The organism is Streptomyces sp. NPDC007905, from assembly GCF_042959345.1.
Lineage (GTDB): Bacteria > Actinomycetota > Actinomycetes > Streptomycetales > Streptomycetaceae > Streptomyces.
Window position 1 is genome coordinate 1 of record NZ_JBIBKS010000001.1, and the last position, 222,635, is coordinate 222,635.

General features: G+C 71.0%; 201 protein-coding genes, 30 pseudogenes and 2 riboswitches. Of the genes and pseudogenes, 113 read left to right on the plus strand and 118 right to left on the minus strand.

The annotated features are described in order from the left end of the window. Window positions 1-102: 102 nt before the first annotated feature. Together ACFZDC_RS00005 and ACFZDC_RS00010 are read left to right on the plus strand one after the other, a co-directional pair. Window positions 103-468, plus strand: a complete 366-nt coding sequence (locus tag ACFZDC_RS00005; protein WP_391319077.1) for a hypothetical protein — start codon at window positions 103-105, stop codon at window positions 466-468. A 27-nt stretch (window positions 469-495) separates the two neighbouring features. After that, window positions 496-951, plus strand: a complete 456-nt coding sequence (locus tag ACFZDC_RS00010) for a hypothetical protein (RefSeq protein WP_391319078.1) — start codon at window positions 496-498, stop codon at window positions 949-951. Between the two features lie 283 nt (window positions 952-1,234). Here the strand turns inward: ACFZDC_RS00010 and ACFZDC_RS00015 are convergent. Continuing rightward, a pseudogene (locus tag ACFZDC_RS00015) lies at window positions 1,235-1,732 on the minus strand (aminoglycoside phosphotransferase family protein); the annotation flags it as partial. A 526-nt stretch (window positions 1,733-2,258) separates the two neighbouring features. Then, window positions 2,259-2,612: pseudogene (locus tag ACFZDC_RS00020) on the minus strand (IS701 family transposase); the annotation flags it as partial. 56 nt (window positions 2,613-2,668) lie between these two features. Here ACFZDC_RS00020 and ACFZDC_RS00025 point away from each other — a divergent pair. Continuing rightward, window positions 2,669-3,349 (plus strand): DUF998 domain-containing protein, encoded by a 681-nt coding sequence (locus ACFZDC_RS00025; protein WP_391319079.1) that lies wholly within the window; start codon window positions 2,669-2,671, stop codon window positions 3,347-3,349. Between the two features lie 250 nt (window positions 3,350-3,599). Beyond that, complete coding sequence (locus ACFZDC_RS00030) at window positions 3,600-3,881, plus strand: nitrile hydratase subunit alpha (protein ID WP_391319080.1); 282 nt, start codon at window positions 3,600-3,602, stop codon at window positions 3,879-3,881. 425 nt (window positions 3,882-4,306) lie between these two features. Here the strand turns inward: ACFZDC_RS00030 and ACFZDC_RS00035 are convergent, their stop codons facing one another. Further along, the gene (locus tag ACFZDC_RS00035; RefSeq protein WP_391319081.1) at window positions 4,307-4,567 is read right to left on the minus strand and encodes a GlsB/YeaQ/YmgE family stress response membrane protein; all 261 of its coding nucleotides are present in this window, start codon (window positions 4,565-4,567) and stop codon (window positions 4,307-4,309) included. Between ACFZDC_RS00035 and ACFZDC_RS00040 the strand changes: the two genes are divergently transcribed. Beyond that, on the plus strand, window positions 4,548-5,030 hold the full coding sequence (locus tag ACFZDC_RS00040) for a DUF6192 family protein (protein ID WP_391319690.1): 483 nt from the start codon (window positions 4,548-4,550) through the stop codon (window positions 5,028-5,030). The genes ACFZDC_RS00035 and ACFZDC_RS00040 overlap by 20 nt on opposite strands. Here the strand turns inward: ACFZDC_RS00040 and ACFZDC_RS00045 are convergent. Beyond that, window positions 4,948-5,277, minus strand: a complete 330-nt coding sequence (locus ACFZDC_RS00045; RefSeq protein ID WP_391319082.1) for a hypothetical protein — start codon at window positions 5,275-5,277, stop codon at window positions 4,948-4,950. The genes ACFZDC_RS00040 and ACFZDC_RS00045 overlap by 83 nt on opposite strands. A gap of 342 nt (window positions 5,278-5,619) precedes the next feature. On the opposite strand from ACFZDC_RS00045, the gene ACFZDC_RS00050 reads away from it, so the two are divergent. Further along, window positions 5,620-6,078 carry a hypothetical protein gene (locus tag ACFZDC_RS00050; protein ID WP_391319083.1) on the plus strand — a complete coding sequence of 153 codons (459 nt, stop codon included), beginning with the start codon at window positions 5,620-5,622 and terminating at the stop codon, window positions 6,076-6,078. Between the two features lie 412 nt (window positions 6,079-6,490). Continuing rightward, entirely contained in the window at window positions 6,491-7,498 is a 1,008-nt protein-coding gene (locus ACFZDC_RS00055; protein ID WP_391319084.1) for a YhjD/YihY/BrkB family envelope integrity protein, read from the plus strand. A gap of 245 nt (window positions 7,499-7,743) precedes the next feature. On the opposite strand, the gene ACFZDC_RS00060 is transcribed toward ACFZDC_RS00055, so the two are convergent. From ACFZDC_RS00060 to ACFZDC_RS00070, 3 genes are read right to left on the minus strand one after another with little or no spacing between them, the layout of a single operon-like run. Further along, a complete protein-coding gene (locus ACFZDC_RS00060) occupies window positions 7,744-8,193 on the minus strand; it encodes a hypothetical protein (protein WP_391319085.1) in 450 nt (149 codons plus the stop codon). A gap of 6 nt (window positions 8,194-8,199) precedes the next feature. Then, entirely contained in the window at window positions 8,200-8,367 is a 168-nt protein-coding gene (locus ACFZDC_RS00065) for a hypothetical protein (protein WP_391319086.1), read from the minus strand. A 27-nt stretch (window positions 8,368-8,394) separates the two neighbouring features. After that, window positions 8,395-8,673 (minus strand): hypothetical protein, encoded by a 279-nt coding sequence (locus ACFZDC_RS00070; protein ID WP_391319087.1) that lies wholly within the window; start codon window positions 8,671-8,673, stop codon window positions 8,395-8,397. Window positions 8,674-9,012: 339 nt separating this feature from the next. Between ACFZDC_RS00070 and ACFZDC_RS00075 the strand changes: the two genes are divergently transcribed. Together ACFZDC_RS00075 and ACFZDC_RS00080 are read left to right on the plus strand one after the other, a co-directional pair. Beyond that, window positions 9,013-9,222 (plus strand): hypothetical protein, encoded by a 210-nt coding sequence (locus tag ACFZDC_RS00075; protein ID WP_391319088.1) that lies wholly within the window; start codon window positions 9,013-9,015, stop codon window positions 9,220-9,222. A 36-nt stretch (window positions 9,223-9,258) separates the two neighbouring features. Further along, window positions 9,259-9,933 carry an HAD family hydrolase gene (locus ACFZDC_RS00080; protein ID WP_391319089.1) on the plus strand — a complete coding sequence of 225 codons (675 nt, stop codon included), beginning with the start codon at window positions 9,259-9,261 and terminating at the stop codon, window positions 9,931-9,933. Between the two features lie 246 nt (window positions 9,934-10,179). Here ACFZDC_RS00080 and ACFZDC_RS00085 read toward each other — a convergent pair whose 3' ends face one another. Then, the gene (locus ACFZDC_RS00085) at window positions 10,180-10,374 is read right to left on the minus strand and encodes a hypothetical protein (RefSeq protein WP_391319090.1); all 195 of its coding nucleotides are present in this window, start codon (window positions 10,372-10,374) and stop codon (window positions 10,180-10,182) included. A gap of 270 nt (window positions 10,375-10,644) precedes the next feature. Next, window positions 10,645-11,661, minus strand: coding sequence for a zinc-binding dehydrogenase (locus ACFZDC_RS00090; protein WP_391319091.1), 1,017 nt, complete (start codon window positions 11,659-11,661; stop codon window positions 10,645-10,647). A 173-nt stretch (window positions 11,662-11,834) separates the two neighbouring features. Here ACFZDC_RS00090 and ACFZDC_RS00095 point away from each other — a divergent pair. Further along, window positions 11,835-12,717, plus strand: a pseudogene (locus ACFZDC_RS00095) (helix-turn-helix transcriptional regulator). 252 nt (window positions 12,718-12,969) lie between these two features. Here ACFZDC_RS00095 and ACFZDC_RS00100 read toward each other — a convergent pair. Together ACFZDC_RS00100 and ACFZDC_RS00105 are read right to left on the minus strand one after the other, a co-directional pair. After that, a complete protein-coding gene (locus ACFZDC_RS00100) occupies window positions 12,970-13,455 on the minus strand; it encodes a VOC family protein (protein ID WP_391319092.1) in 486 nt (161 codons plus the stop codon). Between the two features lie 294 nt (window positions 13,456-13,749). Next, window positions 13,750-14,601, minus strand: coding sequence for a LysR substrate-binding domain-containing protein (locus ACFZDC_RS00105; RefSeq protein ID WP_391319093.1), 852 nt, complete (start codon window positions 14,599-14,601; stop codon window positions 13,750-13,752). 80 nt (window positions 14,602-14,681) lie between these two features. Between ACFZDC_RS00105 and ACFZDC_RS00110 the strand changes: the two genes are divergently transcribed. The 4 genes from ACFZDC_RS00110 (at window position 14,682) to ACFZDC_RS00125 (ending at window position 18,274) form a co-directional block, all read left to right on the plus strand. Next, window positions 14,682-15,191, plus strand: a complete 510-nt coding sequence (locus ACFZDC_RS00110) for a cupin domain-containing protein (protein ID WP_391319094.1) — start codon at window positions 14,682-14,684, stop codon at window positions 15,189-15,191. A gap of 151 nt (window positions 15,192-15,342) precedes the next feature. Further along, window positions 15,343-15,705, plus strand: coding sequence for a DoxX family protein (locus ACFZDC_RS00115; protein WP_391319095.1), 363 nt, complete (start codon window positions 15,343-15,345; stop codon window positions 15,703-15,705). 323 nt (window positions 15,706-16,028) lie between these two features. Continuing rightward, window positions 16,029-17,480: an amidase gene (locus tag ACFZDC_RS00120; protein WP_391319096.1), complete on the plus strand. Its 1,452-nt coding sequence runs from the start codon at window positions 16,029-16,031 to the stop codon at window positions 17,478-17,480. Window positions 17,481-17,917: 437 nt separating this feature from the next. Then, window positions 17,918-18,274: a hypothetical protein gene (locus ACFZDC_RS00125; RefSeq protein ID WP_391319691.1), complete on the plus strand. Its 357-nt coding sequence runs from the start codon at window positions 17,918-17,920 to the stop codon at window positions 18,272-18,274. Between the two features lie 79 nt (window positions 18,275-18,353). On the opposite strand, the gene ACFZDC_RS00130 is transcribed toward ACFZDC_RS00125, so the two are convergent. From ACFZDC_RS00130 to ACFZDC_RS00145, 4 genes are all read right to left on the minus strand, one after another. After that, window positions 18,354-18,815 (minus strand): AAA family ATPase, encoded by a 462-nt coding sequence (locus ACFZDC_RS00130; protein WP_391319097.1) that lies wholly within the window; start codon window positions 18,813-18,815, stop codon window positions 18,354-18,356. Between the two features lie 381 nt (window positions 18,816-19,196). Next, the gene (locus ACFZDC_RS00135) at window positions 19,197-19,529 is read right to left on the minus strand and encodes a hypothetical protein (RefSeq protein ID WP_391319098.1); all 333 of its coding nucleotides are present in this window, start codon (window positions 19,527-19,529) and stop codon (window positions 19,197-19,199) included. A gap of 584 nt (window positions 19,530-20,113) precedes the next feature. Continuing rightward, complete coding sequence (locus ACFZDC_RS00140; RefSeq protein WP_391319099.1) at window positions 20,114-21,772, minus strand: penicillin-binding transpeptidase domain-containing protein; 1,659 nt, start codon at window positions 21,770-21,772, stop codon at window positions 20,114-20,116. Window positions 21,773-21,868: 96 nt separating this feature from the next. Continuing rightward, window positions 21,869-21,991 (minus strand): hypothetical protein, encoded by a 123-nt coding sequence (locus ACFZDC_RS00145; RefSeq protein ID WP_391319100.1) that lies wholly within the window; start codon window positions 21,989-21,991, stop codon window positions 21,869-21,871. A 256-nt stretch (window positions 21,992-22,247) separates the two neighbouring features. Between ACFZDC_RS00145 and ACFZDC_RS00150 the strand changes: the two genes are divergently transcribed. The 14 genes from ACFZDC_RS00150 (at window position 22,248) to ACFZDC_RS00215 (ending at window position 36,704) form a co-directional block, all read left to right on the plus strand. Beyond that, complete coding sequence (locus tag ACFZDC_RS00150; RefSeq protein WP_391319101.1) at window positions 22,248-22,862, plus strand: histidine phosphatase family protein; 615 nt, start codon at window positions 22,248-22,250, stop codon at window positions 22,860-22,862. A gap of 553 nt (window positions 22,863-23,415) precedes the next feature. Next, window positions 23,416-23,901, plus strand: a complete 486-nt coding sequence (locus ACFZDC_RS00155) for a hypothetical protein (protein ID WP_391319102.1) — start codon at window positions 23,416-23,418, stop codon at window positions 23,899-23,901. Window positions 23,902-24,189: 288 nt separating this feature from the next. Continuing rightward, complete coding sequence (locus ACFZDC_RS00160; RefSeq protein WP_391319103.1) at window positions 24,190-25,257, plus strand: glucose-1-phosphate thymidylyltransferase; 1,068 nt, start codon at window positions 24,190-24,192, stop codon at window positions 25,255-25,257. Beyond that, on the plus strand, window positions 25,254-26,243 hold the full coding sequence (gene rfbB / locus ACFZDC_RS00165; RefSeq protein ID WP_391319104.1) for a dTDP-glucose 4,6-dehydratase: 990 nt from the start codon (window positions 25,254-25,256) through the stop codon (window positions 26,241-26,243). Before ACFZDC_RS00160 ends, rfbB begins: the two co-directional genes overlap by 4 nt. A gap of 57 nt (window positions 26,244-26,300) precedes the next feature. Continuing rightward, complete coding sequence (gene rfbD, locus ACFZDC_RS00170; RefSeq protein WP_391319105.1) at window positions 26,301-27,194, plus strand: dTDP-4-dehydrorhamnose reductase; 894 nt, start codon at window positions 26,301-26,303, stop codon at window positions 27,192-27,194. Next, window positions 27,191-27,790 carry a DapH/DapD/GlmU-related protein gene (locus ACFZDC_RS00175; protein ID WP_391319106.1) on the plus strand — a complete coding sequence of 200 codons (600 nt, stop codon included), beginning with the start codon at window positions 27,191-27,193 and terminating at the stop codon, window positions 27,788-27,790. The genes rfbD and ACFZDC_RS00175 overlap by 4 nt, the downstream gene beginning before the upstream one ends. A gap of 259 nt (window positions 27,791-28,049) precedes the next feature. Then, window positions 28,050-29,222: a hypothetical protein gene (locus ACFZDC_RS00180; RefSeq protein ID WP_391319107.1), complete on the plus strand. Its 1,173-nt coding sequence runs from the start codon at window positions 28,050-28,052 to the stop codon at window positions 29,220-29,222. Continuing rightward, window positions 29,219-29,989, plus strand: coding sequence for a WecB/TagA/CpsF family glycosyltransferase (locus ACFZDC_RS00185; protein WP_391319108.1), 771 nt, complete (start codon window positions 29,219-29,221; stop codon window positions 29,987-29,989). The genes ACFZDC_RS00180 and ACFZDC_RS00185 overlap by 4 nt, the downstream gene beginning before the upstream one ends. Continuing rightward, window positions 29,989-31,248, plus strand: a complete 1,260-nt coding sequence (locus ACFZDC_RS00190; protein ID WP_391319109.1) for a nucleotide sugar dehydrogenase — start codon at window positions 29,989-29,991, stop codon at window positions 31,246-31,248. Before ACFZDC_RS00185 ends, ACFZDC_RS00190 begins: the two co-directional genes overlap by 1 nt. 3 nt (window positions 31,249-31,251) lie before the next feature. Further along, a complete protein-coding gene (gene wecB / locus ACFZDC_RS00195; protein WP_391319110.1) occupies window positions 31,252-32,367 on the plus strand; it encodes a non-hydrolyzing UDP-N-acetylglucosamine 2-epimerase in 1,116 nt (371 codons plus the stop codon). 270 nt (window positions 32,368-32,637) lie between these two features. Beyond that, complete coding sequence (locus ACFZDC_RS00200; protein ID WP_391319111.1) at window positions 32,638-33,483, plus strand: Wzz/FepE/Etk N-terminal domain-containing protein; 846 nt, start codon at window positions 32,638-32,640, stop codon at window positions 33,481-33,483. Then, window positions 33,446-34,948, plus strand: a complete 1,503-nt coding sequence (locus tag ACFZDC_RS00205) for an oligosaccharide flippase family protein (RefSeq protein ID WP_391319112.1) — start codon at window positions 33,446-33,448, stop codon at window positions 34,946-34,948. Before ACFZDC_RS00200 ends, ACFZDC_RS00205 begins: the two co-directional genes overlap by 38 nt. Beyond that, the gene (locus ACFZDC_RS00210; RefSeq protein ID WP_391319113.1) at window positions 34,945-35,901 is read left to right on the plus strand and encodes a hypothetical protein; all 957 of its coding nucleotides are present in this window, start codon (window positions 34,945-34,947) and stop codon (window positions 35,899-35,901) included. The genes ACFZDC_RS00205 and ACFZDC_RS00210 overlap by 4 nt, the downstream gene beginning before the upstream one ends. 11 nt (window positions 35,902-35,912) lie before the next feature. Continuing rightward, entirely contained in the window at window positions 35,913-36,704 is a 792-nt protein-coding gene (locus tag ACFZDC_RS00215; RefSeq protein ID WP_391319114.1) for a glycosyltransferase, read from the plus strand. 18 nt (window positions 36,705-36,722) lie between these two features. On the opposite strand, the gene ACFZDC_RS00220 is transcribed toward ACFZDC_RS00215, so the two are convergent. Together ACFZDC_RS00220 and ACFZDC_RS00225 are read right to left on the minus strand one after the other, a co-directional pair. Continuing rightward, a complete protein-coding gene (locus tag ACFZDC_RS00220; RefSeq protein ID WP_391319115.1) occupies window positions 36,723-37,634 on the minus strand; it encodes a glycosyltransferase in 912 nt (303 codons plus the stop codon). Beyond that, a complete protein-coding gene (locus tag ACFZDC_RS00225) occupies window positions 37,631-39,655 on the minus strand; it encodes an O-antigen ligase family protein (protein ID WP_391319116.1) in 2,025 nt (674 codons plus the stop codon). Before ACFZDC_RS00225 ends, ACFZDC_RS00220 begins: the two co-directional genes overlap by 4 nt. 71 nt (window positions 39,656-39,726) lie before the next feature. Here ACFZDC_RS00225 and ACFZDC_RS00230 point away from each other — a divergent pair, with 71 nt between their 5' ends. Next, window positions 39,727-40,383, plus strand: a complete 657-nt coding sequence (locus ACFZDC_RS00230) for a hypothetical protein (protein ID WP_391319117.1) — start codon at window positions 39,727-39,729, stop codon at window positions 40,381-40,383. A 14-nt stretch (window positions 40,384-40,397) separates the two neighbouring features. Here ACFZDC_RS00230 and ACFZDC_RS00235 read toward each other — a convergent pair whose 3' ends face one another. From ACFZDC_RS00235 to ACFZDC_RS00270, 8 genes are all read right to left on the minus strand, one after another. Next, window positions 40,398-41,444, minus strand: coding sequence for a glycosyltransferase (locus ACFZDC_RS00235; protein ID WP_391319118.1), 1,047 nt, complete (start codon window positions 41,442-41,444; stop codon window positions 40,398-40,400). A 74-nt stretch (window positions 41,445-41,518) separates the two neighbouring features. Then, window positions 41,519-45,124 (minus strand): DUF4082 domain-containing protein, encoded by a 3,606-nt coding sequence (locus tag ACFZDC_RS00240; protein WP_391319119.1) that lies wholly within the window; start codon window positions 45,122-45,124, stop codon window positions 41,519-41,521. Window positions 45,125-45,193: 69 nt separating this feature from the next. Then, window positions 45,194-46,312: a DegT/DnrJ/EryC1/StrS family aminotransferase gene (locus tag ACFZDC_RS00245; RefSeq protein WP_391319120.1), complete on the minus strand. Its 1,119-nt coding sequence runs from the start codon at window positions 46,310-46,312 to the stop codon at window positions 45,194-45,196. After that, window positions 46,309-46,998, minus strand: a complete 690-nt coding sequence (locus ACFZDC_RS00250) for a NeuD/PglB/VioB family sugar acetyltransferase (RefSeq protein ID WP_391319121.1) — start codon at window positions 46,996-46,998, stop codon at window positions 46,309-46,311. The genes ACFZDC_RS00245 and ACFZDC_RS00250 overlap by 4 nt, the downstream gene beginning before the upstream one ends. Continuing rightward, window positions 46,995-48,134 carry an aminotransferase class I/II-fold pyridoxal phosphate-dependent enzyme gene (locus ACFZDC_RS00255; protein WP_391319122.1) on the minus strand — a complete coding sequence of 380 codons (1,140 nt, stop codon included), beginning with the start codon at window positions 48,132-48,134 and terminating at the stop codon, window positions 46,995-46,997. The genes ACFZDC_RS00250 and ACFZDC_RS00255 overlap by 4 nt, the downstream gene beginning before the upstream one ends. Further along, the gene (locus tag ACFZDC_RS00260) at window positions 48,131-49,117 is read right to left on the minus strand and encodes an SDR family NAD(P)-dependent oxidoreductase (RefSeq protein WP_391319123.1); all 987 of its coding nucleotides are present in this window, start codon (window positions 49,115-49,117) and stop codon (window positions 48,131-48,133) included. The genes ACFZDC_RS00255 and ACFZDC_RS00260 overlap by 4 nt, the downstream gene beginning before the upstream one ends. Before the next feature lie 30 nt (window positions 49,118-49,147). Then, window positions 49,148-50,203: a Gfo/Idh/MocA family oxidoreductase gene (locus ACFZDC_RS00265; RefSeq protein ID WP_391319124.1), complete on the minus strand. Its 1,056-nt coding sequence runs from the start codon at window positions 50,201-50,203 to the stop codon at window positions 49,148-49,150. A gap of 23 nt (window positions 50,204-50,226) precedes the next feature. Beyond that, a complete protein-coding gene (locus tag ACFZDC_RS00270; RefSeq protein WP_391319125.1) occupies window positions 50,227-51,666 on the minus strand; it encodes an exopolysaccharide biosynthesis polyprenyl glycosylphosphotransferase in 1,440 nt (479 codons plus the stop codon). Window positions 51,667-51,950: 284 nt separating this feature from the next. Here ACFZDC_RS00270 and ACFZDC_RS00275 point away from each other — a divergent pair, with 284 nt between their 5' ends. The 4 genes from ACFZDC_RS00275 (at window position 51,951) to ACFZDC_RS00290 (ending at window position 56,068) form a co-directional block, all read left to right on the plus strand. Further along, entirely contained in the window at window positions 51,951-52,796 is an 846-nt protein-coding gene (locus tag ACFZDC_RS00275) for a glycosyltransferase (protein WP_391319126.1), read from the plus strand. Window positions 52,797-52,821: 25 nt separating this feature from the next. Next, window positions 52,822-54,093, plus strand: coding sequence for an MFS transporter (locus tag ACFZDC_RS00280; RefSeq protein WP_391319127.1), 1,272 nt, complete (start codon window positions 52,822-52,824; stop codon window positions 54,091-54,093). Beyond that, on the plus strand, window positions 54,090-55,139 hold the full coding sequence (locus tag ACFZDC_RS00285) for a TolB-like translocation protein (protein ID WP_391319128.1): 1,050 nt from the start codon (window positions 54,090-54,092) through the stop codon (window positions 55,137-55,139). Before ACFZDC_RS00280 ends, ACFZDC_RS00285 begins: the two co-directional genes overlap by 4 nt. 683 nt (window positions 55,140-55,822) lie before the next feature. Next, window positions 55,823-56,068 (plus strand): hypothetical protein, encoded by a 246-nt coding sequence (locus tag ACFZDC_RS00290; RefSeq protein ID WP_391319129.1) that lies wholly within the window; start codon window positions 55,823-55,825, stop codon window positions 56,066-56,068. A gap of 329 nt (window positions 56,069-56,397) precedes the next feature. On the opposite strand, the gene ACFZDC_RS00295 is transcribed toward ACFZDC_RS00290, so the two are convergent. Next, on the minus strand, window positions 56,398-56,913 hold the full coding sequence (locus tag ACFZDC_RS00295) for an SHOCT domain-containing protein (protein WP_391319130.1): 516 nt from the start codon (window positions 56,911-56,913) through the stop codon (window positions 56,398-56,400). 479 nt (window positions 56,914-57,392) lie between these two features. On the opposite strand from ACFZDC_RS00295, the gene ACFZDC_RS00300 reads away from it, so the two are divergent. The 8 genes from ACFZDC_RS00300 (at window position 57,393) to ACFZDC_RS00335 (ending at window position 68,033) form a co-directional block, all read left to right on the plus strand. Continuing rightward, entirely contained in the window at window positions 57,393-60,146 is a 2,754-nt protein-coding gene (locus ACFZDC_RS00300) for a phosphoenolpyruvate synthase (RefSeq protein WP_391319131.1), read from the plus strand. Further along, window positions 60,143-61,795: a hypothetical protein gene (locus ACFZDC_RS00305; protein WP_391319132.1), complete on the plus strand. Its 1,653-nt coding sequence runs from the start codon at window positions 60,143-60,145 to the stop codon at window positions 61,793-61,795. Before ACFZDC_RS00300 ends, ACFZDC_RS00305 begins: the two co-directional genes overlap by 4 nt. Before the next feature lie 59 nt (window positions 61,796-61,854). Continuing rightward, the gene (locus ACFZDC_RS00310) at window positions 61,855-62,973 is read left to right on the plus strand and encodes an SDR family oxidoreductase (protein WP_391319133.1); all 1,119 of its coding nucleotides are present in this window, start codon (window positions 61,855-61,857) and stop codon (window positions 62,971-62,973) included. Continuing rightward, window positions 62,970-63,914: a nucleoside-diphosphate kinase gene (locus ACFZDC_RS00315; RefSeq protein WP_391319134.1), complete on the plus strand. Its 945-nt coding sequence runs from the start codon at window positions 62,970-62,972 to the stop codon at window positions 63,912-63,914. Before ACFZDC_RS00310 ends, ACFZDC_RS00315 begins: the two co-directional genes overlap by 4 nt. Before the next feature lie 10 nt (window positions 63,915-63,924). Beyond that, window positions 63,925-64,905 (plus strand): ScbA/BarX family gamma-butyrolactone biosynthesis protein, encoded by a 981-nt coding sequence (locus ACFZDC_RS00320; RefSeq protein ID WP_391319135.1) that lies wholly within the window; start codon window positions 63,925-63,927, stop codon window positions 64,903-64,905. Window positions 64,906-64,951: 46 nt separating this feature from the next. After that, complete coding sequence (locus ACFZDC_RS00325) at window positions 64,952-65,851, plus strand: hypothetical protein (protein ID WP_391319136.1); 900 nt, start codon at window positions 64,952-64,954, stop codon at window positions 65,849-65,851. Then, complete coding sequence (locus ACFZDC_RS00330; RefSeq protein ID WP_391319137.1) at window positions 65,848-66,492, plus strand: nitroreductase family protein; 645 nt, start codon at window positions 65,848-65,850, stop codon at window positions 66,490-66,492. The genes ACFZDC_RS00325 and ACFZDC_RS00330 overlap by 4 nt, the downstream gene beginning before the upstream one ends. A gap of 812 nt (window positions 66,493-67,304) precedes the next feature. Further along, the gene (locus ACFZDC_RS00335) at window positions 67,305-68,033 is read left to right on the plus strand and encodes a dienelactone hydrolase family protein (RefSeq protein ID WP_391319138.1); all 729 of its coding nucleotides are present in this window, start codon (window positions 67,305-67,307) and stop codon (window positions 68,031-68,033) included. Window positions 68,034-68,326: 293 nt separating this feature from the next. Here ACFZDC_RS00335 and ACFZDC_RS00340 read toward each other — a convergent pair whose 3' ends face one another. Further along, complete coding sequence (locus ACFZDC_RS00340) at window positions 68,327-69,547, minus strand: hypothetical protein (protein WP_391319139.1); 1,221 nt, start codon at window positions 69,545-69,547, stop codon at window positions 68,327-68,329. A 555-nt stretch (window positions 69,548-70,102) separates the two neighbouring features. Between ACFZDC_RS00340 and ACFZDC_RS00345 the strand changes: the two genes are divergently transcribed. Further along, the gene (locus ACFZDC_RS00345) at window positions 70,103-70,444 is read left to right on the plus strand and encodes a Tn3 family transposase (protein WP_391319140.1); all 342 of its coding nucleotides are present in this window, start codon (window positions 70,103-70,105) and stop codon (window positions 70,442-70,444) included. 287 nt (window positions 70,445-70,731) lie between these two features. Here the strand turns inward: ACFZDC_RS00345 and ACFZDC_RS00350 are convergent, their stop codons facing one another. The 3 genes from ACFZDC_RS00350 to ACFZDC_RS00360 are packed head-to-tail and all read right to left on the minus strand — an operon-like array spanning window position 70,732 to window position 74,238. Next, on the minus strand, window positions 70,732-72,267 hold the full coding sequence (locus ACFZDC_RS00350) for an FAD-dependent oxidoreductase (RefSeq protein WP_391319141.1): 1,536 nt from the start codon (window positions 72,265-72,267) through the stop codon (window positions 70,732-70,734). Further along, window positions 72,264-72,995, minus strand: coding sequence for a class I SAM-dependent methyltransferase (locus ACFZDC_RS00355; RefSeq protein WP_391319142.1), 732 nt, complete (start codon window positions 72,993-72,995; stop codon window positions 72,264-72,266). The genes ACFZDC_RS00350 and ACFZDC_RS00355 overlap by 4 nt, the downstream gene beginning before the upstream one ends. Before the next feature lie 49 nt (window positions 72,996-73,044). Next, the gene (locus tag ACFZDC_RS00360; RefSeq protein ID WP_391319692.1) at window positions 73,045-74,238 is read right to left on the minus strand and encodes a lycopene cyclase family protein; all 1,194 of its coding nucleotides are present in this window, start codon (window positions 74,236-74,238) and stop codon (window positions 73,045-73,047) included. 376 nt (window positions 74,239-74,614) lie between these two features. On the opposite strand from ACFZDC_RS00360, the gene ACFZDC_RS00365 reads away from it, so the two are divergent. From ACFZDC_RS00365 to ACFZDC_RS00390, 6 genes are all read left to right on the plus strand, one after another. Beyond that, window positions 74,615-75,820: a polyprenyl synthetase family protein gene (locus tag ACFZDC_RS00365; protein ID WP_391319143.1), complete on the plus strand. Its 1,206-nt coding sequence runs from the start codon at window positions 74,615-74,617 to the stop codon at window positions 75,818-75,820. Continuing rightward, on the plus strand, window positions 75,817-77,358 hold the full coding sequence (gene crtI / locus ACFZDC_RS00370; RefSeq protein WP_391319144.1) for a phytoene desaturase family protein: 1,542 nt from the start codon (window positions 75,817-75,819) through the stop codon (window positions 77,356-77,358). The genes ACFZDC_RS00365 and crtI overlap by 4 nt, the downstream gene beginning before the upstream one ends. Further along, window positions 77,355-78,383, plus strand: coding sequence for a squalene/phytoene synthase family protein (locus tag ACFZDC_RS00375; RefSeq protein ID WP_391319145.1), 1,029 nt, complete (start codon window positions 77,355-77,357; stop codon window positions 78,381-78,383). The genes crtI and ACFZDC_RS00375 overlap by 4 nt, the downstream gene beginning before the upstream one ends. Continuing rightward, a complete protein-coding gene (locus tag ACFZDC_RS00380; protein ID WP_391319146.1) occupies window positions 78,380-79,396 on the plus strand; it encodes a DUF5914 domain-containing protein in 1,017 nt (338 codons plus the stop codon). The genes ACFZDC_RS00375 and ACFZDC_RS00380 overlap by 4 nt, the downstream gene beginning before the upstream one ends. Window positions 79,397-79,562: 166 nt before the next feature. Continuing rightward, entirely contained in the window at window positions 79,563-79,970 is a 408-nt protein-coding gene (locus tag ACFZDC_RS00385) for a YciI family protein (protein WP_391319147.1), read from the plus strand. A gap of 8 nt (window positions 79,971-79,978) precedes the next feature. Beyond that, complete coding sequence (locus ACFZDC_RS00390) at window positions 79,979-81,124, plus strand: DUF6596 domain-containing protein (protein ID WP_391319693.1); 1,146 nt, start codon at window positions 79,979-79,981, stop codon at window positions 81,122-81,124. Window positions 81,125-81,290: 166 nt separating this feature from the next. Here the strand turns inward: ACFZDC_RS00390 and ACFZDC_RS00395 are convergent, their stop codons facing one another. Further along, complete coding sequence (locus ACFZDC_RS00395) at window positions 81,291-82,136, minus strand: SigB/SigF/SigG family RNA polymerase sigma factor (protein WP_391319148.1); 846 nt, start codon at window positions 82,134-82,136, stop codon at window positions 81,291-81,293. A gap of 362 nt (window positions 82,137-82,498) precedes the next feature. Further along, on the minus strand, window positions 82,499-82,948 hold the full coding sequence (locus ACFZDC_RS00400; protein ID WP_391319149.1) for an ATP-binding protein: 450 nt from the start codon (window positions 82,946-82,948) through the stop codon (window positions 82,499-82,501). 283 nt (window positions 82,949-83,231) lie between these two features. On the opposite strand from ACFZDC_RS00400, the gene ACFZDC_RS00405 reads away from it, so the two are divergent. Further along, window positions 83,232-83,528 (plus strand): hypothetical protein, encoded by a 297-nt coding sequence (locus ACFZDC_RS00405; protein ID WP_391319150.1) that lies wholly within the window; start codon window positions 83,232-83,234, stop codon window positions 83,526-83,528. A 318-nt stretch (window positions 83,529-83,846) separates the two neighbouring features. Here the strand turns inward: ACFZDC_RS00405 and ACFZDC_RS00410 are convergent, their stop codons facing one another. From ACFZDC_RS00410 to ctaD, 5 genes are all read right to left on the minus strand, one after another. Continuing rightward, window positions 83,847-84,185, minus strand: coding sequence for an anti-sigma factor antagonist (locus tag ACFZDC_RS00410; RefSeq protein WP_391319151.1), 339 nt, complete (start codon window positions 84,183-84,185; stop codon window positions 83,847-83,849). Beyond that, window positions 84,182-85,471 (minus strand): SpoIIE family protein phosphatase, encoded by a 1,290-nt coding sequence (locus ACFZDC_RS00415; protein WP_391319152.1) that lies wholly within the window; start codon window positions 85,469-85,471, stop codon window positions 84,182-84,184. Before ACFZDC_RS00415 ends, ACFZDC_RS00410 begins: the two co-directional genes overlap by 4 nt. After that, window positions 85,471-86,274, minus strand: coding sequence for an alpha/beta fold hydrolase (locus ACFZDC_RS00420; RefSeq protein WP_391319153.1), 804 nt, complete (start codon window positions 86,272-86,274; stop codon window positions 85,471-85,473). Before ACFZDC_RS00420 ends, ACFZDC_RS00415 begins: the two co-directional genes overlap by 1 nt. 649 nt (window positions 86,275-86,923) lie before the next feature. Beyond that, window positions 86,924-87,271: a hypothetical protein gene (locus ACFZDC_RS00425; RefSeq protein ID WP_391319154.1), complete on the minus strand. Its 348-nt coding sequence runs from the start codon at window positions 87,269-87,271 to the stop codon at window positions 86,924-86,926. A gap of 32 nt (window positions 87,272-87,303) precedes the next feature. Continuing rightward, window positions 87,304-89,043, minus strand: a complete 1,740-nt coding sequence (ctaD, locus tag ACFZDC_RS00430) for a cytochrome c oxidase subunit I (protein WP_391319155.1) — start codon at window positions 89,041-89,043, stop codon at window positions 87,304-87,306. A gap of 687 nt (window positions 89,044-89,730) precedes the next feature. On the opposite strand from ctaD, the gene ACFZDC_RS00435 reads away from it, so the two are divergent. Continuing rightward, on the plus strand, window positions 89,731-90,015 hold the full coding sequence (locus ACFZDC_RS00435; protein ID WP_391319156.1) for a hypothetical protein: 285 nt from the start codon (window positions 89,731-89,733) through the stop codon (window positions 90,013-90,015). A gap of 222 nt (window positions 90,016-90,237) precedes the next feature. Then, window positions 90,238-90,375 (plus strand): annotated as a pseudogene (locus ACFZDC_RS00440) (IS256 family transposase); the annotation flags it as partial. Between the two features lie 48 nt (window positions 90,376-90,423). On the opposite strand, the gene ACFZDC_RS00445 reads toward ACFZDC_RS00440, so the two are convergent. Next, the gene (locus tag ACFZDC_RS00445; protein ID WP_391319157.1) at window positions 90,424-91,368 is read right to left on the minus strand and encodes a methylenetetrahydrofolate reductase; all 945 of its coding nucleotides are present in this window, start codon (window positions 91,366-91,368) and stop codon (window positions 90,424-90,426) included. 250 nt (window positions 91,369-91,618) lie between these two features. On the opposite strand from ACFZDC_RS00445, the pseudogene ACFZDC_RS00450 reads away from it, so the two are divergent. Then, window positions 91,619-91,942: pseudogene (locus tag ACFZDC_RS00450) on the plus strand (transposase); the annotation flags it as partial. A 17-nt stretch (window positions 91,943-91,959) separates the two neighbouring features. On the opposite strand, the gene ACFZDC_RS00455 reads toward ACFZDC_RS00450, so the two are convergent. The 3 genes from ACFZDC_RS00455 to ACFZDC_RS00465 form a co-directional block, all read right to left on the minus strand. Continuing rightward, the gene (locus ACFZDC_RS00455) at window positions 91,960-92,259 is read right to left on the minus strand and encodes a metalloregulator ArsR/SmtB family transcription factor (protein ID WP_391319158.1); all 300 of its coding nucleotides are present in this window, start codon (window positions 92,257-92,259) and stop codon (window positions 91,960-91,962) included. 16 nt (window positions 92,260-92,275) lie between these two features. Continuing rightward, on the minus strand, window positions 92,276-92,734 hold the full coding sequence (locus ACFZDC_RS00460) for an SRPBCC domain-containing protein (protein ID WP_391319159.1): 459 nt from the start codon (window positions 92,732-92,734) through the stop codon (window positions 92,276-92,278). A 119-nt stretch (window positions 92,735-92,853) separates the two neighbouring features. Next, the gene (locus ACFZDC_RS00465; RefSeq protein WP_391319160.1) at window positions 92,854-93,315 is read right to left on the minus strand and encodes a MarR family transcriptional regulator; all 462 of its coding nucleotides are present in this window, start codon (window positions 93,313-93,315) and stop codon (window positions 92,854-92,856) included. An 80-nt stretch (window positions 93,316-93,395) separates the two neighbouring features. Here ACFZDC_RS00465 and ACFZDC_RS00470 point away from each other — a divergent pair, with 80 nt between their 5' ends. Next, entirely contained in the window at window positions 93,396-94,262 is an 867-nt protein-coding gene (locus ACFZDC_RS00470) for an SDR family NAD(P)-dependent oxidoreductase (RefSeq protein ID WP_391319161.1), read from the plus strand. Window positions 94,263-94,531: 269 nt separating this feature from the next. Here ACFZDC_RS00470 and ACFZDC_RS00475 read toward each other — a convergent pair whose 3' ends face one another. The 7 genes and pseudogenes from ACFZDC_RS00475 to ACFZDC_RS00505 form a co-directional block, all read right to left on the minus strand. Beyond that, complete coding sequence (locus ACFZDC_RS00475) at window positions 94,532-94,897, minus strand: hypothetical protein (RefSeq protein WP_391319162.1); 366 nt, start codon at window positions 94,895-94,897, stop codon at window positions 94,532-94,534. A gap of 532 nt (window positions 94,898-95,429) precedes the next feature. Further along, entirely contained in the window at window positions 95,430-95,663 is a 234-nt protein-coding gene (locus ACFZDC_RS00480; protein WP_391319163.1) for an alpha/beta hydrolase, read from the minus strand. A gap of 138 nt (window positions 95,664-95,801) precedes the next feature. Beyond that, window positions 95,802-96,365 (minus strand): dihydrofolate reductase family protein, encoded by a 564-nt coding sequence (locus ACFZDC_RS00485; RefSeq protein WP_391319164.1) that lies wholly within the window; start codon window positions 96,363-96,365, stop codon window positions 95,802-95,804. Between the two features lie 957 nt (window positions 96,366-97,322). Further along, a pseudogene (locus tag ACFZDC_RS00490) lies at window positions 97,323-97,775 on the minus strand (DUF1062 domain-containing protein); the annotation flags it as partial. Between the two features lie 614 nt (window positions 97,776-98,389). Next, window positions 98,390-99,574, minus strand: a complete 1,185-nt coding sequence (locus ACFZDC_RS00495; protein WP_391319165.1) for a permease — start codon at window positions 99,572-99,574, stop codon at window positions 98,390-98,392. Between the two features lie 31 nt (window positions 99,575-99,605). Beyond that, window positions 99,606-100,667 (minus strand): hypothetical protein, encoded by a 1,062-nt coding sequence (locus ACFZDC_RS00500; protein WP_391319166.1) that lies wholly within the window; start codon window positions 100,665-100,667, stop codon window positions 99,606-99,608. Window positions 100,668-100,775: 108 nt separating this feature from the next. Then, window positions 100,776-101,225, minus strand: coding sequence for a hypothetical protein (locus tag ACFZDC_RS00505; RefSeq protein ID WP_391319167.1), 450 nt, complete (start codon window positions 101,223-101,225; stop codon window positions 100,776-100,778). Window positions 101,226-101,548: 323 nt separating this feature from the next. Here ACFZDC_RS00505 and ACFZDC_RS00510 point away from each other — a divergent pair. Then, a pseudogene (locus ACFZDC_RS00510) lies at window positions 101,549-101,635 on the plus strand (TetR family transcriptional regulator); the annotation flags it as partial. A gap of 310 nt (window positions 101,636-101,945) precedes the next feature. On the opposite strand, the gene ACFZDC_RS00515 reads toward ACFZDC_RS00510, so the two are convergent. Beyond that, window positions 101,946-102,719 (minus strand): CbtA family protein, encoded by a 774-nt coding sequence (locus ACFZDC_RS00515; protein ID WP_391319168.1) that lies wholly within the window; start codon window positions 102,717-102,719, stop codon window positions 101,946-101,948. A gap of 24 nt (window positions 102,720-102,743) precedes the next feature. Next, entirely contained in the window at window positions 102,744-102,965 is a 222-nt protein-coding gene (locus tag ACFZDC_RS00520; protein WP_391319169.1) for a CbtB-domain containing protein, read from the minus strand. A gap of 36 nt (window positions 102,966-103,001) precedes the next feature. Further along, window positions 103,002-103,158: riboswitch (cobalamin riboswitch) on the minus strand. Window positions 103,159-103,251: 93 nt separating this feature from the next. On the opposite strand from ACFZDC_RS00520, the gene ACFZDC_RS00525 reads away from it, so the two are divergent. Continuing rightward, window positions 103,252-103,845, plus strand: coding sequence for a histidine phosphatase family protein (locus tag ACFZDC_RS00525; protein ID WP_391319170.1), 594 nt, complete (start codon window positions 103,252-103,254; stop codon window positions 103,843-103,845). 13 nt (window positions 103,846-103,858) lie between these two features. Here the strand turns inward: ACFZDC_RS00525 and ACFZDC_RS00530 are convergent, their stop codons facing one another. Next, window positions 103,859-104,038 carry a hypothetical protein gene (locus ACFZDC_RS00530; RefSeq protein WP_391319171.1) on the minus strand — a complete coding sequence of 60 codons (180 nt, stop codon included), beginning with the start codon at window positions 104,036-104,038 and terminating at the stop codon, window positions 103,859-103,861. A 299-nt stretch (window positions 104,039-104,337) separates the two neighbouring features. On the opposite strand from ACFZDC_RS00530, the gene ACFZDC_RS00535 reads away from it, so the two are divergent. The 3 genes from ACFZDC_RS00535 to ACFZDC_RS00545 all read left to right on the plus strand — a co-directional run bounded on the left by ACFZDC_RS00535 (window position 104,338) and on the right by ACFZDC_RS00545 (window position 107,378). Next, entirely contained in the window at window positions 104,338-105,165 is an 828-nt protein-coding gene (locus tag ACFZDC_RS00535) for a ZIP family metal transporter (protein ID WP_391319172.1), read from the plus strand. A 627-nt stretch (window positions 105,166-105,792) separates the two neighbouring features. Next, window positions 105,793-106,362, plus strand: coding sequence for an MFS transporter (locus ACFZDC_RS00540; RefSeq protein WP_391319694.1), 570 nt, complete (start codon window positions 105,793-105,795; stop codon window positions 106,360-106,362). A 107-nt stretch (window positions 106,363-106,469) separates the two neighbouring features. After that, a complete protein-coding gene (locus ACFZDC_RS00545) occupies window positions 106,470-107,378 on the plus strand; it encodes an alpha/beta fold hydrolase (RefSeq protein WP_391319173.1) in 909 nt (302 codons plus the stop codon). A 363-nt stretch (window positions 107,379-107,741) separates the two neighbouring features. Here the strand turns inward: ACFZDC_RS00545 and ACFZDC_RS00550 are convergent, their stop codons facing one another. The 6 genes and pseudogenes from ACFZDC_RS00550 to ACFZDC_RS00575 form a co-directional block, all read right to left on the minus strand. Beyond that, window positions 107,742-109,577: a GMC family oxidoreductase N-terminal domain-containing protein gene (locus ACFZDC_RS00550; RefSeq protein WP_391319174.1), complete on the minus strand. Its 1,836-nt coding sequence runs from the start codon at window positions 109,575-109,577 to the stop codon at window positions 107,742-107,744. 78 nt (window positions 109,578-109,655) lie between these two features. After that, window positions 109,656-111,077, minus strand: coding sequence for a hypothetical protein (locus ACFZDC_RS00555; protein WP_391319175.1), 1,422 nt, complete (start codon window positions 111,075-111,077; stop codon window positions 109,656-109,658). Continuing rightward, window positions 111,074-111,760, minus strand: a complete 687-nt coding sequence (locus ACFZDC_RS00560; RefSeq protein WP_391319695.1) for an FCD domain-containing protein — start codon at window positions 111,758-111,760, stop codon at window positions 111,074-111,076. Before ACFZDC_RS00560 ends, ACFZDC_RS00555 begins: the two co-directional genes overlap by 4 nt. A gap of 135 nt (window positions 111,761-111,895) precedes the next feature. Next, window positions 111,896-112,522: pseudogene (locus ACFZDC_RS00565) on the minus strand (maleylpyruvate isomerase N-terminal domain-containing protein). 124 nt (window positions 112,523-112,646) lie between these two features. Further along, window positions 112,647-113,045 (minus strand): DUF6234 family protein, encoded by a 399-nt coding sequence (locus ACFZDC_RS00570; RefSeq protein ID WP_391319176.1) that lies wholly within the window; start codon window positions 113,043-113,045, stop codon window positions 112,647-112,649. Window positions 113,046-113,214: 169 nt separating this feature from the next. Next, window positions 113,215-113,759 (minus strand): annotated as a pseudogene (locus tag ACFZDC_RS00575) (NADPH-dependent F420 reductase). A 131-nt stretch (window positions 113,760-113,890) separates the two neighbouring features. Between ACFZDC_RS00575 and ACFZDC_RS00580 the strand changes: the two are divergent. The 4 genes and pseudogenes from ACFZDC_RS00580 to ACFZDC_RS00595 all read left to right on the plus strand — a co-directional run. Beyond that, a pseudogene (locus ACFZDC_RS00580) lies at window positions 113,891-114,109 on the plus strand (TetR/AcrR family transcriptional regulator); the annotation flags it as partial. Between the two features lie 152 nt (window positions 114,110-114,261). Next, window positions 114,262-114,795 (plus strand): putative immunity protein, encoded by a 534-nt coding sequence (locus ACFZDC_RS00585; RefSeq protein WP_391319177.1) that lies wholly within the window; start codon window positions 114,262-114,264, stop codon window positions 114,793-114,795. 203 nt (window positions 114,796-114,998) lie between these two features. Then, window positions 114,999-116,364 (plus strand): annotated as a pseudogene (locus tag ACFZDC_RS00590) (Tat pathway signal sequence domain protein); the annotation flags it as partial. 429 nt (window positions 116,365-116,793) lie between these two features. Next, complete coding sequence (locus tag ACFZDC_RS00595; protein ID WP_391319178.1) at window positions 116,794-118,227, plus strand: hypothetical protein; 1,434 nt, start codon at window positions 116,794-116,796, stop codon at window positions 118,225-118,227. A 13-nt stretch (window positions 118,228-118,240) separates the two neighbouring features. Here ACFZDC_RS00595 and ACFZDC_RS00600 read toward each other — a convergent pair whose 3' ends face one another. From ACFZDC_RS00600 to ACFZDC_RS00630, 7 genes and pseudogenes are all read right to left on the minus strand, one after another. Continuing rightward, window positions 118,241-118,459: a hypothetical protein gene (locus ACFZDC_RS00600; protein ID WP_391319179.1), complete on the minus strand. Its 219-nt coding sequence runs from the start codon at window positions 118,457-118,459 to the stop codon at window positions 118,241-118,243. 83 nt (window positions 118,460-118,542) lie between these two features. Then, on the minus strand, window positions 118,543-119,229 hold the full coding sequence (locus ACFZDC_RS00605) for an HAD family hydrolase (RefSeq protein WP_391319180.1): 687 nt from the start codon (window positions 119,227-119,229) through the stop codon (window positions 118,543-118,545). Window positions 119,230-119,342: 113 nt separating this feature from the next. After that, entirely contained in the window at window positions 119,343-119,543 is a 201-nt protein-coding gene (locus ACFZDC_RS00610; protein WP_391319181.1) for a hypothetical protein, read from the minus strand. Window positions 119,544-119,963: 420 nt separating this feature from the next. After that, window positions 119,964-120,523: pseudogene (locus ACFZDC_RS00615) on the minus strand (alpha/beta hydrolase); the annotation flags it as partial. A 14-nt stretch (window positions 120,524-120,537) separates the two neighbouring features. Next, a pseudogene (locus ACFZDC_RS00620) lies at window positions 120,538-120,720 on the minus strand (serine hydrolase); the annotation flags it as partial. Window positions 120,721-121,357: 637 nt separating this feature from the next. Beyond that, on the minus strand, window positions 121,358-123,004 hold the full coding sequence (locus ACFZDC_RS00625) for an amino acid permease (RefSeq protein ID WP_391319182.1): 1,647 nt from the start codon (window positions 123,002-123,004) through the stop codon (window positions 121,358-121,360). 138 nt (window positions 123,005-123,142) lie between these two features. After that, window positions 123,143-124,375: an FAD-dependent oxidoreductase gene (locus ACFZDC_RS00630; RefSeq protein ID WP_391319183.1), complete on the minus strand. Its 1,233-nt coding sequence runs from the start codon at window positions 124,373-124,375 to the stop codon at window positions 123,143-123,145. 346 nt (window positions 124,376-124,721) lie between these two features. Here ACFZDC_RS00630 and ACFZDC_RS00635 point away from each other — a divergent pair, with 346 nt between their 5' ends. Then, entirely contained in the window at window positions 124,722-125,846 is a 1,125-nt protein-coding gene (locus tag ACFZDC_RS00635) for a SpoIIE family protein phosphatase (RefSeq protein ID WP_391319184.1), read from the plus strand. Window positions 125,847-125,987: 141 nt separating this feature from the next. After that, window positions 125,988-126,055: riboswitch (guanidine-III (ykkC-III) riboswitch) on the plus strand. Window positions 126,056-126,067: 12 nt separating this feature from the next. Continuing rightward, on the plus strand, window positions 126,068-126,946 hold the full coding sequence (locus ACFZDC_RS00640; RefSeq protein WP_391319185.1) for an MBL fold metallo-hydrolase: 879 nt from the start codon (window positions 126,068-126,070) through the stop codon (window positions 126,944-126,946). A 29-nt stretch (window positions 126,947-126,975) separates the two neighbouring features. Here ACFZDC_RS00640 and ACFZDC_RS00645 read toward each other — a convergent pair whose 3' ends face one another. From ACFZDC_RS00645 to ACFZDC_RS00660, 4 genes are read right to left on the minus strand one after another with little or no spacing between them, the layout of a single operon-like run. Continuing rightward, window positions 126,976-128,118: an XdhC family protein gene (locus ACFZDC_RS00645; RefSeq protein ID WP_391319186.1), complete on the minus strand. Its 1,143-nt coding sequence runs from the start codon at window positions 128,116-128,118 to the stop codon at window positions 126,976-126,978. Continuing rightward, the gene (locus ACFZDC_RS00650) at window positions 128,111-130,243 is read right to left on the minus strand and encodes a molybdopterin cofactor-binding domain-containing protein (protein WP_391319187.1); all 2,133 of its coding nucleotides are present in this window, start codon (window positions 130,241-130,243) and stop codon (window positions 128,111-128,113) included. The genes ACFZDC_RS00645 and ACFZDC_RS00650 overlap by 8 nt, the downstream gene beginning before the upstream one ends. Then, complete coding sequence (locus ACFZDC_RS00655) at window positions 130,240-131,232, minus strand: FAD binding domain-containing protein (RefSeq protein ID WP_391319188.1); 993 nt, start codon at window positions 131,230-131,232, stop codon at window positions 130,240-130,242. Before ACFZDC_RS00655 ends, ACFZDC_RS00650 begins: the two co-directional genes overlap by 4 nt. After that, on the minus strand, window positions 131,229-131,825 hold the full coding sequence (locus tag ACFZDC_RS00660) for a 2Fe-2S iron-sulfur cluster-binding protein (protein ID WP_391319189.1): 597 nt from the start codon (window positions 131,823-131,825) through the stop codon (window positions 131,229-131,231). The genes ACFZDC_RS00655 and ACFZDC_RS00660 overlap by 4 nt, the downstream gene beginning before the upstream one ends. A gap of 281 nt (window positions 131,826-132,106) precedes the next feature. On the opposite strand from ACFZDC_RS00660, the gene ACFZDC_RS00665 reads away from it, so the two are divergent. Beyond that, entirely contained in the window at window positions 132,107-132,685 is a 579-nt protein-coding gene (locus ACFZDC_RS00665; protein ID WP_391319190.1) for a TetR family transcriptional regulator, read from the plus strand. Window positions 132,686-132,829: 144 nt separating this feature from the next. Here ACFZDC_RS00665 and ACFZDC_RS00670 read toward each other — a convergent pair whose 3' ends face one another. Continuing rightward, on the minus strand, window positions 132,830-133,387 hold the full coding sequence (locus ACFZDC_RS00670) for a DoxX family membrane protein (RefSeq protein WP_391319191.1): 558 nt from the start codon (window positions 133,385-133,387) through the stop codon (window positions 132,830-132,832). A 253-nt stretch (window positions 133,388-133,640) separates the two neighbouring features. On the opposite strand from ACFZDC_RS00670, the gene ACFZDC_RS00675 reads away from it, so the two are divergent. From ACFZDC_RS00675 to ACFZDC_RS00690, 4 genes and pseudogenes are all read left to right on the plus strand, one after another. Continuing rightward, window positions 133,641-136,868, plus strand: a complete 3,228-nt coding sequence (locus tag ACFZDC_RS00675) for a BTAD domain-containing putative transcriptional regulator (RefSeq protein ID WP_391319192.1) — start codon at window positions 133,641-133,643, stop codon at window positions 136,866-136,868. A 65-nt stretch (window positions 136,869-136,933) separates the two neighbouring features. Next, on the plus strand, window positions 136,934-138,346 hold the full coding sequence (locus ACFZDC_RS00680) for an FAD-binding protein (protein ID WP_391319193.1): 1,413 nt from the start codon (window positions 136,934-136,936) through the stop codon (window positions 138,344-138,346). An 85-nt stretch (window positions 138,347-138,431) separates the two neighbouring features. Continuing rightward, window positions 138,432-138,963, plus strand: a pseudogene (locus tag ACFZDC_RS00685) (CGNR zinc finger domain-containing protein). A gap of 45 nt (window positions 138,964-139,008) precedes the next feature. Then, window positions 139,009-139,254, plus strand: a complete 246-nt coding sequence (locus ACFZDC_RS00690) for a Smr/MutS family protein (protein WP_391319194.1) — start codon at window positions 139,009-139,011, stop codon at window positions 139,252-139,254. A gap of 3 nt (window positions 139,255-139,257) precedes the next feature. Here ACFZDC_RS00690 and ACFZDC_RS00695 read toward each other — a convergent pair whose 3' ends face one another. Further along, window positions 139,258-140,526, minus strand: coding sequence for an alpha/beta hydrolase family protein (locus tag ACFZDC_RS00695; RefSeq protein WP_391319195.1), 1,269 nt, complete (start codon window positions 140,524-140,526; stop codon window positions 139,258-139,260). A gap of 226 nt (window positions 140,527-140,752) precedes the next feature. Between ACFZDC_RS00695 and ACFZDC_RS00700 the strand changes: the two are divergent. Further along, a pseudogene (locus ACFZDC_RS00700) lies at window positions 140,753-140,846 on the plus strand. 57 nt (window positions 140,847-140,903) lie between these two features. Here the strand turns inward: ACFZDC_RS00700 and ACFZDC_RS00705 are convergent. Together ACFZDC_RS00705 and ACFZDC_RS00710 are read right to left on the minus strand one after the other, a co-directional pair. Further along, window positions 140,904-141,377 carry a DUF6174 domain-containing protein gene (locus ACFZDC_RS00705; RefSeq protein ID WP_391319196.1) on the minus strand — a complete coding sequence of 158 codons (474 nt, stop codon included), beginning with the start codon at window positions 141,375-141,377 and terminating at the stop codon, window positions 140,904-140,906. Window positions 141,378-141,457: 80 nt separating this feature from the next. Then, window positions 141,458-142,708 carry an MFS transporter gene (locus tag ACFZDC_RS00710; RefSeq protein ID WP_391319197.1) on the minus strand — a complete coding sequence of 417 codons (1,251 nt, stop codon included), beginning with the start codon at window positions 142,706-142,708 and terminating at the stop codon, window positions 141,458-141,460. Window positions 142,709-142,994: 286 nt separating this feature from the next. Here ACFZDC_RS00710 and ACFZDC_RS00715 point away from each other — a divergent pair, with 286 nt between their 5' ends. The 3 genes and pseudogenes from ACFZDC_RS00715 to ACFZDC_RS00725 form a co-directional block, all read left to right on the plus strand. Then, a complete protein-coding gene (locus ACFZDC_RS00715) occupies window positions 142,995-143,723 on the plus strand; it encodes a trypsin-like serine protease (RefSeq protein ID WP_391319198.1) in 729 nt (242 codons plus the stop codon). 146 nt (window positions 143,724-143,869) lie between these two features. Beyond that, on the plus strand, window positions 143,870-145,783 hold the full coding sequence (locus ACFZDC_RS00720) for a cellulase family glycosylhydrolase (protein WP_391319199.1): 1,914 nt from the start codon (window positions 143,870-143,872) through the stop codon (window positions 145,781-145,783). 70 nt (window positions 145,784-145,853) lie between these two features. Continuing rightward, window positions 145,854-146,212, plus strand: a pseudogene (locus tag ACFZDC_RS00725) (SAM-dependent methyltransferase); the annotation flags it as partial. Window positions 146,213-146,228: 16 nt separating this feature from the next. Here ACFZDC_RS00725 and ACFZDC_RS00730 read toward each other — a convergent pair. The 3 genes from ACFZDC_RS00730 to ACFZDC_RS00740 all read right to left on the minus strand — a co-directional run bounded on the left by ACFZDC_RS00730 (window position 146,229) and on the right by ACFZDC_RS00740 (window position 150,432). Next, on the minus strand, window positions 146,229-147,269 hold the full coding sequence (locus ACFZDC_RS00730) for a substrate-binding domain-containing protein (RefSeq protein WP_391319200.1): 1,041 nt from the start codon (window positions 147,267-147,269) through the stop codon (window positions 146,229-146,231). 283 nt (window positions 147,270-147,552) lie between these two features. After that, window positions 147,553-149,307 carry a discoidin domain-containing protein gene (locus ACFZDC_RS00735; protein ID WP_391319201.1) on the minus strand — a complete coding sequence of 585 codons (1,755 nt, stop codon included), beginning with the start codon at window positions 149,305-149,307 and terminating at the stop codon, window positions 147,553-147,555. A 51-nt stretch (window positions 149,308-149,358) separates the two neighbouring features. Continuing rightward, the gene (locus ACFZDC_RS00740) at window positions 149,359-150,432 is read right to left on the minus strand and encodes a DUF1996 domain-containing protein (protein WP_391319202.1); all 1,074 of its coding nucleotides are present in this window, start codon (window positions 150,430-150,432) and stop codon (window positions 149,359-149,361) included. A 297-nt stretch (window positions 150,433-150,729) separates the two neighbouring features. On the opposite strand from ACFZDC_RS00740, the gene ACFZDC_RS00745 reads away from it, so the two are divergent. Then, window positions 150,730-152,526, plus strand: a complete 1,797-nt coding sequence (locus ACFZDC_RS00745; protein ID WP_391319203.1) for a coagulation factor 5/8 type domain-containing protein — start codon at window positions 150,730-150,732, stop codon at window positions 152,524-152,526. Window positions 152,527-152,779: 253 nt separating this feature from the next. Here ACFZDC_RS00745 and ACFZDC_RS00750 read toward each other — a convergent pair. The 3 pseudogenes from ACFZDC_RS00750 to ACFZDC_RS00760 all read right to left on the minus strand — a co-directional run. After that, a pseudogene (locus ACFZDC_RS00750) lies at window positions 152,780-152,893 on the minus strand (XRE family transcriptional regulator); the annotation flags it as partial. Between the two features lie 13 nt (window positions 152,894-152,906). Continuing rightward, window positions 152,907-153,182: pseudogene (locus tag ACFZDC_RS00755) on the minus strand (transcriptional regulator); the annotation flags it as partial. An 11-nt stretch (window positions 153,183-153,193) separates the two neighbouring features. Further along, window positions 153,194-153,897 (minus strand): annotated as a pseudogene (locus ACFZDC_RS00760) (class I SAM-dependent methyltransferase); the annotation flags it as partial. A gap of 57 nt (window positions 153,898-153,954) precedes the next feature. On the opposite strand from ACFZDC_RS00760, the gene ACFZDC_RS00765 reads away from it, so the two are divergent. The 5 genes from ACFZDC_RS00765 to ACFZDC_RS00785 all read left to right on the plus strand — a co-directional run bounded on the left by ACFZDC_RS00765 (window position 153,955) and on the right by ACFZDC_RS00785 (window position 157,611). Next, window positions 153,955-154,446: a peptidylprolyl isomerase gene (locus ACFZDC_RS00765; protein ID WP_391319204.1), complete on the plus strand. Its 492-nt coding sequence runs from the start codon at window positions 153,955-153,957 to the stop codon at window positions 154,444-154,446. Between the two features lie 145 nt (window positions 154,447-154,591). Further along, window positions 154,592-155,353, plus strand: coding sequence for a DUF2071 domain-containing protein (locus tag ACFZDC_RS00770; RefSeq protein WP_391319205.1), 762 nt, complete (start codon window positions 154,592-154,594; stop codon window positions 155,351-155,353). Continuing rightward, window positions 155,350-156,000, plus strand: coding sequence for a hypothetical protein (locus ACFZDC_RS00775; protein ID WP_391319206.1), 651 nt, complete (start codon window positions 155,350-155,352; stop codon window positions 155,998-156,000). Before ACFZDC_RS00770 ends, ACFZDC_RS00775 begins: the two co-directional genes overlap by 4 nt. Window positions 156,001-156,090: 90 nt before the next feature. Continuing rightward, window positions 156,091-156,537, plus strand: coding sequence for a hypothetical protein (locus tag ACFZDC_RS00780; RefSeq protein WP_391319207.1), 447 nt, complete (start codon window positions 156,091-156,093; stop codon window positions 156,535-156,537). Window positions 156,538-156,810: 273 nt separating this feature from the next. Then, a complete protein-coding gene (locus ACFZDC_RS00785; RefSeq protein WP_391319208.1) occupies window positions 156,811-157,611 on the plus strand; it encodes a ribonuclease BN in 801 nt (266 codons plus the stop codon). A 73-nt stretch (window positions 157,612-157,684) separates the two neighbouring features. On the opposite strand, the gene ACFZDC_RS00790 is transcribed toward ACFZDC_RS00785, so the two are convergent. Together ACFZDC_RS00790 and ACFZDC_RS00795 are read right to left on the minus strand one after the other, a co-directional pair. Then, window positions 157,685-158,578, minus strand: a complete 894-nt coding sequence (locus ACFZDC_RS00790) for an NmrA family NAD(P)-binding protein (protein ID WP_391319209.1) — start codon at window positions 158,576-158,578, stop codon at window positions 157,685-157,687. A gap of 237 nt (window positions 158,579-158,815) precedes the next feature. Further along, window positions 158,816-159,396: pseudogene (locus ACFZDC_RS00795) on the minus strand (BTAD domain-containing putative transcriptional regulator). Window positions 159,397-159,758: 362 nt separating this feature from the next. Here ACFZDC_RS00795 and ACFZDC_RS00800 point away from each other — a divergent pair. Both ACFZDC_RS00800 and ACFZDC_RS00805 read left to right on the plus strand, forming a co-directional pair. Further along, window positions 159,759-160,337, plus strand: coding sequence for a hypothetical protein (locus tag ACFZDC_RS00800; RefSeq protein ID WP_391319210.1), 579 nt, complete (start codon window positions 159,759-159,761; stop codon window positions 160,335-160,337). A 100-nt stretch (window positions 160,338-160,437) separates the two neighbouring features. Next, window positions 160,438-161,280, plus strand: coding sequence for a maleylpyruvate isomerase family mycothiol-dependent enzyme (locus tag ACFZDC_RS00805; RefSeq protein ID WP_391319211.1), 843 nt, complete (start codon window positions 160,438-160,440; stop codon window positions 161,278-161,280). A 5-nt stretch (window positions 161,281-161,285) separates the two neighbouring features. Here the strand turns inward: ACFZDC_RS00805 and ACFZDC_RS00810 are convergent, their stop codons facing one another. The 8 genes from ACFZDC_RS00810 to ACFZDC_RS00845 all read right to left on the minus strand — a co-directional run bounded on the left by ACFZDC_RS00810 (window position 161,286) and on the right by ACFZDC_RS00845 (window position 167,195). Beyond that, on the minus strand, window positions 161,286-161,513 hold the full coding sequence (locus ACFZDC_RS00810) for a hypothetical protein (protein WP_391319212.1): 228 nt from the start codon (window positions 161,511-161,513) through the stop codon (window positions 161,286-161,288). Beyond that, entirely contained in the window at window positions 161,500-161,814 is a 315-nt protein-coding gene (locus tag ACFZDC_RS00815) for a DUF6400 family protein (protein WP_391319213.1), read from the minus strand. Before ACFZDC_RS00815 ends, ACFZDC_RS00810 begins: the two co-directional genes overlap by 14 nt. 187 nt (window positions 161,815-162,001) lie before the next feature. Further along, the gene (locus ACFZDC_RS00820) at window positions 162,002-162,634 is read right to left on the minus strand and encodes a hypothetical protein (protein ID WP_391319214.1); all 633 of its coding nucleotides are present in this window, start codon (window positions 162,632-162,634) and stop codon (window positions 162,002-162,004) included. A 62-nt stretch (window positions 162,635-162,696) separates the two neighbouring features. Next, on the minus strand, window positions 162,697-163,665 hold the full coding sequence (locus tag ACFZDC_RS00825) for a threo-3-hydroxy-L-aspartate ammonia-lyase (protein WP_391319215.1): 969 nt from the start codon (window positions 163,663-163,665) through the stop codon (window positions 162,697-162,699). Window positions 163,666-163,793: 128 nt separating this feature from the next. After that, window positions 163,794-164,963 (minus strand): alanine racemase, encoded by a 1,170-nt coding sequence (locus ACFZDC_RS00830; protein WP_391319216.1) that lies wholly within the window; start codon window positions 164,961-164,963, stop codon window positions 163,794-163,796. Beyond that, window positions 164,960-165,271: a hypothetical protein gene (locus ACFZDC_RS00835; RefSeq protein WP_391319217.1), complete on the minus strand. Its 312-nt coding sequence runs from the start codon at window positions 165,269-165,271 to the stop codon at window positions 164,960-164,962. Before ACFZDC_RS00835 ends, ACFZDC_RS00830 begins: the two co-directional genes overlap by 4 nt. A gap of 10 nt (window positions 165,272-165,281) precedes the next feature. Continuing rightward, complete coding sequence (locus ACFZDC_RS00840; protein ID WP_391319218.1) at window positions 165,282-165,932, minus strand: PAS domain-containing protein; 651 nt, start codon at window positions 165,930-165,932, stop codon at window positions 165,282-165,284. Window positions 165,933-166,559: 627 nt separating this feature from the next. Beyond that, the gene (locus ACFZDC_RS00845; RefSeq protein WP_391319219.1) at window positions 166,560-167,195 is read right to left on the minus strand and encodes a TetR family transcriptional regulator C-terminal domain-containing protein; all 636 of its coding nucleotides are present in this window, start codon (window positions 167,193-167,195) and stop codon (window positions 166,560-166,562) included. Window positions 167,196-167,285: 90 nt separating this feature from the next. Between ACFZDC_RS00845 and ACFZDC_RS00850 the strand changes: the two are divergent. The 3 genes and pseudogenes from ACFZDC_RS00850 to ACFZDC_RS00860 all read left to right on the plus strand — a co-directional run bounded on the left by ACFZDC_RS00850 (window position 167,286) and on the right by ACFZDC_RS00860 (window position 169,552). Further along, window positions 167,286-168,729: pseudogene (locus ACFZDC_RS00850) on the plus strand (amidase). Then, window positions 168,639-169,300: pseudogene (locus ACFZDC_RS00855) on the plus strand (recombinase family protein); the annotation flags it as partial. The pseudogenes ACFZDC_RS00850 and ACFZDC_RS00855, both read left to right, overlap by 91 nt. Window positions 169,301-169,360: 60 nt before the next feature. Beyond that, window positions 169,361-169,552 carry a helix-turn-helix domain-containing protein gene (locus ACFZDC_RS00860; RefSeq protein WP_391319696.1) on the plus strand — a complete coding sequence of 64 codons (192 nt, stop codon included), beginning with the start codon at window positions 169,361-169,363 and terminating at the stop codon, window positions 169,550-169,552. 445 nt (window positions 169,553-169,997) lie between these two features. Here the strand turns inward: ACFZDC_RS00860 and ACFZDC_RS00865 are convergent, their stop codons facing one another. Beyond that, the gene (locus ACFZDC_RS00865) at window positions 169,998-170,492 is read right to left on the minus strand and encodes a hotdog fold thioesterase (protein ID WP_391319220.1); all 495 of its coding nucleotides are present in this window, start codon (window positions 170,490-170,492) and stop codon (window positions 169,998-170,000) included. 98 nt (window positions 170,493-170,590) lie between these two features. Here ACFZDC_RS00865 and ACFZDC_RS00870 point away from each other — a divergent pair, with 98 nt between their 5' ends. Continuing rightward, window positions 170,591-171,058 (plus strand): winged helix-turn-helix transcriptional regulator, encoded by a 468-nt coding sequence (locus ACFZDC_RS00870; protein WP_391319221.1) that lies wholly within the window; start codon window positions 170,591-170,593, stop codon window positions 171,056-171,058. 86 nt (window positions 171,059-171,144) lie between these two features. Here ACFZDC_RS00870 and ACFZDC_RS00875 read toward each other — a convergent pair whose 3' ends face one another. Then, window positions 171,145-173,340: an MMPL family transporter gene (locus tag ACFZDC_RS00875; RefSeq protein ID WP_391319222.1), complete on the minus strand. Its 2,196-nt coding sequence runs from the start codon at window positions 173,338-173,340 to the stop codon at window positions 171,145-171,147. A 415-nt stretch (window positions 173,341-173,755) separates the two neighbouring features. Here ACFZDC_RS00875 and ACFZDC_RS00880 point away from each other — a divergent pair, with 415 nt between their 5' ends. Further along, on the plus strand, window positions 173,756-174,127 hold the full coding sequence (locus ACFZDC_RS00880; RefSeq protein WP_391319223.1) for a DUF6193 family natural product biosynthesis protein: 372 nt from the start codon (window positions 173,756-173,758) through the stop codon (window positions 174,125-174,127). Window position 174,128: 1 nt separating this feature from the next. On the opposite strand, the gene ACFZDC_RS00885 is transcribed toward ACFZDC_RS00880, so the two are convergent. Beyond that, on the minus strand, window positions 174,129-174,857 hold the full coding sequence (locus ACFZDC_RS00885; protein WP_391319224.1) for an NAD(P)H-binding protein: 729 nt from the start codon (window positions 174,855-174,857) through the stop codon (window positions 174,129-174,131). A gap of 120 nt (window positions 174,858-174,977) precedes the next feature. Between ACFZDC_RS00885 and ACFZDC_RS00890 the strand changes: the two genes are divergently transcribed. Next, window positions 174,978-175,793 carry a DUF427 domain-containing protein gene (locus tag ACFZDC_RS00890; protein WP_391319225.1) on the plus strand — a complete coding sequence of 272 codons (816 nt, stop codon included), beginning with the start codon at window positions 174,978-174,980 and terminating at the stop codon, window positions 175,791-175,793. A 149-nt stretch (window positions 175,794-175,942) separates the two neighbouring features. Next, a complete protein-coding gene (locus ACFZDC_RS00895) occupies window positions 175,943-176,887 on the plus strand; it encodes an MBL fold metallo-hydrolase (protein WP_391319226.1) in 945 nt (314 codons plus the stop codon). A gap of 99 nt (window positions 176,888-176,986) precedes the next feature. On the opposite strand, the gene ACFZDC_RS00900 is transcribed toward ACFZDC_RS00895, so the two are convergent. After that, entirely contained in the window at window positions 176,987-177,856 is an 870-nt protein-coding gene (locus tag ACFZDC_RS00900; RefSeq protein WP_391319227.1) for a universal stress protein, read from the minus strand. 28 nt (window positions 177,857-177,884) lie between these two features. Then, the gene (locus ACFZDC_RS00905) at window positions 177,885-178,754 is read right to left on the minus strand and encodes a universal stress protein (protein ID WP_391319228.1); all 870 of its coding nucleotides are present in this window, start codon (window positions 178,752-178,754) and stop codon (window positions 177,885-177,887) included. A 240-nt stretch (window positions 178,755-178,994) separates the two neighbouring features. Between ACFZDC_RS00905 and ACFZDC_RS00910 the strand changes: the two genes are divergently transcribed. Further along, entirely contained in the window at window positions 178,995-181,415 is a 2,421-nt protein-coding gene (locus ACFZDC_RS00910; RefSeq protein WP_391319229.1) for a SpoIIE family protein phosphatase, read from the plus strand. A 63-nt stretch (window positions 181,416-181,478) separates the two neighbouring features. Next, window positions 181,479-182,777 carry a SpoIIE family protein phosphatase gene (locus ACFZDC_RS00915; protein WP_391319230.1) on the plus strand — a complete coding sequence of 433 codons (1,299 nt, stop codon included), beginning with the start codon at window positions 181,479-181,481 and terminating at the stop codon, window positions 182,775-182,777. Window positions 182,778-182,876: 99 nt separating this feature from the next. Here ACFZDC_RS00915 and ACFZDC_RS00920 read toward each other — a convergent pair whose 3' ends face one another. The 3 genes and pseudogenes from ACFZDC_RS00920 to ACFZDC_RS00930 form a co-directional block, all read right to left on the minus strand. Next, a complete protein-coding gene (locus tag ACFZDC_RS00920; RefSeq protein ID WP_391319231.1) occupies window positions 182,877-183,611 on the minus strand; it encodes an NAD(P)H-dependent oxidoreductase in 735 nt (244 codons plus the stop codon). A 196-nt stretch (window positions 183,612-183,807) separates the two neighbouring features. Continuing rightward, a complete protein-coding gene (locus ACFZDC_RS00925; protein ID WP_391319232.1) occupies window positions 183,808-184,926 on the minus strand; it encodes a SpoIIE family protein phosphatase in 1,119 nt (372 codons plus the stop codon). A gap of 203 nt (window positions 184,927-185,129) precedes the next feature. Continuing rightward, window positions 185,130-185,249: pseudogene (locus ACFZDC_RS00930) on the minus strand (pirin family protein); the annotation flags it as partial. Window positions 185,250-185,263: 14 nt separating this feature from the next. Here ACFZDC_RS00930 and ACFZDC_RS00935 point away from each other — a divergent pair. Further along, a pseudogene (locus ACFZDC_RS00935) lies at window positions 185,264-185,533 on the plus strand (GNAT family N-acetyltransferase); the annotation flags it as partial. A gap of 27 nt (window positions 185,534-185,560) precedes the next feature. Here the strand turns inward: ACFZDC_RS00935 and ACFZDC_RS00940 are convergent. Beyond that, a complete protein-coding gene (locus ACFZDC_RS00940) occupies window positions 185,561-186,409 on the minus strand; it encodes an alpha/beta fold hydrolase (RefSeq protein ID WP_391319233.1) in 849 nt (282 codons plus the stop codon). Window positions 186,410-186,523: 114 nt separating this feature from the next. Here ACFZDC_RS00940 and ACFZDC_RS00945 point away from each other — a divergent pair, with 114 nt between their 5' ends. The 3 genes from ACFZDC_RS00945 (at window position 186,524) to ACFZDC_RS00955 (ending at window position 188,090) form a co-directional block, all read left to right on the plus strand. Then, window positions 186,524-187,123, plus strand: coding sequence for a TetR family transcriptional regulator (locus ACFZDC_RS00945; RefSeq protein ID WP_391319234.1), 600 nt, complete (start codon window positions 186,524-186,526; stop codon window positions 187,121-187,123). 240 nt (window positions 187,124-187,363) lie between these two features. Further along, window positions 187,364-187,591 carry a hypothetical protein gene (locus tag ACFZDC_RS00950; RefSeq protein ID WP_391319235.1) on the plus strand — a complete coding sequence of 76 codons (228 nt, stop codon included), beginning with the start codon at window positions 187,364-187,366 and terminating at the stop codon, window positions 187,589-187,591. 19 nt (window positions 187,592-187,610) lie between these two features. Next, a complete protein-coding gene (locus ACFZDC_RS00955) occupies window positions 187,611-188,090 on the plus strand; it encodes a hypothetical protein (protein ID WP_391319236.1) in 480 nt (159 codons plus the stop codon). A 505-nt stretch (window positions 188,091-188,595) separates the two neighbouring features. Here the strand turns inward: ACFZDC_RS00955 and ACFZDC_RS00960 are convergent. Then, the gene (locus ACFZDC_RS00960; protein ID WP_391319237.1) at window positions 188,596-189,048 is read right to left on the minus strand and encodes a TAXI family TRAP transporter solute-binding subunit; all 453 of its coding nucleotides are present in this window, start codon (window positions 189,046-189,048) and stop codon (window positions 188,596-188,598) included. Window positions 189,049-189,211: 163 nt separating this feature from the next. Here ACFZDC_RS00960 and ACFZDC_RS00965 point away from each other — a divergent pair, with 163 nt between their 5' ends. Continuing rightward, window positions 189,212-189,982 (plus strand): isoprenyl transferase, encoded by a 771-nt coding sequence (locus ACFZDC_RS00965; protein WP_391319697.1) that lies wholly within the window; start codon window positions 189,212-189,214, stop codon window positions 189,980-189,982. Here ACFZDC_RS00965 and ACFZDC_RS00970 read toward each other — a convergent pair. Then, window positions 189,970-190,593 (minus strand): DinB family protein, encoded by a 624-nt coding sequence (locus ACFZDC_RS00970; RefSeq protein ID WP_391319698.1) that lies wholly within the window; start codon window positions 190,591-190,593, stop codon window positions 189,970-189,972. The genes ACFZDC_RS00965 and ACFZDC_RS00970 overlap by 13 nt on opposite strands. Window positions 190,594-190,749: 156 nt before the next feature. Beyond that, a pseudogene (locus ACFZDC_RS00975) lies at window positions 190,750-191,226 on the minus strand (LysR family transcriptional regulator); the annotation flags it as partial. Window positions 191,227-191,286: 60 nt separating this feature from the next. Here ACFZDC_RS00975 and ACFZDC_RS00980 point away from each other — a divergent pair. Continuing rightward, window positions 191,287-191,676, plus strand: a complete 390-nt coding sequence (locus ACFZDC_RS00980; RefSeq protein WP_391319238.1) for a Rid family hydrolase — start codon at window positions 191,287-191,289, stop codon at window positions 191,674-191,676. Between the two features lie 147 nt (window positions 191,677-191,823). Here ACFZDC_RS00980 and ACFZDC_RS00985 read toward each other — a convergent pair whose 3' ends face one another. Next, entirely contained in the window at window positions 191,824-192,279 is a 456-nt protein-coding gene (locus ACFZDC_RS00985) for a hypothetical protein (RefSeq protein ID WP_391319239.1), read from the minus strand. A 437-nt stretch (window positions 192,280-192,716) separates the two neighbouring features. On the opposite strand from ACFZDC_RS00985, the gene ACFZDC_RS00990 reads away from it, so the two are divergent. From ACFZDC_RS00990 to ACFZDC_RS01000, 3 genes and pseudogenes are all read left to right on the plus strand, one after another. After that, window positions 192,717-193,478, plus strand: coding sequence for a polysaccharide deacetylase family protein (locus ACFZDC_RS00990; RefSeq protein ID WP_391319240.1), 762 nt, complete (start codon window positions 192,717-192,719; stop codon window positions 193,476-193,478). Window positions 193,479-193,851: 373 nt separating this feature from the next. Further along, a pseudogene (locus tag ACFZDC_RS00995) lies at window positions 193,852-193,946 on the plus strand. A gap of 244 nt (window positions 193,947-194,190) precedes the next feature. Further along, window positions 194,191-195,191 (plus strand): annotated as a pseudogene (locus ACFZDC_RS01000) (phosphotransferase). A gap of 191 nt (window positions 195,192-195,382) precedes the next feature. Here ACFZDC_RS01000 and ACFZDC_RS01005 read toward each other — a convergent pair. After that, on the minus strand, window positions 195,383-196,171 hold the full coding sequence (locus ACFZDC_RS01005) for a DNA-formamidopyrimidine glycosylase family protein (RefSeq protein WP_391319241.1): 789 nt from the start codon (window positions 196,169-196,171) through the stop codon (window positions 195,383-195,385). 369 nt (window positions 196,172-196,540) lie between these two features. Between ACFZDC_RS01005 and ACFZDC_RS01010 the strand changes: the two genes are divergently transcribed. Further along, window positions 196,541-198,088: a N,N-dimethylformamidase beta subunit family domain-containing protein gene (locus tag ACFZDC_RS01010; protein ID WP_391319242.1), complete on the plus strand. Its 1,548-nt coding sequence runs from the start codon at window positions 196,541-196,543 to the stop codon at window positions 198,086-198,088. Between the two features lie 2 nt (window positions 198,089-198,090). Here the strand turns inward: ACFZDC_RS01010 and ACFZDC_RS01015 are convergent, their stop codons facing one another. Together ACFZDC_RS01015 and ACFZDC_RS01020 are read right to left on the minus strand one after the other, a co-directional pair. Further along, complete coding sequence (locus ACFZDC_RS01015) at window positions 198,091-198,981, minus strand: SDR family oxidoreductase (RefSeq protein ID WP_391319243.1); 891 nt, start codon at window positions 198,979-198,981, stop codon at window positions 198,091-198,093. A 116-nt stretch (window positions 198,982-199,097) separates the two neighbouring features. Next, window positions 199,098-199,274, minus strand: a complete 177-nt coding sequence (locus ACFZDC_RS01020) for a hypothetical protein (RefSeq protein WP_391319244.1) — start codon at window positions 199,272-199,274, stop codon at window positions 199,098-199,100. Window positions 199,275-199,595: 321 nt separating this feature from the next. Here ACFZDC_RS01020 and ACFZDC_RS01025 point away from each other — a divergent pair. Together ACFZDC_RS01025 and ACFZDC_RS01030 are read left to right on the plus strand one after the other, a co-directional pair. Beyond that, window positions 199,596-199,691: pseudogene (locus tag ACFZDC_RS01025) on the plus strand. Between the two features lie 80 nt (window positions 199,692-199,771). Continuing rightward, on the plus strand, window positions 199,772-200,074 hold the full coding sequence (locus ACFZDC_RS01030; RefSeq protein ID WP_391319245.1) for a muconolactone Delta-isomerase family protein: 303 nt from the start codon (window positions 199,772-199,774) through the stop codon (window positions 200,072-200,074). Window positions 200,075-200,191: 117 nt separating this feature from the next. Here the strand turns inward: ACFZDC_RS01030 and ACFZDC_RS01035 are convergent, their stop codons facing one another. The 3 genes from ACFZDC_RS01035 to ACFZDC_RS01045 all read right to left on the minus strand — a co-directional run bounded on the left by ACFZDC_RS01035 (window position 200,192) and on the right by ACFZDC_RS01045 (window position 202,785). Beyond that, a complete protein-coding gene (locus ACFZDC_RS01035; protein ID WP_391319246.1) occupies window positions 200,192-201,082 on the minus strand; it encodes a universal stress protein in 891 nt (296 codons plus the stop codon). A gap of 81 nt (window positions 201,083-201,163) precedes the next feature. Next, window positions 201,164-201,856: a pyridoxamine 5'-phosphate oxidase family protein gene (locus tag ACFZDC_RS01040; protein WP_391319247.1), complete on the minus strand. Its 693-nt coding sequence runs from the start codon at window positions 201,854-201,856 to the stop codon at window positions 201,164-201,166. A 53-nt stretch (window positions 201,857-201,909) separates the two neighbouring features. Then, window positions 201,910-202,785 (minus strand): universal stress protein, encoded by an 876-nt coding sequence (locus ACFZDC_RS01045; protein WP_391319699.1) that lies wholly within the window; start codon window positions 202,783-202,785, stop codon window positions 201,910-201,912. A gap of 327 nt (window positions 202,786-203,112) precedes the next feature. On the opposite strand from ACFZDC_RS01045, the gene ACFZDC_RS01050 reads away from it, so the two are divergent. Together ACFZDC_RS01050 and ppk2 are read left to right on the plus strand one after the other, a co-directional pair. After that, window positions 203,113-204,105: an Acg family FMN-binding oxidoreductase gene (locus ACFZDC_RS01050; protein WP_391319248.1), complete on the plus strand. Its 993-nt coding sequence runs from the start codon at window positions 203,113-203,115 to the stop codon at window positions 204,103-204,105. Window positions 204,106-204,141: 36 nt separating this feature from the next. After that, complete coding sequence (gene ppk2 / locus ACFZDC_RS01055; RefSeq protein WP_391319249.1) at window positions 204,142-204,945, plus strand: polyphosphate kinase 2; 804 nt, start codon at window positions 204,142-204,144, stop codon at window positions 204,943-204,945. A gap of 43 nt (window positions 204,946-204,988) precedes the next feature. Here the strand turns inward: ppk2 and ACFZDC_RS01060 are convergent. Next, window positions 204,989-205,887 (minus strand): annotated as a pseudogene (locus ACFZDC_RS01060) (universal stress protein). On the opposite strand from ACFZDC_RS01060, the gene ACFZDC_RS01065 reads away from it, so the two are divergent. Continuing rightward, window positions 205,886-206,380: an ATP-binding protein gene (locus ACFZDC_RS01065; RefSeq protein ID WP_391319250.1), complete on the plus strand. Its 495-nt coding sequence runs from the start codon at window positions 205,886-205,888 to the stop codon at window positions 206,378-206,380. The pseudogene ACFZDC_RS01060 and the gene ACFZDC_RS01065 overlap by 2 nt on opposite strands. A gap of 227 nt (window positions 206,381-206,607) precedes the next feature. On the opposite strand, the gene ACFZDC_RS01070 is transcribed toward ACFZDC_RS01065, so the two are convergent. Next, on the minus strand, window positions 206,608-208,311 hold the full coding sequence (locus ACFZDC_RS01070) for a GAF domain-containing protein (protein WP_391319251.1): 1,704 nt from the start codon (window positions 208,309-208,311) through the stop codon (window positions 206,608-206,610). 179 nt (window positions 208,312-208,490) lie between these two features. Then, window positions 208,491-209,183, minus strand: coding sequence for a response regulator (locus ACFZDC_RS01075; RefSeq protein WP_391319252.1), 693 nt, complete (start codon window positions 209,181-209,183; stop codon window positions 208,491-208,493). Between the two features lie 326 nt (window positions 209,184-209,509). On the opposite strand from ACFZDC_RS01075, the pseudogene ACFZDC_RS01080 reads away from it, so the two are divergent. Next, a pseudogene (locus ACFZDC_RS01080) lies at window positions 209,510-209,603 on the plus strand. A 39-nt stretch (window positions 209,604-209,642) separates the two neighbouring features. Here ACFZDC_RS01080 and ACFZDC_RS01085 read toward each other — a convergent pair. Continuing rightward, on the minus strand, window positions 209,643-210,140 hold the full coding sequence (locus ACFZDC_RS01085; RefSeq protein WP_391319253.1) for a CBS domain-containing protein: 498 nt from the start codon (window positions 210,138-210,140) through the stop codon (window positions 209,643-209,645). A 15-nt stretch (window positions 210,141-210,155) separates the two neighbouring features. Beyond that, window positions 210,156-210,446, minus strand: coding sequence for an SHOCT domain-containing protein (locus tag ACFZDC_RS01090; RefSeq protein WP_391319700.1), 291 nt, complete (start codon window positions 210,444-210,446; stop codon window positions 210,156-210,158). 624 nt (window positions 210,447-211,070) lie between these two features. On the opposite strand from ACFZDC_RS01090, the gene ACFZDC_RS01095 reads away from it, so the two are divergent. Both ACFZDC_RS01095 and ACFZDC_RS01100 read left to right on the plus strand, forming a co-directional pair. Further along, window positions 211,071-211,529, plus strand: a complete 459-nt coding sequence (locus ACFZDC_RS01095) for a cyclic nucleotide-binding domain-containing protein (protein ID WP_391319254.1) — start codon at window positions 211,071-211,073, stop codon at window positions 211,527-211,529. 41 nt (window positions 211,530-211,570) lie between these two features. Continuing rightward, window positions 211,571-212,224, plus strand: coding sequence for a CBS domain-containing protein (locus ACFZDC_RS01100; RefSeq protein WP_391319701.1), 654 nt, complete (start codon window positions 211,571-211,573; stop codon window positions 212,222-212,224). 127 nt (window positions 212,225-212,351) lie between these two features. Here ACFZDC_RS01100 and ACFZDC_RS01105 read toward each other — a convergent pair whose 3' ends face one another. The 3 genes from ACFZDC_RS01105 to ACFZDC_RS01115 all read right to left on the minus strand — a co-directional run bounded on the left by ACFZDC_RS01105 (window position 212,352) and on the right by ACFZDC_RS01115 (window position 215,554). Further along, a complete protein-coding gene (locus ACFZDC_RS01105) occupies window positions 212,352-212,954 on the minus strand; it encodes a hypothetical protein (protein WP_391319255.1) in 603 nt (200 codons plus the stop codon). Window positions 212,955-212,989: 35 nt separating this feature from the next. Further along, a complete protein-coding gene (locus tag ACFZDC_RS01110) occupies window positions 212,990-213,691 on the minus strand; it encodes a CBS domain-containing protein (protein ID WP_391319702.1) in 702 nt (233 codons plus the stop codon). A 144-nt stretch (window positions 213,692-213,835) separates the two neighbouring features. Next, window positions 213,836-215,554, minus strand: coding sequence for a GAF domain-containing protein (locus ACFZDC_RS01115; protein ID WP_391319256.1), 1,719 nt, complete (start codon window positions 215,552-215,554; stop codon window positions 213,836-213,838). Window positions 215,555-215,937: 383 nt separating this feature from the next. Here ACFZDC_RS01115 and ACFZDC_RS01120 point away from each other — a divergent pair, with 383 nt between their 5' ends. Next, window positions 215,938-216,396: a pyridoxamine 5'-phosphate oxidase family protein gene (locus ACFZDC_RS01120; RefSeq protein WP_391319257.1), complete on the plus strand. Its 459-nt coding sequence runs from the start codon at window positions 215,938-215,940 to the stop codon at window positions 216,394-216,396. Window positions 216,397-216,441: 45 nt separating this feature from the next. On the opposite strand, the gene ACFZDC_RS01125 is transcribed toward ACFZDC_RS01120, so the two are convergent. Continuing rightward, window positions 216,442-217,116 carry a pyridoxamine 5'-phosphate oxidase family protein gene (locus tag ACFZDC_RS01125; RefSeq protein ID WP_391319258.1) on the minus strand — a complete coding sequence of 225 codons (675 nt, stop codon included), beginning with the start codon at window positions 217,114-217,116 and terminating at the stop codon, window positions 216,442-216,444. Between the two features lie 18 nt (window positions 217,117-217,134). Further along, a complete protein-coding gene (locus ACFZDC_RS01130; RefSeq protein WP_391319259.1) occupies window positions 217,135-218,205 on the minus strand; it encodes an alcohol dehydrogenase catalytic domain-containing protein in 1,071 nt (356 codons plus the stop codon). A 292-nt stretch (window positions 218,206-218,497) separates the two neighbouring features. On the opposite strand from ACFZDC_RS01130, the gene ACFZDC_RS01135 reads away from it, so the two are divergent. The 4 genes from ACFZDC_RS01135 (at window position 218,498) to ACFZDC_RS01150 (ending at window position 221,604) form a co-directional block, all read left to right on the plus strand. Beyond that, window positions 218,498-218,920, plus strand: a complete 423-nt coding sequence (locus ACFZDC_RS01135) for an anti-sigma factor antagonist (protein ID WP_391319260.1) — start codon at window positions 218,498-218,500, stop codon at window positions 218,918-218,920. A gap of 31 nt (window positions 218,921-218,951) precedes the next feature. After that, window positions 218,952-219,527, plus strand: coding sequence for a hypothetical protein (locus tag ACFZDC_RS01140; protein WP_391319261.1), 576 nt, complete (start codon window positions 218,952-218,954; stop codon window positions 219,525-219,527). A gap of 512 nt (window positions 219,528-220,039) precedes the next feature. Further along, entirely contained in the window at window positions 220,040-220,720 is a 681-nt protein-coding gene (locus ACFZDC_RS01145; protein ID WP_391319262.1) for a CBS domain-containing protein, read from the plus strand. 182 nt (window positions 220,721-220,902) lie between these two features. Next, window positions 220,903-221,604 (plus strand): response regulator, encoded by a 702-nt coding sequence (locus tag ACFZDC_RS01150; RefSeq protein ID WP_391319703.1) that lies wholly within the window; start codon window positions 220,903-220,905, stop codon window positions 221,602-221,604. 130 nt (window positions 221,605-221,734) lie between these two features. Here ACFZDC_RS01150 and ACFZDC_RS01155 read toward each other — a convergent pair whose 3' ends face one another. After that, the gene (locus ACFZDC_RS01155; protein ID WP_391319263.1) at window positions 221,735-222,178 is read right to left on the minus strand and encodes a universal stress protein; all 444 of its coding nucleotides are present in this window, start codon (window positions 222,176-222,178) and stop codon (window positions 221,735-221,737) included. Between the last annotated feature and the right edge of the window lie 457 nt (window positions 222,179-222,635).

Below are 222,635 nucleotides of genomic sequence, written 5' to 3' on the forward strand. Positions count from 1 at the left end.
GCCCGTCGAATACGAAGCCAACTACTACACCGAACTCACGAAACCCCAGGTCACAACCACAGTCTGAGATCTCTACCGAACCCGGGGCGGTTCAGATAGCGGATGGACTGGTTCTGGTGGGTTCTCATCGCCTTTTGGACGGGTGGCTTCGCGTGGGCAGCTGACACCGTGCGCACCGCACTGCGCAATCGGCATGAGCGCAAGGTGCAGTTGCTGGAGGCGGCGAGACAGGAACGTTTGGCCGTCGAAGCAGCGAACAGGTCTCCGGAGCCAGTGTGCGGATGCACGCACCATCTCGCCAAACACGACAAGCAGGGCCAGTGCCACGAGCGCGTCGAGGTGCCAGCGGCCTGGGATGAGAACAAGAAGCCGCTGCGTTACGAGGCTGGTCAGTGCAACTGCCAGCAGTATGTGGGACCGCAGCCTCTGTCACAGGTGTTTGCGGAGGACCTGACAGATCTCGCCTGACCAGGATGGCGAGGCCACTCTCCGTACATGACACTGGGGACAGTTGATCGCCAGTACGATGGGGGATTCCCGGCGGCTCTCTTCGTTCTCTATTACGTCCACGCCGAAGCGGTCCTGTCCGCCCTGCTGGAGGGCCGTCCCGCCGGACTGACCGTCGTCCAGCTCATGGCGGCGACCGAGCGCACCCGCGCGCAGGTCCCCACCGGCCTCGGTCATCTGCGCAAGGTCGCCGCCGCGAAGGGCCTGCCGCCGATCACCTGGGACAGGACCTGGGGATACCGGATGCTGGAGGACGCGCCGGGCGTCTGGATCGGCTACGAGCGGGCGTTCTTCGAGTCCACCCACCACCGGATCGTCAACTTCATCAAAGGCATCCTCCTGGCGCACCGGAAGAAGAGGCCCGACGACCCCTACATCCGCACGGTCAGGGCGCAGATGGGCGCGATCGAGTCGACCCTGCACCTCCTCGCCAACCTGGAGTGACCTGTCCGCAGGAAGGCGACGGGCCGCGATCGCCCCGCAGTTGGCTCCCCGCACAGGTCGCGGCCCGACACCCCGGTCATGTCCCTGGACCTGCCCCGCTACCGCTACCCGTCCGACACCAGTGACCTCGAATGGTTCCTCCTGGAACGGCTGTTGCCGGTTCCCGCCTGCCAGACCGCCAGGGGCGGGGCCATCGCGGGAGCCCGGGGCCGGCTGGAGGAGCAACTGCTGGCTCTGGCGTCGGCGGTGCGGCCACGCTGATCGACATCGAGGGCTCGATGTACTTCGACGTTCCCCCTCCGTCGACCACGGCCACCTTGCCGTACGTAGCGGCGCGATGACGCCGCATCGCATCCAGCGCCTCCCCGAGCCGCTCCATCACCGGGGCAGCCGCGCGTCGATCGCGTACGAGTAGTGCCTCCAGGCTCTCGCCCGGGCAGTCCTCGACGATCGCGAGGTCGGCCGGGCAAGCGGCGCGGTCGCGGTCGACGAAGAAGATCGCCGGGACGCGGACGCCGAGCGCGTCCAGCCGCGCGTGTGCTGCCTCGAACACGTCGAGCCCGAGACCGGGCGAGAATGGGTCGGTGATGTCGTCGTCGCCCGCGGCCGCCGGCCAGTAGTTCTCGGCGTCCCACAGGTAGGCGATCACTGTCGTCTCATCGTCCATCACCAGGCGGTACACGCCCTTTTTACTACCGCCCGCAACCCGCTCAACCGCCTGCAGCCGCCGCCCGCCACCCAGCGCAGCCCTCCCCGCACTCGCCAACTTCTCCCGCGTCATTGCCCCGGGCGCCATGTTCTGAACCGCCTCTCCGCCACGACAACCCGCGCACCCTACGGGACCATTGACGCGGAGGCGATTGCTTTATCCCCCCGTCCCAGGACGTCCCCCCGTCTCAGGACGCCCGACGAGTTTCGACGGACGGCACCCGCTGAAGCAGCCGAGTCGTGTCGGCGGCTCGCGGCGGGGCTGTCCCCAGGTTCCAAGATCGCTTGACCTTGCCCCAGAGGGAAGGACGACAGTGTCTCCATGGACCACATAGCGGGCGGTGTGTGCCGGCCAGGCAGGACGGAGAAGGGGACTTCGCGTGACCGCTACCTGCGTCATTCTCAATATCGGAGGCGTGCTGTAGATCACGCCGGCAACGAGATGGGAGCAACAGCGGGAAGAGCGGCTGGAACTGCCGCTGGGCACCGTGAATGAGCGGATGCACGACGTGTGGCGTGCCGGAAGCATCGGAAGCATCAGCGAACGAGACGTGCACGAGCAGGTGTCAGCACGCTTGGATCTCGACGCGCCCCAGGTAGAAGTGATCCAGGCCGAGGCCGTGCTTGAGTTCCCGGTAGTCGTGCTCGATCCGCCGGCGGATCTTGGCCAGACGGGCCAGTTCGGCCGGCGGGTGTGGGCGGGCAGGCTGGACAGCCAGCAGTCGGTGGGTGCTTCGGCGCCTTCGGGCCATTCGACCAGCAGCGTGACCTCGGGCAGGACACCGTCCCAGCAGCCGTCCTGCGCGGTGGCGGCGACCTGGGCCAGGCGGCGGGCCCGGACCCTGATGGGGATTCGTGAAAATGGCTCTGTCCGCTCTTTCGTGAAGCCCTGAGCCGTGGCTGGACGTGGGGTCTGCCCTACCTCGTGCCCGGGGGCTTGTCGGAGTGCCTGAGGCCAGCCGTGCATGATCCCCTGTTCACACGTGAACCGAGCAAGAGAGGTGGATAGTTGAAGACTCGGATCGGATACGCCGCGTGGGTCGCAGGTGTGGCGCAGTTCTTTGTGGCTCACGTGATCGTCGAGTCGGCCTGGGCCAGACCATACAGTTGGGCACGGAACAACATCAGCGACTTAGGTAACGCTCACTGCGCCATGCAGTCGGAACCCGAACCCCGTTATATCTGCTCCCCCGAACATGGCCTGATGAATGCCTCGTTCATCACTTTGGGAGTGCTCCTCGCCATCGGTGTTTTCTTCACCGGCGCTGCGTGGCGCAGAGGCGCGACCGCGCTCGTGGTCCGGGGGTTGCTGGTCTGCGCCGGCGTGGGATTCGTATTGGCCGGGCTGGCGCCTGCGGACGTCCACGAGAACCAGCATGTCCTGGGTGCGCTGCTCATCATGGTCATGGGCAACATCGGTCTTGGGCTGGCGGGCGTCGGCCTGGCGGACGATGTGCGGGGTCCGCTGCGCTGGGCGACCAGCCTGCTAGGAGTAACAGCGATCATGGCCTTCGGGCTCTTCCTCTTCCACCGCTATCTCGGACTCGGGATGGGCGGCATGGAGCGGGTGGCGGCATTTCCCCTCTTGGCATGGGCATTGGCAGCCGGAGTTCGTGGTCTGTTCCACAAGGCGGCTCGCACGCAGGATGCGCCGCCAAGAAGGCATGGCGCGCAGGCCGCTCGCAGCTGATGCTGCTTCCTACGGTCGGCTCGTTCGCGGTCTGGTGCGGTCATGGTTGAGTGAGGATTCTGGCGCGAAGGAGCGCGAAGGAGGCCCTGCCGTACATGGCACGCTTGAGCGTTTTCACGCGGTTCACGCGTCCTTCGACCACACCGGAGCTCCACCGGAGGGTGAGTCCGGCAGTGACCGCGTCGGGCGCCGATGTCGAAGCCTTCGCAGTCACCGTAGAGCTGTTCGAGAGCTACTTGGAGACAACCTCATGACGACGACCAGCGGAAGGGGCGACCGCCTTCCCGCATCCCTGCGCACCGAGGCACTCGAGCAGTTGCTCACCGAGCGGGGCCTGATCGACCCGAAGGCTATGGACGGGATCATCACCACCTACGAGACCAACGTGGGCCCGCTCAACGGCGCCAAGGTCGTCGCCAATGCGTGGACCGACCCGGGGTATCGACGGCGGCTGCTCGAGGCACGGGCGCCTACACCGGAATCGGCGGCTGCGTGCATACCGTCCCCGTCGGCACAACGGAGAGACACGTAACCTTCCACATCAACCGCTGACCCTGGAAAGAGCCAGGGCTTTATCAGCTCCCGCCCAGAAGCCGTTGAGTGAATCCGGCGGAATGCGCGGGCGGGGGCGAACTTTCAGCGCAGTTTCCGACGGCGTCATGAGCAGGTGGCGCCCAGGATCACAACAGAGCCGTTCTATGGCCGCCACGACACCGACCCCGGCGTCGTCCCAGGACCGTCCTTCATGACGGGACTCGTCTTCCGCCCCTGCCGCCAGTACGCGCGGCTCGAAGTGTCACGACCATCGTCCTCCACCCACCCGGACGTTGCCGAACTGGCCGCCGCATCGCCAACTGAACAGCGCGGGACGCGACCGACGCCGAGGCGCTGCGGTCTTGCGACACGTGATGTCCCCCGCCGGCCGGTCGCCGACGGGGGACATACGGGGCGAGGGAGTCAGGCGTGCCGTCGGGTCCACAGCGGGGTGACGAACGCGATGAGGAGGGCCGCGACTCCCACCTGGAAGATGTGGCGGATCCAGTCGATGCCGCTGGTGTCACTTACGCCAAAGGCGCTGGCGAGCGCATTGCCTGCGATCCCCCCGACGACACCAAGGATGACCGTCAGCCACAACGGGATGGGCTGGCGCCCGGGAATGACCAGCTTGGCCAGCAGACCGATGATGAGTCCCGCGATGATGGCCCACAAGAACGACACGACTTCTCCTCTCAGAGTGCACCAGCGTTTCGATACATCCCCACGTGCCCGGGAGCCGCCGCGCTACGCCTGCTCCGCGCAAGGCCGTTCGAGCAGCAACCGAACCTGCGCGACCGCTGCCGACGGGCAAGTCGCCAACCGATGTCCGCGGCCATGCCCAGGCGCCGGAACGTTGACGTCATGGGGCGTCGCCGACGGTCGGTGGCAGCGGCCCCACCGCCGCCAGTGCTCCCGCTGTACTTGCCGCGAGCGGCCGCTGCCGTCCCGCGAGCCGCAAAACAGGCCGTGGACGCACGGAGCTGACCGAACGGAAGGAGAACAGCGTCGCCAAACGTGGCTTCGTTCCCGAAGGTTTACCGTCCGCCGCATCCTGGCCTCGGTCATGGACGATGCCGAGCGGTGGGCTGCGATCGAGGACGCCCCCTGCGACCCGCGCACCGGTGCGGGGCGGTGGTGGCGATGATCGCGCCGTCGGGACGGTCCGGAGTGGGCTGGGCCGCGTACTGGCTGTGCGCCGTGGCCCAGGTCTCCTGGCGCGCGACGGCCAGGGCTGCAGCCAGATCCAGATCGAGGACGGCGATGGCTGGCATCGAGGCCGGATGCTGGGCGGTGTCGGGCCGGGCACGGTCGGCGTACACCCGGCTGGCGCGCACTCGGCCGGAGACGATGCCGCAGAAGATGCGGGCCGGGTCTGTGGCGAACAACCCCATAGGGTCAGCGTGCGGCATCGGCTCGTCCTCCGCCGTAAGGATCCTCTTCACATCCCCTTCGTCATGGCCGGGGCCACTCCGCGCGGCGGGGCTCCGCCCCGGGGGGTGCCGCGATCGCGTGGCCTGCCAGCGCGGTGCGCCGGCGACGGGCAACCTCCGCGAGATCATGAACGCGATCCTGTACGTGGACCGCACCGGGGTGCAGAGCCGTAGCAGGTCTCACAGGGCGGGAAGCCATGCGGCTGGTAACGCCACTGTTCCGTATCCGACTGATCTGTCCGACGCCCGCCGCGAGTGACCCGGGCACGCTTCGGACACAACCCCGGGGGAACTCGTCCTGGCATGATCCAGAGCATTGTGCGCGGTGGCGCGGCGGGCGCCGCCGGAACAACCGTCCTCAACGCTGTGACGTACGCCGACATGGCACTGCGGGGCAGACCATCCAGCGAGGTCCCCGCCCAGGTCGTTGACAAGATCACCCAGGACGTGGGGCGTCCGGTTCCCGGGTCGGGAGACACCCGCGACAACCGGCTCTCCGGCCTGGGCGCACTGTCCGGCATCGCCGTCGGCTGCGGTACCGGTGCGGCCGTCTCCCTGCTGCGCCGCGCCGGCGTCCGCATGCCCTGGTGGCTCGGCGGTGTGGTCACCGGCGCCCTGGCTATGGCGGCAACCGACTTGCCCATCGCGCGGCTGGGAGTGAGCGATCCGACGACCTGGTCGGTGAAGGACTGGGTGTCGGACGCGGTGCCACACCTGATGTACGGGCTGGTGACCTACGGGATCGTGGCGGCCTCCGACTGATCGGCGAGCCGGGCGCCAGCTGCGCGCGATAGCGCGCCGGTGAACCAGGCCGGCCGGGGAGGCACGCCTGGCCAAGACGGCCGGGACCGAGGATGCACGCCGCCCAAGACGGCCGGTGACGCCTTCGACCACGCACTCGCCTCGGACACCGCCCACCTGGCCGATCCTCGACGCCGTGAGACACGACGCCGCCTCCGTCGGCCTGACCGCGTATATGGCCGTCGCCGGCTGCCGCAGCCCGCAGGCCCCACGAGATCGGCGCCGCCATCGAACGAGACCTGCTCGAGCAGTTCGCCCGCGGGGCCGACCACGGTGACCACGGTGGTCGGTGTGGGATCGTTCGGCCGGGGGCACGCGGAAGCTATGGCGTCCGCCGAGGTGCGGACTCGCGCCCGGGGGTGTGGGAGGGCACATGGACGTGCTGGCCCGGCTGGACCGATATCAGCGGCGGCACCGGTGGGTGGGTATGCCGCTCGCGGTCGTGTACAAGTTCTTCGACGACCAGGCCACGTACCTCGCCGCACTGCTGGCGTACTACGGCTTCGTCTCCCTCTTCCCGCTGCTGCTGTTCCTGGTGGCGATCCTCAGTTCCGCCCTGCACGGCAACCCGCAGCTGCAGCACTCGGTGCTCCATTCGGCGCTGAGCGAGTTTCCGGTGATCGGTAACCAGCTCGGCGACAACATCCACTCGTTCCACGGCAGCGGTGCCGCCGTTGCCGTGGGTCTCGCGGGCAGTGTGTACGGCGCCCTCGGGGTCGCGCAGGCAGTCCAGCACGCTCTGAACAAGATTTTCGCAGTGCCGCGGCATGCCCGTCCCGACCCGCTGCGCTCGCGGGCCAAGGGTCTGTGCTTCCTGCTCCTTCTCGCGGCCGGTCTGTGTCTGACGACGGCACTGTCCACCGCCGAATCCGCTCTCACGATCTTCGGAACTCGCCTGGCCGTCGGCTTCCGTATCGTCAGCGGCGTCGCGGGAATCGTCCTCAATGCCGCTCTTCTCCTGCTGAGTTACCGACTCATGACCCCCCGCAGACTGCCGCTGCGCGTGACGTACGGGCCGGCCCTGGGGGCCGCATGCGCCTGGCAGGTACTGCAGTGGGGCGGCTCCTACTACATCGGGCACGTGCTGCGGGGTGCCACAGCCACCTACGGGATGTTCGGCATCGTGCTCGGTCTGCTCGCCTGGATCTACCTCGCCGCCATCGTGTACCTCGCGACGGCGGAGATCATCGCCGTGCGCCGGCTGCGGCTATGGCCTCGCAGCCTGCCGGCGCCCTTCACCGACCATGTCCACCTCGCCACGGGCGACCTGCGCGCCTACCGCTCCTACGCGGCTACAGAGTCTTTCAAGGGCTTCGAGAAGATCTCCGTCCGCTTCGGAGAGCCTCCGCCGCCGGCCGTGGGCGACAAGGGACCCCCCTGACCGGTCCGCCTCCCCTGACCCGCCTCCCTCGAAGACGCCCCCGCCCAGGGCGGTGATCGGGACGGCAGGTCCACGAGAACCTTGATGCCATCCCCGCCCGTGTGCAGGCCATCAGAGAACCAAATGCAGGCGCCTTTGCACCGCCCGCCCGGCGTGACGCCCCTTTCCGAGGGGACCTCCTTCGTCTGGCCGAGGGACTCGGGTCCGATCACCAGATGGTCCCGGCCCGGTGGCGATGATCACCTTCATGCCGTCTCCTCCTTCACGCCCGGATCGATGCCCCACCACGCCTGGCGCGTCTGTCCGGGCTCCAGGGTGAGCAGCCCGTCACCGGAGTTGAACGCGTCCGGCGCGCACGTCATCGGCTCCACACCGAGACCGGTACGCCGCCGGTCCGCTTCGGGGAGTGTGTCGCCGGTGAAAATCTCCATATAGGGGTAGACGTCATCGACCCACAACGTGACGGCCGGTCCCTCACCGTGAACGAACCGGACGCGCGCCCGGCCATCGGCGTCACGCCGCAGCCGCGTATAAGCCACATCAATGTGGCGGTCACCAAGCTGCTGCTGTTCCCGCAGGTCGTAGCGCGTGCCGTCGACCGGGCGCGGACCCGTGGGAATGCCGACGTCGTCCACCGGCAGGTACACGGCACCGGGGACCCGACGATGCGCCGCGTCGATCGTCGGCGTGCCCACTGTCAGCTAGGGGTGTGCACCGGTGGCGTACGGGCAATCCGTCACGCTCCGGTTGGTCACCGTCGTGCCCACGGTGAGACCGTCCGCGGCCAGGATGTACTCCAGACGGCAGTCCAGCACCCAGTCCCATCCCGGGCAGGCGCGGAGCACATATCCGAACGACGCGGAGTCCACCGTGCCCTCCAGGTATCTCCACGGCGCCTATCGGGTCAGGTCATGGATGGCACCCAGCTTCTCCGGTTCGCTGAGGTCGAGTTGGTAACCCTTGCCCGCCCAGGTGTAGCGGCCCCCGCGGATCCTGTTGGGCCAGGGGATCATGGTGTGGCCGCGAGCGCCCGTGCACATCTCGTCCGGTCCATACCCGTCGAGGATCCCGCGTCCGCCCACGGTGTACGACCGCAGGCCCGCGCCGACCTCCGTGATCTGGACCAACTGCTCGCCATGACGAATCTCGTACTGGTTGCCCGACGGAGCGGCCATCCTCGCTCTCCGTATCGCCTGGCTGTCGTCTGGTGCGCCGCCCGACCGTTCCGGCGAGGCGACGCCGGCCGCTGGCCCCGGGCCGATCCTGGCTGGCTTCGGTGCCCCCGCAGTGGGCGCCGGCAAACAGGGCTGCCTGCTTCTTCATTCTCCGCTGCCTCCGCGCGGCAAGCTCGCCGTGACGGCGGCCGGACCGGGCCGCCGACGCGGCGCTCCTTCCATTGGATCCCCTCGGAACGCCGGAAACCCGTTGCCGTGGTTCCCTGCAGTCATGGAACATCCAGCCGCCGGGGACACAAGCGTCCGGTCGGAGCCTCGCCGGGAGCCATCGGGACAGCCGTGGCCCAGCAGGGCCTGCGCAGCGTCCTCAGCTACTGCAACTCTCCGCAGATGAACGCACCGGAGGCGTACATCAGATTCACCCCGCGGGTATTCGGGAAGGACGGCGAGGTCATCGACAGCAGCACGGAGGCATTCCTCCGGAACTTCATGGAGGAGTATCGGGACCACATCGTCAGAGTCCTCACGGTGCTGCCGCCCCGAACCTGACCACCTTCATCACCTCAGCGCCACAGGAGAACGGACATGACAGGCCCCCTCGCTGTCCTCTTCGACATCGACGAGACCTTGGTGCACACCGGAGGCGCGGGAAGGCGCAGTTGGGCCCGGGCCTTCGACCAGTTGCACGGCATTCCCGCCGACATCGGCCAGCACACGTCGGCGGGCGAAACCGACCCGCAGGTCGGACAGGAGACATTCCGCGCGGTGCTGGGACGCGACCCCGGTCACGACGAAATGATGCAGCTCTACAGCGCCTATCTGTGGCACCTGTCCGAGGAAATCTGGTCATCCGAGACCTATCGCGTCCTGAATGGCGCCGAGGAGACGCTACGCCGGATCGGACGGACAGGCGCCATCCTGGGCGTGGTGTCGGGCGCCATGGAAGGCGCGGCAAGACTCAAAATGGAACCCGGCAAGCTGGGCCGCTACTTCGTCTTCGGCGCCTACGGATCGGACTCCCCCGACCGGGACGAAGTGACACGCCTGGCCGTCGCGAAGGCCGCACGACTTCATGGACGCGCCCTCACCAGAATCGAGGTGTATGTCGTCGGGGACACCCCACGCGACATCGAGGCCGCGCACGCGGCGGACGCCACCGCCATCGCAGTCGCCAGCGGCCATTACACCGCACAGCAACTGCGCGCCGCCAAGGCCGACCACGTGCTGGAGTCACTGACAGAGCCGTTCCCCGGCCTGTGACCCGGGACATCAGGCTCCCCCCGACCGTGCCTCTTGGTCAGCCCGCGCATCGTGCCATGTGGATCACGAACAGCGGATACCAGGGCCCTGAGTTGCTCATCCCGCGGCAGCACAAGGCGAGCTTCCGGCCCGAGACGAACAGCACAACCGGTGTGCGGCCCGAAGCCCGGACTCAGCCGTCTCAGCCGGACTCATCTGAGGCGATGCAGCAGGGGCTTGCCCCGATGGGCACGATCGCGGCCGGGATCACGGGAAGGGTCCGGGGGTTCGGTCGGGCAGGGGCCCGGTGTGGTGACGGAAGCCGTCACGCCTGACGTGGGCGTCGTACAAGCGCTCGGCCAGGACGTCGGGACTGCTGTGCTCGGCGTCGGGGCGGACGGCTCCGGGGATGATCAGCTGAGCGGCGCAGATGTTCTCCGGGACGAGCGAGTCGTGGAGCATACGGGCGTATGCGCTCTCGGCGGCGAAGCCCGGATACCGTCGTGGGCCGGCTCGGCCGTGAGGTCGTCCAGGTGCTCGGAACTGCAGAAGAGGGCCACGGCGTGGCCGGCGGCTCCGAGACGGCGGGCGGTGGCCGGCCCGAGGCCGGCGCCGGCGCCCACGAGGGCGAAGGTGGTCACGATCGGTCCTTGGGGGGCTCGGGGCGTCGTGCCCGGGCGGGGCCGCACACGGGTGGTGCGCGGCCCGGTGGTGCGCTTCGCGGTCAGGAGGTCAGGGATTCAGGAGGGCCTTGATGGCGCGGCGTTCGTCCATCGCCTTGTAGCCCTCGGCGACCTGCTCCAGGGGCAGGGTGAGGTCGAAGACCTTGCCGGGGTTGATCCGGCCGGTCAGGACGCGGTCGATCAGGTCGGGCAGGTAGGCGCGCACGGGCGCGGGGCCGCCGCGCAGGCCGACGTGGGAGAAGAACAGCTCCTGGCCGTCGATGGCCACGTCGTGCGGGACGCCGACGAAGCCGACGTTGCCGCCGGGCCGTGCCGAGCGCAGGGCCTGCTGCATGGCCTCAGGGGTGCCGACGCACTCCAGCACCGAGTCGGCGCCGATGCCGTGCGTCAGCTCCTTGACGCGGGCGATGCCCTCCTCGCCGCGTTCGGTGACGATGTCGGTGGCGCCGAATTCGGTGGCCAGCTTCTGGCGGGACGCGTGGCGACTCATCGCGATGATCCGCTCGGCGCCCAGTTCCTTCGCCGCGATGACACCGCACAGGCCGACCGCGCCGTCCCCCACCACGACGGCGGTCGAACCGGGCCTGACCTCAGCGGCGACGGCCGCGTACCAGCCGGTGCCCATCACGTCGGACACCGCGAGCAGGCTGGGCACGAGCTCGCCGGCCGGGTGCTCGTCCGTGGCGACGAGGGTGCCGTGAGCGTTGGGAATGCGGACGTAGTCGGCCTGGCAGGTGGTCATGAACTCCCGGTGCAGGCAGGAGGACTGGTAGCCGTTGAGGCAGTTCGGGCAGGTGTTGTCCGAGGTGGCGAAGGAGCCGACCACGAACTGGCCCGGCCGCACCGAGGTGACCTCGCTGCCGACCTCCTCCACGACGCCGACGTATTCGTGGCCGATCGGGTGGGGTTCGTCGACGGGCTCCAGGCCGCGGTAGGGCCACAGGTCCGAGCCGCACACACAGGTGGCGACCGTACGGATCACGGCATCGGTCGGCTGGAGGATCTGCGGGTCTTCGCGGTCCTCGAAGCGCACGTCGCCGGGGGCGTAGATGACTGCTCCGCGCATGGTGGTGCTTCCTTCAGTGCGAGGGTTCGGGTGCCGCAGCCGGATGGCGTGAAACGGCTGCTCGATATCGAGCGTCACACGGGAGGGAAGGCGCGGAAAGCGGAGAAAGGCATCCTGGGAGGGGAACATCCTGGGAGTGAACCCTCCCCCCTTCCCCGGGCGGGATCGGTGCCATGCCGGGAAGCATGACCAGCAGCGTCCCCCTCAATGAGCTGGGAGAATTCCTCAAGAAGCGCCGTGCCGAGCTGAGCCCGCGCACGGTCGGGCTGCCCGCGACCGGTCGTTCCCGCCGCGTCGCCGGGCTGCGCCGCGAGGAGGTCACCCAGCTCGCGTCGATCAGCACCGACTACTGCACCCGCCTCGAACAGGGCCGCATGCGGGCATCCGCGCCGGTGCTGGATGTCCTGGCGCGAGTACTCCATCTGGACGACGACGAGCGCGGCCACCTCTTCCAGCTTGCGGGCAAGCCGACCGCCCGCGCCCGGCGCCGCGGCCGGCAGAAGGTGCAGCCGCGGCTGCAGCGCGTGCTGGACGACCTGACCTCCGCCCCGGCCATCGTGCAGGGCCGGCGCGGGGACATTCTGGCCTGGAATTCGCTGGCCGCCACCCTGGTCATCGATTTCTCCCGTCTTCCGGAGAAGCACCGCAATTATCCCCGGATCCAGGTTCACCGAGCCCACGATGCGCACCCTGTACGCCGACTGTGAGGTCTCTGCGCGGATCTCCGTGGCGCAGCTGCGGATGGAAGCCGCCAAATACCCGGAAGATCCCCGTCTGTTGAGCTGGTCGGTGAACTGTCCCTGTGCGACGAGCAGTTCGCCCAGTGGTGGGGCGACCACCGCGTCGCCGGGCGCACGGTGGGCACGAAGACCCTCCACCACCCGGTCGTCGGCGAACTCGTGCTGGACTGGGACACCCTCACCCGCCAACACCGACCCCGACCAGCACCTCACCGTCTGGACCGCCGCCCCGGGCTCCCCCACCCACGAACGACTGCGCATCCTCGCCTCCTGGGCCGCTGACCAGGACCTTTCGGCCTCCCCTTCCGTCAGCTGACCGCCGGCGACCGTGGCCGCCCGGATCACCCCGCCCTGGAGGTGCAGTGCGACGGCTGCCGAGGTCAGGGCTGACTCCCAGGACTGCCGGTCACGCACCTTCAGATGGCCGAGCGTCCGCCCGCCTGAGTTCGGAGGGGGCAGCCCGTATGGACCACCAGCACCAAAAGGCAACGGAGCGTCAGCCACCGCGCCAAATCCCTGGCCCTACTGGGAGTGGCGCCGACCGGAGCATCACGCGCGCGGGGTCCGGTCACCCGGCAGCGGCGAGGCGGCGCCGCAGCTCCTCCTGCGAGATGTCTTCCACGTGGGTCAGAAATACCCACATGTGACCCGAAGGATCCTTGAGGATGACGGTGCGGTCACCGTGGAACATGTCCTTCGGCGGCTGGAGGATCTCAGCGCCGGCGGCTTCCGCGCGCTTCGCCAAGGTGTCGACGTCCGGCACGAAGACATGCAGTGTGACGGACGTACCACCGCCGAGCGAGGTCGGCGCGGCGAAGGAGCCGGCCTCCGCCTCGCCCACGCTGGCGTCGCCCAGCATCAGGGCCGACCGTCCGATGGTGATCTCGGCGTGCAGAATACCGCCGCCCGGAGCGTCGATCCTGAAGTCCTCACGGGCGCCGAACGCCCGCTGGTAGAAATCGATCGCGGCGGCGGCGTCGTCGACCATGATGTGCGGGATCACGGCATAGCGGTAGCGGTCGGGGATCTCGATGTGGGCTGTGGTCTCGGTCATGGCACATCTCCTTGAAAGCAAACCGCCGGCCGGTTCCCGCGGCTTTGAAGGGAACCTAGAAGCTCAAGTTTGGTTGAGGTCAAGCGTCGAGGTGGCCCTGCTGGTGCCGGCTGCCTGCAGGTCACCTGCAGCCGCTGCCCTGGCAATGGGACGGCACAACTCGCCCACTCGAGTGCTCATCCGCCAGCAGAAGCGCTGACTCACATCGGGCATGACGATCATGGTTTACGGCTGCAGTACGTGTGATGCGGTGTGGCGTTCAGGTGTCGTGTCAGCCATCCGCCGGTGAGGCGGTCAGTCGTGGTAGGCGGCGGTGGCGATCTGGACGAACGAGCGGAGCAAGGGATTCGTGTCGCCCTCGTTCCACGCCACCACCACACGACTCGGCGGCATGTCGATCAGCGGCACGACGGTGAGTCCCTCTGCCGGCTCGTGGTCGAGGAGAGTCATGCCGACGGTGCCGTTCCAGAGAACGGCTTGCTGACATTCCTGTACGGCGCGCACGACCGGACCCTCGCGGGGTTCCCCGCCGTTCCAGTACGCCTGCCAGCCGGGGTCGGTGCCTTCCGGGAACCGGAACCAGCGGCGGTCGGCCAGGTCGGCCAGCTTCAGATGCGTGCGGCGGGCCAGCGGATCGTCGGCGCGCAGCAGCGCTCCCACCGGGTCGGTGCGCAGCTCTTGCACGGTCAGGCCGGTCTCGTCGAACGGCCCGCGGGTCAGGGCGACGTCGACCAGTTGGGCGTGCAGCCCGCAGGTGGGATCGGTCAGGTCGGCATCACGGATGCGGACGTCGACGTCGGGATGCCGCCGACGGTAGGCACCGGCCAGTCGTCGTACGCCAGGGTCGGTGCTGTCCCCCAGAATGCCGACGGTGATGGTCGCGGCGCCGGCCACCGCGGCGACGCGTACGCGTACCCGGTCGGCGTGGTCAAGCAGGGAGCGAGCCTCATCCAGCAGTACCGCCCCCACCGGGGTGAGCGTGACACGGGCGGACGATCGGTCGAACAGCGTGGCGCCGACCTCGGTCTCCAGCTGTTTGATCGCCCGGCTCAGCGGCGGCTGACTCATGTGCAGCCGGGCGGCGGCCCGGCCGAAGTGGAGTTCCTCGGCGACAGCTACGAAATAGTGCAGCGTGCGTAGCTCCATGCTGCAACGATACCCGTACGGTATCGATCTCGCGGAACGGGTCTTGGACAGTCGCGGCAGCCCGCCGGTGGAATCGACGCATGCCCGACGAACCGCAGACCAGTGAACCGATTGCCGAGCCCGCCGTATCGGTGGTGGGTCCGGGCGACGGTGAGACGATCTTCCTGGGCACCACACGGATGCGCGTCCTCGAGGACGGCAGCAACACCGGACACCGCCTCGGGCTCGCCGAGTCCGTCCTCGCGCCGCACACGCCCGGACCGCCGCAGCACCGCCACGCCCGGCACGACGAGGGTTTCTACGTCATCTCCGGCACGGTGCGGTTCACCGTCGGGGACGACCACTGCGACGCGACGCCGGGCACGCTCGTGATGGTACCGCCCGGAGCCCCGCACACGTTCGCCAACATCACCGACCAACCGGCCGTCATGCTCAGCACGTTCACACCGGACCTGTACGTGCAGTACTTCCGGGACCTGCAGGACTTGATGGCCGGCGGCCAGGCACTGACCCCGCAGGCGAACATCCGGACGATGAGCCGTTACGCCACCGAGCCCGCCACCGACTTCGGCCGGAAGTCCGGAAAGTAGCGCCGCCTGCCCGGCTGCCCCTACCGGAGCCGCACGACCGAGGCGGCTCCTGCCTCTCAGCGTCCGGGGCCCTCACACGCTCGTGTACGCCTTTTGCTGATGCCGCTGGTGACGATGTGTCACCTATACCTTGCACCTGTGGACGGGAACCGTGAAGGTCGCATATTGGATCGTTGCCGGTGTGCTCGCTCTCTTCTATCTCTACGGGGGTGGGGTGAAGCTGGTCCGGAGTCGTGAGCAGCTCCGACCGATGATGGCCTGGGTGGACAGCTCCCCGATGCCGGCCGTCAGGGCCATCGGTGTGATCGAGGTGCTCGGCGCCATCGGGCTGATTCTCCCGCCGCTGACGGGCATCGCGCCCTGGCTGGCCCTGGCCGCGGCCATCGGGTTCGTGGTCCTGCAGGTCGGCGCGAGCAGGGTTCACCTGAGCTGCGGAGACCGCCGGATCGCCCTCAACATCACCCTCGTTCTCGCTGCGGCCCTCACCATCTGGCCGGCGACGACATGGCTGTGACGTCCGGGGAGTTCAGCGACGCCGTTGGGAACTCGCGGGCTCCGCTGTGGCCGTCGGAGCGCAGTGGCGTCGTGGGACCTGCCGATGGCGCCGGCGATCGTGTCCGGGCATACGTCGGTTCGCTGCCTCGCGAAGTACGCGCGGGTGTCCGATGAATATCTCCTGAACTCCCAGGTCGACACCGATCCCGCCACGCGTCGCCGGCGCCGGCGGTCGGACGATCGTCTGTGGCCGGAAAGGGACATGATGCGTATTGAGACATCAATTCCGTTGCGGGAAGCGGCATTTCATGACCTGCTCCAGGGGCCGGTACGGTCGCTTTCATGGAGTGGAATTTTCAGACGGCCGAAAAGCTCGCGGCTTCCTTGCGTGCCGGTGAAGTGACCTCGACGGAATTGACCGACGACGCGATCGCCCGTATCGAGCGGGACGACAAGGCCATCAACGCGGTCTGTGTGCCGGACTTCGACCGTGCACGGGCCGCCGCGCGCGCTGCCGACCAGGCGCGCGCCCGCGGTGAGGACCGGCCGCTGCTCGGCATTCCGGTGACGGTCAAAGAGTCCTACAACATCGCCGGGCTGCCCACGACCTGGGGCATGCCGCTGCACCGGAACTACATGCCGGCCGAGGACGCGGTGCAGGTGTCGCGGCTCAAGGCCGCAGGCGCGGTGGTGCTCGGTAAGACCAATGTGCCCTTGGGGCTGCAGGATGTGCAGAGCTTCAACGAGATCTACGGCACCACCCACAACCCGTGGGATCACGGTCGCACTCCGGGGGGATCCTCCGGCGGATCAGCGGCGGCCCTGGCGTCCGGATTCGGCGCGCTGTCCATCGGCTCCGACATCGCCGGTTCGTTGCGTACCCCCGCACATTTCTGCGGTGTCTACGTGCACAAGCCGACACTCGGGCTGGCGGCGACCCGCGGTATGGTCCCGCCGCACGCGCCGGCATTGCCGGCCGACCTTGACCTCGCCGTCGTCGGTCCGATGGCGCGCACTGCCCGCGACCTCACGCTGCTGCTCGACGTAATGGCCGGCCCGGATCCGCTGACGCTCGGTGTGGCGCACGACTTGACGCTGCCGCCCGCGCGCCACGAGCGGCTCTGCGACTTCCGGGTCCTGGTCCTCGACCAGCATCCGTTCATTCCGACCGGTTCCGCTGTGCGGGCGGGCGTGAACCGGGTGGCCGCCGCGCTTGCCGACGGCGGCGCCCGCGTCGAACGGCACAGTCCGCTGCTGCCCGATCCGGCCGAAGCCGCGATGCTCTACACGCGGTTGCTGTTTGCGAACTCCGCTGCACGTTTTCCCGTCGAAGCGTACGAGCAGCTGCGGACCCTCGCTGCGGGACTGAGCGCAGACGACCGGAGTCTCGATGCGGCGCGGCTGCGCGGCATGGTGGTCAGCCACCGGGACTGGATCGAGGCGAACAGCCGTCGCGACCTCCACCGGCACGGCTGGCGGCAGCTCTTCGCCGAGTTCGACGCCGTGGTGTGTCCCATCACGCCCACTCCCGCGTTCCCGCACGACCACAACCCCGATCTGAGGGCACGCCGGATCGACATCGACGGCGTCGAGTACCCGTACCTCGACCAGCTCGTCTGGGCCGGTGTGGCCACCATGCCCGGCCTACCCGCCACCGCCATACCAGCGGGCCGGTCCCCCGAGGGTCTGCCGGTGGGAGTGCAGCTCATCGGTCCGATGTTCGAGGACCGCACCCCGCTGCGGCTGGCCGAACTGCTCGAGCAGGAGATCGGCGGCTTCCAGGCACCGAAGTAGGGCGTACTGCCGGGTGTCCGTCGAGGACGAGGTGCGGATCACGACGAGCAGACCGCGGCGCTCGTGGTAGCGCGGGATCTGGACATTCATGTGCCACGGCACTGCGGACGAAGGCCGCCTCCGCGCAGCCGGGTACACACAGATCGGCCACGAACCGGTCATGACCGGACACCGGAGGACCGTCCTCGACCCGCACCGCGTCCCCCAAGGCGCCCGCCGGGCCCGTCATGGCCTCCAAGGTCACCGTCGCGCAGCCGGGAGCGCCGGGTACCTCCGTCGCCGCCGGGCATGCCGGGCTCGGCTGCTCCACCGACACCGATGGTTGCGGGCCGCGCGGCAACCGTGGCACACGGCATCGGCCGCGGGTCGCATCGCGCACCCGGGACGGGGTAGTCCCACCATGAACCAATTTGCCGCAGAAAGGATGGCCGGCCGTGATGATGTCCCACTCGCTCAACCAAGGTGTGCTCGTCATCACGGTGCACGACGATCCCGGCATCGGGGGGCGGGCCGCCCTGCTCGCCCACATCAGTGGTCTGGTCCGTGGGCACAAGCCGGCCTCCCTCGTCATCGTCCTCGACGAGCCCGCGGCAGGTGACGCGGCGGTGAGTGTGGTGCTGCGCACCCACCGTCTGTGCGGTCGGTTCGGCCTGGTGATGTCCGTGGCCACCCACAGCGCTCCGGTACGACGCCTGCTCGAGGCCGGCGCCGACACCGGTGGCATCCGCCTGGTCATCCACGCCCGAGCCGACACCGCGATCGCCACGGCCACCGCGCTCACGGCGGCGGCGTGACGTCTCGGGCCGTCGCTGTCACCGGCGCCGTACCTCCGCATGGCTCTGGGCCCCGGCCGCGACTGCTCCGTCTCCTACCTCACCCGCGCACCTCGAAGCCACCGCGGCCGTCGAACCACACCTCGCGTACCTGGTCGAATCCATCCGCGGGTGACGGCTTGCGCAGCCGCTTCAGCGTGGCCAGGACACCGACGTCCGGGACGCGCTCCCGGCCGTCGCGGGTGGCGTTGCGTCGCAGCGAGCCGGCCACGTCCGGAGGAAACCAGTAGGCAGTCACCGTTGCCCCGCGGGTGTGGGCCGTCTCCACCAGCGGGCCCCACTCCGCGGGCGACGGATTGGTGTTGTCCACCACCACCGGCCTCCCGGCCGCCAGGTGCTCCACCACCAGCCGCATCTGCCGCTGCTGCTTGTTCCTGGCACCGCGCGGAAACAGGTCCTTGCTGACCAGCGCGTACCGGTCGGACAGACACTGCGCGTAGAACGTGGACTTGCCCGAAGCCTGCAGCCCGACCAGCACGGCCACCTCTCCTCCCGTCGCCATGACCGCCACGATGACACGGGGCCCCCGCGGGAGGAAACTTCGTGGGGACCAGCTGCGCCGCGCGTCCGAGCCTGACGCATTTGCGCCTGCGCGGACCGGGAACTCGGTGCACAGGGCGCAAGCCTCTGTCGGCACCCCGCACACGTCCGCCCGGCCGGAGCTCCAAGACCCGGCGGACCCGCAGTACTGCGGACCGGAGCAGGCCCTGTGGTGGGCTGGTCTGTCGGCCGGACACTTACGCCCGATTTGAGCGAATTAAGCCGTTAATCCCTGCTGGTCGTGGACGACGGCGGGCCGATCACCGTCGGACCGTCGAGGCCATCGGGTGGAAGCACCGCACCCAGCTCGTGTGGCCCGCGCCACGCCACATGGGTGCCGGCGCTAGCAGGAGGGGTTCGAAGGCGCGAAATGGGCGAGCTGGTCCTTGACCCAGGGGTCGTACACCGCCAGCCGCCTGGCAGCGGCGGGTTCGAAGGCGGCCAGCTGATCCGCGATCCAGGGGTCAACGCGGTGGTGGGTGGTTCGCAGGGATTCATTGCAATGGCCGGTGCCGGCAGTAGTCACCCCGGTGCCGGCAGTAGCCACCAAGGCGTCGGGGTGCTGGGTCTTGTGGGCAGTGGCCGCCGCCGCGGAACCGCCAGTGGCCGTGACGACTCCCGCGAGAGCCGCAGCGGATACGCCCACGGCCGCCATGCGTCGCATGAGCTTCATCATGATCTCCCTCCTGTGCCGACCCTTCTGGTCCGACCGCATCGATTGTCCGGTCGGGCGTCTACCCCGCTCCCCTGACCTCACTCGCAGCCCGCGGTCGACCCGGCCACGCGGTTCCGCAGCTCACCGCGGTTCCGCATCGGGCGGTGGCCGGCCTCACTACGGAAAGAGCACTTGAGGATCGAGGCGGTCCCACGCCGGCACACCGTCCGGCAGGCAGGTTTCCACGTCCTGGAGACGGCGCGGAGCCTGCGGGCGGTCCGAAGCCGTACGGGGGGGCGCAGCCGGTCTCTCCCGTTCCTTGTCATGCGCGGGACTCTCCCTGTCCGTGGACCGGAGCGGCCACCCGTCTCCTGGTGTTCAGCGTCACCGAGGGCCGACCCATGTGAGCGCCGGGCAACGCAACCGAGTGCTTCCCGGCCCGCGGCTCCACGACCGGTGCTCCTGGGTGCAGCCGGATCCGCGGGGCGGCAGGAACCTGGGGCCCCGGCGAGGGCTTCTCAGCGGTGGCGCCGCGCGCGGCACAGGACGCGAACACTCCTGGCGCGTCGGGGTCCGGCCCTCGCAAGGGCGTACCTGTAGCTATGTCAGGTGCCGGTCAGCAGTTGTCGGACGACGTACCCGGCGGAGTCCACACCGGAGCTGCCGCCTTCCACCAGGGCCGCGACCGCTGTGCGGGAGTTGTACGCCGTCAGCCAGCCGTTGGTGTGGTCGCCTTCCTCCGCTGTGCCCGTTTTCGCGCCGACGCCCGGCAGCCCGCCGAGGCGCGGCGCTGCGGTGCCGCTGGTGGCCACGCTGCGCATCATCGACTGGAGGTAGCCCGCGGTGCGAGCGGAGATGGGGCGGGGCGCGGTCTGCTGATGCCGGCCCGGCAGGATGATGGGCTGCTTGAAGCCGACGCCTCGTACGGTGGCCGCCACGGATGCCATGAACAGCGGCGTGGCCGTGACCTTGCCCTGGCCGATGAACTGGGCTGCCTGGTCGCCGCCTTGGACGTCCGCGGGGATGCTCGGATCGGTCGTGGCCACCCCGCCGCCGATCGACCAGCTCCCCATGCCGAAGACGTTGACGGCCTCGTCGTGCAGGGCGGAAGCGTCTGCGTCGTGTACGAGGTAGTGGAAGCCGTCCTTGATGAACGAGGTGTTGCAGGAAACGGTGAACGCCTGGGCGAGGGTGGAGGCGGTGTTGCTCTTCACGCCCGGGTCGTTGTGGAACAGCTGACTGTTGGCCGTCAGTGAGTCTGTGCAGGGGGCCGTGCTGTTCGGGGTGAGGCCTGCCTGGTCGAACAGGGCCGCCAAAGTGATGATCTTCATGGTGGAGCCCGGTGACTTGATGCCGTTGATGGCGATGTCCCCGTCCGTTCCCGTGTGCGCGAGCGCGAGGATGTGACCGTTGCTCCAGTCGAGCGCCACCGTACCGGCCGGCTTCTCCTGAAGATGAGGGTCCTCGACGGCGCGCTCGGCGACAGCCTGAAGGTGGGCGTCAATGGTCGTCTCGATGACGGGAGTTCGCCCCTTGGAGAAGACCTTCAGCGTCTTGATCCCGGCACCGCCACCGTCGACCACCGCCACGCCCGTGCTCACGCCGCCGCCCGTGGGCCTGGCGTTCTGGCGGATGGTCGCCGCGACGTCCTGCAGTGAGGAGAACGTGGACAGGTCCGTCCTGCCATCACTCGCCACCACCTTCGCCGAGCCGGCGCCCACGGGGAGCTTGCCCGCGGTGAGCGACTGGCCCTCGCTGAGACCCGGATAGAGGACCGAGTTGTTCCAGTGCACCGCCGGCACGCCATTCGTGCTGCGCACCACGGCCACCGCGCTCGAGTACCTCCACGTGCCGCCCGCCACCTCGGCCCTCACGTCGAAAGTGACCTTGGTAGCGCCCGGCGTCACCGGTGACGGACCGGCCGGGAGAACATGGTCGAACGTCCAGTCCTTCAGGTGCAGGCCGGCCTTGTAGCCCTGCAACGCTGGGGCCGCCGTGTCAGGCGTGTCGGTGTCACTGGCCGCACCCTCGAAGTGCTGCTCGGACCAGTTGCCCAGGAACGCCCGGGTCAGCTTGACCGCCTCGGCGTTCGACGGTGGTGTGCTCGACAGTGTCGACGGATCGAAGCTGCCGGACGCGCCGGGCCGGCCGTCCTGCGATGCCCCGGCCGTCAACCCATGGACGACGTTGTACGTGCCGATTCCCCCGACGACAAGCAGTGCCGTACATGCCCCGGCTAAGCCGAGCTTCACAGGTCTGTTCATGGCGGGAATTCTGTCGGTTCAGAACAGGGGCGGCCTGAGTACGCGTACTCAGGCCACACCGATCAATCGCCCTGGCAGAACCGACGGCGTCGCTGATCAGGGAAAGTCCAGCGGCGAGTCCGGGCAGGGGCTGCCCTGCGGTGCGAATCGTGCGGTGGCGGGCGTCTTCGGCCGGGTGGCGCGGCCGCGCCACCCGGTCGGCAGGGTGGTTTCGGACACCTGACGGATGTTGCAGCGGGCGGCTTTCGCTGACCCTGAAGCACATGAGTCACGACGTGACGGCGGCAGGCTCCGCTGCTGGGGCCGGTCCCGAGCCATTGGTCGGCCGCCCGCTGGGCTGGGCGATCGAGGTGGCTCGGGGCCGCTCCGGGGCCTTGTGGGGCCTGCCGGCCAGGTTGCCGGCCCACCTGATCAGGTAACCGTCGCGGCGTCTCACGCGCCGGAGTCCCGCTGGGCCAAGGAGGAGGTCGATCTTATGCCGATCCGCCTGACGTTTGTGTGTGCGCCCGGCGGTGACGCCACCCTGGATCCACTCCTCGGTGACGCTCCTCTGAGTGAGCACAGCCTGCGAATGGCAGGCACGGCCCGGACAACGCTCCTTCTTTCCCATGAGCTGGCCGTACGGGCGCCGTCGAACCGCTGCCTGCAGACAGCTGACGCCCTCGGGCTCGTGGCGGTGTCCGAGCCGGCGCTGCGCGACCTCGACCTCGGCAGATGGCGGGGTCGTACCCTCGACGACGTCGCCGCGTCGGACCCCGACGGGTTCACGGCCTGGCTTACCGACCCGGATGCCGCACCCCACGGAGGCGAGTCCGTCCGCCTGCTCTGCCGCCGAACAGCCACCTGGCTGAGCAGCCTGACGCCGGACACGAGCCACACGGTGGCCATCACCGAGACAGCCGTGGTCCGGGCCGCGCTCATTTACGCCCTGGCCCTCCCGGCAAGAACCTTCTGGCATCTCGCTCTGCCATCCCTGTCCGCGGTCTCCCTCACCTGGCGAGATGGCTGCTGGGACGTCCAGCCACGCCTCACCAGGCCCGACCGGCCAGGATGCCGCAGCACGGACTGGCTCACCACCACACCGGCCTGAGCACCCCACCCGAACGCGAGCCGCCCGCCGCCACGGACAAGCAAGGAAACCGGTCGGCAGCCATCCGGCAGCCGGACATCCCACCATGCCGGCCGGGGCCCCGGCGCTGCCGCCGACCACCTGGCCGGCGGCAGCGCCCATGACGGTGACGGCCGGGACCCCTCCCACCAGCCGGGACCGAGGCCGATGCCGCCGCACCAGCACGTCGCCGGCCGCTGCGGGATCCGGCATCCAAACGTCACACACCGCCGTGCCGAAGCCGTGGCCGGCCGTACCGCGGTACCCGAACGGGCCCCCGCGGGAGACGGGAGACGAAGCCCCTGCTGACCCCTGGGCACCGCACTCGGGCGGGGCCCCGGCCATGTCGTAGGTGTCTGTTCGCGCCACCGTACGCGCTACCGCCTACGGCCCCTGGTCTTGTCCGCCTCAGGCGTCAGGGCGAGTGGGTCCTGCGGGTTCCGGCGTAGCCGGGCCACAGGGCTGCCGTACAGGGCGCACGCACGGGGTCCGCGGCAGGTCGGGAAGCGGCGAGCTGGGCGCGCAGAGGTGAACCGTGCCCGGGCCACGCCTCTGCGCGCTCTTCGCCTGGTTCGTCTCCGACGGGACGATTCCGAAGCCACCACGGCGGACGGCCGTGGCCTGCGCGTGCACGGAACCGGGCCGTCGGCCGTCGGCAGCGCCCGTCGTCCCCGCCGAGAACGACAAGAACTGTGAGCACGGCGACAACAAGGAGCGGAACATGGCTGTGGTGATGTCCATGACCTGGACCGGAGTGACCCCGGAGCAGTACGACACGGTGCGCGAAGCGGTGGGCTGGGAAGAGACCGCCCCGGCCGGCGCTCAGGTGCACGTGGCCTGGTTCGACGCGCAGGGGCTCCACGTGGTCGACGTCTGGGAGACGGAACAGTCCTTCCACAGCTCCTTCGCCGAGCGACTGGCGCCCGCGGTCGAGAAGGCGGGCATCAGCGGCACACCCGACAGCGGGTTCTCTCCGCTGCACCGGCGCTTCATCGCCCCCGGGACCAGCGGCGCCGCGTGACCCGGTGAGGCGGTCAGAGGCAACTTCGGGGCGGCGCCGCCGAGTTGTCTCTGGCCGTCGACGGCTCTGCCGCTCCCGCCCGGGGCGAGGATCTGCTGCGCGCACTCGGGACAGAGGGCCCGTGAGGTCCTGGACGTCCTCGAGTCCGGCGCGCGCCGGGGCGGTCAGACCGTGGTGCTGCAGGGCGTTGCGGTCGCGGGCCCGCCTGTCCCTCTGACACCGGCAGTCCGGTCATACAGTATGCGGAATCCCCCCGTCGGCAAGTCCGGCGTAAGTAGGGTGATGCGCATGAAGGCACTTTTGTTGTCTGGTGGCTCAGGTACCCGTTTGCGCCCCATAACGCATACATCGGCGAAGCAACTTGTACCGGTCGCGAACAAGCCGGTGCTCTTCTACGGCCTGGAGGCGATCGCCGAGGCAGACATCACCCAGGTCGGGATCATCGTCGGGGACACGGCCGAGGAGATCCGGGAGGCGGTCGGCGACGGTTCCGCGTTCGGCCTCGACGTCACCTACATCCCGCAGGAGGACCCGCTGGGGCTCGCCCATGCGGTGCTGATCGCCCGCGAGTTCCTGGGCGACGACGACTTCGTGATGTACCTCGGCGACAACTTCATCGTCGGTGGCATCGCGGATCTGGTGGACGCCTTCCGCGCCGAACGGCCCGAGGCACAGATCCTGTTGACCAAGGTGCCGGACCCCACCGCGTTCGGGGTGGCCGAGCTGGACGCGGCGGGCCAGGTCACCGGCCTGGAGGAGAAACCCAGGCATCCCAAGAGCGAACTGGCGCTGGTGGGCGTCTATCTGTTCACTCCGGCGATCCACGAGGCCGTGCGCTCCATCGAGCCGTCCTGGCGCGGCGAGTTGGAGATCACGCACGCCATCCAGTGGCTCATCGACGCCGGACGTGACGTGCGGTCCACGACGATCTCCGGGTATTGGAAGGACACCGGGAACGTCACCGACATGCTCGAGGTCAACCGCTCGGTGCTGGAGACCCTGGAGCGCCGGATCGACGGCACGGTCGACGACGGCAGCGAGATCATCGGCCGGGTGCGCATCGAGCCCGGGGCGAAGGTGACCGGCAGCCGGATCGTGGGCCCGGCGGTCGTCGGCGCGAACACCGTGATCACCGACTCGTACATCGGCCCCTTCACGTCGATCTCCGGGAACTGCCGGATCGAGGACAGCGAGATCGAGTACTCGATCGTGCTGCGCGATTCCTCGGTGAGCGGCGTCCGGCGCGTGGAGGCCTCACTCATCGGCCGCAACGTCGAGGTCACTCCGGCGCCCCGCAAGCCGGCCGCCCACCGTTTCGTCCTCGGCGACCACAGCAAGGTGCAGATCTCCTCATGACGACCAGAATTCTGGTGACCGGCGGTGCCGGTTTCATCGGCTCGCATTACGTCCGCACCCTCCTCGGTGCGGCCGGTCCGGATGACGTGGCGGTCACGGTGCTGGACAAGCTCACGTACGCGGGCAACCCGGCCAACCTCGACGAGGTGCGCGACCACCCCGGATTCGCCTTCGTCAAGGGCGACGTCTGTGACGCGGATCTGGTCGACGAGCTCCTCGCCTGCCACGACCAAGTCGTCCACTTCGCGGCCGAGTCGCATGTGGACCGCTCCATTCTGGGCGCTTCCGAGTTCATCCGGACCAACATCCTGGGGACCCAGACGCTGCTGGACGCGACGCTGCGCCACGGAGGCCCGAAGACCTTCGTGCACATCTCCACCGACGAGGTGTACGGCTCCATCGACTCCGGCTCCTGGCCGGAGACGGACCCGCTGCGCCCCAACTCCCCCTACGCAGCCTCCAAGGCGTCCAGCGACCTGATCGCCCTCGCCCACCACCGCACCCACGGCCTCGACGTCCGGGTGACCCGCTGCTCCAACAACTACGGGCACCACCACTTCCCCGAGAAGGTCATCCCGCTGTTCATCACGAACCTGCTGGACGGCAAGAAGGTCCCGCTGTACGGCGACGGCGGCAACGTCCGCGACTGGCTGCACATCGACGACCATGTCCGGGCCATCGAGCTGGTGCGTACCAAGGGGCGCGCAGGCGAGGTCTACAACGTCGGCGGCGGCACCGAGCTGTCCAACAAGGAGCTGACCGCTCTCCTGCTGGAGGCCTGCGGCGCGGACTGGGACACCGGCGTCGAGTACGTCGCCGACCGCAAGGGCCACGACCGCCGCTACTCGGTCGACTGCGCCAAGCTGCGAACGGAGCTGGGCTATGAGCCCCGCAAGGACTTCGCCACCGGCCTTGCGGAGACGGTCACGTGGTACCGCGACAACCGCGCCTGGTGGGAGCCCCTGAAGGAGCGCGCGGCGCTCTGACGCCGCGTGGGCGGAAAGCCCCGCCCACGGCCCCCTTGTGACGACGAACAGGTAACCATGACCACCACTTGGCTGATCACCGGCGCCACCGGGATGCTCGGGCAGGACGTTCAGGCGCGGCTCGGCCGGCACGGCGAGGAGGTCGTCGGCCTGGCCCGTGGCAGTCTCGACATCACCGATGCCGCCGCCGTGCACGACGCGGTCGATGCGCACCGGCCCCGGATCGTGGTCAACTGCGCCGCATGGACGGCCGTTGACGACGCCGAGACAGGCGAGGCGGACGCCCTGCGGGTCAACGGCGACGGGCCCCGGCACCTCGCCGAGGCGTGCGCGAGGACGGGCGCCAGGCTGATCCAGCTCTCGACGGACTACGTCTTCGCCGGTGACGGCACCAGCCCGTACCCCGAGGACGCCCCGACGGCACCGCGCGGCGCGTACGGACGTACCAAGCTGGCGGGGGAACAGGCGGTGTCGGCGGCTCTCCCGGAGGCGGGGTACGTCGTGCGTACGGCCTGGCTGTACGGGGTGGGGGGCCGGAATTTCGTCGACACGATGATCAGACTGGAGTCGGTCAAGGACACCGTCGACGTGGTCGACGACCAGCGCGGTCAGCCCACCTGGACGGTGGACCTCGCGGACCGGCTGGTGCGGCTCGGGCAGGCCGCCCTCGCCGGTGCCGCGCCTGCCGGGGTCTACCACGGCACCAGCGGCGGGGAGACGACCTGGTTCGGTCTGGCCCGGGAGATCTTCCGGTTGCTCGGCGCGGACCCCGGACGCGTCCGGCCGACCACCAGTACCGCCTTCGAGCGGCCCGCTCCGCGCCCCGCGTACAGCGTTCTGGGGCATGACCGTTGGCGCCAGGCGGGGATCGAACCGATTCGTCCCTGGCGCGAGGCGCTGGAAGCGGCGTTTCCGGCTCTGCTCGACGACAAGAGAGGTTCATCCCGGTGAGCTCGAGCATCCAGCCGACCGCCCAGGTCGACGAGACGGCCACGGTCGGTGACGGGACGACGGTCTGGGATCTCGCCCAGATACGGGAGGACGCCCGGCTGGGCAACGGGTGCATCGTGGGCCGGGGAGCGTATGTCGGCCCGGGGGTGCGGATCGGCGACCACGTGAAGCTGCAGAACTATGCGTTGGTCTACGAACCCGCGGTGCTCGGTGACGGGGTGTTCGTCGGCCCGGCGGCGGTGCTCACCAACGACTGCTTCCCCCGTTCGGTGGACCCGCAGGGCCGGCTGAAGCGCGGCGGCGACTGGGAGGCCGTGGCAGTGGTGGTGGACGAGGGAGCGTCGCTCGGGGCTCGTTCGGTGTGTGTGGCGCCGGTGCGCGTCGGCCGTTGGGCGCTGGTCGCGGCGGGTGCCGTCGTGACCCGGGACGTGCCGGACTTCGCCCTGGTGGCGGGCGTGCCGGCGCGCCGGATCGGCTGGGTCGGCCGGGCCGGCGTTCGCCTGGTCGAGCGGGCAGGTGGGACAGGCGGATGGGAGTGCCCGGAGACGGGAGCGCTGTACGACGAGGAGGACGGTGAACTCGTCGAGCGCGTATGACTCCCTGATTTCTCGCAAAACACCGATCCTCGAACATCCGCATGCATAACATGTGTGCGAACTGTGCGGACCCAGTGCAGTGAGCACACAAACCGGTTGTGCCCAGGGGGGGTTGCCGGGTGGGGACACCTGTGCCTGAAGCGGGAAGTGACCACCGCTCCGTCTGACGTCTGCCTTCCGCCGCCCGACCGTCCACGACGCGGCGATCACAAGCCTGTCCAAAAAAGAGGACCCACAGGGGGGTTGGTGTGTCCACACGATGACCATCACACGTCTGGCGACACTGGAACGTGCGGAACCGCCGCTGCTCGCGCTCGCCCAACGACTTCTCGCGGTGGCCGAGTTGGGGCTCGCGTCCATGCTGCTCCCCGGCGGTGAGGCCTTCGTCTTCACCATGGCCGGGCGGAAGGCCCCCGACGGTTCCTGGACCTTGGAGCGGCGCGGGACCAGCACCCGGTACGCGGCCATCACCGTGCTCGGGGCCCGGTTCCTGCCCGAGGACCGCCAGCGCGCGGTGCTCGCGGGGCGTACGGCGGAGGAGTTCGCGGGTCTGCTGGTCGAGTTACTACCCGCGGTGACCAACCTCGGTGACGCGGCGCTCATCGCCTGGGCCGCCGCCGAGACCGGTCACCCCAAACTGTCCGACGCCCTCGCGCGGGTCGAGGCGCTGGACGAGGAGGACCGGCCGCAGTACACCGTCGAGGCGGCGTGGGTGCTGTCCGCCCTCGCGGCGGCTCGACGCACGGTCGATGTGGAGAGACGGTTCACCGCAGCCCGCGACCGTCTGCTGCGGGCCCGGATCGGGGACAGCCCGCTGTTCCCGCACGCCACCGCGCCCGGCCTGGTGCCGTGGTACCGGGCGCACGTGAGCTGCTTCGCCGACCAGACGTACCCGCTCCAAGCCCTGGCCCGCGCCCACGCCAGCGGCGACGCGGGCGGCGATCCGCAGGCGCTGGCCGCGTCCGAGGCGTGCGCGGCGCGCATCTGCGAACTGCAGGGCGACGGTGGGCAGTGGTGGTGGCACTACGACGCGCGCACCGGCGGTGTCGTGGAGGGGTACCCGGTCTACAGCGTCCACCAGCACGCGATGGCGCCGACGGCCCTGTTCGATCTCGCCGACGCCGGCGGCACCGATTTCGGCGGGTCGATCCGCAAGGGCCTGCGCTGGATGACGGACGTGCCCGAACTGGCCGAGAGCCCTGAGAACCAGGAGCCGTTGATCCTCGACGAGCTCGGTGTCACCTGGCGCAAGGTCTACCGGGGCGATCCGAAGAAGGCCGTACGCGCCGCCCGAGGACTCGGCACCCGAGTAGCTCCGAACCTCCGGCTGAAGTCCCTGGACCGGGTGTACCGCCCCGTCTCCGTGGACCGCGAATGCCGGCCGTACGAATTCGGCTGGATGCTCTACGCCTGGCAGGGGGACCTCATATGAGTGGGCGTCAGAATCTGTTCGGGGTCGAGCTGGATCCGCTGACCATGGACGAGACCGTCCAGCGCTGCCTCGAAGCGGTCCGGGACGGCCGGCAGTTGGAGATCGGGGTGGTCAACGCCGCGAAGCTGGTGAACATGCGGCGGGATCACCGGCTCGCCCAGGCCGTGGCGGGCTGCGATCTCGTCCTCGCCGACGGACAGGCCGTGGTCTGGGCCGGCCGGATCCTGCGCGCCCCGCTGCCGGAACGGGTCGCCGGTATCGACCTGTTCCTGCGGCTGCTGGCCGAGGCGGAATCGGCGGGCATGACGGTGTACTTCCTCGGCGCCACACACGAGGTGCTCGAGGAGATGCTGCGCCGGGTGGCCGACCGCTTCCCCGGGCTGAAGGTGGCCGGCAGCCGCAACGGCTACTTCGACGACTCCGAGCAGGAGGCCATAGCGGACGCGATCGCCGGCAGCGGCGCCCAGATGCTGTTCCTTGGCATGACCTCGCCGAAGAAGGAGATCTTCACCGCCGCCCACGGCGCACGCACCGGCGCCCGCCTCGTACACGGAGTCGGCGGCTCCTTCGACATCCTGGCCGGGGTCACCAAGCGGGCACCCGAGTCCTGGCAGCGGTGGGGAGTCGAGTGGCTCTACCGCGCCCTGCAGGAGCCGCGCCGCCTGGGCCGGCGCTACCTCACCACCAATGCCGCCTTCCTTCTCATGACGGCCCGCGAGCTCATCCGGCTCACCCCGTCCCCCGTTCCCGCGAACAGGAGTCACTGATGCGCGTCGTCGTGGTCGGACAGGGATACGTCGGCCTGCCACTGGCCATCCGCGCCGCCGAGGTCGGGCACGAGGTGATCGGCTACGACGTCGACTCCCGGCGGATCAAGAGCCTTGCCGCCGGTGAGTCCTTCGTCGAGGACGTCTCCTCCGAGCGGATCCGCGCGGCACTGGACAGCGGTGCCTACCGCCCGAGCGAATCGGCCCGCGACTGCGGCGGCTTCGACGTCGCCGTCGTGACCGTCCCCACCCCGCTGCACGAGGGCACTCCCGATCTCCGTTACATCAAGGAGTCGGCGGTCACCCTCGCCCGCTACCTGCGCCCCGGAGCCACGGTCGTCCTGGAGTCGACGACCTATCCCGGCACCACCCAGGAGCTGTTCGCCCCCATCCTGGAGGACGGCTCGGGCCTGACCGCCGGCACCGACTTCCACCTCGGCTACAGCCCGGAGCGGATCGACCCCGGAAACGCCGTCTGGGGCTTCCAGGAGACCCCGAAAGTCGTCTCCGGCGTCAACGCACCCTCGCTCAAGGCCGTTCAGGACTTCTACGCGCGGCTCGTCGACACCACCGTGCCGGTGAGCTCGCCCAAGGAGGCCGAACTCGCCAAGCTGCTGGAGAACACCTTCCGGCATGTGAACATCGCGCTGGTCAACGAGATCGCGATGTTCGCCCACCACCTGGACATCGACGTCTGGCAGGCCATCGACGCCGCCTCCACCAAGCCCTTCGGCTTCATGAAGTTCACCCCCGGACCGGGCGTCGGCGGCCACTGCCTGCCGATCGACCCCTCGTACCTGTCCTGGCGGGTGCAGCGCGAACTCGGCCAGAGCTTCCGCTTCGTGGAACTCGCCAACGACATCAACAACCACATGCCCGAGTACGTGACGCGCCGCATCGGCGACCTGTTCAACGAAAGACGTCGTTCCGTGAACGGCTCGCGCATCCTGCTGCTCGGTCTGGCGTACAAGAAGAACACTGGCGACGCCCGTGAGTCGCCCGCCCTGCGCATCTCCCAACTGCTGCTCGACATGGGGGCCCAGGTCAGGGCGGCGGACCCGCACGTCGTCGAAAGCCTGCCGGTGGACACCCGGCTGGTGCGGGTCGAACCGGGGCCCCGGGAGCTGGCGGCCGCCGATGTGGTGGTCCTGCTCACCGATCACGACAGCTTCGACTACGAACTCATCGCCGAGCACGCCCCCTTCGTCCTCGACTGCCGTCGGCGCCTGTCGCCGGGACCCACGATCGAGGTGCTCTGAGCCATGCCGCGCATCCTCTGCGTCGCCGGGGCCCGCCCCAACTACATGAAGATCAAACCGGTGATGGACGCCCTGGAACGCCGGGGCGCCGAGGTGGTCCTCGTCCACACCGGCCAGCACTACGACCCGGCCATGAACGACGTGTTCTTCGCCGACCTCGGCATCCGTCCGCCCGACCGCTTCCTCGGGGTCGGCTCCGGCACCCACGCCGAGCAGACCGGACGCGTGATGACGGCGTTCGAGCCACTCCTCGACGAGGTGTCCCCGGACATCGTCGTCGTGGTCGGCGACATCAACTCCACGCTGGCCTGCGCCCTGGTCACCGCCAAGGCCGGACCGCTGCTGGCGCACGTCGAGGCCGGCCTGCGCAGCCGCGACTGGGGTATGCCGGAGGAGGTCAACCGCGTCGCCACCGACCGCGTCAGCGACTACCTGCTGGCCCCCTCCCCCGACGCCGTCGAGAACCTGCGCGCGGAAGGGTACCGGGCGGACCAGATCCACCTCGTGGGCAACGTCATGATCGACACGCTGCTGACCAACCTGGAACGGGCCAGGGCCTCGGACATCCTCGGCCGATACGGCCTGGCCGGAGGCGAGTACGGACTGGTCACCCTGCATCGCCCAGCCAACGTGGACAACCCCGAGGTCCTCGCCGGGCTCCTGAAGGCCCTGGGCGAGGTCGCCGGGCGCTGCCCGCTCCTGCTGCCCGTGCATCCGCGCGCGTCCGCACGGCTGGCCGACGTCGGCGTCCCCGGAGGCATCCGGCTCGTACCGCCCGCCGGTTACCTGGACTTCATCGCCCTGCAGGACTCCGCCCGCCTCGTGCTGACCGACTCGGGCGGCATTCAGGAGGAGACCACCGCGCTGGGCGTGCCGTGCGTGACCCTGCGGGACAACACCGAACGGCCCATCACCGTCGAGCAGGGCACCAATGTGCTGGCCGGCCGGGATCCGGCGCGGATCGTGTCCACCGTGCACCGGGTGCTGGACGCCCCGCCCGCGCCGCGCCGGCCCGAACTGTGGGACGGCCGTGCGAGCGACCGCATCGCCGACGTGCTGCTGGAGGGAGGCACCGCGAGCACTCGGCTGAGACCGACGGACCAAACGTTCCCCTTATGATCCGCTTGCAACATATGCTCGTCGAACGTCAGGTTGCTAGGCTCTGTCCGGCGGACAGGTCGGCTCCAGCCAACGGTGTCGTGTCAGTACAGGTGAGCGGGGCATGGTGCGTCCGGTTGCAAGGCGGGGGGCGCCGGCGCGATGGGTGTCTCCCCGCGCGAGCGCAGCCGAGCATGGGGGAGTCGGCAACCGACGACAACGCCGCCGACGGGCGTGCCCTGCCCCGCGATTCCGGCATGATCGGCCGGACAGGCCCTAGGGGGGACCACCATGGATCTCGCTGAGATCTTCCGCGTCATGCGCAGGCGCTGGTACGTCCTGCTGCCCGGGCTGCTGCTGACCGCCTGCCTGACGGTCGCCGTCGCCCTGGTGGTTCCGGTCACTTACCAGTCGCAGAGCACGGTGGTTCTCCTCAACTCCCAGAAGGCCACAGTGGCCTACGACGGCAACCCGTTCCTGAGCACCCAGACCTCGCTCACCGGCATGGCCGACAGCCTGGCCCGCAACCTCGACTCCGACGTCTCCGTCCGGGAGCTCAAGTCCCGGGGAGCCACCGGCACGTTCGAGGCCAAGCTCGCGGACAACGCCCAGGGGCCTCTGATGTGGCTCACCGTCACGGGCACCGACAAGGCCGCCGTCCTGGCGTCGGACCGCATGCTGACCGCGTACGCCAAGGAACGGCTGGAGCAGTTCCAGAAACAGCAGTCGGTCGCTCCGAAGGCCATGATCCGGATGACGACCATCGTCCCCCCGCAGAACCCGATGGCGCAGACCAAGACCCGCCTCGAGTACCTGGTCATGGCCGGGTGCCTGGGCCTGGTTCTGAGCCTGGTCGCCACCTTCTACGTGGAGGCGCGCCGACGATCGCGCACGGTGACGCAACCGGAAGAACCCGCGCAGCCGGTCACCTCCCCCGAGCCGGCGGCCGGGGAACCGGTCGCGGAACAGACCATGGCCCTGCGGCCGCCGCCCAGTTGGTCGCGGTCCGCCGAGGACAGGCCCGCCGCAGAGCCGAGGGCCGGGCGGCCCATCATGGCCGCGGCGCCCGCCGCCGAGCAGCTCGACGAGGAGTCGCCTCATGGACAGCGTTCGCACACCGGACAGCGACCCCTCTGAGACGAGCGACTCCCCCGCTCCTCCCGCTCCTGCCTCTCTCGCCGGGAAGGTCCGTTCCGCGGCTCGCTGGAGTCTGATCAACACCGTGGTCATGCGCCTCGGCAATTTCGCCACCGGCATCCTGCTGGCCCGCTTCGCCCTCGGACCGGCGCAGTGGGGCGTCTACGGCATCGCCCAGACCGTGCTCCTCGTCCTGCTCTCGGCGAACGAACTGGGCGTCGGCCTGGCCATCGTCCGCTGGGACGGGGACCCCCGCCGCTTCGCACCGACCGTCCTGACCCTGGGCACCGTCTCCAGCGGCCTGCTGTACGCCGCCATCTTCGTCTCGGCACCGACGGTGGCCGGGCTGCTCGACTCGCCCGGAGCCTCGGGCGTCCTGCGGGTGATGTGCCTGTGCCTGGTGATAGACGGGGTGGCCCAGGTGCCCGCCGGCTTCCTCACCCGGGAGTTCGCCCAGGGCAAGCGGATGGTCGTCGACGCGCTCAACTTCGTCCTCAGCACCTCCGTGACCCTGGTGCTGGCCTTCGCCGGGTGGGGCGCGATGAGCTTCGCCTGCGGCGCGGTCGCGGGGAACATCGCAGCCCTCATCGGCTGCGCCCTGGCCGCCCCCGGCACCCTACGGTTCGGCTGGGACCCTCAACAGGCCCGCGCGCTGCTGAAGTTCGGGCTCCCCCTGGCCGGCGCGAGCCTGCTCGCCCTTGCCGTCGTCAACGTGGACACCATGGTCGTCGGCTCCTCCCTCGGCCAAGCCGCCCTCGGTTTCTACGTCCTGGCGTTCAACATGTCCGGCTGGCCGGTGCGCATCATCTCCGAAGCCGCCCGGCGCGTGTCCTTCGCCGGCTTCTCCCGCCTCGCCGGCTCCCCGCAGGCCCTCGCTCAGGGCTTCGGCCGCGCCCTGGGGGTCCTGGTCACCGGCACCGTACCCCTGTGCGTCCTGCTCGGCGGCCTCGCCACCCCGGTCGTCCACCTCGTGTACGGGAGCACGTGGCTGCCCGCCGCCGCTGCACTGCCCTGGCTGATGGCGCTCGGCCTGGTCCGCATCGGCTGCGAACTCGCCTACGACTGCCTCGTCGCCGCCGGGCAGCGCCGCTCACTCGTCCTCGTCCAGGGCCTGTGGGTCGTCGCCCTCATCCCCGTCCTCGTCGTCGGCGCGCGCCTCGGCGGCATCGTCGGCGTCTCCCAGGGCCATGTCCTGGTCGCCGTCGGCCTCGTCGTCCCCGCCTTCCTCTACGCCCTCGGCCGGGCCGGGATCAGCCTCGGCCACATCGCCCGGGCCTGTGCCTGGCCCTTCTTCGGGGGAACCGTGATGACCCTGGTGGTCCTCGCCGCGAAGCGGCTCCTCGGCGACGGCACCGTCGCCCTGTTCGTCATCGGCACGGCCGCCCTGGCCTGCTATGCGGTGTGCGTGCTGCCCAGCCGCCGTTACCTGCTCGGCTCCCGGACACCGGCACCGGAGGCCGCATGACCAGGCTCCGCCGCCTGCTCGTCGGCCTCGCCCTCGTGCTGTCCGCCGGCTGTTCCGCAGGCGCCGACTCCTCCCCCGCCGCCCACGGTCCCGCCTCCCACGGTCCCGGCACCCACGACTCGGCGCACACCGCCACCGCTTCGCCCCAGGAAGCAGGTTTCCCCGACGCCCGCACCACCGGCCCCCGCATCCCCCTCACGCCACACTCCACGGGGAACATGAGTGTCAAGACCGACGGGACCGTCATCAAGGGCTGGGACATCACCGGCTCACTCGACATCTACGCGAACGACGTGACCATCATCGACACCAAGATCACCTCCACCAACTGGTGGGGTGTCAATCTGCGACCCGGTCACAGCGGACTCCGGATCCTCCACAGCGCCATCACCGCCGTCCCCGGCAAGGGCCCCGACAACGGCGGCGTGGACTACGCCGTCTCCAACATGGCCACCAGCTCCATCGAGGTCGGGTGGAGCGACATCTCCGTCTTCGGCAACGCCCTCTCCATGGGCCAGGGCCACCTCCACGACAACTACGTCCACGACCTCGTCCCCTTCCGCAACACAGGCGGCGAGTGGCAGCACACCGACGCGGTGATCAGCGGAGGCGGCAACAAGGGCCAGCTGATCATCCGTCACAACACCCTGCTCAACCCCGTCGCCGTCGACCGGGGAGCATCCGCCGCCATCGGCCTGTTCGCCGACACCGGCCACGTCTCCGACACCGTCATCGACGGCAACCTGCTGGCGGGCGGCGCGTACGCCCTCTACGGGGGCGGCGAGGGCGCGACCGGGATCACGGTCACGAACAACGTCTTCTCCACCCGCTACCACCGCAATTGCGGCGTCTACGGAGCCGTCACCGCCTGGAACGCGGGCGGCCCGGGCAACGTCTGGCGCGGCAACCGGTTCTCCCACGGCACTCTGATCGCCCCCGAGCCGGCCGGCTGAGGAAGAGGATCATGCGACGCATCACCCGCGCTCCCTGGGAACTCCTCAAGCGCACCTTCGGCTGGCTCGTCCTCTTCGAGCTCCGCAACAAGATCCTCCTTGGCCCCTCCGCGCTGCGGCTGCGCCGCCTCGAAACCGCCGAGACCCGCAGGCACGCGGCTGCCGCCGCCTCCATGCCCGCCGCCCTCGTCGCCACGGTGATCGCCACCCACCGCCGCCCCGACGAGCTACGGGCAGCCGTCCGCTCGGCCCTGGCCCAGACGGTTCGCGACCAGGTTGTCGTCGTCGTCGACGACGGCGCCGGCCTCCCCGACCTTCCAGCCGACCCACGGCTGTTCGCCGTTTCCCTGACGCGCAACACCGGCGTGGCCGGCGTCGTACGCAATGTGGGCATCCGCCTCACCCGCTCGCGGTACGTGGCCTTCCTGGACGACGACAACCTGTGGGAACCCGATCATCTGGAGCGGGCGCTGGCGGTCCTGGAGACCCCCGACGGGCCCGACGGCGTCTACACGGCGCTGCGGCGCGTCCTTCCGGACGGGACCGAACGGGACATCCTGTCCGTGCCGTTCGACCGCCGTCGGGCCGCTCGGGAGTCCTTCCTGGACACCAACGCGTTCGTCGCGCGGCGCGACGGGACCTTGCGCTTCAGTCGTCTGCGGCGGACGCCGGAGGTGCTTCCGCGTGAGGACTGGGAGCTCGTCCACCGGTACAGCCGCAGCCACAGCGTGCGCCACGTGCCGCACGCCACCGTGCGGTACCTGGTGAACCCCGGGAGCTTCTACACGACATGGTCGAGCTGAGGGTGCGCCGACCGGGCGTCATGGACCCGGCGTGGCCCGCAGCGCGCCCGGCCTGAGCAGGGCGGCCGCCGCCGCACGGCTGGCCCGCCTGCCGAGGGCGGCCCGCGACGCCTCGCGCAGGAACACGGCCGCTCTGAAGCACGCCGTTGCCAGGGCACCGTGCCGTCGCCCGTACAGGCGCACGCGGTTGAGCGTGAGCAGGGTCCACAGGCGGGGCGACACCCGGGAGTCGCCCCCGAGGTGGACGGCCTGTGCCGTCGGCTCCAGTTGGGTGAGGTAACCCAGGTCCCGCGCGCGCAGGCAGTACTCGGTCTCCTCGGAATAGAGGAAGAAGGACTCGTCCCACGGGCCGCACGCGGCCAGGCAGTTGGCCGACAGGGCCATGAGAGCGCCGGTCGCCCAGTCCGGGCGCGTGGGCCGCACGTAGGCCGCTGGGTCGGTGACCAGTTCGCTCAGGCGCGGGAAGCGTCCGGCCCGCCGGTTGCCGATGAGGGCCTCGCCCAGCGCTCGGGCCACCGTCGACTCGCGACGCAGCGAATACAGGGGCGCCTCGCGGCCTTCTTCGTACAGGAGCGGGACGGCGATCCCCACCTCGCCGTCCAGGCGGTCGACGAGACGTTTGGCGCACCCCTGCCGCATGCGGATGTCGGGGTTGCAGACCAGAACGGCGCCGTATCCTTCCTCCCACTCGCCGGCGGCATTCAGCGCGGCGTTGATGCCCGCCGCGTACCCGGCGTTGCGACCGGTCCGGACGAGCGTGGCGTCGGGAGCGAGCCTCTGGAGGACCTCCACGGTGCCGTCGGCCGAGTCGTTGTCGGCGACGACCAGCCGCCAGTCCAGGCCGGCCATGCCGTCCGGAAGCGCGGAGAGGAACCCGGGGAGCACCGAGGCGCTGTTCCAGGTGACGATGACGACGGCGACGGGGCTCAACGGGACTCCACGAGTTGGGGCGGCCGGGACTCGGCGGCCTGGCGGGGCGCCGGGGCGGCGGCAGCGGCCTCGCGCCGGATGAAGCCCAGATAGCTGCCCCCTGCCCCCAGGACCAGGAAGAACATGCCGGCGAACATGGGGAAGCTGAGCGAGTCGAAGGTGGCGCTGATGACCAGGGCGACCAGCGCCGAGGCGAAGAAAGCCTGGCCCAGTTCGCGGTCGGATTCGGTGCGGGCCAGGCGTCGGACGGCACCGCCGTGGTGGATGCCGGTGACGAACAGGACGAGCAGGGCGACCGCTCCCAGCGCGCCCATCTCGGCGAGGGTCAGCATGTACTGGTTGTCCGTGAAGAAGTACAGGTCGGGCGTGAAGGTGCCGAACCCCCGCCCGAACAGCGGGTGCTCCTTCAGATAGGGGACGATCGCGCTGTACTTGATCGTGCGGGCCTGCGTGCTGCTGTCGGAGTTGGACAGGAACGACGCGAACAACTCCGTGATGGTGCCGATCAGCCCGGGAATGATCACCTTGAACCCCGCCACCGACACCGCCATCAGGCCGATCGCGGTCCACCGCCGCTGCGGCTTCCAGCGGGGGACCATCACCAGGGCGACCAGCAGCATGCCGATGATCGAGGTTCTCGACACCGTCAGCGGCAGCGCACCGGCCATGATCAGGACCGGCCCCCAGCGGCGCAGTACGTGCAGGTGGCGGCGTACGGGATCGAATGCCTGCTGGATGGCGAAGGGCACCAGGATCGCCAGCATGCCGCCGAACTCCAGCGGCTGGGCGGTGGTGGACCGGGGACGGGTGAAGGAGCCCCGGTCCATGGCGGTGACCTGGGCGACGCTGGTCTGGAGGCCGGGGATGTGGAGGGAGTCGGCGATGTTGGTGGCCGCGAAGAAGTCGTAGTAGCCGAGCGCGGCGACGACGGTCCCCATCACCACCAACCGGCGCATCAGGACGTCCAGCCGGCCGCGCTCCTGCACTCCCGCCGAGGTCAGGACGACCAGCGACACCCACACCAGGAACCCGATGAGTCCGCGGTCGGCCCCGAGGACCTCCTGGTGCGAGCTCTCGCGCGTCGCGTCCGCGATGTACGCCATGAGGACGGCCAGCCCGAGCACGCACATCGCGACCCGTACGAGCCTCGTGCCCGGCGCCGGAAGGATGCGGCCGCCGAGCCAGGTCGCGAGGTACCACAACAGTCCGAGCAGGGCGAAGACGTTGGCCGGGGTGCCGACGCCGCCGAGCGCGGGCAGGGCCAGGTTGGACGGGATGAAGAAGGCGAGCACCAGGTAGACGGTGAGGATCGCCGTGGCGTCGACCCGTCGGCTCAGCGGGCCTGCTCGTACCCGCCGGGGAGCGCGGGCCTCCCGCGGTCGCGGCGCGGCGCTCCTGCCGGCGCGCCGCCGGCGGCGGACCACCGAGACGCCCTCCAGCAGAATCGAGAGCAGGAACGCGCTGACGACGCCCAGGATGACGACAGCCGCGATGTCCTGGTAGCGACTCTTCGACTTCGCCACCGGGGTCTGCGGCAGCACGACGGGCGCCGTCTGCACGAGGTAGGGGGGCGGGACCTTGGCGGCGGACTGCAGGGCGTTCAGTTGCTCACCGGCGAAGGTGGTCAGGGTGCTGGTCTCCTTGAGCACCTTCGCCCGGTCGGTTCCGGTGACGCTGAGCACGAGCAGCGGGCTGTCGCTCGCCGGCGCGAAGCCGGCCGTGTACGGATCCGTGACGCCCCGTCCGCGCAACTCCTTCGCGGCGTCGTTCGATTCGAGGGTTCTGATCAGCACGTCGGCCGTGACGATGAGGGAACCGCCCGCATTCGAGAGGGGGTTGCCGAACGTGGGGGCAAGCCGGGCCACGGCCGAGGAGTCCAGCAGCGCGACCGAGCTCTGCGACTGGTAGGAGACGGGGACGGTGACGTACAGATACGCGCCGCCTAGCAGGCTGAGCACGGTGAAGGGCACCATGAAGTACCAACGTCTGCGCAGAATGGCCCATATCTCGCCAAGGCTCACGAACCATCCCCCCATTCAGTGGCATCCCACCGCGCATCCTGCCAGTATCGGGGGCGACGGAAGGATCTCCTATGTCGCCCGGGAACGTCGCCGCCGCGCTGCTCCGCCGCTGGTACGTCCTGGTGGTCGCGCTGCTGCTGACGGCCGCCGGCGCGTACCACGTGATGCGCCCCGCCCCCGAGTACGTCGGCTCCGCGGTGGTCGTCCTCAAGCCGGCGGTGACGCAGAACCAGCCCAACCAGCTCACCAATCTGCAGCCGCCGCTCGCCGTGGTCTCCTACGCGGTCGTCCAGCAGTTGGAATCCGCCGCCGGGGCCAGGGAGTTGGAAGCGGCAGGCGTTCACGGGGCCTACCACCTCGTCCCCCGCAACAGCGGCACCAGCGCGACGCCCCGCTATCTGATCCCCTCCCTGCAGGTGCAGTCGCAGGCGTCCGGTGCCGATGCCGCCGTGACGGCGGTACGCCGCATCATCGACGTCTACGCCAAGCACGTCGACGCCTTGCAGACGGCCCAGGGAGTTCCCGCCGGCTCGCGGATCACCGCCTCCGTCGTGGTCTCGCCGAGCGCCGCCGAGGTGCAGGGCACCAAGAGCCGGGCCCTGGCGGGCACAGCCCTGCTGGGCTTGGCCGGCGGCATTCTCGGCGCGTTGTGGCTCGACCGGTACGCGATGAGCCGCCGGGAGGTGTCCCCGGGCCGCCTCGCCGGTCCGGTTCCCGTGGCCAACTGAGCAGAACCGGGCCATCAGATACCGCGGCGCTTCCACGCCTCCCACCACAGCCACTCGCGCCCGCGCTCGGCCACGGCCGACCACACCAGCGGCTGCAGATACGGCATCGCCTTCGGACCGATCCGCCGCCGCAACCGCAGCGCGCGGTACTCCGGCAGTGCCGCGTATCCCGGCAGGCACTCCTCGGCGAACGCCACACAGTCGTCGACCGGAACGACCTCCGTACGCCCCCGGTCGTAGGCCCGGTACGCCCGGCGCAGCGCGAACCGGGCGAGCCGGGTGTGGACCTCGTCGGCCAGGCGGTCGGCCTGGGGCAGCCGGTCGGCGCATTTGGCGAGCACCGAGTCGAAGGCCACGAGGCGCTGGCGCAGGTCGTCGAGCTGACCGCCGAAGTCGGTCGTGGACATGTTCTTGCCGTGGACCCGGTAGAAGGCCTGATCGGCACCTCGTATGTAGCCGACGTCGGCGTGAGCGGCGAGCCGCATCCACATCTCGATGTCGCCGGCGTGTGGAAGCGCCGGGTCGTAGCCGCCGACCGTCCGCTGGAGGCTGGTGCGCACGACGACTTCCGGCGAGGTGATGCAGCCGGTGCCCTCACGGAAGCGCCGCTCCAGCCACCACTGCCCGGGATAGACGACCGAGCCGGTGCTGCGGGTACGGGCCCGTGGCAGCGGGCCGCCGTGCTGGAAGCGCAGGGGGCGCCCGTAGGCGAACCCCACCTCGGGACGGGCGTCCAGGAGCGCGGCGGCCCGGACCAGCGCGCCCGGGACCAGCCGGTCGTCGGCGGAGAGAAGGGCGACGTAGTCGCCGTCGGCCCACTCCAGGAGGCCCTCGTTGTAGGTGGCGATGTGGCCCATGTTGGTGGTGTGGACCCGGACGTCGATCCGCGGGTCGGAGGCGGCCAGTTTGCGGGCGACCTCCGCAGAGTCGTCGGGCGAGGCATCGTCGATGATGAGTACCCGGACGTCCACGCCGTCCTGCTCGTCCAGGACGCTGCTGACGCAGTCGGCGAGGAAATGGCCGTACTTGTAGCAGGGGATCACAACACTGACGGTGCTCATCGAGGAGGAAGCCAATCCCCGGTGGTGGTCTCCGCCGGACTCGACGGAGACCACCACCGGCGTGTTCTGGTGGGTCAGTTCTTCTTCTCGCGGACGGTCTTGCCGGTCAGGGTCCAGCTGTGGGACTTCACCGTGTGGCGGTGCTTGTCCCGGGCCGTGACCGTGACCTTGAACCGTGTGCCGTCCGGCAACGGGGCGGACAGGTGGACGGACACCTTGTGGGATGCCCGGTTGTAGGAGGTGACGGCCGTGACGTGGAGCTTCCTGGCGGCGGCCGCCTTGGCGCCCGGCAGGATGGTCACGGTCGCCCTGACGGACGACAGCTTGGCCGTGCCGGGCAGGGTCAGGACGAGGGCACCGGCCGCGTCGGCGGTGTGCGTCACCGAGGGGGCCGTCACCTCCGAAGCGGTGGCCGTGGACAGGGAGGCGCCGGGATCGTCGGCGGTGAAGACGGGGCCGACCCAGTAGTTGGCGGATCCGTAGGAGCTGTTGGGGAAGGCCGCGTCGATGCCGTACCGGTAGAGCCCGTTGTGGTGCGCGGTGGTGTCGGCGGTGGCGGTCAGCGGGTAGGACTGGTGGGCCGCCGCGAAGTACCCCCCGTCGACGGCGTAGTTGCCATGCGGGGCGTGGTAGGAGACGACGTAGGCGGTGTCGGCGGTGATGGCCACCGCAGTGGCGAAGGTCAGCTGCTGCCAGCCGGAGGCCGTCTCGCCGGTGAAGGTGCCGGTGGCGAGCAGGGTGCCGTCGTCGGACCACAGGCTGCCGGTGTGGGTGCCGGTGTTGCCGGTGCCCTTGTAGAAGGTGACGCCGGTGATCCAGCCACTCGACGAGGACGTGAACCGGGTGCCCAGTTCGACGGAGTTGGCGTCGCCGGTCACATCGGTGGTGGCCGGCACGGTGGAGGAGTTCCACAGCGTGCAGGGGCAGGTGACCGGGGGCGGGCTGGAACTGGTGGTGAAGTTCCACGTCACCGGGTCCGCCATGGCGTTGCCCCACAGGTCGGAGGCCTGGACGGAAGCGGTGTACGTGGTGTGCAGCGCCAGCTCCGTCGACGGTGTGAAGGTCGCCTTGTTCGAGGCGGGGAGCGTCTTGGTTCCCGGCACGGTGTTGCCGTCCGGGTCCTTCACGGTGAACGTCAGGCTGTCGGCGTCGATGGCCGAGCTGAAGACGGCCGACACCGGTGCCGTGATGGACACGCCACTCGCCCCGGACGTCGGGGACGTCGAGGTGACGGTGGGCGGGGTGGTACTGGCCGTTGAGGTGTCCAGCACCACGTCGACCCAGTAGTTGCTGCCGGAGGACTGCGAGGACGGGAAGGCGCTCGTCGAGCCGTAGTGGTAGACGCCGTTGCCGCCGTCGGTGCCGGACTGGAGCGCCGTGAGCGGGGCCAGGCCCGCGGTGTTGCCGGAGAAGTAGCCACCGTCGTAGGAGTATCCGCCGTTGGGGGCGAAGTACGAGGCGACATACGTGGTGTTGGCCTTGACGGACACCGGGGTGGCGAAGTTGAGCTGCTGCCAGCCGGAGGCCGTCTCGCCCGTGAAGGTGCCGGTGGCCAGGCGGGTGCCGGAGGCGCTCCACAGGCTGCCGGTGTGGGTGCCGGTGTTGGCGGGTGACTTGTAGAAGCGGACGCCGGTGATCGAACCGGCCACCGTGGTGCGGAACTTGACGCCGAGCTCCAGCGAGCTGCCGTCGCCCGCGTTGACGGTGCCGGGAACGGCCGAGGCCGGCCAGATGGTGCACGGGCAGGCCTGGGGGCCGACGGTCACCGGGACGGTGGTGAGGGCGCCGATGTTGACGCTGTCGTCCACCGCGCGGACCTTGATGGACGCCGCTCCCGGGGTCGTCGGCGTCCAGCTGTAGCTCCAGGACGTCAGGCCGGTGGCGGCGTTCCAGGTCGTTCCGCCGTCCGTGGACACCTCCACCCGGGCCACCACACCGCCGCCGGAGTCGGCGGCGGTGCCCTTGATGGTGACCGGCTTCAGCGCCGGGACGGTGGCCCCGGAGGCCGGGCTCGTCACCGTGACGGCCGGGCCGGTGCTGTCGGTGGAGGCCGTGGCGGCGACGAGGTTGCTCTGCAGGGACTTCGGCTGGGCCCCCATGTCGGCGAGGACGTTCACGGTCGCCTGCTGCATGCGGGGGTCCTCGGTGACCACCGTGTCATCGGGGTTGTACGTCGGGATGTTGGTCAGGCCCCACGACCACTGCACGGTCCCCGACCCGAACACCAGGGCCCCGGAGTCCTGGTCGCGGAACTCGACGAGGTTGTGCGTCGCGGTGCCGCTGCCGTACGTGTTGCCCCAGTCCAGGCGGTACTTGCCGTCGTTGATGTCGACCGTCGTGGACGACAGGTCGATGGCCCCGGCGGGCCTGGTGCGGTTGTCGATGTCGCTGTCCCACTCGTAGCCGAGCGTGCCGGTCGGGAAGGTGGCGGTCTGGCTCGACGTGAGGTTCGCGATGGAGGTGTTGCGCCACAGCCGGTTCCTGCCGTACGAGCCGGGGACCGTGATCGCGTCGCTGCGGTAGCCGTTCACCTGGAACATGGAGCCGGTGAGGATGTTCGGCGGCTGGTAGGCCGTCCCGTAGTCGGTGCTGGTCGGGTCCATCCAGGTGCCGGTCCAGGTGCCGCTGGGGTCGGCGATCCCGTTGTTCTGCGCCATCTTGGTCATCTTGTAGCAGACCAGGGTCCGGTTCGCCGTGCTCGTGCCGTCGATGCTCGGGGCGAGCCGCGTCTTCCAGAAGACCTCGTTGCCGCTGAAGAAGGCCTCCCGGACGCCCGTCTTCCTGGCCGCCAGGACGTTGGAGTACTGGCTTTGCGTCCAGTACTCGTCATGGCCTGAGGACATGTACACCTTGTGGTTCTTCAGCAGGGTGCCGCCGTTGGCCGACACGTCCACGCCGGACAGATAGCTGACGTCGTAGCCGTTGCGCTCCAGCCAGGACAGCATCATGAACTCGGAGCCGTAGATGCCGTTGTCACCGCCGATGTCCAGCGGCCGGTTGTAGCTGACCTCGTAGGCGCGGCCGTCCGGCGCGGGCCCCGCGCCGCCGTAGAGATCCTGACCGCCGTAGTCGTTGTAGGCCTGCCAGGTCTGGTCGCTGGTCTGCACGACGACGTCGGAGGTGCTGGAGTCCTTGCGGACGACGAACGGGTACGGCATCAGGCCGTCGCCGTCCGTCTGCGTCAGGTTCGCGATGTACAGGCCGGACACGGCGTCGCTGGGCACCGTCCAGCTCGCGGTCACGGGCCAGTTCCCGCAGTCGACCAGGCCGGTACTGCTCTTGGTGGTGCAACTGGCGGGCCTGGTGGCGTAGTTGGCGGGATACGTCACCGCCGCCTGGGCCGCAGTCGTCATCTCGCGTGCACCGTCGCCGCCGTACCAGCCCAGGCGGTAGATCTCGATGTGGTACGAGACCTTCGACTGGACCTTGAACTGGACGGTGTCACCGGCCTGAACGCTCTCCTTGGTGGAGAAGCCCTTGATGTCGCCGTAGGCGTTGGGCGAGAACCAGTCGGACTTGGGGCTGCCCGGCTTGGAGTTCTCGCAGACGATGGGATTCGAGCCCGTTGCGCACGGATCGGAGGCCGCATGGGCGGCCACGGCCTGCGGGAGCACCGCCCATATCAACGCGGCGACCACGGCAAGGCGGCCGCCCCGGAGCCGTCTGCTCCATCTGTTCATGTGTACCTCTCAGCGGTGCTGTGCAGGACCGACGCGTGAGGTCGGCGTGGTGCGTGAAGCGGGGACCGGTCAGCCCCAAAGCGCGTCGGCGAGCGCGTCGACGACCCGTTGCTGCTGGTCAGGGGTGATCTGCGGGTAGAGCGGAAGCGACAGGATCCGGTCCGCCGCCTTCTCGGCGTTCGGGAAGTCGCCTCGGGTGTGGCCGAGGTGGCGGTATGCCGGCGTGAGGTGGACGGGGGCGGGATAGTGCACCCCTGCGCCGATGCCCTCCGCGTTGAGCTTGCCCACGATGTCGTCGCGGTCCGCCGCGGCGACCTGCACGACGTAGAGGTGCCATACGTGGACGTTGCCTGCCGCCGTCGTGGGGAGCGCGACCCGCCCGCCGTCCGCCAGGTCGGAGAGCAGGGCGTCGTAGCGGGCCGCGGCCGCCCGCCGGGCCGCGTTGCCGTCCGCCAGCCTGGCCAGCTTCGCGCGCAGCACGACGGCCTGCAGTCCGTCCAGACGACTGTTGAACCCGGGCACGTCATGGCGGTACTTGGCGACGCCACCGTGGTTCGCGATCGCGCGTACCAGGCCGGCCAGTTCCTCGTCGTCAGTCAGTACCGCGCCCGCGTCGCCGTAGGCGCCCAGGTTCTTGCCCGGGTAGAAGCTGGTGGCCGCGATCCCGCCACTGCCCGGCGACCGGCCGTCGCGGGTCGCGCCCTGGCACTGCGCGGCGTCCTCGACGACCCGTACGCGGCCGGGCAGCCGGCCGGCCAGCTCCGTCGCGTCGGCCATCTGCCCGTACAGGTGCACGGGTACCACCGCGCGGGTGGCGGGACCGACCGCGTCCAGCGCTGCCTGGGGGTCGAGCAACTGGCTGCCCGGCAGGCAGTCCGCGAGGACCGGGCGCGCGCCGGTCCTGGCCACCGCGCCCGCGGTGGCGATGAAGGTATTGGCGGGCACCACCACCTCGTCGCCCTGCCCGATCCCACTGGCGCGCAGGGCGAGTTCGACGGCGTCGGTGCCGTTGGCGACGCCCACGCAGTGCGCGACACCGCCGAAGTCCGCGTACTCGCGCTCGAAGAGGCGGACTTCCTCGCCTCCGATGAACGCGGTGCCGGCCAGGACCCGTTCGAATCCGGCCCGTACGTCGTCGGCGACCTCGGCGTGGGCCGCCTTGAGGTCCACCAGCGGAATCTGGTTCATGTGACCGGTCCCCCCATGGTTCGTGTCCCAAGTTCGTCAAGCGCCGGGGCAGCCGCCGCACGCAGCCGCCGGGCCGGGCTCCCCGCCCAGACCTCGCCCGGCGGCACATCGCCGAGCACGGTGCTCCCCATCCCGATCAGCGACCAGGCGCCGACCTCCGTGCCCTCCCTGACCAGGGCCCCGGAGCCCACATAGGCACCCCGCTCCAGCCGTACTCCCCCGCCCAGGCGGGCGCCGGAGGCGATCGTGGCGAAGTCCTCGACCACGTCGTCATGGGTGAGGACGGCCTGCGGCATCACCGCGACATGCGCGCCCACCCGCACGGCGGCGGTCAGGACGCAGTGCGCGAGCAGCACCGAGCCGGGGCCGACCTGCGAGGTCGCCGACACCGCCGCCGTCGGGTGGATCACGGTGGCGTAGCGGTCCGCGGGCAGGCCGAGCCTGCGGACCAGACGGGCGCGGGCGGCGTAGTCCCCGGGGTTGCCCACGCAGATCACCACCCGGGCCCCGGGCAGGCCGTGGACCAGGTCGCAGCCGCCGAGGACGGGAACGCCGTCCACCAGGGTGCCGTGCAGGGTGGTGTTGTCGTCGAGGTGCCCGAGCAGTTCGACGTCGCCCGCGTCCCGTACGGCCTGTGCGGTCTCCCGGGCGAAGCCGCCCGCGCCGATGAGCAGCAGCCCCCTCATCGCAGTGCCTGTTCACGCAGCGCCGCCACGACGCGGTCCTGCTGGGCCGCGGTCATCGTGTGGAACAGCGGCAGGATCAGCGAGTCGCGGCTGATCCGCTCGGTGACCGGCAGCGGCGCGCAGGGGTGTCCGGCGTAGGCGGGTTCGAGGTGCGTGGCCATGATCCCGCGCCGGGCGGAGATGCCGGCCTCGGCGAGCGCGGCGAGCAGGTCGTCCCGGCCGACGGGGAAGTCCTCGTCCAGAAGCACCCAGTAGGACTGGAAGTTGCTCTGCCCGTGCGCGGGGTCGCGTACGGGGGTGAGGCCGGGGACGTCGTGCAGCAGTGCGTCGTAGCGGGCCGCCAGCTCGCGGCGGCGGGCGATCATCGCGTCGAGTTTCCCGAGCTGGACCAGGCCGACCGCGGCCTGGATGTCGGTCATCCGGTAGTTGTAGCCGACCTCGAGGTAGCTCTCCAGGACCGGTGTGGTGCTCGCATGACGCTGTGCCGCGGAGGCGTTCATCCCGTGCTCGCGCAGCCGGCGCAGGCGTGCCGCCCACTCGGCGTCGTCAGTGGTGATCATGCCGCCCTCGCCCGTGGTGACGACCTTGCGCGGGTGGAAGGACCAGGCGGCGATCAGCGCGCCCTGCCCCACCGGCTTGCCGCCGGCGGTCGAGCCGATGGCGCAGGCCGCGTCCTCGACCAGGCGGAGGTCCCAGTCGGCGCAGGCGGCACGCAGGGTGTGCACATCGGCGGGCACGCCGCCCTGGTGGACGGCGAGGACGGCCTTGGTGCGGGGGGTGCGGACCGCGTCCACCGTGGCCGTGGTCAGGTTGCCGGTTGCGGCGTCGACATCGGCGAACACGGGCTCGGCCCCGACGTAGCGCACGGCGTTGGCGGTGGCGATGAACGACAGCGAGGGCACGACGACCTCGTCTCCGGGCCCGAGCCCGAGCGCGACGAGCGACAGGTGCAGGGCGGTGGTGCAGGAGCTGACCGCGATGCCGTGCTCGGCGCCCACCCGCTCGGCGAAGGCCCGCTCGAAAGCGGTGACCCGGGGCCCCTGGGCGACCCAGCCGGACAGCACCGCGTCGGAGGCGGCCTTGGCCTCCTCCTCGCCGAGCCACGGGATCATCACCGGGATGCGGTCCGTGCTCACTTCGACGCCTCCCCCGCGGCGGCCCGCTCGGCCCGCCACCACTCCACCAGGTCCCGCAGCCCCGTGCGCAGGTCGATCCGCGCGGTGAAGCCGAGCCGCTCGGTGGCCTGCGTGGTGTCCGCGAGCCGCCTGGTCACGCCGTTCACCGCGCGGGCGGGCCCGTGCACCGGCTCCAGGTCCGACGCGCCCATCGCCTCCAGCAGGCCCTGGGCGAGTTCCTTCAGCGAAGTCTCGGTACCGCTGGCGATGTTGAACACCTCGTCGGTGAGGTCCGACTCGGCGGCCAGCACGTTGGCCCTGGCGATGTCCCTGACGTCGACGAAGTCCATGGTCTGGGCGCCGTCGCCGAGGATCAGCGGCGGCTCGCCCGCCTCGATGCGCTCCATCCAGCGGATGAGCACCTCGGTGTAGAGGCCGTGGATGTCCATGCGGGGGCCGTAGACGTTGAAGTAGCGCAGCGCCACGTAGTCCAGTCCGTACATGGCGTGGAAGCTGCGCAGCATGCCCTCGTTGAAGGCCTTCGCCGCGCCGTAGAACGTGTCGTTGTTGTACGGGTGATGGCGCTCGGTGGTCGGGAAGGTCTCGGCCGTGCCGTAGACGGACGCCGAGGAGGAGGCGATCACCTTGGCCACCCCGGCCTCGGCGGCCGCCTCCAGGACGTTGAAGGTGCCGTCGACCAGGACCTCGTTGGCGAGCCTCGGCTCCTCCGCGCACTGGGTGATGCGTATCGCGGCGAGGTGGAACACCAGGTCGGCGCCCTCGGTGGCCTTCCGTACGGTGTCGGCGTCCCGGATGTCGCCCTCGACGACCTCCACCACGCCGCTGGGCAGGGCCTGGGCGAGGTTGGCCCGCCGCCCGCGCACGAAGTTGTCCAGCACCACGATCTCGCGGGCGCCGCCCTCGGCCAGGAGGTCGACAAGGTTGGAGCCGATGGTGCCCGCTCCCCCGGTGACCAGGATCTTCTTGCCGCGTACGCTGCTCAACTGCGCTTCCCTCTCAGTGGATCAAAACCGTCAGTGCCCGGCACGCAGGCCGACGACCGCGCCCCGGAATTCCAGACTCCGGGACGCCGCTTCGAGAATGTCCAGCACCCGCAGACCCGCCCGGCCGTCGGTCAGCGGCGCCCGGCGCTCCCTGATCGCGTCGGCGAACTCGTCGACCATGGCGCGCAGCGCTTCCCCCTCGCCGATGGCGGGCGCGACCATGTCTCCGGAGCGGTACGAGATGAGCGCGTCCCGGCGCTCGTCCGGGCCGATCTCCTGGGGCGCGGCCAGGTCGACGCCCCGGTCGTAGATCGCCACCCGCTGGAGGGGGTTGAGGTCGTCCCAGATCAGGGTGCGTTTGGCGCCGCCCACCATGGTGGTGCGTACCTTGGTCGGCGAGAGCCAGTTGACGTGGACGTGGGCGATGGCTCCCGTGTTGAGCTGGAGCGTCAGATAGGCCACACAGGCCTGGCCCGCGCCGATCGGGTCGGCCCCGTGGGCGGCGACGGCGACCGGCTCGACGTTGTCGGGGAGGATGAAGTCCAGGATCGACAGGTCGTGCGGGGCCAGGTCCCACATGACGTCGATGTCCTTCTGGACGAGCCCGAGGTTGATCCGGACCGAGTCGACGAAGTGGATCTCGCCGAGTTCACCCGAGCGCACCAGCTCCCGGATGCGGCCCACCGCGGGCGTGTAGCAGTAGGTGTGATCGCACATCAGGGTGAGCCCGCGCTCCTCCGCCTCGGTCACCAGGCGCAGTCCGTCGGCGTACGTCGCCGCCAGCGGCTTCTCCACGAGGACGTTCTTGCCGGCGCGCAGGGCGGCCAGGGCGATGTCGAGGTGGGTTCCGGCGGGCGTGGCGACGGCGACGGCGGCGACGGAGGGGTCGGCGAGTACGGCCGCGTAGTCCGAGGTGGCCTGGACCGTCGAGTAGCCGCCGAGGACCCGCTGGGCCCGGTCCACGTCGAGATCGCACAGCCAGCGCAGCCGGAACTGCTCGCCGGCCTGGAAGTTGCGTACGAGGTTGGGACCCCAGTAGCCGGCCCCGACGACCGCGACCCCCAACGGCTCCGTGGTGTGCGTCACTGCGTTCCTCTCCCCTTGGTCCATCAGTAGGCCCCCGTTCCTCGCACGACTGCCGACGCGGTGCGCAGCAGGATGGACAGGTCGAGGCTCGTCGACCAGTTGTCCACGTATCCGAGGTCGAGCCGGACCGCTTCGTCCCAGGGCAGGTCCGAGCGGCCGCTGACCTGCCACAGCCCGGTGAGGCCAGGCTTCACGAGCAACCGTCGCTTGATCTCCGGCGTGTACTCCTCGACCTCCTCGGGCAGCGGAGGGCGGGGGCCGACGAGCGACATGTGGCCGCTGATCACGTTGACCAGCTGCGGCAGTTCGTCCAGCGAGGAGCGGCGCAGCACCGAGCCGACCCGGGTGATCCGCGGGTCCTGCCTCACCTTGAACAGCAGACCGTCGCTGTTCTGGTTGAGGTGCGCCAGTTCCGCCCGGAGGTCCTCGGAGTCCTGCCGCATCGTGCGGAACTTCAGCATGGTGAAGTGGTCGCCGTACCGGCCCACCCGCCGCTGTCGGAAGAGCACCGGCCCGGGGCTGTCCAGCCGGACGATCAGGGCGACCAGCAGCATGGGCAGTACGAGGACCGTCAGGAGCGCTGCCGCGAGCGCCCGGTCCAGCAGTTCCTTGGGCAGCCGGGAGAGCCGGGAGAGGTTCGGCGCCTGTATCCGCAGCAGCGGCACCCCGTTGGTGGGCCGTACCGTCAGCCGGGAGGCGGACACGTCGGCGAGCATGGGGGCCAGCAGGAAGTCGGCGCCCTGTACGGCGGCCGACCAGGTCATCCGGCGCAGGACCAAGGCGTCGAACTCGGGTGCCGGCAGCGCCACCACGGTGCTGATGCCCAACGCCCGCACGACGTCGTTCATGTCGCCGACGCCGCCGAGGACGGGGAGCCCCAACTTGTGTATGTCAGCGGCTCTTTGCGGATCGCTCAGACACACTCCGGCGACCTGCAGTTCCTGGACGCCGCCGCGCCGCAGCACCGCGAGCAGCTCCACGATGCCGCGCGAGGGCCCGACCAGGAGCGTCGTGCTCCGGTCCCGGCCCCGGGCCCATCGTCTGTGCAGCCGGCGGCGCAGCGCGTAGCGGACCAGCAGGGTGATCGCGGCGGCCGCCACCGCGGCCATGGCCATGTCATGAAGGAGGCCCGAATCGTGGGTGAACAGCCAGTACGCGACCGCGGTCGGCACCGGCAGTGCGACGGCGCCGCGAAGCACCCGTCGGTACTCCTCGGTTCCTAAGCCCAGCGTGCTGCGGTCGTAGGAACGGTGGGCGAACATGGCCACGATCCACGTCGGGGGCAGCACCAGGGCCACCGCCCAGCGGCCGTACGCCGCGTGAATCAAGAAGGCCGCGACAGCGGCTGCGAAGCCGTCCGCGACCAGCAGGACGATTCGGTACTTCCGCTCCCACCGTCTTCGGTGAGCTCGTGGAGTTCTGCGCTCCACAACGACGTGCTCATGCGTGACCTCAATGGTCATGCTCCCCCCACCACATGCGCGGCTACCCCCGACCGAAGTGCCCCCAGACAGCGGCACCGGAAAGCGAGGGAGCGTCAGCGGTTCCCCAACCGCCTCATGCCCCCAGCATGCTGGTTACTGACCGTACAAATGCGTTCGTGAAGCCGTGCCGTGACATGCAGTCAAGGACGAGTTCCCCACCCAAACCGGTCCGGCGGCCCTCAATCTAGAGCACCGGACGCAGTCGCGGGAACAGTTGGACGAAACACGCATCGCATCAGTCATATTGGCTGCATACTGCCCACGTGACGAGCATTGTGATCCCGGCTCACAACGAGGCACGAGTCGTCGGCCGGCTCCTCGATGCGCTGCTGGCCGACCCCTGCGAGGACGAGACCGACATCGTGGTCGTGTGCAACGGCTGTACGGACGACACCGCGCACATCGCTGCCGCTCGCGCCCCGCGCGTCCGGGTGGTGGAGATCCCCGTCCCCTCCAAGCACGCCGCTCTGCGGGCGGGTGACGACCACGCGCGCGGCTTCCCCCGCCTCTATGTGGACGCCGACGTCGTCATCTCGGGCGCCGACGTACGGGCGCTGACCGAGCCCCTGGCCGACGAGGCCTCGGGCATCCTCGCCACCGGCCCCGAACGCCGGATCCCGCTGGCCGACTGCGCATGGCGGGTGCGCGCCTACTACCAGGTGTGGCAGCGGCTGCCTGCCGTACGCGAGGGGTTGTTCGGGCGAGGCGTCATCGCGGTCTCCAAGGCCGGGCACGCCCGGATCGCCGCGCTGCCGCCGCTGATGGCGGACGACCTGGCCGCGTCCCTGGCGTTCGCTCCTCGGGAGCGGCTCGTGGTCGGCACGGCGAATGTCGTGATCCATCCGCCGCGCACCTGGCGGGACTTGATCAAACGGCGGATCCGGGCCGCGGTGTCCACCGCCCAGGTCGAGCGGCAGCAGGGAGGGCAACAGGCTCCGCGTACGAGCAAGTCGGATCTGAAAACCCTGCTCCGCAGGGAGCCGAGGCTCTTCACGGGTGTCGTCGTCTTCGTCGCGGCGGCGGTCGCCGCCCGGCGGGGGGCCAGAAAGGCCATCCGGGCACAGGACTTCGGCACCTGGCTCCGTGACGAGAGCAGCCGGCAGAACTGATCGCACCGCACCTGGAGCCTTTGTCTTGTACCTCACCGACCGTTCCGCGCCTGCGAACGCGGAAACCGGCCAGGGCCGAAGGCGCGGCCCGGGGCCCAAGGCCGCCCCGGTCGTGCTCGTGCTGGGTGCGGTCAGCCTGATCACGGACATCTCCTCGGAGATGGTCACCGCCGTCCTGCCGCTCTATCTGGTCACCCAACTCGGTTTCGGTCCGCTGGGATTCGGCACCCTCGACGGCGTCTACAACGGCGCCGGCGCACTGGTCCAGCTCACCGGCGGCCACCTCGCCGACCGGGCGCGCAACCACAAACTGATGGCCGGGCTCGGCTACGGCCTGTCCGCACTGTGCAAGCCGCTGCTCCTGCTCGCGAGCAGCCTCGGCACGCTCGGCACGGTCCTCGCCCTGGAGCGCACCGGCAAGGGCCTGCGCACCGCCCCGCGCGACGCGATGATCTCCCTGGCCACGCCGCCCGAGAACCAGGGCAGGGCCTTCGGCGTACACCGGGCCATGGACACCACCGGCGCGATGCTCGGCCCGCTGGTGGCCTTCCTCATCCTGCGCGCGGCGGCCGACGGCTACGACGCCGTGTTCGGCGTGAGCGCGTGCGTGGCCTCGCTCGGCGTGCTCGTGCTGGTGTTGTTCGTACCCGGCAGGCGGCACGGCGCGCGGACGGACGAAGCCGGTGTGGCCGACGGCAGGCCGCCCGTCCGCATACGCGAAGCCCTGGCGCTGCTGCGCCTGCCGCGGCTGCGGGCCCTCGCCGGCTGTGCCGCGCTGCTCGGCCTGACCACCGTCAGCGACGCCTTCGTCTACCTGCTCCTGCAACGGCGCGCAGGCGTCGGCGAGCAGTGGTTCACGCTGCTGCCGCTGGGCACCGCCGCGGTGTTCCTGCTACTGGCCGTGCCCGTCGGCGCGCTGGCCGACCGGGTCGGTCGGCGCACCGTGTTCCTCGCCGGCCACGCAGGTCTGCTCACCGCCTACGCCCTCCTGCTGTGGGCACCGGCCACGCCCATCCTCCCCGGTCTCGTACTCGCCCTGCACGGCACGTTCTACGCGGCCACCGACGGCGTGCTCCCGGCCACCCTCGCCGGCATCGTGCCCGAGCCCCTGCGCGCAAGCGGCCTCGCCATCGTCGGCACCAGCCAGGCACTGGCGAGGTTCTGCTGCTCGCTGGCCTTCGGCGCCGCGTGGACGGTGTGGGGAGACGGCCCGGCGCTGGCCGGCGCGGCGGTGGGACTGCTGTGCTGCGCCGCCGTCGCCGGCGTGGTGCTGCGGCCGACCGGCGGGACCCTATGACCACCACGACCACAAGGATCCGGATGACACCGCTGCGCCGCCGCCTGCTCGTCCTCGTCACGGCGGTGCTGCTCCTCGGGGGCCTGGGCACCGGCATCGTCCTGCACGCCGCCGCCCGCGCCCACCGGGCGAACCAGCCGCAGTCGGGCGGCCCCGCCGTCAGCGCGGGCAAGTTGACGCTCGACCAGAAACACCGCCTGACCTTCCTCAACACGGCCGCCGGCCCGCACCGCACCTCGGTCGCCTCGGTCCCGTCCGCCGACCCCGGGGGCGGGCGGACCGCCTCGAGCCTGAAGTGCGCTCGCTTCTACGCGGCGGCCCGCACGGGCGTCTGCCTCCAGTCCGTCACCGGCGTCCTCAAGCAGAGCAACCGTGCCCTGCTCCTGGACGCCCGCCTGCGCACCCGGCGCGCCTTCCCGCTCGCGGGCGCCCCCAGCCGGGCCCGGGTCTCGCCCAGCGGCCGCTTCGTCGCCTGGACCGTCTTCGTCTCCGGCGAGTCCTACTCGTCCGCCTTCTTCTCCACCCGGACCTCGATCCTGGACACCCGCACCATGCGAATGACTCCCAGCCTGGAGACGTTCTCCGTCGTCAAGGACGGCAAGCCCTACCGCGCCTCGGACAGCAACTTCTGGGGCGTCACCTTCGCCTCCGACGACGACACGTTCTACGCCACCCTGAACACCGCCAACCGCACCTACCTCGTCAAGGGTTCCCTCTCCCGGCGCACGGTCACCACCGTGATCCAGAACGTGGAGTGTCCCTCGCTCTCCCCCGACGGGACCCGCGTCGCCTTCAAGAAGCGGGTCCTGTCCGGTGCCGCCCTGTGGCACGAGTACGTCCTCGACCTGAGCACGCTGCACGAGACGGCACTCGCCGAACACCGCAGCGTCGACGACCAGGCAACCTGGCTCGACAACCACACCGTCGCCTACGCCTTCCCCACCGATGGCAAGGTCGGCAGCAGCGACCTGTGGAGCGTGCCCGCGGACGGCACGGGAAGCCCTCGCCGACTGATCGCGGACGCGTCTTCCCCGGCGCCGCTGTAGCCGGGCATCGGCCCACCACTGGGCCCGCCGATCCTCGCCCCGCGCTTCCTCGCCGTCCGCGGCCCCCCGGCTCGCGGGCCATGGGCGGGCCGGCGCGGCGACTTCAAGTTGGCGGAGGCTCAATGTCTTGCCCTCCCCCCATCGACCAGCTGTCCTCCGGACTCGGCGCAGTAGTCGACATGACGGCATGCGGCGGTGGCCAGGGAGATGTCGGCCTGCCCACTGCCCGATTCGGGCGCCGGAGCTCAAGGCCCCGACTTCCGCCACAGCTCCGTCCAGTGGCGCCACGCCGCATTCCAGCAGCCTGCCCCTCTCGCGGTGGGGGTCCGTTCCCAGTGAGAACTCGGCCCATGCTCGCGGGCGTCAAGTGACCCGGAAGATCGGCGGAAGCCGTCCGTCCGTGAAACCGCGCGGGTAGCGTCGCCACCATGGAGGACTCTCAGGACACTCGCACCTCATCGACTACGCACGCCCGGTACGTCCGACGTGTCACGTCCGCCTCGCGGGAGCAGCGGTTCTGGTGGCGCTGAGCGTCGGTGTCGCCCTCGCAGCCGGCTCGGACGACGATTCGACTCCCATTCCCCCTGCGCCGTCCGCCTATTCGTCACCGGCCGCGGGCCCGACCGACGACACCGGCAGCGGCGACATCAGCGGCGGCGGTGACGGGGGGCACGAGCGCTGGTGTGGACGGCGGCGTCAGCGGCGGCGGTGACGCAGGCACGACCAGTGGCGGGGACGGTGGCACCGATCCGTCGCCGACCTCGACGTCCCCCACCGGCCCCTCACCGTCGCCCACCGGTGAGCCGGACCTGGCCGAACTCAACCGGCGCATCTCGAAGCTCGACAAGCAGGTCGACCAACTTCCGACCAAGAAGGAACTGGCCGACGCCCTGCGCGCCTTCGCCGACGAACTGGACAAATCGAAGTAGCTCCTGAGATCGACGGGCCGACCTCGGCCGAACCACGGAACCGGTCCGTCGCAGCAATCGAGTTCTTGACCGGCAGCTATCGAGTTCTTGACCGTCAGCTGGCGTGCGGTTGCACAGCTCCGACGGTGGGGCCCCGGGAGGTCATGGCTGAGCCTGCCCGGGGCCCGCAGCCGCGTCCGGCCAGGAGGCCCGTCGGCCGGGCAAGTCCCAGGCGCCTACGGCGGTGGCGAGGACAGTTCCTGTCATGGTGAGGGCCTGCCTGACGCATCAGAGGTACCGGCAGGCGCGTACCACCCAGAGGTGGGACAGCTGGTGCAACCCTGCGTGCGTCACATGCGGGCCAGAATCTCCGCCTTCTTGGCGGTGAACTCCTCCTCGGACAGGATGCCGGCCTCCCGCAGCTGCGCGAGCTGCTGAAGCTGCTCGACCGGCGTGGCGGTCCGAGGCGTCGGCGGCGCAGCCGGCGTGGGGTAGGGGGTGGCGACGGGAGCCGGGCCAGGGGCGGGGTACCTGCCGAGGATCAGATCGGTGAGCAGCGACTTGATGCCGGGAGCGGCGTCGTGCGGCACACGGAAGTTGATGGTGTTGCCCGAAGCCACGACCACCACCTTGGTGAACATCAGGCCGTCCCGCTTGGTCACCACACTCGAGACACTCTTCATGGGGATCATTTCGGTACCCGCGTCGCCGCCACGAACGCCGGTGGCCAGCAACGAGACGCCTCCGGTGAGGAAGCCCGCCGTGAGCTTCTTCCCGCTCAGGCCGCGGCTCCGGGCCCACTCGATGCGGTCGTGGTGGATGGCCACGTCGGCGTTCTTGCCCTCGATGTGACTCTTGAACGTCATCAGGGGTGCGCTGTGCATGAGTGTCCCGTTCGATGGTTGAGCGGTGAAGGAAATGTGTGCGGCCAGATCATAAGCACAGTTCAAAGGCTTGCACAGCGGCCCTTTGCCTTGTTCCATCGGCTCGCCCGCCCGGGCCCCGGTGCCGGACTCGTCGAGTCCGGGCTTCCTTCGGCGTCCACCAGCCGCGTCCGGCACCCCATGCCTCCCCCGGCTGTTTCGACCCGGCCCGCCGGGGTCGCCGGCCGCTGAGGCTCCAGCGGGGAGTGCACTACCGCCCCCACCCCTGTCATCACCTCCTGCCGCACGGCCCTGAGTGCCCCCCGATCGTCCCGAACGGCGGTGCATCGTCAGGAAATTGAAAACACTACGACGACCGAAAAATGCCCTCGGTGAACCCACCGGGTGTTTAGATCGGCCCCCCTGTGAAACATTCGGCGCCATCGAGTAACTGACTGAGTAACCCTTGAAAGGGAAACGAGTTGTCGCTCATCACGGGAGCCGGACATCGGTCGCTGCGCGTGCTCACATCCTCCAGTGCGGAATACCTGATCACCGAATGGGCCGGCGGAAAAGGGAAGAACCTCTACACCCTGACCACGTCCGGCTTTCGCGTACCGAGCTGGTCGGTTCTCGGCCTGGACGTCTTCGCGGAATTCTGCCGCGGCGGCGGACTGGACGAGCACCTGGCAGGCCTGCTGGCCGACGGCTGGGAATCGAGGACCCGGCAGGTCGCCGACAAGATCGCCCGCCTGATCGAAAGCGCGCCCCTTGACGAGCGCATCGCCGAGGCCATCGCCCTGGCCTACCGGCGGGCCGGCGGTGAGGCGGTGGCCGTCCGCTCGTCCGGCCCGGATGAGGACGGCGCGCGGCACTCCTTCGCGGGCCAGTTCGACAGCTTCCTCAACGTCCGCGGTCTCGACGAGGTCACGTCCCACGTTCGCCGCTGCTGGGCCTCCGGATTCTCCGAACGCTCCCTGCGCTACCGGGCACAGCGCCGGCTGCCGCCCGATGCCGGCGGCGTCGCCGTGATCGTGCAGCGCATGGTGGCCGCCGAGCGCAGCGGCGTGCTGTTCACCGCCGACCCGACGACCGGCCGCACCGACCGCCATGTGGTCAGCTCGGTCCACGGGTTGGGCGAAGGCCTGGTCTCGGGCGCGGTCGACGCCGACACCGTCGTCCTGGACGCCACCAGCGGCGAGCCGCTGACCACAGTGATCGGCGGCAAACAGGAGCGCTACGACGCCGGTTCCGGACCCGGCTGCCAGGTGTCACCCGTCGCCGACGAGGACCGCGCCGCGCTCTCCCTGACCACCGCCGACCTGGCCCGGCTGCACGAGGCCGGGGCCCGCATCACCGCGCACTACGGCACCCCGCAGGACATCGAGTGGGCCATCGCCGAGGGAAGCCTGTGGATCCTGCAGAGCCGCCCGGTCACCACCCTCGCCCCGGTGCCGAAGCCGGAGGGCGAGCTGCGGATCTGGGACAACTCCAACATCATCGAGAGCTTCGGCGGGGTCGTCTCCCCGCTCACCTACAGCTTCGCCGCCGATACCTACGCCAAGGTGTACGACAGTTACGCCCGGGCCCTGGGCGTCCGCGGTGAGCAACTGCGCGAAGTGCGGGAATGGACCCCGCACCTGCTCGGCTACGTCCACGGACGGGTCTACTACAACCTGTTGCACTGGTACCGCATGGTGCGCCTGGCGCCGCTGTACCCGCTCAACCGGCGCGTTCTCGAGAAATCCCTCGGCGTCGCGGAGAGCATTCCCGACGAACTCGCCGACACACTCCATCCGTTCACACCGCGATCGGGGCCGCGCGGCCGGTTCTCGCGCCTGGTCCGCACGGTGATCTTCGCCAGGAGATTCCTCACCATCGGGAAATCCGTGGAGACCTTTCACCGGGATTTCTATCGGGCTTACGCGGTCTTCAACCATGTCGATTACGACGCGCTGCCCGGTGACGAGACCTACCGCCGCTTTCGCCGACTGCAGCGGGAGATCATCGAGAAGTGGGGCCCGATGCAGGCCCTGGACGCGGCGATCCTGCTCTCCGTGGGACTGCTGGCCCTGCTCACCCGCAGATGGCTGCCGGCGGCCCCCGAGTCGTTCACCTGGGCCGCGGCTGCCCCCAGCGGCACCGTGGAGTCCGCGGAACCGGCCACGGCCCTGCGCGAGTTGGCAGCCGAGGCACGCGCCGACGCCGAGGTCTTTCAACTACTGGAAGACACCTCCGACGCCGAGGCCTACCAGGCGCTGCGCGACGCCGGTCACACCCGGTTCCTGGCCGCCGTCGACGCGTACATCACCGACTACGGCTACCGCAGCCCCGACGAACTCAAGCTGGAGGTCCCCAGCCTGCACGAGAACCCGGCAGGGCTGTTCACGCTGTTGCGTGACGCGCTGCCGGACACCGCAGGCGGTGGCGGCCCTGACCGCGGCGGCGAGGCCGACGCCTACCTCGACGCACACCTGCACGGCCCGCGCCGCCTGCTGTACGAGCGGGTGCGCGGCAAGGCCCGGGCGGCGCTCGCCGACCGGGAACGGCTGAGGTTCTGCCGCACCCGCGCCTTCGGGGCGGCCAAGCGCATGCTGCGTGCCCTGGGCCGCGACCTGGCGCACGCCGGTGCCATCGACGCCTGGGACGACGTGTTCATGCTGCGCCTGGAGGAGATCACGGGCGCGTACGAGGGCATGATCGCCCACAACGAACTGCGGGACCTGGTCGCGCTGCGGCGCAGACAACTGGCCGCCGACACCGCACTGCACGCCCCGCCCCGCTTCACCACCCGGGGCGCACCGTACTGGTCGGGCAACCTGGAGCGGGCAGGCTGGACCAACGGGCCCGCTGCCCGCACCGGTGCCCGCGAACTGCGCGGCACCCCTTGCTGCCCCGGCGTCGCCGAGGGGCCCGCCGTGGTCACCGACACCCCGGTCGACATCGACGGTGGCATCCTGCTCACCTACCGCACCGACCCCGGCTGGGTCGCCGCGCTGCCCTCGGCCGCGGCCCTCGTCATCGAACGCGGCAGTCCGCTCACCCATGTCGCCGTCGTGGCACGAGAGCTGGGCATTCCGACCGTGGTCCAGGTCAAGGACGCCACGACAGAGATACGCACCGGCACCCGGCTGCGCGTCGACGGCGCCGCCGGGACGGTCACCGTACTCGCCGACCCGCCCGGTGACGGTACGACCGCCGACGCGGGCAACGCCCGAACGGAGACACACCCGTGATCCTCAGCGAGGACCAACTGCAGGACCTGCTCGACAAGTCCCTCGCCGGGCTGCCCCACCCCACCGAGTGGGCCGTGGCTCTCGAAGGCTCCATCGCGGAGGGGTTCGGCAATGCCTCCTCCGACATCGACTTCCTGCTCGTCGGCCACTGCGAGGACGACCTTCCGACCATGCCGTCGCTGCTGTTCGTGGACGGCCGGCGGGTGGAGATCCGCACCCGGTCGGTGCGGCAGCTCGCCGACCAGTTCCGCGCGGTGGAGGAGGGTGCGAAACGGCCCGGCCGGCTCTCCGAGGATCTCCTCAACCGCTGCCAGCGGCTGCTGCACAGCCACCCGCTGCGCCGCCACGCTCTGGTCGAGGAGGTGAAGGCGATGATGCCCGTCGAGCGGTTCCGCCGGATCGCCGCCGACTGGTGGGCGCACCGGGCCCGCCAGTCCCTGCGGCACGCGATGGCGCTGATGTGCCTCGGCGCGGCCGACGAGGCGGTCGACTGGACCCGTGCCGGACTCGTCCAGACCGTCAAGTACTGGGCGGCAGGCCTGGGCGAGACCTACCTCGAGCCCAAGTGGCTGCCCATGCAGCTGGACCGGGCCGGCCGCCCGGACGTACGCGACCGCTACTGGGAGCTGGAGGCCGCCGCCCTGTCACCCGGTGGCGCCGAGACCGCCCGCAGCCACCTGATCGCATGCCTCGCCTTCGCCGGGGATCTCGGTCTCACCGGCGTCCCCTGGCGGCCGGAACGGCTCACCCTCGAACGCGCGGCCAAGGTGACCACCTGGCAGACCGGCGAGCGGGTCCACGTCATCCGCGGCCGGCGCGAGGTGTTCGCCCTGGGTGACGACGCCGGCGCCGTCTGGCGCTCCCTGGTTCTCGGTCGACCGGTGCTCCGCGTACTGGCCCAGGCCGAGGACACCGGCGTCACCGATCCCGGCCCGCTGCTGGCCACGTTCCTGCGCTACGGGCTGGTCCGCCTCGCCTGGAAGGGCGGCGGCACCGTCAGACCCTCGCTGCCGCTCGCCGCCCCGCCCGGGCCCGTCACCCCGCCCCCCTCCGCCGCGCGGCCGCTGCTGTCGGTGCGTGGTGCGGCCGTCAGCGGCCCCCGCGCCGTCGATCTGATGCCGCTGCCCGCCGACCGGTTCGCCGCCACCGCCATGGCCCTGGTGTGGTCCAACGTGGTCGTGGAGAACGCCCTCGAGGATCTGACCGGCGCTCTGCGGCGCGCTCAGTGGCGGGTGGCCGAGCTCACCGCGCGGCGCGCCGTGCACGCCGCGCTGCGCGGCCTGTTCAGTGCCTACGGGGTCAACCCACTGCCCGCCGACTCCGACCTCGTACGCCGCTTCGACCTGCTGCCGCCCGCGACCCAAACCATCGGGACACGCGCCGGGGAGCTACTGCGGCGCACCATCGACTCGGCGGACCACGGCGACGCCCTGCTTCCGCAGGTGCGTGCCTGCATCGCCGAGGTACGCGGCACCGTGGGCGCCGACTCCTTCCCGCTCTCCTTCGACTCCGCGGACTCCTGGCGGGCCACTCTGCAACTCGGCTACGACTGGCTGCGCATCGGCGCCCACCTCGACGCGGAACTGCCCATCGAGGAGGCCCGCGACCTGCTGGCCGGCCACGGCGCCCAGCCCCATCAGGCCCGGTGACGGCACCAGGACCCGTGAGAGCACCTCGCCCGACCTTCCGCCCAGAGGAGGATCCAGCGATGTCCGACCCGATAACCGTGCTGGTGACCGGTGCCAGCGGTTTGGTGGGCGCGGAGGTGACCGCCCGGCTCACCGCCGCCGGCCACACCGTGCTGACGCTGCTGCACCGCAACGCCGAACTCGTCCGCAACAACGGCAGAAGGGTCGACCCCGGTCCGGGCACGCTGACCCGGATCGCCGGCGACATCACCCGGCCCGGCCTCGGGCTGGCCGACGACGACCGGAGGCTCGCCGCCATCGCCGACCGGATCGTGCACTGTGCCGCCGCCACCGACTTCGGACTGCCGGACGAACGGTACGACCACATCAATGTCACCGGCACACGGCACGTGCTCGACTTCGCCCTCGCCGCCCGCATCCCGCTGGTGCACGTCAGCACCGCCTATGTGTGCGGGGAGCGCGACGGCACCGCCCGCGAGGACGAACTCGACGTCGGCCAACGTCCCGGCAACGGCTACGAGAAGAGCAAGCTCACCGCCGAGACCATGGTCCACACGGCCGCGGCCGACGGCCTGCCGGTGGCTGTCGTGCGCCCGAGCATCGTCACCGGCGCCGGCCGCACCGGCCGCATCCGCGACTTCAAGACCATCTACCCCGTGCTCCGCGTCCTGACCAGGGGCCTGGTACGCACCGTGCCCGGCCGCTACGACGCCGTCCTCGACCTGGTCCCGGTCGACCGCGTCGCCGACCTGGTGACCGAGGCCGCCACCCGTTTCCGGGACGTCGAGGGCCGCACCCTGCACGCCGTCGGCCACGAGCTGACCCTGCGCGACTTCTCCGACGTCCTCGCCGAGTACCCCTCCTTCGCGATACCGCGGTTCGTGCCGCAGGCGACGTTCTCCGCCTCGGCCCTGCCCGACCGCGAACGCCCCTACTACGACCGTGTCGTCTCCCTGTACGACACCTACTTCCGACGGCGCGTCCACTTCGACGACACGCAGGCGGCGGCCTTCAGCGGCCGTCCGGCGCGCACGAACGGACGGCCCTACCTGCGCCGCCTCCTCGGCCACTGCCTCACCACGGGCTATCTCGGGCCCACCCCCGGCCAGGAGCCGTCCGCCACAGCCCGACAGGAGCCGACCGCCACGGCCCGAGCCGACCGGAGCATCCACCGATGACCCCTGCGCACCTCGCCGAGCCCCCGCACGGCATACCCGTCTCCCCGCTGCTGACCTGCCAGCCCGCCAAACAACGGCTGTACGGCGCGGACACGTACTTTCAGGAGAGTCACGACCAGCTCGCCGCTCTCACCGACGACGTCACCGGCTTCGCGCACCGGCACGCCGCGCTGCTGCTGAAGCCGGACGCCGTGGTGGCCCGCCGGCTGGACACAGCCGTGGACTGGCTGAGCGCCAGGGGCTTCAGGATCGTCGGCGCGGCGGTCACCCGGCTGACCCGCACCATGGTCCGCTCCCTGTGGTACTTCCAGTGGAACCTCGCCACCCCCTACCGCAGGAGGCTCGCCGCCCTTTTCCTGGAGGACTCCGACGCCCTCGTGCTGCTCGTCCGCCCCGCCCACGACCTGGGCGTCCCGGCGTCGGTCGAACTCACCCGGCTCAAGGGGCCCACGGACCCCGACGCCCGGCAGCCCGGCCAACTGCGCCACGTCCTCGGACGCTACAGCTACCTGCTGAACCTGGTGCACACCCCTGACGAGCCCGCCGACGTGCTGCGAGAGCTGGCCGTGCACTTCGACGACGGCGCACGTGAAGGCCTCTTCCGCTCCGCGCTGGCCGGCGACGACCGCACCGCGGACGCCCTGGAGCTGACCGACCGGTTGTACACCGCCACCAAGCCCCGGGAACTCGCCTTCGAACCCGCCCTCGAACGGCTGCGTGACGCCATGTCCGGGCAGCCCGGCACCGAGCCGACGGCCACTCCGCGCCTGCTGCTGGAGAGCGCCTGGGAGCACGGGATCGAACTCGACCCCTGGGACACCGTCATTGTCGGCTCCAAGGTGCTCCCCATGCGGCACCCCGGCCGCACCCCCGTGCTCGACGGGGCCGACACCGGCACCTGGCGCCGTCACCTGAACTCCGTCCGTGCCACCCCGAGTTGAGGAGCCGCCCATGCAGTTCACCCGGACGCTCCCCAAGGAGCTGGTGCACCGCGCCGCGGTCGCCGAGGTCTTCCTGACCGACGCGGAGCCGCGCAGCGAGGACGAGATGCTCCTGGCCGCGCAGCTTCCCCGCCGCCACGCCTTCTACCACGACACCCTCGGCTCCCGCACCCGTCACGATCCGCTGCTGCTGCTGGAGGTGTGCAGGCAGGGCATCTTCGTGGTGGCACACCGCTACTTCGACGTCCCCCTGGGCCATAAATTCCTGCTGCGCACGGTCGAGTTCGAGGTGCCGGACCCGGCCGCCCTCGCCTGCGGCGACCACCCCACCGAGGCCGTCATCACCGCTCGTGTCGAGCACCGGTTCCGCACCCGGGCCGGACTGACGGGCCTGCGGCTGCACCTCACCGTGGTCATCGGTGCACACGAGGCCCTGCTGGCCCGCATCGACTACTCCTGGATGCCCCCGGAAGACTGGAAACGCATGCGGAAGGGCCGGCGTGGCGCGCTCGGACTGCCCGATGTTCCCCTCGCTCTGCCCGGACCACGCGTCGGCCCCGCCCTCGTCGGCCGCCGCGACCCCGGCAACACGGTCATCTCCCCGCCGTACACCGCCGGCGACGGCACCCGCAGGGCACGCCTGGTCGCCGAGACCACGCACCCCACGCTGTACGACCACTGGGTCGATCACGTGCCCGGCATGCTGGAACTGGAGGCCTTCCGCCAAATCGCCCTGGCCGCTGCCGTCGCCGCCGGCACCGTCCGCACGCGCGCGGCGGTTCCGGTCCACTTGGCCGCGCGGTTCAGTTGCTTCGCCGAGATGGACCTCCCGCTGGAGTGCCGGACGGCTCCGATCCTTCCCGGCGCCGACATCGAGTGCACCTTGCACCAGAACCGCGCCGTGGCCGCCGAGGCCCGGATCAGGCTCGCCGAGCCGGACGCGGCGGTGGCAGGGGTCCTCGCCTCCCCCGCGGCCCACGGAGCCGCATGAGCCCGCTCCCGGCCCGACACCTACCACACCAGGGAGAGCCTCCGTAGTGACCACCGTCGCCGCCGCTCATGTACCCGCCAGGATGGGCCGCTTCGTGCTGCGCATGTTCCGGCCGCACATCTACGTGACGTACGGACTGCTGTGGGTTCTCGCGCTGGAGAGCTCTGCGGTGGTCGCGACCGGCACGGCGTGGCGCCCGTCCGGCGCCACCTGGGTGCGGGTCGCGAGCGTGGTGCTCGCGCTGCTCTTCCTGCGGATGCTGGACGAGCAGAAGGACCTCGCGTACGACCGCGTGCACCACCCGGACCGGCCGCTTGTCACCGGTGCGATTACCGTGGCCGAACTGCGCGGTGCGATGGCGGTGATCACCGTGGTGGTGACGGCCCTGAACGCCGCCTGCTCGGCCACGGCCGCCCTGCTGCTCCTCGCGGCCCTCGGCTACGCGCTGTTCCTCGCCGCGCTGGAACGGCTGTCACCCGTGGTACGCGACCGGCCGCTGCTCAATCTGGCGGTCACCTACCCGGTGCAGCTCCTGCTCGGCGTCTACGTGTACGGGGCGCTCGTCGCCGCGGGGACCGTCACCGCCGACTGGCACGGCCCCGCACTGCTCGCCCTGTGCGCCTGCGTCTTCCTGCACTTCGAGTTCGCCCGCAAGACGGCCTGGGAGGCGCCGCCCGAGGCCTGCCTGTACTCGGTGGAACTCGGCCCGCGCCGCAGCGCAGCGGTCACCGCAGGGCTCGCGGCCGGTGCGGTCGGCTGTCAGGTGCTGCTGTTCGCGCCGGACGGCGCGCTCGGGCTGCTGCCCTGTCTGGCGGCGGCCCTGCCCGCCTGGGGCACCCGGCGGTTCCTGTCCGCCGGCCGCGGCGGCTGGCCGGTGCCGGCCGCCATGGGTTTCGTCGTGGCCACCTACGTCGGGCTGGCCGTCCGGGCGGTGCTGCTGTCATGACCGCCGAACTTCCGCTGTGCATCGAGGAGTTGCTGACCACCACGCGATGCGTGCGGCGCGGCCTGGACGTGGACCGGGCGGTGGACCCGGAGCTCGTCAAGGACTGTCTGCGCACCGCCCTGCAGGCACCCAACGGCAACAACCGGCAGAACTGGCGCTGGATCCTGCTCACCGAACCGCGGCTCCGCGCGGACGTCGCCGAGGTGTACCGGGCCGCGTTCTACGACCGCAACGCCGCCGCGCTGGAGCGGTTGGCGGAGCTGCCCGAGGCGGAGCGCTCCGTCCTCACCGCGGCCCGGGCGCTGGCGGACCGACTGCACCGGGTACCCATCCTGCTCATCCCGTGTCTCGAACTGGCCGAAGGGCGGCTGCCGGTGGGCAACCAGGCGGGGCTGTGGGCGTCTTTGCTGCCGGCCGCCTGGAGCTATGCGCTGGCCGCCCGCAGCCGTGGTCTTGTCACCGCCTGGACGGCCGTCCACCTGGACCGTGAGCACGAGGTCGCCGACCTGCTGGGCCTGCCGCCCACTGTCCGTCAGGGCGCACTCCTGCCGACGGCGTACCCACTGCGCCGCACGTTCCGGCCAGGGCCACGACTCCCCCTGGAGCAGGTCCTGCACCTCGACGGCTGGCAGGGCGGTTGACCGGCGTACCGTCGGGGCCCCGGGCGGCGTCGGGAGTTACGAAGTCACGCCGGGCAAGTGGATGCTCCCCCGCTTCCGGCCGGCGTCGTGGTCGGTGGGCTGCGCCGTCACCGCGGGGTGCCGCCTCGGCCACGGTGGATGCTCCGCCGACAGCCCTGGCCGCGGAGGGCACGAGCACCCGGCACAGACGGCTGCGGTAATGCACGCGGGCGCGGGCCGGCCCGCACTGCCGCACTGCGGGCCCGTACCGCTGCAGGCACCGTTCCGGATGGCGGCAAGGAGGCGGCCGCAGCGTGCGCTCATGTCCTGCGCGGACAGCTCGGGGTGAGAGATCCACCAACCGATCAGTGCACCGACCGCGCCCGTCCAGATGTGCTTGAGCGCGTCCGCGTCCAGGGCGTCGTCGTTGCCATGGACACGCAACAGGGCGGCAGTGCCGCGTCCAACACCACTCCAGAGTCCCTCCGACAGAAAAAGTTGTCAAGACAGGAATGATTGTCGACAGCCCCGGCCCATGCCCCTGACCATCTGTCCCGGTGTCGGATCGGGCCATGCGCCCCGCGCCGGCTTCTCGGCCCCCTACAGGACGGGCGCCTTCCGGCGGTTCGCGGAGACCAGAACCGTGTCAGGCAAGGTTGGTCGAGGCGAGGCGAGGCGCGAGTGATGATCATTGTGATAACTTCGGCGTCGCCGTGCACCGTTGCGCATTCGAGGAGGTGAGACCGATCAACACTGTGACACGTCGGGGCTCCCTCCTTCGCATGGTCTAGGGAGCGCCCGCACAAGGCATTCCCGAAAGGCTTGAAACGCTGATGCGCTTCACCTCCCAGACGTCCTCGGATGGCGTCATCGAACAGTTCTTCACCCTCGACGAGATCCCCGGCGTGCTCTGGACTCCGGAAGGCGCCTGCGGCACTCGCCCCCTGATTCTGCTGGGCCACGGCGGCAGGCAGCACAAGACGGCCCCCAATACCGCGTCCCGCGCGCGCCGGTACGCCGCCACGGGTTTCGCGGTCGTCGCGATCGACGCGCCCAACCACGGAGACCGGCCCCAGGACCAGGAGTTCGGTCGGATCGCGGCCCAGATGCGGGCCGGCATGGCCGCCGGTGAGGATCCGGGCGCGTTGGTCGCCGGCATGCACAGCCATCTGTCCGGTCAGGCGGTCGCGGACTGGCAGGCGGTCCTGAATGCGGTCCAGCGCCTCGACCAGGTCGGCGTCGGCCCGGTGGGCTACTGCGGCATGTCGATGGGCTGCGGCCTGGGCATCCCGCTCATCGCCGCCGAGCCCCGGATCCGCGCCGCGGTGCTGGGCCTGCTCGGCGTGCACGGGCTGGCCGAGGACGCCGCGCGGATCACCGTGCCGGTGCAGTTCCTGGTCCAGTGGGACGACCAGCTGGTTCCGCGGGAGCAGAGCCTGGCGTTGTTCGACGCCTTCGCCTCGGCCGAGAAGACGCTGCACGCCAACCCCGGGAAGCACGGGGATGTGCCGTCGTTCGAAGTGGACAGCTCGCTGCGGTTCTTCGCCCGCCATCTGAGCTGACACCCACCGCAGTGCTCGGCGCGCCGGCCGGGATTCGCTCCCGGCCGGTTCCGGCCCGCATCTGCGACCGAGCGGTCAAGATCCCGTTCAACCAGGGGTGCTGGTAACGGGTCTGTCAGGAGCCGCAAACCGCGGGCTGCCTGTACCGAACTCCGGCGGCCTCACCAGAACGGGTTCCGCTGGCCCCACCAAGTGTTCGACTGCGGGCCCGGTGAGTGGCCGGTGCACAAGCTCATACTCCTGGGATCGCGTGACCAGCTCTCTCGCCCTGGTGATGTGGCTGGAGCGACTGGTCAGTGCCGGGTCTTGATCTCGTCGAGCGTCTCTTCGACCGGGCCCGCCAGGACGTCGAGCAGACCGTAGCGGCTCCGTACCTCGCGGTTCGTCTGCTCGGGGAATGTACGGCCTTCCTCACCCACCGGCGCGATGACCGGCGCCACGTCTACGCCATGCGAGCCAAAGCGCCAATAGGTAGTGACGAGGCGCTCCCTTCTCGTATATTGATCGATCGCATTGTTTTCATGCATCTTGGCCGTTTGGATGATGGTGTCGTTCTCTTTCTCGCCTACCTTCACCCAATTGGGCAGAGTGGCACCCCTCCAGGAGTAACTAGGACCTCCAAATTTTTCCATAACGAGCCGGTCTTTACGTGCCAGACTCAGGGTGGCGTAGAACGTCAGCTTGTCGAAATTCGTGTCGCTGGGAAGCTGAACAACGGTCCGCGTGAGCGACTCGTCGTTCGCCTCGACCCAATTTCCGGGGGGCATCCACGGCTGCGCCGCCACCAGCTTGCCCGGCTGGTAGACCTCCCTGCGGGTGAGCGGGTGCTTCTCCCGGTATCTAGACCATTCCTCGGCGTCCTCTCGCCACTTCGAGCGGGCCAGGTCCTTGGGGCTCACCGTCACCTCCTCTCCCATGGCATGGAACTCGGCACCCAGCACGTAGAAGCCCATATCGCTGTGATTCACGAGCTTGATGTCGACCGGCACGGAAAACACCTTGCGGTCCGCACTGAGCACCGCCTTGCCTACGTTCAGCTGCACGAGAGGGGTGGCGTCTCGCCGGTACGGCTGGAAAAGGTATTGGTAGCTAAAATTGGCGACCGCTACGATCGTGGAGACAATGAGTGCCGCAGCCACCCGCTTCGGAGTGGGGACCTCATCCAGTCTTCGCCACACCAGGACGACAGCGAATAGCGAACCCGCGGTGAGCGCAACGGACAGTACTTTGTAGCCGACTTTCTCACCGTCATTCCATGTCTGTAACACGAGCAAGACGTTCGTCAACAACGCCACGCCGGTACTGATCAGCGCGATCACTCCAAAGTTGGAAATCGGCCCGCGGACCCAGCAGTCCACGACCGCGGCGACACCCACGACCATGATGAGAGCCGCCAGCATCAGGGCCGTTCCGGTGACGCACCCCGCGAAAGTCAGAGCCTCCCTGAAGTCCTTGAAGCCACACCAGCCCACGGGCAGCGCCGTCAGGAGCAGGACCAGCGCAACCCATGCCATTTCCGCCCGCGAGAATAAGCATCTCGTCAGGCCTCTTCGCACCATCACGTGCGAGCCGGAGCGGGCCCCTGGGTCGGGCCCTGAGGAAGTCGTCACATGATCACCTCCTGTCTACACACCGGAATCCGATCACCATGCTCCGACGTGATCCACGCGATCACGATCACTACACACATTCCGCCGGGATCACTACACACATTCCACCGGTCGGCCCACCCATCCTGCGCCAAAGCCGTAACAGCGATTGCGGCCCGGTGCGGGCGGCCTCCTGCTCTCGTGGCCGCAGCTCGAGGTTCGCCGGAGGGATGAGCGCCCGGGCGGGGTCCGGACCACCTTGTGTTGTCGCGGGACTGCACGACGACAGTGATGAACGCCAGGGCCCCGGCCCCCACTGCTGAGTGGGGGCCGGGGCCCTGGTGATTCGGTGGCCGGTCCGGCTGACGGGAACGGGATCAGCGGCCGGCGGCGGTGCGGGTGGTCGTACGACTGTCCTTCAGGAGGCGCGCGGCCAGGTCCCGCTTCACGCCGAGGGTCTCGGCAATCCACCGTTCGGTGATGCGCACACTGATCAGGGCGATGCCGGGCAATGTCAACCTGGAGTCGGTGCTGCGGGAGATCCGCAAGCTGACCGCAATCGGGGCGGTTGGCCTGTCGGCGGGCCGCGAGGAGGCCGAGATGGCGGCCCTGTGCCTGCGGATCTTGCAGGCTTCCCTGGTGTACGTCAAGAGGTTGATGCTTCAGGACGTTCTCGCCGAGCCCTCCTGGGCCGGTCTGCTCGGCCCTGCCGATCGCCGTGGCCTCACCCCGCTGTTCTGGTCCCGCGCGCGGCCTTACGGTGAGATCCGCATCGACCTCGGTTCCCGCCTCGTCATCGGCCCAGCGGCGGCGGGCCGATGACTACCCGTACCACCACCTGAACCCGCAGGTCAGCAGAGTCGGCAAGCGCCGGTTCGAGCGGGCGCGAGCTCCGTCTCCACCGTCTGTGCGGTGACGGCCGGCAGAGCACTTACCAGGGTTGGGTGGGTGGGTACTTCGTCCATCGTGCCGTCGGCTCGGACGATCAGCGGCGGCAGATGACCTGCGCTGGTCACCAGCACCTGCGCCCGGCCGCCACGGCGGCGGACGGAGGCCGGGACCAACGCCGGGAAACGGGTGTGATGGGAGGTGAGCAGGGCGCCGTTGAGTCAACTTGCTCGCCGGGCAAGGGCACGCAGCAGCGCGGCGCGTCCCTGGTCCGGTACCGTCCACAGCGTCTGCCCTCGAACCCCCCAGCGCCGCAACAAGGCGTTGGCCGCGAGGAATCCGCTTGTCGCCGCGCGTTCCATGAGTGCGACGGGCAGGTCGGTGCGGACCAGGTCACCGGCCAGCACGAGACCGGGCTCGGGGGTGTGCACGGTCGGTCGGTCGCGGTATCCGCCCGTCGGAAAGAGCGGGCAGTCCTGCCGCCATTCGTGGCGGACGTCGACGACGGCGGCCTCGCCCGTCTCCGGGTACACGCGGCGCAACTCTTCGATCAGTCGCTTCTGTTCCACGGTCCGGCAGGTGTCGGAGCGCACCGCATAGGCATGCAGTTCGACGACGGATCCGCCGGTGCGTGCCGCCCATCTGGCCGCCTCGTCCTCCCAGCGTTCCAGCACGCTGATGTTGTCCAGGCCGGCGTATCCGCTGGTGCCCAGGAATCCTGGACGGTGCCGGGCCACGGGCCGGTCCAGCCACAGGCGGGTCACCAGGAACTGCGGTGCGTTGCGCAGCCGTTGGATGCGTTCGCGCCACGGCGCGTCGCCCAGAGTGCCGGAGCGGGCGACGAGGGAGCGCAGGCCTGCGGTGTCCAGTGCGAGTACGACCGCATCGTGGCGCTGTTCCTCGCCCCCGGCGCTGAGCACGTAGTCGCCCTCCGCGGTGTGCGCGGCATGCTCGACGGTTGTGGAGGTCCGCACGTCCGCGCCGTGGCGCCGCAGGTAGGTGGCCAGCGGGTCCCACAGTGCGGCCGGGTAGGGCGCGCGTGGCACGTCGAACAGGAGACCTTCGGCGGACCCGAGGAAGTAGATGTGGAACATCAGTGCCATCTCGGCCGCCGACAGCTCCCGGGGGTCGGCGAAGAAGCTACGGGAGAAGACTTCGAAGGCCAGGTGGCGGGCCATTTCCGGGAAGCGCACTGCGTCGAGGAAGTCATGAGCGCTGATGTGGTCGAGACGCTCGTACACGTCGGGGACCCGTACGTCCAGCAGCGGAAGCGCAGCGACCGGGTTCATCGTCCGCAGGTCCCGAAGGCCGAAGGACGGGCTGAGGGCGACAAAGCCGAGCGCGCTCCACGGCGGCGTACGTGGGACGTGTCGGAAGCTGTCACGCAGCCCTGTGCTGTGCCACAGCGGATAGTCCGGCAGGCCGGTCAGGCGTTCCAGCCGGGGATCGGTGCGGCGCAGTAGGCCCCGGAGGTTGTAGTACTGGCGAAAGAAGGCGTGGAAGCCTCGGCTCATGGTCGCGGAGGAGCCGTCCTGCAGTTCGATCGGCCATCCGCCCGCACGCCCGCCCAGGTACGGTTCGTGTTCGTACAGCGTCACGCTCACTCCGCGTTCGGCCAGTGCCGTGGCGGCGGCCAGGCCGGCGATCCCACCTCCGACGACGGCGGTGGTGCGGCGAGCGCCATGGATCCGCGGGGCTCCTGGGGGTGCCGGGACGGTGCGTGCCCGGCGGTCCCGGCCGCGGCCGGCGCCGGTCATCGCTTGGCCTTCGTGGCGGTGGCACCGTGGCGGGCGACGAACGTGTGAGCGATGCCCGTTTGCCAGCCCGGCAGCGGCAGGGTCCTGACGTGGTCGAATCCCGCGCCGTGCAGGCGTTCGGCAAATCGGTCCGCTGTGTCGAAGTGAACGACGCTGCGCCAGAGGTGACGGTAGAGCTTGCCGTCACCGAGGACCGTGGCAGTGGGCTGAACGATCCCACGGCACACGAGGGTCCACACGGCGCGGTCCGTGCGACGGCCACTGAGGGTGTATTCGTGCACGCCGAGTCGTCCTTGCGGAGTCAGCAGGGTGCGCACCGTCTTGAGGACGGTGTCGGGATCGGACAGGTTGCGGAACAGATAGGCGGCGAAGACGGCGTCGTAGGGGCCCGTCACGCCTGCCGGGGTCAGGGCTTCGGCCGGGGCGTGCACGAAGGTCACACCGGCCGACCATGGCTTGGCGACGGCGCGTTCCAGCATGCCGGCCGAGGCGTCCACGGCCGTGATGTCCGCGGCCGGCAGCGCGGAGCGCAGCGCGGCGGTCGAGGCGCCTGTGCCGCAGCCGAGGTCCAGCACGCGCAGCCCTGCTCCCTGTCCGGGCAGACCCAGACGGCGTACGGAGCGGCGCAGATGCGCGTGGTATCCGGGGTTGGCGGCTACCAGCGTGTCGTAACGGCGAGCGGCGTGATCGAACGCGGCGGCGAGGGCTTCGTCGCGCAGAAGGTTCATGTGGTCTCCAAAAGCGGCGGGGCCAAGGGGAGGGCAGGACCCGTACGGCTCAGGGTCCGTCGAAAGGGCGCAGAGGCAGGCCGGGCAACTCCACCGCTGACCGCAGCATCGGCCGGACCGGTGTGCGACAGCCGATCGACAGGTCTTCGACCAGGCGCGTACGCCCGTCCAGGAAGCGCAGCAGGCGCTTCATCGGTACACGCTCGAACAGCCGTGAGAAGAGCTCGGGTCCGTCGACCCGGCCGCTGTCCAGGGCGCGGAGCAGCACGGCGTCCATGGCGCGTGAGCGAGCGGAGTGAGCGGGTGGCGGGAGTGGGTGACGGCCGCGGCGCAGGGCCGAGGCGACGTACCGCGTCTGGCGCTGCAGTCCGGCGAACGTGTAGCCGGTCGACGGCCGGGTCGCTCCGCCGGCGGCACCGATACGGAACACGCAATCGCCGACCTGTCTGGGCATGCGGCCGTCCGTCATCGGGATGACACCGGTCTCGGTGGCCACCACGTCGGTGTCGCCGAGCCGCAGGACGTCCTCGGCGTAGTGGCGTACGGCCGCCTCGTAGCCGCTGCGCGTCAGAGCGGTCGGGGAGAACTCCGTGTATTCCACCAGGGCCTCATGGTGGCTGGTGGGCAACACGTACCCGAAGGACAGGCCGTGGGCGGGCTGCGGGGTGCGGAAGTCCATCAGCTGCGCGGTGGTGCGGTCGAAAGCCGGTCGGGCCGTCCGGACGAACCAGCCGTGGAAGTGCTGCAGCAGAGTGGTACGGGCTGCCGGCAGGCTTTCCAGCGGGCGGGAGTCGAAGACCCAGCGGGCCCGCAGAACGTCCGTTTCGCCGTCGGCGGTCCGGAAGACGACCCTGGCTCCGCCCACGATCTCCTCGACCGTCTCGACGACCGCTTCCAGGCGTCGCACGTTGGGGCTGTGCTCCAGGTCCCGCGCGACGAGCTCCTCGAAATCGGCTGATCGGATCATCTTGTAGCGCAGGGGTGAGATGTCCGCCGTGACGGGCTGCCCGGACGGGGGATGCACGCGCAGGCATCGCCAGTCGGCTGCGACGGCGGCTTCGAAACGACTCCGCCCGCTTTCCCAGAAGCACCAGGTCCGGCGCGGCGGCCGCAGGGGCCCGGGCGGAGCGCCCACGAGGACCACCGACGGCGTGCACACCCCTGGCACGTGCCCCGACAGCCGGTGTGCCAGGGACAGCCCGGCCGCTCCCGCGCCGACGACCGCGACATCCGCCTCCTGCACCACGGCTCCTCCCTCTGGCGTCTTCGGGTCCGCACTGTGCCGATGTTCCCGCCTGCGAGCCCAATCGGATGCGGGCCACTCGAATGAGACAGGCGGCCGGAGCCGAATGCGGCGAACGAGGAGGGGAGGTCTAGCACTGTCCGTCGACCGCATTTCGGGTCCCTGCCCGCATCCGAGCACGGCTCCCGGGCGGAAGAGCACGTCAACGGAGCGATCTGCGATGACGACGAGAGGAACCGCGATGCGCCCCACACAGGGTCCAGATCATCATGCGGCCGCACCGCCGCCCGGCCCCCGACTGGTCGCCCTGCCACCATCGCCCGTTCGGGCGCGCCCCGACGGCGCACCTGCCGGTGCACCAAGTCACCGCAAGGAGGTGCGCCACTCTTCGTGGCCGGCCACGGCCCCGTGGCTCCGCGCCGTCGACCTCGATGTGAACGTGGCCGTCAGTCGCGTACTGGACGATGTGCTCGCCGACCGGCTCCACCGAGCCAGGGAGTTGGCGCCCGTCTTCGCCGACGACCTCGCACAGCGGGTCGCGCACTTCACCCAGAAGGGTGGCAAACGTCTCCGCTCCCAACTGGTCTGGCGCTCGCTGCGCGCCTGCGGGGGCCGCGACGATGAGTCGGCCACGGCGGCCCTGCGGGTGGGAGCCGCGCTCGAACTGCTGCAGACCTGTGCGCTCGTCCAGGACGATGTGATGGACGGCTCGCCACACCGCCGGGGCCGGCCCGCCCTGCACGCGGACATCCGTGTTCAGTACGCCCGCACCGCCCGGCCGGACCGCGTCGCACGGTTCGGAGATGCGGCGGCGGTGCTTGCCGGAGATCTGGCGCTCGCCTGGGCGGACGACCTCATGGGTGAGACCGCTCTCCCCGCCCGCACCGCGCATGGCGTACGGCGTCTGTGGAGCGATATGCGCACCGAGATGGTCGCGGGCCAGTACCTCGACATGCAGGCGCAGATCTCGGGGTCCGTGTCGCTGCCCCGGGCGCTGCGGTCCGCGTACCTCAAGAGCGCTCTGTACTCGGTGGAGCGGCCCCTCGCCCTGGGCGCGGCGCTGGCCGGGGCGGACGAGGCGACGGTGGGTGCACTGTGCTCGGCCGGCCGATGCATCGGCATGGCCTTCCAACTGCGTGACGACCTGAACGACCTGTTCGCCGATCCCGACCTGACCGGCAGGTCCGCGGGCGGCGACGTCCGCGAGGGGAAACCGACCTATGTGCTGGCTCTGGCCCGGGTCAGAGCCGAGGCGGCCGACGACCGTGCGGCCCTGACCGTGCTGGACAGGTCATTCGGCGATGGCGCCCTGACGCCGTCCGGTCTCGACGACGTAAGAGCGGTACTGGAACGCACGGGTGCGCGAGCCACGGTCCAGGCGAGGATCAGCCGGTTGGCGGCACAAGGACTCCGCCACTTCGACGGCGCCCCGCTCGACCGGGAAGGCGGAAGACACCTGCGTGAGCTGCTCGTCGTCGTGGGCGGGCAACAGGAGCCTCAGGGGGTTCCCTCGAAAGGATGCGAGCCGGAAGAGATGCCCGCGGCCTTGACCCGGTCCTCTGTTCAGGAGACGCGCGCATGACCCGAACCCTGCCCGGGCCCAGCGATCATGTCGTCGTCGTGGGGGCGGGACTGTCCGGTCTGTCGGCCGCCCTGCACCTCCAAGGCGCGGGCCGCCGCGTCACCGTCGTGGAACGCGATCCCCTGCCCGGTGGCCGCGCCGGACGCCTGAACCTCGCCGGCTACCACGTGGATACCGGCCCCACCGTGCTGACCATGCCCGACCTGGCGGACGAGGCGTTCGCGGCGGTCGGCGACAGTCTGTACGACCGCGTCGAGCTGATCCCCTTGCACCCCGCCTACCGAGCCCGCTTCGCGGACGGAAGCTCGCTCGACGTTCACACCGAGGCCGAGGTCATGGCCGCGGAGGTGGAGCGTTTCGCGGGCAAGGCCGAGGCCGTGGGTTACCGGCGGCTGCGGGCCTGGCTCGAGAAGCTTTACCGGGTACAGATGCGCAGGTTCATCGACGCCAACTTCGACTCCCCGCTCGGCCTGCTCGGCGCAGACCTGGCGCGTCTGGCGGCCCTGGGCGGGTTTCGTGGTCTGGATTCCCGGGTCGGCGGCTTCCTGCGGGACGAGCGGCTGCGGCGCGTCTTCACGTTTCAGTCCCTGTACGCGGGAGTGGCGCCGGCCCGGGCGCTGGCGGCGTACGCCGTCATCGCTTACATGGACACCGTCGCCGGCGTCTACTTCCCCCGGGGCGGCATGCACGCGCTGCCCCGGGCCATGGCGGACGCTGCCGCCGATGCGGGGGCCGACCTGCGGTTCGGCCAGCACGTGACACGCCTCGAACGATCCGGCGAGCGGATCACGGCCGTTGTCACCGATCAGGACCGGATCCCCTGCGACGCGGTCGTCCTCACCCCGGACCTGCCCGTCGCCTACAGTCTGCTGGGCCGCCGGCCGCGGCGCCCGCTGCGGCTGCGCCACTCCCCCTCCGCGGTCGTGCTGCACGCCGGCACCGACCGCACGTGGCCCCAACTGGCCCACCACACGATCTCGTTCGGGGCCGCTTGGCGCAGCACGTTCGGCGAACTGACCCGCACGGGTCGCCTGATGAGCGATCCTTCGCTGCTCATCACACGCCCCACCACCACTGACCCGGAACTCGCTCCGCCCGGCCGTCATCTGCACTACATCCTCGCGCCCTGCCCGAACACCGTTGTCGGGCCCGATGAGCGGGACTGGGCCGACCTCGCGCCGCGCTACCGGGCCCGGTTGTTGCGGGAGTTGGAGCGGCGCGGCCTTGACGGTATCGAGGCAGCCATCGAGGAGGAGCGCCTCGTCACGCCGGCCACCTGGCACTCCCAGGGGCACGCGGCCGGCACGCCGTTCTCCGCTGCCCACACCTTCACACAGACCGGCCCCTTCCGTCCGCGCAACCTGGTGCGCGGCACCGAGAACGCCGTCCTCGCCGGCTGCGGCACCACACCGGGCGTCGGCGTTCCGACCGTGCTGCTGTCGGGAAAGCTGGCCGCTGCTCGCATCACCGGGGCCCCCGGACCAAGCCGTGGGCGCACTCCCACGTCATCAGCCCGCATGAAGGAGAGCGCCGTATGACCGACCGCGAACTCGACGCGGCAGGCATCACCGACACGGCGCTGCGCGAGGCCTACCACCGCTGCCGGGCGCTCAACGCCCGGCACGGCAAGACCTACTTCTTGGCCACCCGCCTGCTGCCCGTCGAGCGCAGGTCCGCCGTACACGCCCTGTACGGCTTCGCACGCTGGGCGGACGACATCGTCGACTCGCTCGATCCGCACATCGGCACCGAGCAGCGGGGGGCAGCGCTTGCCGGGGTCCAGGAGAGTCTCGCCGACGGGCTGCGCAGCGGGCACAGCACCGAACCGGTTGTGCAAGCGCTCGCCGACACCGCACGCCGCTACGACATCCCCCACGAGCACTTCCGCGACTTCATGGCTGCCATGAACGCCGACCTGGTGGTCACGGACTACCCCACCTACTCCGACCTGTGCGACTACATGCACGGTTCCGCAGCTGTCATCGGGCTGCAGATGCTGCCGGTGCTCGGAACCGTGGTTCCCCGGGAGGAGGCGGCGCCCTACGCAGCCGCTCTGGGCGTGGCATTCCAGCTGAGCAACTTCCTGCGGGACGTGGGCGAGGACCTCGACCGCGGCCGCGTCTACCTGCCTGCCGACCTGCTCGACGCGCACGGTGTCGACCGCGCCCTGCTGCGCTGGAGTCGCGACACGGGCCGGCCCGAGGTCCGCATCACCGCCGCGTTGCGGGAGTTCGAGGCACTGACCAGAGGCGTCTACCGTGAGGCCGCTCCTGGTCTTGAGATGCTGGATCCGGTCTCCCGGCCTTGTATGCGCACCGCCTTCGTGCTGTACGGCGGCATCCTGGATGCCGTCGCCCGGATCGACTACGCCGTACTGCACCGCCGGGCCGTGGTTCCTCGGCGCCGCCGCGCCGCAGTGGCCGCGCGGGGGCTCGTACACGTGATCGCGGCGAGGTTGAGCGCCCGCGGTGACGCCTCGCGCCCGCTGGACGTGCAACCGGGTCCGCCCTCCACCGCCCCGGCGGCGACACCGCGCCGCAGTATCCACCAGGAGGCTCTGTGAGCCCTATCCGGCCGGAGAGGCGCAAACGTCTCCCGCTCTCCCTGCGCCGGCGTCCCGTGCGCTGGCAAGGACAGCGACCGACGTGGCGCGATGCCAAGCCCGCACTGATCGCCGGGGCTCTCAAGCAGGCCCAGGCTCGTCCGTCCGGCAACTGGTACGTCGTGGGGGCCTCGCGCAGTCTGCGCGGCGACCGCCCCCTGGCGCGAACGGTGGCAGGGCGGGAGGTGGTCGTCTGGCGAGCGTCCGACGGCCGCGCGGTGGCCGGCCCCGGCATCTGTCCGCATCTGGGTGCGCCGTTGCGGGACAGCCTCGTCGTCCGCGGGACGCTGGTGTGCCATTGGCACGGCTTGGCCCTGAACGGCACTTCCTCCGCCGGCTGGAACCCGCTGCCGGCGTACGACGACGGCGTGCTGGTCTGGGTACGGCTCGATGACACCGGCGGCGAGCCGCCGCTGGACGCGCCGGTCGTCCCCCGGCGCCCGGACCTCGCCCGCACCCTTTCGTCGGTCTACGTGGGTGAGGGGGTCTGTGAGCCGGAGGATGTGGTCGCCAACCGTCTGGATCCCTGGCACGGGGCGTGGTTCCACCCGTACTCGTTCGTCGACCTCACGGTGGTCGGCACACCGGAGAGCTCCGGGGGCGAGGCGGACGACAGCTTCGTGGTGGACGTCTCCTTCAAGGTGGCGGGCCGGCTGGTCGTTCCAGTGCGGGCCGTGTTCACCGCCCCCGAACCGCGCACGGTCGTCATGCACATCACCGGGGGCGAGGGCCAAGGCTCCGTCGTGGAGACCCATGCCACCCCGCTCGGTCCGGACGAGCGGGGCCGACCGCACACGGCGGTCATCGAAGCCGTGGTCGCCGCCTCCGATCGCCCGGGTTTCGCCGCGGCATGCCGGGTCGCCCCCGTCCTGCGCCCGCTCGTGCGGGCCGCCGCGGGGCGTCTGTGGCGCGACGATCTGGCGTATGCCGAACGCCGCTGGCTGCTTCGCTCGGCAGGACGCTTCCCGGGCTGACCGCCGGGCTGCACGAGGCGTGCACGCTCTCGTGTGGGCGCCTCCCCGGTCTCGTTCACCGGAGCCCAAAAAAAAACGGACGGCGATGTCGAGAACCGGTATCCGGCTCCGTCCCAGCGGTGAACGTGACCAGAATGGGCCGCCTAACAACTTACGGAGTAACCCGATGGCCAAGTACTTGCTGCTCAAGCACTACCGCGGCGCCCCGGCCCCGCTCAACAACGTGCCCATGGACCAGTGGACGCCTCAGGAGATCTCGGCGCACGTGCAGTACATGCAGGGCCTCGCGGCCCGGCTCGAGGGGACCGGAGAGTTCGTCGACGGTCTGGGGCTCGCCCCCGAGGGGACGTGGGTCCGGTACGACGGCGAGGGGCGCCCGCCGGTCACCGACGGCCCGTTCGCCGAGACCAAGGACCTCATCGCCGGCTGGATGGTGATCGACGTCGACAGCTACGAGCGCGCCGTCGAACTGGCCGGGGAGCTGTCGGCCGCCCCCGGGGCGGGCGGAAAGCCGATCCACGAGTGGATCGAGGTGCGCCAGTTCCTGGCCGCGCCACCCACCATCACGGAATGACCTCATCGATGAACGAGGCCCTGCTCCGGAGCCTCACGCCGAGCGTGCTCGGGATCCTCGTCCGCCGCGGAGCCGACTTCGCGGCGGCCGAGGACGCTGTGCAGGACGCGCTGGTCGAGGCGGTCCGCGTCTGGCCGGCCGACCCACCGCGGGATGCGAAGGGCTGGCTGGTCACCGTGGCCTGGCGCCGGTTCCTCGACGCGACCCGGGCGGACGCCGCCCGCCGCCGACGTGAGGACCGCATCGACGAGGAGCCGACGCCCGGCCCCGCACCCGCGGTGGACGACACGCTCCAGCTCTACTTCCTGTGCGCCCATCCGTCCCTGACGCCGTCGTCCGCGGTCGCGCTCACGCTGCGCGCCGTCGGCGGGCTGACCACCCGCCAGATCGCCCAGGCCTATCTGGTGCCCGAGGCGACCATGGCGCAGCGCATCAGCCGGGCCAAGCGCACCGTCTCCGGCGTGCGGTTCGACCAGCCCGGCGACGTCGCGACCGTGCTGCGCGTCCTCTACCTGGTCTTCAACGAGGGCTACTCCGGCGACGTCGACCTCGCCGCCGAGGCCATCCGGATCACCCGGCAGCTCGCGGCCGCCATCGACCACCCCGAGGTGGCGGGACTGCTCGCCCTCATGCTGCTCCACCACGCCCGGCGCGCCGCCCGGACCGCGCCCGACGGCAGCCTGGTGCCGCTCGCCGAGCAGGACCGCGGGCGGTGGGACACCGAGTCGATCACCGAGGGCGTCGAGATCCTCCAGGCCGCCCTCGCCCGCGACCGGCTGGGCGAATACCAGGCCCAGGCCGCCATCGCGGCACTCCACGCCGACGCGCCCACCGCCGAGGAGACCGACTGGGTGCAGATCGTCGAGTGGTACGACGAGCTCGCGCGCCTGACCCGCAGCCCGGTCGTCCGGCTCAACCGCGCGGTGGCCGTCGGCGAGGCCGACGGACCGCGCGCCGGCCTGGCGGCGCTCGCGGCGCTGGACGACTCACTGCCCCGCCACGCGGCGGTGGCCGCCTACCTCCACGAGCGCGACGGCGACCTGACGACGGCGGCACGGCTGTACGCCGAGGCAGCCCGAAAGGCACCCAACCTCGCCGAACGCGACCACCTGACACGCCAGGCCGCCCGGCTCAACGCCCGCCGGTGCCGCTGACGGGTCGCGCCGGTGGCAGGCTCCACGAGGGAGACGAAGCGGTACGGCGATCGACCCGGAAGTCGAAGCGGCATGCCGGCCGAACAGTCCGGTGAGGCCCTGCGCAACTCATGAAAGCGCTGAAGACCGCCACGCGGTGCGGCGGTCTTCCCAGGGCCGGAGCCATTCAGCGCATGGTGAGCATGCCTTCGCGCAGGCGGGCGAGGGTGCGCGACAGGAGCCGGGAGACGTGCATCTGCGACACGCCCAGGTGTTCGCCGATCTGGGCCTGGGTGAGTTCCTCCACGAACCGCATGTGGATGATCTGCCGGTCGCGCTCGTCGAGTTCGGCGATCAGCGGGGCCAGTGCGTGGAAGTCCTCCACCAGTTCCAGGGCCGCGTCCTCCCTGCCGATGAAGTCCTGCAGGACGCTTTCGCCATCCTCGCTGGAGCTGATCGCCGCGTCCAGGGAAGAGGAGTTGTAGCCGTTGGCGGCCAGGCGAGCCTCCCGCACCTCTTCCTCCGGCAGGCTCATCAGCTCCGACAGTTCCTTGACCGTCGGGGTGCGGCCCAGACGGCTGCGGAGCTCCTCCGTGGCGCGGGCCAGCTGGACGCGGGCCTCCTGCAGCCGGCGCGGGACGTGTACGGCCCAGGTGGTGTCGCGGAAGAAACGCTTGATCTCGCCGACGATGTAAGGGATGGCGAAGGAGGTGAACTCCGCTTCCCGGGAGAGATCGAACCGGTCGATCGCCTTGATCAGGCCGATCATGCCGACCTGGACGATGTCCTCCATCTCCTCGGGACCGCGGCTGCGGAACCGGCCGGCCGCGAAGCGGACGAGGGACATGTTCATCTCGATCAGCGTGTTGCGGGCGTAGCTGTACTCGAGCGTGCCTTCCTCCAGCACCGCCAGCTGGTCGAAGAACAGCCGGGACAGCTCACGCGCGTCCTTGGGTGCCACCTGAGAGGGATCGGCGACCTCCGGCAGCTCGTGCGTCTGAGTGCCCGCTACCGCCGTGTTCGTAAAACCCATGCTGTTCCCCTCCCGAAATCGAGCCAACCGCGCTGCCGGTCCTTGAGCGGCCGACGACGCTGCGCCTACCCCCTCATCCTGCACCCATGCCGGCCCTGTGCACGAATCGGGTCATGGTCCTTGCCGACGGTGGGTGGACTTGACGTGTCCGCTGGTCAAGGGACTGGCGGTGCTGCGAGAACGTCCGACGCCGATCGGTAGCGCGCGGATCGCCTGAACGACCGGCACACCACAGGTTCGCACCCCGCGGAGGGCGAGACCGCCCGCGCGGCTCCCGTGCGGCTCCCGGGCGGCTCCCGCACGGTCGGCGCCGAAGCCGCATACCGGAACGAGAGCGCACTCCCAGCCGATCGTTCGGTTGTTCAGACGTGTGCTCTGTGCAGCCTGAATTCGGCTATGACCTGTTTGCCCCTGCCGAGGGGAACAGCGTGGAACCGGTCGCACAGCCGGGCGACGAGATGCAGACCGTGTCCGCCGATGCGGTGCGCGGTGTGGGTGACAGGTTGGGGCAGGCGGGGCGAGCTGTCACGGACGGTGATGCGCAGGGAGTGGGCCCCAGGTGCCAGTTCCAGCAAGAGCCCTCCGGGGCCGGGTGCGTGGCGCAGTGCGTTGGTGACGAGTTCACTGACGACGATCTGAGCGTCCAGGCTGGCGGTATGACCAGGCTGGTGTCCTGCCCGGTCCAGCAGAGTGCGGACCGCGCGCCGGGCGTCGGCAAGGGATGTGCCTTCGGCACCCCAGACGGCGCAGTAGCGCTGGGACGCTGTCTGATGGTGCTCATCCGTCGCCTGCTTCCTAAGCGGGATGACCATGGTTTTTCCTGTGAAGTTGGTGGTGCCGATTGCTGATCGTTATGCTCGGGCTTCTTCCACCTACCCGCTGCCGCCGCATGTATGGGATGACGGTCCTCACCCCATTTCGGCTCAGCCGGGATTCATGATCGTTGGTAGGCGGCCTGGCGTTGCCGATGCCGGGCATGTTTACAGTGAGGGTGAGGTACCTGGACCCGCGGGCACAGGCGCGCGGTCACTCGTACGCGGACGTTTCGCTCGAGGCGTGGGACGTCGCGTGGAGTGCCGATGAGGAGGCCTGTCGGTGACCGAGCACGCTCAAACTCCCGTTCCGCCACCAGCCGCCGAAGGTTCCCGGCAAGCGATCCTGCAGGCCGGCAGCCTCGCCTGCCACAGCGTCCCCCTGCTCAGCCCGAAGGGCACCGTGGTCGGCATGATCTCCTCCCACCACGAACGGCCCCTGCTCGACCTCGCGCACGCCCAGCTGGCCGCACTGCACAACCTGGGCCATCAGGTAGGCCGGTGGCTGCTGTGTTACCGCAACACGGTCGTCCTCGACGCCCTCAACCACCTGCACACCACCGCCACCAGCCGCCACTGACGGCGACACTCGGCCGTCCGCCCGCAGCGCCCAGTCTGATGAAAGGCTGAACAGCACAGTGTCGGAAGGTTGGCAAGGGGCACTCAGCCGTTGAGGGCTCGCTTGGGAACGCAGGCGGGAGCCGCCGGCCCATCGGCAGGCGACTGTGTGTCCGCTCGACCCGAGCGGTCTGCCGGACGCACCCCTTACCCCCCTCTCGCCCATCCGTAGGACGCGCCCCTTGTCCCCCCTCTCTCGCCAGCCGCAGCGCCCGAGGCTCGGAATCCGACGCGTTGCTGTCGGCAGGCGTTGAACCGGGCAGGGGCCTGGCGCCATGGGTCAGGCTCGGACGGCGGTATCGCTGTCCGGGTAGAGGGGGAAGAGCTGGTCGAGGCCGACAATGCGCAGGATGCGCAGAGTGTTGGCGGGAACTGCTGCGAGGGCGACGTCCGCGTGCGCGACCTGGGCGTGGTTGCGGGCGGCGATCAGGGCGGTGATGCCGCTGGAGTCGCAGAATTCCATGCCCGCCAGGTCGAGGACGAGGCGCTGGCCTGGTTGGAGGGTGAGGGTGGTGAGCAGCTCACGCAGGTCGGTGGCGCTGACGTAGTCGAGTTGGCCGATGATCTCCAGAACGGGACCGGTCGCGGCGTCTCGGGTCGTGATCTTCAGCGGGCTCATCGTGTGTTCTTCGTCTGAGGGTCGGGGGCGGGAACGCCGAGGGCGAGCAGGGCGGTGTCGTCGTCGAGGCCGTCACCGAAGCCGTCCAGCAGGCTGGTCAGGGCTTGGATGACGGCATGTGCGGGCTTGCCGGCGTGGTCGGCGGCGAAGGCGAGCAAGGCCTCGTCCCCGTACAGGGTGGTGCGGTCTGTGCCCGTGCGGGCTTCTGTGAGGCCGTCGGTATAGAGCAGGAGGGTGTCGCCGGGCGCGAGCACAGTGGTGGCGGCGGCGAACGGCGCGCTGGGCAGGATGCCGACGAGGAGGCCGCCGGGGGTGGGCAGGAAGTCGGCCCTGCCGTCGGCACGCAGGATCAGCACCGGCGGATGGCCGCCCGAGGCGAGGTGGACGGCGACCTGGCCCGTCGTGGGGTCGGGTTCGAGTGTGCCGAATATGGCGGTGCAGTAGCGGGGGTCGCCGCTGCCGGCGTAACGCTCGTGGAGCACCTGGTTGAGAGTCGACAGGGCGGAGACGGGGTCGGACCCGTGCAGAGCGGCGGCGCGCAGGGTGTAGCGGGTCAGTGAGGTGACCGCCGCCGCCTGGGGGCCCTTGCCGCACACGTCGCCGAGGAAGAAGGCGAAGCGTTTGCCGTCGACGGGGAAGACGTCGTAGAAGTCGCCGCCGAGCCGGTCGGGCGAGGCGGTGTGGTAGTAGGCGGCCGTCTCCACCCCGGGTACCGAGGGCAGGGTGTCAGGTAGCAGTGACTGCTGGAGAACGGCGAGGGCGTCCTGCAGCCGGGCGCGGTCGGCCTCCGCCTGTCTGCGCGCTTCTTCGGCCGCCTTCCGGCCGCGCAGGAGCTCCTCCTCGTAGGCGCGGCGGTCCCGGGCGTCGAAGACGGTGGTGCGAATCATCAGCGGCTCGCCGGTACTGCCGTGCTTGACCACGGAGGAGACCAGCACCGGTATCCGGGCACCGTCGGCCTGTTTGATCTCCAGGGCTATCCCGCTGATTTTGCCCTGCAGCCGCAGCAGCGGCGCGAAGTGCGTCTCGTGGTACAGCTTGCCGCCCACGGTCAGCAGGTCGGTGAACCGCATCCGGCCCACCACAGCTTCCCGCTCCAGGTGGAGCCAGTCCAGCAGGGTGGTGTTGATCTTTGCGACGGTGCCGTCCATCAGCGTGGACAGATATCCGCACGGCGCGTTCTCGTACAGCTCCTCGGCACTGTCCTCCAGCAGAGCGGCGAACGCCGCATCCGATGCCTTCTCGTCGCCTGCGTCCTGGGGGTCGGGCTGCTGGCCGGCGCGGCTCATCACCGCAGGCCTGCCAGGAAGCCGAGGAGTGCTTCGTTGGTCGCTTCGGGTGCGGACAGGTGCGGGCAGTGCCCGGTCGCGTCGAGGGTGACCAGCTTCGAGCCGGGGATGGCCTGATGGACGAAGGCGCCGACCTCCCGGGGGGCGATGACGTCCTGGGCGCATTCGAGCACCAGCGTCGGCACCCCCACCGTTTTCAGGTCGTCCCTCGAGTCCGAAAGGAAGGTGGTCCGGGCGAAGACCCGCGCCATGTCCGGGTCGGTGGCGCAGAAACTGTTCTTCAGCTCCTCACCGAGCTCCGGCCGCTCCGCGCTCCCCATGATCACCGGCGCCATGGCCGCCGACCAGCCCAGATAGTTCGACTCCAGCGACGCCAGCAGCTCGTCGATGTCCTGCGCGCTGAATCCGCCCCGGTAGCCGTCGGCGTCGATGTACCGCGGAGACGGAGCGACCATCACCAGCGCCCCGATACGCTCCGCGGTCATGTCGGCGGCCAGCACCCCGATCATGGCGCTGACCGAGTGCCCCACGAACACCGCATCGCGCAGGTCGAGCGCCTCACACACTTCCACCGCGTCGCGGGCATAACCCTCCAGAGAGGCATAACGCTCCTCCGAGAACGCGGACGGATCCGAGCGGCCCGAACCCACGTAGTCGAACAGCACCACCCTGTAGTCCTCGACCAGCGCAGGCACCGTCAGCCGCCACATGTTCTGATCGCAGCCGAACCCATGAGCCAGCACCACCGTCCGCCCCTTCGGGTTACCGGTGACAGTGACGTTGTTCCTGCGACCAATATCCATACCGCCAGTCTCTCAAGCCCTGCCGACCATTCCCGCGCCACCCCGGTTCACCACACACAAACCCCACATCCACTGCTCGGCACCCGCTGCGGCACCGTTCCGTCACGGCGGGCCGGCTCGGGGCGTCGGATGAGTGCGAGACGTTTCGCCTCGATCAAGATCGAGTGGATGGACCCTCCTGGCGTCCCCATGCTGCCCGACAAGGCGCGCCACGCTCTGACCCGGCGCAGAGTCCGCGGCGTGCTGGACCCGTCGTTCTGCCGTGTGCCCGCCGGTTCTCCCGGAGGTGCTCACCGGCTACGGCTCCTGGTGCGGCGCCCGGCCGGAGACCCGCCCCGAAAGTTCGTCCCCGTAGGGCTGAACCTCGCGGCGGACGCTCCCTCAGGCGTGCCGACTGCGCCGACGATCATGTCGAGTACGGCGCCCGAGCCGCGCATCCGAACCCGGCGATGCCTGCCGGTACCGCCCATGTCGGACTTCAGTGGCCTTGGTTTCTCGCCTGACCGGTCCCCCGGCTCCGGATAGCACCCCGGGTTTCTGCCCGGTGACCGCCGCAGGCGACCGACGTGCCTCACAGGTGACCCCACGGCGCTCTGGCGAACGTCGTGGGGTCTCGGTTTCGTCGGCCGCTCCGCGCCGGGCCGGTCGGTCAGCGAGTCACCAGACAGGCCGCCGCGCTCGTCGCACTGGCGCAGGCGAACAGGACGCACGCGTAGACGGCGTGCCGTTGCAGCAAAGTGCGACGCAGGGCGGCGTAGCGGGCCTCGTATTCGCCGCGCAGGCGCTTGGCCCGGTCGGCCGTGGCCTGGAGCGCCTGTCGCGTCAGACCGAGGCGCAGCTCCATGTAGTGGTGGGTGAGATCCTCGGTCTGACCGGTGGTGAGCCAGGGCAGGCGGGCGCAGAGGGCAGCGGCCTCGCGCTGTGCCTGCTCCCGCTCGGCTTGCAGGAGGAGGTAGCCCTCGACCTGGTTGGCGAGCGCGTCCCCCTGCCGGTTCACCGGGGCACCTCCACCAGGACGGTTCGGCGACGTCACGGCCGGTCTCTTTTGTGTCCCGACGGTTCGACCACGTCGCGATTGCCGAGGTTGGCCCGGTGTTCCATTTCGGCGACCTCCGGGTGGTGCAGATCGAAGGCCGGCGATTCGGAGCGGATCTGGGGCATGGTCACGAAGTTGTGCCGCGGCGGCGGGCAGGAGGTCGCCCACTCGAGCGAACGGCCGTAGCCCCACGGGTCGTCCACGCCGACCGGCTTGCCGTACCGGGCCGTCTTCCACACGTTGTAGAGGAACGGCAGCATCGACAGCCCGAGCAGGAAGGAGCTGATCGTCGAGATCGTGTTCAGCGTGGTGAAGCCGTCGGCGGCCAGGTAGTCCGCGTAACGGCGCGGCATGCCCTCGGCACCCAGCCAGTGCTGGACCAGGAAGGTGCCGTGGAAGCCGACGAACAGCGTCCAGAAGGTGATCTTGCCGAGGCGCTCGTCCAGCATCTTGCCGGTCATCTTCGGCCACCAGAAGTGGAAGCCCGCGAACATCGCGAAGACGACCGTACCGAAGACCACGTAGTGGAAGTGGGCCACCACGAAGTACGAGTCGGAGACGTGGAAGTCCATCGGGGGCGAGGCCAGGATGACACCGGTCAGACCACCGAAGAGGAACGTGACGAGAAAGCCCGCCGCCCAGAGCATCGGTGTCTCGAAGGACAACGAGCCCTTCCACATGGTGCCGATCCAGTTGAAGAACTTCACACCGGTCGGGACGGCGATCAGGAAGGTCATGAACGAGAAGAACGGCAGCAGCACAGCCCCGGTGACGAACATGTGGTGCGCCCACACCGTCACGGACAGACCGGCGATCGCGATGGTCGCCGCGACCAGGCCCATGTAGCCGAAGATCGGCTTACGGGAGAAGACCGGGATGACCTCGGTGACGATGCCGAAGAACGGCAGGGCGATGATGTACACCTCTGGGTGGCCGAAGAACCAGAAGAGGTGCTGCCACAGAATCGGGCCGCCGTTGGCCGCGTCATACACATGCGCACCGAACTTGCGGTCCGCCTCCAGGGCGAACAGGGCGGCCGCCAGGATCGGGAAGGCCAGCAGGACCAGGACGGCGGTCAGCAGCACGTTCCACACGAAGATCGGCATGCGGAACATGGTCATGCCCGGGGCACGCATGCAGATGATCGTGGTGATGAAGTTGACGGCGCCGAGGATGGTGCCGAAGCCGGAGAAGGCCAGGCCCATGATCCACAGGTCGGAGCCGATGCCCGGGCTGCGGACCGCGTCCGACAGCGGGGTGTAGGCGAACCAGCCGAAGTCGGCCGCGCCCTGCGGGGTGAGGAAGCCACCGACGGCGATGGTCGAGCCGAACAGGTAGAGCCAGTAGGCGAACATGTTCAGCCGCGGGAAGGCCACGTCCGGCGCGCCGATCTGCAGCGGCATGATCCAGTTCGTGAAGCCGGCGAACAGCGGCGTCGCGAACATCAGCAGCATGATCGTGCCGTGCATCGTGAACGCCTGGTTGTACTGCTCGTTCGACATGATCTGCAGACCCGGACGGGCCAGCTCGGCGCGAATGAGCAGCGCCATCACGCCACCGATCAGGAAGAACGCGAAGGACGTGCTCAAATACAGGGTGCCGATGGTCTTGTGGTCGGTGGTCGTCAGCCACTTCACCACGACATTGCCAGGCTGCTTGCGCCTGAGGGGCAGCTCGTTTTCATACGAGTCCTCAGCTGCCGCAGCACCCTGGGGTTCGTTGAGGATACTCACAAGTCGCTTCTCTCCCGATGCTCGCCGCTCTCAGACGTCAGTCACCGGCCATCGTTGCGGTACGGACGCGGAGCTGACCTCCAGAACGAGCGACTCGCGGCCAATCGCGTGACGGAGTCACACCAACGGAGCAATCGGGGTCGCCTTCGGGCTCTGGTGGGAGCCTTGTTCGGCCACTGTCTTCGTCGAAACCTCCCGAACGCCGGAAACCGCTTCGAGTGGGACCAGGGCCGGATCCTCTGGCGAGGGGGAAGGGCCCGCCCCAGGCGGGCGAGTGGCAGGGACTCCGGCCGGCGGCTGGGCCGGCACCGCTGGACCATCGAACGCAGCATGGCCCGGCTCGCCGGATGCCGACGCCTCCACCGGCGCTACGAACGCGAGCCGGCCGCTTTCTGGCCTTCAGGTTTTCGACGAGCTCCTTCAGGCTTTCGAGATGAGCTGTAAGCACCCCGGGTGCCGGGTGACGATTCGCGGCATCCCCGAACACCTCTGGGTAGCTGAAGCGCAGGCACCAAGGCCGTGAAGCCCCCGGCTTCGCGCGGGCCGCCCTCGCCCCAGCAGATGCCCGGACTGGATGATTCATGAGCCTGTCCGAGTGCCTTTCGCACGTCTCGCGACCGGGAGAGGCGAGGCGGGGGGTATGTCGTTTCGCGCAAGATGACCTCGGGATCCGTGAGGAGATCAGCGATGCACGCAGCAGTTCGGCGGTACGAAGGGGTGACCGATCCTGCTGAGGCGGGACGCCGAGTGAACGAGGGATTCCTGCCCCTCCTCCGCCAGGTCCCCGGATTCGTGGCCTACTACTGGGTTGACGCCGGGGATGGGGTGATGTTCTCCACCAGCGTCTTCGAAGACCAGGCCGGGGCCGAAGAGTCGGTCAAGACGGCGGCGGACTTCGTACGGGACAACCTCGCGTCACTGCTCCCCAACCCTCCCCAGGTCATGGCCGGCCAGGTCGTGGCTTCTGGGTGACGCCCTGCGGAGCGGCGCCGGACCCCGATGTACCCGGTACTACGTCGCCGGTCCTCGCTGCGGAACAGAAGAGCCGGCTGCGGGGCCTGGACGAGTAACTCCTCCTGCCGCGGAGCAATGCTCAGAACCTGTGGATCGGCTCGGTGAGGGCGCACCCTCCCGAGCGATCGATTCGAAGGTCACTGAGTAGGCCGGCGTTGGCGCGTCGGCTGGGAGGGCACGATGACGTTCAAGCTGATCGAGTCCGCCCAGGAACGCTGGCGCGCGGTCAATGCGCCGCACCTGGTCGCCCTCGTGCGAGCCGGAGCCCGCTTCAAGCGCGGCGTCCTCGTCGAACGGGAGGACGCCAGCGCGGCCTGAGCCGCGTCCCGATCGCGGGATTCGACGGCCGCACGTTCGTGCCCGGCTTCACACCGAGGGTGTACTTCGTCCGAGCAGCCTGCTGAGCTCGTGGGCCAGGGTGACCGAGGCGTCGATCTCGACCTTGCGGATGGACACGCTCTCCACGAGGAAGCCGAACGGCATGCCGAGCTTGCGGCAGAAGGCGATCAGGTCCCGGGCGTTCGCCAAGCAGTGCTGGTATGACTCGGCCAGGGTGTCGTCCGCATGGCGCAGGGAGTTCTCCAGCCAGCGCGGGACGTCGACGCCGAGCCATTGGAGGAACGCCAGCGTCTTCACCGAGCCGCACACCGAGAGCGTGAACAGGACGGGCCTCGGTTCGAGGTCCCGCTCGCGGCAGGCGTAGTAGTAGTCGGAGACCATGCTTTTCGCCGCGTCGGCGCTGTAGATGACCTGCGAGATGAAGTACGCGCATCCGGCCACCTGCTTGGCGACGAGCCGCAGATGCTCCTCGGGGCGTTCGGTTATGGCCACGCCACCGAGCAGCAGGTCTGGGCGGACATCGCGGCGCAGGTCCTGCGCCTCGGACAGGCCGGTCCGCACCGCCTTCCCCTTCGAGGACGCGCCGACGAAGACGCCGAGCAGCCGGTCGGCGTCGGCCGTCCGCAGCCAGGTCCGCAGCTCCGTCTGGGAGTACTTGCCGACGCACCGGTAGACGACCACCGGGCGGTTCCACTTGCCGAGATAGTCCGCGTGGTACACGGCAGGGTCGATGGTCGGCAGGTACGGAAACGGCCGCTGCGCCGGATTACGGTCGCTCTCATCGTCGATGTCGTACAGCGCCAGACCGTCGACATCGAGGGACTCCAACCGTGCCAGGGTGGCTGCGGTGATCTCCCGGATCCGCTCGGGAGTGTTGCTCAGGCGGGGCGGCGTGATGCCGAACAACAGGACACCGCTGTCGGCATCGGCCACCCGGCTTCGTAGATCTGTGCCGCCGCTCTGGTTCGCCATGACGCGGAAGTTAGCAGCTCATCCGCCAAACAGCAGGCGAACACCACCCTGTGAGACCGGACTCGGTTCTGAACCAACTGACGTCCGGCCGCGCGGACCAGATCCACAGGATTTGACAATTGCTCCCTGCCTCGTCCGCCCGAGCCTGTAGTCCGGTCAGCAGCACGCTCCAGGTGCCCTCACGTTGCCTGCAGGAGCGGCGTCGGAATATGGGCCGTGGCAGACCATCTGTGGACTCTTCCCCCGCTTAGCCGTACCGCCCGTGCGGGGCAAGCGCGGCCGGCCCCGGCGCCGCCCGCATGTGGTGCTGGGCGACCGCGGCTACGACCACGACAAGTACCGTCGTCTGGTCTGGGACCTCGGCGTGAAGCCGCTGATCGCCCGCCGCGGCACCGAGCACGGCTCCGGCCTGGGCACCCAACGCTGGGTCGTGGAGCGTGCTTTCGCCCATCTGCACTGGTTCCGCCGACTGCGGATCCGCTGGGAGATCCGCGACGACATCCACGAAGCCTTCCTCCTTCTGGGATGCGCACTGATCTGCTGGAGAAGACTCCGCACTGCGATGGGCCTTTGAGACAGCGCTGCGGGAGGTCAGGGCCCATCGGCCCCCTCCGCCAGATCCTTGATCGCGTTGAGGCGGTGTTCCCACTGGGTGGCGAGGGCGTCCATCCACCGCGTCGTCCGCCTCAGTGGTTGCAGGTCGGCTTCGTAGCGGACCTCGCGTCCGACCCGGTGGGCGCGTACCAGTCCTGCGCGGTCGAGGACGGCCAGGTGTTTGGCCACCGCTTGGCGGGTGATGGGGAGGCTTGCCGCCAGGGAGGTCGAGGTCGCGCCGCCTTCGCGGGCAAGGACGGCCAGGACCTCTCGGCGGATCGGTTCAGCCAGGGCCACCCCTCGCTGGTGCGGGTCATGCCGTGGTCTGTTCGCAGTCCGCGCGCAGTTGGTCGAGCTTGCCAGGCCAGTTCTGACCGTGGGCGCGGTGCCGGCCGATGACCTCCTCTGTGGGCAGCCCGAGGTGCGCAAAGCCGCTTTCGACCATGGTGAGCCGGGTGCCTCCTGTGGAGTCGTCTTCGGCCAGGGTGAACTCGACCAGAGTGGCGTTCGAGTCGTCCGGTTCCTCGCCTGCGGCGCCTTGAGACCACCGCCAGGACAGGAGGCGCGGAGGCTCGACTGTCTGGATACGGGCGGGAATGACGCCGTGGATGCCGTGGTCGAAGACCAAGAGGCCGCCGGGGCGCAGGTCGATCTTGACCGGCTCTGCATTGCCGAACCAGCGGCCGAGGAAAGCGGGCTCGCTCAGCACGGACCAGACCCGTTCCCTGGAGGCATTGATCAGGATGACGCGTTCGATCGTGTTGGGGATCACTGCAACCTCATCTCATCCGGAGGCGCATGCGCAACCAATCGGTTGCGCATGGGGTGAGTGGCCGCACGGGTCCCGCCAAGCTTCGAGCACCCGCCACGTACTCATTCCGTTAGGAGTTCTTAGGCGTCCTTGCCGGCTTTGAGTTTCTGCCACACCGTGCTGAGCGCCTGCAGGTCGTCCTCGTCGAGGACGTCCGTGAAGACGGGGGCGAGGCACTCGCGGCGGGTGGCGTCGGCCGCCTCGAAGAGCTGGTGACCCTCGGGGGTCAGCGAGACCTCGACGGAGCGAGCGTCGCGGGACGAGGGGGTGCGGCTGACGAGACCGCGGCTCTGGAGGGCGTCGATCACGCGCGAGACCTGGCTGCGGCTGAGCATGGTGCTGTTGCCCAGGACCGAGGCCGGGACGGGGTCGGGGCTGGAGGCAAGCCAGAGCAGGACCTCGAACCAGGACACCGGAAGGTCATGGGCCTTGCTCAGGGCGCGGTCCACTCGGTCCGTGAGGACGGTTCCGGCCCAGACCAGCCCGTAGAAGGCATGGTCGGCCACGGGCATCTCCGCCGGTGGGAGCTTCTTCTTCGGCATGTCTCCAGCTTAGCGGTTGCGTGTACACGCACGTAAATGCCTTATGGTGTGTGTACACGCACTTAAAGCGCCGACATCCCGTGCCCGAAAGGCCCCCCATGTCTTCCCAGTCCCCCAAGGTCGTCCTGATCACCGGCACCTCCTCCGGCATCGGCCTCGCCGCCGCCGTCTCCGCCGCACGCGCCGGCTGGAAGACGGTCGCCACGCTTCGCGACCCCAGTCGCTCCGACGCCCTACGCAAGGCCGCCGCCGAGGCGGGCGTGGAGCTCGACATCCGCCGGCTCGACGTCACCGACGAGGCCTCGATCGCGTCCGCGATCGACGGTGTGCTCGCCGACTACGGACACCTCGACGCCGTCGTCAACAACGCGGGCGCCGGACACCTCGGCACCCTGGAGAACGAGTCCGTGGCCGAGGTCCGCAAGGTCATGGAGGTCAACTTCTTCGGCGTGCTCAACGTCTCGAAGGCGGTCATGCCCCACCTGCGCGCCTCCGGCGGCCGTCTGATCACCGTCACCAGCGTCGGCGGCGTGGTCGGACAGCCTTTCAACGAGGCCTATTGCGCTGCCAAGTTCGCCGTCGAGGGATACATGGAGAGCATGGCCCCCGTGGCCGCGGCCCACGGCGTGTCCGTCTCCGTCATCGAGCCCGGCGCAGTGGCCACCGAGTTCGTCGCCAACGTCGGCGTCGACCTGGAAAAGGCGGTCGCCGATGCCGGGGTGTACGCGCCCCAGTTGAACGCCTACCTGAATCGCACGGTCGCGCAGTTCCTCGACGGCGCGCAGACCGCCGAGGGCGCCGCCGAGTCGGTGATCGAGGCGATGACCGCTGACCGGCCCGCCTTCCGCCTCCAGACCTCCGACTGGGCTCGCGGCTTCGTGGGCGCCAAACTCACGGACCTGGACGGTTCCGCGGTCCTCGGCATCACCAACGGCTGGGTCGCCTGACCTTCACCGTCCGGCGAAGGGGCGGCGCCCTCAGGCGCCGCCCCCTCCGGACGCGCCCGCTCCAAGTACCGGGGGCGGGGGCCGGTCGGATCGCCAGGCCCCCTGGGGCCAATGCCACGCTCCCGCCGAAGCGCTTCTTTGCGTCCAGCTCCAGTCGTCGTGAGACGGCTTCGCCGAAGCCATGAGCGCAAGCGCACGGACAGGTGAGCCGGGCAGGATCATCCTGCCCGGCTCACCGCTGCACCGCCTATGAGCTTCAGCTCAGCGGATCAGTAGCGGTGCTCGCCACGGTGGTAGTAGTGACGGTGCCAGCCACCGCCGTTGCGCCACCCGTGCCCGTCACGCCAGTGGTCGCCGTGACCCCAGCGGTCGCCGTCATGACGATGGCCGCCGTGGCGCCAGTAGTCACCATCGCGCCAGCCGTTGTCGTCGTGACGACGGCCGCCCGCCCGCCAGTCGTCACCATCACGCCAGCCGTTGTCGTCACGACGGTGGTCGCCGTCCCAGAAGCGGTCGCCCGGCCCCTGGGAGTCGTGCTGCACGCCGCCGAAGAAGACCGCCTGGTGCGGGCGGCCCGGGTGGTGGTCGGCTGCTGCGGCCGGCAGCGCCGCCGCGCCCACCAGGGCAGTGGCCACGCCGACAGCGGCGGCCAAGCGACGGACAGAAGCAAGAACGGACACGAAGTCCCCCTTCACAAGGGTGCGTGCCTCCCAGCCGGCCGCGGCACGAAGTACCGCCAACCAGCGGGGTGCGTTGTGTGGGTGGCGGCCGGTCGGCCGCGCATCCACACCTTGCAACCCGCAACCCGATCTCGATGAGGGACTCGCGAAGGACATTACTGATTTAATAGATTTCTGTAACACTCGACTGCAATGACCATCTATTAGATAAATGCGCAGTTTTGTCTCTGTATCAGGTGTCTAGCACCGAAAACAGTGCCTGCGCCAGCAGTTCGCGAGCGCTTGCCACCACCCGCTCACCCGAAAGTGAGTAACAAGCCGTACGCCGGTCAGACCATCGGGCCCGACTCAGCGCTCCCGCTCCTCCGAGCAAGGCGATGGGGCCCCCTCCCCCCAGCCCGTCTCGCGCAAGGGATGTCTGGGCCCGCCGTGCTCGGAGTCGGTGAGAAGCTCGGCACGACAACAGCTACTCATTCGGGAAGACGCGTCAGAAGCGGGGCCCCGCCGATGTGTTCTGGGGCGTCGGGACGATGCGCTGGTTCCCCCCGGGGGTCTGACGACCCGACGCCTTGCAGGTGACGTCCTGTGCCGGAAGCTTTCCGTTGCTCAGGTAGGCGTTGACGGCGCGGTTGGCGCAGGAGCGCGGGTCTTCGGAGTAGACGCCGTGGCCCTCGCCGCCCTTGACGTACACCATGCGGGAGCCCTTCAGGGCATGGTGCATGCCAAGGCCGCTGGGCGCCCATGTCGATCGTCATCACGGCCGGGCAGCGGGGTGACTCCCCGCAGCTCGAGGCCGTCCTGGGCCGCGTCCGGGTGCCACCACCCGCCAGCCGCGTCCCCAACCTCTCAGGGCATACACCTAGCGCGCCACGCGGTAGCGGAGGTAGACGACTCTCGAGTCGAAGGTGCGGGTCTCGACGAGTTCGAGATCCACCCGGTGCTCGCGCTGGGGAAAGAACGAAATGCCACCGCCAACCAGTACCGGGTAGACCCGGGCCCGGTACTCGTCGATCAGACCCAACGCGGCCGCCTCGGCGGCGAGAGTCGCGCCGCCGATCGCGATGTCGCCCTCCCCCGGCTCGGCTCGCAACCGCTCGATCTCCTCCGCCAGGCCGCCGGAGGCCAGGCGCGCATTGCCCTGCACCGCCGACAGCGTGGTGGAGAACACCACTTTTGGGAGCGGCTTCCAGATCGCAGCAAACTCGAGCGTTGAGAACTTGAGCGATGGATTCTGGTCGGCGGTCTCCCAGTACAGCATCGTCTCGTACAGCCGTCGTCCCAACAGGTGGACGCCGACCTTTCGTACCTCGTCGGTGGCGAAGCGAAAGACCTCCTCGTCGGGCGCCGTCCAGTTGAAGTCGCCGTCCGGTCCGACGATGTAGCCGTCAAGTGAGACGCCCATCGAATAGGTCACGCTGCGCATCAGGAGTCCTCCTCGGTAACGAGTTCGACAGTACGACCACCGGACGCCGCAGGGCTCATCGCGGCTCGCGGGATCCCCTGAGCCGAGTCACCTCACGAGATCATTTCCTGTGAAAACCTCGCTCACCCGAAAACCGCTGCCTGGCGAAGAGCTCCAGGTAGCGACTGACCGTCGTCGTCCAGCGCCGCCGACCCTTACGAGACGCTGACGTGCTGGTCATCCCCCTGTCCTCCGCCGCTCGAGCCGGGCACTGTGGTGCTGCGTCGGCAGGTCCTGGGCGCCGCGCATCCACCGCGAGCTCCACGTCAGCAGGCAAGCACAGGCCGGCGCCTCCTCAAGGCGTCTCGGGCCTCTTGGCGTCAGGGGGATGGTCAGCGGCCCTGCGGTCCACCTTGTCCGACAGGAAGGCGGTCGCTGCGGCATAAGAGAAGCGGCTGCTGCAGCGACACGGGCGCCCCGGGCACCTGCCCGGGGCGCCCGCACGTCCATCAGCGTCCCCATGCCTGCGGTACACATCGTCGATCAGCTGGGCGACGAGTGCCGTTTCTGCAAGCTCGGCCTTGAGCTCCTCACCGTCGGCTGGTCCTGACTTGATCAGGCACCTTGTTGCGCAGGGCGAGGAAGTCTTCCTGGACCTCAAGCTCTTCGAGATCCCCAACTCGATCGTCGGTGCGGTCCGTGCCGCAGGGGCTCCGGGCGTCCCATGGTGACGGTGCACGGCATGGGTGGTGTGCGCATCATGACGGCCGCTGTCGATGCTGCCCGCGACTTGCCCCGGACCCGGCAGCCGCATTCCGTATCGTCCGCGCAAGCCTCGTTCCCTGATCGCCGCATCTCGGAAGGTTCGGAGAGGGATGGCGAGTGGTCGGCTTCCCCAGCGGATGCCCGTCCCGGTGCGGCTCGGGATCGGGCCTGCCGGCGGATCTTGTCGGACAGGCCCCTGATCCCGAGGAGGGGTCAGCGCTTGAGCGTGAAGGTGAAGTCGCCGGAGCGTTTGCCGCTCAGCCGGACCGCCGAAACGAGGTTCCCCTCCGTGATCAGTCGCTCGACCTCGGCACGCGCAAGACCGAAACCTTCAGCGACCAGACGCACCGGCCGGACAGGGATCCGCGCCGCAAAGCGGACCGAGACATCGACCACCTCGCGGCCCAGGTGATCCCAACCGCCGGTGTCGAGGCCCCAGGCGTTGTCCCAGTCGAGGGCGATGCGGTTACGGCGCCGCACGACCGGATCCTGGAGCACCTCAGCTGCCGGGCCAGGGTCGTTGTCATGCATCCGGTCCAGCAGCTCAGGTCGTACGGAGCGCACGTTCATCCGCTCCAGGACCGTGAGCTTTGCCGTGTCCCCGCAGGCGGTACAGAGCGCGAGGAGCCAGGCGTCGATGAGCCTGTGATTGGCGTTGACGCGAAATAAGCAGTGCCGGCTACTTCCTGCTGCGGTCGATCTCCTTCAGGTTGGCCGCGTAGACCTCCTCGCCGATGCGGTCCCCGCGCCGTCGGCACTCCTGCAGGGCTTTGCGTGTCCAGGCCCTGCGCATGCTGGGCGTCCTGGCCGAGGACGCCCGTGACGTCGCCCGGTGCCTCCGGAACAACACTTGTTCCCCGGGCGTGCACGGAACCTGCGGCACGCAGATGTCGTCGTACCAGAAATGGATCCGCCCCAGCAGCGGCTGCGGCGAGGGCCAGGGGTGCGAGCAGGGCACGCAGTCGTCCGGGGCCGACGTCGTCGGATGCCTGTGCCGCCCCGAGCTCGACCGCGTCCACGCCGACTCGCTCCACCTCCTGGGGCCCCCGGCACCAGTCACGTGTCGTTCAGCTTCTCTCTCAGGGCCCCGACCAGTAAGCACTCAGCCAGATCCGAAGCGGCCATGCCGAACCGGCATGCCCATCGCGGCATGAGCCACTCGGCGAAGGGTGTGCAGTCCACGTCGCCGGTCGAGTCCGACCGCCTCGCACAGCGCGGCGAACAGATGCCACTCGACCAGTCGCGCCTGCGTGCCGTCGGGATCGGCTGCTCGACGCGGCTCAGTGGTGGTGTCCGTTGTCCACCTGCGTGCGTGTGTGACCGTGTTCGGGGTCATCGGACGAGCCACCCATCATCCGCAGCATCGCCGGGCCCCCGGTGCGCACGAAACGTACGAGCAGGGCCGCGGCCAGCAGGAGGAAGGCGATGTTGAGCCAGGTGGTGTAATTCCAGCTGACACCTTCCTCGGGGACCTTGGCCTGTGCCTGGTCGGGAATGAGACCGAGGCCGCCGAAGACGAGCTCGACGGCGTAACCGGCCGCCACCATCGCGACGTAGAACGTGGCCAGCAGGAAGGCGGCCATCCTGGCCCCGTAGTACTTCCGGTAGATGTTGAGGATGGGCAGGATCAGCAGGTCCGCGTAGATGAACGCGATGACGCCGCCGAAGCTGATGCCTCCCTGCCACAGCACCACCGCCAGCGGCACGTTGCCGATCGAGCAGACGAACGTCGCGATCGCCACGATCGGCCCGATGAGCGGGCCGATCACCTTGGCCGCGACAGGATGGCCTTCCAGGAAGAAGGCGCGCCAGAAGTCGTCCGGTACCCAGGCGGCGATGGCGCCGGCGATCAGCAGTCCGGCGGCGAGGTCGCGCAGGATCGCCGCCCACTCCATCACGAAGATGTGCGACACGGAGGTGAAGCCTTCGCGGGAGAGCAGCCGGCGGACGAAACCGCCCTGGCCGTGCACCGCCATGTCCATCGCGGCATGGCCCTCCATCGAGCCCACAAGCCCGCGCTCGGCCTGCTCGTGGGCCTGATGCAGCAGCCGCTCGCGCAGGAAGATGCGGAACAGCACAGCGAGTACGACGATCATGATCGGTCCGCCGGCGAACTCCGCGGCGGTGAACTGCCAGCCCATCAGCAGGGCCAGGATCACACCGAGTTCGACCACGAGGTTGGTGGAGGCGATCTCGAAGGCCATCGCGGCCGTGAAATCGGCGCCCTTGCGGAACAGCGACCGGGCCAGAGCGACGGCGGCGTAGGAACAGGACGAGGAGGCCGCACCGAGGCCTGCGGCCACGGTGAGCGTACGCGGGTGGTCGTCACCGAGCAGCCGTACGACGGTCTTCTTGCGCACCACCGCCTGCACGACCGCGGACAGGGTGAAGCCAAGGATCAGCGCCCAGGTGATCTCCCAGGTCATCGACCCGGTGATCAGCAGCGCATCTCCGATCGCCTGCATACCAGTCACCTCTCGTCGCGAAGGTTCCGTGTCACAAAGCCTGTTCCCGGGTGCGCCGCACATCGACGATCACACGCCGACCGTCGCACCTCCGGGGCAGCGCTGGATACGGCCGCGTTGCCCGCCGCCACGGGCGTCGGGCGTGACGGCGGGCCGGCTGCGCGGAGGGGGTCAGCCGACGCGCAGGGTCAGGGCAGCCGTGTGGAGCCTGCCGCCGGTCTGGAACTGCAGGAAGAGGCGCCAGTTGCCCGCCGTGGCCCGTTCCGCGTGGAGGGACAGCTCCGGTCCGCCGTGGTCGCCGTTGACGGTGGTGGTGGGGTGGAGGTGGGCGAACGCCGCATCGCCCTGGCGGAACGCGGTCAGGTGCGTAGGTGTCCAGGTAGGGCTGCAGGTCGGTGACGGGCTTGCCGTCCTTGGTGATACGCACGGTCAGCGGGTGCGCCATGCCGGCCATGAGCCCGCCGGACACGGTGACGGTGTACCCATCGGTTTGTGTCGAGTTCCCCGCCGGGGGGAGCGCGGTCCTGGTGGCCGTACCCGGGACGGTGAGGGTCCGGCTGAGGACGAAGTCCTTGTCCTTGCCGCTTCCGCTGTCGGGGGTGAACGAAGCGAACATCCGCCACGAACCCGGTGTCAGGGCGGCAAGATCGGCGGTCCACGTGCCGTCGGAGGCCATCGTGGGATGCAGGTGCTGGAAGCCGGTCAGGTGGGAGCGGATGGCGTAGAAGTGCATCCGCTTGGTCTGGTCGAGTGCGAAGCCGGTGACCGCCTTGCCCGCCGGGTCAATGATCATGAACCGGTACGGAGCCGGCTTGCCGCCCTTCAGGGTGGTGTCGGAGCCGGTCATGCGGTAGCCGTCCCTGCTGTCGGCCAGGCCGTTGCCGACGGCGGCCCGGTCCATGCCGGGCATGTCGCTCATCGAGGAGCCGGGGCTCGCCGAGGCGGGCGCCGACGGCGTGCTGCCGTGGTGCATGCCAGGCGTGGACGAGTCGTCGGGCGCGCCGCAAGCGGCCAGGGCCAGAGTGAGGGCGGCTGCGATACCGGTTGCCGCGAGGGCTCGGTCGCGGATGGTGGGGCGGGTGAAAGCGAACATCGTCTTTTCGAGGATCTCTCCGGGTGGCGCACCACGCCGTGTGGGGCGCGCTGTGGGCAGGACGTCGCGGCCGGATACCGCCGGTGGCAGGTTCCGGTGCAGGTCCGCTCACGTCCGCGCGATGCACACCTGGAGCAGGAGACCGCGTCCGCCCGGGGGGCCGCGCCGCCGGGTTCCGTCGGGATTCCATGCCCAGCGCAGGGCCCAAGCCGCCAGTACCGCGAGGGCGGCCACACCGACGAGAGGCGCGACGGGCACCGGGATGTCGTTCTGCGCGGGAATCGCGACGCACATCGTCCCGTGCGAACTCATGCCCTTCACGGCATGGGCTTGGGCACCGTCCGCATGAGGCAGCAGGGCCCGGTCCGACACCTTCGGGAAGGCCTGGACTTCGTGCCCTTCGTGGCCTTCGTGGACCGAGGCAGCAGCCCCCACCGCGCCGTGGCAGCCGTCAGCGGCTGTGGCCGGGGCGCCGTGCATGAGGAAGAGGCCGAGCAGGACCGCACACAGGGCCAGCAGCCGGGCGGTGCCCGGGCGGCGTGCGGGTGTGCTGCCCATCGTGGCCTGCTCTCCTTTCTGCGGACTCCTCCATGGGGGGCGGTGCCCCGCCCCAGACCATACCCGGTGGGGGTACCCGACACCTGTGGGCGGACCCGGAGGGAGCACGGCGCCGGCCTCGGGCCGCCGACGGCGGGAGCCGGACTCCGTGTCCAGTGGGCCGTAGGCGAGGATGAACCGCGGGGAGTGCGTCCGGTAGGGAACGGCGCCGTAGGTGCGGTGGCCGGTGATTCGACCGGAGGAGCGAGTGACGGAAGAGTCCTCTTCTCGCCGGGCACGGGCACCTGCGCGATTTTCGATGACTCGGGAAGTGCGGGAGAGGTGGCGCACTCCGCATCGGCGCGGACAGCGATCCCCGCTACGACCCGCGCCGACTGGTCCAGCTCCTCATCGCGGGACTACGCCAACCGCAGTGGCCACCGGCCAGGCAGTGGCCGTGGCAGGACGCGGATTTTTCGGGATCGTCATCGTTCACGAACGCGGCCCCGCCTGGTGGAACGCCGGGCGGGGCGCGAGCAGGGCCTCCTCCTCCCGGTGCAAGTGCTGCAGTTCCTCGTCCATGGCCCGTGCCTGGACTGCGGGATCGCGATCGAGGAGCGCGTGAAGTGCCGCTGGTATCACGGCAGCGGACCGCGCGGGTGTCACTCGAGACACCTCGCCACGTACCCGGCCGGCGGCCCCGACCCACCGGAGCGGTGAGGGCCTCGCCGAGCAGCGTGATCAGCGGGGAACCGGTGTCACTTCCGCACCGGCACTCGCCGCCTTCGCGTTCGCCTGTCGGGCGGCCTTCGGATCCAGTACCCGCTCGGCCAACAGCCCGAAGACGAGCCCGAAGGCGGTCCACAGAGTCAGTTGGATGGCCAGGGCCACCAGGCGGAACTGCCAGAGCAGGGTGGCCGAGAAGTCCTTCGGGACCTCGTTGACGGCCGGCAGGAACGCGTACGCCAGCCCGATGGCCAGGACGAAGAACGCCCCCGCGGCCACCGTCGCGTTCCAGTTGCCCAGCCGTGCTGCGAGGCGCTTGCCGAGGATCACGGTGGCGATCGCCAGCAGCACGCTGAGCAGCATCATCAGGAAGTACAGGGTGGTGCGCCTGCCGATGGTGTCGGGGTCGCCGACGGACGGCGGATTGGCCGGATACTTCAGGAACGGCACGACATAGACCGTGAGCAAGCCGGCCGTCGCCAGGAGCAGCGCGCTCGCGCGCGGCCCGAAGCGGCCGATCCGGCCCAGCGCGAAGCAGTACGCGAGGGCGGCGATGCCGCCGAACGCGACCCCGTAGACGAGGACACCGGTGGCCAGGCCACCGGTGGACTGCATCGTGCGGCTCACGACTTCCATGCCGTGTTCGTGGGAGTGCGCCTCTTCGTAGGCGATGGCCGAGTCGACGCGCGGCTCGCCGAGGAAGTAGGCGACGACGAGGGCGAGCAGGCCCGCGGCGAGTCCCGCGAGCATGCCACGCACCAGAAGGTTGCGGACGGTTGCCGAGTTCATGGACGGCCCTGGATTCCCGCGCCGTCAGTGGCAGGGGAAGCCGAGCAGGTGGCGGGCGTCGTGCACCCACTCATGGACGTTCTCGCCGGACATGACGGAGGTGGCGCCCTGCTCGGCGCCGACGAAGTACAGCAGGACAAGCATCAGGATGCCGAAGAAGACCGCCCAGGGGACGATCGCGCCGATCGGCAGCTTGGCGGGGATGGCGGTGGGGGTGGTGGTCGGCTGAGCGACGGACTGCGCCATGGCAGAACCTCCTGGGGAACTCGCGTCCCGTCTCGGTGGTGCACAGGACAACGGGGCGGGTCTGACTTGCCCTGCCCGCACCGCGAGCGGTGTGAACGGGGCATACAGTGGCGCGACCGTGCCGGATTCCCACCGGCTTCCGCGTTTCCGTCGTCTATTTCGCCGAGAACGTACCGCGAAGCGGAGGCGCGGCCAAGGGCGCACGGGGCGCTCACGGGCGCCCCTCAAGCCGCCGTTCCCTTGAATCCCCTGTAATTGCGGGGCCGTCGACCGCGAGAGTGAGCACGTGACCAGTCGAGTGATCTTGATCTCACCAGCCATGAACGCGGCCCTGCGCGAGGCCCGCTTCGACGACGGGTGCCCATTGGAGGAGGGCGGCGCCGCCCAGGCCCGCTCGGCGGCGAGGCTCCTCCCACGGGCCGGGCGAGCGCTCGTGGCCCCCACCGAGCGCTGCCGGCAGACCGCCTCCGCGCTCGGCCTCGACGCCGGCGAAGCGCCCGAGCTGGCCGGCCTCGACGTGGGCCGCTGGCGGGGCCGTACGCTCGCCGAGGTGAGCGCCGCCGAGCCGGAGGCCGTAGCCCTGTGGCTGGCCGATCCCGCGGCAGCCCCGCACGACGGGGAGTCGGTGCGCGAGTTGGGCAGGCGGATCGCGGACTGGCTGGACGAGGCCGCGCGGTTCTCCGGCCGGACGGTCGCGGTGGTCGAACCGGACGTCGTACGAGCCGCGACCGTCCGGGTGCTGGGAGCACCGGAGCCGGCCTTCTGGCGGATCGACGTGGCGCCGTTGAGCGCGGTCGAGTTCAGCGGCCGCGCCGGCCGCTGGAACGTGGCACTCGGCAGACCGCTCCACCTGGCGGCTACGGCTGAGAGCGCCTGGTGACGTACGGTCGGCCTCAGCTGCCGCCCACTCCCAGGGCCGCCAGCAGCACCAGCACCAGCACCAGCGTCGCGGCGCCCAGCAGGCCGTGGGCGGCCACCACGGGAACGGGCAGGTGCCGTTCCGCGGGCGTGGTCCCCTCCCCGGTAGTGGCCGGGGCGGCGGTCCGGTACACCGGCACCCAGCGGGCGAACATCGCGAAGCCGAGCAGCGCGACGGCTACGGGGACACCGAAGGAGGTCCACGCCAGGGCTGACCGGTCGGCGACGAGGTAGACGATCCAGACGACCAGTCCGGCCGCCGCGAGCAGGAAGTGGCCGAAGACGAGGGGGCCCGGGAAGCGGGTCGTGCCGGTCTGCCCGAGTACAGGCGCACCACAGCGCCGGCAATGACTTCGTCAAGCTTTCTTGAAGTTGCACTCCATGAGTTGTTAGGTAAGGCTTACCTCCTTTAGTTTCTGTGCGCTTCCCCGTGCACGTCAGACCGGAGATCGCCATGTCCAGCGCACACCTCACTCTTCTCGGCGCCATCGCCGGCCTCACCATCTACCTCGGCCTGCCCCTCGGCCGTCTCCGCACTCCCACGCCCCGCCTCAGGGCCGGTTTGAACGCCGTGGCCATCGGCATTCTGATCTTCCTCGTCTGGGACGTGCTGACCCATGCCTGGGAGCCGGTCGACGAGGCGCTGAGCAAGCACGCGTGGGGAACCGTCGCCTCCGGTGGAGCCACCCTGGCCGCGGGTCTGAGCCTCGGGCTGGCCGGACTCGTGCACTACGACGCCTGGATCGGCCGCCGCCGGGCTGCCGGCGCACGCCCTGCGGGGCCCGGTGCCGCCGCCACCGCCGAACTGGCGCCGAAGACCCGCAGTCAGGCAAGTTCGCTGGCACTGATGATCGCCACGGGCATCGGCCTGCACAACTTCGCCGAGGGCCTGGCCATCGGCAACTCGGCCGCCCAGGGAGAACTCTCCCTCGCCCTCCTGCTGATCATAGGATTCGGCCTGCACAACGCCACCGAAGGTTTCGGCATCGTGGCACCCCTGGCCGCCGAAGGGGAACGCCCCTCCTGGCTCACCCTGCTCTGGCTCGGCCTGATCGGCGGCGGCCCCACCTTCCTCGGCACGCTCGTCGGCCAGCACCTGGTCGACGACACCGTCTCGATCGCCTTCCTCGGCCTCGCCGCCGGCTCCATCCTCTACGTCGTCATCGAGCTGCTGGCCGTCGCCCGCAGGACGGGGCTGAAGACGCTCACCACGTGGTGCGTCCTCCTCGGTCTCCTGCTCGGTTTCGGAACGGACGCCGTCGTCACGGCCGCAGGCGCCTGAGCAGGCAGGCACAGGCCCTGATCGGTCCTCGGCACCCGCCCTGGATGTGGTGACCCGGAACGCCCACCGCCGCGGGACGGCTGCGGCGGGGACCGGGCCGTCGAGCGGTCGGTCCCCGCTGCCGTGTGCCGTTCAGCCGTGGGCGGAGGAGCGGTCACGCGATCCGGGAGAGGCGCGCGACGACGGTGTGGTGGGCGTTCATGGTGATCTGGTGCTCCGAGAAGCCGGAGTGTTCCTCGCCGTCGACCCCATCCGGCGAACCGGTGGCCGAGGGCCGGGTGGGCGGTGACCGTCACCTGTGTGCCCGGGTCACAGGGCCGAACTCGCTGACGGTGACGTTGAGGTCCTGGCCAGGGGCAGGCCGGCCATGAGGGCGGACGCCGCGGCACAGGCGACGAACGAGGAACGGCGCATGGGGACTTCGGCCTCTCTGAGGGGAGCTTTGCCACATGATCAGATGATCGGAGGCCAAGCTGCCGTCGTACGCGCACGTAAGGGCGCTGTGAGCGATGAGGTCCACCCCGTCACCTGCCTCGTGCCGGTTCGTGGCGGTGTTGAGGAGTGAGCGAGTTCCTGTTCACGCTGTCCTCGGCCGCCTGCGCGCTCGCGCCCAGCGCCCCCTTCCTGGTGACGGCCCGGCTCGTGGAGGGACTCGGCCGCGGCGCTGATCGTGCCCGGGGATCCCTCGCCCTGCTCCAGCAGGCCTATCCGGCGCCGTCCGCACGTTCACGGGCTTTCGGGCTCTGGGGTTCGATGGCCGGCATCGCCGCCTCCGCCGGACCGCTGCTGGGCGGGTTGGTGGTCTCCACGGCCGGCTGGCGGTGGGTGTTCCTCATCAATCTGCCCGTTGGCATCGCGTGTCTGGCGCTCACGCTGCGGCACGTGGCGCGCTCACCCCGGCGCGCCGACCGGGCCCTGGACTGGCCGGCGCAAGTGCGCGGTCGTCACCGCGGTCGCACTGCTGACGGCCGCGCTCAACGAGGCCGGGCGGCGCGGCTGGTCCGATCCTGCCGTCCTCGCCGGGCTGGGCCTGGCCGTACTGGCCACGACCGGTACGGGGGCGCTCTGTGGGCCCACCTGGGAAGGGTGCGTACGAGGGGCGCCGTGCCCGGGCGGCCTCCGGCCCTGAGCGCCCCGGACAGTCCCGCCGTCGGCACGGCTGCGTGGATCGGTGCTGGTCCGGCACCGGACGCTTGACGTGGCAGGTAATCGACCCGGGAGCAGGCTCCAGGAAGGATCGGGATCGTTGGCACGGCGGGACGCCCCGTTCCGTCGGACCCCGTCCGGACCCCCGAGGAGGCCCCATGCCGTACTACGAGAGCCCCGTCGACGGCGCCCGTCTGCACTACGTCGACCACGGACCCGCGTCGGGCCCCGTCGTCGTCTTCGTCAGCAGCGCGTACCTGGGCCACGAGATGTGGGAGTACCAGATGCTGCCGCTCGCCGAGGCGGGATACCGGTGCGTCGGGTACGACCGGCGTGGCCACGGACGCTCGGACGAAACCTGGCTCGGCTACGACCTCGACACCCTCGCCGACGATCTGCACGGCCTGCTCATCCACCTCGACCTGCGGGCAGTGACCCTGGTCGGGCACTCCGTCGGCACCGCCGAGGTGGTGCGCTGCCTGACCCGGCACGGCAGCGGACGGGTGGCCCGGGCCGCGCTCGTCGCCGGCGTCACGCCGGGCGTCGTTCGCTCGCCGGGCCTTCCGGAGGGTATGGACCTGGCCGTCGTACGGGCCGACGACGAGGTCTTCCGGCACGACCGTGCGGGGTACTTCACCGCCTCGGCGGACGACTTCTTCGCCGTCGACCGGCCCGGCAACGAGGTGTCCGCCGCTTATGTCCGGTACCTCGTCGATCGCTGCCTGGTCGCCACGCCCCGCGCCTCGAACGGGGTGCGGGCCGTTGTCGCCGCCCTCGACCTCACCGCCGAAATGCCCGGCGTGAGTGTCCCGGTCCTCGTGGTGCACGGCACCCACGACACCTCGGCGCCCCTCGCTCTCACCGGCGAACGCGCCGCGCGGCTGCTGCCGCACGCCACGCTGAAGGTGTACGAGAACGGCGGCCACGGCCTGTTCGTCACCCACGCCGAGCAGCTCACGGCGGATCTGCGGGAGTTCGTCCGGGTGACGCGCCCGGCCTCCGGCTTGGTCTCGGCCTCCGCCGGGCACGGCACGGCCCCGGTCGGCGAGGGCACCAGCCGAGGCTGAGCCCGTGGTCGTGTGGCCGTGAAGGGCGGCAGGCCGCCTGCGCGGCGAAAAGACGGTCGTCCCCCGCCGGGGACATGCGAGGCCGCGCGGTGGCGAGACCAATGGCAGGTGATCGAGCTCAGTCGTCCGGCGATGGCGGATCGGTCGCCGTGGGTGTGCCGGCCGGAGAAGTACGCCAACTGGGAAGGGTGCCGGGTGACGACGCCTTGGTGCCCGGACTCAGCGGCGCTCGGACTCAGCGGCGCTCGGACTCAGCGGCGCTCGGCGTGATCGTGCGCAACCGGGGGTTCCTACGAGCCCGGTATGTTCGCCGACATGGCGGACCGACACGTCGTTCACGGCCCGGCCACTCCGTCCGCGTTCTCATTCATGGAGGTACGCCTCGGCGATCGCCAGGGCCGCCGCCATGATGCTCAACTGGGGATTCACCTGCGGGCAACTGGGGAGCACCGAGGCGTCCGCGGCCAGCACTCCGTGCACTCCGCGCAGGCGCCCCCGCGGGTCGGCCGGGAAGTGCCGCGGGTTCGCGCCAGCGGCGACCGTGCCGGTGGGGTGGTAGGCCGACAGGTGAAGGTGTCGCGCGGTCGTGTGGGCGAGGACGGCGTCCAGTTCCGCGAGGCTGCGTACGCGGGGCGCGGTGGGGAGGCCGGTGAGTACCTCCTCGGCGCCCGCGGCGAACAGGAGTTCACCCATGGCCCGCACGGCCCGCACCAAACGGGCCGCGTCGCGGCGGTCCAGGTCGTAGCGGAGCAGTGTGCGGTCGCGGCCCAGGACACGGCCGGAGGGACGGTCGGCGATCATCGCGCCGAGCGTGGCGAGCCGGTCGGCGCCCTCCAGTTCACGGCGCAGCTCGCCGCCCAGTCCGGGGAGGATGAAGGAACCCATGCCGGGCGGGGTGGCGGTGGCCTCGATGAGGACGCCGTCCCTGTGGTGCTCCTCCACTCCCACGCTCTGCAGCACCCCTTCCCACGCGGTGACCGGCTCGGCGAAGCGTCCGGCGACGCTCGTGGCCGGGTGGACGCTGAGGTTGCGGCCGAGGCCAGGGTGGCGGCCGAGGCCGGAGCGCCGCAGGAGCGGTGGGGACTGCAGGGCACCCGCCGCGACGACGACCAAGGGCGCGAGGATCTCGAACCCGCCGCCGTCCTCCCGGCGCACCCGCACCCCTGCCGCACGCGGGCCTCCGGGCCGGTCGGCGTCGACGAGGATGCGCTCGACCCGCGCTCCGGTGACGATGCGGGCCCCCGCAGCGCAGGCGTCGGGCAGCACCGAGAGCTGCACGCTCTGTTTGGCGCCGGTCGGACAGCCCACCACGCACTGGCAGGAGCCCTGGCAGCCGGGCGCGTTGCGGCGCAGGGGTGCGGCCTGCCAGCCGAGCCGGCGAGCACCGGCGAGTGCGATGCGGCCGTTGTTGCCGAGGACGTCGACGGGTTGGCCGGCCACCCGCAGGGTGCGCTCGACCTCGTCCAGGTGCCGGTCGAAGCCGTCGGCGAGCGTGAAGCCGAAGTCCTTGGTCCAGCGGGCCAGAACATGGCCCGGAGTGCGGTAGCAGGTACCGGAGTTGACGACCGTGGTGCCGCCGACGGCTCGGCCCACCGGTAGCAGCAGCGGGGGGTTGCCGACGGCGACGGTCGCTCCGCCGTCCCGGTAGAGCTCGGTGAACCGGTCCAGGGGCGCGCGCCGGCCGAACGACTCGGTGGAGTGGTGCTGTCCTTCTTCGAGCACGACGACGTCCAGTCCGGCCCGGGCCAGCGTTCGCGCGGCCATCCCCCCGCCCGCGCCCGAGCCGATGACCACGGCGTCGGCGGTGGAACGAGCGGGCCAGTCGGGTGCCGGGGTGAGGTCGAGTGGCGGGTCCTGCCGCGTGAGGCCGCGCGGGGCGGGTCCGTCCTGCAGCATCCGCTCCGTTCCGGCCGCGAGGAGGACGGGCACCTTGAGTACGTCCAGGAGCGGGAGGAGCGCGGGCCGTGCGGCCAGTTCGCCCAGCAGGGACTCCCTTTCGGGTGCGGTGAGTGCGCCCAGGGTGCGTCCGGTGCGCACCAGGGCGTAGACGTCCACGCCGCGCGCTGCCGCCCGCATGCCGACCCGGGCGGCGAGCGGCATGGTGGCGAGGTGCGTCTCCAGTCTCGCGGGGGCGCGGCGGGGCCAGTCCGCGGTGCCGTCGTCGGAGATGAGGGCGGAGACGAGGCCGGTGAGGCTCATCCCCTGCTCACCTCCGCGTGGGCCGTGCCGGCGGGACTCATCGTGTGCCCACCCCCGCGTGGGCCGTGCCGGCGGGACTCATCGTGTGCCCACCTCCGCGTGGGCCGTGCCGGCGAGCGTCCACTCGGCCTCGGTGCGCCAGCCGCCGAACCACCACCGCTCGAGGAGGACGTGCGCGTCGGCGCGTTCGCTGTTGCGGCACGTCGCGTGCCGGCCGTCGGGGTCGGTGTAGTCCAGGGCGAGGGTGCGGTCCGCGGGCTGGGTGACCTCGACGCGGATCCGGCGCAGTCCGGCACGGCCGGTGACGGTCCAGGTGGGCAGGGCGATATCGGCGCGGAAGCGCCCCACTCCCACCCAGCCGACGGCCGGCCGCTCAGGGCGTCGGGGCCAGCTACGGCCGTGCCGGTGCAGCCGGAAGAAGACCAACGGGGGAAGCCTGCGCAGGCCCGGCCGCATGGATACGGCGGCGACGATCTCCAGGACGTCTCCGCCGCCGAGGTCGGCGTGCAGCCAGGCCCAGCGGCGGGCGTTGCCGTGACCGTAGATCCGGGCGGATGCGCCCGGGGCCGCGGTGAGCGTCAGCGTGGTGTCGTCGTGGATGAAGGTGCCGTCGTAGGAGGCGCGCGCGGCGGGCAGCATCTGGGCGGCGGGCAGCACGGGCCGGCGCCAGGACCACCGAGGGAACGTGAACAGCGGCTGCGCCGCGGGCCGTTCGCCGAGGTCCCAGCGCAGGGCACCGCTTTCGGCCGCTCCGGTCAGGCGTCCGGGCCGGACCGCGACCCCGTCGGCGGTGAAGCCGGACTCTTCAGGAGTCCATTTGGCGGGGCCGAAGCGGGCGTGCCGCACGGGGCCGTCCTTGGGGAACACCGCGGCCCAGCCGTGCGCATAGGGCTCGGATCCGTCGGAGGGCGCGGTCAGTTCGTGGTGCAGCCACAGTCCGCTGCCGGTGTCCGGGTCGGTGACAGTGGTGTACCAGACCTCGGTACGGCCCGGCTCGCCTCGCCAGCGGGGGGCGAGGTACGTATCGGGACCCTCCCGCCGCGGGAAGCGGAAACTGGCCAGAAAAGGGAGGAGTTGTGTGCCGAGGGGAAAGCACAGGGTGCCGGTGCCGAGGCGCACACCGTCCTCGTGGAGGGTGTACGGCAGCACGGTCAGCGAGGCGACGGGCCTGCGCGGGGTGACCGACTTCCAGCCGTCGAGGGTGAGCCGGCGGCCGTCCGCGGTGAAGGTGATGCGGTAGCGGATACGGCGCCGAGCGAGAGGTGAGATCTCCAGCTCACCCTCGGCGTGCGGGTCGTCGGTCCAGTCGGCGACGCGTATCCGGCCGGTGGCACGGGCCTCGGTCGTAGCGAGGAGCCGTAGTAGGCGGTCCGCCGAGACCGTCAGATCGAGGCGGACCCGGCGTGCGCGGTCCTCGGCGTCCAGCCGCAGCGTGCCGAGCATCGTCTCGCTGAAGACGGTGCCGCGAGCGGGCGTGGCGGAATCGTTGTCCCTGCTCATGCGAGGCCCTCCAACATGATCCGCTCGGTGACCGTCAGATACTGCTCGGCCGCGCGCCGGGCGCCGGCTTGGTCACCGGTCACCACCGCCTCCACCACCGGCGCCAGGCGCCCACGGGCCACCTGGGCGTCCGTGAACGGACCCCTGAGCGCGGCGCGGACCGGGAGATAGGCGTTGAACAGGGTGTTGGTCAGCAGGACGTAGACACGGTTGCCGGTGGCGCGGGCCAGGGCCCGGTGCACCTCGACGTCCGCGAGCTGTACGGCGTCGGCGTCCGCCGCGTCCCCCACGGCTGTCAGCAGCGTGCGCAACTCGGCCCGCTGCCGGTCGGTGGCCCGGGCAGCGGCGCGCTCCGCGATCAACGCTCCGATGCTGCGCCGCACTTCGAAGACCTCATCGATCCAGTCGGGGCTGTGCCGTACGAGCATGGGCAGCAGGTCGGCGCCGCCCAGGCGCAGGTAGTCCCGCACGCGGGTGCCGACGCCGTGGCGGGTCTCGAGCAGACCGGCCTGCATGAGACGCCCGAACGCATGCTTGAGGGAGGTGCGGGTGACGCCGTAGCCCTCGGCGAGCGTGCGCTCGGGGGGCAGGTAACTGCCCGCCGGGTGGCGTCCGGTGAGGATGTCCTCACGCAGACGGCTTTCCAAGACATCGACGATGGTCTCGCGGGGCAGTGCCTCCACGCCGTCCTCCCGGTGGCTCAGTGGATGAGCCACTCAACCAATGTGTGAGGGCGGAGTCAATGGCCGCGGCACGGCCGACCGGGGGTCCACCTCCCGACCTTGCGTCCCAGCGAGCGGATTCCGGCGCCAGAGCGGCTACGTCCGTCCGCTGTCGGAAGCCGATCCGGGTCCGACCTGAGGTGCCGTCCCCTGGCAGTGCGGGTACGCGGGGCTCACTCGGCGGACGGCCCCTGGTAGGAACTGGTCAACCGTCGTTGTGCAAATGGTGGACAGGAACTCCTCGACACCGTCGAGTGCCACCTCGTCCGGCAGCGGCTGCGGGACGCCCAGGGTGACCTGGGCATCGTAGGTGTGCACCGCGATCTCGTGGAGCTGGCGTCGGGCGACGGCCCCGCACGTCTGCGGCGACTGCGACGTGCCCCACCACGTCCAGCAACTGCGATCCGGGCCGGCCTCCCGCAGTGCGTCCAGTAGCTGCTGCGTCGATGCGGCCAACCAGGCCAGGAGGGCCTCGCGCTCCCGAGGTGCGGACGGGTCGCCCTGCGGTGCGGACTTGGCCGTGACGTCAGGCCCTGCGGCGATGGTGGCGGCCCAGGCGCGGCGCCCCTCACCCAGGTGCTGCACCAGATCGAACAACGTCCACTCGGGGCAGGTCGGCACCTAGACGTCGAGGCTGGGCGCGGCGGCGACCGCGGCACTGAAGGCGGTCGACCGTTCGTCGATCAGCCGCAGCAGATCGGGGAAGTCCAGAGTGTTTTGCACTCCGGATGTCTATCACTGTGCTCTGGTAACCGGGCAGCGATTCTCATAGCCGACGCGGCGGGCGCGCGGCAGGCGCTGCTGCGCCCTGGACATCGCGACGCGGCTCGATCCGCGCCCGGCGACCTCAGCAGTTCGCGCTGTAGCGGATGCATCCGGGTGGCGGGGTGTGGCTGTCGTCCCACTCGTGCTGCGCAGCTGTCAGCGATCCGCCTGCCAGGAGGGCCACCAGCAGATGTGTGATCACCGTCCATCGGGCACGGAAGACTGCCGCGAGAACTGCCAGGACGAGTACGGTGATCAGCAGGATCCGTACCCGCCCGATGTGCGCGAGGCCGGCCGCGTCGATCCGTGCTTGTTCGCCTTGCGCTGCCCATACCTCCAGGCCGTAGCCGTATATCCAGTCCAGCACGAGCCACGCGGTCTCCAAAAGGAACAGTGGGATCGCGAGAGCGAGGTCCACGCCCAGGCGTGTTCGGTGCGACCAGGGGCGCCGGCGTTCCGGGGCTGGAAGAGTGTCGGTCATGGGTGCAGGGTGCCCCGGCTGGTGGTGATGTGCATGAGCACCCGTACTCAACTCTGGTCCGGCGGAGCGGCAGGTGATGAGTGGCTTCGTCAAATCTTTGAGACGGCTCGGCTTCTCATTCCGCGATGATCAGTACGAAGTCCCGCAAAGCCCTCTCGGCGTCTTCTGGCTACTCGTGTCTCGGTCCGGCGGCATACGCCGGCGGGGGTGCGATCGCTTGGACATCAGCTCCCTCCCCTACCCATAGGCCGATGAAGAGGGCGGCGGTTGCCTCCAGCAGTCCCGCTCGTTCGAGACCGCCGCCGGCCAAGGGCTCGCAGCCGACATGCCGCACCAACTGGTGTACAAGCGCGCGGGCTGTCTCGTCGTCGCCGCAGACCGGAACGGCCAGTGGCCGCCCGGCGAAGATGGGCGGCGACATGCGCCACACGTCCTCGTGGCAGAGATTGAACGCCTTGATCACATGAGCTCCCGGCGCCGCCGCGGCCAGTTACTGGGGGGCCGAGAGGCCGCTCTGTGTCAGCAGCCGGAAGCCCGGACCCACCGGATGGGAACAGTCGATCAGCACCTTGCCGTCCAGGACCTCCCGCAGATCGCGTGCCACGCTCTCCCCGCGCCGAAGGGCAGCGCGGCCAGCACCACCTGACCGAACTCGGCCGCCGCGCGCAGACCGGCAGCCTTCGCGCTGCCCCCGAGACGGGTCACCCATGACAGGTCGAGCGGGGCGAATCCCAACGCGGTGCGAATGGTGGGGAGTGCGACGTTGACCACGGACATGTCGAGGGCGGCGATGGACTGGGCGACGGCAGCGGCGGCGAGCACCGTTCCGGGGCGCCCCCGTAAGTTTCTACACCGCCGGAGAGATCGTGGTCCGGGCGGCAGCGGCCCGACGGCGCGCGGCCGATGAGCGTCCGACGTACCGGGAACAGGTCTTCGCCGATCTCGACCCGGTCGAGTACCCCCGGCTGGGGCAGGTCGCGGACCGCTGGGCGCCGCTGACCGCGGAGGACACGTACCCGGACGGGCTCCGCGCCATGGCGGACGGGCTCCTGACCACCCGTTGACCCGCTCCCCTGCTTCGTCCCACTGTTCCTTGTGCGCGACGGCCCGAACGTGCGGATGGGCGCACGGCGCGCACGAAGACCCCACCGAGCCGAACGCCCAAGTCCAACTCCGGCTCCGAACACGGCATGCCGTCCTGCGACAGGATGGAGCCGTGCCAACCGAGTCGGACGAGATTGAGCTGAGCGAACACGAACTCCGGGAGATCGCGGGCTACGCGGCTGATTGTGCGCGCAGGGCGCTGCCGATCTTCGAACAGGGCCGCCCTGCTGACACCCGCCCTCGCGACGCGATCGACGCAGCGCACGCTTTCGCCGGGGGCGGCCGGCGCACGGCTGCTCTGCGGCAGAGCGCGTGGGCGGCGTACAGAGCGGCGGGAGAAGCCGCTTCACCCGCCGCGGCCGACGCGGCGCGAGCGGCAAGCCATGCGGCCGCCGCCGCGTACCTCCATCCCAAGGCAAGCGCACATCAGGTGAAACACATTCTCGGTGCGGCGGCGCATGCGGCACGAGCAGAAGAGTTGGCATCCGGAGAAGACCAGCGTGTCACTGCGGGGGCCCTTGAACGGGCGCGGCAAACCGCACCGCCGGCGGTCACCACGGTGCTCTGCCGTCTGCCCGCCGCACCTCCGGGAGGCGGGCGCGTGGGAGAGTTGATTCGCGATCTCGACGCCGCACTCCGCGCATGAGGGTGCCAAAGGGGACGTTCTGGCGTCACGGCCGATCTCCACGGTGAAAATCCCCTCAGCGGCAGGGCCGCGGCAGGCCTCGGCCCGTTGGCGTGCGAGCCAGGCGGACCAGGGGCGGACCCGGGCCCTCCGATCGCGGAGCCTCCTCGGCCTCATTGCGCACGTCCCGGCGTGCCGGACTCCTGCGTCTCTGCCGTGGTGACGAGGTCGCCTCCGCCAGCCGCGCGGGCGGCCCGGTGATGGCCACCTCAGGGCCGTGGCTGGAGCCCACACCTTGGCCCGCGGTCTGGTGGAACCTCAACGTCCAGCTGGAGTACTGGCTCATCCAGGGCTTCAACCACCCGGAGCTCGAGTCTCTCGCCACGACGCTGCGACAGGACCAGGAACAGCTCATCGCCAACGTCCCCGCCGCGTACCGCGCGGACAGCTCCGGCGTCGGCCGCAGCTCCGACATGTTCGCCAACCGTGGCGTGGGAGAACCGGGCACCGGCGCCGAGACCGGCGACCTCACCTGGGCGCTGCACAACGTGTGGCTGTCCTACCGGCACTCCATGGACGAGTCCCTGCTGCGCGACACGATCTACCCGGTGCTGCGCCGGGCGATCAACTACTACCTGCACTTCCTCACCCACGGCAGCGACGGCAAACTCCATCTGCCGAGCACGCTCTCGCCCGAGTACCCCGTCGGGCCGCCGCAGGACACCAACTACGACCTGGCGCTGCTCCGCTGGGGCTGCCAGACGCTCATCGAGTCCGCCGAACTGCTCGGCATCGGGGACGAGTTGATTCCCCGCTGGCAAGAGGTGCCGGCCAGGCTCACGCCGTTCCCGGTCGACGACAACGGTTTCATGATCGGCGCCGACACCCCGTACGCGCAGTCCCACCGGCACTACTCGCACCTGCTGATGGTCTACCCACTGTGCCTCGTCAACCGGGACCAGCCCGGCCGCCGCGACCTGATCGCGAAGTCGGTGGCCCACTGGCACGCGCTGACCGGCGCCCACCGGGGCTACAGCTACACCGGGGCCGCCTCGATGTACGCGATGACCGGTGACGGCGACACCGCGACCGGCTACCTGCGGAAGTTCTTCGACCCCACCACCCGCTTCCCCTGCCGCGCCAACACGCACTACAGCGAGGCCGGTCCGGTCATCGAGACGCCGCTGTCCGCCTCGCAGTCCCTGCACGCCATGTTCTGCCAGAGCTGGGGCGGCGTGATCCGCGTCTTCCCGGCCGTCCCGTCCGCCTGGGCGGATGTCACGCTGCACAACTTCCGCACCCAGGGGGCCTTCCTGGTCAGCGCCGTCCGCACGGCGGGAGCGACCAGGTTCATCCGGATCAGGAGCCTGGCGGGCGAGCCGCTCAAGCTGCGGCACGGCCTCGACGGGACCCTCACCGTGCTGCTGGACGACGGCACCCCGGCCCGCACCCGGGACCTCGGGCGACGGCACCCTCGCCATCGACCTGCCCCGGGGCCGCGAGGTCCTCGTCCACGCCGGCGCCCGCCCCGACCTCGTCATCGCACCCGTCACCGTCAGTGAGCCAGGCCCGGCGTGGGGGCTGCCGTAGCGCCGTCCGGGAGGCGGTGCAGCCTCATGGCGGCGGGTGCAGCACCGGTCGTACGACCGGCGGACGCCGTACCGTCGTACGACCCCGAACCCGAACCCGAACCCGACCCCGACCCCGAACCCGACAATCCGCACGCGTCTCAAGACCGCACACATGAGGGGATGCGTGACGTAGCGCCTGCGACGCTTTCGCCGTCACCCGTTCGGCCGCCATCCCCTCGCCCCGTCCGATGGCGGGTGCGCGTGGGCCACCGGCCAGGAGAGGACGCCCACTTGTCCGCTGCCGCTGCCCGCCAGGGGCGGCCCCACCTGCTGCTGATCGGATTGACACCGGCCCATCGGGGGCTGGTACTGGGGGCGAGGGCCTCCTGGGCGAGGTTCCCTTTGGGGGGTGCCACCATCCGCAATCTCTCCACCCCACGGAGGCGCCATGACGGTGCACCAACAGCAGGGCACGATGCCGACGGTTCTGGTGTACGAGGACGACCCCGGATTTCCTCCGCAGGTCAACATGCCCGTCCCGCATCCGGTTCCGCAGCTCGACACACAGCCCTTCCCCACGGCCATCGCGGATGCCGCGCCGCAGCCGGACGGTGCCGGGCCGGGCACCGAGGCCTTCCGCTACTGGGTGGCGGCCGACGCGCTGAGCAGGGCCAGCCGGACCTGGGGTCCGCTGGTACCGAGCGGAACGCAGTGGCATGCGTCGGTCGGGCGCGCTCTCACCGCGCACCTCGACGCAGGAGACGACCTCAACGCCTTCTACGACCGTAGAGGCCTCTGGTTCTTCCGCCACACGGTGGCAGGTGTCACCGTCGCCGCGTGCGTGAGCACCGAGGTCGTCTCGCACGAGCTGGGTCACGCGGTCCTGGACGCCCTGCGCCCCCGGCTGTTCAACGCGGCGAGCGCGGAGACGGCCGCACTCCACGAGGCGTTCGGTGACATCAGCGCGCTGCTGACCTCGCTCCAGCTGGAGTCGCTGCGGGTCGCGGTACTGGCCGAGACGCAGGGCGACCTCGAACTGTCCTCGCGGGTGTCGAGGACGGCCGAGCAACTGGGCGCCGCGATCCGCCGCGGCCACCCGAACGCGGTCGACCCGGACTGCCTGCGCAACCTGTCGAACAGCTTCTTCTACCGCGACCCGGTGCAGCTGCCACCGAACGGACCCGCGGCCACGCTCTCCAGCGAGCCGCACTCGTTCTCCCGGGTCTTCAGCGGCGCGTTCCTGAAGGTCGTCGCCGGGATCTTCCGGCAGCAGGACCGGCAGGACCAGGCCGGCCTGGCCAGGGCTGCCGAGATCGCGGGCCAGTTGCTGGTGGATGCCGTCGTGGCCGCGCCCGTGGTGTCCGCCTACTACGCGCAGGTCGCGGGTCACATGATCGCGGCGGACCAGCGCCGCAACGGCGGCACGTACAGTCAGTCCCTGCGCTCGGCGTTCATCCGTCACGGCATCCTCTCCCTGGAGGCCGCCGCGTCCCTCACCGAGCCGGAGGTGGCACGCCGAGGCCCCGCGATCGCCGAGGCGATGCCGGGCGGGGGTGACGACGAGGGGCTCGCGGCCGTCACGATCCAGGGGGCGGCGTACGGCGTTGCTCAGCCCGTCACCCTCTCCGCTCCCGGGGAGGAACGACGGTTCGGCATCGCGGGCTCCGATCCCGCCGGCGGCTCGCTGCGGCCCGCCGACCCCGAGCGGGTCGCCACGTCGTACCTGGAGGACCTCTTCCGCCGTGGCCGCGTCCACGTACCCGAGGAGCACCGCACCCAGGCGGCGTTCGTCGACGACGGTCCCTCCGGGATCAAGACGCACGAGATCACGCGGAACCCGTCCGGAGAGGGGCTCGCACTCGTCCGGCGGGGCTTCGACTGAGCGGTCAGCGGTCTCAACGGAAGAAGCGCAGACGGCGGACGGTCAACCGTCCGTCGTCCTCGCGCTTGATGACGTGCGTCGTCCTCGGCGTCGGCTCCTCACCCTCGAACACCGCTTCGCCGCGCGCCAGCAGGTCGCTGATGAATTTCTCGGTCGCTCGGCGTTCGGCGTCCTCGCTCTGTTCCCCTTCGCCGCCGATGCCCTTCTGACCCTTGTCACCATGTGCACCCATAGGGTGCACTTTATTCCGTTGGCGGCCGGATGCCTGCCCTGCCCGACCCCGTGGACTTGGGGCCGCAGTGTCCGTCCGGCCACCTACGAGGCTTGGTGAGGGGCGTGGGCAAGCGACTCGGCTGCCGGGACCGGCCGGCCGCCCCGGATCGGGAAGGTCTCCGTGGCGTCCACCGGCCCCCGCAGGTCCACCGTGAAACCGGCGTGTCCGAGCGCTTCGGCGCCGTGCGTGGTCACCATGGCGAGCACGAGCCGCTCGGAGACGAATTGCGCGACGACGGCCTCGGCCTCGTTCACAGCCGCGGTCAACTCGGGCAGGCCCAGGCCGTCCGGCAGCTCGACACGCGCCCTGAGCACGGGACGGTGTTCCATCGCGGCCAGAGCGAACACCGGGTGGGCCGCCGTACGCATCCCCGCCTCCCGTGCGAACGCGCGCTCCCGGGCGTCCTCGCCGACGAAGACACAGTCGTCGGCCGCCGCTCCGCCCGTGCTCGCGACCGCCTGGTCGAAGATCCCGCGGCCGTCCTTCGCGCCCCAGTGCACCAGTGCCTCGTCCGTGAAACGGCCGGGGAACGCCTCACGCAGTGCGGCCGCCGCTCGTGCGGTGGCACCGTCGCCCGGCCCGGGGTGGGAGATGATGCCCTTGCGGACCTCGCGGAGTGCGTCGAGCACGGCCATGACCCGCGGTCGGGGCTCAAGTACCAAAGAGCCGTCGGGTTTCACGTGGGCATCCGCCAGGGTCGCCCCGATGTCGAAGAAAATCACAGGCATGTGCACTGCCTGCCCGCGGCGAACGCTTTCGAGTCGGGTCCGCCCGGGTGATACGGGGCGCGGTGGCCCGGATCTGCCGATCCGGGCCACCGGCAAGTGGCTCTGTGGGGTGGTCACACAGCGGTGGTGTGGAAGCCCGCGCCCGCCGTGAGGCCCTCGGTCGAGCCGACGGCCAGGATGTCGCCGGCGATGTCCCCGATCGGCGACTCCAGGCAGAGACCGCCGGAGCCCGCAGTAGCGAGACCGGCGGAGACGCTGTCCAGTTCGGTGTCCGAGATCTCGGTCGTTTCCATGGGGGAGGCAAGATTCGTCATATGTGGTTTCCCTTCGGATAAGAATGGCGAAATGGCAAAGCCTGCCTGTTTCCCTGAACTGGAAAATTCTTTGGGCGACTTGTGCCATCCGCAGGATCAAATCACGTCGGCAAACGGGCGGCCAACCGCGCCGGGCACAAGGCGGGCGGTTCTGGAAAACCGGGCTTCACCGGAGTGACGGTGCGGTGACCGAATTTGCCGCGTCCCTTCACATGGCCTACTACCGTGCGGACTCACGCCCTTTGCCGCCGGTTCGGCAAAGCGGCTCTTCCTGGGCCAGGTCAAGGGATCTCGGGCGCGGCCGTGACGACTGTTCAGGTTGGGTACGGGCCGGCCGTGAACGGTGTGCAGATTCATGGGATTTTTGGAATCCCGCATCGGACGCCGCAACGCACCGGCCAAGCATTCCGGGCCGCCACGTGCGGACCGGGAGCAGGTGATGTCCCGGGTCGGCGGGTGTCCGTCCGCGAGATAGGCGTTGACGGTCGTGTCCACGCAGGAGTCGCCGAAGACGCGGAGACCGCGTGCTGGTCCGCTCCGCGCAGGGTCGCCAGGCCGGAGCTGGGCCACCTGCCGTGGGCGGTTTCCGCGCCGCGACAGGTGGTGCGCGGGTCGCCGGTCGCGTTGACGAGCAGGGCCGGCACGTCGTTGCGGATGGTTGTCGGGCGTTCGCGCGGCGGGTCCCGGAACGCGCACGGGCCGATGTCGTTCGTGACGGGACCGAACAGCTGGTCCCGGGTCCCGGCGCGCCGCAGATCGCGCCAGTAGGTCTCGGGGTCCCGGGGTGCGGCCACGTCCCCGCACAGGATGGCCGTTTGCACGCTGCCGTAGGCGGAGTCGGCCCCGGTCAGGAGGAAGTCGAGCGAGTCGGCCGGCCATGGCGACGGGGAGACCGTCCGGCCCTCGGCGGTGCGCCGCAGGTCCCGCACCGCCTGGGCGAAGTCACCAGAGGCGGAGGGGTTGTCCTGCGAGAGACCGTGTCGCTCGGGGTGCTCCACTCGGGTGCGTCGAGGTCGTCGGGCAGTCCGCTGGTGTGCTGCAGGACCTGGCGTACGGTGATCCGGCGTCCGTCGTAGCCGTGTCCGCGGATCAGGCCGGGCAGGTAGCTCTCCACCGGTGCGTCGAAGGACAGACGTCGTCGGGCGGCGAGTTGGAGGACGACCGTCGTGGTGAAGGTCTGCGCGCCGCGGTGATGGCCGCCAACGCCCGCCAGGGCAGCACCATCACACTCCCTCCGGGCCGCTACCAGCTGACCAATCCCGCCCGATCCCCGCCTGATCATCGGAGACCACCCCGACCCGACCACGGGTGACCTGCTTGGTGACGCTGCCCACGCGCGGCCGGTCGGTGGTGTTCCTGGGACGGCCGGTACGCAGATCGGCCATGCCGTCCGTCACTCGCGCAGGGTGCGGCCGTGGCGGGGCCTTTGACCAGGACCGCGGCACCGGCGATCCGGTCGTGCGTGACCAGGTGGTGCATGACCGGCTCAGTTCGTCGTGCGTTCCGCACGACCCGGGCAAGTGCGGTGGCGGCTGCGCGGCCGCCACCGGGGCGGCGACCAGCACGAGTGCCGTGGCCACGGCCGCGAGGACACCGGTACGTCCGCGGAGCGGAGCTCGGTAAGGAGATCGCCATGCGACATCACGCCAGGCACCGTCCACGCCACGATCACTCCGGCAGACAGCCGGTTCGGTGGTGGGGACAGCACCAGTGGAGCAAGGGAGCAAGCCCCCCTGGCTCCACCACCCGTCCGGCACAAGGAGTTCCGCAGCCGACGCCGTGCCGCCCCTGTCACCGCTCGGCCGGTTTCGCGGTCAGAGGACGTCTTCCTCCTCCGGGACGACGACCTGGTCGATCAGCGACTGGATCTTCTCGGTGGGTAGCGCGACGGACAGGGCCCAGTAGTAGATGATGAGGCTGAAGACGGCGGTGACGCCGATGTCCCACCACAGGGGGAACCACGGGTGCTTGAGGGGCCCGAAGTCGCTGAGGTAGACGATCAGGCCCATCCCGACGAGGTAGCCGGGTAGCCACTGGGCGGCGCGCAGGTCGAGCTGGGGAGTGATCGGGTTCATCTTGAACACCCGGTTGGCGACCAGGATGACGTAGCCGATGAGGATGGCGACGCCCAGTTTCCAGTCGGTGGTCCACCCCGACCACAGGATCAGCAGGTTGGCGACGACGAAGGCCAGCGGCGACATCCAACTGCCTCCCGGCAGGCGGTAGGGGCGGTGGGCGTTCGGCAGTCGGCTGCGGAACACGCCGAAGGAGAGCGGAGCGCCGGCGTACATGAGGACGCTGGCGCTGGTGATCAGGCCGACGAGGGAGCGCCAACTGGGGAAGGGCAGGAAGCAGATGCAGCCGATGACGAAGGCGGTGAGGAGGCCCGCCCAGGGGACACCGCGCCGGTTGGTGGTCTCGAACACGGAGGGGACGTAGCCGTTGCGGCTGAGGCCGTAGGAGACGCGGGAGGAGCCGGTGATGTAGATGAGGCCGGTCCCGGCGGGAGAGATGACGGCGTCGAGGTAGAGGACGGTGGCCAGCCAGCCGAGGCTGATGAGGGTGGCGACCTGGGCGAACGGGCCGCTCAACACGGTGAACGCGGAGGTGGCCCAATGGCTGCCGATCTGGGACGCGGGCAGCGCGGCGAGGAAGGTGATCTGCAGGAGGATGTAGATCACGATGCCGAGGAGGATCGATCCGATCACCGCGCGCGGGATGTCGCGCTTGGGGTTGGCGCTCTCGCCGGCGAGCTGGTCGGCCTGCTCGAATCCGAGCAGGGCGAAGATGATGCCGCTGGTGGAGACGGCGGACAGGATGCCCTTGGCTCCGTAGGGATTGAATCCGTCCGCGGCGGTGAAGTTGCTGGTGTGGAACTGGGCGACGGCGAAGACGAAGATCGTCACCAGGGGGACGCCGACCTTCCACCAGGTCGCCGCGCTGTTGGTGCGGGCCAGCAGACGGATGCTGAGGAAGTTGACGGCCGTGATGACCGCCATCAGGCCCACGGCGACGGCGATGCCGGGCGGGGTCAGGACGTGCTCGCCGCCCTGGATCTTCTCCCAGCCGCTCGCCCAGGAATAGTGCTGGGCGTAGGTGATCATCGCCAGTACTTCGATGGGCGCCACCGTGGCCGCCTGCAGCCAGGAGAACCAGCCGAAGGAAGCGCCCGCGGCTCCACCGAAGGCGTAGTGCGGGAAGCGGGCGGTGCCGCCGGAGACCGGATACATGCCGCCCAGTTCGGCGTGCACCAGCGCGAGAATCAGGATCGCGAGGCCGCCGATGGCCCAGGAGATGATCGCTGCGGGGCCCGCCGCCGCCAGGGCGCCCTGAGCGCCGAACAGCCATCCGGATCCGATGATCGAGCCTTCCGAAGCCCAGATCAGCCCGATGAAGCCGATTTCGCGTCTCAGGCCCGGCCGGTGGGTTCCCGAGGTGGGCGACGATTGGGAGACGGTCATGTTCCATACCCCCTACACAGGGTGACGCTGAACACCATCGTGCCACGGCCGGGCGGAACCGGCGGGTCCAAGGTTCCGCCCACTTGCCCGCGGGGCGGGGCGGCGTCCTGCGCCCGCGTGCCGGGTACGCAGCGTCGGCTATCGCACGGCCGCCTCCGGTGGACGTTCCCGAAGTGCGCCGTATCCGATGAAGTACGCCGGGAGGCGGCGTATCCAACGGGACCCGGTGAGCAGGCGGGTGAGGCGCACGGCCCGCTCCGCGCTGCCGAGGGGTGGACGGCCCTGTAGGACCGGAGCGATGAAGCGGGCGTGGGCCGTGCGCTGGAGCGCCTGTGTGACGACCGTTGTCGGGCGGCGGCGGCGTTGCACGCCGCGTACGTCCCGCAGGCCGACGGCCCCGCGGCGCAGCGGCTCGGTCAGGTGGCGGGCGGCGGCCACGGCGTCCTGGACCGCGAGGTTGATGCCTATGCCGAAGACCGGGGACATCGCGTGCGCGGCGTCGCCGATGCACAGCAGGCCGGGGCGGTGCCAGCGGCGCAGGCGGTCCAGGCGTACGTCGAGGAGCTTCACCTCGTCCCACGAGCGCAGGGCGTGCGCACGGCCGGCGAGCCAGGGGACGGCGGCGGTGAAGTCGGCCAGGAAGCGGTCGAGGCCGGCGGCGCGGCGCTGGGTGTCGGTGCCCTTGGGGATGAGCGCGGCGCACTGCCAGTAGTCGCCGCGGTCGATCATCGCGGTCAGGAAGCGGTCGCCGACACCGCCGACGAGTCCGCGCGGGTCCCCGTCGCGCCGGGGCAGGCGGAACCACCAGGCGTCCATCGGGCAGGTGAAGCGGTGCAGGCCCAGTTCCGGCCGGGAGCGGGCCAGTGAGCCGCGGCCGTCGCAGGCGACGGTGAGGACGGCGCGCAACTCGCCGGTGCGGCCGTCGCAGGTGCGGTAGCGCACCCCGGTCACCCGTCCGGACTCGATCAGGAAGGACGTCGCTTCGGTGCTCATCCGCAGGTCGAAGGACGGTTCGCGCCGGGCCTCGTCCGCGAGCAGGTCAAGCAGGTCCCCTTGGGGCACCATGGCCACGTAGTTGTAGGGACCGGGCAGCACCGTGAGGTCCGCGACCGTGACCGCCGAGCGGCCGGTTCCGACCGGCAGCTGGACGGTGTGCACCCGCCGCTGGGGCAGCTGGGCGAAGCGCTCGGCCAGCCCCAGGTCGTCCAGCAGCGCCAGGGTCGAGGGGTGGACGGTGTCGCCGCGGAAGTCGCGCAGGAAATCGGCGTGCTTCTCCAGCACCATCACCCGGATGCCGGAGCGGGCCAGCAGCAGGGCGAGCACCATGCCCGCGGGGCCGCCTCCCACCACACAGCAGGTGGTCTGATCCATGGCAGGTCCTGCCCTTCGGGAGAGCAGTAATTCATCAGTCGATGAATAGTATACCGCTGCGGGTCGTCGGAACATGCCGCCGACCGGAGCAATCACCGGGGTGCGGCGACCGGGCGCAGCAGGCTGGGCCTCTTGTCGGGATCGTGTGACAGGAGTCCGGTGTGCCAAGGCCGCGCAAGTCGAACCGTCAGGCGGGTCGTCGGTCCGAATGCCACGCCCTCCGGGCCGCTGAGGCCGGTCCGCCGCGGTCGGCGCGCGGGAGCGACGGGTGAGCCACGGGCGTGCCGATCGGGTACCGGCGGCCGGCGTGGCCGTACGGACTCAGCTGCCCGCTACCCCGGCGTGGATGCGCTGGCTTCCGGTCCTGTACGTCGTGATCGTTCTGCTGCTCGAACCGGTTACGCCCGTGGAGTGGCCGGTGAGTTTCGTGCTGATCGCCCTGCCTCTGCTGACCGCCTTCGCGCACGGGCCCGCCGTGGTCGCCGGCGCCACGGTGTTCGCCGTCCTCCTCGAAGGGGTGCTGGCCGGTACGCCCTGCTGTGCGGGCCGGTCCGTCGGCTACCTGTGGGACCGCCACTACGTTGCCTCGTACATCTGCACCGCCCTGGTCGGCGCCCTCGGCACGATCCTGGCCGCCCACCGGGTCCGCCGTGAGCGCACGCTCGCCGACGTGCGCTTCGTGGCCGAGATCGCGCAGCGCGTCCTGCTCAGACCCGTTCCGCACCGCATCGGCAACCTTCTCCTGGCGAGCCTCTACCTCTCCGCCGCCGCGGAGGCACGCATCGGCGGGGACCTCTACGAGGCCGTCCCCACCATGTACGGGGTCCGCCTGCTCATCGGCGACGTCCGGGGCAAGGGGCTGCTCGCGGTGGAGACCGCCGCCGCCCTGCTCGGGGCGTTCCGCGAGGCGGCGTACGACGAATCCGATCTTCCCGCGCTGGCGGGCCGCGTGGAGACGAGCATGAGCCGGGGGGCGACACTGCTCGGTGGCAGCGAGATGAGCGAAAGGTTCGTCACCGCCGTCTTCGCCGAGATCCCCGCCGACGCCCATGTCGTCCGTGTCGTCAACTGCGGCCACCCGCCCCCACTCCTCATCCGCCCCGACGAGGTGCGCGAACTCGACCGGGGCCGGTCGGCTCCGCCGCTGAACCTCGGCATGCTGATCGGGGACCCGTATCACGTCGACGTCTACGAGTTCCGGCCCGGAGACCAGCTCCTGCTGTACACGGACGGCATCACGGAGACCCGCGACCCCGCCGGTTCCTTCTACCCCCTGCCCCAGCGCCTGCGTTCCTGGGGGCCCCTGCCGCCCCGCGAGCTGATGGAACGACTCCACCAGGACCTGCTGGCCTACAGCCACGACCGCCTCCAGGACGACACCGCGGCGCTGACCGCCTGCCTGCTCGCCGACGAGCGCTCCGCACCGCCTCCGCCGCCGGCGGGGGTGGCCGACAGCGGGGAGCCCCGTTGACCGCGGCAGCCGGGACGGCCCACACGGCGGCGGGGACGTGGTCCGGCTCCGGCGCTCGGCCGCTCCCGGCACCGCGTCGACGGGGTGATGCCGCTCGCCAGGTCCGCGGCTCCACCGCCGGACAGCGTGGTAGCGTCCCCGTCGGAGGCTCGCAGGTGCCTGCCCCGGACGAGATGTGCGCCGTACCCGGCCCGCCAAGACGACGCACGCGCGGAGACATCGTGGACACCGGCACGCACCCGATCGACTTCACCGGCACCGCTCCCCTGCCGGGGCCCCTGGACGTGCGGTGGATCCACGGCTCGCCGTCGGCCAAGCACAACACCGACCCGGACATCCAGGTCCATGTCTACGACGAGCACACGTTCATCCTGCGGCAGAACATGGCGGTCCACTACGAGGCGCCGTTCCTGTTCCTGCTGTGCGGCAACGAGCGGGCGGTGCTGATCGACACCGGCGCCACCGGGTCCGCCGAGTTCTTCCCGCTGCGCCGGGTGGTCGACGGGCTGCTCACGGACTGGCTCGCCCGGCATCCACGGGACGACTACCACCTGCTCGTCCTGCACACCCACGCGCACGGTGACCACATCGCGGGCGACGAGCAGTTCGTGGGCCGCCCCGGCACCACGCTGGTGGGCGCCGACCGCGCCACCGCCTGGCGGTACTTCGGGTTCGACACGGACCCGGACGCGGTCGCCCTCGTCGACCTGGGCGGCCGGGTGCTGGAATGCCTGGCCACCCCGGGCCACCACGAGGCGGCTGTCACCTACTACGACCCGGCCACCGGTCTCCTGCTCACCGGCGACAGCGTCTATCCAGGCCGGCTCTACATCCAGGACGTTCCCGCCTTCACCCGCAGCATCGACCGCCTGATCGAGTTCGCGGACCACCGGCCCGTCACCCATGTGCTCGGCTGCCACATCGAGATGACCACCGAGCCGGGCGTGGACTACCCCGTCCGCACCACCTACCAGCCCGACGAGCCCCCGCTCCAGCTGACCCCCGCCCACCTCCGCCGGATCCGGGACGCGCTCGACCGGCTCGACGACGACCCCGGCCGGCGCGCCTGCTCCGACTTCGTCCTCTGCCCCCACACCTGAGCGCTCCGGACGGATGGCCGGGCGACCGCTCAGGCCGCGGTCGCCCCGCCGTCCACCGCGCGGTCGCGGTGGATCGGTGACTTCGAGCCGGTCAGCGGAACGCCCGTGCCGCCCCGCCGGGCGGCGACGATCTCCGCCACGATCGACAGGGCGGTCTCCTCCGGTGTGCGGGCGCCGAGGTCGAGACCGATCGGGGAGCGCAGCCTGGCCAGCTCCCGCTCGCTCACGCCTTCTTCGCGCAGCCGCCGATCGCGTTCCTCGTGGGTGCGGCGCGAGCCCATCGCGCCGACGAAGGACACCGGCATCGCGAGGGCCGCCTTGAGCAGCGGTACGTCGAACTTCGCGTCGTGGGTGAGCACGCACAGGACGGTACGGGCGTCGGTCCGGGTGCGCCGCAGGTAGCGGTGGGGCCAGTCGACGACGACCTCGTCGGCGTCGGGGAAACGGGCCCGCGTGGCGAAGACGGGGCGGGCGTCGCAGACGGTCACGTGGTATCCGAGGAACTTGCCCGCGCGTGCCAGCGCCGACGCGAAGTCCACCGCGCCGAAGACGATCATGCGCGGGGGCGGCACGTGTGATTCGACCAGCAGGGTGAGGCCGCCGGGACAGTGCGACCCGTCCGCCGACATGTCCAGCGTGCCGGTGCGCCCCGCCTCCAGCAGGGCTCGGGCCTCGGCCGTCGCCGTCCGGTCCAGCTCCGGGTCGCCGCCCAGACCGCCCTCGTACGTGCCGTCCTGCCGCACCAGCAGGGCCCGGCCGAGGAGTTCGGCCGGGCCACGGGCGACCCGGACGAGGGCCGCAGGCTCCTCTCGGACGGCGGCCGACAGGGCCGACGCCAGCACCGTACGGGCGGGCGCCTGCCCGCCCACCGGCGTGATCAGCACGTCGATCGTTCCGCCGCAGGTCAGTCCCACGGCGAAGGCGTCGTCGTCGCTGTAGCCGAACCGTTCCGTGACGCTCTCGCCCGTCTGGAGGGCCTGCAGGCACAGGTCGTACACCGCGCCCTCCACGCAGCCTCCGGAGACCGAGCCGACGACGGTGCCCGCGCTGTCGACGGCCAGGGCCGCGCCGGGGCCGCGTGGCGCGCTGCCCGCCACTGCCAGCACGGTCGCCACGGCGAAGTCCCGGCCCTCGTCGACCCAGCGGAGCAACTCCTCGGCGACGTCAAGCACTTGGCGCCCCCGCCAGGATGACGCGGTCCGGCCTGATCGGCAGGCTGCGGTGGCGTACGCCGGTCGCGTGCCAGACCGCGTTGGCGATGGCGGCCGCGGCGCCGACGATGCCGATCTCACCGATGCCCTTGATCCCGACCGGGTCCTTCGGGTCCGGGTCGTCGATCCAGTCGGCCTCGATGGAGGGTACGTCGGCGTGCGTCGCCACGTGGTAGCCGGCGAGGTCGGCAGCGACGTGGCCGCCCGAGGCGCGGTCCCGGACGGCCTCCTCGTGCAGGGCCATGGAGATGCCCCAGATCATGCCGCCGACGAACTGACTCCGCGCGGTGAGCGGGTTGACGATCCGGCCCGCCGCGAAGATGGCGAGCATGCGCCGCACACGCACCTCGCCGGTGGTGACGTCCACGGCCACCTCGGCGAACTGCGCCCCGAAGGAGTGGCGTTCGGCGGGTGCGAGGGCGCCGATGGCCGCGGTGGTGTCCGACCGCACCGTGATTCCCTCCGGGGGGATGTCGGCGCCCGGGGTCAGTCTGTCGCGCAGCTCGTCGGCCGCGGCCGTGACCGCCCAGGACCAGGAGCGGGTGCCCATGGAACCACCGGCGATCATCGCAGGCCCGAAGTCGCTGTCGCCGATGCGTACCCGGACCCGTTCCGGGGACACGCGCAGCGCGTCCGCGGCGACCAGGGTGAGTGCGGTACGGGCCCCGGTGCCGATGTCGGCGGCGGCGATCCGGACGGTGAAGGTGCCGTCCGCGTGCGCGGTGACGGTCGCCGTGGAGGGCGCGGCGCCGGCGCCGAAAGAGGCCGCCGCCGTGCCGGTGCCGAGCAGCCAGCGGCCGTCCCGGCGCAGGCCGGGGCGTGGGTCCCGGTCCGCCCAGCCGAACCTGCGGGCGCCCTCCCGGAAGCAGGCGGGCAGGTTGCGGCCGGCGAACGGCAGGCCGGAGACCGGCCCCTTGTCGGGTTCGTTGCGCAGGCGCAGCTCGATCGGGTCGAGCCCGCACTTCTCGGCGAGTTCGTCGAGCGCCGCCTCCAGCGCGAACGACCCCGGTGCCTCGCCCGGGGCGCGCATCCATGTCGGCGTGGGCACGTCGAGCCGTACGACGCGGTTGGCGGTGTGGTGGGCGTCGGCGTCGTACATCACCCGGGCCACTCCGGCGCTCGGCTCGACGAACTCGTGCACGGTGGAGGTGAGGCTGAGCGAGCGGTGCTCCAGTGCGCGCAGCCTTCCCCCGGCGTCGGCACCGAGCCTGACGCGCTGGGTGGTGGGGCTGCGGTAACCGGCCAGCGAGAACATCTGACGGCGGGTCAGGATGACGCGGACCGGGCGCTGCAGGACGGTCGCGGCCATCACGGCGGCCACCTGGTGGGCGCGGACACCCTTGCTGCCGAAGCCGCCGCCGACGTGTTCGGAGCGTACCCGCACCGAGCCGGGGTCGAGGGAGAAGAGGTTCGCGAGTTCCCCGACGACCCAGGTGGCGCCCTGGTTGGAGTCGATCACTTCGAGCCGGCCGCCGTCCCAGCGGGCGGTGGCCGCGTGCGGTTCCATCGGGTTGTGGTGTTCTTCGGGGGTGGTGTACTCGACGTCCACCACGACGTCCGACGCGGCCAGTTCGGCTTCGAGGTCCCCCTTCTCCGTCACCGCCGGCATATGGCCGTCCACCGGGTAGGCGTTCGGGTGGTCCCCGGTGAAGTCGACGTCGTGGGGCTCTTGTTCGTAGTGCACCACGAGCGCCTCGGCGGCCTCCCTGGCCTGCTCGGACGTCTCGGCGACGACCAGCGCCACCGGCCAGCCCAGGTGCGGCACCCGGTCGTGCTGGAAGACGGCACAGGTCGGGTCCGGCGAGGTGCCCAGCAGGCCGGTGTAATCGGTCGTCACCCGTGGGGCGTTGCGGTGGTCCAGGACGGCCAGGACGCCCGGCATGGCGAGGGCGGGGTCGGTGTCGATGGCCCGGATGCGGCCGCGCGCGACCGTGGACAGCACCAGCCAGCCGTGCGCCAGGTCGGTGAAGGGCACCTCGGCCGCGTAGCGGGCGGCTCCGGTGACCTTGTCCCGGCCCTCCACCCGGGTGTGCGCGGTGCCGACGGAGCGCGTCGGCGTGGATGTCCCGGTGGTGACGGTGGTCATCGGGTGGCCTCCTCGGCGAGTTCGGTCAGCACGGCCACCACGAGGTTGCGCATGAGCGTCACCTTGTACACGTTGTGCGGCAGCGGGCGCGCCGCCGCCAGCTCGGCATCCGCCGCGGTGGCGAAGGTCCGGGCGTCGGCCGGCGCGCCGGTGAGGACACGTTCGGCCGCGACGGCCCGCCACGGACGGGAGGCGACGGCGCCGAAGGCCAGGCGCACGTCCCGGACGACGCCGTCACGGACGTCGAGCGCGGCGGCGAGGGAGCCGATGGCGAAGGCGTACGAGGCACGCTCGCGCACCTTGCGGTAGCGGGAGTGGGCGGCGACGGGGGTGAGGGGCAGCACGACGCCGGTGATCAGCGCCCCCGGCGGCAGGGCGGTCTCGCGGTGCGGGGTGTCGCCGACGGGCAGGTAGAAGTCGCGAAGCGGCAACTTCCCCGGGCCGTCCGCGGTTTCGTAGTGGACGACGGCGTCGAAGGCGGTGAGTGCGACAGCCATGTCGGAGGGGTGTACGGCCACGCAGTGGTCGGTCGCGCCCAGGATCGCGTGGTTGTGGTGTTCGCCCTCGACGGCGGGGCAACCGCTGCCGGGGACACGCTTGTTGCACGGCTTGGTGACGTCGGTGAAGTAGCCGCAGCGGGTGCGCTGCAGCAGGTTCCCGCCGACCGTGGCCATGTTGCGCAGCTGTCCGGACGCGCCGGCGAGCACCGCCTGCGCGAGGGCCGGGTAGCGGCGCCGGACTTCGGGGTGGGCGGCCAGGTCGCCGTTGGTGACGGTCGCACCGATGCGCAGGCCTCCGTCCGGCGTCAACGCGATGTGATCGAGCGGGAGTTCGCGGATGTCGACGAGCCGGGCGGGTCGTTCGACGCCGGTCTTCATGAGGTCGACGAGGTTGGTGCCGCCGCCGAGGAAGCGGGTGTCCGGATCGGCGCCGAGCAGCGCGACGGCGCCGGCGACGTCGGACGCCCGCTGATAGCCGAACTCCCTCATGCCACGGTCTCCTTCGTCCCCGCCGCGGGGCTGACGCCCGCCGCGGGAGGTGAGTTGGTATGCGCACCGGTCTCGGCCGCCCGGGCCACCGCCTCCACGATCGAGACGTAGGCGCCGCAACGGCACAGGTTGCCGCTCATCCGCTCGCGGATCTCCTCGGCGGTCAGGGGCGGTGGTCCCGCCTCGGGCCGGACGTCGCCGGTGACGGCGCTCGGCCAGCCCGCCGCGTGTTCCTCGATCATCCCGATGGCCGAACAGATCTGTCCCGGAGTGCAGTAGCCGCACTGGAAACCGTCCAGATCGAGGAAGGCCTGCTGCACCGGGTGCAACTGCTCGCCGTCGGCGACGCCTTCGATGGTGGTGATCTCGCGGCCCTCGGCCGCCACGGCCAGCTGCAGGCAGGCGACGGCCCGGCGGCCGTCGAGCAGGACGGTGCAGGCACCGCATTGCCCCTGGTCACAGCCCTTCTTGGTGCCGGTCAGATCGAGGCGCTCGCGCAGTGCGTCGAGCAGGGTGGTGCGGTGGTCGACGGGCAGTGTGTACTTCTCGCCGTTGATCTTCAAGGTGATGACACTGGACGTCGATTGGGCCATGAGCAGCTTCTTTCGCGTTTCCAGGGACAGAGGGGGGTGGTCCGGCGGCCGGCGTACCGGATGCCGTGGAAGGTGCGGGGTGCGAGGCGCGGTCGATGCCGCAGGAGCGAACCGGATGTGCGGAGTGCTGGGGCCGAAGGTGCCGGCCGCTGACTGCCGTAGGGCCGCGGCCACGGCTATCGTGGACGCAACCGGACAGCTGTCCGTTACCTGGAGAACGTACCGGACAGCTGTCCGGTTAGCAAGGGCGAGGTTCGGCTACGAACCCTCGAGGAGGACGAGTGCAGCACAAGAAGGGCGCACCTCTGCGCTCGGATGCGCAGCGCAACCGTGAGCGCATTCTGGACGTGGCACTCGCCGAGCTGACGCGCTGCGCCGACGCCCCGCTGAGCACGATCGCCAGGAAGGCCGGCGTCGGACAGGGCACGTTCTACCGGAACTTCCCCAACCGCGAGGCACTCGTCCTCGAGATCTACCGCCACGAGATGCAGCAGGTCGCCGACAGCGCGGCACATCTGCTCGGGACCCTGCCGCCCGAACAGGCCCTGCGTGCCTGGATGGACCGGCTCGCCGCGTTCGCCATGACCAAGGCGGGCCTGGCCGACGCGATACGGCTGGTCACCGGCGCTCCGGGAGGACCGGCGAAGCCGTCCCCCACGCCGGTCGCCTCCGCGGCGGAGGTCCTGCTCCGCGCCAACGAGGAAGCCGGCACCATCCGCGCCGGAGTCACCGCGGATGACTTCCTCCTCGCCATCGCGGGTCTGTGGCAGCTCGACCCGCACGTCGACTGGCAGCCACGCGCCACCCGGCTCCTCAACCTCGTCATGGACGGCCTGCGCACGGGGGCGCCCGGCCGGTGAGCGAGACGCCACCGAGGGTGGGCCGGTGATCTCCGCGCGCCTCGGCGGGCCAGGCCGGTCAGCCGCGCCCTTGTCAGTGGCTCCCCGGCCGGTGGTCTGCGCCCTTGTCAGTGGCCCGGCCGGTCACCTGCCGTGACCGCGGGTTCAGAGAGTCAGCGTGATCGCAGCGGCGACACCGCCCAGGCCGAGGGCGAATGCGGCCTCGCCCCAGCCGCCCGTACCCCAGCGGAAGAACCGGTCGACGGCGAGGCGGCCGGGGCCGATGGCCGCGATGCCCAGGGCGACCACGGCGATGCAGACGCTGTACTCCACACCCCCGTCCGCCTCCCACAGACCATGGGCACCGGTGACGGTCGCCATGGCATTGATCATCATGCCGATCAGGGCGGCGGCCGCCAGAGGAGTGAACAGCCCGAGAGCCAGGCCGAGACCACCGAGGAACTCGGACAGGCCGCCGATCACGGCGAAGAGCTTTCCCGGACGGTAACCGATACTGGCGAACGCCTGACCGGTCGCCGTCAAGCCGTCTCCTCCGAAGAGCCCGAACAGTTTCTGAGCGCCGTGAGCGGCCATCAGCAGTCCGAAAGTCAGCCGGATGAGCAACAGGCCCCAGTCGGCGGCGGACGACGTCGGTGCGGTGGTGCCGTGCGCTCGCGATTCCGTGGAACTCGAAGGACGGCGCAAGATGCGTTTCGTATGCATGTCGATGCTCCGGTAGGCGCGCCGGAACGGTCGTTGCCCCCAGCTCGGCCGGTCGCCGAGGCACGGGTGGTGCGGTGCGCCCCGCGCTGCGCCGCGGAGCGTGGACCACCCCTGCCGATCCTTGTGCACCAACCATGATCGTGCATCTGGGCACGGCGGTCCCACCGCAGGGCCCACTGTCCCGGGGGCCCGGGCGAGTTCCGGCTCCCGGTCCCGATCGAGGTCAGGCGGTAGCCTTCTCGTGAGGGCAGCCATGGCCGATGAGGTACGCATCCGGCTCCTCGGCGGTTTCGCGGTGACGGTCGAGGACCGCCCGGTCGCCGCCGGGGCGTGGCGGCTGCGCAAGGCCCGGAGCCTGCTGAAACTGCTGTGCCTGGCACCGGGCCGCCGGATGCACCGGGAGCGGCTCTACGACCTGCTGTGGCCGGAGCTCGACCGCACGGCTGCCTCGAACAACCTCCACCAGGTGCTGCACGCCGTGCGGCGCGCACTGGCCTCCGCGGGGGCGCCGGGCGACGTCGTGGTGCTCCGCGACGACATGGTGCTGCTCGGCCCCGACGGCGGTGTGCGCACCGACCTCGACATGTTCGACGAGGCGGCCCGGCGGGCCTCGGACGGTGGCGGCGCCGCGGACCACCGCGCCGCGCTCGCCCTGGCCGCTCCCGGACTGCTGCCCGAGGACCGCTACGAGCCCTGGGTGAGCGAGGCGGCCGAGACGCTGGAGACACGGCGCAGGGCACTCGGGCTGGGGCTGGGCGAGGCCCTCGAGCACGAGCACCGCACGGACGAGGCCATCGACGTGCTGCGGGCCCTGATCGCCGAGGACCCGCTGCACGAGCCCGGCCACCGGGCGCTGATGCGTGTCCTCGCCGACGCCGGGCGACGCCGGGAGGCGCTGGCCGCCTACGAGCATCTGCGAGACGCACTGGGCGGGGACACCGGCGCCGACCCCGACCCGCAGACGCGCCGCCTCTATCGGGTGCTGCTGGCCGACTCGGTCGAGGCGCGCGACCGGCGGCCGCCGACCCCCCGGCACAATCTGCCGGCGCAGGCGACGGCCCTGATCGGCCGTGAGCGCGAGATGGCCGAGGTGGAGAAGCTGCTGGGGCGGAGCAGGCTGCTGACCCTGACCGGGGCCGGCGGCTGCGGCAAGACCCGGCTCGCGCTCGCCGTGGCGGCCCGTCGGGCGGACGGCTTCCGGGACGGGGCGTGGTTCGTGGACCTCGGCGGGCTGGCGGAACCGCACCTCGTGCCCGAGGCGGTCGCGGCGGCCCTGGAACTGCACCTCCCACCGACCGGCGGGAGCCGGGAAGCGCTGATCGCCCAGCTCGGCGGTCGGCAGACGCTGCTGGTGCTGGACAACTGTGAACACCTGATCGACGCATGCGCGGCGCTGGCCTCGGAGGTCCTGGCCCGCTGCCCGGGCGTCCTCGTACTCGCGACCAGCCGGGAGCCGTTGCGCAGCTACGGGGAACGCACCTTCCGGGTGCCCTCCCTCGGGCTGCCGGATCCGCGCCGGCTGCCGTCCGTGGAGGAGCTGGGCCACTTCGCCTCCGTGCGGCTGTTCGTGGAGCGGGCCGCCGACGCGACCCCGGGCTTCCGGCTGACCCCCGGCAACGCGGCGGCCGTGGCGCAGATCTGCTTCCGGCTCGACGGAATGCCCCTGGCCCTGGAGCTCGCGGCGGCTCGGGTGCATGTGCTGGCCCCGCGCCAGATCGCCGAACGGCTCGACGACGCCCTGGCCCTCCTCGGTGGGGGCAGCCGGCACGGGGCGACCCGCCAGGAGACCCTGCTGGGCACTCTGGAGTGGAGCCACCGGCTGCTCGACGACGAGGAACGGCGCCTGTTCCGCCGGCTCGCGGTCTTCGCGGGCGGCTTCTCCCTCGCCGCGGCCGAAGAGGTGTGCGCAGACGGCACGCAGACCGTCTCGGTGCTGGATCTCCTCGGCCGGCTGGCCGACAAGTCCCTGGTGTGGGCGGAGCCCCGGCAGGACGAGGTCCGCTACCGGCTGCTGGAGACGATCCGGCAGTACGCCACGGAGCGCCTGCGGGCCGCCGGGGAACTGGCGGCCACCGAGGCCCGGCACCGGCGTTTCTACCTGGCACTCGCCGAGGCACAGGACCTCGAGCGGGCCACCGGAGTGTCGGGGGCGACATCACTGGAGCTGGAGGCCGACTACGGCAACCTCCGGGCAGCCCTGCGCTCCTTCCTGCGCCACGAACCGGACAGCGCGCTGCGGCTGGCCGTCGCCCTGCGGTCGTTCTGGCCCGAACGGGGACGCCTCGCCGAGGGCCGGCGCTGGCTGGACGACACCCTGGCCGCGGCGCCGGAGCCCACCCCGCAGCGGGCCAGAGCGCTGATGGGACAGGCCGTGCTGGCGATCCGCCTCGGTGACGGCTCCCCACTGGTGGACATCGCCGAGCAGATCGTCGCCATCCACCAGCGACGGCAGGACCCGGCGGCCCTGGCGTACGCCCACTGCCAGCAGGCGATCCTGCTGTGGATGCGCGGTACGTGGGACCGCGCCCGCACCGCCCTCGAGCTGGCCCGTGCCGTCGCCCGCGACGCGGGCGACCCCTCGGTCCTGGCCACCGCCGCGCACCTCGAGGGCGTCTGGGCCGTCTGCCGCGGTGAGGGCTCGGTGGCCCGCGAGGCCTGCGAGGAATGTCTCCGACTGCTGGACGACGTCGAGGCCGGAAGGGGCCGGTTCTTCCCGGTCATGACACCGGGTTACGCGGTCGAGGAGGACGCGGCGGGGCAGGTCTCGCTCTTCTTCGAGGAGACGGTGCTCGCCGGCCGTACGGTCGGCCCGTCCCGAGCCCGTGGCTACGCCTTGGCGGATCTCGCGTGGGCGAGCCGCCTCGACGGCGACACCCGCGCCGCCATCGCGGCGGCCGAGCGCAGCGCCGACTGCTTCCGCGCGCTCGACGACCCGCACGGCGAGTCGTTGGCCCTCAACGCTCTCGGCAACATCCACCGCAGCCGGGGCGACCACGACGGGGCGAGGAAGTACCTGGACGCGGCGCTTGCGATCAGGTGCCGACTTGGCGACCGCCGGGAGGAGGGCATCACCCTCGGTTGTCTCGGCCTGCTTCATCTGGCCGAGGGGGACGCCGGCAGCGCGCGGGCGACGCTCGCCCGTGTCCTCGCTGGTTTCGAGGAGCACGACGACATCCCCGGCACCACCAACAGCCTGCTGCACCTCGGGCTCGTGGCCCGGAGCGCCGGCGACTCGGCGCGCGCCCGCGGCCTGCTGACTCACGCCCAGCGCCTGGAGCACGTCGCCGGGTCGCTCTCCGCCGCCGGCTGGGTCGACCTCATGCTGGCCCAGCTGCTGTGGCAGGCGGGTGAGCGCGAGGAGGCCCGGGTGACGGCCACCCGGGCCGGTGACCTCTTCGCGGACCTCGGCGACACCCGGGGCCCGGCCGTGCTGCGGCGCACGGTGCCACGGGCGGCGACCGGCAAAGCGGCTGCTGAGTGAGTGCTAAGTGGCGCTGCCTAGCGTCCTGTGTGTCGGTCAAAGCCACTCGATCCAAGGAGCCGACCATGTCCATCGACACGGCAAGGCGCGTCCTGGGGGACGCCACCATCGCCGAACTGCAGGCAGGCCTGCGCGGCAGCGTCGTCCGCCCGGGCGACGCCGAGTACGACGAGGCCCGCGCGATCTGGAACGGGGCCCACGACAAGCACCCGGCGCTCATCGTGCGCTGTTCCGGGACCGCGGACGTGGTCCGCGCCGTGGAGTTCGCCCGCAGTGAGGACCTGCTCGTCGCCGTGCGCGGCGGCGCCCACAGCATCGCCGGGTTCTCGACCGTCGACGACGGCATCGTCATCGACCTGTCACCCATGAAGGGCGCCATCGTCGATCCCGTACGGCGCCGGGTGGTCGCTCAGGCCGGGATGACCTGGGGTGACCTCGACCACGAGACCCAGGCCTTCGGCCTCGCCGTGACGGGTGGTCTGGTGTCCTCGACCGGTATCGCCGGCTTCACGCTCGGCGGCGGAGTGGGCTGGCTGCTGCGGCGGCACGGGCTGGCCTCGGACAACCTGACGGCGGCCGAGGTCGTCACCGCGGACGGCCGCGTGGTGCGCGCGGACCCGCAGGAGCACTCGGAGCTGTACTGGGCCCTGCGGGGCGGCGGCGGCAACTTCGGTGTCGTGACCTCCTTCGAGTACCAGCTGCACCCGGTGGGGCCACAGGTCCTGGCCGGCCTGATCGTCTATCCCGCGGAACAGGCCCGCCAGGTGATCACGGGCTGGCGTGAGCTGACCGAGGACATGCCCGACGAACTGACGACGCTGGTCAACCTGACCACGGCTCCTCCCCTGCCTTTCCTGCCCGAGGAGGTCCACGGCACCCGTGTCGTCGTGCTGCTCGGCATGTACGCGGGCGACCTCACGGCCGGCGAGGCGGCCGTGGCCCCGCTGCGGAAGCTGGGGACACCCATCGCCGACCTCATGGGCCCCATGCCGTACACGGGGATGCAGTCGCTGGTCGACCCGCTGTGGGCGGCCGGCGCCCACAACTACTTCACGTCGGCGTTCATCGAGCCGTCCGACGCCGCGCTCGATGCTGTACTGCGCCTCCACCTGACGACACCCACGCCGTCCAGCGAACTGCACCTTCACCAACTGGGCGGTGCCTTCGCCCGGGTGCCCGCCGAGGCCACGGCCTTCAGTCAGCGCGATGCGCGCATGCTGTGCAACGTGATCGCGCGATCCCCGGACGCGACGGGCTTCGACTCGCATGTCGCGTGGGCCCGTAGGACCCGCGAGGACATCGCGCGCCACGGGCGCGGGACGACGTACGTCAACTTCACGGGCGAGGCCGCCGAGGACAAGGTGCGCGCCGCGTACCCCGACGCGGTGCGTGAACGGCTCGTCGAGGTCAAGGACACCTACGATCCCACGAACCTGTTCCGCCTCAACCAGAACATCCGCCCCTCGAACGGGGCATGACGGCCTGCCGTTCCCTGGTCGTACACGGGATCACGCGATCGTGGGAAGCGGTTCGATGGTGCGTCGCCCGCGGCCGGGCCTGCCGTTGATCGGTAGGCCCGGCCGCCCGGCCAAGGGACGCCGTGGCGAATGCCGCTCACGTGCTCGTCGGTCCATACGAGCCGCGCGGTTCGGGCGGCCTCGCGGTCGCCCGGACGCCATCTCCCCCAGCCAGGACGGCGGCGTCGCGCAGGCCATCGCCGTACGCGAGGCCCTGTACCGCCTCGTCACCTCGCGCCGCTTCGGCGAGGCGTACGACGAGGAAGCCCTCGCCAGGGTGAACAGCGGCGCCCGCAAGCCCCCCGCCACGTTCCCAGCTCACCGCGACCGGACAGTGGACCGTCGCATCCTCGCAAGCGGCCCTGTCCAGCGTCGCCCGGCAGGCCGTGGAACTGCTGAGCGGCCCGGACGTGCCCCTGCTCAAGGAATGCGGCAACCCCGAACGCACCCGCATCTACGTCGACCGCTGCCGCGGCAGGCGCCGCCAGTGGTGCGGAATGGAATACTGCGGGAACAAGATCAAGGCAGCCGCCTACCGGGTCCGCAAGGAGCAGACCCAGACCGCCCCGGCCCACTGAGGGCCCCTTTGCGGACACCCGTACCGCGCCACCAGGAGGCTCCGCATGATGTCGCTCGATCTCCATCCGATCTTCCGCAACAACCGCGACATCGAACTTGCCCTGCGTCAGTTCCTCTTCAGGGCCAACAACTCGGGGGAGACCGTTGCGGAGATCATTCCGGGCAAGGGATCGGGCCGGCTCAAGGCTCGTGTCCTCGCATTCCTCGACCAGAACCACATCAGGAAGCTGTACGTCCGGCGGGAGGTCGACTCCGGCAACGCCGGACGCGTCCTGGTCTACTTCAGGTGACGATCACTCGACGAACTCCATGTCCGGGTACCAGGGTGACGGACCGTCCAGCAAGCCGTCGTGCCGCCCACGCAGCCAGTGGTCGAAGAACGCCGCGATGTAGGCCTCAGTGGTGCGGACAGCCGTGGTGGGGTCGATCGTGCCGATGTCCTGCGCCAGCGTGGCCGGTGACAGACCCATCTGCCCAAGCAGCACCTCCGCATCCGTGAACGACGCGTGCTCGGCGCCGCGCAGCCTGAGCTGACGGTTCCAGCCGGGCGTGTGGGCCCGGAACGCCGTCCAGCCGGGGCCTGTGTCCGTGGGTCCGTCCTTGCCCATCAGCAGGAACGGCCGAGTGAGCCCGTACTCGGCCACGGGCATCAGTGTGCCGTCGAAGTTGGTCAGGTTGCCGTCCATGTCGATGCCGGCGGTGATCCGGGGGTCGGTGTCCATGGCCGTGGCCGCCGCGGTACCGCCCAGCGAGTGGCCGAACATGCCGACCTTGGACAGGTCGAGAGCGCCGACGAGGCCGTGGGGCAGGGGCCGGCCGTTCACGTCGGGGTTCCGGCCGGCGTTCAGCGAAGCCATCTGGTCCAGCACGAAGCCGGTGTCGGCGTTGCGGACGGTGAGGGCCTTCCTGATGAAGGCATCGGGATCGCCCGGGGCGACCATGGTGGCCAACGAGCCGTCGGGGAACTGCACTTCCGGGGACTCGTAGGTGTGGTCGACGGTGACCACGACGTACCCTCGGCCGGCGAGCTCCGCCACCAGCGTGGTGCCCCAGGTCCGGGGTTCACCCAGCCCCGGGGAGTAGATGAGTACCGGCCGCTTTCCGCCACCGCCGGCGACCGGAGCCCCCTGTGAGACGTGCGTGGCCGTGGCCGCCCAGTCGGCCTGTCCGACCGGCAGGCCCATGCCCAGGTAGTCGTTGGCGGTCACCGAGTCGAAGTGGGCTGCCGCCCGGGGCAGCATGTAGGGCGCGGACGGGCGGCCGGATGTTGGCGTCGCGGGGTAGTACACGCCGACCATCAGCTCGCGGTGGTCCTTGCCCGCCTGCCAGGGATCGCGCCGGGAGGTGTCGGCGAGATGCAGGGCCACGGCGCCCACCTGGAACCGGCCCGTGGGGACCGGCAGCCGCATCCGGGTCGGATGCGCGGCCGAGGCGCGTGGGGTCGCGCCTTGTGCGGGCAGAGCGGCGACCAGGGAGCTCAGCACCATGAGCGCGCACACGGCCACTGCCCACAGGCCCTGGTGCCGGTGGACCCGGCGCTCGGTCGACTGTGCCTTCGTCATGCCGCCCATCGTGCGGGCTCGGCCCCTGCCCGGGCATCGGGGACATCCCCCGCTCGAGCCCGGACTCGTCCCTGAGACACCCGTTCTGACACCTGATCCGTTGCCGTATCACGTCCCCCTCGCGTCCGCAGCGGGTCAGCAGCGCGTCAGGGCCGGGTCAGCGGCTCCTGGCACTGTGATGCATGTGAACGGCACGGGAAACCCGAGCCGGGAACGCAGGAAACAGGGAGAGGTGCCCGGAGTGGTTGATCGGGGACCCGCGAGCACGCCTCGAGGTCGGGCCCACGTGGCCCACGCAGGTTCGAATCCTGCCCTCTCCGCAACGACGACCTGAGCACGGCCGACGCCCCGCAGGCGGACGTCGGCCGTTCCGTCGGTCACCCGGTGCCCGGCGAGTAGTCGCTGATCACGTACTGGGCTTCGTCGTCGACGGCGTTCACCGACGGGTCCAGGGTGATCCGCAGCGGGTACCCGGCGGTCGAGTACTGTGCCTGCGCCGTGTCCGCGCCGTCGCGCCGCGCCTTCGCAAGCTCCTTCAACAGTTCACCGATGGTGGGCACGGTTGCGGGTGACCGCCGCACCACAGCGCGGCTTGCCTCGTCCAGCCCCACCACGCGCGCCACCCTCCGGTCGCGTACGGTCACCCGGAAGGTGCCGATCACAAGCCGCTCTCCCCCCGCCGATTCCAGGGTGTACGTATACGCGGACGGCTCCTTCCAGGCGGTGCTTTCCGCCCGCCCCGCACCGGCGGACCGGGACTCCCCTCGGCAGCCGGCGACTGCCCAGACGAGTCCCGCGACCAGCACCAGGCACGGCAGCGGGGAACAGGGAACGGGACGGACCGATCGCATGTCAGGGCCTTTCGCCTTCGTCGGCTCTTTCTCCTTCGACGCCGGCGGCCGGCCGGACGTTCACCCCGTCGGCATGCGCCTCATGTCCGGACGGCCGCCGGGGGCAGATTCCGCCTCACCCGGATGCCCACCGCCGTCACGAGCAGCACCGCGCACGCCGTGAACGCCAGGCCGGCACCGCGCAGTCCGAGCACCAGGGTCATGGCGCCCACCCCGACGACCGGCAACGAGATCCCCACGTACGCGACGACGAAGAACGCCGAGATGGTGGCGCCTTGGTGCGCCTCGGGCGCCGCGGCGCTCACCTCGGTCAGCCCCGCACGGAACGCCATCCCCTGCCCCACTCCCCCGGTCACCGCCCCGATCAGCAGGACCGGGAAGGACTTCAGGAACAGCGAGGCTCCGATGAGGAGGAGTCCGGCGACGAGTACCGCGCAGCCCCAGGGCAGGGCCCTGCGCGCGCCGATTCGTCCCATGAGCAGCTGTCCGCCGGTAGAGGCGCAGAACACGCAGAAGACGACGGCACCGGTGACCGCCAGGTTGTGCTCCCCCAGGGTCTGCGTGAGGAAAGCCGGGGCCACAGCCGTGAACAGACCGAGCATGGAGAAGCCCGCGAAGGCGGCCAGAGCGCACGGCCCGAACACCCCGCGCACCTCCGGCGGAACCTTCATGCCCTGGGGCCGCAGCGACGGCCTCGGATCGGAGCGGCGCACCGTCTCGGGCAGCAGGCAGACGACCAGCGCGGCGACCGTCAGGAGCCCGAGGTGGACGACGAAGGGGAGCTTGAGCGGCGACGGGGCGTACTCGGCGAGGATGCCGGACACGAGGGGGCCGAGCCCCAGACCGCCCATGTTGGCGGCGGTCGCCGCCAGTCCGGCGCGGCCGCGGCGGCCGGGCGGAGCCAGCTCGAGGACGGCCGCGGTGCCCGTGCCGCTCAGCAGACCCGCCGAGAAGCCCGACAGCACCCGGCCCGCGTACAGCCATGGCAGCCCTCCCTCGACCAGGAAGCACCCGGCGCTGAGCGCGGACAGACCGAGCGCGGCCAGCAGCACCGGTCGCCGCCCCAGTACGTCGGAGAAGCCGCCGGCGATCAGCAGGGCGGTGATGACGCCCACCGCGTAGACCGCGAACACCACTGTCACGATCAGTTCGGAGAAACCGATCTGCTCCCGGTACAGCCCGTACAACGGTGTGGGCAGGGTGGTGCCCATCATGCCGACGGCGAAGACGCCCGCGGCGGCCTTGTACCCGGGCCGTCCGCGCCCCGCCCGGTGGGGTTCTGTCTCGCTGTTGATCACGCTCCACCATAGCCACGGGCCAGGGGGCACCATGTGCGATCGCGACGCCGTGCTCCGCCGTCCGGTGTCGGGGCGCGGAGGCCGGCGCCGCGGTCCGCGCTCTTGTCGCGGGGCGCACCAGGCACTTCCATGCTCCCTACCTCCCACAGGAGAACACCTGTCCCACACACCCAGTGAAGGGGTTCTTCTTGACCGCCGTACGCGCCATCGCCGTCACCGCCGCGGCCTGTGCCACCGTGCTCGCCGCCGCTCTGCCCTCCTCCGCGATCAACTCGTACAACGCGACACCCGCGCCCGAACGCACCGAGGTCGGGCTCTCATGGCCACCTGGGACGACGACGGCGATCCGGCCAGCCCGGACCGCGTCGACTGGGTGTGTTCCGGAACGATGGTCGATGCGAACACGTTCCTGACCGCGGCGCACTGCACCACCGACTGGCCCGACGACGTGCGGTTCTACGTGTCGCTGGACCAGGACGTCCAGGCCGGACTCGACGCCGCCGCGAAGAAGTACCCGAGTGATCCGGCCGCCCAGGCGAACGCCGTCGCCGTGGCGGGTACCGCCCACACCCACCCCGACTACCCGGGCCCCGCCTCCGACCCGCACGACATCGCGGTGATCGAGCTGCCCGCCGCGAAGGTCGCCTCCCGCTGGTCCTTCGCGCCGGCCGCGAACCAGCTGGGCGCCCTGGGCCCGCGGGGGCTGAACTCCAGCGACTGGTTCGTCGCCGGGTACGGAACGCAGGAGGCGGTCAACGGACCGGGAGGCCAGACACATCCGGGCGGTGGCGTCCGCATGAAGGCCCCCGTGACGTTCGACGCGCTCAACAACGCCTGGGTGCGGCTGGGCATGACGGCGCCGCAGGGCAACGGCGGTGCCTGCTACGGCGACTCGGGCGGACCCAACTTCGCGGTCCTGGGCGGCAGGAGGATCCTCGCCGCCACCACGATCACCGGTGACACTCCGTGCTACGCGACGAACGTCGCCTACCGGCTCGACACCCCGGGCGCCCGGGCGTTCCTGTCCCCCTTCGTCAAGCTGCCCTAGGGCCGGGCGCGCCGCCGAACCCCTGCGGGGACACCGACGACCCCGCAGGGCCGGTTCGTCTGCCGGCCAGCTGGACCTTCTCGGCGGGACAGGGCACCGTACAGCCTCGGAGAGAGCGCCACCCCCAACCACCGAGGTCTGTCAACATGTCCCTTGCACCAGCTGTCCTTCGTCTGGCCGCAACAGTCGCGGGATTACTGCTCGTGGCCGCGCAGCCGACACCCGCGTCCGCCGCCCCACCGCCCCACTCGCCCGCCCCGCACGCCGTCGTGGCGGCCTCGGAGACCTGGTACCCGCCCCTGTCCACCCGAGGCCGCTACATAGTCGACGCGCGGGGCACCCGCTTCCGGCTGAAGGCCGCCAACTGGGACGGCGCACAAGGGTCGTGGACGGGCAACGGCAGTGTCACCGACCCCGCCAGCCATCACGCGGGCCAGAACTCCTACGGCATACCTCTCGGCCTCGACCGCATGCCGCTGGACGGGCTGCTCGCCGACTTCCACGAGCTGGGGATCAACGCCATCCGGCTGCCGTTCTCCAACGAGATGATCCACAGCACGACCCCCGTGCCCGACGGCGCCGTGGGCGCCAACCCCCAGCTGCGGGGCCGGACACCCTTGCAGATCTACGACGCCGTCGTCGACGCGCTCAGCCGGAGCGGCTTCGCCGTCATTCTCAACAACCACACCAACACGTCCCGTTGGTGCTGCGGTGTCGACGGCAACGAGCGGTGGAACAGCGGGCAGTCCACGCAGCAGTGGGCCGACGACTGGGTCTTCATGGCCCGGCGCTACGCCGCCGTTCCGCGCGTGGTCGGCGCCGACCTGTACAACGAGGTCAGACGCGACGTCCTGGACGACCCCAACTGGGGCCTGGGCGACGACCACGACTGGTACTCCGCCGCCCAGCTCGCCGCCGACCGGATTCTCACCGAGGCCGACCCCCGGCTCCTGATCGTCGTCGAAGGCATCAACTGGACCGGCGTGCCCGTAGACGGACTCCCGCACGGCCGGCCGCAGCTCACCCCGGCACGCACCCTCTCGCACACCCTCGTGGACGCCCACAAGCTGGTGTACTCCGCCCACTTCTACGGATACACGGGCCCCCACCACAGCGGCGCCACCGGCATCGGCGAGACGCACGACCCCCGCTACCAGGACCTGAACCGCGAGCAGTTGGACACGGCTCTCGACGACGAGGCCTTCTTCGTCGAGGAGAACGGCCGGCACTACACCGCGCCGGTGTGGGTCAGCGAGTTCGGCATCGGCGCCAACGAGACGAACACGGCGGCACGGGCCTGGCTCGGCAACTTCACCGACTACCTCGCCGACCGCGACGCCGACTTCGCGTTCTGGCCGCTGGTGGGCTTCGAGGGCCACGACGACTGGGCACTGCTGCGCTACGACAGTGCGGGGCACCGCACCGGCGTGCTCGACTCCGGCGACTGGCGCAGCCCGGCATGGCAGCACCTCATGACCGCGCCGAGCACCGCCGGTCCCGTGGCGTCCGTCCCCGTCTGGCGGATGCTCGGCACCGACCACGGTGACGCGGTGGAGTCGCTGCGCGTGCGGACCGCGGGAGACTGGGACCCAGGAGCCCACAAGGCCGCCTGCCCCGACGGGTTGCGGCTGGTGGGCCTGGGCCACGCCACCGGCCGTGGCCTGTGCACCGACGCCGGCGCGGCAGAGCTGCGGAGCTCCGACGCGGGTCAGACGGTCGTCGCCGACGAGCGGTACGTGCCCGCGGGCGGCGATTGGGCGTCCGGGTACACGAAGCTCCAGTGCCCGCCGGGCGGTTTCCTGATCGGCTACAGCGTGCGAGGGGAACGTCTGTCGGCGGCCTTGTGCGTGCCGGGCCGCACCCCGCTGTCGGGAACCGCACGCACCGTGTGGTTCGACCGCTCCGACAACCGTCCCGCCGGCGCGGCGGGCGGCGACTTCGCCTACGGCGACTACAAGGGCCAGTGCGGGGTGAACGAGTACGCCGCCGGGATCGCTTTCACCACGCGGTTCGGCAGCCGTCCCGGGCCCGATGCCCTGCTGTGCCGCACACTGCCCTGAGGGAAGGCCGGCCCGGCACCTTCGTGCTGGGCCGGCTCCCCGGAAGGACGCGGGCTGCACCACGAAGGCGTTCACGCGCCCCGCAGCGATCTGCTTCTCGCCCGTGACCGGCTGTGCGACCGCGGGCTGGGGCGTGGAGCCGGAGCAGGCCGTCGCCACCCTGCGCGACGCGCTGCCGGTCGGCAGCTTCCTGGTGCTCTCGCACGCCACCGGCGACTTCGCCGACCGCAGCGCGACGCGGGCCGTCTACGCCAGGGCCACCGCCACGCTGAACCTGCGCTCGCGCAGCGAGGTCGAGCGGTTCTTCGACGGTTTCGAGCTGGCTGGGCCCGGTCTGGCCCAGGTCCGGTTCTGGTGCCCGGACACCACACCACCGCCCCTTTCGCACGAGATCGGTTTCTACGGAGGGGGGCCCGCAAGACCGCCTGACGGCGCGAGTCCGGGCTCACGCGGACTCGCGCACCACCAGCTCCGGGTCGAACACGACCGAGGTGGCCTCGGTGCGGGTGCCGTGGATGTGCTCGTCGAGGAGGCGGGCCATGTCGGCGGCCATGTCCTCCACGGGCTGGCGGACGGTGGTGAGCCGGGGCCGGCACGTGACCGCGACGGTGGAGTCGTCGAAGCCGACGACCGCGACGTCCTCCGGCACGCGGCGGCCCCGCTCGCGCAGCACCTGGCAGGCCCCTTGGGCCATGAGGTCGTTCGCCGCGAACACGCCTTCCAGATCGGGGTGCTGGGCGAGCAGATCGGACATGGCCGCGATTCCGCTGTCCAGGGTGAAGCCGCCCTCGGCGGCGGGGACGTAGGGATGCCCGCGGCGGGCCAGTGTGTCGCGGAAGCCCGCCAGCCGCTCCTGGCTCGCGGCGACCGCCAACGGGCCCGAGATCGTGGCGAGTTTGCGGCACCCGCGGGCGAGCAGGTGCTCTGCGGCGAGTCGGCCGCCGTCCCGGTGGGCCAGGTCCACATAGCTGAGCGGGACCGGGCGGGAGGGGCGGGCGAAGAGCACCGCGGGCAGCCGGGCCTCGGCGAGCAGCGCGGGCAGGGGGTCGTCGGCATGGCTGGAGACCACCAGCGCTCCGTCGGCCCGCCCCTGCCGCAGGTAGGTCAGCACCTCCTGGCGGGAGCCGGCGGACTCGGCGAACATCAGCACCGGGTGCACCGAGCGCGGCCGGAGGAAGCCGACGATCCCGGCGACCACCCGTCCGAAGAACGGGTCCGCGAACACCCGGGCGGCGAACGCGGCTTGGGCCTCGTCCGGAGCGTCTCCGGCCCCGGACACCACCAGCGCCACGCTCTCGGCCCTCCGGGTGACCAGGGAGCGGGCGGCCCGGTTGGGTGCGTACCCGGTTCGCTCGATCGCTCGGCGGACGACCTCCTGGATCACCGGGTCCACGTTCCGCACGCCGTTGACGACCCGGGACACGGTGGCCCGGGAGACACCGGCCTCCCGGGCGACGTCCTCCAGCGTCGGGGCCTGTCCGCTCATGCCCGCACCCTAACGGTCAGGCGGCCTGGGAGGATAGAGCGCTCTCCGCGTGCGGTACGGCTCTCGGACCCGGTCGCGCACGCTCGTCTCCAAAGTCAGCGGCAGGTCTCCGGCCGGGCGGCCGGCGAGCACCCGGTACGGCCCCGGTAGCGCCGCCGTGCGCCAGGTGGTGGAGCCGGTGAGCAGCCGGATCCCGGAACGCGGGGTCAGTTCTGTCCAGCGACCGGTCGAGTTCGTCCTCGTCGGTCATCCCCACCCCCTTTTCTTCGTGGACGCGTGAACGTCAGCCGTACACGCCGAACTCGTACAGCGAGTAGCCCCAGCCCGTGCCCCGGGCGGTGCCGTTGATCCGCACGTAACGGCCGGTCCCGGTGACGTCGAAGTCGTCCACGCCGCCGTTGCCATCCGTCACCGTGCGCACGGCCTGCCAGGTCCGGCCGTCGTCGGAGGTCTGCACGGTGTACGACTTCGCGTAGGAGGCCTCCCACAGCAGCTGGACGTGCCGGAACGTGGTGCGGGTGCCGAGATCGACCTGGATCCACTGGGGGTCGCTCCAGTCGCCGGCCCAGCGGGTGTTGGGGTTGCCGTCGACGGCGTTGGCGGCGGTGCAGGGGCAGTCGCCGTAACTCGACTGGTAGGACGAGGCGGTGGCGGGCTTGCCGAGGGCGATGTCGGTGCCGTTCACCGTGGGCGGGACCACCTTGATCGAGCGGCTCTCCACGCCGACGTTGCCGTGGCCGTCCGTCGCCTTGACGTAGACCTTCCACACGCCGGGCCGGTCGGGCGCGGTGACTTTCAGCCGGCCGCCACCGAGGTCGGTGACGGGCTGCGGGGTCAGTTCCCTGCTCTTGTCGATGTACATGCTGTTGTCGAGGACCTCGTACGACACCGGGTCCCCGTCGGGGTCGGTGGCCTTGACGTCGAGGACCAGGTCGCGAGCGGCCTGGACCTTGCCGGGATCGCCCTCGACGGTCAGCCCGGAGATCACGGGCGGGGTGTTGTCGTGGGAGGTGTCCGCGCCGTAGGCCTTTTTCACCGCGTAGTACGACAGCCGCTTCTGGCCGGCGGGCAGCAGGTTGAACCAGATGCCGCCGAAGTCGTACTCGGTGCCGTAGTGGAACATCGTGGCGCCGAGCGCGACTCCCCTGTGCCCGGTGACACAGTTCCAGGCGTGTGTGTACCCGTCGGCCTTGGCCCGGTCGGTCGGCTCCAGCGGCACACCGTTGGGGTCGTCGGGTACCTCCCACTCACCGGCCGGTCCGGTCTCGGTGACGATGTAGGGCTTGGTGTAACCGCCCTGCTCCCAGGCTGACCTCACGTCACAGACCGCGTTGTAGGAGTTGACGGCGTACAGGTCGAGGTCGGGTGCGTTCCTCTTGAAGTACGGCCAGGCGCCCACCCAGGCGTCCGTCGAGGTGACCGGGTGGTCGGAGTCGACGGCGTGGATCTTCTTGGCGACGTCGTTCACGAAAGTCGTGTAGGCGTCGCGCTGCCGTTCCAGCTCGGCACCGCTGTAACAGTTCTGGAGGCCCAGCACCGACTCGTTGCCGACGTCCCACATGAGCAGGCCGGGGTTGTCCTTGTAGGCCTGCACCCACTTGGGGAACTCGTCCAGCATCTGGTTCTTGTAGGCGGTGTCGGTCAGGTAGTCCACACAGCCACCGCTGCCCGGGCCGCCGCCGGGCTGCAGCCAGAACCCGGCGATGACCTTGATGCCGTGCGCGGCGGCGGAGTCGAACAGCGGCTTGCTGGTCGCGTCGGTGCCCCAGGTGCGGACGGTGTTGACGCCCATGGACTTCAGGTCGGGCAGGTACGTGCCGGCGTCGGCCGTGGCAGGGCCCCAGGTCAGGCCCTTGATCTGGTACGGCTGCCCGTCCACGGTCAGTTGCCAGTTGCCCTGGGTGCCGGTCACCTCGACGACGCTGCCGGCCGCGTGGGCCTGCGCGGCCGGCCGGGCGGTGAGGGCGCCGACGGTCAGCACGCCGGCGGTCAGGGGCGCGGCCAGGCGGCGCGCGCGGGTACGTGGTGGTGAGGTCATGGTGGCGGGGTCTCCGGTGTGACGTGGGGGTGGCCGAGGGGGCGGTGTGTCCTACGGCAGGCGGTAGTTGGCGTCCAGGGCAGCGCCCGCCTCCGGATGCGTCTCGTCGTAGCCGCGTGCGTCGCACTGCAGTCCGCCGACGATGCAGTGGTCGACGAGTGCCTTGAGCGTGCGGTCGTCCCAGGCGTTGAAGAAGTCGTAGTGGAAGGTGTGGCCCGGACCGCTGGCCAGCCGTACCCGGGACATGTCGCCGTTGACGGGGAACGCCATCTTGAACTCGATCATCGGCAGCGCCACCGGATGGCCGGCGGGGCAGATGTTGTCGTTCGTGCCGGGCTTGACCACCGGGTAGGCCATGTGGCTCTTGTGGTCGGGGGTGTCCAGGTACGTGCCGTCCCAGCAACTGGGTGCCTGGAAACGGATGTTGAGCTGGACGTCGGCCCGGTTCGGGCAGGTCGCCGGGAACTCGGTGTTGAAGTAGCTGTCACCGCACTCCCAGCCCTCCACGAAGCCGGGGTGGTGGCGGAACTCGTCGGCGCTCTGCATCGGGCTTGCGACGACGAACCTCAGGCCCTTGGGGAAGGGCCGGACGCTGGTGTAGTCGGTGACGCCGGCCTTGTAGTAGATGACCTGCGGGCCGATGGGCAGGATCTGCCTGTCACCGTCGTAGAGCGTCGGCATCCAGTAACCGGACAGGTCACCCGGTGCCTTGCACGTGGTGCCGCCCGCACTCAAGGAGGCCGTGGTGCTGGTGGCGTCGGTCGTCGTGTTGCCCATGAAGGTGTGGTCGTGGGACTTTCCGGGCTGCTGCGGGTAGACGATCGGGTCGTCCGGCTTGGTGTGGCTGACCGCGCAGGTGGCCTGGAACTCGTGGAAGTAGCGGTGCGGTGGGTCCTGAGTGGACGGGGTGACGCCGGTGACCGGCGGGTTGGCGGGGATGTAGCCGTCGCCGTCGGGGTCCTCGGGTGAGGACGCGGTCGACAGCGCCATGGCATGGCCGGGAGGTGCGTCCGCGGCGGTGGGCCGGGGCGGTGAGGACGCGGCGACACCGCTGAGGCCGAGCGAGGTCAGCAGCAGGGCGGAGGTGACCAGCGCGCCCGCGAGGAACGTCCATCTACGTGACATGGGGGCTCCTGGACGGAAGGTGGGGACTTGAGGTCGTACGGAGCCGGGAGAGCGCTCTCCCACCGCTGGAGTGTTGGGGCGGTGACGTGAGGGTGTCAAGAGAATCGACCAAAGGATCAGCAGACCCTTTCGCTCACTTCTCGAAGGCAGGCGCGGCAACATGACGGTTACTCAGGGATGGCCCAGGGAAAATCGGTCGTAACTCTTGACGCATGGTTCACGCCAATGAAGCATCCAACGTCGAGAGAGCGCTCCCCAGCCCCACTTCGTTCACTTCCTGAACAAGGAGAGCCGCGCATGCCCCCCTCCTCCCCAGCCTCCCCAGCCTCCCCGTCGTCCGTCGGCCGTCGGGCCGTTCTCGGTGCCGCGGCCGCGGCCGTGCCCGTGCTGGCCGGCGTGTCCGCTCCGGCCCGGGCCGCGACCGCGTCCCGAAAGTCCTCGCGCGCCCTGCCCGGTGGCGGCGACCTCGGCCCGAACGTGCTGGTCTTCGACCCCGCAACGCCCGGCATCCAGGCCAAGCTGGACCAGGTCTTCCAGCAGCAGGAGTCGGCCCAGTTCGGCACCGGCCGCTACGCCCTGCTGTTCAAGCCCGGTACGTACAACGGCCTCAACGCCCAGCTCGGCTTCTACACCTCCATCGCGGGCCTCGGCCTCTCCCCCGACGACACGACCATCAACGGTGATGTGACGGTCGACGCGGGCTGGTTCAACGGCAACGCCACGCAGAACTTCTGGCGTTCGGCGGAGAACCTGGCCCTGGCCCCCGCAAACGGCACCAACCGCTGGGCGGTGGCACAGGCGGCGCCGTTCCGTCGTATGCACGTACGCGGCGGACTCGACCTCGCCCCGTCCGGCTACGGTTGGGCGAGCGGCGGCTACATCGCGGACAGCCGGATCGACGGTCAGGTCGGACCGTACTCGCAGCAGCAGTGGTACACCCGCGACAGCGTCATCGGCAGCTGGCTCAACGGCGTGTGGAACATGGTGTTCTCCGGCGTCCAGGGCGCCCCCGCGCAGAGCTTCCCCAACCCGCCGTACACCACGCTCGACACCACACCCGTCTCCCGCGAGAAGCCCTTCCTGTACGTCAGCGGCAGCGAGTTCCGGGTCTTCCTGCCGGAGAAGCGGACGAACGCCCGCGGAGTCACCTGGGGCAGCGGCACGCCCAGGGGTACGTCCCTGCCGCTGTCACAGTTCTACGTCGCCAAGCCGGGCGTCAGCGCGGCGACCCTCAACCAGGCGCTGGCGCAGGGGTTGCACCTGCTGCTGACGCCGGGCATCTACCACGTGGACCGGCCGATCCAGGTCGATCGCCCCAACACCGTGGTGCTGGGCCTGGGTTACGCCACCCTCGTGCCGGACAACGGAACCACGGCGCTGAGGGTCGCCGACGTCGACGGCGTACGGCTCGCCGGGTTCCTCATCGACGCGGGGCCGGTCACCTCCAAGGCCCTGCTGGAGGTCGGCCCGGCCGGCGCGTCGAAGGACCATTCCGCCAATCCGACCACGGTGCAGGACGTCTTCGTGCGCATCGGCGGCGCGGGCGCCGGCAGGGCGGGCACCAGCATGGTGATCAACAGCCGGCACACCATCGTCGACCACACCTGGGTGTGGCGCGCCGACCACGGCACCGGCGTCGGCTGGGAGACCAACCGCGCCGACTACGGTGTCGTCGTCAACGGCGACGACGTGCTGTGCACCGGTCTGTTCGTGGAGCACTTCAACAAGTACGACGTGCAGTGGTACGGCCAGCGGGGCCGCACGATCTTCTTCCAGAACGAGAAGGCGTACGACGCCCCGAACCAGGCCGCGATCCAGAACGGTTCCGTCAAGGGCTACGCGGCCTACAAGGTCGGCGACAACGTCACCGCGCACGAGGGCTGGGGTCTGGGCAGTTACTGCTACTACAACGTCGCCCCGTCCATCGTGCAGCACAACGGCTTCTCCGCTCCGAACCGTCCGGGCGTGAAGTTCCACGACCTGCTGGTGGTCTCGCTCGGTGGCAACGGCCAGTACGAGCACGTGATCAACGAGACGGGATCGCCGACCGCGGGCACCTCCACCACACCGTCGACGGTGGTGTCGTACCCCTGAGACCCCGGATTGCGCGGATGTCGTACGCCTCCCTCACCCGCCGCCGCAACGCGTGGGCGGCGGGCCCCGGGTTCGGCGGCGGCCTCCCGCCGCTCGCCAGGGAGACTTCCGGCCGAGGGCGCACGCAGGAGGGCCACGGCCGAGCGAGGTGGTGGGCATGATCAGCGCTTGACTTCCTCCCCCGCCCAAAGGCGGGGGATTCCAGCGGTCGCCCGCTGGGGTTCCTGCTTCACCGACGACCGCCCCGCCTGGTGCTGCCCTTGTGCTGTCTGACCAGGTACCGCATCTGCGCGCCCGCGGACCTGGGGACGGGGCGGGTGAAAGCGCCCTGCACCGCCGTGTCGAGACCTTCCCCGACCGTGTCCATCGGTCCTCGTCCCCTACTCTCCGTCGTCCTGGGCGGTGACCTCGCCCGTCTTGATGTAGCGGGCGAGGTCGAGCACCCTTCCGTACTTCTCGCGCACCTCCGCCCACAGGGTGGTCTGGGTGCCCTCGTGCTTGACCATCCCTGGCGACACTCCGAGCCGGAACGAACCCGGGACCGTCTTGCCGTCGGCGTCGTAGGGCAGGACGTCTAGCGGCGAGGGACCGTCGGCGGTGTACACGGCGCAGTCCGACAGGACGACCACCGGGTACCGTCCGGTGGCCGCGGCGAGGGCGCCTCACCGCGTTCCAGCACGCGGCCGCCGGGGACGACGTGCCGCTCGGGTCCCAGGAAGCCGGCCCGGGTGAGCACGGCGGCCTCGCCGCCCGGTGTCCCGTTCGGCAGCACTCCGCGCCCGGCACGGCGGACCGGCCCCAGGTATTCCCTGACCAGTTCATCGATGGCGCCGTACGGCACACCGGGATGCGGCAGCCCCTCGGCGCTGCGCCGCTCGCTCTTGAGGTCGGAAAGGTGCACCAGCGCCCCGCCGGACCGGAGCATGCCGTGCACGGTGCCGGCCACCAAGTCGCGGCCATCCGGTGGAAGGACTGGGCGAAGACGGCCACGGTGAACGTGCCGAGGTCCGCCGGAAGTTCCTCGGCCCGCATCCGCACCCACCGCGTCTTCCCGGCCTCCTCCCGTTCGGCGGCCCGGCGTGCGGCTCCGGTGATCATGCCGGGGTCGGGATCCACGCCGACGGCTTCGCCGAACAGGTGCGAGAGGGGCAGGGCCAGCGTGCCGGGTCCGCATCCCACGTCGAGGAGCCGCCCGGTCCCGTCGAGCCCGAGCACGCCGGCCAACAGCGTCACCAGGCGGGAGGCGTACGGCAGCCTGCCCCGCTCGTAGTAGCCTGCGGTCCCCGCGAACAGGGCTTCGTCCCACGCCCAGCCATCGATCACCGCAGACTCCTTCGCCTTCCGGGTCCTGGGTCCGCAGGGCGACACCATGCGCCCAAGGGGACCCTTCCGCACGTCGCGGCACTGCTCGACGGTAGGTTGATCGCCATGAGTGACAACGTGTACTTCGACATCACCATCAACGACGAACCGGCCGGCCGGATCGTGTTCAAGCTCTTCGACGACGCGGTGCCCAAGACCACCAAGAACTTCCGTGAGCTGGCCACCGGCGAGCACGGCTTCGGATACGCCGGTTCCTCGTTCCACCGGATCATCCCGCAGTTCATGCTGCAGGGTGGCGACTTCACCCGGGGCAACGGCACCGGCGGCAAGAGCATTTACGGCGAGAAGTTCGCCGACGAGAACCTCTCCCTCAAGCACGACCGCCCGTACCTGCTGAGCATGGCGAACGCGGGTCCGAACACCAACGGCTCGCAGTTCTTCATCACCACGATCGTCACGGACTGGCTCGACGGCAAGCACGTCGTCTTCGGCGAGGTCGTCGAGGGCCAGGACCTCGTGGACCGCATCGAGTCCCTCGGCAGCCGGAGCGGCTCGCCCAGCGCGAAGGTCACGATCGCGGCGAGCGGCACGGTCTGACCGACGCTCCCCCGATCGCGGGCGACGACAACGACCCGGTGACGACGCCGGTCGGTCCTCTGGTGACCGGTTGTCTCACCGGGCGCCCGCCGGTCCCACGTACGGCCGGCCCCCCGGGTTTCACGGCGGGCGCTCAGGGCATTCGGTGCGCGTGGTCTCGTACGGGCCGGAGCAGCGCGTGTACGTACCGGCGCTGCGGGCCGGCTGGCTGACCCAGACGTTCGTCCACTGGGCCGTTCCCCCGGACCGGATCCAGCGCCTGCTGCCGGACGGTCTGGTGGTGGACACGTACGACGGAACCGCGTGGGTGAGCCTTACGCCGTTCGTCATGACGGGTGTGCGCCCGCTCGGGCTCCCGGCGTCCGTGTCCCTGCCCTCCTTCCCGGAGACCAACCTGCGCACCTATGTGCGGCGGCCGGACGGGCGGGACGGGTTGTGGTTCCTGTCCCTCGAGGTGGGCTGCCCCGCGATGGTCGCCGTCCGAGCGGTCGGCGCTCCCTACCACGTGGGCCGGCTCGATGTGGCGCAGCGGGAGGGCGTGGTGACGTACACCGGCTCCCGCTGGGGCGCCGGGCCCGCCTACCGCCTGACCGTCCGGCCAGGTGATCCGGTCAGGCCCAACCCTCGGGACGTGTGGCTGACGTCGCGCTGGCGGGCCTTCACCCGGCGGTTCGGCGTCATCTGGGAAACACCCGTCGAGCACGAGCCCTGGCCGCTGCGCGCCGTCTCCGTCGACTTCCTGCAGGAGACCCTGACCCGGGCGGTGGGGCTGGCCCCGCCCGGCACGGAGCCGTTGGCGCACTTCTCGGACGGTGTCCGCCAGGTACGCCTGGGCGGCTCACGCCCGGTGCAGCGGGCCCACGACCCCGAAGGCCGGCTGCGCAGCCGGTCCCCCACGGCCCGGTGAGCCCCCCTGCCGCGGGCTTCTCCAAGCCCCGCCCGCTGCGCTTCGACGGCTGGATCGCGGGCGTCGGGACGACATCGGGCACCCGCCTGGTGCTGGGGCACTGGACCCGCTCGCCGTTCGGCCTGTTCAGCGATGTGATGGTCGAACGGGCAGACGGCCATCGGCTGCTGCTGGCCCCCACGGGGGAAACGGCACGCTTCGTCGGCGGCACGTACGCCTTCGACGAGATACGTGTCGTACCCGTCCGGGTGCGTGTCGGCGAAGACGGCTGGACCGTCGAGGCCGAACCGCTGCTCCACCTGCGTTTCACCCTCGGGCGGCGGCGCCTGACGGGGTTGCTGCTCAGGGCCGTCCCCGGCCCGCTGGCCGCCCGCCCGGCCTGGACCGCCGTGACGGACCCGCCCGCCCACCTGCTGCTGGGCCTACGCACCCGGGGAAGCGCCGGCGGCGGTCGGCGCGAATGGTACGGCGCGCGCGATCTGCACCCCATCACCACCGCGACGGCCGCCTACGAGGGCCGGGATCTCGGCGAGCTGGCAACGGTCGTACCCGCGGTGCGCTTCGGTTTCGGCTCGACGCCCCGCAGGCCTTCCCTCGTCCGCGTCACCACCACCGTCCGGGCGGCAGACCCGTCCCGCCTCCGGTGACGGTGCGTGTGGCCTCGCGGCGGGTACCCGCAGCAGAACCCGGCGGGGCTCCGGTCCCCTCTCCCGGCGAACGGACGAAGGCAGCACGTCATGGACGACCGACCGCGTTCAGGTACCCGGCGCACAGCAGGCCCCGGCACCGACCTGGCCCTGCTGGGCATCTGCCTCAACGACCACCTGGCCGGCGCCACCGCGGGCACGGAACGGGCCCGGCATCTGGTGCGCTCGACCCACGACGCGGCGCTCGGGCCCGTCAGCGCCGAGATAGCCCAGGATCGGACGGCCCTGCTCGGCATCATGCGCAAGCTCGGCGTCCCCGTGCGCCGCTACAAGGTCTGTGCGGCCTGGACGGCCGAGAAGGTGGCACGGCTGAAGGGCAACGGCCGCCTGGTGCGGCGTTCTCCGCTCAGTACGGTCCTGGACGTCGTGGAGGAATGGTGCGTCCGACAGGCCGGGACGGTGTTGCACGAAGGGCTGAATCGAGTGTGGGCGCCCGGGGAGTGCGCGCCGTCGCGATACTCGCCGGTTGGAGCATGAGCGTCCGGGCTCCCCGCCCATGGGCGTTCGGGCTCCCCGCCCCATGGGCGTTCGGGTGCCCCGCCCCCGGCCACACCACCGACCCCCGATCGCCTCGGCCACGCCACACTCGCGGTGCCCGCACCGTCCCCCGCATGTCCGGCCGCGCAGGTCGGAACCTTTCGTCCGATCATGTCACCAGAGACTCAGACTCATCGAGGGCCGCCCGGCGCGCTGCCGGCGGCGCACGACCGTCGGCGACGACCCCTGGTGCGGCGAGCACGGGAGGGACCCGTGAGGCAGTGGCGGCGCGGCGTTCACCGCGCTTGGGAGTGGCTCGGCCTGCACGCCCTGCTCCGGCGTGGCCGCGATCTGGAGCTGATGCACCGGGCCATGGGGTTCGCCACGCTGGCCCTGGTGACGCTCGCCCCGCTGCTGATCGTCGTCGCCGCGGCCGATCCGCTGGTGCCGGGAGGCTTCGCGTCGTGGCTCACGGACGGCATGGGCCTGTCCGGGCAGTCCGCCGACGCGCTCACCGGCATCATCAGTCCGCCCCGCAAGGTCATCGGCACCACCGGTGTGCTGAGCCTGGTTCTGCTCGCCGTGTTCGGTGTGTCCTTCGCGGGCAGCGTGCAGAACGGATACGAGCGGATCTGGGGCCTGGCGTCCGGTCCCTGGCACCGGGTCTGGCGGCAGGCGACCTGGCTGGTGGTGCTCACCGCCTACCTCTACCAGGAGGTGCAGACACGCACCGCAGTGCACGGGACGCAGCGGATCGCGCTGTCCCTGGCGAGCGCGGTGCTGTTCTTCTGGTGGGGCCAGCGCTTCCTGCTGGGGGGCCAGGTCCACTGGCGCACCCTGCTGCCGGGCGCGCTCGCCACCGTCGTCGGCCTGGCCGGCCTCAGGGGCTTCTCGTCCCTCGTCTTCACCCCGCTCATCGTCACCAACGCGCTGGCCTACGGCGCGGTGGGGACCGTGCTGGTGGTGGAGTCCTGGCTCATCGGCGTCGGGTTCGTCGTCTACGGGGGCGCGCTGTTCGGCCGCTGGTTCTGTGAACACCACTGGACGCCCTCTCACGAAGACGACGAGGACTGAGCGGCGCCTCAGGAGGAGTGAGCGGCCCCTCGGTCGGTCGCGGTCACGAGGCGCAGCGCTTCGAGGTTGTGCGTCATACGCTACGAGCGGATTCCTTCGGGTTCGGGGCGAGCAGGGCGGCCCAGTTCTGGGCATCGGCCCAGTCGGCGAAGGTGTGCCAGCGCACCTCGGGGTGGGCGCGGCGCAGGCCGGTGACGTCGACGTCAAGACCGGTGGTGGTGAAGTAGGCGAACATCGCCGCGAGGTCGTGCGAATGCGTGCGGACGTAGGCCAGGGGCACCTCGCGGTGCGTGAGGGGGCGGCCGGCGGCGGCCGACAGGACCGCGGTGATCTGCGCGGCGGTGAGTTCGTCGGAGGCGATGTCGATACGACGACCGGTGAACGCGGCCCGGCGCTGCAGGACCAGGGCCGCGAACGCGCCGATGTCCTCGGCGGGGATGAGCGTCAGGGGACGGTCGGCCGGCATGGGCCAGGCGAAGGTGTTCTCGCGCAGGCCCTCCAGAGTCCAGCGGGAGACGAAGTTGTCCATGAAGGCCGCGGGGGCGATGACCGTCCAGGGGACGCCCGTCGCGTGGAGGTGGCGCTCGACCTCGTCCTTGCTGTCGTAGTGCGGGATGCCCGTGCCGCGGTCGGCTTGCGCCGCGGAGGTGAACACGATGTGGCCGACCCGGGCTGCCGCCGCCGCGTCCAGCAGGGCCCTGCCCTGGCGGACCTCGGTGGCGGTGTCGGTGCCGAACGGGGTCGTCACCGCGAAGAGGGAGTCGGCGCCCGTGAGGGCGGCGTCCAGGGAGGGGCGGTCATCGAAGTGGGCCTGCCGGACGTCGGCGCCGAGCCGGCCCAGGGCCTCGGCCGGCGGTGAGCCGGGGGCGCGGGTGAGAGCACGGACACGGTGGCCGGCGGCCAGCAGGGCGCGGGCGGTGGCACCGCCTTGGGCGCCAGTCGCGCCGGTGACGGCGAAGGTGAGCATGTGAGCTCCTGGGTGTGAGTGCGGGAGGGCGGAGGAGGACACGGATATAACCTGCGTTGCGCATTGACTGCGTCACGAAGAAGAATAGCCGCACTTCCGCTGCACCGCGCAGGCAATTTCCCCTGCGGTGTTGTGGATCACTCCGGCTCCAGCGCGCTGCACCCCGCCGCCCCCTTCCGCCCGGAGGGCGCCGATGCGCCGGCTCACGCACCCCCGCCATGCCGCCGAGCGCGCAGATCAGCACCGTCCCGGCGGGCTCCGCGGCACAGCACCGGCGAGCGCGCCGAGCACCTCTTCCAGTTCGTCTCGTCGGCCGGTGAACGAGGGCAGGTCGTGGGGCAGTTGAGCCGGCCCGGCGCGACGTGGCACCGGGGCCTGCTGGTGCGGCGTGCCGGCGTCGGGACCGGCCGCCGGGGTGGCGTGCGCGTCGCGCGGCACCACACGCTGGGCGTCCCGCAGTTCGGGCCCGGAGTCGAGGCTGCCCAGTTCGTCGGCGAGGCGGCTGCACGCGGTCCGGTACGCGCTCAGCGCCTCGGCGCGCCGGCCGGTGGCCGCGAGGGCGAGGACGAGCCGGGCCCGGAGCGGTTCGTCCACCGGTGCCCGGTTGCGGCCTCCCGCAGGTCGGTCAGCACCGAGCCCGGCAGGCCCGCACGCAACGCCGCGTCGGCCACCTCGCGTACGCTGGCGAGGCGCTCGCGCTCCAGCCCGCCGACCGCCAGGCGCGCCCGCACGTCCGGGGAGACCCCGGAGGCGACGGGTCCGCTCCACCACGCCAGGGCTTCTGCGAGCAGTTCCACGGCCCGCGTGGGCGAGCCCACGGCGACGGCCCGCCCGGCTTCGTCCGGCAACCGCCGGAACTACGAGGTCCAGGGCGTCGCCGTCGGTGGCCAGGCGGTAGCCGCCCGCGCCGCGCACCAGTCGGCGGCCCGGTACCCGCGCGGGCAGTCCAGGCTCCGACAGGCGGCGCAGCAGGCCGACATGGCGGCGGATGCCGTTCACGGCCGTACGCGGCGGCTGGTTTCCCCACAGCGGGTCGATGATCTCGGGCACGGGTACGGGCTGATTACCTGAGTTACAGCCAACGCCGGATCTTCCGGAATAACCCCTTCCCCCCGTGCAACCTTTTGGCATACCGGCGTGTCTCAACCCATAACAGCATGCATCGACCAAGGGGGACATCATGCGAAGAATATGGGCGGCGATGGCGGCGATCGTGCTGACGGGCGTCGGCTGGGGAGCGGCGTCGACCGCGGCGGGCGCCGCACCGGCGGCCACCGCACGGGTCACGGCCTGCCCGACCGGCTGGGGCAGCGGCGACAAAGGCGGTGACGCCACCGGATCCGTGCCGCTGGAGAACATCAGGACCGGTCGGCACGACTGCTTCGACCGGATGGTGTTCGACGTGCCCGGCGGCGGCCGCTCGATCGGCTATCGGGTCGGGTACGTCAGCCGGCTCCACCAGAGCGCCAGCGGTCGTTACATCCCGGTCGGCGGCGGGGCCGTACTCGACGTCCGCGTCGGCGCGCCGAGTTACGACCCGGCGACCGGCGCACCCACGTACCCGGGACGGGTGGGCCACACCCTGCCGGGCGTGCACCTCGCGGGTTACCGCACCTTCAGGGACGCCCGGTTCGCCGGCAGTTTCGAGGGCGAGACACAGATCGGCCTGGGTGTCCGCGCCCGGCTGCCGTTCCGGGTGATCCAGTCGTCCGGCCACCTCGTGATCGACGTGGCCCACAACTGGACGGGCAGCCGCTGAGTGAACCGTGCCGCGGCCGGGCTTGCGCGTACCCCCTGAGTCTGGTTGGGTACCGGCGCCACATGCGCACAGGGCCTGTGGGGCAAGAGGGGCGGGCGGCGTGCGTTCGACGGTAAGGCAGGACATCAGGGGTTCGTTGCCCGACGGGCTCGGGCAGGCGATACGTGGGACCGCCGAGGACATCGCCACGCTGCTGCGGGGCGTGCGCGACACGGCGGTCCCCGTACCGGGTTCGGAGTGGACCATCGGCGAGGCGGCCGCACATCTGGCCCTGGCCAACGAGCTGATGGCCGACCTCGCCTCCGGGCGCGAACGCCCCTACGGGGACGGCACACCTCAGAGCCTGGCCGCGGCCAACGAGCGGTCCCTCGCCGCCTTCGGGGAGCGCCGGGCCGAGCCACTGGCCACGATGATCACGAAGCAGGCCGAGGTGTTCCTGGACGCCATGGCGACTGCGGCCGAAGGGGCCGGCGGGACCGCCGACGATCCGGCACCCCGCACGCCACTCGGCCCCATGGACCGCGGCGTTCTCGCGTCCTACCTGCTCACCCACATGCTGGGCCACGGCTACGATCTCGCCCGCGCTCTGGACCGGCCGCACATGATCGACCGCGCGCGGGTGAACCTCTGCATGCCGTTCATGCTCGCGGTCATGCCGCGCGTCGCCGACCCCGCGGCCACCGCGGGGCTCACGGCCCACTACACGGTCCGCCTCCGCGAGGGCGAGGCGTTCGGGGTGTCGCTGACCGACGGCACCGTGCGGGTGACGCCGGGGCCGCCGGACCGCTCGGACTGCACCATCCTCATCGAGCCCACGGCCTTCCTGCTCATCGCGCTGGGCCGCCGCAACCCCTGGCGTGCCATCGCCCAGGGACAGATCGTCGCGTGGGGGCGCAGACCCTGGCTGGCCCCCCGTTTCCCGGCCCTGTTCACCGCTCCCTGAGCGGCTCAGTCCGTCGAGCGGGTGGCGCCGAAGTGGGTCTCGTGGGTCCAGACGTGGCTGCAGGACGGGCACTGCAGGTGGAGCAGGCTGCCGGTGTTGGAGAGCAGGTAGCGCCAGTGGGCGTGGCACGCACGCCCCTGCTCGCAGGCGTCGCATCCGCGGCGGTCGTCGCAGCGGGGACAGTCCACCCAGGCACGGCGCCCGATGTCGGCCTGCGGATCAAGCGGCAGCATGACCGCCCCCGCGCCCGGGGAGCACCCCGGCCGCGACCAGTTCGTCGTACAGGCGCTGCTGCTCCGCGCTGAGGCCGGAGTACAGCAGGTCGTAGGCCTCCTCCTCACCGCGCAATGCCGCGACGGGGTCCCAGTCGGGCCCCAGAGCGGCCAGGACATGGGTGCGCCGGAGCATTTCGTGGGAGGTCAGGTCGACGACGAAGTCGACCGGCTCAAAGGTGCCGGATCGGTCCGCCGCGGGCTCGCTCGCCGCGGCGGGTTCGTCCGGCTCGCCGGGAAGGACGGGGCCAAAGGAGGACATACGACCGAACGTAGGTAAGCCTTTGCCGCCGCGGCAAGAGCGGGTGGGAGAAGTCACAGCAGGCCGGCGCCCCGCTCACACCGTCACTTCAGGATGTTGACGGCCCGCGCGACCACCAGGACCACGGTCGCCAGCGAGACCGAGGACTGCAGCAGCATGAGCATCTTGGCCCAGCGGGACAGCGGCATCACGTCGGTCGGGCTGAAGGCGGTGGAATTCGTGAACGAAAGGTAGACGTAGTCCAGGAACGCCGGCTCCCAGTCCGGTGGGGCGAGCTCCGGGCTCTGCATCTGTACGAAGAGGAAGTCGGCGAACTGCCGCCGCCGAGCGCCCGTGCCATCGGGCCGCCGCGGTCCCACTCCCAGTACCACAGGGCGAACACGATGACATTCGTCAGCCAGATGCCGCCGCCGGTCAGCAGCAGCGGCACCGCGTCCGTCCCCGCGCTGCCGCTCACCAGGTCCAGCACGAGCCGGACCGCGGCCCAGCCGTTGGCCAGGCTGATGACGCCCATCAGGGCCAGGCCCAGCCCCCGCAGCCAGCCCGTCCGGGGCTCGACCCGCCGCGGGTTCGCGGCGATCAGACCGGCCAGCAGCACCAGCTCCAGCACCGGCAGCGCCCAGTACGGCTGGAGCGCGAGCCGGTGCGGCAGCATCAGTTGCAGGGCGACCGCCAGCAGGATCACGGCGGTCACGGCCCAGCGCGGCTCACCACGGGTCGCCCGCCGCCACGCGGGGACCAGATCACGCTCGCCGCTCTGCAGCAGCCGCTCGATCCTGGCCAGACGGCTCTCGGCGTCATCCATCATGTCTGCGGTCATGGCGAGGATTGTCCCGGGCGGCAGGCCGGCGTCGGGACGGGGGCTCGGGCCTGGCGTGGGTGTCAGCGGCTGACGAGTTCGGTGAACCGGTCGGTGGCGATGTTGCCGCCCGAGGCGATGATGCCGATCCGCCGCGGCAGGTCGTCGACGCGTCCGGCCATGAGGGCCGCCAGGCCGGTGGCGCCGCTGGGCTCGAGGACGATCTTCAGACGCTCGAAGGCGAACCTCATGGCCTGGACGATCTCTTCGTCACTGACGAGCGCGACCGCGTCGACCAGGCGCTGGTTGATGCCGAACGTGATCTCGCCCGGGGTGGGCAGGGCCTGGCCGTCGGCGATGGTGCGGGGGACGGGGATGGTGACGCGGACGCCGCCCTCCAGGGAGCGCTTCGTGTCGTCGCCCGCTTCGGGCTCCACGCCGATCATCCGGATGCCCGGGTGCAGCGCCTTGGCGGCGGTGGCGCTGCCGGCGATGAGGCCGCCGCCTCCGACTGGTACGACGAGCGCGTCGAGTTCTCCGGTGTCCTCGAGGAGTTCGAGGGCCGCGGTGCCCTGGCCGGCGATGACGTGGGGGTGGTCGTAGGGCGGGATCAGGGCCAGGCCACGGTCCTCGGCCAGGGCCTCGCCGAGCGCGGTGCGGTCCTGGGTGTAGCGGTCGTACGTCACGATCTCCGCCCCGTATCCGGCGGTCGCCTCCCTCTTGGAGCGTGGGGCGTCCTCGGGCATCAGGATGACGGCGCTGGTGCCCAGTTCGCGGGCGGCGAGGGCGGTGGCCTGGGCGTGGTTGCCGGAGGAGTACGCGGCGATGCCCTTGGCCAGCTGCTCGGGGGCGAGCTGGGCCGCCGCGTTGTACGCGCCGCGGAACTTGAACGCGCCGATCCGCTGGAAGTTCTCGCACTTGATGAACACCTCGGCGCCGACCAGGGCGTTGAGCGTACGGGAGGTGAGGACGGGAGTGCGATGCGCGATGCCTTCGAGGCGCGCGGCGGCCTCACGGACGTCGTCGAAGGTTACGGGTGAAGCGGCGGCCATGACGTGTCCTTGCGGTGGGAGGGGTACAGGGCGGGTGGGGCTGGGGGGACAGGGCGGGTGGGGCTGGGGGGACTGGGCGGGCGAGGGTGGGAGGGACGGGCTCGGGAGGCTGACCCTCGGCGGGCCGGCTACCAGCCGCTGACGCGCTTCCAGACCGCCTCGATCACCGGCGCGGGGTCCTGGGGCCGTGTGCCGTCGATGACGTGGTAGCCGTGGTGCTGGGCCGCCGTGGCGCAGGCGTGGTTGGGCAGGATGCGCAGCCGGGTGCCGACGGGCAGGTCGGGCAGGAGGGCGCCGCCGCGTGCGGTGAGGGTGCCGTGCTCCTGGCTCGCGGCGGTCATGACGAGCCCGGGGATCGGGCGGCCGGCCAGGTCGGTGACCAGGCCGTAACCCTGGTCCTGGGGCTGGGCCGAGGTACCGCGGTCGCGGGACATCGCCATCCATCCGCCGTCGGTGATGATCCATCCGTACTCGGGGCGGTGACCGATGACGGTGACGACCACCGACAGGGCCAGGTCTTCGATGGCGCAGACGCCGAGGCCTGCCATGACCAGGTCGAAGAAGACGTAGTTGCCGGCGCGCAGTTCGGTGACTCCCGTGAGGTCCTCGGCCGCGTGGGCGGTGGGCGTGGAGCCGACGCTCACGACGTTCACGGGCAGGTCGGCGGCACGCAGCCTGTCGGCCGCGGCGACCGCACCGTCACGCTCGTTCTTCGTGGCCAGGCGCTGTTCTTCGGCGCTGTGGGCGAAGTAGGACTCCCCGGCGTGGGTCAGTACCCCGTCGAGGCAGCCTGCTTCGTGCAGGATGCGGCCGATGCCGACGAGCCCGGGCGCATCAGGGTGGATGCCGCCGCGGTGACCGTCGCAGTCGATCTCGATCTGGGCGGGGACGGCGATGCCCGCCGCACGCGCGGCGTCGGCCACGAACGTCGCCTGTTCGGCGCTGTCGAGCAGGACGCGCAGCGCGACGCCCCGGCGCAGCAGGGCGATCACGCGGGGCAGCTTGTGGGGGTCGATGCCGACGGCGTAGGTGATGTCGGTGTAGCCGCCGCCGGCGAACGCCTCGGCTTCGGCGAGGGTCGAGACCGTGATCGGGCAGGAGGTGCCGTCGTGCATGAGTGCCGCCACGTCGAGGCTCTTCGCCGTCTTGACGTGCGGGCGCAGGGTGACCCCGAGTTTGTCCGCACGCTGGGCGAGCCGTTCGATGTTGCGTCGCGCCTTGTGCACGTCCACCACGGCGAACGGAGTGTCGGGATCGGCCAGGGTTCGGGTGGGGGCCGAGGGCAGGGCGGTGGTCACAGCGTTATGTCCCTCTTCTTCAGAAGGGCCGGGCCCGGGTAGAGGTCCCGCAGGCCGATGCCGAGCTGCCGATCCTCACCCCGGCGTGCGTGGCGGAGGCCGACGGCTTGAGCGTGAAGCGGTTCTTCGGACCGGATCGCACGGCCACGCTGGGGAAGGCGGCGCCGTCCACGGTCGCGTGCGAACGCCCCGCGGGCCGCCTCCAGGGCCAGATCCTCGCCCACGAGCGCGGCGGGCCGTTCCTCGGTGATGGGCAGCAGACCGCGGTCACGGCGCTCCGGGCCCATCTCGGTCGGCTCCGGGTTCATGAGCGACCTTTCACTTGGTGTAGTTGTAGACGGTCGCCCGGGACACGCCGAGCAGGTCCGCGATGGTCTGCGCGGCATCACGCGAATCGAAGTAGCCGTCCTCGTGCAATTGCCGTACGAGTGCCTTCTTGGTCTCCCGGCTCAGTGATCTGGGGGTGCCCCCGCGTTCCGCGGCGAGCGCCTCGACCGCCTGGCGCAGTTCGCGGGCATTGCGGTCGCGCAGCGTCTCCAGCGGCTGATCGCGGTGCTCGGTGTCGGTGGCGACGAGGTTGGACAGGGCGAGCGTGACCGGCGACAGAACGGAGACGTCGAGGTTCAGGCAGAGGGCCGCGATGTACTGGCCTGAGCTGCCCTTGATGCCGATCGACGTGCTCTTCGCGGGGCGGCCGTCGGGGAACCGGTTGGGATAGTTCTGGATGACGCTGGGGTACTGCGGGTCGGCGATGCGTGCCAGGCCCAACTCGGTCGCGGAGTCCCCGACGCCGCGCCCGGAGAGGTTGTTCTCGATCACCCGGATCGCGTGCCGCGGATCGCGCAGGTCGTGCAGAACCACTTCGCACAGGCCCGGGAACATGCGGCCGAGGGCGACGGCGATCTTCTCCGCTTCGCGAACGAGATGCTCGTCGGCCTCGGTCGGGGTGATGCCCGTAGGGTGGTCCATCGAGGTCTCTCCCGGTACGCCGACGGAGGGTCCCGGAGTGGCCCTCACCCGCTGAACTCGACTGTTTATCTAATTCTAGACAGCAAGGCTAAGTCATCGCTCCGCCGTCGTCCAGCGACCCGGGAAGCTTTTTGAGGCTCACCGTCCGACGCGCAGCCTGCGCTGGGCGGCCAGGCGTACGGGCGCGCCGGCAGCGCCGTACCCGCGGGAGCCGCCGGTACGCTGCACGAATCCATTCGACAGGGGTCTCCCGGGCGGACGTGTTGCGGCGGCCGGCGGTCCTGGCTTCCCCAGGGCCGGGGGCCTCGGCGGCCCGCGACGGCACCGTGAGGCCGACGGCCGCGAGAGCATCTCAACCGTCCCCCCTGTGGACCGCGAAGTAACGAGGGACCGCGAAGTAGGGGTGCCGTTAAGCCCCTTCAAGGACGTTGGTAGCGGCGGCGTCCACATCGCCGGTGCGGAGAAGACCGGCGCGCCTGGCCGCGCTGTTCTGGTCGAACGGCAACCCGTACGGGACGTTCCGGCTCGACATGGGCAAGCGGCTCGACCATGCCCGGGGCAGCTCCCCGGCCCTGGTATTTCGGTGCAGCCGGCACCGCACGCGCGAGGCGATGAGTGCCCTGGGTATCAGACGGTCTTTCGGGGGCGGGTGGTGCCGAGGCGTTCCCAGAGGCCGGCCAGATGCGTGTGCAGGACTTCCTCGGCTTCTTCTGCGGTCAAGTGGCCTACGAGTACATGGGTGGTGAGGCCGTCGGCGAGGGCGAGCAGAGTGCAAGCCTCGTGCTGCGGGTTGGGCGGTGCAGCGCCTTCGTCGGCCGAGCCGCTCTCGGTTGCCTCCGTGATGAGGCGGACGAGGAGGTTCTGGAGGGCCGTGTAGCTGGCTCTCAGCGGGTCGGCGAGTGGCTCACTGACAGCGGCCTGAGCGACGAACGCGAGCCAGATCCGTGCTTCGGCGCGGTGTTCTTCGCGGAGCAGGGCGATCTCGTTGGTCGCGTGGCTCAGGGCGGTGGCGGCCGACTGGGCCGGGCTTGCGGCCAGGCGGGTCTTCACACGTTCGGTGATGCGGTCGCCGACGTGGTCGACGGCGAAGAGGAGCATCTCCTCCTTGCTGCGGAAGCAGCGCTGAACGGCGCCCAGGGAGACCTGCGCGCGGGCGGCGACGTCGCGCATGCTCACCCCCTGCGGCCCGTGTTCGTCGGCGAGGAGGCAGACGGCCTCGGCGATCCGGCGGCGTCGGCTTTCGTAGTCCACCTGTTTGGGCATGCTCGGTCAGCCTCCTTATTCCAATACGATCGTATCGCTTCCGGGTTAGGGTTCGGACACAAGCACTTCGGCATGTGGATGGGAAGCGCGATGATCAGGCAGAACGCCCTGTGGGCAATGACGGCCGCCGCTCAGGCGGAGGCGGTCCGAGGTGGGGAGGTATCGGCGGTCGAGCTGGTCGACAGCCACCTGGACCGCATTGCCGAGGTCACAACCCGCAGGTCAACGCGGTCACGCAGCTGATGGCCGAGCGAGCCCGCGAGGCCGCGGCACACACGGACCAGCGGCGGGCAGCGGGCGAGGAGCTCGGGCCGCTGGCCGGCGTGCCGTTCACAGTGAAGGAGGCCACCGCTGTCGAAGGCGTGCCGACCACCCTCGGAACGGCGCGCTTCCGCGACTTGGTGGCTCCGGCCGACGCGCCCCCTGTGGCCCGGCTCCGCGCGGCGGGAGCCATACCGATCGGCCACAGCAACATGCCCACTCTCGTCGTGGCCGGGATGCACACCCGCAGCGAGTTGTTCGGCGACACCGTCAACCCGTGGAACCGGAGCCGGACCCCGGGCGGCAGCAGCGGCGGTGACGGAGTGGCCGTCGCCACCGGCATGGCCGCACTCGGACTCGGCAACGATTCCGGCGGATCAGTCCGGATCCCAGCCTCGTTCTGCGGCGTGCGGGGCTGAAGCCGACCACCGGGCGGTTCCCCGCCGACCACCGCGTCCTCGGCCCGGACGACCCGGGACCAGCCTCACAGATGCTGGTCACCGACGGGCCCCTGGCCCGTACGGTCGCCGACCTGCGGCTGGCATATGAGGCGCTTGCCGGGACCGACCCGCGGGACCCGCGGGCCGTACCCGTGCCCCTCTACGGCGAACCGCTGCCGGAGCCGGTCAAGGTCGCGGTCGTCGCCGACCCCGCAGGCCACGGCGTCCACCCCACGGTCCGCGGGGCCGTCGCAGCGGCAGCGGACGCGTTGCGCGACGCCGGGTACGACGTACGGGAGATCGCGGACGTTCCGCGGCTGGACGAGGCACTTGAGGCATACGGCCGGATCACCGTGACCGAATTCGCGCCGACCTGGCCGGTGGTGCGGAAACTGCTCGGCGAAGGCGGAGACCGCTACATCCAGATGGCCATGGAGAAGACTCCGCCCGCGAACGCCGCAGAGCTCACGAAGCTGATGGGGACCTGGCTGGGCATCCGTCGCTCGTGGGCAGAGTTCCTCGACGAATACCCGCTGCTGCTCGGCCCGGTGTTCACGGAGCCGCCCGTCGTGCCGGGACTGGAGTCACGCGATGAAGCGGGGCGGGAACGGGTCGCCCAGGGCATGCGCCTGTGCACGGCGACCAGCTTCGTGGGCGTACCCGCGGCCGCCGTACCGACCGGACTCGGCGACGGACTGCCAACCGGCGTACAGGTCATCGGGCGCGCGTTCCGGGAAGACCTGTGCCTGGCCGCTGCCCAGGAGATCGAGGACCGCCTCGGCGTGCTCACGCCGATCAGCCCTCGCCCCGAATCCCCGGCTGCCGCGCGGTAGGCGGAGCTACCACAGAGGGCAAAGAGACGGCCAGAGGTCAACGAGCGGCGCGCAGGAGGCAGCATCCGTGCCGCGCCGCTCACCGGCCCCTCCCCGGTCGAAGTGTCGGCAAACGACCGTCTGCCGACACTCGGCGCAGTGATCACGAACCCGCAGGTGGGCAGTGTCGGCAACTCGCGTCGACAATCAACGTCGGAGAACGGTTCTTCGGGGTAGTTTCCGACGACGCTCATGGCTACGCCCGCACATCGACGGCCGACCAGAACCCCGATCATCAGATCGACGCACTACTCCGCCACGGCGTCGGCCGCGACAACATCCACGTCGACGTCGCCAGCGGCGCGAAGGCATCCCGCCCGAAGCTCGATCTCGTCATGCAGCTGCTCCGCGAGGGGGACACGCTGAAGGTCACCCGGCTCGGCTCTCCCGCTCCGTGCCGCACCTGGTGACCCTCGGCGCCGAGCTGCGCGAGCGGAGTATCGGGCTGCACGTCATCGAGCAGGGCATCGACACCGCCACGATGGAGGGGTGGGCGATGTTCGGGCTGCTGTCCGTACTGGCGGAGCTCCAGCGGGAGCTGATCGTGGCGAACACGAACGACGGGCTCGCCTCCGCGCGGGCCCGCGGCCGGATGGGCGGACGCCGACCGAAGCTCACCGCGGACCAGGCCGCGCTCGCGCAACGGCTCTACGATGAACGGGAGAAGACGGTCCAACAGATCGCCGACATGTTCAGCGTGCCGAGGTCGACGGTGTACGGGCACCTCGACAAGACCAAGACCGTCCCCCGCCAACCCAAGAGGACCGCAACCACGAAGCCCTGACCGCTACCGACTGGTTACTTGTCACCTGGTTCGCCGCTCGTTGACGGCCCCCCAAGTACCGAGGGACAACAACCTTCAGCGGCGTTGCCACGGCCACGGCCGCCGGGTAGGCGTCCCTCGTCGGCCCGCTTCAGGGATGCGGGGATGGCCGCGGTGATGTCCGCCGGCTGCTCCACCTCGGCGCTGAGCGCGTCGAACACCGCACGCGGACGGCGGCGACATGACCCGGGGCCTCCATCTGCAACGCCATGCCCTCGTCGGCGAGTTCGACCAGCTGTCCGCGCCGGTCCGCCGGGTGGTCCCGGCGCATTACCCGGCCGGACCGGCGCCACCGAGGCCGAGGCGCTCACGCGTGATGGCGCCAGGGTCGTCGCGAGCGACGTCGAACCGGTGGGCGCCTGCCGCCGCCTCGACGTCCGGCGGTGACGGCCGCCCCGGCGTCCGGTCAGGCGGCCGGCACGGCGAACAGCATGCAGGTGCTGGTGGCGTGCGCGAGGAGGCGGTCCGCTTCGTCGTACAGGTCGGCCTCGGCGAGCGCCGTGCGGCGGCCGCTGCTGAGGACACTGCCGACGGCCCGCACCTTGCCGGTGTCGACCGTGATCGGGCGCAGGAACTTCACCGTGATGTCGAGCGATGTGTAACCCATGCCGGGCGGCAGCGTGGACTGGACCGCGCAGCCGGCCGCCGAGTCGAGCAGCGTCGCGTAGATCCCGCCGTGCACGCTGCCGATGGGGTTGTAGTGCTCCTCACCGGGCACCAGCGAGAACACCGCGCGCCCCTGCTCCACCTCTTCGAGGCTGAATCCCACGGTGGCGCCGACCGGCGGCACGGGCAGGCGCCCTGCGACGAGTTCCTGGAGGAACTCCAGCCCCGAGCTCCGGCCGACGGCCGCCGCCGAGACCGCCGGGTCCTCCCACTCGTACGTTCGCGACCGTCCCATGCCGATGTGCCTCCTCATCTGACTTCGTTCGGCGAAGCTAGCTTTTCCCAAGGCTGACTGTCAATGACAAAGCCAGAGGGCCTCTCTACCATGACGGCATGAAGTGGCTGGAGATGAGCACGGAGAACTGCACGGTTCAGCGCACGCTCGACCTGGTCGGGGAGAAGTGGACGCTGCTGATCCTGCGCGACGCCTTCAACGGGGTCCGCCGCTTCGACGAACTCCACCGCCATGTGGGTCTGTCGGAGGCTGTCCTCGCCGACCGGCTGCGCAAGCTGGTCTCGGCCGGGATCCTGCGGACGGTCCCGTACCAGGAACGAGGCAGCCGGGCCCGCCATGAATACCGGCTGACGCGCAAAGGCCGGGACCTGTGGCCCGTCCTCGTGGCACTGCGGCAGTGGGGCGAGACGTACGTCGCCGACCCCGAGGGCCCGGTCCTGGACATCCGGCACAGCGACTGCGGCGCCCCCGTGCGCGTCGTGGTCGAATGCTCCCACGAGCACGCCGCGCTGTCCCCGACCGAGGTCACGGTGGTGCCGGGGCCAGGGGCCCGGCCCCTGGCCTGAAGCCAGCGTCACTGCCAGGGGGTGGATGTGCGAGGGCAGTTCCTGCCGGGCCGCGCCGCCCGGCAGGAACTGCCCTCGCGCTGCCGCTAGCCGCGGCGGCCCGCCGGATCGTGGGTGATCGTGTCCCGGCCCTCGTCGCCGGGGACCGGCCCGCTGCCGACGGATCCGGCGCCCGCGCCGGCCGCCGTCCCCTCCGCCCGGTCCCCGTGCCCCGGCCACCACGCCGCATGGCCGATCAGCGCGGTGAGGCTGGGCGTGAAGAACATCGCCATCACGAAGGCGGCGACCGCGATGCCGAAGGAGACGGCGAAACCCATCTCCATGAGCAGCGAGTTGCCCGCCAGCATCATCGTGGCGAAGGTCGCCGCCAGAATGAAGCCGGCCGCGGCGACGGTCGGCCCGGCGTGCCTGAGCGCCATGCCGGCCGCCTCGCGCGGCCCGCGGCCCTCGCGGGCCTCCTCGCGGAGCCGGGCGATCATGAGGATGTTGTAGTCGGTGCCGATGGCGACCACGAAGAGATACATGATCACCGGGAGCATGAACATCAGACCCGAGTGCCCCTGTCCCTCCTGGAAGATCCATACGGTGGCGCCGAGGGTGGCACCGAAGCCGAGACCCACCGAGGCGATCAAGTACCAGGGAGCGACCACGCTGCGCAGCAGCAGCCCCAGGATGAGCATGATCAGGAGCGCGGCGACCGGGAAGACCGTCCGGTAGTCGTGATTGACCGCGGCATTGATGTCCTTGAAGATCGAGGACATGCCGCCGACGAGGGCTTCGGTGCCGTCGGGGGCGTCGGAGCGCGCGACGTCGCGCACCCTGCCCACGGCATCGATGGCCTTGTCCGTCGACGCCTCGTACTTGAGCGTGACGGTGAAGTCCGCGGTGGTACCGGCCTTGTTCACCTGGGTCATACGCACGCTCGCGACGCCGTCCACGGCGGCGAGTTTCTTCGCGTACGCGTCGAAGTCGGCCTTGTCCAGGGGCATGTGGTCGGTGCTGGACAGGTAGACGTCCGTGGGGGCCGCGGCGCCCGCCGAGTACGCCTTCTGCATCTCGTCCTGGACGACCATGGACTCCTTGGTCTTGGGCATGGCGCCCGACGCCAGGTCGAACGTCGCGTTGAAACCGAACGTACCGAGCGACAGCGCGATCAGCACCAGCCCGGACAGGGCTGCGGTCAGCGCCGGACGGCGCTGCACAGCACGGCCGAGGGCGGCGAAGCGGGCGTTGTCCGGTTCCTTCTGCCAGGACTTGGAGGGCCAGAAGACCTTCGGCCCGATGAGCGAGACCACGGCCGGGATCAAGGTCAGGCCCGCGACCAGGGTTGCCGCAACCGCGATGGCGAGCGCCGGGCCCATCTGCTTGAGGAAGCCGAGCGTGGACAGCACCAGCGCGAGGAAGGCGATGATGACCGCTCCGGCGGCCGAGGCGATGGCCTCGCCGACCCGGTCGACCGCGTTGACCATGGCCTGCTTGGGCTCGTCACCGGCGCGCAGGCGTTCGCGGTAGCGGAACATCAGGAAGAGGAAGTAGTCCGTGCCCACGCCGAAGAGCACGACGATCAGGATCGACGAGATCGAACTGTTGGCCTGCAGGTCGAAGAGCTTGGTGGCGTACGCGATCAGGCCGTTGGCGACGGCGGACACCAGGCCGATCAGGATCAGGGGCAGGATGGCGAGAATCGGCGCCCGGAAGATGATCAGCAGCGTCACCAGGATGATGACGAAGGTGCCGATCCCGATCAGCGCCTGACCGCGCTTGGACGAGTCCTGCTGGTCGAGGGCCTCGGCGGCGGAGCCGCCGAGCTTGACGTCGAGGTGCGTGCCCTTGGCCAGTTCCTTGAGGTCCTCGCGTAACACCTTGGCCGCATCGGCCTGTTTGGGCTGACCGGCGTTCTTGCTGTCCATCTGGACCAGGGTCAGGTCATACCTGCCGTCCTTGGACGGCCGGCCGGGGACGACCTTCTGCACCTCGTCGATGTGTTTCTTGCCCAGCTCGGTGGTGATCCGGGCGACATCCTGCTGGTCGGCGTCGGTCAGCCTGCCGCCGTCGGTGCGCTGATACAGCGCGATCGCGGACGGGGTGAAGGCGCTGGGGAACGCCTTCTGCTGAAGACTAGCCGCCTTGATGGACTCGTAACTCTTGGGCAGGAAACTGCTCTCGTCGCTGTTCGAGGGCAGGCCCGGAGCGGTGGCGACGATCGCCACCGCGGCGATCAGCCATGCCACGATCGTCCAGACGGGATGTCGGACGACAGCGTTGCCAATTGGTCGGAACATGCGGGGGGTCCTCCTGGACAGGAAGATCACCGCAGCCCGGGGAGCGGTCCCTGGCATCGGCGACCCCGACCGGCACGCATACAACGGGCCGGTCGAATGGTTGTCTTAAGGTCACATCGTAGTGACCACGCATCGAGATCATTCCAGCAGACGCCCTCCAGCACGAGCCGATATCGGACAGGTGAGCCGACGCCCGGCACGCGACGCGGCCTGCCGGTCATCGTGCGGCGCGGGAACGGAAGTTGGGCGGGCGGATCGCGATCGGTGTGCATGCCGTGGGTCCCGGCCCTGCCGGCGTCGAGATGGTCGACGGCCTCGGCGAGCACCACTGCCCGGGTCGTTCGTACTCGGCCAAAGGCCCGGTGCTCCGCCCCCGTGAAAAGATGCCGGACATGACCCATGACACCCCTCAGATGTGACAGAGGCGCAATGGCACTGGCTGCTCAACTGGCCCCATGTGGACAATGAGTTGGTGCGAGTCGCCTACGAGGAACCGCGTCTTCGGCAGCTCTTCCCCTGGGTGAGCATGTGGGAGCTGCACTTCAGTCGCTGCACCCAGTACCCCTGGTCGTGGGACGTTCCCTACATACGTCCGCAGCCCGGCGGGGTGTTCAAGGTGGAAGGCCCCTCCAGGGTCGCCTTCATCGGCGAGGTGTACACAGCCCAAGCGGCCGTCGCCATGGTGGCCGACCGGCTGCCGCCAGGCTGTGGGCCCGCGGTCATCGGCGATCGCGACGCCCTCGCCGCCACCACCGCCGGATCTGTGCGCCCGACAGGGCAGGAGTGAGTCAGGAGAGCCAGTCGGCGTAGCGGGTGGGGGCGAGGTGGGCGTGCTCGTCGGTGAGGACGTCCCCCTTGACGACGGCGAACATGCCGGCGGTGGGATCGGTGACGACGGTACGGCCGTCGCCCTTGCGAGACAGGGTGATCCGGCCCAGCTCGTCCAGGGGGAAGATCTCGGGGCCGCCGATGGTGCGCATGCCGTTCAGCGGGGCGCCCGCGGCGACCTCCGCCACCGCGTCGGCCACATCCTTGGAGGCGATCGGCTGGATCGGCGTGGCGGGCAGCCGGACGGTGTCCCCGTCGGCCGTCAAGGACATGACAGTGTCCATGAACTCCATGAACTGCGTCGCGCGGACGATCGAGTAGGGGATCGGCCCGGCCGTGAGGATCTGCTCCTGGAGCACCTTGGCGCGGTAGTAGTCCAGCTCCGGCACCTGGTCCACGCCGACGATCGAGAGGATGACGAAGTGCCCGACACCCCCCTTCCGTGCCGCGGCCAGAAGGTTGTCCATCGAGGTCTGGAAGAAGGCCGGGGAGGCTTCGTCGAAGGTCGGCGAATTGGTCAGGTTGACGACGACGTCGGCTCCCGCGACCGCCTCGTCCAGTCCCTGGCCGCTGATGACGTCGACTCCGGTGGACTGCGAGTGCGGTACCGCCTCGTGCCCCGCGGCGTTCAGGATCTTGACGACCTGGGACCCGATCAGCCCGGTACCGCCGATGACTGCGATCTTCATGTCATGCCTTTCGTAGGGATCATGTACGAAATATGGCATATGAACCATCGGGTGGGCGCGGCAAGAACCGGCGCCTCGATCCGCCAAGCCGCCCGACCGGCGAGGGAGAAGGAACCGGACATGACACCGCTCAGCACCGCCGAGTCTCTGCGCAGCACCCCCGAAGGCATCCTCTGGGAGCCCAGCGGCCGCTGGGTGCGCGGCCGCAGGGCCGACGTCACGGTCGTCGACAGCCGCCATCCGGTCCTCGTGTGGGAGCCGGGCGTCCCGGTGCCGCTGTACGCCTTCCCGCGCGAGGAGGTCCGTGAGGACCTGCTGCGCCGGGCGAAGAACCCGCCCACCGGCACCCACACCGGATCGACGGTCTTCTATGACCTGGAGGTCGGCGGCGAGCTGCTGGAGAACGCGGCCTGGACCTTCCTCGCGGACGACCTCGCGGGTTACATCTCCTTCGAGTGGTTCCAGCGTACCGGCAAGGGCCTCGACCACTGGTACGAGGAGGAAGAGGAGATCTTCGTCCACCCACGGGATCCGCACAAACGGGTCGACGCCATCCCGAGCAGCCGGCACGTCCAGGTCGAGATGCACGGCACGGTGGTGGCCGACACCCAGCGCCCCGTCCTGCTGTTCGAGACCGGTCTGCCCACCCGCTACTACTTCCCCCGCGAGGACGTCCGCCTCGACCTCTTCGAGCCCACCGACCACCACACCGGCTGCCCCTACAAGGGCACCGCCGGGTACTGGACCTGGCGCGGCGAGGGCGACGTTCCGCCCAACGTCCTGTGGGGCTACGCCGATCCGCTGCCCGCCGTCGGCGCCGTCAAGGGGCTGCTCGCCTTCTACAACGAGGCCGTCGACATCACCGTGGACGGCGAACGCCTGGAGCGCCCGGTCACGCACTTCAACAAGACGCTCTCGGCACGGCCCACACGCTGACTGCTCCGGCGCCGGATGCTCACTGCTCGGGCCGGGTATCGGTCGGCAGAGCGCCATGCGATGATCCCGGCGGCGTTCGACGAGCCCGGCAAGGTGTGGGAGTTCCTGCCCGCTTCAAGGATCCCCCTTCGTCACGACAGGAGTTCGCAGTGAGCAGTGTCCACCACGACGTCACCCTCCTTCCTCCGCCCCGGGTCGAGGAGGTCAGCGAGGACGTCTTCGCCTACATACAGCCCGACGGCAGCTGGTGGATCAACAACACCGGTTTCCTGGTCGGGCGGCGCGGCGTGATCAGCGTGGACTCCTGCTCGACGGTGCGGCGCACGCAGGCGTATCTGAACGCGATCGCCACCGTCACGCCGCAGCCGGTACGTACTCTGATCAACACGCACCACCACGGTGACCACACCTTCGGCAACCACCTCTTCGGCGGCGCCACCATCGTCGGGCACGAGGCGACCCGGTCGAGCATTCTCGAGTGGGGCGGGCCGGGGGCGGCGGCTGCGTTCTGGACCGAGGTCGAGTGGGGCGACGTCGCGATCGAGCCGCCCTTCCTCACCTACACCGAGGGTGTCACGGTATGGGCCGACGAGGTGCGCGCCGACGTGCGTTACGTCGGTACGCCCGCCCACACGACCAACGACTCCATCGTCTGGCTGCCCGAGCGGGGGCTCCTCTTCAGCGGCGACCTGCTGTTCAACGGTGGTACTCCCTTCCTCCTCCAGGGATCCGTAGCCGGTGCCGTCCAGGTCCTCGAAGAGGTGATCAAGCCCCTGGGAGCGACGACCATCGTCCCCGGGCACGGTGCCGTCGCCGGTCCCGAGCTCGTCGACGAGGTGCTCGGCTACCTGCGGTTCGTCCAGACCACCGCCCGAGCGGGCCGCGATGCCGGGCTCACGCCGCTGGAGACCGCCCGGGAAGCGGACCTGGGCGGGTACGCCGAGCTGCTGGACTCCGAGCGCATCGTCGGCAACCTCCACCGGGCCTACGCGGAACTGGAGGGCGGCCCACTCGGCCGAGGCATCGACGCCGCGGCCGCCCTCACCGACATGGTCACCTACAACGGCGGTCGCCCCCTCACCTGCCTGGCCTGAGGCGGCCCGGTCGAACTGCATCCGGCACAAGCGGCTTTCGCCGGCCTCCCTGGACCGGAGGGTCGAGGGACGTGGGGCGACCGGTGTGCCGGGAGCGGGTCAGGCGGGTTCGGGTACGACGGCCACCGGGCAGGCCGCCTGGTGCAGCAGCACGTGCGCGACGCGGCCGAGCTGGGGGCCGAAGTGGCCGCGGCGGCGCCGGGCACCGACGACGAGCAGGTCGGCCTCCTGGGAGGCGGCGAGCAGGACGTCGCGGGCATGGCCCTCGGCGGTGCGCCGGATCAGTTCCACAGCGCCCGGTGCCTCGCGCAGGGCCTCCTCCAGTGCGACCGCCGGCTGCTTCTCGAGCCGGGCCGGCTTCCCGACGTGCAGCCGATGGCCCGTCGTCGCGTGCGCGGGGCGCCGCCAGGCGCGTACCGCCTCCAGCGGCACGCCGCGCAGGCCGGCCTCCTCGGCCGCGAACCGTACGGCGGCCGAGCCCGCGGGCGGATCGCCGACACCGAGCACCACACGGCCCCCGGTCCCGGCGCGGGCGTTCTCGTCGTGGCCGCCCCGCAGCACGATCACCGGACAGTGCGCGTGCCCGGCGACCGTCACCCCGACGGAACCGAGAAGCGCCTCGGTCATACCGCTGCGGCCCCGGCAGCCCAGCACCACGGCCAGGGCGGCGCTGCTCTCCCGTACGAGCCCCTGCCCCGGTTCCTGGGGCAGCACGTCGGTGGTGACCCGCAGACCCGGCCTGCGGTGCCGGGCACGCTGCTCGGCGGGGCCGACCACGTCCCGGGCCATCACCTCCTCCAACGGCTTGTCGAGCTCCTGGGCGAGCAGGGCGCCTTCGTAGCGATCCCACAGAGAGGCGTACACGAGCCGGAGCGGTGCCCCGCGCAGGGCGGCCTCGTCGGCGGCCCAGTCCACGGCCAGCAGGCTCGGCTCGGAGCCGTCGACGCCCACGACGATCGGAAGGTTCATCGTGCGATTCCTGTCCCGGGGTACCGGCTCAGCCGTGTGCGACGACGGCGACGGGGGCCGAGACGTGGTGCAGCACGGCATGGGCGACGTGACCGATGTGGGCACCCAGAGGGCGGGTGCGCACGCGCCGGCCGGCGATGACCAGGCAAGCGTCGCGGGACGCGGTGACGAGGACCTGCGCGGCGCCGCCGCATCGGCTCGCCTCGATCACTTCGGTGTCCGGGAACTTCTGCCGCCAGGGACGCAGCACGTCGGCCAGCACCGTGGCGTGTTCGCGCTCCAGCGAGCCGTAGAGTTCGGCGTCACCGTAGAAGCGGTAGAAGGAGGTGGGCGGCTCGACCCAGCCGTGCACGACCCGCAGGGACGCGCCCCGGCGCACGGCGGCGTCGAAGGCGAACTCCAGCAGCGTCTCGGAGGGGGTGCCGGTGTCGAGGCCGAGGACGACGGGCAGGAAGGGCGTCGCGGCGGACGGCACGCCCGCCGCGTCCGTCCGGTGCTCGTCGACGGCCTGCTCTCCACTGCGGACCAGCACCACGGGGCGTTCGGCGTGGGCGATGACGGCCAGACTGACCGAGCCGACCATGAATCCGCCGATCCCTCCCAGGCCCCGCGAGCCCAACACCATCAGCTCAGCGGCGTCCGCGGTCGCGCACAGGGCCTCGGCCGGGTTGCCCGTGAGCTGATCCGTGAGCACCTCGACCCCGGGGTGGCGCAACTGAACATCCTTGGCCGATTCCTCGCCCGGCAGCGGGGCCTGAGCCCCGGGCTCGGGGACGGACTCCCAGACGTGGACGATCTTCAGCGGCAGGCCGCGCAGCCGGGCTTCACGGGCCGCCCATTCCACGGCGGCCCGGCTCTCGGGCGAGCCGTCCAGACCCGCGGTGACGGTTCGGGCCATCGTCTCCACCTCCCCGGGAGGACGATCCGATTCCAGCGTGGTGATGCCGTGGTCGCGCGGTCAGGGGCCGCATGTCCCTACGCGGGGCCAACCGGCCCCGATGGCACCCCGGTGGTGGCTCGGACCCGACGCCACCGTTGAAACCTCGCTCCCGACTGTGGGAGGTGAGAGCCTGGTGGCGGGGTCGTGTGCAGATGGGACCAGATCATGGGCGTGTCGGGCCTGCCTCACCACCACAGCGTGACCGATCCGTTGGACCTCACGACGGCCGCGCTGATGATGGTGGACGCGTCGGGGCTGATCGAATGCTGGAGCCCGCAAGCCGAGAAGCTGCTCGGGTATGCGGCAGCAGACGTTCTCGGGCAGCCGGTGTCAGCCGTGCTGTACAGCCCGGACGGACTTTCGGCGCTGATCGAAGGACGGCTGGTCGCCGACAGCTGGGAGGGCCTGATCTCGGTACGCCACCATGGCGGCCGCACCGTCGAGCTGGGGCTTCGGGTACGTGCCCTGCCGACGCCGGGCGGGGGCAGCCGTTGGCTCGCCGCCCTGTGCGGGGCCGACGCCCTGAAGCGATGGGAACTCGGCCAGGCGGCACTGCAGGGCCTGTTGACCCAGTCCCCGATCGGTATCGCCGTGCTCGACGCCGGGCTGCGCTTCGAGTGCTTCAACGAGGTGCTGGCCGCCATGGAGGGGTTGCCTGCCCACGACAGCGGCACCTGTCCGGTCCCGCACCCGGAGCTGCTGCGGGCGGTCGAGCGGCAGGCCCGGCGGGCGCTGTCCTCGGGGAAACTCCTGTCGTCCGTCGAAAGCGTGGAACTCCCGCCCGAAACAGTCGGGCGGCCGAGTCCGGAGCACCTCAGACTGCGTACGTCCTTCCCGCTGCACGCCCGGACCGGTACCACCCTGGGGGTGTGCCAGACAGCCGTCGACTTCACCGATCACGACCGGGGGCGCAGGCGGCTGATGCTGGTGAACGAGGCCAGCGAGCGCATCGGCACCACGCTCGATCTCGGACGGACCGTGCAGGAACTGGCAGAGGTGCTGGTGCCCCGGATCGCCGACTTCGCGGCGGTGGACCTGCTGGACGGCGTTCGCCCGCCGGAAGAGCTCGCCGCACGCCCTCGCAGCGGCAGAGGCGGCCTCTACCGGGCGGCCCACCTGTCGACCCGCGCCGACCATCCCGAAGTGATCGTCCCGATCGGTTCCCCGGCCCGGTACCCGGTCCAGTCCCCGCAGAGCCGCTGTCTGGCCACGGGCCTGACCGTGCGGGACCCGGTCCTCACCCTCGCGACGTCCTGGCTCGCCAAGGATCCGCTCCGGCAGGAGAAACTCCTCCGTCTGGGTGTGCACTCCCACATGACGGTCCCCCTGCGCGCCCGGGGCGTGACAGCGGGAGTGGTCACCCTGCTGCGCTGGGAGAACCCCGAGCCGTTCGACGACGACGATCAGCTCCTCGTCGAGGAGCTGGCCGCCCGGGCTGCCGTGTGCGTCGACAACGCCAGGCGCTTCGCCCGCGAGCACAGCGCGGCACTCGCCCTCCAGACGAGCCTGCTGCCCCCGGTGCTGCCGGACCTCAGCGCCGTCGAGGTCGCCTACCGGTATCTGCCGGCCGATGCCGAGGCCGGCGTCGGTGGCGACTGGTTCGATGTCATCCCCCTTTCCGGCGCTCGCGTCGCACTGGTGGTGGGGGATGTGGTGGGGCACGGCATCCACGCGGCGGCGAGCATGGGGCGCTTGCGCGCGGCCGTGCAGACACTCGCCGACATCGACCTGCCGCCCGAGGAACTGCTGACCCATGTCGACGACCTGGTCCTGCGTCTGTCGGAGGAGGCCGAGGCCGCCGAGGACGGCCCGCTCGTCGTCGGCGCCACCTGTATCTACGCGGTGTACGACCCGATCGCGCGCAAGCTGCGGGTGGCGCGCGCCGGGCATCCCGGTCCGGCGATCGCCCACATGCGTGAGCCCGTCGAGATTCTCGACGTCCCGGCCGGCCCGCCCCTCGGGCTGGGCGGCCTCCCGTTCGAGTCGGCCGAGTTCGAGGTGGAGGAGGGAAGCGTCCTCGTCCTCTTCACCGACGGGCTGATCGAGGCGTCCGACCACGACGTGGACGCCGGCCTGGAGCGCCTGTGCTTCGCACTGGCGCACCCGGACCGGCCGCTCGAGGAGATCTGCGACACGATGGTCCGTACGCTGCTGCCCGACCGTCCGCCCGACGACGTGGCCATTCTCGTCGTACGGACCCGCAGCCTGAGCAGCGACCGAGTGGCCTCCTGGGACATCCCGTCGACCCCCGCAGCGGTCGCGGAGGCCCGCCGCAAGGCGGTGGGCCAACTCGCCCGGTGGAACCTGGACGACATGGCGTTCGCAACGGAGCTGATCGTCAGCGAGCTGGTCACCAACGCGCTGAAACACGCTCACGGACCCATCGGCGTCCGGCTGATCCACGACCGGACCCTGGTCTGTGAGGTGTCCGACGCGAGCAACACCTCCCCGCGGCTGAGACGTGCCCGGTACTCGGACGAAGGCGGCCGCGGGCTGTTCCTGGTCGCACAGCTCGCACAGCGCTGGGGTACTCGCTACACGGAACGCGGCAAGACGATCTGGACGGAGCAGCAGCCACCGCCCGCCCTGGATCCGGACGGCACGAGGTCCCCCGGGTAGCGGCAGGTGCCGGAACCGCCCGGCCGGACCGGGCCGACCCCGCCGCGTGCAGCGGTTACGGCGATGACCTCGTACATTGGACACGTGGGTGTCACCGCCGCCGACGGGGAGCCGACCGCGGATCAGGTCGACTACGCCGCGCTGTTCGCCGCGACCCCGAGCCCCTACCTGGTCCTCAGCCCCGTGCTGCTGATCGTCGGCGTCAACGAGGCCTACTGCCGGGCGACCGGCCGCACCCGGCGGGAGCTGCTCGGGCAGTACCTGTTCGACGCCTTTCCGGACAACCCCGCCGACCCCCAGGCCAGCGGCGTCGTCAATCTTTCGGCGTCCCTGGCGCGGGTGCTGGCCACGGGAAAACCGGACACCATGGCCGTCCAGCGCTACGACATCCCCGTCATCAGCCGGCCGGGCACCTTCGAGGAACGCTGGTGGTCCCCGGTCAACACCCCGGTCCTGCGGCCCGACGGTCAGGTCGCATGGATCATCCACCGCGTCGAGGACGTGACCGCCTTCGTCCATCACCGCCAGAAGCGGCAGCAGGACACCGCAACCGGTCCCCGACGCCGACGGGAGGAGGGCATGGAGAGCGAGCTGTACGCCCGCGCCAAGGAGCTGGAGCGGCTGAACGAGGAGCTACGGCTCGCCCACGCCCGCGAGCGCCAGGTGGCGATCACGCTCCAGGAGGCCATGCTGCACTCCCCCGACCTGGCCCGGCACTCCGATGTGGCGGTGCGCTACCTGCCGGCCATCGGCTCGCTCAACGTGTGCGGTGACTGGTACGACACCGTCGACCTGTCCGACGGCCGTTTCACCGTCGCCGTCGGCGACGTGGTCGGCCACGGCCTGGAGGCGGCCACCGTCATGGGGATGCTGCGCAGCGCTCTCTCGGCGGCCAGCAGGGCCGTCGCGGGCCCCGCCCAGGCGCTGGAGGTCCTGGGTCTGTACGCCCGCTCCGTCGACGGCGCTTTGGCGGCCACCGCCGTGACAGCGCTGGTCGACACGCGGGCGCAGGTGATCGTCTACTCCAGCGCGGGTCATCCGCCCCCCGTCCTGATGCACCCCGGCGGCGCCTGCCAGCTGCTGGACCAGGCCACCGATCCACCGCTGGGCGCCCGGCCCGCACATGTCCCGCGCCCTCAGGCCGGAACCTCCTACAACCACGGGGACATCCTCGTCCTCTACACCGACGGCCTGATCGAACGCCGTGACGAGGACATCGACACCGGCCTGCATCGCCTGACCGACACGCTGTCCCGATGCCTCGGACTCAGCCCCGAACGCCTGGCCGACACCCTGCTCGCGCGCCTGGGTGTCAGCCATGGCGCGCGGGACGACATCGCTCTGGTCGTCGTCGGCTTGTGAATCCCCGGCCGGGTGATGGATCAGGGCCGGGCAGGATCAGGCCGGCCGCCGCGCTCCGGGCCGCCCCGTCGGCCGTCTCCCCATGGACTCGCGGTCCGCCTACCGGTGCTCGGGGTTTTCGTAGTCGTGGCGGCAGCCCGCGTCCCAGGTGGTGCGTTGGTTGCCGTAGGCGGGGATGCCGCCCTGGTCCTTCAGTGCCCGGGCCAGGTGCAGCAGGTTCCAGGTCATGAAGGTGGTGTTGCGATTGGTGAAGTCGTTGTCCGGGCCGCCCGAGCCGGGGTCGAGGTAGGAGGGGCCGGGGCCCGCCTCGCCGATCCATCCGGCGTCCGCCTGGGGAGGGATGGTGTAACCCAGGTGCTGCAGGCTGTAGAGGACGTTCATGGCGCAGTGCTTGACGCCGTCCTCGTTGCCGGTGATCAGGCAGCCGCCGACACGGCCGTAATAGGCGTACTGACCCGCCTCGTTGAGCAGGCTGGAGCAGGCGTAGAGGCGCTCGATCACCTGCTTCATCACCGAGCTGTTGTCGCCCAGCCAGATGGGGCCGGCCAGCACGAGGATGTCGGCCGCCATGACCTGCTGATACACGTCCGGCCAGGCGTCCGACTCCCAGCCGTGCTCCCTCATGTCGGGCCACACACCGGTGGCGATGTCATGGTCCACGGCCCGTACGACGTCCACGCGCACGCCCTGCGCGTCCATGATGGCGGTGCTCCGGTCGATCAGCCCCTGGGTGTTGCTCGTCTCGGGCGAGCGTTTGAGGGTGCAGTTGATCACCAGGGCCCGCAGGTCGTCGTACCGGGCCGGTGCATCGGTGGCAGGCGACGAAGCGGTCACACGGTCCTCCCGGAACCCCGGCCGCCGCACGTCGCGCGGCGGCGCGTCCACATCCGGGTCCAGCGTGCGGGCCGACCGAGGCGGGCGCCATCACAACGCCGCCGAATGGTTCGGGGGCGCCTGCCCTGCCGGTGCTCGGGCGTGGGCCGCGGCCCCGGCCTTGCCGACCCCGCACGTGCGAACGTCTTCCGGCCACCTACTCGGAGTGCTCCTGAGCCCCGGCGTGCCGACAGCGCACGGCCACGGCCGCGATGTCGTCGTCGAGCCGTCCGGCGCTGTAGTGCAGCAGGTCCTGGTGAAGCCGGTCCAGCAGTTCACGCGGCGGCGTCGGGCCGAGCTGCCGCATCCAGTCAGGCAGCGGGAAGAACCTGCCGGCGCGGTCCCGGGTCTCGGTCACGCCGTCGGTGTAGAGCAGCATCTGGTCGCCCGAGGCGAAGGCGACGGTGTCGACGTTGTAGTCGTCCCCGAGGAGCGACGCGAGGTTGAGGGGCGGCGAGGGGGTGGTGGGCTCGACGACGCGGATCTGCCCGTCCTGCACCAGTAGCGGCGGTGGGTGTCCGCAGTTGAGGATCCTGACCTGTCCACCGTCGTACGGGATCTCGGCGATCAGAGCGGTGGCGAAGTGCTCCGGCTGGTCCGGGTCGAGGATCGCGACGCTGTAGCGCCCTATGCTGGCCTCCAGCCGGTGGATGATGCCCTTCAGGTCGGGCTGGTCGTAGGCGTTCTCCCTGAAGCAGTTGATCACAGCCGAGGCCGCCCCCACCGCCGACAGCCCCTTGCCGCGGACGTCCCCGATGAGCAGCCGAACCCCGTACGGCGTGTCGACCACCTCGTAGAAGTCCCCTCCGATCCGGGCCTGCTCCTGGGCCGCCAGATACAGCGACTCGATGTCGACGTCCTGGATACGGCGCGGCAGCGGGCGCAGCAGCACCTTCTGGGCCGCGTCGGCGACGAGCCGGACCTGGAAGAGCATCTCCTCCCGCTCCAGTCGGAGATGGCTGGCGTAGGCGGCCGCCAAGGTGACCGCGACGATCGCGGCAGCCGTGTACGGCGTCCCCAGATCGCTGTAGACGAGGCTGAGTCCGATCATGGCCAGCAGGCAGAACCCGCCCAGCACGATCGTCGGGAGCACGGGCCACAAGGCGGCCGCCAGCGCGGGCGCGGCGGGCAGGAGACGGCTGAAGGCGATCTCCCTGGGGGTGGCGAATGCGAGGCCGGTGATGAGGACGGTCAGGATCACGGGGGACAGCAGTACGGTCTCACGTCGGTCACCGTGCGGAGCCCGGTGGCGCCGATGCCGTCCTGTCCTGATCACAAAAAGTATCTTATCGGGGCAAAGTGGGCTTCGTTCGCCAAGGCAGCACGCGTCCATGCGATGGCCCGCGACCGCCGGGGCGCCGTGTGCGACGATGCCGAGGACTCGCCGCTGTGCTTGCGGCGAGCACGCTTGGCACCGTCCCGAACCGCGCCCGGGCGGCCCGGTCACGGTGGTGCCGAATGCTCGGACCTCCCCCCGGCTCAGCGCCCCCCGCCGCGCGGCCTCAGCGGTACGTGGGGCAGTCCCGGAGCGGGCAGCGGATCCCCGTCGTACCCCTTGACCTCGCCGAAGCGGGTCCCCGTCATCCAGTCCGACGGCGCGGGGCGCGGGGGGTCGGGAGCCCTCCGGCGGGGTGCTCGGCGATGGTGCGATCTGCTCGGCGCCCGCCGGCGGTACGGCGGAGCCGGCGGGTGTGGGAACCCGGGCCGCCGGCCGCGGTCGGGGCATCGCGGCCGCGGTCACGGCGGCCCTCGCCGCCACCACGTTCGGCCGCGGGGCATCGTCCGTCTGGCTGGAGTACTCGGGCGACGGGTCCCGCCGCGTGTACCAACGGGTCGGGTTCCGGCCGCGGGGCACGCGCCTGTATGTGACGCTGGAAGGGTGAGTACGCCCGGCGAGGGCCGAGCCGGGCTCAGCCCTCGCCGGGCAGCGGGTGCTCCTTGACGAATCGCCGGATCTCCTCGGTGAGGGCTGTGGGATTGTCCAGTTGGACCAGGGTCCGGGCGTCGGGGATCTCCACATAGCGTGCGTCGGGCAGCAGTTCGGCGAGCCGCCGGCCGGTGGCGGGCGGCATCATGCGGTCCTCCGCGCCCCAGGCGACCAGGGCCGGGCGGGTGAAGGAGCGAAGGTTGCCGGCCGCCCGGACATAGCACTCCGGATCCACGTCGCGGCAGAACTTGGCGAAGTCACGGCGGATGTGACGACTCGTCAGCAAGGGGCCGTACCAGCGGGCGATCAGTTCCTTCGGCAGCCGCTTCTTCGCCATCCCGCCCAGGGACGTCTGCATGCGTGCCAGGAAGGGGAAGCGGAAGGACTGGATCAGGAGGAAGAGTCCGCCGGGGACCTTGCTCGCCCGGTGCAGCAGCCTGCCCTGCGTGCCGGGCGGGTAGTTGTCCAGGGCCTCGCACGAGGTGAGGACCAGGCGGGCGACGCGCTCGTCCCGGACGCCGACGAGGAGTTGGGCCGTTCCGGTGTCGTTCTGGACCAGGGTGACGTCACGCAGGTCGAGGCGGTCCAGGAACTCGGCGAGAAGCAGGGCGATGCCGTGCGCGGACAGGTCGGCGTCCGGCCGCATCGGACGCCGGTGACTGCCGAGGGGCAGCACGGGGACCAGCACGCGGAAGTCCCGCCGCAGGTCCGACACGACGTCGGCCCACACCGACGCGTCGAATCCGAGGCCGTGGACGAGGACGACCACCGGGCCGTCGCCCGCCGTGTCCTCGTAGTCGATGCTTCCCGCGCTGAGCTCGATCTGTGGCATGGCTCCGCCTCCGGCATGGTCGGCTGCCTCGATGTCTTCTTGATAGAGCGTTCTAGTGAGAGAATAGGCACGGAATGCCAGACGGCACCAGCGGCTCCCCCGGAGGCTCCCGAAGTGAGCGACAGCAAGGCCCCCAGCACCCACGAGACCAGACAGCGCATCGTGAGCGCGGGCACGGAGCTGTTCCGGCGCACGGGCTACACGGGCACGGGCATGAAACAGATCGCGGCGGCCGCCGGTGCGCCCTTCGGGTCGATCTACCACTTCTTCCCCGGCGGGAAGGCCCAGTTGGGCGAGGAGGTGATCCGCACCTCGGGGGCCGTCTACCTGGGACTCATCACCGCACTGATGACGCCGTACGAGGACCGGGTCGCGGCCACCGCCGACGCTTTCACCGCGGCGGCGGAGACCCTCGCCGAACTCGACTTCGCCGATCCCTGCCCCATCGCCACGGTCGCCATGGAGGTCGCCGGCACCAACGAGACCCTCCGCCGGGCCACTTCGGAGGTCTTCGACAGCTGGGTGGACCGTCTCGCCGCCTACTACGCCGAGGGAGGCATCCCCCAGCCCGCCGCCCAGGAGACCGCCAGTTCGGTCGTCGCGCTGCTGGAGGGCGCTTTCATGCTGGGGCGTGCCGCCCGCAGCACCGCGCCGGTGCTCACGGCGGCCAAGGCGGCGGCGGCGATCGTACGGACGGCGCTGGCCGACGCGTGACGGGCCGGCGCAGGCCGACGTGGGGGCTGCGGTCCAGGGTCTGTCCGGCGGATCAGGCCGGCGCCGGCAACGGTGTCTTCCTAGGAGCGCAGTGCGGTGAGGACGGGCTGGTTGTAGTCGGTGGACTGCGGGCTGTGCCAGGTGATGTCGCCGGAGCCGGCTTCGGTCACGCATCGCGTCAACTGTGCGCGCGTCAGCGCCCAAGCCTTCAAGTACGGCAACGGGGATGTGGTGCACAACGTGACCGTGGGCCAGAAGAACTCCGGTTCGTGCGTGATCTCCGGTGACTCCGGCGGCCCCGTCTGCACCGTGAAGTCGAACGGGCACGTCAACGCGAAGGGCATCATCTCGGGTGGGGGCTGCGACTCGGTGAGTGACGACGGCGAGTGCGGTGACGGCTGGGACGGCAAGTGCACGGTGTCTTCACGGACATCGCTCTGGCAGAGAAGGCGCTCCCGGGAGGGGTAAAGAAGTGGTGAAGCGAACGGTGAGACTCCAAGTCCTCGCCACCGTGTCCGTCGTGGCGATGACCGCGTCGGCGTGCAGCAGCTCCAAGCCGTGCGCCGGGGTCGGTGTCACCTCGCAGATCGGTGTGATGTTCCTCCAGCGGGGCTACACCGACCTCGCTGGCGCCTCCTACGAACTGTGCGCAGGGGACAAATGCGTCAAGGACCACCTCGATCAGGAAGACATCACCCAAGTAGGCCTGCGCCTTCCCAACGACGTGGACCCGGACCCCGGCACGGTCCGCTTTCGCGTCACTCCTAAGGGGAGCAACCGTCCCGAGATCGACGCGTCCTACGACGTCAAGCTGACGCGCCAGTCCGACGGCTGCGGTGGCGGCGCCTACAGCGAGGGCCTCGCCTTCACCAAAGAAGGCGGCCTGACCACGAAGATCCCGCCCAGCGTGAGCGCTGCCTGGCGCAAGCACATCAGGTCACTGGCCTCGCCCGCCGCGTCCTCCTGACACGCGCTCCCGTCCACAACCGGTTATGGAGGGGAGCTGACAGTCAGAGGGCATCAGGGCGCGACCATGGCGGCAGCACGTAGAGCAGGCAGCACCGGGGTCAGTTGCATGCCGGGGCGGAGGGCCTCCGCCTCAACCGCCGGCTTCTCTCCCCGACCCCGCCTTCCTGCTCTGCCGGCGCGGCCACGGCACCGGCCGGCAGCCCCTTCCGTGCGCGCCGGCCTGGGACGACTGCGTCGGCCCCGGCGAATTCGGCGCCCAGCAGGAGGGGGGACGAAGGTGTAGCCGGCGGTCTTGCAGCAGATGACCTTCCGCGGGATGTCCGTCTGCGGGGCGCTCACCGCCTTCGCGGCCGCCGCCCTGGTCGCGACCGGCATCACCCGATGGCTGGTGCGCCCGGTCCGCGATCTCGACCGGGCGGTCGCCGGGCCGGCTTCCGGCAGCCTGGAGACACGGGCCGTCTCCGACACCGGGCCGCCCGAACTTCGCAGCCTGCGACGGTACTTCAACGGGGTACCCGAGGTACTCGCCGACTCCCTCGGCCGTCAGCGCGGCCTTCGTCGCGCGCCGGTACGACCAGGTGTGTGCAGTTGACGTAGACACGGGCGAGGGCCGTCACCGCGTACGGGGTCGAAAACGGCGCCCGCCCCCGCACGGCGTCCTCGGCGGCGTCCGCCATGGCGAGGCCCAGGTCCGCCGATCCACCGCCGAGCCGGCACAGGTTGTCCACGCTCGCCGAGGTGCTGAGCGTGGTGATGTGCAGCTGCGGTGCGGTCCGTGCGGCCTGTACGGCCAGGGCCCTGCCGAAGGCGTTGTACGGCCCGCCGGGCGCTCTCGTCGCGAGCCTGAGCCGCCGGACCGGTCCGGTGTCACCCGAGCATCGGGCCAGGGCGGCTGCCGGGGCACCGAGGGGCGCGGCCGCCAGCAGACCGCGGCGGCTCATCGGTCGACCGGTCACGGCGGCAGCGCAGCCGTTGCGCGGGAGGCCGAAGGGTCCGCGGGTCGTCGGCGCGGCCGATTCCCGGCGCCCGCGCCGCGACTCCCGCGCGGCTCGCACGGAAACCGTGGCACTATCGTTGCGCCCTCGAACACGGGTAGGCGGAAGGGATATCGGCGTGGCAATGAAGGCCTTGCGTTCGGCGTTGGAAGCGATCTACGTACGGCGTCTGAACCGCAAGCTGGAGGGCCTGCCCCGGCCGCGGCACGTGGCGATCATGCTGGACGGGAACCGGCGCTGGGCAAGGGGTGCGGGACATCAGGACGTCCGCGAGGGCTACCGCGTCGGCGGCGCGAAGGTCACGGACTTCCTGCACTGGTGCAGCGACGCCGGCATCAAGCACGTCACGCTGTGGATGCTGTCCGACGACAACCTCCACCGGCCGGCCGACGAACTCGGGCCCCTGCTCGACATAATCGAGGAGACCGTCAGGCGCATCTGCGCTCCCGAAGAGCCCTGGGAGATCGAGATCATCGGCGCCCTGGACCTGCTGCCGGGGAACACCGCCCGCGTCCTCAAGGAGGCCGCCGCCCTGACGAACGGCCGCGGTGGGCTGAAGGTCGACGTCGCCGTCGGCTACGGCGGCCGGCGGGAGATCGTCGACGCCGTCAAGGCGGCCTTCGACAAGCACATCAGCGCCGGTGGCGACCCACGGGACCTGGCCGCGGACTTCGATCTGGAGCACATCACCGACAACCTGTACTCGCCGGCCGGGCACGACACCGACTTCATCATCCGCACCTCGGGCGAACAGCGGCTGTCCGGTTTCCTGTTGTGGCAGTCCGCCTACGCGGAGGTGCACTTCGTGGACGTCCTGTGGCCGGCCTTCCGCGAGATCGACCTGCTGCGGGCCCTGCGCTCCTACGCCGCGCGCGAGCGCCGCTACGGCCGCTGACGGGCGCGGTAGAGGTCGCGGAGCAGGGCGATCTCGGCGCCGTGGTGCAGGAGTTCCTGGTTGACCCACCAGACGATGTCGAGGAACGGGTTCTCCGCGTCGCTGCCGTAGGGGTAGGTGCAGTAACCCACCGTGTCGAGCGCGGTGTCGTCCACACCCAGAAGTGCCGTACGCCAGGCCCGGGCGGCGGTGTGGAACGCGGTCACCGCGGCTGCGGCCTCCCCGGTGACGGGGTGGGCGTCGCGGGTCATCGCGCGGCTGCCGGCGGTGTGGTTCGCGCGCAGTGCCAGCATCTCGGTGAGGTGGCTCAGGCGCCAGGCGAGGGTCGTGAGCGGCGGCGGCCAGGGGTGCGGGTAGGAGGCGGCGTCCCGCCCCCACGCGCCGCTGCCGGCCAGGAAGGTGGCACGCGGCCCCGGACCGTCCTCGCGCCGCCGCACCGACCAGCAGCCCGGCGCGGGTTCCCAGAGGTACTCCGCGTCGGTCATGGGCTCGACCTCGGTGTCCGTTCCGTCGCCGCTGTCCATGACGGGCCCGGCCATACGTCCCAGCAGACGCTCGTGCGCGAAGTCGAACTGCTCCAGCAGCGGAAGCAGGCGGGGTGGTGTCGCCATCGACGCTCCTGGCGCGAACGGGTGGGCGGGGCAGGGATCTGCCGACCGGTCAGCGTGGCACAGCCAGGACCGTGGCCGCGTCTCGATTTCGGCGGCCCCTCGACCGCGCTCACGCGCTGCCGACCGTCGCGAGCAGGTGGGCGACCAGGGGGTTCGGGTCGGACGTGCGCCAGGTCCGATGTCGATGGACCTGTCGTACAGGGCGGCGAGCTGGGACGCGGTCGTCATCTCATGGATGTCCAGGTGCACACCGGAGTACCGCTGCCGGAAGGTGCGCAGCAGTCCGGGCAGCACGGTCAGGGCGAGGGAGGCGGCGAACCCGATCCGCAGCCGTCCGGCCCGGCCGCTGCCGACGGCGCGGGCCGCGGCCAGGCCGTCGGCGAGGTCGGCGAGGGCCCGGCGGGCGGCCGGGAGCAGTTCCCGGCCGGCCGGAGTGAGCGAGACGCGTCCCGGCTCGCGGCTGAACAATGCGTGCCCGCCCGTGTCCTCCAGGCGGCCGATCTGCCGGCTCAGCAGTGGCTGGGCGATGCCGAGGCGGACGGCCGCACGGCCGAAGTAGAGTTCCTCGGCGAGCACCACGAAGGCGTGCAGCTGCGCGAGGGGAAGTTCGGGACGCTCCCTGCGCCAAGGGATATCAGATCATGCCACGGACGGTATTAGACGTATCGGTGCAGGTCACCTACCGTTCGGCGCATGACAGAGCGACGCGCGATCCTCAGTGGCTCCCTCTTCGAGGAGCAGATCGGCTATGCCCGTGCCGTGGTGGACGGCGACTGGGTGCACGTGTCGGGGACGACCGGGTTCGACTACACCACGATGACCATCTCCGACGACGTGGTGGAACAGGCCGAGCAGTGCCTGCGCAACATCGGCGCCGCGCTGGCCGAGGCGGGCTGCGGCTTCACCGATGTCGTCCGGGTGCGCTACCTCCTGCCCGACCGCGAGGACTTCGAGCCCTGCTGGCCGGTCCTGCGCCGCCACTTCGGCGCCGTCCGTCCAGCGGCGACGATGCTCGTGTGCGGCCTCGCCGACCCCCGCATGAAGCTGGAGATCGAGGTGTACGCGCGACGGCCCGCCGCGTGAGCGGGGCCTGGCCGAGCTCACGGAGCCGCTGCTGTCTCCGTGCGTCCCGACGCTGGAGGACCCCTGCTGGAGGACTCCTCGTCCCCGGGGTCCTCGAAACGGGCGGCCGTGGCATCAGGACACCGCGGCTCCCCGGCACCGTCTCCCTCATGTCGCGCCGGACAGGTCGATCGCCCGGTCGACGTCCTGGGGCTGAAGCACGCGCAGGATGCCTTCGAGGAGGTAGTAGTCGGCGTACGGCAGCGAGAGCTCGATCCCGTCCTCGGCCGGCCGGCTGCGGGTACAGCGGGCGACGACGGCCTCGGCGCGCGTCGAGTTCGTGGTCAGACAGGTCTTTGCCAGCGCGGTCAGCAGCCGCAGGGCGGCCTGTCGGTACTCGGGTCTGCCCGTCGCGGCGGACAGGTCCAGCAGACCGCAGGCCATGACGGCCCCGGCGGAGGCGTCCTTGACGTCGTACGGCTGCTGGGGCGCCTTGTAGTCCCACACGGGGACGTGGTCGGGGGTCAGGGCTCCCTGTCCGCGTGACCAGCAGGACGTGGGGCTGTCGCCCTGTACGGTGCCGGGGCCGATCGGAGCGCCGGTGGCGGGGTCGAAGTCGTACACATGGGGCCGTCGTCGGTGCCGCGTACAGCGCGGCGGCTCCGGCCGCGGAGGCCAGCACGGTACGTCGGGAAAGCTCCATCGGCCCGCGTCCTCCAACCAGGGTTCGGCGCAAGGAAGTTGATCGAATTTTGCACGGCTCACCATGCATGGCCACCCACATGAGCAGGGTTCATGTGGGTGAGCTCCCGGTCCAGGGAAGGCTGTCGGCGCGGACGGCCTGAGTATGATCCCGGCTCGGCGGTTGCGGGCTGCGGCTGCGGCTGCGGCTGCGGCTGCGGCGACGCATTGTTCGAGGGGTTCGGCGGTGAACTTCGGGTCCCTGTCGCAGAAGCACCGCGGAATTGTCCGTGATCGGTAACAGGCGGATCCCTTGGCCGTCCAGGGCCGTCCTGACAGGTGCACAGGGGTCCACAGGCACGGCGAGGAGCGGGGCGGACATGGCACGGCATGGCGGGCGGGGTTGGTACGGCCGGGTGGTCGCGGCAGCGGTCGGGGTGACGGCGATGGCCGCCGCCGCATCGGTGTGGACCGCACAGGCCGGACCCGTCGGCGGCCCCCAGGCGGCGGCCCGCCCTGCCGCCCCCAAGGCGGCGCCCGTGTCCGCGACCATCGTCCACGCATCCGACGGCGGCGACCACGCGGTCAACATCACCATCGACGACGGCCCGGATCCGGTCTGGACCCCGCAGGTACTGCAGGTGCTGCGGGACAACGGCGTGAAGGCGACGTTCTGCATGGTCGGCACCCAGGCGCAGGCCCACCCGGACATGGTCATGCAGGTGGTCGCGGCCGGGCACCGGCTGTGCGACCACACGGTCTCGCACGACACCACCATGGACACCAAGTCCCAGGCCTACCAGTCGCAGCAGATCATGGACGCCGCACGCCAGATCACCCAGGCGTCCGGGGGCGTAAGGCCGATGTACTACCGGGCTCCGGGCGGCGCGTTCACCCCGTACAGCAGGCATCTCGCGGCCAGGCACGGGATGCGGCCGCTGGGCTGGAACGTCGACTCCAAGGACTTCGCTCGGCCGGGAACGGACGCCATCGTCACCACCGTCAAGGGCGAGTTGTCCAACGGTCCGACCCTGCTCTTCCACGACGCCGGCGGCGACCGCTCCCAGACCGTGGCCGCCCTGCGCACTCTGCTGCCCTGGCTGAAGCAGCAGGGATACTCCTTCGGTTTCCCCGTCCGGTGAACCGGGCCCGCTGACCGTCGATTTCAGGCGCCGGATTTCGGTCGAGCCGCTCACAGCGGCTGTCCAGGGGTGCCGACCGGCACCTGAGCCGCTTGGAACCGTCGGCGGCGGGCGCCGACGGTGGCCGTCAGGCGTACGCGTCCGCGGTTGCGGCTCATGGGTCGCCGCGCCGCTGACGCGGTGCTGCGCACGGCGCCCGACACGGACGCCTTCTCCGCGGACGCCCCGGCACCGGGCCCGCACACGGTGCCCGGTCGGCTGGTGGTACGGGATTCGACCTGACCTGCTGGTCCGGCACGCATCAGCCCGGCGTCAGCCGGTCCTGCCACTCTGCTGCATGTGAACGGCACGGGAATCCGAGAGCCGGTCACGGGGAGAGGTGCCCGGAGTGGTTGATCGGGGACCAGCGAGCACGGCTCGAGGTCGGGCCCCACGGGGCCCGCGCAGGTTCGAATCCTGCCCTCTCCGCGCAACACCGCCTGTCGGCGGGGTCACCGGCCCGGCCCGTGCATCGAGCGGGTGCGGGTGGCCCGCGACTCGACCGGGGGGCGTGCCGTCCTGGCCCTACGTCACAGCGCCCGTGGTCGCTCCGGCCGTGCACTCGTGGTGGGCCGACGCCGTCCGCCGATGCGGTCCCGGCCTGCCTGCCCGTCTTGCCTCCCGCCGGGAAAACGGCTGGCCGGTCCACGGATCCCACTGCTGGAATGGCGCGATGCGACTCGACGTGTCAGTGACCGTGGACCGGGGCGGGTACGAGGATGCCGTGACTCCCTGGGAGCAGGAGGCCTGGCGGAGCGAGGTCCTCGACTGGACGGAGGGGCGGCTCGCCGGGCAGGGGCTGCGGATGACCGGACGGCTGGAGGTGCGGCTGCGGCCGTGGTCCGTCTGGTGCGGGTGCCGGTGGCCGGGCGGCACGCGGTGTGGTTCAAGGCAAATCCGCCGGCAAGTGGGTTCGAGGGTGTGCTGACCGCCGCCCTGGCCCGCTGGGTGCCGGAGTACGTCCTGACGCCGCTCGCGGTCGACGCCGAGCGCGGCTGGTCGCTGCTGCCGGACGGAGGCGCTCTCTTCCGTGACGTGCTCGAGCGAGCGGCCGTAGGTCCGCAGGCGTGGGAAGACGTGCTCCGCCAGTACGCGAGCATGCAGCGCGCCCTGCTCCCGCACACCCGACGGATCGAGCGGCTCGGTGTCCCGAGCGCCCGGACCTCGGAACTGCCCGCGATCTTTGGTACGTTGCTCGACGAGAACGCGGCACTGCGGCCCGACGAACGCGCCCGGCTGGACCGTCTCCGCCCCCGCCTCGTGGACTGGTGCGCCGAACTCGCGGCCCTGGGCATTCCCGACTCCCTCGACCACGCGGATCTGCACGACGGCCAGCTGTTCAACCCGGGACCGGGCCGGTACACCTTCTTCGACTGGGGCGACGCCGTCGTCTCCCACCCCTTCTGCAGCCTGCAGGTCCCGGCCCTGAGGGCCTGCAACCGGTACGGTCCCGAGGTGCTGCCGCGGCTGCGCGACGCCTACCTGGAGCCGTGGACGGGAGCCGGCCGCACAGCGGCGGAGCTGCGGCGCGCGGTGAGCATCGCCTGGCGTCTGAGCGCGCTGGGGCGCGCCCGCGCCTGGGGCCGCCTCTTCCCGGCCGCGGCCGAAACGGATGCGCCGGCCGTGGAAAGCGCCCGGTCGCTGATGGAACTCTCCGCGGATCCGCCGGTCTAGGACGCGTCTCGAGGGGTTGCCCTGCGGAGTATCGGCGAGCGACGCGATGTGGCCGATGCGCGGGCCAGGCTCCGCGTCGACGGCATGATCCAGAGGGCACCACGGCCGGCAGGGACCTCCAGCGGGCGCAGGGCCGCTCTCTTCCCCGCACTCCACGGACCAGGACCCGTCCGTCCCCTGTACTCCACGGCTCAGGACCCGTCCGGCTGGCACTGCGGGCACCACACCGTGCCGCGGCCTGCCAGACAGGTCCTGCGCAGGTGGGTGCCGCAGCGCGGGCAGGTCGGGACGGGTTCGTCGCGGTGGCCGGTGAGCCAGGAGTCGCGTGGCGGGACGCGGCCGGCGGGGACCGCCGAGCGCAGGGTGCGGCGCATCTGGGTGTAGAGGCGCCGGCGGTCGTCGGGGGTGAGGTCGCCTGCTCGCCTGTCGGGGCGCAGTCCGGCACGCCACAGGATCTCGTCGGCAAGCAGATTCCCGAGGCCGGCGATGACGGACTGGTCGGTGAGGACGGTCTTGACGTGACCGCGGCGCGAACCGAGCGCGTACTCGAACGCCGCTCCGTCCACCTCCAGCGCGTCGGGGCCCTGGTGCTCCAGCAGTCGGTCGACGTCGGAGTCGTCGTGGGCCAGCCACAGGCCCTGCAGTTTGCGCTGGTCGCGGTAGCGCAGCTGACGGCCTCGGCCCAGGGTGAACAGCACGCGGTCATGGGCCTCGACCGCATCCTCGGCACGGCCGCAGACCAACCGGCCGGTCATGCCGAAGTGCAGCATGAGGGTGGGGCCCCCGGTGCGGGCCAGCAGCCATTTCCCGCGCCGCTCCGGCTCGGTGAACCGCCTTCCCTCCAGCGCGTCGCGCAGCCGGCGCGCGTCGGCCCCGTGCAGTACGCCGGTGTCGCGCACGTCGACGCGCTGGATGACCCTTCCCTTCGCGCAGGACTCGAGCACCTTCCGGAATCCCTCGACGTCTGGCAGCTCGGGCACGGGGGACGTCCCTCCGTCGTTCGACGTTCGGCGTGGCGGAACACGCAAGATCCCTGGCGGTACGTCATACCGGGCGCCCCGCGGACGCCTTCTCCAGGCCCATCGTGGACTGCGGCACGGCGCATCGCACGCCCTGGGTCCGTGCACCGGCCCGTCCAGCCCATCGGGGGCCTGTTCACCCGTACGGAACAGCCCCACCCGTACGGAATAGCCCCCGGCCCCTTCCCCCGGCTGCCCGCGTCCCCGCCTCCGGCCGGACCGGCGGCATACCGGTGCCGCCACGCTCCACAACCCTGGTGCGGTTGCGGAAGGCGGCCCCGGATCGGGAGCCTGGACGAGGGACGAACCGGGGCGGATCCGGGAGGCTCAGTGACCTCAGCACCCCTGGACGGGCACGACCCGGCCCGTCGGCGCTTCCTGGCCCTGTGCGCCAGTGCCGGCCTGGGCACGGCGGCCGCTTGCACGCCCGTGGCACCGCGCGCGGACCGCCGCCGTGACCGGCCCCTGCTGCCGGAGACCGAGCAGGACGCGCCGGGCACCGCCGACTGGCGGATCCGCTCGGCAGGGCCGCCCGATGCCGTGACCGGTTACACGGATCAGGTGAGCGTGGTGCCGGGCCAGGAATGCGGTCTGCACGTCTCGACCACCGCCGCCTCGTTCCGGGTCTCGGCGTTCCGCGTCGGCTGGTACGGCGGCAAGCAGGCGCGCCTCGTCTGGGCCTCACCCCGCATACCCGGCCGCGCCCAGCCGGCCCCGCATCTGCTGTCCGCCACCCGCACCGTGCGCGCCGACTGGCCCGTCACACTGAGCCTGGACACCACCGGATGGCCGGAAGGCGCGTATCTGCTGCGGCTGGAGTCGGACACCGGCCACCAGCGCCATGTCCCGCTGATCGTCCGCTCCACCGAGGGCGCGGGCCGCACCGTCCTGCTGCACGCCCCGGCCACCTGGCAGGCCTACAACCGCTGGGGCGGCTACAGCCTCTACGCGGGCTCCTCGGGCGCGTACGCCACCCGGTCGCTCGCGGTCGGTTTCGACCGCCCCTACGACGGCAACGGCGCCGAGAAGTTCCTGGTCTACGAGTGGGCGCTGGTGGTGCTGGCCGAGCGCCTGCGCATCCCGCTCGCCTACACCACCGGCGTCGACGTCCACCGGGACCCCTCGGTGCTCAGCGGCGCGCACGCCGTCGTCTGCCTGGGACACGACGAGTACTGGACGCCCGAGCAGCGCGCCCACGTCACCCGGGCCCGGGACGCCGGGACCAACGTGGCCTTCCTCGGCGCCAACACCTGCTTCCGCCGGGTCCGCCTCGAGGACGGGGAGCGGGCGGAGGCCCGTACCGTGGTCTGCTACAAGACGTCGTACCGCGCCGACCCTTACTACTCGTCCGACCCGGCGCTGGTGACCACCGACTACCGCGACCCGCCCGCCGCCGATCCGGAGTCCTCGCTCACCGGGGTCCTCTACGAGGGCTATCCGGTCGACGCCCCCTATGTCGTGCACACCGCCGGTCACTGGTTGTACGACGGCACCGGCGTACGCGACGGCGAGGGCTTCGCCCACCTGGTGGGCGTCGAGTACGACCGCGTCACCCCCGCCTTCGCCACTCCTGGCCCCCTGGAGATCACCGCGCACTCGCCGCTCGTGTGCGAGGGCCGCCCCAGCCACAGCGACTCGGCGTACTACACGGCGCCCAGCGGTGCGGGTGTCTTCGCGACCGGCACCATGCGCTGGGTGGAGGGACTGCTGGCCGGCACCGGCGAACTCGGCCGCGACCACGGCATGGACGCCCGTACCCGCGCGTTCGTCACGCGCACCACGGAGAACCTGCTGCGCACGTTCGCGCGGGGTCCGGCGACGCGCCATGCCCCGCCGCCCGTCGCCAACGCGGCGCGGGTGTACGGCGGCACGGCCTGAGGTCAAGGCAGCGGGGTGCCGCCGGTCGCGTTGAGGATCTCCGCGGTGATGTAGCTCGCCTCGCTGGAGGCGAGATAGACGTAGGCCGGGGCGATCTCGGCGGGCTGGGCCGGGCGGCCGAGCGGGCTCTGCTTGCCGAACTCGGCCGTGTCCGGCAGGGTCGCGGGGATCAGGGGTGTCCACACGGGGCCCGGTGCGACCGCGTTGACGCGGATACCGCGCTCGGCGACCATCTGGGCCAGCCCCTGGGTGAAGGTGACGATCGCGCCCTTGGTCGTCGCGTAGTCCAGCAGGTGCGGGCTGGGCTTGTACGCCTGCACCGACGTGGTGTTGATGACGCTGCCGCCGGCCGGGATGTGCGGCAGGGCGAACTTGGTCAGCCAGAACATGCCGTACAGGTTCGTCCGCATCACCCGGTCGAACTGCTCGGTGCTGATCGCCTCGATGCCGTCCGGCTGGGACATCTGGTAGGCCGCGTTGTTCACGAGGACGTCGATGCGGCCGAACTCGCCGACCGCCCGCTCGATCAGCGCACGGCAGTTGCCCTCCTCGCGGATGTCGCAGGACACGGCGACCGCCTTGCGGCCCGCCTCCTCCACCAGGCGGGACGTCTCGCGTGCATCGTCCTCCTCCTCGGCGAGGTGGGTGAACAGCACGTCGGCGCCCTCGCGGGCAAAGGCGAGGGCCACCGCCCGCCCGATACCGGAGTCTCCTCCCGTGATCACGGTCTTGAGCCCGTCGAGGCGGCCGGCGCCTCGGTAGGACTCCTCGCCGTGATCGGGCGGGGGGTCCATCGGCCCGGTCCAGCCCGGATGTGGCTGGTCCTGGGAGGGGAAGTCGGGGCGGGCGTGCTGTGTGGTCGGGTCGGGCTGGGGACTCCGGTGCTCTGTCATGTGGGCCTCCGTCGGCTCGGGCGGTCGGGACAGGCGACCGGGTTCCCTGATCGACCCACCCGGAAAACCTCCCTCGTCTGCGGAGACCCGAGCCCGCGCACCGGCGCCGGTGCGCGTCAGGCCGTCGGTGCCTGGTGCCCCCCGGAACGGAGCCGGTCCCTGCGGGCGTTGTTGTAGATCCGCAGGAGGTGTTTGGCCACCGCACAGGGCGCGGCATCGGCATGGCACTGACGGCACGTCTGCAGGTGCTGCTCGTAGGTGAAGCGCGCGTTTTCCAAGGCATCAGAAGACATGGGCATCTCCGGGCAGGGCGCGCCGCGAGACGGCGCCGAGTTGACTGACTGGTGCAACTGGAGACAGGTCATCATGTTACTTGCGGTACTGGGAAACCGACTCCGCGTCACCGCTGTGCGGGGGCGTTCGCCCCGTCCACGCCTCCCGGCCGCCCGCCCGCAGCGCCCCAAGGGTGTCGCGGCGCGGCGGCGGGATCTCACGCCCTCGCAGGCACTGGAGGGGTGCACCGGCCACGCGAGTCCGTGGGCCGTCAGTCCGCCGTCAGCGGCTCCTGTCACTCTTTTCATGTGAACGGCGCGGGAAACCGGAGCCGGGATCAGGGAGAGGTGCCCGGAGTGGTTGATCGGGGACCAGCGAGCACGGCTCACGGTCGGGCCCCCACGGGGCCCACGCAGGTTCGAATCCTGCCCTCTCCGCACAGTGCGGGCGCGTGTCGGTTCCCCCGGCACGCGCCTCGGCGCTCATACTCCGGGGACATGCGGAGAGGGGCGCGGTGATGGAGTTCCTGGTCGACATGGTGACCACCGTTCCCGACGGCACCTCGGACGAGGCCGTCGCGGACATGCGTGCCCGGGAGGCGGCCCGCTCCCGCGAACTGGCCGCCCAGGGCAGTCTGCTTCGGCTGTGGCGGCCCCCTCTGGCGCCCGGCGAGTGGCGCACCTGGGGGCTGTTCAGCGCACCCGATGCGGGCCGGCTGGAGCAGGTACTCGCCTCCATGCCCCTTCGGGCCTGGCGGACGGACACCGTCACGCCGTTGAGCCCGCATCCCAACGATCCCGGAGCCGGAACCGGGCAGTGAGCGGGACGGTGCCGGGGGATCCGGAGCCGGTGCCGGTTGAACGGGGAGCCCGGTGAGCCGAGGGTGCCGGCCGGCTCTCGGTCGACCGCCGGCTCTCGGTCGACCGCCGGTGCGGGTTCAGGTGTGCGGGACGACGGCGACGGGGCAGTCGGCGTGGTGCAGGATGGCGTGGGCGACCGGGCCGAGGTGCGCGCCGAGCCGGCCGTCGCCGGTGCGACGACCCACCACGACGAGTCCGGCACCAGCGGCCGCGCGCACCAGCTCCGCGGCCGCCCGACCTTCGACGACCGTGCCGGTGACGGGCACGTCCGGGTACTTCTCGGACCACGGCCGCAGGGCCGTCATGAGGCCGTCTTCGGCCGCGGCGAGCCCCTCCGGACCGGCCACCGCGGGCGTGGGCGTGCCGGCGGAAGCCACCACGTGCAGCACGCGCAACTCGGTGGCGCGCCGCCGGGCGGCGTCGAAGGCGAAGTCGACGAGGGCGTCGCAGGGGTGGGTGACATCCAGGCACAGGACGACGGCACGGTATGGAGTCTGCGGGATCTCATCCGGCGCCACCCCGTCCACGGCCGGCAGATGCTCGTCGGCGGCGCCCCGGCCGGCCCGCACCAGGACCACCGGGCGCGCGGAGCAGCCCACGACCGGCAGGGAGACCGAACCGGTAATAAAACCGGCCGCCCGGCCGAGCCCTGGTGAGCCGAGGACCAGCAACTCCGCTTCGGCGGCCGCCGAGAGCAGCGCGGAGACCGGTGCGTCGCAGATCAGCCGGCCGGTGATCGGCAGGGTGGGGTGCGCGGCCCGGACGCTGTCGGACGCTTCCCGGACAAGGTCTTCGGCCCAGCCGTGTTCCGTGCCGTCCGGCGGAACGAACGGCGCCGGACGCGTCCGCTGCCAGGCGTGCACGAGGGTGAGTGCGCGTCCCCGGCGCACGGCCTCCTGGGCCGCCCAGTGAGCGGCCGCGAGACTTTCCGGGGATCCGTCGATTCCCGCCGCGATGTTCCGAGCCATGACGCGTCGCGTCCCTCCCGGGCCCATGGCCCTTGTGTACGTCGAGCCTGCTTCCGGAGCGGACCGGTAAGGCCGGAGGTGTCACCACACGTCGATGCGGCGGCCCGTGTACGCGGCCGGCTCGATACGCATCCAGAGGTCGCGCTCCCCACCGGCCCACGGGGTGCTGTAGGCGTGCTCGGCCAGGTGGCCCACCTCGTCGGGGTCGGTCACGGCGCGGGCGGTACCGCGTACCAGAACGCTCCACCCCTGGCTCAACGCGTCGTCCACGCGGTCGATCTCGAACGCCACCTCCCTGTCGAGTCCCTGGGTGGCCACCGAGCCCTGCGTGGTACGGAAGACGATGGTGACGTCGACGACGCTGTAGTTGACGGGGACGACGACCGGTGCGCCTTCACCGGTTACCGCGATCCGGCCCACGCCATGTGTCGCCATCAGCTCCCGGCACTCCCGCTCGCTCAGCTCGGCGAGGCGGGGATACCTGGCGGCCCGGCCGAGGCCCGCCGGAAGGCCGAAGTGGCCGCCGCCGAGTTCCGCGGGGCTGGTCCGCAGTGCCCCGGCCAGCCTGAGCAGGGTGCTGGCATCCGGTGCGGCGGTGCTGTGTTCCTCCAGGTGCGCGACGTATCCCTCGGCCATGCCGGCGCGGAACGCCACCTCCTCCCGGGTCAGGCCCAGTTCCCTGCGGCGCCGCTCGATACGGCGTCCGAGGTCGCCCTGTGCGGGACTCGCCGCCGGATCCTGCGTGCGGTGCTGCGGGGTCGTACGTTCGGCCATGCTCACTCACTCCTCGCCGGGCCGCGCCGCCCGGCACTCGTGTATTCCGTCGCTCATGACCGCTCGGGTACCACCGCCACCGGGCACTGGGCGTGGTGCAGCAGCCTGTGTGCCACCCGGCCCAGCTGGTGGCCGGCATGGCCCTGCGGGCGCCGGGCCCCGATGACGACGAGGTCGGCGGCGGCCGAGCGGTCCACGAGCACCTTCCGGGCCGGTCCCTCCACCGCGGTGCGGCGCAACAGGACGTCGGGGTGGTCGGCCGCCGGGCCGCTCAGCGCCGCGTCGAGCGCGGCGGAGGCCTGCTGCGCGTGCCGGTCGGCGGAGTCGCCGGCCCGGAGACGGTGGTCGGCGGTCTCGTGCAAGGGGCAGCGCCAGGCCCGGACGACGTCGAGGACGCACCCGCGCGCACGGGCCTCCTCGAAGGCGAAGCGCACCGCCTCGCCGCCGGTGTCCGGATCCCCGGCGCCGACGAGGATTCGCTCGTGGGTGCCGGCCAGCCCGGCCCGGTCCCCGCGCACGACGATCACCGGGCAGTAGGCGCGGGCGGCCACGGCCGGCCCGACCGAACCGAGGAGCAGTCCTGACAGCTCGCTCCGGCCGCGTGCGCCCGTCACCAAGGCGAAGGCGGTGTCACCGGCGCCCACCAGGGCTTCCGCGGCGTCCTGCGGGAGGATGTCAGTGGTCGTCTTCACCTCCGGGTCGCGCAGCCTGGCCCGTTCCGCCGCCGAGGCGACGATGTGCTCGGCCATCACCTGCTCGGAGGGGCGCGCCGGGCCGTCCGACAGGAGGGAGCCTTCGTAACGCTCCCAGAGCGAGGCGTACACCAGCCGCAGCGGCAGGCCGCGCCGGGCCGCCTCGTCGACGGCCCAGTCGACCGCCGTCAGACTGGAAGCGGATCCGTCGACGCCCACGACCAGGGGGAGTTCCATCATTCGGGCTCACCGCCTTTCACGGTCACACAACACCACGCGGCTACCAGGCCACCGTCCCATGCGCACGGTCCCGGCCCCATGGGCCGGTCCGGCCCCTCCCTGAGCCGTTCGGCCCCCCGGCCGGGACGTGCGGGACCGGGCGGAGCCCTGCCCGGCCCGGAATACCCGTAACGTCCGGAGTACCCGGGAGGGACGAGACCGGAACCGGACCCTGGGCCGTTGGGACCGGGTCCGGGCCGGTCGGCCCCTTCGGGCCGGGCGTGGGGCGGGTCAGGCTGGGGGGAAACGCATGTCCCTCCGGCGACCGCCGGGAAGGAGGCCCAGATGTCCTCCGTGTCACTGGACTCGTCGGCCCTGGAGAAGCTGCTCGCGGCCGCCGTCGCCGCACCGTCGATGCACAACACCCAGCCCTGGCGTTTCCGGCTGTATGCCGACACGCTGACCGTGGGGATCCATGCCGCAGCCGAACGCGCCCTGCCCCGGGAGGATCCGGACGGCCGGGCCGTGCACATCGCCGCCGGCGCGGCTCTGCTGAACCTACGCGTCGCGGCGGGCCATCTCGGCTGGACACCGATCAGCCGGCTCCTGCCCGACCCGGGCGATCCCACCCTGCTCGCCACCGTGCGCCTGGAAGGGCGCGCCGGACCGCTTCCCGCCCGCGAAGCCGACCTGTACACGGCGATCTTCCGCCGGCACAGCAGCCGGCTCGCCTACACGCAGCGGCCGGTACCGATCACGGTACTGGCCGAACTCGCCGACGCCGCCCACACCGAGGGCGCCCGGCTCACGGTGGCCGAGGCGTCGGCGGCGGCCCGCCTGCTGCGGCTGACCGCGCTGGCGGAGCGGCGCAACCACGGCGACCCGCACCGGACCGCGGAGAGCCGGCGTTGGACCGGTAGCGAGGCCGGCCCCGAGACCGGCATCCCCGCCGAGGCCTTCGGCCCGCAGGACTCCTTCGAGCAACTGCCCGTACGCGGCTTCGGCCCTCCGCGCTCCCCGGACCGGCCGCCGTCCCGGCCCTTCGAACGGCACCCCGCACTCATCTCGCTCACCACGGCCCACGACCGGCGCGCCGACTGGCTGCGTGGCGGACAGGCCCTGGAGCGGGTCCTGCTGCTCGCGACGGCCGACGGTCTGCGCACCTCGCTGCTGCACCAGGCACTGGAGTGGCCCGACCTGCGTCTGCGCCTGCGCGGGGCCGCCTTCCCGTACGAGCACGTCCAGATGATCGTCCGCCTCGGCTACGGCCCCGAAGGGGCCCCCACGCCAGGCCGGGCGGCACAGCACTTCCTCGACGCGGCGGACGGCACCGCCTAGCGGGCGTACGGCCCGACGCGGGAGAGACTGCAGGACATGGCCGACAAGACGGTGGACCAGCTGCCACGCAAGGCGTACGAGAAGGAACTGCTGCGTCTGCAGACGGAGTTGGTGAAGCTGCAGGAATGGGTGCGCACCGAGGGCGCGCGGCTCGTCGTCGTCTTCGAGGGACGGGACGCGGCCGGCAAGGGCGGCACCATCCAGCGGGTCACCGAGCACCTCAACCCCCGTGTCGCCCGGATCGCGGCACTGCCCAAACCCACCGAGCGTGAGCGCACCCAGTGGTACTTCCAGCGGTACGTCGAGCACCTGCCGGCCGCGGGGGAGATCGTGCTCTTCGACCGGTCCTGGTACAACCGGGCCGGCGTGGAGCACGTCATGGGCTTCTGCACCCAGGAGGAGTACCAGCGGTTCCTGCGCCAGTGCCCGATCTTCGAGCGGATGCTGGTGGAGGACGGGATCCTGCTGCGCAAGTACTGGTTCTCGGTGAGCGACGCGGTGCAGCAGGAGCGGTTCCGGCGTCGGCTGGAGGACCCCGTGCGGCGCTGGAAGCTGTCGCCGATGGACCTGGAATCGCTCACCCGCTGGGAGGCGTACTCCCGGGCCAAGGACGCGATGTTCGTGCACACCGACATCGCGGAAGCCCCGTGGTACGTCGTCGAGAGCGACGACAAGCGCCGGGCCCGGCTGAACATGATCGCCCACCTGCTGGCGTCCGTCCCCTACCAGGAGGTGCCGCCGCCGGTGCTGGAGCTGCCCGAGCGGCCGCCGTCGACCGGTTACGAGCGTCCGCCGCGCGATCTGCAGACCTACGTCCCCGATCACGCGGCCGACCTCTGAACCTCCGTCGCCGCCCGGCGGCGCCGCTCCGTCGTGACGTACCTCAGTCGTGCGGGACCACGGCGACGGGCGCGGTGGCGTGGTGCAGGACGGCCTGGGTGACGGGGCCGACGTGCGGCCCGAACGGAGCCGGCCGGGTACGGCGGCCCACGACGACCAACGACGCCTCCTGCGAGGCCTCCACCAGGCGGGCCGACGCGCTGCCGACGCCCGATTCCTCGACCACCTCGACGGCCGGGTACTTCTGCCGCCAGGGCCGCAGCACCTCGGTCAGGGCGCAGCGCTCCTGCGCGGCGATCTCCCGGTCGAGGGCCGGGTCGACGGCCAGTCCGTAGGCGTAGTACGACGGCAGGGGCCAGGTGTGCACGGCCCGCACCGCCGCCCCGCGCCGGGCGGCCTCCTCGAAGGCGAACGCGAGCAGGGTGTCGTCGGGGGCCGCGGTGTCCACGCCGAGCACGACGGGCCGGTAGGGCGCGGCGGTGGAGGGGATGCCGACGGGGTCCTTCTCGTGCTCGTCGGCGGCCTGCTCCCCGGCCCGTACGAGGACGACGGGACGCCCGGCGTGGGCGACGACCGACTGGCCGACCGAGCCGACCAGGAAATGCCGCCCAGGCCCCGGGAGCCGAGCACGAGCAGTTCCGGCTCCTCGGCGGCCCCGGCCAGTTCGGCGCCCGGGGTGCCGCTGCGCCGTTCAGTCGTGACCTGCACACCTGGATGCCGCAGCCGCAGCCCCTCGGCGGCCTCCTCGGGGATCCGCCCGGTCCGGTGCTGTCGCGTCTCGGCGTCGGGCGGCGGGGCCTGCCTCATGGGCTCGGGGACCGGTTCCCACACATGCACCAGCCGCAGCGGCAGACCGCGCAGCCGCGCCTCACGCGCGGCCCACTCGGCGGTGGCCCGGCTCTCCGGCGAGCCGTCGAGACCCACGGTGATGGTGCGGGACATGGTGTCCACCTCCTGTTGTCGGGATCGCCCCCAGGCTTCCCTCCCGGGCGCCCGGCCGACAGGGCCCGCAGGTCCCTGTGCCGGACCGACCTGTCGTCCGGGACATCAGCGACCGCAAGCGTGCGGAGGCCGAGCTGACCGCACTGCTGGAACAGCAGCGGCACATCGCCCTCACCCTGCAGCGCAGCCTCATGGGCACGCCGCCGGCGATCCCGGCACCGCTGCGGCCGAGGACGCCCTGCTGCTGCTCTCCGAAACCCTCACCAACGCCGTCCAGCACGCGGCGGGGCCCGTGGGACTGCGGCTGTGCCGGACGTTCGCCGAGCTCACCGTCGAGGTCAGCGACCACAGCCCGCAGCTGCCCCAGCCCCGGCTCGCGGCCCAGTACGAGGAGTCGGGCCGCGGTCTGCTGCTGGTCCGGGGCCTCGCCGAGAGCTGGGGCGTACGGCCGACGGACGAGGGCAAGACCACCTGGTTCACGCTGAAGCTGTGAGGTGAGCCGGGGCTGGTGGACCGCCGCGCCGCCGGTCCGGTCTCCCGCTCGGCCTCCCCCCACCGGAGGCCGAGCGAGCCACCACCGTCCGGGAACTGTAAAGACCCTCCGACGCCGGGGCGTTGGGCCGAACGGCCCGGTACCCGGCCCCGAACGTCCCACCGGCCCTGCCGCCGAACCACCCCTCGCGCACGCCGGGTTCCGGCACGCGGTGACACGAGCGAACCTCAGGACGGGTCAGGTGCCTGTCTCAGCGGTGCGTGCCATACCAGCCGGGTGCCACCGTCCTCGGGGGCCGTCCACTCCATGCCGCCACCCAACTGGCGTGCCCGTTCCGCCATGTTGGTGAGGCCGCTGCGCCGGCCCCCGGCCGGGATGCCGACGCCATTGTCGGTGACCGTGAGGCACACCTCCTTGCCGTCGGTCTCCAGGACCACTTCGGCACGCGTGGCGCGGGCGTGCCGGGTCACGTTGGTCAGGGATTCGGAGAGGACGGCCAGGACGTGGTCGGCGGTCTCGCGGGGCACGTGGGTGTCGAGCAGGCCCTCCATCCGCAGGCTGGGAGCGAAGCCCAGCACCGGCGCGGACTCACCGGCCATCCGTACGGCGCGGGCCCGCAGCCCGGGCGCGCCGTCGCCGTCCCGCGCGCGCAGCCCGAAGATCGTCGACCTGATGATCTTGATGGTCTCGTCGAGGTCGTCCACGGCCCGCATGACCCGCTCGGCGGCCTCCTGGTGTTCGATGAAGCGGCCCGCGCTCTGCAGGGTCATGCCGGTGGCGAACAGCCGCTGGATGGCCAGGTCGTGCAGGTCCCGGGCGATCCGGTCGCGGTCCTCCAGCAGTGCGATCTGCTCGGCGTCCTGCCGGCGCTCCGCCAGCTCCATCGCGATCGCGGCCTGCGCGGCGAAGGCCTGCAGCATCTCGGTCTCCTTGTCGGAGAAGTCGTTCGCGCCGCTCTTCCGGGCCAGCAGCACCACACCCCGGATCCGTTCGCCGAGGCCGATCGGGACGGCGACGGCGGGGCCCAGGCCGAGGAACCGCGGGGGGCCCGCCGAGATGCGTTCGTCGTGCTGGACGTCACTGCTGCGCACGGGTTCGGCACTGGAGAAGGCCACCCCCGTGAGGGTGCCCTCCAGGGACAGCACCAGTCCGCGGTGCGACTCCGCCCCCTGGCCGATGGCCAGCTCCACCGCGAGGGTGTCGGTGCCCCCCATCGGCACAGCCACCGCGGCCAGGGCCGCGCCCGTGATCTCCCGGGTCCGTTCGGCGATGAGTCCGAGGACCTCCTGATGGGCGGCGCCGGACATCAGACTGCCGGTGATCTCGGCGTTGGCCTGCAGCCAGCGCTCGCGCTGCCGTGACTCCTCGTACAGACGGGCGTTGTCGATCGCCACACCGGCCGCCACGGCCAGCGTGGAGAGCACCGCCTCGTCCTCCTCGTCGAACTGCGCACCCCCACGCTTCTCGGTCAGATACAGATTGCCGAACACCTGCGCACGCACCCTGATCGGAACACCGAGGAAACTGTCCATCGACGGATGATTGGCCGGGAACCCGTACGAGGACGGATGCTCGGACAGCTTCGCCAACCGCAGCGGCTCCGGATGACGGATCAGCTCACCGAGAATGCCGTGCCCCTGCGGAAACGGCCCAATGCCGGCGATCTGCTCCCCCGTGACCCCCACGGTGTGGAACGCCGACAGCCGACTGCCGTCCGAACCGATCACGCCCAGCGCCGCGTACCGCGCGTCGACGAGGACCGCGGCCGCCTCGACGATGGAGTGCAGCGCCTGTTCCAGGTCGAGTTCCCGGCCGACGGAGAGCACCGCCTCCAGCAGGTTGTGCACCCGGTCCCGGGTGTCCCGGGCCGCGTCGAGCCGGGCCTGCAGCTCTTCCAGCAGTTCGTCCAGCCTCAGCTGAGGCAACCGCACGCGGGCCCCTCCCCCATCCCCGGAGCTTTCCACTCCCGACCCTCCCAGCCCCCCGTGCTACGCCTTCGCTGGACGATACGGGAAGGGGACACACCCTGGCGCGGACACCGACACGTGAGGGGGGTGGTGGGGTGGGCGACGGTGCCTGTGCCGTGCGCGGCTGTTCGCCGCGTCCGGTCTCAGTGTCCTTCGGTGCGCGTCCGGTCCTGGGCCTGGGTGGCGATGACGGCGGCCTGGACGCGCCGCTCCACGCCGAGCTTGGCCAGCAGGCGCGAGATGTGGTTCTTGACCGTCTTCTCGGCGAGGTAGAGCCGCTGGCCGATCTGCCGGTTGGTGAGCCCCTCGCCGATCAGGGCGAGGATCTCCCGCTCCCGCTCGGTCAGTCCGGGCAGTGCGTCCGGGACCTCCTCCTGCTGTTGTCCGCCGCGCAGGCGTGCCATCAGCCTGGTGGTCGCGCTCGGGTCCAGCAGCGACTGCCCGCGGGCCACCGTGCGGACCGCGGAGACGAGGTCCGAGCCCTGGATCTGCTTGAGCACGTAACCGGACGCGCCGGCCATGATCGAGTCCAGCAGCGCCTCCTCGTCGTCGAACGAGGTCAGCATCAGACAGGCCAGGTGCGGCATCCGCGAGCGCAGTTCCCGGCAGACGGTCACCCCGTCCCCGTCCGGCAGGCGGACGTCGAGGACCGCCACGTCGGGGCGCAGAGCCGGTACCCGTACCAGCGCCTGCTCGACGGTGGCCGCGTCGCCGACGACGGCGATGCCGGGTTCGTCGTCCAGCAGGTCGTGCACTCCGCGTCGTACCACCTCGTGATCGTCGAGGAGGAAGACGCGGATCGGGGTGTCGGGGCCGGCCTGCTCGCGGTCCGCCATCGGTTGCTCCTCTGCCAATGCGTGGGTCCGGACGTCACCGGGATCTTCCCGGCGCACGGCGGGAAAGGCCAGGGCCGGACGGCCCTGACTCACGGGTCGAGGTCCCCGCCGGCGGTCGAGTTCGCGCAAAACCGTCGTTGCGGTACACGGTCGGTCCTCTTCCGCCAGGTGCAGCGGAACGCCTTCAGGGTCGGCCGGGGGGCCGCCCCGGGTCAGGGCCGTCGGTCCCGGCACCACCGGAGAGCGGCCCCCGTGTCAGCCTGCCGTCAGCGGCCCCTGCCACTCTTCTTCATGTGACCGGCACGGGAAACCGGAGCCGGGAACGGGGAGAGGTGCCCGGAGTGGTTGATCGGGGACCGGCGAGCACGCCTCGAGGTCGGGCCCACGTGGCCCACGCAGGTTCGAATCCTGCCCTCTCCGCAGTGGACGAGCGTCCACGGGGAGCGGCGGGGCGCCGGGCTACGGCATGCGGATGCCGTACTCCCGTTCCCTGCGGCGAGGCGGCAGCCCGGGCAGGGTGGCACGGGGGCGTGGCGCGTCCTGCGCCTGCCCCGTGCTCCGGAGCAGGCCCGCGGCGGCGGCCACGTAGCTCTGCGCCGTGAGCAGTCCGGCCAGTCGGCCGTGCGGATCGGTGACCGGCAACGCGTCCGTCTGCTCCTCCGTCATCACGGCCGCCGCACGGAGCGTCGACTCCTCCGGGTGGACCGTGACCGTGCGGCGTCCGTGCACGAGGTCGCGCACTCTCCCGCGGGACAGTGTCGCCGCGGGAGCCGCACAGGCCACGGCCAGCTCGGCGCGGTCCAGCACGCCGGCGCAGCAGCCGTCCTGGCGGACCACCGGCAGATGACGCTGCCCGGACCGCTCCACGACCTCCCAGGCCATCAGCAGCGTCTCGTCCTCACTGATCACATACGGCGCGTCGTCCATCAAGGCGCGCACCGAAAGCCTCTCGTCCACGGCTGCCTCCCGCGCTCACAGCCGGCTGAGCCGAGGACGGTCGCCGGTACCGGCCGTGAGAACGGTCAGACGGCGGTGGTATTCGTCCTCGTCGATCTCCCCGCGGGCGAAGCGTTCGGCGAGGAGCTGCCCGGCGGCGGCCCCCGACGGCCGCGTGCCGGTGGGGGGCACGGTCTCGCTCGGCCGGGCCATGGTGCGGTGGAGGAGGGCTCCGAAGACGAGGGCGATCAGGGCCCAGCAGACGATCATGCCGACGGACAGGGCGAACCACCCCCACCCGCCGATGTCGTGCCCGTACCAGAACATCACGGTCACTCACCTCCTCGAGTGCCCCGGGAGTCCGGGGCCGGTCCCCGAGGGCTCCGAGGTCTCGCCTCCTCACACTCGCGCGGACCGGGAACCGCGTCATGAGCCGGTGAGGCCAAGGTGGGGGGCCGTTGGGCCCTGATCCCGCAGCGAGGGGCCGAGGCCGGACGCAGGATCGGGGCCGACCGGCTCTGGTGGGCCGGCGGTTTCCGTGGTGTGCTGGTAGTGGCGGGAAGGACCCCAGCAGACGCGGGGAAGCGGCCGGCAGCCGCGCACCGCGCAATCCGGATCCGCGAGAAGCGGGTGGCGCCCTTCCCGTCCTGCCGTGCCGGGATGGTGTTTCCCGCCCTGCCGTGCCGTGCGGGGGCCGAGTTCTCCATTCCGCCATGCGGGGCCCTGTTTCCCGTCCTGCCGTGCAGGCGCCTTGGTGGCCTCACGGAGCCGGCGCGTCGGGTGGTGAAGGCCGTTCCGCCGGGTTCGTGGCCCGCCCGCACCAGAGCCCTCGGGTACGACTCCACCGCACGCGTGGGCCGAAGGACCCCCGGCCGGGTCCGGGCGGCCTGTGGTGCCGGCAACCAGCCGCGCGCACGCTGGGAGCACAAACCATTGAAGGGAGCCGGTGCGATGACCTCCGTCACCACCATGACCATGGCTCTAGAGCCCACGCACCGCGAACGGCTGATGCACCTCGCCCGCCAGGTCTCCTTCGATGCCGGCACTCGCCTGTTCGAAGAAGGCCGGAACGCCGACCGCTTCTGGATCGTGCGCACCGGAACCGTCGCCCTCGACCTGCACGTGCCCGGCCGCCGTCCCGCCGTCATCGAGTCACTCGGACACGGTGAACTCGTCGGCTGGTCCTGGCACTTCGCGCCGTACATCTGGCAACTTGGGGCCGAGGCGATGAGCCCCGTGCGGGCCTGGGAGTTCGACGCAGAGGCCGTCCGGGCGATGTGCGGGCAGGACCCCGAGTTCGGCCGGGCCGTCGCGGTCTGGGTCGGACGCGTCGTCGCCCAGCGACTGCACGCCTCCCGGGTCAGGCTGCTCGATCTGTACGCCCCCTACGGCAGCGGCGGCCTGACATGACCGCCACCTCACGGCCGCGCCGGCCCTCCGAGGAGGAGGCCATGCGCCGCAGCCCGCACCGGGTGAGCGACGTGATGACCCACGCCGCCGTCGCGGTGGGCCGCGGGGCCCTGTTCAAGGACATCGTCGAACGCATGGAGCAGTGGCAGGTCAGCGCCCTGCCGGTGCTGGAGGGCGACGGCCGGGTGATCGGCCTGGTGTCCGAGGCGGACCTGCTGCCCAAGGAGGAGTTCCGGGACAGCGATCCGGACCGGTTGACCCAGCTTCGCCGGCTGTCCGACCTGGCCAAGGCCGGGGCGCTGACCGCCGAGGAGGTGATGACCACGCCGGCCGTCACCGTCCGCGCCGACGCCACGCTCGCCGAGGCCGCGCGCATCATGGCGCTCAGGCACGTCAAGCGGCTGCCCGTGGTGAACGCCGAGGGTCTGCTCGAGGGTGTGGTGAGCCGCGGGGACCTGCTCAAGGTCTTCCTGCGTCCGGACGGCGAACTCGCCGACGAGATCCGGCGCGACGTCGTCGACGTCCTCTTCCCTGCCCCGGTGGAGCCCGTGCACATCATGGTCCGCGAAGGTGTCGCGACGCTGACCGGGCGGGTCCAGGATCCCGAGGCGATTCCGTTGGCCGTCCGCATGGTCCACGGCGTCGAGGGCGTGGTGGACGTGGAGTGCAGGCTCACCGCGGTCGACGCGGAATGATCGCGGAGTGACGCAGTGACCTCGTCACGCCCCAGGGGCTGAGCGCGTTCCGCGCTCAGCCCCTCTCCCCCGCTCAGGTTCCGCCACTCCGGCCCCCACGCTTGCACTCCTCGACGCCGTTGCGCGCTCAGCCCCTCCCCCCGCTGAGGTTCCGCCACTCCGGCCCGACCCGCTTCCACTCCTCGCCCCACTCGGCCAGCCGCCGTCGGACCAGTCGGGCGCGCACCATGCGTCCACCGGCCCAGACGGCCGTGCCGGCGGCCTGCGCGACGAGCAGGCCGGCCAGGACCGTCTGCAGCATGGCCTCCGCCGGGGAGGCGGGAGGAGACACCAGCCGGCCCGTGCCGTCGGTCCACACCGTGACCTGGCTGCCTGCGGGGGCGCCCGGGAAGACCTTCGTGCGGTCCGTGTGCACGGCGCCGTCACCGGTCGTCCACCGCACGGGGGCCCACACCCGGCCGTCGTCGTACCCGCTGCCGGCGGGCGGCGTCTTCACCGCACCGTCGGTGAGGACGGCGGACACGGCGTGCACCCCGGCCCTGCGCGCGGAGAAGGCCGAGTCCATGGACTGGGCCGCCGCCTGACCGGCGAGGACTCCGCCCACCACGGCGAGGATCCACGTGACGAGCACGATCCAGGCCTCGACGACGTCACTGTGCCGCCTGAGGGGATTGCGCCGCCATCGCCACAGCCGCACCCGTGTGACCGTCGTGGGAGGTGTCCCTGCCATGGTCGCCGCCTCCTCTCGCGTGCCGGCGCCGCACGTCAGGTGGTGCGGGCCCGCTCGGCGTCCGGAAGGTCCGGGTCGAGGTCCGGGTGACGGGGCGGACCGGACAGCGCGCACCGCACGTCCACCACGCCGGCCACGGCCCGCGCGAGGCGGGCGGCGAGCGGTACCAGAGCGGTTTCGTGGACCCGGCCCGTAAGCGTCACGACTCCATCGTGCACCTCGATCCGGACGGCTGCCGTGTGGGTGCCGAAGAGCCGCACGACGACGTCCCGCCGGACCTCCTCGGCGATGTCCGCGTCGTCCCGCAGGAAGACGTTCAGCAGGTCCGAGCGGCTGACGATGCCCTTCAGGGTGCCATCGGGAGCGACGACCGGCAGCCGCTTGACCCGGTGGCGCGCCATGACGCGGGCGGCGTGCCCGAGGGTGGCGTGGGGCGACACGGTGACGGCCGGGGCGGTCATCAGCTCCCCCGCGGTCACCGCGTCCGCCCTGCGGGCCTCGGCAGACCGCTGGGTCTCCCCGTAGCGGGCGAGGTCTCCCTCTCTGTACTCCTCCTTGGGCAGGAGATCGGCCTCCGAGACGACACCGCCGACGCGTCCATCGGCGTCCAGTACCGGGAGAGCGCTGACGCTCCATTCCCGCATGGTCTTCACTATGTCCTTGAAGGCCGCACCCGTACGCAGGGCGACGACCGTGCGGGTCATCACGTCGTTCACGACGGTCGGAGTGCCGTCCATGGCGTCCTCCAAGGGTTCGGGTGCCGTCATGGGACACCTTCAGCCTGCGGCCGGGGACCCTTTCGGGGCATGGGCCGAGTGGCCTGTCCCGTGGGCCCTGCGGCAGCACCGGCGGGAGCTCCGGCCCACGCCCGGCCACCGTGCCTACTGCGGGGGCAGCGGGACCCGCCATTCCAGCGCTGCGCCGCCGCCGGTGGGGCGGGTCACCTCGAGCCGCCCGCCGAGCTGTTCGGCCCGCTCGGCCATGTTGCGCAGCCCGCTGCGGCGGCCGTCGGCCGGGATGCCCACGCCGTTGTCCGAGACCCTCAGGCGCACTTCGCGGCCGTCGGTCGTCAGCACCACGTCGGCCCGGTCGGCGTGGGAGTGCCGGGCGACGTTGGTGAGGGCCTCGGAGAGTACGGCCACGACATGGTCGGCGATGTCGCGCGGCACGTCGGTGTCGAGCAGGCCCTCCATCCGCAGGCTGGGAGCGAAGCCCAGCACCGGCGCGGACTCGCCGGCCATCCGGACGGCCCTCGACCGCAGTCCGCTGCCGGCGGCACCCTCGCGCGCCCGCAGTCCGAAGATCGCCGACCTGATGATCTTGATGGTCTCGTCGAGGTCGTTCACCGCCCGCATGACCCGCTCGGCGGCCTCCTGGTGTTCGATGAAGCGGCCCGCGCTCTGCAGGGTCATGCCGGTGGCGAACAGCCGCTGGATGGCCAGGTCGTGCAGGTCCCGGGCGATCCGGTCGCGGTCCTCCAGCAGTGCGATCTGCTCGGCGTCCTGCCGGCGCTCCGCCAGCTCCATCGCGATCGCGGCCTGCGCGGCGAAGGCCTGCACCATCTCGGTCTCCTTGCCCGAGAACAGCGGCCGGCCTCCCTCGCGTGCCAGCAGCACCACTCCTCGTACCCCGCCCTCACCGGTGCCGATCGGGACCGCCACGGCGGGGCCGAGGCCACGGAAGCGCGGGGGTTCGGGAGAGACCCGCTCGTCATGGGTGACGTCGTCGCTGGTGATCGGGGCGGCGGCGGAGAACGCCAGTCCCATCAGGGTTCCGTGCCGGGGCAGCACCAGGCCCCGATGCGCGTCCGCGTCCACTCCGACGGCGATCTCCACACTGAGCAATCCGCTGTCCTCCAAGGGCATCGCGACCGCGGCCAGGGCCGCGCCCGTGATCTCCCGGGCCCGTTCGGCGATCAGGTCCAGGGCCTCGGCGCGCTCACTGCCGGACATCAGGCTGTGCGTGATCTCCGCGTTCGCCCACAGCCAGCGCTCACGCTGCCGTGACTCCTCGTAGAGACGGGCGTTGTCGATCGCCACACCGGCCGCCACGGCCAGCGTGGAGAGCACCGCCTCGTCCTCCTCGTCGAACTGCGCACCCCCACGCTTCTCGGTCAGATACAGATTGCCGAACACCTGCGCACGCACCCTGATCGGAACACCGAGGAAACTGTCCATCGACGGATGATTGGCCGGGAACCCGTACGAGGACGGATGCTCGGACAGCTTCGCCAACCGCAGCGGCTCCGGATGACGGATCAGCTCACCGAGAATGCCGTGCCCCTCCGGAAACGGCCCGATGCCGGCGATCTGCTCCCCCGTGACCCCCACGGTGTGGAACGCCGACAGGGTCTTGCCGTCGGGGCCGATGACGCCGAGGGCGGCGTATTCGGCGTCCACGAGGACGGCGGCCGCGTCCACGATGGAGTGCAGGGCCTGCTCCAGGTCGAGTTCCCGGCCCACGGAGAGCACCGCCTCCAGCAGGCTGTGCACCCGGTCCCGGGTTCCCCGGGCCGCGTCGAGCCGGGCCTGCAGCTCCTCCAGCAGCTCGTCCAGCCTCAGCTGAGGCAGCTGTATTCGGGACTCCTCCGCACCGGTCACCAGGCCTCCAGCTCCCGTCGGCACATGATTTTGAACCGGCGGGTTCATATGCCACGGTATCGGTCTCCGGCGGGGGACGGCATGCCGTAGCGGCCGCAGCGCGTGCGCCTCCCGCTCGTCGTCCAGGGTGCGGGCCAGGTCCGAGGCCGGCCGGGCGGCCCTGATCGGCATCGGCACCGGCGAGGGCGGGTGACGGCCGCGAGGGTCCGACGGCCCTGCGTCGGGGGCCGAACGGCACTGGGGAGAAGGCGCACCATGCGACACAGTGGGACCAGGAGCGGCACCGATCCCCCGCGGTGTCGCTCCGTGCGTCATCGCCCGAGCGCCCACGGTGGTGTGGCATCCGGCGAGGGGAAAGCGACTCACTCCCGAAGAAGCCAGCCATGATCCGTAACGACGACCCGACCCGCCGGCGCGTCGACCTCGACCGTGCCGAGGCGCTGCGGCTGCTGGCCGGCGTGCCCCTGGGCAGGCTCGTCTTCACCCGGCAGGCCCTGCCCACCATCCGCCCGGTCAACCACGTGCTGGACGGCGGCGACATCGTCATCCGCACCCATGAGGGAGCGGCCCTGACCTCCCAGGCCCAGCAGGTCGACGGTACCGGTGTCGTCGTCGCCTACGAGGCGGACTCCATCGACCCGGACACGCACCTCGGCTGGAGCGTCGTGGTCACGGGCTACGCCCGCCTGGTCACCGATCCCGACGAACTCGCCCGTATCCGCGGGCTGTTGGAGCCCTGGGCGCCATCACCGGGCATGGACCAGGCGGTGCGCATCCGTCCCGATCTGGTGACGGGGGTGCTCCTGACCGAGACGGGCGGCACGGCGGGCAAGCCCGGCTGAACCGCGGACCTCGGGTCGGACGGTGGTCGGACTGTGATGCGGTGATCAGACGGTGATGCGTCGTCCCGTGACCGTGTCGGGATCGATGCTCACCCACAGGTCGCGGGAGCCACCCACCCAGGGCGTGCTGTGTGCCTGGTCCGCCAGCTTCTGCACTTCCCGCGGGTCCGTCACCGTCCGCGCGAAGCCCCGGACCAGTACGCTCCAGCCCTGGCTGAACGCGTCGTCGATGCGGTCGACCTCGAAGGCCACCCGGGAGCCGGCCGACAGCGACGGTGTCGCGCCGGACGCGGTCCGGAAGACGATGGCGCCGTCCACAACGCTGTAGTTGACGGGGACGATCACCGGCCCCGACGGCGTGGATACCGCGAGCCGGCCCACCCCGTGCGTCGCCAGCAGGGACCTGCACTCGGCGGGGCCCAGCTCGGTGAAGCGCGGTGCCCGCCCGGCGCGTCCGGGTCCGGGCGGCACGTCGACGGCGCCGCCGGCCAGCTCGTTCACGGTGGTCTGAAGGACCTCGGCCAGCCTCACCAGCACGCCCGGCCCGGGCGCGGCGCCGGGCCGCTCCTCCAGGTACCTGAGGTAGCCGGGTGCCAGGCCGGCGCGCGCGGCCACCTGCCGCCGGGTCAGGCCGAGTTGCGCCCGCCGGGCGGCCAGCCGGCGTCCCAGATCGCCCAGGGGCGCTTCTGTCGCCGGGTCGACTCGCGTCTGGTCGCTCATGGTGTCACGCCCTTCTCCTCAGGCCGCGGGAACGGCCACTTCCGCGTGCGACTCCCCGCCGAGGACCACCTTGAGCGCACCGGTCTCGGCGGCTTTGGAGAAGACGTCGTAGGCCTCCTCCATGTGGTTCAGCGGGAAGGTGTGGGTGACCAGCTGCGCGGTCCGCAGCCGCCCCGCGGCGGCCATCCGCAGCAGGGTCGGGGTGGAGTAGGTGTCCACGAGTCCGGTGGTGATGGTCACGTTCCTGGTCCACAGTTCCTCGAGGTGCAGCGTGGCCGGCCTGCCGTGCACACCGATGTTCGCCACGTGCCCGCCCGGGCGGACCATGCGGGTGCACAGCTCGAAGCTCTCCGGTACGCCGACCGCCTCGATGACCACGTCCGCGCCGAGCCCGTCCGTCAGGTCGGCGACCAGCTGGCGGGGCGCCTCGTGGACGTCGGCCACGGCGTCGGCGCCGAACCGTCGTGCGGCCTCCAGCCGGGCCGGGGCCAGGTCCACCGCGATGATCCGCTCGGGCGCGAACAGGCGGGCCGTGGCGATCGCCGCGAGACCGATGGGCCCGGCGCCCACGATGGCGACGGTGTCGCCGGGGCGTACGTGCCCGTTGAGGACGCCCACCTCGTAGGAGGTAGGGAAGATGTCCGCGAACAGGACGGCGTCCTCGCTGCGCACGGTGCCCGGCAGGGGGTGCACGGACAGGTCGGTGTGGGGGACGCGGACGTACTCGGCCTGGGTGCCGTCGATCAGGTGGCCGAGGACCCAGCCTCCGTCATCGCGGCACTGGCCGTAGCTGCGGTCCCGGCAGAAGCGGCACCGGCCGCAGGAGGTGATGCACGAAACCAGCACGCGGTCTCCGGGGCGGACGGTGCGCACGTCGCTGCCGACCTCGACGATCTCGCCCACCGCCTCGTGGCCCAGCACCGTTCCGGGGCGTACCTCGGGCACGTCGCCCTTGAGGATGTGCAGGTCGGTCCCGCAGATGGTGACGGCGTCGACCTTCACGATCGCGTCGGTGGGTTCCTTGATCGCGGGGTCCGGGACGTCCTGCCATGAGGACTGTCCGGGGCCGTGGAAGACAAAGGCTTTCATGGCGCTCCTCACCCTCTTCGGTGTGACGCGGGGCCGGCTTCGGTGTGACGCGGGGGCCGGGCCGACGGCGGCCCGGCGCGGACGGGTTTCCGCGCGAGGCCGTAACCGCCCCGCACTTCAGCGTGTCCGGTGCCCGAGGCGCCCCGCTTGGGCCGTCCGGCCCTGGCCGCCGGCCGGACGGTGCCCATCGGCGCCGACGGCCCGGAAAGGGGTCGCGAGTGTCCTGGACGGTCCCGGGATGGGGGCCGAACGGCCCTTTCGGGACTTAGGGGACACGTGTTGGCTTTGCCCCATGTCCGAGAACCGCACGGGGCCCATGAACGAGTACCGCATGGGGTTCGTGGCCGAGAACCACACGGCGCCGCCATTGTCGGCCGGGGGCCGAGTTCCCTGCGAAGCGACCGTCGTGCCGCTGCACGGCGAGATCGACCTGCTGACCGCGCCCGTACTGTCGGAGCGGCTCGATGCGCTCACCGCGCACCCGTGCCCCGACCTGGTGCTCGACCTGCGGCCGGTCGCCTTCATCGACTGCACCGGGCTCGGCGTCCTGTGCCGGGCCCGCAACCGAGTACTGGCCCGGCGGGGCCGGCTGCGGCTGGTCGCCGACAGCACGAACTTCCTGATGCTCCTGCGGGCCACGCGTCTGGCCGACGTCTTCGAGGTGCTTCCACAGCTCCCGAAGAACGTCGTGCCGGCCGCATACGGGACCCGCTAGCGGAGGTGTCACCACGGGGAGGAGGCGCCGCGTGGCGAGGACCAGGAAGCCGCTGTGGCGGTGGCGGGACAATCCACTGCGGCGGCGCGAGGACATCGTCGAGGCCTGGGTCGTGCTGGCCGTCTGGATCGTCGTAGTGGTCGGTGGGACGCTCGCCGCCCTGGTGACGGCCGGCGCCGCCGCGGACGAGTTCGCGCAGCAGCGCGCTCACCGGCACCCGGCTCGGGCCGTCCTGCTCGCCGGCGCGCCGCCCGGGGCCACGGCGGCCCGGTCGACCGACGGCCGGATCCGGGTTTCGCTGCGCTGGACGGCGCCCGACGGCACGTCCCGAACCGGGCGGACGCTGGTCGACGGCGGTCTGAGGGCCGGTGCCCGTGTGGTGGTCTGGCAGGACGACCGAGACCGGCTCACCGCCACGCGGCCGACGGGCCGGGTGGAGGGCGCCGTGGAGGCCGGCCTCTTCGGCTCCGCGGCCGCCCTGGCCGTCGCCGCTCCGGCCTGCCTCGCGGGAGCCGTCGTCCGAGCGCACCTGGACCGGCGACGCCTGGCCCACTGGGACCGGGAATGGAACCTGGTGGGCCCAGGCTGGGGGCACCCGACAGGCTGATCACCGGGTGATCGCGTCCCACAGCGGCCCGAGGGCTGCGGACGATTCTCGCCCCTCCGGGGAAGCCGCCCGTCACCCCCGCTGCGGCGGCGATGCCGTCGGCCGGATCAGCCACCGACGCGGACCCGGCTTGCGAGCCGGACCGGGGCCGGCCGGACGTTTTCCCAGGGCGGTGGCCTGCTCTCGCATCCGCGGGTGCGAGGCCGTCAGGGAGCGAGGCTCCCCGACGGCGACACCGTTGAGGTGGGGAATCGGTTGCACGGCCACGTCGTGGACGGGGGCCGGGAACTTGTCGGAGTGCCAGGCCGCGGGCGGGTGGGCGGGTGCGGACGGCAGCGGGCGGCTCGACGGCAGGCTGCCGTGCCGCTGGTCTCGTACGTGCGGCCGGTGCGCCCCGGGGCCGGGAAGCCGAACGGCCCGCGTGAAGGGCCGGGCGGCCCCTGGCCCGGGCCATCGCACCCGCACACGCTGGAGAGGGCAGGACAGCCCGCCGCAGACCCTACGGAGTCATCATGTACGGCACCCCGCACATCGTCAGCGACGTCATGACCCATACGGTCGCCGCCGTCGGCCGAGGAGCCGGTTTCAAGGAGATCGTGCGGCTGATGCAGGACTGGAAGGTCAGCGCCCTCCCCGTGCTCGAGGGCGAGGGCCGGGTGGTCGGTGTGGTCTCCGAGGCGGACCTGCTGCCCAAGGAGGAGTTCCGGGACACCCCGGACGAGGGGTACGCCCGACTGCGCCGTCACTCCGACCTGGCGAAGGCCGACGCGCTCACGGCGGGAGACCTGATGACCTCCCCCGCGCTCACCGTCCGGGCGGGCGCCACCCTCGGCGAGGCCGCACGCATCATGGCGCGGTCCCGGGTCAAGCGGCTGCCGGTGGTGGACGAGATCGGCCTGCTGCAGGGCGTCGTCAGCCGCTCCGACCTTCTCAAGGTGTTCCTGCGCGGGGACGAGGACATCGCCGAACAGGTGCGGCGCGAGGTCGTGGCGTACCTGTTCCCGCCGCCGTCCTCGGCCCTCCACGTGGAGGTCGACGACGGGGTCGTGACGCTGGTCGGCCGGGTCCGCGACACCTCCCTGGTTCCCGTCGCCGCACGTCTGATCCGGGCCGTCGAAGGTGTGGTGGACGTGCAGTTCGACCTCTCGCACGCGGAGGGGCCACGGCAGCCGGCCGAGTCGGCCGGCCCGTGAGGACGCGGAATGTGCGCCGCTGGTTCACCGGGGCCGCGGTGCACGGACGGTCCTGCGGTGGGCCGCACGAACGGTCTGCTGTTGGTGGGGCCGGTCGGCCCTGGTGGATCCGGCACCGGGGGGTGATGATCGGCCTGATGGAGAGTCCGCCGCCGGTCCCCGACGGGGCACGAGAGGTCGCCATGGCCGAGACACGCACCTTCACCGAGCAGGACCCGATCCGTGTGTTCCTGCTGGACGACCACGAGGTCGTACGACGCGGCCTGGCCGACCTGCTCGATGCCGAACCGGACATCTCCGTGGTGGGCGACGCGGACACCGCCGAGCACGCCCTCGCACGCGGGCCCGCCCTGCGCCCGGACGTGGCCGTGCTCGACGTGCGCCTCCCGGACGGCGACGGCATCTCCGTCTGCCGGGAACTGCGCAGCCGCATGCCCCGGCTGGCGTGCCTGATGCTGACCTCCTTCGACGACGAGGACGCGCTGCTGGACGCGATCATGGCGGGGGCCGCGGGCTATGTGCTGAAGCAGATCAACGGCTCCGACCTGGTGTCGGCGGTTCGCACCGTTGCCTCGGGCCAGTCGATGCTGGATCCCGCGACGACGGCCCGCCTCATGCACTCCCTGCGGGCCGACCCGGCCGGGCCCCCGTCGCTGCCGCCCGAGCTGGCGGGACTGTCGCCCCGGGAGCGCGACATCCTGGCGCTGATCGGTGACGGGCTGACCAACCGTGAGATCGGCAAGAAGCTGTACCTGTCGGAGAAGACCGTCAAGAACCACATCTCACGGCTCCTGGCCAAACTGGGCGTCCAGCGCCGGGTCCAGGCGGCCGTCCTCGCCTCCCACCTGGACGAACATGACGCCGGAGAACACCCCGCGCGGTGAGGCGACCGGCATGATCTCCGGACTCGCGCCCGCACGGCCGGCCCGGTCCCGGCCGAGCAGCCCCTGGCGGGTGCCCGCCCGCGGCGCGAGGTCCGCTCGGCCCCGATCGGCCGGGGTGGCCCCGGACCGATCACGTCGCCTCGGAACGCACGATGACGACCGGGCAGCTCGCGTGCTGGGAGACGTGCTGGCTGACCGAACCGAGCAGGGCGCGGGCGAAGCCGCCCTTGCCCCGGCTGCCGACGACCAGCACCTCGGCCCCCTCGCCGGCCCGCAGCAGGACGTCCGCCGCGTTGCCGTGCACCACGTGGGTCCTGACCGCCCCGGCCGCGTCCGCGCCCAGCACGTCGGTCAGTTCCTGGCGCATCCGCTGCCGGGCCTCGTCCTCGTCGACGTCCATGTCCACGGCGGGCGCCGACCAGCCGTACAGACCGGGCAGCTCCCACACGGTGACCGCGTCCACGACGCCGCCGAGGAGTCCGGCGTAGCGCACGGCCCAGCGCAGTGCCGCGTACGAGGACGCCGAGCCGTCCACACCGACCACGACCCTGGGTTCGGAGACATCCTTGTCCATGCGTCCCACCTCTCCTGCGGCTCTTCGCGCCGCCCGACCGGCCCCCTCGACTCCACGCTGCGTGAGGCCCGGCCGCCCCGCCACCGATGAGCCACCGGGGGCATGACGGACGGCGCGCCGCCCGGGCCGGGGCCGGGCTCGACACGCTTCCGCTCACGGGGCGCTGTCGAGTCGTCGTCGCGGACGCTTCACCGCCGCCGCCCCTGGGAAGGGGCCGGGTATGGGCCCTACGGTCCTGATGAGTGCCGTTCGGCCCCACGACGGGCGACGGTCCGCGAGCCATGCTCCAGGAAGGCCGGGCGGTCGAGGAGTGAGTGATCATGCATGGGCGCACGGGTGACGTATTGCGGTCGGCCGGCCGGACCCCGGGGACACCCGGACACCGCGCCGGCGCCCGCGGGATGCGCGGCCGGGACGGTGATCCGGCCGGTCGGGTGCACGGCGGCGACGGCCCGGA

Bases quoted from the DNA above. Each gene is read 5' to 3' on its own strand.
- ACFZDC_RS00005 (WP_391319077.1), top strand. From the start codon at position 103: ATGGACTGGTTCTGGTGGGTTCTCATCGCCTTTTGGACGGGTGGCTTC.
- ACFZDC_RS00010 (WP_391319078.1), top strand. From the start codon at position 496: ATGACACTGGGGACAGTTGATCGCCAGTACGATGGGGGATTCCCGGCG.
- ACFZDC_RS00030 (WP_391319080.1), top strand. From the start codon at position 3,600: ATGACGACGACCAGCGGAAGGGGCGACCGCCTTCCCGCATCCCTGCGC.
- ACFZDC_RS00040 (WP_391319690.1), top strand. From the start codon at position 4,548: ATGGCCCACAAGAACGACACGACTTCTCCTCTCAGAGTGCACCAGCGT.
- ACFZDC_RS00045 (WP_391319082.1), bottom strand. From the start codon at position 5,277: ATGGGGTTGTTCGCCACAGACCCGGCCCGCATCTTCTGCGGCATCGTC.
- ACFZDC_RS00050 (WP_391319083.1), top strand. From the start codon at position 5,620: ATGATCCAGAGCATTGTGCGCGGTGGCGCGGCGGGCGCCGCCGGAACA.
- ACFZDC_RS00055 (WP_391319084.1), top strand. From the start codon at position 6,491: ATGGACGTGCTGGCCCGGCTGGACCGATATCAGCGGCGGCACCGGTGG.
- ACFZDC_RS00070 (WP_391319087.1), bottom strand. From the start codon at position 8,673: ATGGCCGCTCCGTCGGGCAACCAGTACGAGATTCGTCATGGCGAGCAG.
- ACFZDC_RS00080 (WP_391319089.1), top strand. From the start codon at position 9,259: ATGACAGGCCCCCTCGCTGTCCTCTTCGACATCGACGAGACCTTGGTG.
- ACFZDC_RS00085 (WP_391319090.1), bottom strand. From the start codon at position 10,374: ATGCTCCACGACTCGCTCGTCCCGGAGAACATCTGCGCCGCTCAGCTG.
- ACFZDC_RS00090 (WP_391319091.1), bottom strand. From the start codon at position 11,661: ATGCGCGGAGCAGTCATCTACGCCCCCGGCGACGTGCGCTTCGAGGAC.
- ACFZDC_RS00100 (WP_391319092.1), bottom strand. From the start codon at position 13,455: ATGACCGAGACCACAGCCCACATCGAGATCCCCGACCGCTACCGCTAT.
- ACFZDC_RS00105 (WP_391319093.1), bottom strand. From the start codon at position 14,601: ATGGAGCTACGCACGCTGCACTATTTCGTAGCTGTCGCCGAGGAACTC.
- ACFZDC_RS00110 (WP_391319094.1), top strand. From the start codon at position 14,682: ATGCCCGACGAACCGCAGACCAGTGAACCGATTGCCGAGCCCGCCGTA.
- ACFZDC_RS00120 (WP_391319096.1), top strand. From the start codon at position 16,029: ATGGAGTGGAATTTTCAGACGGCCGAAAAGCTCGCGGCTTCCTTGCGT.
- ACFZDC_RS00125 (WP_391319691.1), top strand. From the start codon at position 17,918: ATGATGTCCCACTCGCTCAACCAAGGTGTGCTCGTCATCACGGTGCAC.
- ACFZDC_RS00130 (WP_391319097.1), bottom strand. From the start codon at position 18,815: ATGGCGACGGGAGGAGAGGTGGCCGTGCTGGTCGGGCTGCAGGCTTCG.
- ACFZDC_RS00135 (WP_391319098.1), bottom strand. From the start codon at position 19,529: ATGATGAAGCTCATGCGACGCATGGCGGCCGTGGGCGTATCCGCTGCG.
- ACFZDC_RS00140 (WP_391319099.1), bottom strand. From the start codon at position 21,772: ATGAACAGACCTGTGAAGCTCGGCTTAGCCGGGGCATGTACGGCACTG.
- ACFZDC_RS00150 (WP_391319101.1), top strand. From the start codon at position 22,248: ATGCCGATCCGCCTGACGTTTGTGTGTGCGCCCGGCGGTGACGCCACC.
- ACFZDC_RS00160 (WP_391319103.1), top strand. From the start codon at position 24,190: ATGAAGGCACTTTTGTTGTCTGGTGGCTCAGGTACCCGTTTGCGCCCC.
- rfbB (WP_391319104.1), top strand. From the start codon at position 25,254: ATGACGACCAGAATTCTGGTGACCGGCGGTGCCGGTTTCATCGGCTCG.
- rfbD (WP_391319105.1), top strand. From the start codon at position 26,301: ATGACCACCACTTGGCTGATCACCGGCGCCACCGGGATGCTCGGGCAG.
- ACFZDC_RS00180 (WP_391319107.1), top strand. From the start codon at position 28,050: ATGACCATCACACGTCTGGCGACACTGGAACGTGCGGAACCGCCGCTG.
- ACFZDC_RS00185 (WP_391319108.1), top strand. From the start codon at position 29,219: ATGAGTGGGCGTCAGAATCTGTTCGGGGTCGAGCTGGATCCGCTGACC.
- ACFZDC_RS00190 (WP_391319109.1), top strand. From the start codon at position 29,989: ATGCGCGTCGTCGTGGTCGGACAGGGATACGTCGGCCTGCCACTGGCC.
- wecB (WP_391319110.1), top strand. From the start codon at position 31,252: ATGCCGCGCATCCTCTGCGTCGCCGGGGCCCGCCCCAACTACATGAAG.
- ACFZDC_RS00200 (WP_391319111.1), top strand. From the start codon at position 32,638: ATGGATCTCGCTGAGATCTTCCGCGTCATGCGCAGGCGCTGGTACGTC.
- ACFZDC_RS00205 (WP_391319112.1), top strand. From the start codon at position 33,446: ATGGACAGCGTTCGCACACCGGACAGCGACCCCTCTGAGACGAGCGAC.
- ACFZDC_RS00210 (WP_391319113.1), top strand. From the start codon at position 34,945: ATGACCAGGCTCCGCCGCCTGCTCGTCGGCCTCGCCCTCGTGCTGTCC.
- ACFZDC_RS00215 (WP_391319114.1), top strand. From the start codon at position 35,913: ATGCGACGCATCACCCGCGCTCCCTGGGAACTCCTCAAGCGCACCTTC.
- ACFZDC_RS00230 (WP_391319117.1), top strand. From the start codon at position 39,727: ATGTCGCCCGGGAACGTCGCCGCCGCGCTGCTCCGCCGCTGGTACGTC.
- ACFZDC_RS00235 (WP_391319118.1), bottom strand. From the start codon at position 41,444: ATGAGCACCGTCAGTGTTGTGATCCCCTGCTACAAGTACGGCCATTTC.
- ACFZDC_RS00240 (WP_391319119.1), bottom strand. From the start codon at position 45,124: ATGAACAGATGGAGCAGACGGCTCCGGGGCGGCCGCCTTGCCGTGGTC.
- ACFZDC_RS00245 (WP_391319120.1), bottom strand. From the start codon at position 46,312: ATGAACCAGATTCCGCTGGTGGACCTCAAGGCGGCCCACGCCGAGGTC.
- ACFZDC_RS00250 (WP_391319121.1), bottom strand. From the start codon at position 46,998: ATGAGGGGGCTGCTGCTCATCGGCGCGGGCGGCTTCGCCCGGGAGACC.
- ACFZDC_RS00270 (WP_391319125.1), bottom strand. From the start codon at position 51,666: ATGACCATTGAGGTCACGCATGAGCACGTCGTTGTGGAGCGCAGAACT.
- ACFZDC_RS00285 (WP_391319128.1), top strand. From the start codon at position 54,090: ATGACCACCACGACCACAAGGATCCGGATGACACCGCTGCGCCGCCGC.
- ACFZDC_RS00295 (WP_391319130.1), bottom strand. From the start codon at position 56,913: ATGACGTTCAAGAGTCACATCGAGGGCAAGAACGCCGACGTGGCCATC.
- ACFZDC_RS00310 (WP_391319133.1), top strand. From the start codon at position 61,855: ATGTCCGACCCGATAACCGTGCTGGTGACCGGTGCCAGCGGTTTGGTG.
- ACFZDC_RS00315 (WP_391319134.1), top strand. From the start codon at position 62,970: ATGACCCCTGCGCACCTCGCCGAGCCCCCGCACGGCATACCCGTCTCC.
- ACFZDC_RS00320 (WP_391319135.1), top strand. From the start codon at position 63,925: ATGCAGTTCACCCGGACGCTCCCCAAGGAGCTGGTGCACCGCGCCGCG.
- ACFZDC_RS00330 (WP_391319137.1), top strand. From the start codon at position 65,848: ATGACCGCCGAACTTCCGCTGTGCATCGAGGAGTTGCTGACCACCACG.
- ACFZDC_RS00335 (WP_391319138.1), top strand. From the start codon at position 67,305: ATGCGCTTCACCTCCCAGACGTCCTCGGATGGCGTCATCGAACAGTTC.
- ACFZDC_RS00340 (WP_391319139.1), bottom strand. From the start codon at position 69,547: ATGGCATGGGTTGCGCTGGTCCTGCTCCTGACGGCGCTGCCCGTGGGC.
- ACFZDC_RS00345 (WP_391319140.1), top strand. From the start codon at position 70,103: ATGCGCACACTGATCAGGGCGATGCCGGGCAATGTCAACCTGGAGTCG.
- ACFZDC_RS00350 (WP_391319141.1), bottom strand. From the start codon at position 72,267: ATGACCGGCGCCGGCCGCGGCCGGGACCGCCGGGCACGCACCGTCCCG.
- ACFZDC_RS00355 (WP_391319142.1), bottom strand. From the start codon at position 72,995: ATGAACCTTCTGCGCGACGAAGCCCTCGCCGCCGCGTTCGATCACGCC.
- crtI (WP_391319144.1), top strand. From the start codon at position 75,817: ATGACCCGAACCCTGCCCGGGCCCAGCGATCATGTCGTCGTCGTGGGG.
- ACFZDC_RS00375 (WP_391319145.1), top strand. From the start codon at position 77,355: ATGACCGACCGCGAACTCGACGCGGCAGGCATCACCGACACGGCGCTG.
- ACFZDC_RS00385 (WP_391319147.1), top strand. From the start codon at position 79,563: ATGGCCAAGTACTTGCTGCTCAAGCACTACCGCGGCGCCCCGGCCCCG.
- ACFZDC_RS00390 (WP_391319693.1), top strand. From the start codon at position 79,979: ATGAACGAGGCCCTGCTCCGGAGCCTCACGCCGAGCGTGCTCGGGATC.
- ACFZDC_RS00395 (WP_391319148.1), bottom strand. From the start codon at position 82,136: ATGGGTTTTACGAACACGGCGGTAGCGGGCACTCAGACGCACGAGCTG.
- ACFZDC_RS00400 (WP_391319149.1), bottom strand. From the start codon at position 82,948: ATGGTCATCCCGCTTAGGAAGCAGGCGACGGATGAGCACCATCAGACA.
- ACFZDC_RS00410 (WP_391319151.1), bottom strand. From the start codon at position 84,185: ATGAGCCCGCTGAAGATCACGACCCGAGACGCCGCGACCGGTCCCGTT.
- ACFZDC_RS00415 (WP_391319152.1), bottom strand. From the start codon at position 85,471: ATGAGCCGCGCCGGCCAGCAGCCCGACCCCCAGGACGCAGGCGACGAG.
- ACFZDC_RS00420 (WP_391319153.1), bottom strand. From the start codon at position 86,274: ATGGATATTGGTCGCAGGAACAACGTCACTGTCACCGGTAACCCGAAG.
- ACFZDC_RS00435 (WP_391319156.1), top strand. From the start codon at position 89,731: ATGCACGCAGCAGTTCGGCGGTACGAAGGGGTGACCGATCCTGCTGAG.
- ACFZDC_RS00445 (WP_391319157.1), bottom strand. From the start codon at position 91,368: ATGGCGAACCAGAGCGGCGGCACAGATCTACGAAGCCGGGTGGCCGAT.
- ACFZDC_RS00465 (WP_391319160.1), bottom strand. From the start codon at position 93,315: ATGCCGAAGAAGAAGCTCCCACCGGCGGAGATGCCCGTGGCCGACCAT.
- ACFZDC_RS00480 (WP_391319163.1), bottom strand. From the start codon at position 95,663: ATGCACCATGCCCTGAAGGGCTCCCGCATGGTGTACGTCAAGGGCGGC.
- ACFZDC_RS00485 (WP_391319164.1), bottom strand. From the start codon at position 96,365: ATGCGCAGCGTGACCTATTCGATGGGCGTCTCACTTGACGGCTACATC.
- ACFZDC_RS00495 (WP_391319165.1), bottom strand. From the start codon at position 99,574: ATGCAGGCGATCGGAGATGCGCTGCTGATCACCGGGTCGATGACCTGG.
- ACFZDC_RS00500 (WP_391319166.1), bottom strand. From the start codon at position 100,667: ATGTTCGCTTTCACCCGCCCCACCATCCGCGACCGAGCCCTCGCGGCA.
- ACFZDC_RS00505 (WP_391319167.1), bottom strand. From the start codon at position 101,225: ATGGGCAGCACACCCGCACGCCGCCCGGGCACCGCCCGGCTGCTGGCC.
- ACFZDC_RS00515 (WP_391319168.1), bottom strand. From the start codon at position 102,719: ATGAACTCGGCAACCGTCCGCAACCTTCTGGTGCGTGGCATGCTCGCG.
- ACFZDC_RS00520 (WP_391319169.1), bottom strand. From the start codon at position 102,965: ATGGCGCAGTCCGTCGCTCAGCCGACCACCACCCCCACCGCCATCCCC.
- ACFZDC_RS00530 (WP_391319171.1), bottom strand. From the start codon at position 104,038: ATGTTCGCCCGCTGGGTGCCGGTGTACCGGACCGCCGCCCCGGCCACT.
- ACFZDC_RS00535 (WP_391319172.1), top strand. From the start codon at position 104,338: ATGTCCAGCGCACACCTCACTCTTCTCGGCGCCATCGCCGGCCTCACC.
- ACFZDC_RS00545 (WP_391319173.1), top strand. From the start codon at position 106,470: ATGCCGTACTACGAGAGCCCCGTCGACGGCGCCCGTCTGCACTACGTC.
- ACFZDC_RS00550 (WP_391319174.1), bottom strand. From the start codon at position 109,577: ATGAGCCTCACCGGCCTCGTCTCCGCCCTCATCTCCGACGACGGCACC.
- ACFZDC_RS00555 (WP_391319175.1), bottom strand. From the start codon at position 111,077: ATGAGCAGGGACAACGATTCCGCCACGCCCGCTCGCGGCACCGTCTTC.
- ACFZDC_RS00570 (WP_391319176.1), bottom strand. From the start codon at position 113,045: ATGACCGACACTCTTCCAGCCCCGGAACGCCGGCGCCCCTGGTCGCAC.
- ACFZDC_RS00595 (WP_391319178.1), top strand. From the start codon at position 116,794: ATGACGGTGCACCAACAGCAGGGCACGATGCCGACGGTTCTGGTGTAC.
- ACFZDC_RS00600 (WP_391319179.1), bottom strand. From the start codon at position 118,459: ATGGGTGCACATGGTGACAAGGGTCAGAAGGGCATCGGCGGCGAAGGG.
- ACFZDC_RS00605 (WP_391319180.1), bottom strand. From the start codon at position 119,229: ATGCCTGTGATTTTCTTCGACATCGGGGCGACCCTGGCGGATGCCCAC.
- ACFZDC_RS00610 (WP_391319181.1), bottom strand. From the start codon at position 119,543: ATGACGAATCTTGCCTCCCCCATGGAAACGACCGAGATCTCGGACACC.
- ACFZDC_RS00625 (WP_391319182.1), bottom strand. From the start codon at position 123,004: ATGACCGTCTCCCAATCGTCGCCCACCTCGGGAACCCACCGGCCGGGC.
- ACFZDC_RS00630 (WP_391319183.1), bottom strand. From the start codon at position 124,375: ATGGATCAGACCACCTGCTGTGTGGTGGGAGGCGGCCCCGCGGGCATG.
- ACFZDC_RS00635 (WP_391319184.1), top strand. From the start codon at position 124,722: ATGCGCTGGCTTCCGGTCCTGTACGTCGTGATCGTTCTGCTGCTCGAA.
- ACFZDC_RS00650 (WP_391319187.1), bottom strand. From the start codon at position 130,243: ATGACCACCGTCACCACCGGGACATCCACGCCGACGCGCTCCGTCGGC.
- ACFZDC_RS00655 (WP_391319188.1), bottom strand. From the start codon at position 131,232: ATGAGGGAGTTCGGCTATCAGCGGGCGTCCGACGTCGCCGGCGCCGTC.
- ACFZDC_RS00660 (WP_391319189.1), bottom strand. From the start codon at position 131,825: ATGGCCCAATCGACGTCCAGTGTCATCACCTTGAAGATCAACGGCGAG.
- ACFZDC_RS00670 (WP_391319191.1), bottom strand. From the start codon at position 133,387: ATGCATACGAAACGCATCTTGCGCCGTCCTTCGAGTTCCACGGAATCG.
- ACFZDC_RS00675 (WP_391319192.1), top strand. From the start codon at position 133,641: ATGGCCGATGAGGTACGCATCCGGCTCCTCGGCGGTTTCGCGGTGACG.
- ACFZDC_RS00680 (WP_391319193.1), top strand. From the start codon at position 136,934: ATGTCCATCGACACGGCAAGGCGCGTCCTGGGGGACGCCACCATCGCC.
- ACFZDC_RS00690 (WP_391319194.1), top strand. From the start codon at position 139,009: ATGATGTCGCTCGATCTCCATCCGATCTTCCGCAACAACCGCGACATC.
- ACFZDC_RS00695 (WP_391319195.1), bottom strand. From the start codon at position 140,526: ATGACGAAGGCACAGTCGACCGAGCGCCGGGTCCACCGGCACCAGGGC.
- ACFZDC_RS00705 (WP_391319196.1), bottom strand. From the start codon at position 141,377: ATGCGATCGGTCCGTCCCGTTCCCTGTTCCCCGCTGCCGTGCCTGGTG.
- ACFZDC_RS00710 (WP_391319197.1), bottom strand. From the start codon at position 142,708: ATGGTGCCCCCTGGCCCGTGGCTATGGTGGAGCGTGATCAACAGCGAG.
- ACFZDC_RS00715 (WP_391319198.1), top strand. From the start codon at position 142,995: ATGGCCACCTGGGACGACGACGGCGATCCGGCCAGCCCGGACCGCGTC.
- ACFZDC_RS00720 (WP_391319199.1), top strand. From the start codon at position 143,870: ATGTCCCTTGCACCAGCTGTCCTTCGTCTGGCCGCAACAGTCGCGGGA.
- ACFZDC_RS00730 (WP_391319200.1), bottom strand. From the start codon at position 147,269: ATGAGCGGACAGGCCCCGACGCTGGAGGACGTCGCCCGGGAGGCCGGT.
- ACFZDC_RS00735 (WP_391319201.1), bottom strand. From the start codon at position 149,307: ATGACCTCACCACCACGTACCCGCGCGCGCCGCCTGGCCGCGCCCCTG.
- ACFZDC_RS00740 (WP_391319202.1), bottom strand. From the start codon at position 150,432: ATGTCACGTAGATGGACGTTCCTCGCGGGCGCGCTGGTCACCTCCGCC.
- ACFZDC_RS00745 (WP_391319203.1), top strand. From the start codon at position 150,730: ATGCCCCCCTCCTCCCCAGCCTCCCCAGCCTCCCCGTCGTCCGTCGGC.
- ACFZDC_RS00765 (WP_391319204.1), top strand. From the start codon at position 153,955: ATGAGTGACAACGTGTACTTCGACATCACCATCAACGACGAACCGGCC.
- ACFZDC_RS00780 (WP_391319207.1), top strand. From the start codon at position 156,091: ATGGACGACCGACCGCGTTCAGGTACCCGGCGCACAGCAGGCCCCGGC.
- ACFZDC_RS00790 (WP_391319209.1), bottom strand. From the start codon at position 158,578: ATGCTCACCTTCGCCGTCACCGGCGCGACTGGCGCCCAAGGCGGTGCC.
- ACFZDC_RS00800 (WP_391319210.1), top strand. From the start codon at position 159,759: ATGCGAAGAATATGGGCGGCGATGGCGGCGATCGTGCTGACGGGCGTC.
- ACFZDC_RS00810 (WP_391319212.1), bottom strand. From the start codon at position 161,513: ATGCTGCCGCTTGATCCGCAGGCCGACATCGGGCGCCGTGCCTGGGTG.
- ACFZDC_RS00815 (WP_391319213.1), bottom strand. From the start codon at position 161,814: ATGTCCTCCTTTGGCCCCGTCCTTCCCGGCGAGCCGGACGAACCCGCC.
- ACFZDC_RS00820 (WP_391319214.1), bottom strand. From the start codon at position 162,634: ATGACCGCAGACATGATGGATGACGCCGAGAGCCGTCTGGCCAGGATC.
- ACFZDC_RS00825 (WP_391319215.1), bottom strand. From the start codon at position 163,665: ATGGCCGCCGCTTCACCCGTAACCTTCGACGACGTCCGTGAGGCCGCC.
- ACFZDC_RS00835 (WP_391319217.1), bottom strand. From the start codon at position 165,271: ATGAACCCGGAGCCGACCGAGATGGGCCCGGAGCGCCGTGACCGCGGT.
- ACFZDC_RS00840 (WP_391319218.1), bottom strand. From the start codon at position 165,932: ATGGACCACCCTACGGGCATCACCCCGACCGAGGCCGACGAGCATCTC.
- ACFZDC_RS00845 (WP_391319219.1), bottom strand. From the start codon at position 167,195: ATGCCCAAACAGGTGGACTACGAAAGCCGACGCCGCCGGATCGCCGAG.
- ACFZDC_RS00860 (WP_391319696.1), top strand. From the start codon at position 169,361: ATGGGCGGACGCCGACCGAAGCTCACCGCGGACCAGGCCGCGCTCGCG.
- ACFZDC_RS00865 (WP_391319220.1), bottom strand. From the start codon at position 170,492: ATGGGACGGTCGCGAACGTACGAGTGGGAGGACCCGGCGGTCTCGGCG.
- ACFZDC_RS00870 (WP_391319221.1), top strand. From the start codon at position 170,591: ATGAAGTGGCTGGAGATGAGCACGGAGAACTGCACGGTTCAGCGCACG.
- ACFZDC_RS00875 (WP_391319222.1), bottom strand. From the start codon at position 173,340: ATGTTCCGACCAATTGGCAACGCTGTCGTCCGACATCCCGTCTGGACG.
- ACFZDC_RS00885 (WP_391319224.1), bottom strand. From the start codon at position 174,857: ATGAAGATCGCAGTCATCGGCGGTACCGGGCTGATCGGGTCCCAGGTC.
- ACFZDC_RS00890 (WP_391319225.1), top strand. From the start codon at position 174,978: ATGACACCGCTCAGCACCGCCGAGTCTCTGCGCAGCACCCCCGAAGGC.
- ACFZDC_RS00900 (WP_391319227.1), bottom strand. From the start codon at position 177,856: ATGAACCTTCCGATCGTCGTGGGCGTCGACGGCTCCGAGCCGAGCCTG.
- ACFZDC_RS00905 (WP_391319228.1), bottom strand. From the start codon at position 178,754: ATGGCCCGAACCGTCACCGCGGGTCTGGACGGCTCGCCCGAGAGCCGG.
- ACFZDC_RS00915 (WP_391319230.1), top strand. From the start codon at position 181,479: ATGACCTCGTACATTGGACACGTGGGTGTCACCGCCGCCGACGGGGAG.
- ACFZDC_RS00940 (WP_391319233.1), bottom strand. From the start codon at position 186,409: ATGCCACAGATCGAGCTCAGCGCGGGAAGCATCGACTACGAGGACACG.
- ACFZDC_RS00965 (WP_391319697.1), top strand. From the start codon at position 189,212: ATGAAGGCCTTGCGTTCGGCGTTGGAAGCGATCTACGTACGGCGTCTG.
- ACFZDC_RS00970 (WP_391319698.1), bottom strand. From the start codon at position 190,593: ATGGCGACACCACCCCGCCTGCTTCCGCTGCTGGAGCAGTTCGACTTC.
- ACFZDC_RS00980 (WP_391319238.1), top strand. From the start codon at position 191,287: ATGACAGAGCGACGCGCGATCCTCAGTGGCTCCCTCTTCGAGGAGCAG.
- ACFZDC_RS00990 (WP_391319240.1), top strand. From the start codon at position 192,717: ATGGCACGGCATGGCGGGCGGGGTTGGTACGGCCGGGTGGTCGCGGCA.
- ACFZDC_RS01015 (WP_391319243.1), bottom strand. From the start codon at position 198,981: ATGACAGAGCACCGGAGTCCCCAGCCCGACCCGACCACACAGCACGCC.
- ACFZDC_RS01020 (WP_391319244.1), bottom strand. From the start codon at position 199,274: ATGTCTTCTGATGCCTTGGAAAACGCGCGCTTCACCTACGAGCAGCAC.
- ACFZDC_RS01030 (WP_391319245.1), top strand. From the start codon at position 199,772: ATGGAGTTCCTGGTCGACATGGTGACCACCGTTCCCGACGGCACCTCG.
- ACFZDC_RS01035 (WP_391319246.1), bottom strand. From the start codon at position 201,082: ATGGCTCGGAACATCGCGGCGGGAATCGACGGATCCCCGGAAAGTCTC.
- ACFZDC_RS01040 (WP_391319247.1), bottom strand. From the start codon at position 201,856: ATGGCCGAACGTACGACCCCGCAGCACCGCACGCAGGATCCGGCGGCG.
- ACFZDC_RS01045 (WP_391319699.1), bottom strand. From the start codon at position 202,785: ATGGAACTCCCCCTGGTCGTGGGCGTCGACGGATCCGCTTCCAGTCTG.
- ACFZDC_RS01050 (WP_391319248.1), top strand. From the start codon at position 203,113: ATGTCCTCCGTGTCACTGGACTCGTCGGCCCTGGAGAAGCTGCTCGCG.
- ppk2 (WP_391319249.1), top strand. From the start codon at position 204,142: ATGGCCGACAAGACGGTGGACCAGCTGCCACGCAAGGCGTACGAGAAG.
- ACFZDC_RS01065 (WP_391319250.1), top strand. From the start codon at position 205,886: ATGGTGTCCACCTCCTGTTGTCGGGATCGCCCCCAGGCTTCCCTCCCG.
- ACFZDC_RS01075 (WP_391319252.1), bottom strand. From the start codon at position 209,183: ATGGCGGACCGCGAGCAGGCCGGCCCCGACACCCCGATCCGCGTCTTC.
- ACFZDC_RS01090 (WP_391319700.1), bottom strand. From the start codon at position 210,446: ATGTTCTGGTACGGGCACGACATCGGCGGGTGGGGGTGGTTCGCCCTG.
- ACFZDC_RS01095 (WP_391319254.1), top strand. From the start codon at position 211,071: ATGACCTCCGTCACCACCATGACCATGGCTCTAGAGCCCACGCACCGC.
- ACFZDC_RS01100 (WP_391319701.1), top strand. From the start codon at position 211,571: ATGCGCCGCAGCCCGCACCGGGTGAGCGACGTGATGACCCACGCCGCC.
- ACFZDC_RS01105 (WP_391319255.1), bottom strand. From the start codon at position 212,954: ATGGCAGGGACACCTCCCACGACGGTCACACGGGTGCGGCTGTGGCGA.
- ACFZDC_RS01110 (WP_391319702.1), bottom strand. From the start codon at position 213,691: ATGGACGGCACTCCGACCGTCGTGAACGACGTGATGACCCGCACGGTC.
- ACFZDC_RS01120 (WP_391319257.1), top strand. From the start codon at position 215,938: ATGATCCGTAACGACGACCCGACCCGCCGGCGCGTCGACCTCGACCGT.
- ACFZDC_RS01125 (WP_391319258.1), bottom strand. From the start codon at position 217,116: ATGAGCGACCAGACGCGAGTCGACCCGGCGACAGAAGCGCCCCTGGGC.
- ACFZDC_RS01130 (WP_391319259.1), bottom strand. From the start codon at position 218,205: ATGAAAGCCTTTGTCTTCCACGGCCCCGGACAGTCCTCATGGCAGGAC.
- ACFZDC_RS01135 (WP_391319260.1), top strand. From the start codon at position 218,498: ATGTCCGAGAACCGCACGGGGCCCATGAACGAGTACCGCATGGGGTTC.
- ACFZDC_RS01145 (WP_391319262.1), top strand. From the start codon at position 220,040: ATGTACGGCACCCCGCACATCGTCAGCGACGTCATGACCCATACGGTC.
- ACFZDC_RS01150 (WP_391319703.1), top strand. From the start codon at position 220,903: ATGGCCGAGACACGCACCTTCACCGAGCAGGACCCGATCCGTGTGTTC.
- ACFZDC_RS01155 (WP_391319263.1), bottom strand. From the start codon at position 222,178: ATGGACAAGGATGTCTCCGAACCCAGGGTCGTGGTCGGTGTGGACGGC.